Raw genomic sequence first — 218,843 nt, 5'->3', positions numbered from 1 at the left:
AGCCTGTATAACTCAAAGTCGAGCTTTGACCTGCGTTGATGTTGTTGGGGGAAGCCGAGGCTGTAATAGTACAATTTGTTACATTCACCGTTACCGAGGAAGTACAAGGACTACCTCCGCCCGTGGGAGTACACGTCGCCGTGTAAGTCGTCGTCGTGGCGGGGCTTACGGTTTTGTTGTTGCCCGTTCCCAAGATGTTATCCCAACTCACGCTTCCGCTCGTGCAGCCTGTATAACTCAAAGTCGAGCTTTGACCTGCGTTGATGTTGTTGGGGGAAGCCGAGGCTGTAATAGTACAATTTGTTACATTCACCGTTACCGAAGAAGTACAAGGACTCCCGCCGCCAGTTGGCGTACACGTGGCGGTGTAAGTCGTCGTTGACGTTGGACTTACGGTTACATTATTTCCAATTCCTGCGCCATTGCTCCAACTCACGCTTCCGCTCGCGCAACCCGTGTAACTCAAAGTTGAGCTTTGGCCTGCGTTGATATTGTTGGGGGAAGCCGAGGCTGTTATAGTGCAACTTGTTACATTCACCGTTACCGAAGATGTACAAGGGCTGCCACCACCCGCGGGAGTACACGTCGCCGTGTAAGTCGTTGTTGTTGAAGGAGTAACCGTTTTGTTGTTGCCATTTCCCAAACCATTACTCCAACTCACACTTCCATTCGTACAGTTTTCGTACGCCAATATCGTCGATTGCCCTGCATTGATGTTGGTATTTTGAGCAAAAGCCAACACAGAACAGGCTGTTACACTCACTGTCACTGATGACGTGCATGAACTACCGCCGCCCGCTGGGGTACACGTCGCTGTGTATCGGGTCGATGAGCCAGGGGTGACGGTTTTGTTATTGCCCGTCCCCAGACCATTACTCCAACTCACGCTTCCACCCACGCAGCCCGTATAACTCAAAGTCGAGCTTTGACCTGCGTTGATGTTAGTGGATGAGGCGGAGGCCGTAATATCACAATTTGATACATTTACTGTCACAGTACCCAAGCAATAGCCTCCCCCTTTACTACATACCGCAACGTAGTTGGTCGTAACCGTCGGTCTGACCACCACATTATTTCCCGACCCTACTCCTTCATCTTTATCGGTCACCCAATCAACAGAACCGCCCGAACAGCCTGTAAATGATAAAGTTGAACTTTGCCCAGCGACAATAGCAACAGGATTTGCATTGGCAGTTACCGCACAATCCACGAAATTGACCGTAACAGCTCTTGTACAAATTATTCCATTGGTAGGAGTACAGGTTGCGTTGTAGGTAGTAGTCGCCGTTGGAGAAACCGTTTTGTTATCACCCGTGCCCAAGCCACGATCCCAAGTCACAGTCCCTCCACCGCATCCCGAATACGACAACACCGAACTTTGACCAGCCGTGACGGGGTTGACGGAAGCATTGAGACTTAAATCACAAGTAAATGAGGGACAGGCATTGACGTTGGTAATGCGAAACGAGTAGAGCGTCCCTCCACAATTGACCGTGTAAGTACCTGCCGATGAAATGGTACGCAATGTTGTGGCCGTTGTACCATTATCAGCCCAAGTGGGCGTACTGGCACAACCTGTAAATTGCACCCTTACGGGGCTTCCTGCTGTACAGGAGAAATTTTGAGCGAACGTATGAGCCATCGCCGACAGCATTACCCAAAAAAGGAGTACGTATTTTTTCATGGTTTCAACTCAATTTCAGTTTCTTTCCAACCCGACAAGTACCCTTCCTGCATTTTAGCCCGAATGACGTATTTATACACCGTATTGGGCTCAACCTCAATCAAATCACGCCATTCACGGTTGTTTTTATCCATTTTTTTGACAAAAGCCAATTCCTTTCCTTGTGAGGCACGGTAAATCAAGAAATTGTCAATTTTATCAGTTTGCTTGCATTCCCATGACAGTTTGACCCGATAATCGACGGTATCCAATACTGAGCTAAAGCGAACAAAATCAACGTTTTGGGTAAAGTAGGGCGTTTCAAGAACCACTGGGCTCGCTGGTTCTGACTGGTTTTGGGTGTCGTCGAACGCAATGAGCGTATAAGCATAGAGACTTTTTTCCACCACGTTTGAATCAATATACGTATTCCGAAGGGTATCGGTCAGGGTCATTACTTCTTCCCAAGCCGTCGTAGGCAGTTTTTTTCGGTACAAAATGTGTTTTTGAACGTCGTCAGAATAGCTGCGCGTCCAGCGGAGAAAGATTTTTTTATCTTCTACCGCAAAGCTGTCGATGATGGGCGAGGTGGGGGGATTGATGTCGGGTACTTTCAAGATAAGCACTTTAGAATCAATCGACTCTTTAAACAACATATCAATGGCCTTCACAGTATAGTGAACATACTTTTGCATTTGCCGCAAGTAGATGGTGTCCGTGAGCGTTGTTTGGGTAATAAATGAATTGTTCACCCGATAAAATTGTCCACTTTCACGGTCTCTTCGGTTGAGATAGTATCCAAATAAATCAGCGTCGGGATTGGCCATCCACGAAACGGTCACAATCGCCTGTTCACCCTCCACTTTGATACTTCCCTTGAGTCCTTGAGGCTGCGCGGGTGCATCATCGTCGGCCAGCACCACGGGCATGGAAAGGGTTTCGAGCACAGCCCCTTTCTTTGTAAACGTCCGAAGCTTGATAAAAAAAGTAAATCCAGATGTTGGCACCATAGCCTTGATGAAAGCGAGGTGCTGGTCAGCGGGAATGGAATCTTTGAGGGAAACAAATGAACCATTTGGCTCTAATGAACCCACAATTTGGTAATGGTCTATGTATTGATTCAAACTATCTTTGTAGAGCCATTGTACTTCCAACATCGCCTTATCGGTCGTCTCCTTGACTGCGTAAATTTCAGGGCTTGGCAGTGTAGTTTTCGCTTTTACTCGAAGAGGTGAAGAATAAGGGCCTTTTTCCTGAAATACCGTTATCCCCCGAATACGATAGTAATAAAAAGTATCTTCGCTGACCAACGTATCAGCAATGGCCAACGTATCCAGTTTGTTCGTAACGATAATAGGCAATTCAGTAATAGATTGGTAGTGGATTGAATCGTCCGAACGCTCAATTTGATACTGATTGTACGACTGTCGAAGGGATGCGGTTGGAGTAAGCAACGTCACTACTTTTCCGCCCACTTTACCGCTGAAATTTGAAATATCGGGTAAGACATTGACATCCCCCAAACCAACTTCCATCGAAATCCCTGACAACAACTTGTAGCGTGCCGCTGATTTGTGACTGACAACGTATTGATAACGCTCGCCTGATACGGCCGTAGAATCAATCAGCCCTAAACCAGCCATGCAGGCTGCTTGAAAGTCCATATCGGCACAGAAAAGAGCAAAGTGGAACAACTGGCGGCGTTCGTTTATTTGGGTGATTGGGTCATTCGAAAATTCGGGTTCTTCATAGAGGGCAGCATAAAGCAAACTGTAGTTTCGGTCTTTTTTGTCCAAAAATGACTGCCAATCGGCAGATCGTTTGGGCATTACTCGGTTGCTGATGACAACTCGCTGTTTGGTCTTTACATTAATACGTTCTACAATGTATCCATCTCGATGGCCAAACTCCCAATAGCTCTGCATTACAGGAATCCAACGCAGGCAAATACGGCTTTGAATGGCTTTTACCACTATACCCACCGAAGGCTTGGCCTCCATTTTTTCATTAGACATGTTGTATTTTTTCGGTTTGGCGGCAGGTGCGGGTTTACTTTGCCCATTGCTCACCTCAACCACCCCTAGAATAGCGGCCAGTGCGATAAATAAAATTCGTCTTAGGAAAGAATTATTCATTTTATCTGTTTTGTTTCAAGGGTTCATTCGTTCACTTTTTTCAGGCCTTGCGCTCCTCATCCACGTTTACGGATTTCTGATATAATGCCAGCGGTCGCTACCCTTTATCTTGGTGGCTTCCCAATCATTAAAGGAGTTCCAGGTTCGCGTTCTGAAAGTAAAGGTTTGTTTAAAGTCAGTGCCTTCAATCGGTATCCATGCAGTATCTGGTGCTTGGTTACCCTCGGTAATCACCAATTCGGCCACCAATGTCAAGTCAACGTTGGGATTGTGGAGTGCTGTCCACTTTTTATACAGTTTTCGGCTATCCATGTCATAATCAGCATTATTTGAAACAAATCGAATTTGATTGTTCGGTTGTTGATGAACAAACCGTTTTAAACCTGAACCGTAGGAGTAGTAATTGGCGGCAATGAAAACGTTTTCAATAACTTGCCCATTCACCCGAAGATTACACCATTCATAAACAGGTACTGCAGGATCCATTTTCAGAATAATCATTTCGTGCCGTTGAATCATCAATTCGGTGTAATGTGCGCTGGCCGTTGAGGTTTCTTCACTTCTGATAATTTCAGCGGAAGGGGATGTTCCCTGCACCAGATTGACACGAGAATTAAGGTCATACGTTTCGTTTCCTGCTAAACAAGGGGAATCACCAAATTTCATAAAGGCTTTTCCTTCTACAATACCTCCCAATAAGCTGTACTCAAACGTCATGGCACCGTAGCTACCTTTAAAATCAAATACACCTCCCGCCGTAATTGCCCCTTTAAGAATCTCAAATTTCGTTTGAGTCTTCTTAATATTAAGCACGATACCCAAATCGCCCGAACCGTGGAATACCCCTGAACCCAACCAATGGGATTCGTTGCAGGACAAAAAGTTTTTATCATAGGCAACCATAAAGCCAAGTCCGAGTGTCAGATTGGCATAAACTGATACGGCTTTTGTGGGGGTAGAAAGATAAACTGAACCTCCCAACGAAAGACCCAAACTAAAATAGGAAGTACCATCCATCGTAACCGAAGTAGGCAAATCAAAATATATTGGACGTTGCCCCCTGGCTATCAATTCATTATTGATTTGGCTTTTGGCATTCTCGACGATTGGTGTATAAACGACTTTGTTACTTGGCAACGGGACGTTTCCTCCCACTACATAGAATGTCGCCCCGATTTTGAGATAGGTAGGTGATTCTTCTTTGCCAAGGTTAATGTTGATTTCGATGGCCAGAGGCTGGTCAGGGCGACCAATCCAGAGATAACCATTGACGGGATTTGGCTCATTCTTTTTATCAAGCCCATTTTTCTTATTTTCTTTGTTTTCTTTATTTTCCCCAATAAGATTTTTTACTATCAATTTAAAACTAACCATCCCCAAAAAACCTGCGCCTTGGCTATCGGCAGCACCTCTTACGTAGGAGCGATTTCCATCGGTGCTTTTACCTGTGGTATCTGTTTTGAGGGGGGCGTGCATAAAGCCATACACATTTCCCTCCATGATAAAATCGTCGGTAGTGCAGTCGAAGGTGAGGTCAAATTTGAAGATGGCAAATTTATCATCCAACGGCACGTCCAACATTTTGACTGCATTGTTAATTTGGGCAGAAGTTAGGTTTTTTTGGACAGTAGGATTTGGAGCAGTGGTGGGTGAACTTGTTGTTGAATTAGGGATTTTAGCCGCAGTAAGTGCTCCTTTGGCATCAATTGGCTCTAAAGTCACTTTATCGCGCGCAAACTCCCACGTACCAAAAATGCTGAGTTTACGAAAGCCTCCCGCACTTTCCCTGTCTGAGGCTTTGGCTCCTTCCACGTACACCCCAATAAATCCACGCTGGGTTTTTTCCAACGATGCAAAAGTGACCGCAATGAGCCCTCCACCTGTCGCACGGCGAGGAATATACTTTTTCCCCGTCAACGAATAGCGTGAGCCAACTTCATTGGTTTGGGTCATGTTAGCGGCAAAACCTGCCCCAAAACCATTGACGACTGAGTTAGGGCCAATCACAGCTCCACCTTCTCCAAACGAAAGAAGAAAATCAAAATACGTAAATGAAAAGGCTTTCCCTCCGTCAGCAGGTTTTTCAATTCGCCCACCAACCCAGTTAACTGTCATGCGCGGCGACTCTCGGTCTTCTGCTGGCATGGCTGGGGCAACTTGTTTTCCCGTCGCCAATTTTTTCAGTCCCTTAATTTTAAACTCTGCGGTGATATTCCCTCGGCAAACTGTGCCAAATTCTTCATCGTTGTGGTCATAAGCTAAAGTGCCATCGAGGGTAAAGCCCATGTCGTCACCCGTTTTTAATTGGAGAATACTCAGGCTGATACTTTTAAAGTTTGCTTTAAAATCAACTTCACTTGTCTGTCTGTCACTGACCTCCCAATCGAAAACAATATCAACGCCTGCCGTGATATTTAAACCTGAAGTAGTATCGGGAATCGCATCATAAACAACTTGTTTGGAAACAGGATTATGGTTGGCGTAGAAAGTAAAATTAACGGTACACTGTTTATCGGCATCGCTGTAATAAGCCATTAATCTTTTCAAACCAATTTTGCCGAATACAGGGGCATTTCCCAAACGCTCGTAGCCCATGCGGGTAAACTTAAAAATGGGTCTTTTCGCCAAAAAAGAATACCCCACCACCAAATCTTCGACCAAAATCACACCCAGCGAAAGTACATTTTTGAGGGATGCTGTATCGTGCGAAACCTGCTTTCCCTGCACATCTAATCCGATAACGTAGCGAAAGTTCAACTTGGGTGTCACCAGACGTGCTTGTAAGCGGTGGCTTCCCGTCCTGAGTCCTGATGTGTCTTTTATTTCCTCCAACTCATCGCTACCTGTCCCTTCTGTATCCGTAGCTCCGCCCGTGGTAGCCCTTCTGTTGTTGACATACGTGGGTGAATCCTCGACAAATTCCACTTTTGAATCCTCCCTTAGGGCCGATTTAGCCCCAACAAAATAGAGATTGTCTTGTTTTTTAACCTTCAACGCAAAGTTTTGTGACTTGTCATCAATACTTCCTGTGTAAGTGATGTATTCCTCGGGGCTGGCCGTCGCCAAATCGTACGTTGGGCTGTTCTTTTTGAAGGGATTTTTAGCAATGGGAACCCCAATTTTTCCGCTAAGTGCAAACGAAGTGTAGTTGCTTTTTTTGATTTCAAAACTTATTTGATCAATACTCATGGGCGAGCCACCGAGTTGTTTAAAGTTCGCGACGTTGCTCCCTACCACTTTCATATAAATTCCAGAGGCATCCATCAAAAAAACAGACGATGAAAAGCTGGGGCGCTCTGGGGTAGGATTGGAAGGCGTAGCAGGAATAAAAAACTGAGGCAGATACACCCTTGAATTGACTGTATATAATCCCGTCCATTGGTTTATAAGGACCGTTGAACTACCCAAAAACATTCCCACCTGTGCTGAAATGACGGTAGGGGTGTTTTTTTCTGAAAAATCAAAGAACGCTTCGCTTAAAAGAAACCCCATCGTCGTCACTGACTTTTTCAAAGTAAATGCCAAGGGGTCTTTGAGTTTGACCGTGAGCGAACTTAGGTTAGTTACTTGAATGTCAATCCCCGAAGTAACCACCGTCCCCTCCGCCATCGGATAGCCTTTGGCGTCCAGTTTGAGAAAACTCTCTTTGTTAAATTCAAATTTTCCCTTCAACACCAACGCTTCAAAAGCTCCACAATTGATTTTCAGTTGGGTTGCGTTGGCATTGGGCAAGTTGGCGGCGGTGCCCCCTGTCAGGCTTAGTTTGTATTGTGCATTTGAAAATTCTTGCGTGCCCAGCAAGGCCAAAGAGGCATTGCCCGCAAAACCCGAGCCAGGCACGTAATTCACTTTTTTATTGCCGAAATAAAGTTCTTCGTCACCCAAATACAGACGAGCATACACTTCCAATTCGACGTGAGTAGGGTAAAAAACTGCTTTTTTTAAGGCCAAATATCCCTGACCTGTACCGTCCAACGGAATCGCTACGGGCAATGATTGCAGGGGATTGTTTTTAAACTGAGTTAACACCTTATTCTGCCGCTCCAGCTCTTCAAACAATGCTTTGGCTTCTTTCGCCTCTTGGGTCAAATCTGCCGTTGGAATTTGAGTGGGCGAAAGCACGTTGACCATTTCCACCGCATTAGGCACACTGAGGCTTTTATTGAGGGCTGCTTCCAACGCCAGCATGGTTTTGCGCTGATTTTCACCGCCACTGGTCGTAGTGAGATCGTTGCCTGCGTAGGTAACGGGGGCGGTCAGCACAAACCATAAAAAGAAGAGTATCAATAGGTTATTTCGAGCAAACATAACTTTAAGAGATTAACGGGCGTTGGGCAGTTATAAAAAGAGTTGAAGCAAAAGCAACCCCTGAACTTCATTGGGAAACTTACGTCCTCCAAAATTTTGGATGTATGTACCCAAACGATCCATGTTTCGTTGGGTTTCATTCGACTGAGCGGTTAATTTGGTTCTCATTGTTTGCAGCTGGGTTCGCTGCTGGTTGGATAGATTTTTAGCCAACTCACCGTTGAGCACTTGGATACTTTCTTGAAGTAATACATGCTTGGCCTTCAGCAAATTTAGGAGGATAGGTAAAGACGTAGAAATGACCGAAATGTACCTGTAGGCAGTGGTATAGCTCAATTGTTGCTTACTTTGGTCATGAAACTGATTGGCCAGCACTTTGAGCGAATCGGTTCTTACCCCAAGTGAAATCAATTGCTGATTGGTGATGTCTTCTTCCCCAACTGCATTTCCCGAACTCAGGAGTTTGATGCGATGGTTGGTTACTTCCCCCGTCAAATACCCTGAAATCAGCTCGTTGTATTGATTGATTTGAAAATCGGCAGAATAATAAAGCTTGACGTCGGTCGTACCTCCGCTCGGTGTTTTGATGAGGGCCTTGACGTATTCGTCTGATACCACAACCACATCCGTTCCACCCGCATGAAGGGTATCGCCCAGCACTACCGCGTTGGTTTTGGTATCGGTCGGATTGATGCGTGGGTTTTGGCAAGTAGCCACCAAAGGGTTAGGGTTATCTTTGCGGCTTTTCCCCGCCAACAGCCCAAGGTAATCTTCGTCGTCGCGCGTGATTCCGTTGATGGTGATTTTCGACCAATCAATCGGCGGTAAGGTGACAAGCCCCGAGGAAAGCGCCTCTTCGCCCGAAACCCCCGTGATACCGCTTACCCGAAAGGTATAACTTGACTTAACATCGCTTACGGCATTGATTTTTCCCGCATAGGTGTTTTCTCCTACTTTTTGGAGATAGGGGTTAGATAAACTAAAGTATGGAAAAGATACCTCCTCTGTGACCGTTGTTTTTTTGTAAAAGACCTCAAATTGAGCATGTCGCTCGATGCCTTTCCAAGTAATCAGAGGCTTGGCGTCGTTTCCCCATCGGGCCGAAAGAATGACGGGAGCGCGATTTTTTTCACCATAATGAAAAATACCCACTTCGCTGTAGCCATCGTTCCGAAAAATACCAATGTCCTCAAATCCTTTTTTGGCCACCGCCCGCACCCGAAAACCGTAGGTACGCCCCGCAATCAGCGGAGGAAGCGTTGGCCCGTACAAAAAAGAGGGATTGAGCGTGGTGGTGCGGTAATAAGGGGGCTGAGATAGGAAAAGGTTCTGTAAATTGCCGTTGAAATTATCGGGCACCAACAATTCCGTCAGCGTAAACTGGTATTCAACTGTATTGGCCTGACGGTGGCGCGGCATCCACTGAAAGACCAAGTTTTGTGGATTTTGTATCTTTTGAATGCTTTCGTTCTGCGGCTGCGCCAACAGCGGCGGGTCGTTCACAATGAGCCAAACGGGCGGGAGTTGTTCCGATTTGGAAAGGGGTTTATTGGTCAACGCATCCATGATTTCAACCGAAAATGTATAAATCCCTTCTGGTAGTGGTAGGGCATACGAAAACGGGTTCATACCCAGATTCGTCCACTCAAAATACTTCCCAAAATCGGCTTGGGTAAAGGTCTGAACAATGCCAGGAGTCAGGGTAAAAATGGGTAAATTCCCCCGAAACGAAGGATTTCCGACCGTCATCCGATTGCTTGAAATGCGAAAACGAAAATAAATCTGCGTAGGGCCTAAGTTCAAGTCCCGAAGCAACACTTTGAGCGTCAAGTTTTGACCCACAGGATTGGCATAATCCGACAAGAAAATGGGATAAGGTGGTTTGGAATAAAAAGTTGCCTGTACTGGAAAATGCTGCGCCATCGTTTTCGCCAGCGGCAGAAAGACCAGTGCCATGAGTACGATATATCGAATAGTTTTCATTTCCTGATTGATTAAAAACGATTGATGTAGCCCACCGTTGCCGACACATACGTGCGCCCCGCCAAGTTAGAACCCGACACTTGCGTAAAGCCTAGATTGGCCGAGAGACTATTCTTTTTGTCCCAATTATACTGGGCGCTTTCGCGAAGATTAAAAGCCCCCGCGCTCGTTTCTAATGTCGCATCTTTTGAATAGATGTACGACAAGGCGGTGTTGGTCGTCAGTTTACTTTGTAAAAACCCTTTTTGGACATGAAACAACGGCCCCACCGAAAAGGAGTTTTGGGTACCAATCGTATTAAAACTTGTGTTGACCCCTACCCCAATGCTTTGGGCTTTTTGGGGTAATTGATAGTTGTAGGTAATGTCAGAATTGATAAAACCCGATTGTTGCCCCACGCGCACGACGTCGCCCTGCTTAGCAACGGACTGCATTTGAGAAACATTGACGTTGATGGTTTGCACTCTTGTTTCAGTTTGAGACAACGTATAATTGACAAATGCTGAAATATTCTGATTGATTTGGCGGTAATTAAGGGTATCTAATTGCTCAAAAGGATTCAATTTTCGAATTTCGTCAAAGGCTGTTCTCACAAACGAATAGGAAGTAAAATTGGAAAACGTGAGTCCTGCGTTTAAGCGTTGAGAAGGTGAAAACATGAGGTTTGCCATCCCGACCACGCGTCGTTGCCCCGACGATTTTTGGCGGGCAATGTCGTCTTGCTGAAGCCCCAAACTACCCGACAAGTTCACTTTTCCCGACCACAGGCTTTGGCTGTATTTAAGGGTAAGGTTCTCCAAATCATTGACAAAATAATAACCACCCAAGGTAATGTAGTCAGGATCGACTTTTTGGTATTCGATGCCGATAATGCCGTTGGATTTACTCAAATTGTAATTCATTCCAATACGGTAACTATTATACGACTGCCCCAACGATGATTTGTTTAGCAGCCAACCCGAAAGTGATTTTTGACGGGCGATGCCATTGCTATCAGGCTGATTGGTATCGGCATTAAGCGAGCTGGAATGATAGGCGGCACTCACCTCTAATTTCCGAAAAAGCATGGTACTGAATTCTAAGCCCACCACCATGTTCTCTTTCGGCTGAGGGCGAAGTGGCTCAGAAAGGTGCGCCAACGAATTAGGCTTGTCTGCCGCATTAAAAAGGCTCAAGCCAAGGGTAAAATGGTCAGATTTATATACCGTTTTGACCCCCATCCCCATGCGCCGATAGGTAGGAAGTTGTTGAAGCTCGGGATTGCCATCGGTCGCTTTAAAAAGACGCCCATACATGGCACTGACGCTCCACCGATTGGGCGTGAGGGTCAAGCCCACACCTTGAAACTGGTGACCGCTGAGCGAATAGGGAGAAAAAGACATAAAGCAAGTCCCTATTTCTGCCGAAATCCATTTATAGGAAGGCCGAAACGTGACGAAGTTGAAAGAGAAAGGCTGACTGTACGTAAACTTCCGATTGGAGTAATTGACACTCAACGGAAGATTAAAGTTTCGGTAGCTTACATTGAGATTTCCGCTCAAAAACAAGCTAATGGGCGGAATATTGGTCGCTTGGCTAGCATTATAAACCACGTTACTGTTTAGGCCACCGCTTACTTTTACTTTAGTATCCCCACCTTTCAAAGCACTCAAGTCAATGGCTTGGCCAAGACTGTCGAACCCAATGACCAGCCAAATGGAAACAATACAGGCAGTACATAGTTTATTCATAACTTTTCAAAAAAAGGGTAAAGGGCAGCCCAACGACCGAGGTTAGTTGGATTTCTACAAAGCTAATCGTACCCAAACCCTCCACACAACCACCAAAGTGTCATTTTATATACCTATATTGCATTAGGCAATTATGTCGCTTATTCAACTGTTTCCACACCTCAAAAAACAATCACTATTGTGTCGTTTTGTGTAAATATGTTGCATTTATATACCCTACTCACCCATGAGATGTTCTTATTATTTATTGGTACTGTTATTGCTGCCTGCCTTTACCTGTTGGGGCCAAATCATGCCAAAGCCACTCCAAGTGATTTCCGTCAAGGGGCATTTTTTTGGAGGAAGTGACATTACCAAAGATCGTTCTGGTCATTACTGGTTTGCGGGAAGAAAAGGTATGTGTCGGTACGATGGCAAACAAACTCAAATTTTTAAAGACCCACTTGCCGACAAAGAAGAATTTTACACCAAAGCCCGTGCCTCGTCCGACGGGAAAGTGTGGTTCAAAACCAGTTTAGGGTTTTCACTGTCTTATTTTGACCCAAAACTTCAGAAAATTGTGCGCATAGCAGATAGCGCTTTGGTCATTAAAAAATACCTTTCTAAGCACGGTTGTAATTTTCTATATCCCGACCAAAAAGGCATTTTATGGATTGGCTTAAATGAAGTTGGGCTGTTAAGGTTCGACCCAGCGCTCGATAACGTTGCCCAAGTTACCCCTAACAAAATCAACGTCAACGGCATTGTAGAAGATGCTGACCATAACCTTTGGCTGGCCACCAATCAGGGAGTTCAAAAATATACGCCCAGCACGGGGAAATTTACCGTTTTTTTGCATGATCCACTCAATGGCGAATCCCTCAGCAACAACCAGCCTATGAGCGTTGGCCTCCGTCAAAACGGAGATATTTTGGTAGGTTTTTCAAATCAGGTCAATGTCCTAACTCCTTCTACGGGCAAAGTGAAGCACATTCTTCTTCACTCCGTTCCTGAAAATAACCGCGTCGTTAACTTCGCCACCGACCGCGAAGGAAATGACTATTTTACGCATGGGTATTTAGTTTACCGTTACAATGACCGTGAAGGGCTACTTAGGATGGATTTGACTCCTACTGGACGATTTGCCTTCGCGATGATGATTGACTCCCAAAATCGGCTGTGGGTTGGGAATGCGAAGTATGTCAGGGTCTATGATTTAAACCAAACCCAACGTACGCAATTGTTTCACCCTATTTTCTTGACCGTCAATGGCAGCGTTATCAAAGATAACACCGAAAATTATTCGTACGTACGTGATGAAAAGGGCATTCCAATTGTCACCCTACAAGAAGGCGATAACCTGACCATTTATAGCGCTCCCGCAGCGCCCGCTAAGCTGTACGAATACAAACAATTGTTGGATGGCGCCTCCGATAACGGATTGACCTTTTCTACCATGGCCAATCGCGTTACCTATAATCAAATGGAGGCAGGTACATTTAAGTTTACGACCACCCAGCGGGTTTCGGCCAACGAATGGAAAGAGGTTGGTTATCTCAAAATCATCGTAATCAAACCTTTTTGGAAAGAATGGTGGGCTATTTTATTCTACTTAGTTGTCGGATTTCTTGTTTTATACTTGGGTTTTAAAGAGTGGCAAAAACGCCGTAAGCTTAGAAAAGAACTGCGCCAACGACAGCAAGAAACCGAAGTATTAAAGCGAGTTGACGAGATGAAAACGCATTTTTTTTCCAACCTTACCCACGAACTTCGAACTCCTTTGACGCTTATTCTCAACGCTGCCGAACAATTGGAAGCCACCAACGCCAACGCAAGCGCGGCTCCCCGCATCAAATCCATTCAACAAAATTCGCATCAATTGCTTCGATTGATTAACGAAATGCTGGATTTGACCAAAAAAGATGCGGGTAAGTTGGAAGTCTTCGAAACCATTGGAAACCCCATCCAACAAACCGCCCAAATCCTCGGGGCGTTTGAAAGCATGGCGGGGAAGAAAAAACTCTCCCTCACTTTCTCCGCCGATGACTCAGGGCTTGCTTATTTTTATGACCACGATAAACTTGAAAAAATTGTTTATAATCTACTTTCTAATGCCATCAAGTTTACGCCTGAGGGTGGCAAAGTGGCTGTCAACGCGCAGATTTTATCCCAACAAGTATTTTTACTAAAAGTCAATGATACGGGAATCGGGGTCGCGCCTGAAAAGCTACCGCATATTTTTGAACGATTTTATCAAGCCGATGCCTCATTTACCCGTCAATATGCTGGGACAGGCATCGGGCTGGCACTGGTAAAAGAATTGGTTGAGATGATGGGTGGTACCATCAAAGCTGAAAGCATTCTCGCCTTGGGAAGTTCGTTTGTTGTTGAACTTCCTTTGAAAGAATCTACTGCTGCCCAAGGCACTGCCGCACCCGTTTCTTTTGAATTTACGCCATCCGTTTCTCACGTAAATGAAGCATCAGAAGCGCGTAATCCGTCTGATAAACCACTCATTTTAGTCATCGAAGACAATGAAGAACTTCGTCATTTTTTGGTAGAAAGTTTGCAAACGACCTACCAAGTAAAAGCCGCTTCCGACGGGCAAGAAGGCATTGCTATCGCGCTAGAATCTTTACCCGACGTACTCATTACAGACGTGATGATGCCCCTAGCCGATGGCTACGAAGTGATTCAAACCCTCAAAAACGATGAACGTACCAGCCACATTCCGATGATTGTCTTATCGGCTAAATCGTCTTTTGACAGCAAACTGAAAGGGCTCGCCTTTGGTGCCGATGAATACATGAGCAAACCTTTTAGCCTTTCTGAATTGCTGATTCGGGTCAAAAACACCATCGCGATTCGCCAAAAATTACTTTTAAAAATTGGTACTTCTACCCCGCTTACGCCTGAACTTACGGCATCAATACCGCCGATTTTAGTCGAAAAAGAACAGTTGTTCCTCCAAAAAATCAGGAACATCATTTTACAGAACCTGGCCGAAGAATCGTTTGAGATAGAGACCTTGGCCCAGAAAGCCAATTTGAGTCGCTCGCAACTATATCGAAAAATCCAAGCCTTGACTCAACAAACTCCTTCTCAATTTATCCATCAAGTGCGTTTGGAACGTGCCAATGAACTGCTCAAAGAAGGCAACCTAAACGTAACCCAAGTAGCGTACGAGGTGGGGTACAGTTCGCAATCGTATTTTTCTAAGATGTATCAAGAATACTACGGCTACTCGCCCAAGAAAGACAAAGTGTAGATAAAGAAATAGCTCGGCCTGTGGCCGAGCTATTTCTTTATCTACAAAATCACGTGTTACCCTCTACCAGCCCGCATTTTGGGTAAGTTTTGGATTGGTGATAATATCAGCCGTTGGAATTGGATAATAATAATTTCGGTCTGTCCACTTACGGGGAATGTTGTTCAACCACGTCAATTCACCTGACGTATCTCCCGAAATAAGTTGTGAGTTAGGCTTGCCCGCGATGGTAGGCGACACTTCCACGTAAGTCACTCCCGCAGGGCGCGACGATGGCAGCGTTTTGTAAAATGCTACGTCTAAAATCCCGTCTTCGTTCAAATCCATCGGCGTATTGAGCGACGGGACGTACATACCATTCCACTCCATTTGCATTAATTCTCCACGTTTCCATCTTAAAATATCGTCAAAGCGGAAACCTTCCAAACAAAGCTCAATGCCACGTTCCCGACGTACTTCCAACACCACAGGATCGGTAATCGCGGGAAAATAGTTGGATTGCAAGTAGCTATCAACAACCGTTGGTTTGGTCGTAAGTCCACCCGTGATGCCCGCACGCTTGCGCAAGGCACCAATCGAAGCCGCCCAATCAGCGTCGGTAAGCGTTCCTAATTCAGCTTTTGCCTCGGCGTAGTTGAGTAATACTTCTGCAAAGCGGAAAATAGAAACGGAGTTTATATTCAAGTCGCGGGTATCGTAATACATATCATCCAGCGTCCACTTGATAGGCATATAGCCCGTGAAAGTATAGGAAAACAACGGTGGCGACGGTACCAACACACCCCCACTCGTCCGCTTGTAGTCGCCTACCCGAATGGTTTGTTGGAGACGCCTATCGCGTCCTTTTACCTCATCCTTAAACAACATGGTTTTGTAGGCTGGATTATTGGTAAAAGGCGTTCCGTCAATGTTCAAATACGTATTGATAAACGTCCGAATAAAGCTCGCTTTGTCGCCGTAAGTACCACTTGTCCAATACCAGTTGGCATCGTTTAGGTTATTTAGGGCCAAATCACAGACCGCCGACAGCATCACTTCCGTTGTCACAGGCGCAGCGCTTATGAATACTTGACGGTACGATTTGTCCGTTCCCGAACCATCAAAAAGTTTATAACCACCTTCGTCCATTACTTTTTTAGCTGCCTCAGCCGCTTGGGTTAAAAACCCAGCGGCTGTATTTTGCAGCCCTAAGTTGGTGTGGTATTTTCGGAAAGTTCCTTCAAAAAGGCACACGCGCGCCTTAAATGCGTACGCAACGTATTTTGTTACTAAGCTTCTGGTTGGCTCGCTGCTCGTTGATATGTTTTGACACGCATAGTCCAAGTCGGCCACTACCGAATCCATCACTACACTACGTGGATCACGGCCTTTGAACAACAATTCAGTATCTGCCACGTCAAGCGCCTTACCGTACCAAGGCACATCACCAAAACGTTTGACCTTATCAAAATAAAACCAAGCGCGAAAGAACCGTGCAATACCTATGTAGTTTTTGCGAACGGCAAGGGGTACTTTGGGGTCGTTGCAGTTTTGGATAAAATAATTGATGTTTCTCAAATCTGACCAACTCCAACCTGTACTCACTTGGGCGCTGTAGTTGCCTTCGGTAATAAACGATGGCGACTCTCGCCGCGCCAAGTAGTCTGACATGGCATCGGCTCGGTGGAGGTTTTTACCATTAAACAGCGTATAAAACGAGTTGGTATAAAGCACCAAGCCACTTTCGCTACCAAATATAGGTCCCTTTGAAGTAGTTGCTTCTGGTAGTTCCTCCAAATCACAACCCACACAGAAGGTTGCGACAAGTAATATAAGGATGTATTTAAGCTTCATAGTCGTACTTTTTTGGTGGTTAGAAAGTGATAGACAAACCAACGGTTACACTTTTCATAATTGGATAATTGTAGGCGTCGCCAGAGTTTCCGCCAGGGCTAAATACTTGGTCGGAAGCGACGGCACTTTCTACGTCAAAATCACGGGTATGTTTGTAAAGGGGTGATAATGACCAAATATTTTCCGCCGACAAGAAAACTCGTCCTGCCGAAGAACCAATTTTTGAAACGATGGCGCGGGGCAGATTATAACCAATCTGGATGTTTTTCAGACGCATATACGCCACATTTTGCAAGTAGCGGGTCTGGGCAGCGCTGAGGGTTCCGTTGGCATTACTAGCTATCCGCGACACATAGCGTGGGAAGTACGCGTCGGGGTTTTGCTCCGTCCAGATATTTCCCAATTGGCTCTTAGGAATGTCTCCATAAGGACGGTTGTATTGTCCCCAAAATAAGTTTGCCTCTCTACTCGGATACCAATTTTGTTGTCCAACGCCCTGAATAAAAGCGGAGAAGAAGAAATTATTCCAGTCTGCGCCTAGCATTACCCCATAGGTATATCTTGGGGTAGAGTTACCAATGATAGAGCGGTCGCCTGGGTTTTCTACCCTTTCAGTACCTGGCGTAATGGCACCGTCTCCGTTGACGTCCTTGAACTTAATATCCCCTGGAAACCAAAGCCCATTGGAAGCCGTTCTGAACAAATTCTGGCTCGCACTGTTTTTTACATCATCCGCAGACTTGAAAAAACCATCGGTTTGGTATCCCCAAATTTCACCCAATACTTGCCCTTCGTAATAATCATTTAACAATTTTTGTGGGTTATTGTATTTGGTAATTACCGCCCTGTAATCTGCCAATGTTAGCCGTAAATCAAAATTAAATGGCTTTGAACCAAGCGAAAATTTGTCGCGGTACGACAGCATGGTTTCCCAGCCTTTGGTTTCCAAATCGGCATAGTTACCCTTGGGTGCAGTCGCGCCAAAAACGGCAGGAAGCGTCAAACCCACCGTAAACATATCGGTTGTGGTTCGGATGTAGGCATCGGCCACAAAAGTCAACCGATTAGAAAGCATCGACAAATCAATCCCGATGTTCTTGGTGGTGGCGGTTTCCCACGTAAGCCCCTCAGGCAAAACCGTTGGGTTTCTGGTTTGCTGTGGCCGCTGACCTGCCAAAATCATGGATGATTGCGAAATAGAGAATTGCTCCAAGTAGGCATACGAGCTGATGTTTCCATTTCCTAATGAGCCATAAGATGCTCTCAATTTTAAGTCGGAAACAATCCGTTCTGATACTTTCCAAAAAGGCTCTTTGGATAACCTCCAACCGAAAGAGTACGATGGAAAAAAGGCAAACCGTTGATTGGCAGGAAATTTCGATGATCCATCGTAACGACCGTTTACTTCCAACAAATATCGGTCTTTGTACGAATAATTGAGCCTTGCAAAACCTCCTTGAATTTTCCATCTTTCCCAGCCTCCCGTAGTGGTAATGGCCTGCCCAAGTGCTAGGTTAATGTCTTGTGCATCCTCAAAAATAAGTCCGTTACGTTGGGCAGACAACCGCTGATAGTTCGATTGCTCGTAGTTATACCCCACCATTGCTTTCAAATAATGGTTTTCCTTGAACGTATTCTCGTACTCCGTATAAAGGTTGGTCGTCATGTACGACGTTTCACGATACACATCATTGATAGAATTGGTCGTCGTTCCAACGTACGCTATTGTACCAGGTTTGACACTATAAGGCACAGGCACTGCCTTGATTCGGTCATTGTTGTCGGTATTTTGAATCGTAAAATCACCTTTGACTCTAAATTTGTCGTTGAAAAACTGAGATACAAATCCCGTCGTATTTCTAAACACCTTTTTGTTATTGTCAATGCCGTTTTTACCGTAGTAAAAATCACCAATGCTGTACGCTGCCGAAAAAGTGATGGTACCGTCGGGGTTCAACAAAGGCGCCAAAGGGTGGCCTTCATCCGCAATATTGCGCCAAATACCCCCACCTTCGCCGACATTCGACGGGTTGTGGTATTTCATGTCGGAGTATTGCGACATGTTGTTGATTTTCAACCAAGGGAATAGCTGAATCGAACCTTTGCCCGTAAAGTTGAAAACCCGATAATCGTCCGAGTTGTAGCGAAACAACCCCTCTTGACCAAAATAACGGCCCGTAATTAAATAACTCGCTTTGTCGGTGCTTCCTGAGATACTCAGGTTGTGCTCGTTGGAGTTGTTAACATCTTTGTATAAATGCCCATAATAATCTGTACTACCATAATAGACGTACTCGCCCGTTGCAGGATCTATTTCTACTTCTGGCAAACCTCCTACTTCCGACCGCCGTTTGAGCTCATTCAAATACGCCTGAGAAAACTTGAGGGTTTTATTGGCATTTTGGGGAAACGTTCCTCCAAAGTTGACGAATGATTCGGCAAACATGGAAGCCCACGTGTAGCCATCCGTAACCAAATCAGGTCTTGCAATCGGCTTTTTGAACGAATAATTGGTTGAATAGGTAACGTTTGTTTTTCCCGCTGCTGGATTTTTTGTGGTAATCAACACCACTCCAAATACCCCCCTTGCTCCGTAAATTGAAGCCGAAGCCGCGTCTTTTAACAAGGTAACACTCGCAATATCGTTGGGATTCAACAAACTTGGATCCCCCTCCACGTTATCAATCAACACCAAGGCATTTCCTCCTTGTCCAATCGAGGTCGTCCCCCGAATGTTAAAACTTGGTGCTTGGTTGGGCTTCCCATCCATCATCTTGATGTTAAGGTTGGGCAACACCCCTTGCATCCCTTGGTTCAGGTTGGTCATGGGGCGGTTTTCAAATATCTCGCTCGTAACCATGTCCACCGCACCCGTCAAGTTGGCTTTCTTCTGAACGCCATAACCAACCACTACCACTTCGTTCAATGTTTTTAAGTCAGCTTTGAGCGAAATCAAAATAGAGGATTGGTTACCGACCGTAATTTCTTGGGGACTATAACCCACATAACTGACAATCAAGACTGTTTTGTTATCAGGAACCACCAACGAAAATTCTCCGTTGGCGTTCGTCGTAGTACCACGTTGTGTGCCTTTTATCACAACACTCACCCCAGGAAGCCCCTCTCCTTTTTCGTCGTTGATGCGTCCTTTTACATTCTGTTCTATGGTTTGCATCGGCACGTAGCTCCTTTTTTCGAGCATCTGAACCTCCGCTTTGGTCAGAATAATGTACTCTCCCGATGCTTCATACGATAATCCCAACGGGCGCAGTAGTTTTTCAAGCACGACCGACAGCTGTTGGTTCGAAACCGTCAATGACACTTTGTCGTTTTTGGCAATCAGCTGCGGTAAATACGTAAATTTAACGTTAGCTGTTTTTTCAATGAGCGTCAATGCCGTTTTTAATGGCTTATTTTCGACCGAAAGGCTGATGTTACGATTCAGCGCTTCTTGGGCCAGTCCCTCACGCGCGACGGCCAAACCACTAAGCACGACACTAATCAGTAGTTGTAAACAGGTGATTCGCATAGCTATAAGCAACAGTTTGCGCTTTTTTGGTAAACTTTCCATACATTTGGTTTGGTTTTAGTTCAAGATTTTTTGGACAAAATCCCTCCCAGCACCCGAGAAATCGGGCAGTTGCAGCACAACAAAATGGAGGGGATAAAACTACAAGTCGGTAATGTTGCGACCATTGCCGACTTCGTTTTTTAAAGGAGTTAGGTAGTTATGGAGACATAGAGTTCTGTTTAAGTTTAGGATAGTTTAGTAGAGAGGAATAGCATTAATGTTCACAATTTAGGGACACCCACGGCCCGAAACCACAATTTCGGTTTCGACGATTTCGTAACGCGCCCCTATGGTTTTGCAGATGATGGTCAGCTTCGTAAAAAGTGATTCATCTCCCAAAGGTGCCGTAACGGAGCAGTTTTTCATCACTTCTGCATCATACACAATATCGACGCCATAGGCCGTTTTGAGGCGTTGGAATACTTCAGCAATCGGGGTATTTTCAAAGGTAAAATTGGGTGTTTCTACAGGTTTTGTAAGAATCGTGGGTTTATCCACCAATGCCTTGTTAAACTTCTCCATTTCTCGCTCAAAAGTGGCTTGCTGGTTGGGGGTTAAATACAAACTCTGCACTTGGTAATTGGCATTTTGCTCCGATTTCTTCAATTCTGAGAGCGAATACACCATCACCTTGCCCGTTTTTACTGCCACTATTACTTCTTTGTCTTTGGCGTAAGCCCGTACCGTAAAGCTTGTTCCCAATACCCGCGTCACTAGGCCATTGGCATACACATAAAAAGGTTGGGCGGGATTGCGAACCACGTTAAAGAAACCCTCCCCCGTCAAAAATACTTCGCGCTTGTCGCCCACAAATTTTTCAATAAAACTCACTTTACTCCCTTTTTTTAGCACCACAGTACTGCCATCTGGCAAAGACGCCGTATAATCGGAATTGGTGTTATTGATTACTTCTACTTTTGCATTCTTTGTGGTGGTACTGTTCAGTGGCAAAGTCGCTACCATTGCTGGTGTATTGGGGACAAACGTGGACCAAAACCATATTCCTATTCCCAACGCCACCACTGCTGCTGCTGCCACCTTTCCCCACCAAGGAAAAAATAAACGAGGTTGTTCTTCCTCTACTTGGCTTACTACTTTGGCGACTTCAATAGAAATTTCGTCGTCGTTGATGGCCGTCGGTTGGTTTTTAAGGGCTTCCAACAACTGCCTTGCTTGCTTCACAATTTCTTTTTTTTCAGAGTGAGCTTCCAGCCAAAACTCCCAAAATGCCGTATGCTTGTCCGACTCCCCCTTGACCCACTCGCCAAAGGATTCGTCGGTTATAAAATCTTCTACCTCGAATTTACTATAATCTATCATAGAAAAAATAGTACTTATTACTGCTTTTATAAGGTATATCCAGACTTTGGCGGTCTATACTCATGAAAGTCAAAATTTATTATGCAAAAAAAAGGTATTTCTCAGGCGGGGGAAATTTGGCGTGTTAACAAATTGTCAACACCTGGCCAAAATGAAATAGAGGGTTGTAAGAAAAAAGCGGTTTTTGAGCAGGCGAAGGCCATTATGGAGCAAATTGGCGACCGATTGACGATGAATATTCATTACCTCCGCGATTTGGTCATTGCTGAGGTCTTGGTAAAATTTCAAGAACAATACTTCTTGCTGCCGCTTGGGAAGATTTTTAAGGTGTAATTGCAGCTTGGCATTCATCTGCTGCGATGATTCTGCCGAAATGATAAACGATTCTTCGGGCTCCATAAACTCCAGTTCATCAAACTGGCCGTCGGCTACCCGCAGGTGCTGTTTTTGAAGTTCTTTGAATAAACTATTCCGAATGATTTTGAGTAAGTATAATTTGGCATTTTCGTCGGGATTGATGTGGGCTCTTTTTTGCCACAACACCAACAGCGCATCTTGAATGACATCTTTTATAAGTTCACGGTCTTTGGTGAATTTACGTCCATAGTCAAACAATATCCGATAATAATGCGTCGAAATTTGTCCAAACGCATTTGTATCTCCCGATTTCAGGCGATCCCACAGCTCTCGCTCATCAAGATGTACTTGCGTCAATTTCATTCAAATAGCGAATCATGTTTTTTTGATTTAAGAGGTAACTAATGATGGTTGATTTTTCAAATAACATCCTGTACAACAACTATATACAGGATGTTATTTAAGCAATTTTATCCTTTAAACTTCACCCATTTGCTATTGCTTTTTCCCGAAGCGATGACCGTTTCGACAAATTGCATTCCACGGATACCGTCTTCAATGGTTGGGAAATCTAAATCAAATTCATTTGGTTCTTCGCCATTCATACGCTTACGTACCGTACGGGCAAAATTGCGATAGACGTTGGCAAAAGCCTCCAAATACCCTTCTGGGTGACCAAACGGAATGCGTGAGTGGGCATTGGCTGAATCCGACAATTGCCCCACCGATGGCTGATAAATCTGGTAGCCATCCGTGCTTTTGTGGTGTAAATATTGAGGTGTTTCTTGGTGCCAGTGCAAACTTCCCAACTCCCCGTAAATGCGAATATTCAGGCCGTTCCAATCGCCATTACAAATTTGGCTACAATGCAAAATTCCTCTTGCGCCGTTGTCAAAACGAAGCAAAACGTTGGCATCATCATCCAACACACGCCCTTCTACCACGCGACTCACGTCGGCACACAGTTCCGTTATTTTCAAGCCTGTGATGTATTCGGCAAGGTTTTCTGCGTGCGTTCCGATGTCACCCACCGCACCTGCAATCCCTGAGCGTTTTGGATCGGTACGCCATTCAGCTTGTTTCGACCCATCTTTTTCGACAGGAAACGACAACCAGCCTTGCGGGTATTCAACCACCACTTTACGAATCACGCCGATGGCTCCGTTTTTGATACGTTGACGCGCTTCTTTCACCATCGGATAGCCCGTATAGTTATGGGTTAAGGCAAAGGTCAAGCCCGTTTTTTCAACAATTTCTTGCAATTTTCTAGCCTCACTCAACGAAAACGTCACGGGCTTATCACAAATCACGTGGAAACCGTTTTCGAGCGCCATTTTAGCTGGAGCAAAGTGCATGTGGTTAGGCGTCACAATCGACACCACGTCCATGCGGTCTTTACGGCGTTTTTCTTTTTGAATCATTTCTTTGAAATCGCCATAACAACGCGACGGATCAAGCATAAGGTCTTCACCCGACGCTTTCGACTTTTCGGGCGTTGAGCTAAACGCACCGCATACTAGGTCAATCTCACCGTCGATAGCAGCCGCAATTCGGTGTACCCCTCCAATGAAAGCCCCACGGCCTCCACCAACCATGCCCATTCTAATTTTTCGAGCCATATTTTTAATTTTTAAATTTGGTGTTTTAGTTACAAGGTTAGTTTGATTCTATCATTTTCGCCATTCACGAGCGAAGTACTTTTACATTCACAAAGTAAAAAAAAGCCTTTTTCTCACGAAAATTGGGTAAAAAAAATCGTACGCCTACTTTAGTCCACTGGAAGTAATATGTTTCATACCCTTCAACCAAACCTTTCAAACAATGATTAACAAAGACAGATTGTTTTACGGTAGTTGCTTTGCGCTGATTACCACTGCGTTCTCGTTCAGTATCCGTGCAGGTATCCTAGACCAACTAGCCAAACAGTACGGCTTCACAGGCGAGCAATTAGGAACTATCAACTCCATGTGGTTCTTAGGTTTCCCCATCTCCATGATTGTTGGAGGTTTAATTTACAACTCAGTAGGTGGCAAAAAAATCATGCAGTTTGCATTTTTGGCACACACTATCGGTATTTTATTAACAATCTTTTCGGGTGGAAACTACATGACCTTGTTGATTTCAACCCTTCTTATCGGTTTGGGCAACGGCTGTACAGAAGCCGCTTGTAACCCGATGATTGCCGACGCGTACGATGGCAATAAAATGAATGCCATGTTGAACAAATTCCACATGTGGTTTCCAGGTGGAATTGTGATTGGTTCGTTGATTTCTAAATTTATGACTGAAGCCAACACTGGTTGGGAAGCACAAATTTGGATTATTCTTCTTCCAGCTATTATTTATGCTTATCTTTTCTGGGGACAAGAGTTTCCAAAACCAAAAAACGAAGTGGCTGCATCGGTGGGCGAAAACATCAAAGCCATGCTTTCACCGTTGTTTATATTCATGTTTGCTTGTATGGCCTTGACAGCGATTTCAGAATTCGGCCCTCAGCAGTGGGTAGGTTTGATTTTGAGTAAATCAGGTGCTGACCCAATGTTACTTCTTGCGATTACGACAGGTACTATGGCCGTGGCTCGTTTCTTTGCAGGACCCGTAATTCACAAAATCAGCCAAACGGGGGTTCTTCTTGTTTCGGCCGTTTTGGCAACCATTGGTTTGTTCTTATTGAGCAAAGTAACGGGTGGAACTGCCTACGCTGCGGCTTTTGTATATGCCTGCGGTATCGCTTATTTTTGGCCAAACATGGTTGGATTTGTGGCTGAAAAAATCCCTGCGAGTGGCGCCCTTGGAATGTCGGTAATTGGTGGGGTTGGGATGTTCTCAAGCTCTATTTTCCAGCCAATTATTGGTAACTGGATTGATGGCGCTAAAACAGAGGCAGCCGCTCAAGGTTTCCAAGGCGATGCGCTTGAATTGGCTGCTGGACAAGCGACACTGAGCACGATGGTAGCTTTCCCTGCCATTCTTATCGTTGCCTTTATCGGTTTGTACTTCTGGACAAAGAACCTTAAAAAAGCGTAATGATATTGTTGTCAGTTAATTCTTAGCCGAATGTTACAAATAAAGCCTCGCCGAATGATTCGGCGAGGCTTTATTTGTAGATTCTTGTTTCATATAAAATCTACTTGTCACTAAGTTTTTTATGTACAGATTTAACAAAATCCACAGTAGTACCTGTAATGTCTGCAATTTGCTCAAAAGGTAAATTTAACTTCTGGAGCAAATTAGTGACAAACTTCGTTAACTCTTTCTCCCTAGCATTTGCTTCTCCTTTATCAAGACCTCTCAAAAATAGAACGTCTCTTTCTTCTTTAATATATTCTGCGATACTATCCATAGCGTTTTTTAAATTTAATTCTAAATTACGAAGTTGAGCTAATACACGCAACTGATTGAAGTACCTATTTAACGAAAATTCTCCATTGCTAGTTTCTTTGACACGCACCAATATCTGTTTTAAAGCATTTTCAGGATTTTCACTCTGAAAATTTGCTAAAATAGCCAAAATAACTTCTTCAGGCTTATCCGATTTAAGAAAAATATGGTAGTCCAACGTCGAAAGTGAGACCAGCGGAAATTTAAACTTTAGCATTTCCCTATTAAGCTGGGTTACCATAGTTGGATGGTCAGCGCCAAGAAATATAACAAACTGCCTTATTGGCAACTTGTATTTTCTTTCAAGCATGATAAAATATTCTGCCATACGATAAACCATTTCAGGCTCATCTTTAACTTGAAACTCTATCTGAACTACAAAAGTATCCCCTTTAGCATCAGTTACCTTTTTGAGTACATCAGGCTTCCGCTCTTTGGTGTGCTGTATGTCGTCAGGTAATTCTTCTATAAAAACAGCTGTAATTTCAACGGGGCCGCCCGAGCGGTACATTTTGCATGATACTTAAAATTACAGCTTCGATATTCTCTTTTAATATCTTATCGTATTGGGCGGATTGCCGCCCACTTGATTGGCGTTTTTTTTATCTCCATGGGGTAAAGTTACAGAAAATACTTAGATAAATTCCATCCTTTTGCCATACTCCAAGTCCAATCTGCCATTATTTACAATTCTGTTCCAGTGCTTCTTTCGCGGCAGGATAACCAAGTTTATCGGCTTGTTTGAGGTTAAGACAACCTGCTTCTTTTTGCTGCTCCATCAATTGGGCTACGCCCAACGCGTGGAAAGCCTTGCCAAACTTTGCATCACTTTTTACAGCGTTTTCAAACTGAATAACTGCTCCTTTAAAATCGCCTTTTTGAAATATAATATTTCCTTTGTTGTAATACGCCAAGGCATTTTTTGAATCCAGCCCAATTGCTTTATCAAAATCGTTGAGTGCTCCGTCCATTTGCCCCATTGCCGCCAAAAGTTGCCCCCGATTCACAAACAGCTCGGCATTTTTATCTTCCAATCGAATGGCTTCTGCGTAGTCTTTTAAAGCGCCTTCGGTATCGTTTTGGGCTACTTTTAGCATCGCACGGTTGTAGTAAGGACGATAATAATCAGGCTTCACTTTGAGGGCTTGCTCATAATCCAGCAATGCGTTTTGGAATTCTTTCAATTCGTAATAGACCACCCCACGCGCGTTGAGGGCTTCAAAATTTCCATTATCGCGTTCGATGGCTTTATTGAGAAAGGGCAATGCTTCGCTAAATTTGCCTTCTTTCATTAACTCTTTTCCTTTTTCTAGCATACCTTCTGACGAGAAACTACAGGCCTGAAAAAGAACGACAAGCACTCCTAATGTTATGGTGATGAGGTATTTCATTGATTTTTGGTTGATTTTACGCCGCCAAAGATACAGGTGAAACACCGTGATACCAATTTCGGGTAAAATGTCATTGTTTTATATGCCAAAAATTTACTTCTTTACAGTACAGTTATTCACTGATAATCAAGCGCATATAAACGCCTCTCACAACAATGAAAACACTATTTTTAGCCTTAATCGTCGGATTTATTGCTACTTCTTCAGCCCTTGCCCAGCTCTCCAATGATAATTCGCTGAATGTTCAAATCGACGGGAAAGAATTCAAAACAGCTCCGCGTCGAATACGAATGGGCAATGTTTGGTATATTACTGCCAACGCCACTAGCCCCGACAAATCGTTACGGTTTTGGTTTGCCACTTGGAGCAACAGCGATACCCCCGAGGTAGGGTTGTACAAAATCGTGGACGAAGATTTTAACGGTGAAAAATATTGGCAGTCGCTCGTTTCGGAAGGTAAATACAAAGGTGTCGCCTATGTAAAATACGTGGAAGAAACGCGTTCACCCCGTATGGAGTACCATGTCGGGAAGTCGAAACGAGAAAATGGCGGTGAGATTGAGGTAGTGAAAGCCGAAAATGGTTATTTGGAAGGCAAGTTTTCGTGTGTCCTTGATGGAACGCATTTTAAAGAAAAAACATCAGCAACAGCTTTGGGCGGTCTTGGAAGGCTGAAAAGCAAACTGGAAGATAAAGTTTTTACCAGTGCCACGGGCTATGACTCCGACATTGACCCAGAAGGAAGAGGCTACAAAAAAACGGATGATAAAGACGAAATCAAACTAACAACGGGGGTCTTCAAGCTAAAATTTGAGAAATAAGCCTAAAAAATGAGTAGTAAACACATAGTGCACCTAGAATTTTTACAATACATAGTGCTATTTCTATGTGTTTATTCTACTGTGCTCTATGTGTTTTAAATTGGCTGGCACTTACATTAAGCACCCCTGCTAAAGCAATAGAAGACCTGCAATCATCGCTCCTACAATCGGGCCTGCCACTGGAATCCACGAATATTGCCAATCAGAATCGCCTTTGCCTGCAATGGGCATAATGGCATGAATAATGCGAGGGCCTAAGTCGCGGGCAGGGTTAATGGCATAGCCCGTCGTTCCTCCCAATGAAAGACCAATTGCCCACACTAAAATACCTACGGCAAAAGGGCCTAAGCCCGTAGTCACTGCCCCGATGCCTTTGATACCCACAAGAAGAACGATTGTCCCAAGGACTTCACTAAAGAAATTTGACCCCGTCGAACGAATGGCAGGCTCTGTACAAAAAGTAGCCCGCTTGGCTCCTTTGTCTTCGGTGCGTGCGTAATGCGGTAAATGAAACAACCACACGGTAATCGCACCCAACATGGCTCCTATCATCTGCGCCGTGATATAACTAACCACTTTACTGTATTCGTTTTTGGCAATGGCCATAGCCACCGTAACGGCAGGGTTTAAATGCGCATCGTACCCGCCAAAAGCTTGGGAGACAAACACGCCCATCGTGACGGCAAAAGCCCAACCTGCGGTAATGACAATCCAGCCGCCATTGTTGCCTTTGGTATCTTTGAGAACAACGTTGGCAACCACACCGTTGCCAAGAATAATAAGCACCATCGTGCCCAAAAGTTCACCTAAAAAAGGAGAAGGAGTCATCAGCGTTTTTAGTAGTTAGAAGGTTAAAGGATTGTTAGGATTAGTTTTTTCGCAATTAAGTACAAATTTATCTTATGGCAATGCAAAGGCCACGTATTTGTCGCCCGACTTTGTTTTCAACTTTCCTCCGCCGCAAGCAATGACCACGTACTGTTTGCCATTCGCCACGTAAGTACTCGGTGAAGCATATCCCGCCGCTGGCAGTTGGGTTTGCCAAAGTATTTTCCCCGTTTTTTTGTCAAAAGCCCGTAAGCGTTCGTCGCGGGTCGCGGCGATAAAAAGTAATCCGCTCCCTGTCACTAGCGGCCCGCCATAGTTGTCCGTTCCCGTAGGTGCAATTCCCTTGGCGGTTAGTTCTGGATATTCGCCCAACGGCACTTGCCAAAGTCGGTCGCCCGTATTCAAATCCGTAGCCGTCAATGTCCCCCACGGAGGAGCACTAATGGGATACCCGTTTCGGTCGTACCAACGGTTGTAACCCGTATGCTGATATGGAATAACGCCTTTTTGTGAGCTAGCCACCTGAATATCTTGCTGTTTTTGGAACAAAAAATCGACAATTGCTTTGTTTTCTGCCGCTGAGAGATGCACAAACGACGGCATCATAGCACGGCCTTTGGTAATCAAATTTTTGACAGCATCTTCCGAAAGTCGTTTTGAAACAGTCAGCAAAGAAGGGTACGAGCCATCGTGGTTGCCTCGGCGGTCTTCACCGTGGCACGCCGAGCAATACTGGCGATACAACTGTTTTCCTGTCGTAGTTTTTGCGTTTGACTCTTGCTTACGAGATAAGAGCGATGTATAAACAGGAATTTCTTTGGAAGGAATATACATCACTCCCTGCGGGTCGGTGGCAGCACCGCCCCATTGCCCGCCGCCGTCGGTACCAGGAAAGAAAATGGTCATGTCTTTGCCAATAGGAATATAAGCACTCCCCGTACGGGCTTTTCGGATCAAGGCCACCAACGAATCACGGTCAGCCACGAACGAGTTCAGGTCTTTTTCGGTAAAACTTTGTCGGGCAAAATAGGTCGGTTTGAGCGGAATAGGCTGCGTTTTTGACGGAAATTCACCCGCCACGGCGTCAAACGCAAACGTTCGATTTTCGATAGGGAAGAGCGGTTTTCCACTCACTCGGTCAAACACAAAAATGTAACCTTGTTTGGTAATTTGCGCCACAGCGTCTATTTTTTTTCCGTTTTGGACAACTGTTACCAAATTGGGAGGAGCAGGCACGTCGCGGTCCCAAATATCATGGCGCACCAACTGGTAATGCCAAAGCCGTTTACCAGTGCGAACGTCCAAAGCCAGTAAACAATTGGCAAAAAGGTTATCGCCTTTGCGATTTCCGCCATAAAAATCGAACGCTGCCGAGCCTGTGGGTGCGTACAAAATCCCCCGCTGGCGGTCCAAGGCCATTCCCGCCCACGCATTCGCTCCTCCGATATGTTGTCGGGCTTTAGCTGGCCAAGATGTAGCGCCCATTTCACCCGCTTCAGGAATGGTGCGAAACGTCCAAATGCGTTTTCCTGTTCGCACGTCATAGGCCCGAATATCACCAAGCAAAGCCGATTCACTTTCCGACACCCGCGTGCCGACGATAATTTTATCCTCAAAAATGGCATTGGGCGTATTTGAAACCACGTAATCGTCGGCCGTAGGGCGTTCAATGCCCGTTTTTAAGTTGATTCGTCCGTTTTCTCCAAACGAAGAGCGAAATTTTCCCGTAACAGCATCCACGGCATATAGCCATTTTCCCGCCCCAAAAAAGATTGTTTTTTCGCCTCCTTCTGCCCAGTAACTTACCCCACGGCTTGTTGTTCCTTCCGTCTCAGTCACGTTTGTTTTCCAAAGTTCCCTCCCCGTCGTAGCATCCAAGGCAAACGCTTGGGTATTGGCCGAAACGCCGTACAAAACCCCATCAATCACAATGGGATTGCACTGCATTTGGGTACGGTGAAAAACTGTATCGGCCCCACCCGAGGCATACGTCCAAGCCACTTTAAGTTGACCGATGTTTTCGGCCGAAATCTGGCTCGCCTCCGAATAATGGCTTCGGGTCGCGTTTCCATTGTATTCGGGCCAATCCAACGACAAATCATTTGCTTCACGGAAAGCCACTAATGCCATAAGCCCTCCTGCTATACTAAGTAGAATGCGATGTTTCATACTTCCAAAAGCATTTTCGAGCGTTTTCTACCAAATCTTTGGCATGGATGGCGTATCTTTGCATTTTAGTAACCAAGCTATGCAATTAAATACCCTCACAGCTATCTCGCCCGTCGATGGACGTTACCGTCGTCAAGTTGAAAAACTCGCCCCTTATTTCTCGGAATTTGGGCTTATTCGCTACCGAATTCGCATCGAAGTCGAGTATTTTATCGCCCTTTGCGAACTTCCTCTTCCTCAATTGGAAGGTTTCGACAAAACCATTTACGCCGACTTACGTGCTTTGTATCTTGACTTTACGGAAGCTGATGCTTTGCGAATCAAAGAAATCGAGTCGGTTACCAACCACGACGTAAAAGCCGTAGAGTATTTCATCAAAGAAAAACTCAAAGACAAACAGCTTGATTCGTATTTGGAATTTATCCACTTTGGACTTACGTCGCAAGACGTTAACAATACCTCGATTCCGCTTTCGCTCAAAGAAGCCATTACGGACGAAATTTTGCCAACATTTGAAGAGGTTGTTGTCAAACTGAAAGCTTTGGCCGAAGAATGGAAACACATTCCGATGCTGGCCCGTACGCACGGACAACCTGCCTCGCCTACGCGCCTGGGCAAAGAGTTTGGGGTGTTTATCGAACGTTTGGAAAAACAACTCTTGATGATTCAGGCCATCCCTTACGCCGCAAAATTTGGCGGAGCAACAGGCAACTTCAACGCACACCACGTGGCTTATCCCGACATTGATTGGGTGGCATTTGGGAACAATTTTGTCAACGAAACACTGGGATTGTCGCGCAGCCAACTGACGACCCAAATCGAGCATTACGACATGCTTGCAGCGTTGATGGATACATTTAAGCGCTTAAATACCATTCTCATCGACCTCAACCGCGATGTTTGGACGTACGTTTCGATGGAGTATTTTAAGCAAAAAATCAAAGCAGGCGAAGTAGGCTCGTCGGCGATGCCACACAAGGTCAACCCCATTGATTTTGAAAATTCAGAAGGAAATTTAGGCATTGCCAACGCCGTTTTTGAGCATTTGTCGGCCAAACTTCCTATTTCTCGCCTCCAACGCGACCTAACCGACTCGACTGTCCTTCGTAACCTTGGCGTACCGCTTGGTCATACCATCATCGGTTTGAAGGCATTGTTGCGAGGTTTGGGCAAACTTGAATTGAACGAAACCGCTTTCTACGCCGACCTCGACAACAACTGGGCAGTAGTAGCCGAAGCAATTCAAACCATCTTACGTCGCGAGGCTTACCCGCAACCTTACGAGGCACTGAAAGCCCTTACGCGTAAAAACGAAAAAATCACCTCCAATACGATTGCTGAGTTTATTGATTGCCTCGAAGTATCGGAAGCAATTAAAGAAGAACTACGCGCGATTTCGCCCTTTAGTTACACGGGCGTGTAGCGTTTTTTGTGGTGCAGGTTGCTCACCGCTCGTGGTGCAGGTTGCTCACAACCTGCACTATACATCGACTAAAGCAGGTTGTAAGCAACCTGTTTCACGATATAGGCAACCTGCACCACGCAAACCCTCCTTTTTATATTTTACAAATGGGAGGTTGCCCTTTCACTTCCAACGAAAAAACGTCGGGACGCGCATAGTGCCCGACCACGTCAAAATCCAATTTACTTTTAGCCAGCACCGAGAAATCTAACTCGGCCGTCAGCAGTCCTTCTACGTTCCAAAGTGGACCCGCTAAAACTTCCCCCAAAGGCGAGATAATCACACTTCCACCTGCGCTCATGATGTCGGGTTCTTCGGTTAAGTCTTCTTGATAACGTTCGGGGTAATCTGACTTTCGTACAAACTGATTGGCCGCTAACACAAAACAGCGTCCTTCCAACGCCACGTGTTGCATCGTAGCTTGCCACGATTCGCGGGCGTCGGCCGTAGGAGCCAAATAAATTTCGACCCCCTGCTGGTACATCGACATGCGCGCGAGGGGCATATAATTTTCCCAACAAATCAGCCCTCCTACTCGACCCACTTTGGTATCAAACGCCATGAGTGTACTTCCATCGCTTTCTGCCCAAATGTACCGTTCAAGCCCCGTAGGTTTTAATTTCCGATGTTTGCCCACCAGCACTCCCTCTTGATTAAAGTAGAACAAAGCACAATGCAACGACCCACCGACAGGTTCGCGTTCGGTCACGCCCAACGCCACATACATTCCTGCTTGACGAACAGCTTCGCCAATTTTTTGCACTTCTTCCGAGTCAGCTTCGATGCTATTTGCCCAATAGTCGAGCCAATGCGCGCGGCTTTTGTCCGTTCGACGACCAACGCGGGAATCAAAATCGAGCCCGCGCGGATAACAAGGAATAAAAGACTCAGGAAAAAGCAGCAGTTCACACTGCGCTTTGGCCGCCTTTTCTATCCACTCAATGACCCGTTCGACGGTTTTAGCCTTATCAAAAAGAAAAGGAGTTGCTTGCACAACCCCTACCTTTACTTGTTTAAAATTCATCGTGCTCAGCGATAGTGAATCTAATTATTTTCAATCACTTTTTCTACCACGTACGCTTGCGTTCCCAACCATTTGGCTTCTTGCCCAAGTTGAGAAATAACCACGTTCAGGTTACTTCTAAAGTCCGTCAAGCAGTATTTGTTGATGGCTTGTTCGATGGGGTTCGTAATAAACGCACCCGCCTTGGCCACAATCCCATCCACGATAATGATTTCTGGATTGAACAGATGAATGGCAATCGACAGTCCTTTTCCAAGCTCCATCCCAATCTCGTGGAGAATATCAATGGCGAAGGAGTCACCCTGCCAAGCTGCATCAATGATAATTTCGGCGTCGATTTTCTCAATATCCATTCCTGACAAGCGCGAAATGCGACCATCGTTCAATCCTTTTTTGATACGGCGCAACAAGGAAGCCGCCGAAGTGATGGTATCCAGGCAACCTACTTTTCCGCAGTGACAAAGTTCGCCATTGGGTACTACTTGAATGTGTCCAAGCTCACCCGCAAAGCCCGAAGCTCCCTGAAAAACTTCCCCATTTAGAATCACGCCAAGTCCAACCCCCCAATCAATATAGATGGCAAGCACGTGGTCTTTACCTTGTGCCAACCCAAAGCGGTGTTCGCCAAGGGTAGTTGCTTTGGTATCGTTGATGACATACACAGGAAATTTAAAGTGCCTTTCGAGCAATGTGCCAAACGATTGCTCGCCTTGGTTAAGGCTGCGGTAGGTAAAGTTAAAACCCTTACGGGCATCCACCAACCCTGCCACCGAAATCCCCATCGCCATAAAATCATCGTGACGAATATTGGATTCATTGATTACATCTTCGGTAGCTTCAATCAGTGCGCCCAGAAATTTAGAAGAATCTTCCAACTTCATGTCGAGGTCTCTCCGAAATACCACCTCGTTTTTGAGATTCATCACCAGCACTTTGGTATCGTGGGTATTTACGTCCAATACCAAAACATAATACCGCTCAGTACTTAGGCTAAACAAAACGGGCTTACGGCCTTGTTTCGTCACGCCAGTCCCCACGGGCACAATCCACTTTTCTTCCACCATTTCCTCTACGATGCTCGTCACGGAAGGAACGCTGCTGTGAATAACTCGGGCCAACTCTGCAATAGAAGATGTACCAGAACGATAAAGTTCGATTAATATACGTCGGCGGTGTAAGTTCTTTTTATAATCAACGACCGAGGTTTTAGGTAAAGTATCTAATTCTGACGATGTAGTAGGTTCAAACATGCTATATATAAGTAGAATAAAGGAGATGCTAAATTAGTTTATTTTGTGGATATAAATATAATATTAATTTTTTTTACTTAATGCCGACATTTAAAAATATTTTTTTATTAACATCCATTTGAATTAATAAAATTATTGTTAACATTGTAAAAAATTTCCTAATCTCAGATTCACACAACTTTAACCAACTTTAGTTTTTATTTTTTTTTATTAAAGCCCGACTACTTATTTACACCAAAGACAGGTCAGCCCTACGTCCCTAAATCTCTTACTATGAGATTTTTACACTCGCAACCAATTTTTACCAAGAATCCCTTTCTTATTTATTTTTAATTTTTAACCTCCATTACCAAATGAAACACAAATTACTTGCACTGATTGTCTTACTGACAATGATAGGCGGCTCTGTTTTCGCGCAAACGATTACAGGGAAAGTAACATCCCAGACTGATGGGCAGCCACTACCAGGTGTGTCGATCATCGTAAAAGGAACAAATGCTGGTACGACGACCGACGGCAACGGGAAGTTCAGTCTTCAAGCTTCGGCCAAAACGGCCCTTGTATTTTCGTATATTGGTTTCAAATCCCAAGAAATCCTTGTTGGTAATCGCTCAAGTATTGACGTTGTCCTTCAAGAAGATGCGTCTCAGCTCCAAGAAGTAGTAGTAACTGCACTTGGGATTGGCAAAGAACAGCGTGGATTGGGTTATGCCACTGCAACCATTAAAAACGATGCCCTTGTTAAAGTAGCATCTCCTAACTTCGCAGCAGCGCTTTATGGGAAAGCACCAGGTGTAATGATCAACGCTACGCCAGGTGGAGCTACGAGTGGGGTAAGCATTAGCATTCGTGGTTTTAGCTCAATTGCTGGTAATACACAGCCACTTATCATTTTGGATGGTATCCCTATCAGAAATGGTGAAGCTAGAAATACTGACTATTGGGGTGACCAACGTATTCGTGGAAATGGTCTATTGGACATCAACCCAGCTGACGTTGAGAATATTTCCGTACTTAAAGGTGCTTCCGCAGCTGCCCTCTATGGTTCAGAAGCCGTAAACGGGGTTTTATTGATTACAACAAAAAGCGGAAAAGGCAAAAAAGGTTTAGGCGTTGATTTTAACGCGAGCTACAACGTTGACAAAATCGCATACCTTCCTCGTTACCAAAACGTAAGAGGTCCAGGTTATCCTTTAAACTACAACAACGGTGGTCAGGATGCTGCTGGTTTTATTTATTACGATACCAACGGAGATGGAACAAAAGAAACACGTGGTTTGCTTGGTGCTACAGTTAACTTCGGGCCAAAATTTGACGGCCAACCAGTTATGTCATGGGACGGAGTAATTAGACCCTATTCTCCTTCTAACAATAGCTACGGTGATTTATTCCAAAACACGTCTAGCTCTAACGTAAGCCTTGCGGTTTCAAAGGTGTCTGACAATTCAAATGTTCGTTTTTCATTTACGCGTCAAGACAACGGAATGATTAGCTACGGCGCTAAAAACAGCAAAAATATTGCAAACCTTAACGCCAGCTTTAATCCTCACAAGAAATTGAAAACGGATTTGATGGTGAATTTTGTTAACCAATACACGCACAACCGTCCTTTCAAAGTAGATCGTATGATCAACAACTTTACGGGGATGATGGACCGTTTTGAATCAGCGGATTGGTACAATGCCAAATATCAGACTAGCCTTGGCTATAAGTTTGTCAATGGAGCAGGAACACAAAGTTTAACGCCCAACGAGAATATCCGATACAATGGTTTCAAAGGGGATATTGCGGATTACGTTTGGAACGTACGTAAAAATTCATCGGACGAATACAGCAACCGTGTTATTGCCAGCATTACCCAAAACTGGGACATCGTTAGCGGCTTAAACCTAAGAGGACGTATTGCGACTGACCTTACATCAGAACGCATCGAAAACAAAAACTATAGCACAGTACCACTTGCTTTTGGATACAGCGGAAGCTTTGGGATGAACAACAATTTGTACAATAGTGTATATGGTGATTTGCTTTTGACCTATTCAAAAAAACTGAATGAAGACATGACCGTTTCGGTAATGGGAGGCTATACTGCCAAACGTGAATTGAATACGATGTTGAGCCGCAGTACCAACGGTGGTTTAAGTACAGAGAACTTCTTTGACTTATCTGCTTCTGTGAACACCGCTAATGGTGACCAGCGACGTGATCGTTCTATCAGAGAGGCGTATTTAGGAACATTAAACTTCGATTATAAGAACATTGTATTTGTGGAAGGGACATTGCGTAGAGACCGCACTTCTACTTTAGCTCCAAACAATAATACATTTGTCTATCCTTCTGTCAACGCAAGCTTTGTGTTCTCTGATGCGTTTAAATTACCTTCGTTTATTAGCTTTGGTAAACTTCGGGCATCTTATGGTGTGGTGGGTAACTACCCAGGTATCTATTTGGCTAACGTTGCCTACAATCAGGGGACACTTAATATTCAACAATCAGGGGGAGGCTCAGTATTATATACCAATACAAGTGCAAACCCTTATGGTAATGACTTGATTCGTCCAGAGCAAAAGCGCGAAATGGAGTTTGGTGTTAATGCCAAATTCTTCAATAACCGTATTGGCTTGGATATTTCGTATTACAATGCACAGATTGTTGACCAAATTCTTCCACTTTCTATTGCTTCTACCACTGGTGCTCGGTCAATTCTTGCCAACATTGGTACGCTTAGAAACAAGGGATTGGAAATCGGTATTAATGCAAACATCATCAGAGGAAAATCTGCTTCTGATTTGAACTGGGATGCGACATTGAACCTTGCCAAGAACGTCAACAAAGTAGAAAAACTTGCTAATAACTCTACTGAACTCTTGCACGCTGATTATGATGGCAATGCTGCTCAGTTAAAATCTGTTGTTGGACAACCTATGGGTGATATTTATGCACACGGAATCCTTCAGAAAGATGGCAAAAATGTTGTAGGCCCAAGTGGTCTGTATCAACTTGACCCCGCTTGGAAAAAAGTAGGTAATGCCATGCCTAAAATTGTGGGTGGTTTTATCAACAGCCTTAGCTACAGAAACTTCAACCTAGAGGCTGTCGTTGATTTCCGCATCGGAGGAAGTATCATGCCAACAGGTATCAACTGGATGACATCACGAGGATTAACCCAACAAAGCTTGGGAAGCATGGATGCCGAGCATGGTGGACTTAGCTACTACGTAAAAGACGGAAAAGGAATTCCAACAACTGCAAACCAAGGCCCTAACGGAGAGACCGTTTACCACGATGGGATGCTGATGGACGGCGTTCTTTCTAATGGAGAGAAAAACACAAACATCATTTCGCAAGCTGTTTACTACAACAGTACATACAACTGGGGAGGTCCACAGTATAGCAGCGCTCGTTACGAATTGTACGTAACAGAAAACACCTACGCAAAAATGAGAGAGCTTTCATTTGGCTATACGTTGCCTTCGTCGATTGCCTCTAAAATTGGTGCTCAAAGCCTGACCTTGTCTGTATTCGGCCGTAACTTGTTCTTTTTCTACAGAACAATCAAAGACTTGGATGCGGAGCAAACAAACGCAGGTACCCGTTGGACGGACAACGTAAACAACGCGGGGAACAACCCGTCTTTCCGTACAACAGGTGTAATGTTAAGAGCCAGTTTCTAATTTTAAATGAACAAGATAATGAAAAAAATATCATCCATTTTGCTGTCAGGACTCCTTCTATTTGCGATGTCTTGCAAAGAGTCAGAATTCATTGAAGCTTACCCAGACCCGTCAAAACTTGCTGCAACAACCATTGAAAAACAATTCACGGGGTTGTTACAATCAAACAAAGATTACGTCCTTCCTGGGTATCGTTTATACTTTGTTACGCTCCGCACTACTATCAACCACTACGTGCAAACAACGGGTTGGGTAAACGGTGAAGGTCAATACATCCCTGGTTCTTCTGGTGTTGAAGATGTATGGTTTAATTACTATAACACACTTGCGCAATACCGTGAACTACAACGGGTTTTTGCCCAGCGCCCTGCTGATGAGCAAAAAGAGAAGAAAATTTTCATGCTCGCCGCAACAGTTTACATATACGACTATACCCAAAAGCTGATTGACTTACATGGTCCAATCCCTTTCACTGAAGCAGGTATGTTAAGTGCAAACAACGGTGATTATGCGAAATCACTTGCAAAATTTGATTCTCCGCAAGACCTTTATACTAAAATGCTGGACGATTTGAAAAGCATTGCGACCGAGCTAAATACAATTACATTATCTGCTGGTTACCAAAAAGCTTTTACTGTTCAAGACTTTGTCAACTATGGAGATGTGAATGCGTGGAAACGTTATACAAACTCACTTCGTCTTCGTATGCTCAACCGCGTATCTGACGTAGAAAGTTTGAAAGCGCGTTCAAATTCAGAAATCGCAGAAATTTTGGGCAACTCGACTACGTATCCTATCGTAGAAACAAATGCACAGAATATTCAAATGAATGTTTTTGATCTAAAGACGCCTATTAACTCATCAGGGCTTCAAGGTGCCCTTGAGTCTGGTGCTTCATGGTATATCAATTTCGCTGGGAAGAAAATGATTGACCACATGAAAACTAACGCAGATCCTCGTTTGCCGATTATTTTCCAACCAGGCGCCAATGCAAAAGGAGAATATTTGGGAATTGATCCAACTGCAAATGCAACAGTACAAGCAACCTTAGCCAGCGATGGTATGGCTGCGCTTTACAATCGCGTTACTTTCAGTGGAAACAACTACTTCCCTGGGGTTTTGGTCAATGCTGCTGAGGTGAATTTGATAAAAGCAGAATACTACTTGCGAACCAACAACGATGCCAAAGCCCAAACAGCTTACGAAACGGCCATTGACCAGTCGGTGAATTTTTACAACAAGATATTGTCATTGAGTAACAATATTGTAGGTGAAAAAAACATTCCAGTTCCTGCAACAGCCACTCAAATTGCGGCCTACATTGCAAAAGATGGCGTAAACTGGACCAAAGCAGGTACGGCAGCTAACAAGTTGGCGCTCATTGCTGACCAAAAGTGGCTTCACTATAACATCACTCAGCCATTTGAAAACTGGTCTGATGTAAGAAGACTTGATTTGCCTAAATTTAGTTTTGTGCCAGATAACTCCAACAATCAAACATTGCCTCCATACCGTTGGACAATCCCTAGCAACGAAATTACGTACAATCCCAACTATGCGGCGGTTAAAGCTCAAGATAATCTTACCACCAAGATTTTCTGGGATGTAAAATAAGCACATCTGTCAATTAGATTTGCTGTAATTTTTCCTTATGGTATCTAAATTACAGTAAATCTAATCAGCAAAAGATAACCTAACTACCAAACTTTTTTGGGATGTTAAATAGTACTTTTAACCATGTATGCAGTATTCATACATTAAAAATACAACGTTAGAGTTGAACTTTGGTAAGTAGTTAGAATTCCGAGATAGGTTTTATCTCGGAATTTTTTTTATTTTTCGATTCAAATTTCTCCCTTATGACTTCTAAAATTACGGGACTACTCATTGCACTCTTTTGGGCAACAAATGCTTTTTCTCAAGGAAAGCAACTTGCTTTAACGCATTGCCAAAGTTGTCATTTGTACCCTGAACCAGCGCTGTTGGACAAAAAAACGTGGGCAAATAGTGTACTTCCCAACATGGGGCTTCGGTTGGGCATCAAAGACGCAGGTAAAAATCCGTACGCAGACCTCGACCCTAAGGAGGAAGCCTTATTGCGGCAAGCAGGTACATACCCCGAAACGCCGCAATTGTCGCAAGAAGCGTGGAAACAGATTGTTGATTTCTACGTACAAACGGCCCCTGAATCGCCATTGCCACAACCCAAACACGCTCCCATCCTACCAACATTAGCACAATTTGAAGCCCTCGAAGTAAAAGTGCACGACAAACCCATTCCCCAAACATCCCTGCTCAAGTTTAACCCCAAAAATGGCATTTTGTACGTGGGTGATGCCCAAAATGAATTGTACGAAGTCGATTCACTTCTTCAATTACGAATGGCTTGGAACGTCGATAGTCCACCGTCGGCCATTTCATTTCCAACCAATGCCCCTCCCCGCTTGCTCACGATTGGGTCATTTCGTCCTTCTGACCAAGCATTGGGCAAATTAATTGTTCTTGACACTGCCGTGGCCAACGCCACCCTTTATTTTGACGCCATTCAGCGGGGTGTTGACTTTGCTACGGCCGACCTCAACCAAGACGGCCAAGAAGATGTCGTGATTTGTCACTTTGGAAATAACACGGGAAAACTGGCATGGTACGAGAGTATGTTGCCCGAAAAAGAACACATTTTACTCGCTCTACCTGGCGCTCGCAGGGTGGAAATCAGAGACATGAACAACGACAAAAAACCTGACATCGTGGTGTTGATGGCACAAGCCCGCGAAAGTATTCACATTTTTTATAACCTCGGCAAAGGCCAATTTAGAGAAAAGCTAGTACTTCAATTCCCCCCTGTGTATGGTGTAAGTTATTTTGAGTTCGTGGATTTTAACAAAGACGGGGCTTTAGATATTTTATTGACCAACGGCGACAATTGGGATTATTCCGCTATTTCTAAAAACTACCACGGCATTCGTCTTTTTCTGAACGATGGGAAAGACAATTTTAAGGAAGCATGGTTTTATCCGCTCTACGGCACCAGCAAAGCGGTGGCGCGAGATTTTGACAACGACGGCGACCTCGACATTGCCGCCATCTCTTTTTACGATGACCTCGACCGACCCGAACAAGGTTTTTTGTATTTTTCCAACAAGGGTAACTTTCAATTTGACGTCTCAAGCACACAAGCTGCCGCTGCAGGAAAGTGGCTTACTTTAGAAGCCGCCGACATCGACCGCGACGGCGATACCGACCTTGTACTTGGCTCGTATTTTCATAACGTTGGCGAACTAACCAAGCTGATGTTTAAGGGAATTTTGTCCATCCCTCAGCTTCTTGTTTTAAAAAATCAACACATAAAATAAGCAAAGTTAATTGTTATCCGTTAATCGTTAACTGTGCTTAATCATTTAAAAGAGGCTGGATATTGGCCAAAGCCTTACCCAACCCCAATTACTTATTACCGACAGGTGTTCACTATTTACGACTCGCTTGGCAAACTCCTTTGAAGTACCCCACCGATTCGGCGATACCTGCCAACGGGTCTTTCATGTCCTTTTCGTATTCTAAACTACAACTTCCGCTGTACTTGATTTTGCGAAGCATGGCCACAAACGCAGGCACGTCGATGATACCGCGTCCGAGTTCGCAGGTTTTTCCTTCTTTAGAAGCCGCCGTTACGTTTTTGAGGTGAATGTCAAAAATACGGTCGGCGTATTTTTTGAGGTCAGCAATTGGATCATCACCAAAACGCGCATCATGGCCCATGTCAAAACACAATCCCATACGCGGGTCGAGGTTTTTAACGGCATTGATAACCGACGACGCATTTGGCCACAATTTAATGTCGGGACCGTGAATGTGAATCGCGTAACGCATGTCGTATTCCTTCACTTTTTTGTCGATATACGGCAACAATTCTTCGTTTGGTACACCCACAATCAGCTTTACTCCTACCCGCTTGGCATATTCAAAACCATTGTCGATTTCTTGAGTCGTTTTCATGTAAATCGGCCCCACGGCATAGCCCGTTACGTTAGAGGCTTTGAGGGTGGCATGAAACGCCGCGATTTGTTCGTCGGTGCTATTAAAAGGCAAGTGAAAATCTTTGATACAGAGGTAGTGAACGTCCACCTTCCTCATCATTTCGAGGGCTTGATCTAGTTTAAAATGCACAAAACTATAGCCTGCGATTCCTAGCTTGAACAAATCTTCTTGGGCTTTGGGCGTGCTCGCATTTTCGTGCGCCATCGCGGGTGTAACTGCCCCAATCGCCAAAGCGCTACTTGCTTGTTTAAGAAACTTTCTACGGTTATTCATCTTTTTCTCTTGTACTTTTTTTCTTTAAGAAAGGCAAAAAAAGGAAACAGATACTGTTTTGAGCTATAATTCTCTTTTTTTCAAAGACTTCACTGCATGATCTACTGCACGGGCCGTAAGCGCCATGTAGGTAATGGATGGATTGACACAAGAGGCCGACGCCATCGCTGCACCGTCGGTGACGAATACATTTTTACTGTCATGCACTTGGTTGAAAGAATTCAAGACCGACGTTTTTGGGTCGCGCCCCATCCTAGCCGTTCCCATGTCGTGAATGCCCAGTCCAAGGTGCGTTGGGCGGTCGTAAGGAGTCACGTTCTTGAACCCTGCTGTTTCCAACATTTCTACCGCCGAAGCCACTATGTCCTTGCGAATCGCACGGTCATTGTCACTAAAGGCTGCATCAAACACAATCAATGGCACACCCCATTTATCTTTTTTGTCGGGGTCGAGGTACATTCTATTGTTGGGGTCGGGCAACACTTCCCCAAAACCACCAATGCTGATGGCCCACGCCCCTGGCTTGGTCAAGTTTTCTTTAAAATCACCGCCAAAACCATCGGCGGCCACGCCACGGTTCCAGCCTTCGCGGCTCGCTCCGCCTTGGTAGCCAAAGCCCCTGAGATACGCCGTTTGTTTATCGTTCCCCCAGTTTCGGAAACGAGGAATGTAAAGCGCGTTGGGGCGCTGTCCATATACATAATCGTCTTCAAAACCTTCGATACTCGCCGTAGCTCCTGCGCCAAGTTGGTGATCCATGAGATTGCGGCCCACTTGGTCGCTATCGTTTCCGAATCCGTTGGGGAAACGGCTCGATTTAGAGTTGAGCATCAACGCGGCAGTATTGATAGAACCTGCGTTTAAGAAGATAATTTTTGAGAAATAATCGGTAACAAGATTGTTATGCTGATTGATAACCCGAACGCCAACGGCCTTATTTTTTTGGTCATCGTAGATAATTTCAGCCACAATCGAATCGTGCAACATCGTTAGGCGTTTGGTACGCATGGCAGCAGGAATCGCGCCCGACAGCGAACTATAATATCCACCATAAGGACATCCACGCGCGCACTTGTTACGGTACTGGCACGATGCTCTACCAAGCTCGGTATGAATGGCTTGGGTTTGCGTAAGGTTGGCCACCCGCCCTACCGTTACGGGGCGATTAAACTTGTCGAACATCACTTTTTTGAAATAAGCCTCAGGCGCAAACAGCGGCATGGGCGGCAAAAAATGCCCGTCGGGCAGTACGTCCAAGCCTTCTTTTTGGCCACTTACGCCCACAAATTTTTCCACGTGTGTGTACCAAGGCTCCAAATCTTCGTACCGAATCGGCCAGTCGATACCGATGCCTTCTTTGGCATTGGCTTCAAAATCTTGTTTGTTCCAGCGGTACGACTGACGCCCCCAGTGCATGGATTTCCCGCCCGTATGGTACGCGCGAATCCAGTCAAAAGGACGTTTTTCAACGTACGGATTTTCTTTATCGTTGGTCAAATGGTTTACCACTTCTTCGCTGCCGAGTCCCCAAAAACGGCTATTAGCCCAGCGTTCTTCGGCCGAAACGAGCGTGGTTTTTCCACGGTGTTCAATTTCCCACGGCTGTTTCATGGCTGTGTCGTAATCTTGGACGTGCTTGATTTCTTTTCCACGCTCAATCATCAACACCTTCATGCCTTTTTCGGTCAGCTCTTTCGCTGCAAAACCACCCGTCATCCCCGACCCAACGACAATGGCGTCAAAGGTATTTTCTTTCGTTGCTTTTATATTTAAGTACATGATTTTCAAAATATTATGTGAGTAATGAAAGTTGAGAGATGAGAGTTGAGTATATAAGAATGTCTTATAACTCATCACTCCTCTCTTATAACTCCTCACTAAATTTACACTTAATACGCGTATGATTTTTGGTTGGTTTTGAGCTTGATATTTTCCAATTTTCCAGGAATTTGTACGTACTCAAACGAAGCCTTGATACCCGCTTCAGAGGTAAAATACCCCAACAGCGTCAGTTCTTTCATCAATCGCCAAAAAGGAACCGTTTTTGATGGCGTCTTCATTTGTTCTTTGGTTTGCTGCTCCATCATTTTGAGCGCACCGCGCCGTTCGGCTTCGTTCAGTTCCAAAAATTTCAGCTGTTCCAACGAAGTTACCCCCTCCATAAAACGCTGGTGGTCAGGCTGCGAATAACAATCCTTGAGCATCATTTCGACAAAAGCAGGCACGCCCACGTCTTTGGCGCCTGCGGTATTGGTGCGTGGGATAATCATTTCGGCTACTTCTGCGATAATCTTTTGCTGCGTAGCCGTTAAGCTAAAAGCCGCGGCGTTTGTGGTAGGAGTTGTGGCCTGCTCCCAATGGTTCATGGCCATGAGGGTTGGCGCCGATAGCGTTCCTCCAAACATCAAGGCAACACTTTTAATGACCTCTCTTCTGTTCATTTTTCCTGAGTTGATTGGTAAATTGGGTTAATTACTTTAAAAGAATTTTAAGGCTGTTTTTTAACCGTTAGCGCACAATTATCACCCACCCGAAAGTTTGAAACTTTTATTTAGCACCTTCCCGAAAGTTCCAAACTTTCGGGAAGGTTACACTTTTTCAAAGGAAAAATATGATACAACACCTATATCAAGACCTACTAAACTGGAAAAATTCGTCCACAAGAAAGCCGCTCATTTTGCAAGGAGCAAGACAAGTAGGAAAAACATGGCTGATGAAAGAGTTTGGAAAAAGAGAATTTGAACAAGTTATTTTAACAAAATTCGGCCAAAAACTGCCTCAGTGATAAATGGTTAATGCCTTCCTAATACTAAATTAACTTGGCATGTTCTATCTCAAAAAATCTTCAAAATCACCAGGACTAATCAACTGTTTTTCAACTGGTTGATATGCTTCTACAAAAGAATTGGGGAACTTATTTTTGGCTTTGGGATTCCATTTGAATTCGTACGCATACATCTGTCCGCCTCGTTCTTCAATATAATCAATTTCTTGCTGAGCGTGGTTTCGCCAGAAATAAGCTTTTGTCATACTGTTGTTGTAGTGATTTGCCTTCAAACGCTCGCTTATCAAAAAATTTTCCCATAAAGCTCCTGTATCATTTCTTAATGCCAACGGATTAAAATTCCCAATGAGGGCTTGTTTTAGCCACTTGGCGCGGTCCTAAAACAATCAATACTTTACCCTCATTCCAATGACCTTCCAAGTGCGCCTTGAGCTTTCTTTGCTATCATTTTATATAAATCTACAGATTATAATCTACAAATTCATATAAATTTATTGATTATAGTATATCTCTCCTTTTTTCTTGATGATTGATTTTTCACATCTACAAACAGAAAAGGGGGTGGCTAAGTAGTTTATATTGATTTGAATAGCTTACGCGATAGAAACTTACTTTGCAAACAAATCCTCTAAAGTAAGCGAATTTTCTAGTAAGCCCAGTGAATACAAATTGGGCTTCAACTATCCACAAAACTTCACACGTTTTTTTTAATCGCAACGGCGCCCCGACAGACGGTTGAGCGTAGTCCTATGGACTTTCGGGGGGAATTCCAAAACCCCACTTTCTATCCCTAAAATCCGACTTATATCCCAGAAATTTTGCAGGCATTAATGAGGCAAGTAGGTTTGCTGCACAACAACCAAGCAGGAAGCCGAAAATGCTGATTTAGAGTAGGCAAAATTTACTAAGAACCCTCAAAAATGAAAACTTTAAAAACCCTTGTAACAATTCTGTTCATTGGTCTTACATTAACATCCTATGCCCAAGAGAGAGGACATTCTTTTAGTCCTAATTATAAAGGCTATTATTATTTGCGAACAGCATTCACGGGCGATGCACTATCTCTTGAAAGCAATGGTTCAGCGAGTAATGTTATGAGTGGCGCATCGTTCATGTCTTCGCAAAAAGGTGCGACTGGAACCATGTGGAAATTAGTTCCGGATGCTAAAAACAAAGGGTGGTATCGCTTACAATCGAAAGATCAGGGCGATGGTAAATGTTTAGAAGCTAATACCGCTGGGGGGGAGAAAGACGGTCGGTCTTTTATGGATAACGTTCAAGATGTAACAGGCCAGCTATGGCGATTGGATTTAGTGAGTGCCACTAACGGCGACCACCTCTATAGATTGCGTACGATGCTGCATGGCAACAACTTTTCTTTAGAAGGAAATAAGCCTGATAATAAATCCGTATATTCTGGCAACGCATTTATGGATAAAACTCAAAATGTTTCGGGCCAAATGTGGAGATTAGTGCCAGTACAATAAAGCCTTACTTATCCCAAAACTGCCTATCGGCTAGTATTAAATTGAAAATTTCAACCTTTTATCAACCAATCAAATTTCCGACAAAGTCACACATTTTAGTATGAACAAATCATCCATTATTTCAGGCGTTTTATCAGTACTTGTAGTATGCGGTAGTTTATTGTTTACCAGTTGTGAAGGCCCAGAAGGTCCTGTTGGTCCCGCAGGCCCAGCAGGACCCGCAGGACCGACTGGTGCTAGCGGCCCCGCTGGACCTGCCGGGCAAACTGGCAATGCCAACGTGATTCAAATCTCATACGCAGCCAAAACTTGGACGGCTGCAAAAGGCTCAGTTCAACAATTTGTTTTCCCTTCCAATGTCACGACGGCAATAATGAATAGTAGTGCTGTATTGGTCTATATGACCGATGGCACACCAAATAACGCAACCTCTTATGGTTGGTATGCTATCCCTGGTATTGTTCCATCAAATGGAGCTGAACATGAATTCTACTTTCAAACTACTTTTGCTGGAAACACCGCAGGAATAAATATTTATAGAAAAGTAGCTTCGACAGCCACACTTTCAGCCTCAACTCGTATAGTGATTATCCCTGCCAACGACATCCGCAATGGCCGTCAGGCGGCCGTAGATTTCTCCGATTACAATGCTGTGAAGGAGTTTTATGATCTGAAAGATTAGTAAATAGACTTCTGTAAACCACTAAAATGAATACAATTTTGTGTTAAGTTTACAGAAAGATTTATTAATGCAAATAAAATCAACTTCCCGAAAGCGTTAGCCCTTTCGGGAAGTTCTTTCGCAATTATGCCGAGCCAACTCATTAAAATATTACTTTTACTAATCACGGCTCTGGCTACCTCTGGCTTCGCTCAACCGCTTAGTCTGCCTACAAAAGAGGTAGATAGGTTGAAACAAAATTTGACTGAGGTTATTGACGACACCAATCGGGTGATTAGCTTGTGGCAGTTGGCTAGGTATCATACCATGACAGATCCTCGCCAAGCGGTTGTGTATGCCACGGAGTCTATTCGCCTCGCCCGAAAACTTAATTATACGTATGGCGAATTGGTGTCTTTGCAGGCGTTGAGCTTTGTCTCAACCATCACGGGTGACTGGCAAAACGGTATGCAGACGGCGTATGAAGGCTTGCAGGTGAGTCAAGCAAAATACCCCAAGCTGGAAATTGTTTTTTATAATCTGATAGCACTCGTTTACGAAAAACAACAAGATAGCCAACACCGATTAGAATGGTTATTGAAAGCCAAAAACCACCCCGAAATCGAATCGCTTCCCAATAACGGAAAATGGCTGATTTACCATAATCTTGGCGAGGTTTACGAAAACCTAAATGAATTTGACTCTGCCATGTATTATGGCAACCTAATCGATACGAGTTGTCGAAAATTGAACATCCCTATAGAGGTATCGTATGCCAATGCCGTCATGGGAAGGGTAGAAAAAAAACGCAAAAATTACCCACAGGCATTGCATTACCTAAGAACTGCGATTGGTTTCTCAAACAAATTTGGCAATCCTTTTTTAGAGTCTGAACAGTCGGTTGATTTAGCGGGGGTTTTTCAGGCAATGAACCAACCTGACTCAGCTATTTTTTATGCAGAAAAAGCCTTAGCAGGCGGCCGACAATTCAAAAACTTAGTGCTTACCATAAACGCCGCCAAACTTTTAGCTCAAATCTACGAACAAAAAAATCCAGCCAAGGCTATCAATTATCTAAAAATTGTAAATGCCTCTAACGATAGCCTTTATACTACTTCTAGAATTTTTCAAACGCAAAATATTGTAAATACCATCAAACAGCGTGAACGAGAATTAGTAGAAGCGAAAAAAGAATACGACTATTCTATCAGGCAAAATGCGCTCATTGGATTTCTAGCATTTTTTGGAATTCTGACTCTCATTTTGATTCGGAACAACCGTCAAAAACAGAAAAGTAATGCGATTTTGAAAGATAAAAATCGAGAAATTAGTCTTCAAAAAGACGAAATCGAAAAAACAATGGAGCAAAAACAGGTGCTCCTTTCTGAACTGCAACACCGAGTAAAAAACAATTTGCAGTATGTGATCAGTATCTTAGAAATCCAGAAAGAATCGGCGAGCCATAGCAACATTGACGACTTGATAAGAAGCAACCAGAATCGGATTCATTCGATTGCTTTGCTCCATAAAAAATTGAATGTTTCGGAAAGTGTCAATGACGTGGACTTGAAACGATACGTAACCGACCTATCCGAACTCGTCAAGGATTCGTATGACATCAAAGGAAACAATGTGAGCCTGTTTGTCACTTGTGACATCGAGACTTTGTCTATCACAAAAGCCCTACCGTTGGGCTTAATCATCGTCGAGTTGGTCAGCAATAGCATGAAACACGCCTTCAAAAATCAACCAAACGGCATCATTAATATCGAAATTGCCCAGGATAAAAACTCAAAAAAGAATTGCCTGCACTATATTGACAATGGTATTGGCTTTGATTTTAAGAATATACAAACCAAAGGGCTTGGGGTAGAAATCACAAAAGGGTTGATTGACCAACTCAATGGCACCGTGGAAACTCAACTCAAAAAAGGGTTTGAACTGAAAATGTGTTTTTAAGTAGTAGAGCAAACATTTTGAGGTATTTGCTTTAACACAATTCATTGACTCTGAACGGATAACAATTTTTACACTAAAAAACGTAAAATCGGTATAAATCAGTCAAATCAGCGTCATCTGTGTTCCATTTTTTAGTTTATAACTCGAATTATTTCAAGAAAATGAATTCAAAAACAATACTAATCGTAGAAGACGATTTTCTGAATAGAAGGCTCACCAAAAAGATTCTTCAAGAAAATGGGTATCAGACTTTGGAAGCAAAAAATGCCAATGAAGCCTTGGCTATTCTCAACAAGGAATTGGTTGACCTCGCTATTCTTGACATCAATCTTGGCGATGGCGAAATGGATGGTATCAGCTTAGGGAATCTCATTCAAAACAAACAAAAAGTACCATTTATCTATCTGACTGCCTACGAAAATGCCAAAGTCATCAGCGAAGCTGTTGCCACCTCGCCCTACTCTTACCTCACCAAACCATTCAAAAACAGCGACTTGATAGCATCCATTGAATTGGCAATCATAAAATCTTCAAAGGAAGACAAACCCAAACCTAGCATTTTGGTAAAAGATGGCGAATACAAAGTCGAACTACCCATTGAAGACATCAATTTTATCAATTCAGAAGGGAATTATTTACTCTTTTATACCAATGAAAAAACGTATAAATCGCGCGCTACTATTTCGCAAATTTTAGAATTATTACCCCCCTCAAAATTCATTCAAATCCACAGGGCATTTATAGTCAACAAAGATAAAATTGAGAAGTACAATGCTAAAAATGTAGTCATAAAAAACACAACAATACCGCTTTCTAAGAAAGACCTTTTTGAGAAGTAAAATCTTTAGATTGGCAGCCTTGGGGTTGGCAAGGGAAATGATTTTCTTAAACTCCTTCGCCTATTTCTAGTTAATATACTAAATTAAGCCGTTATGTGTCGTTTGGGCGACATTTGGTAAAATGCCAAACTGCTTACTTTGCGCAATTCATTAACTCGAAAATAACTACATGCCCTATATCAATGCCATCGGTACGGCTGTGCCTGCTTTCAAGCACCAACAAACCGACATTTTGAGGTTTATGCTATCGGCCGAAACCTATTTGGAAGACGAAGCCCGTCGATTATCATTGATGTATCATCGAAGCGGCATTTCTTTTCGTCATTCGGTATTGCCCGATTACAGCAGCACCAAAGACGGCTATCAATTCTACCCAAAAACCCCTGATTTAGAGCCATTTCCTAGCGTTTCGCAACGCATGAATTTCTTTGAAACACATGCGCTGACTTTGGCACAAGCAGCCATTGAAGACCTTCATTTTACCAAACCTCTGACCACATTTACGCACCTTATTACGGTAAGTTGTACGGGTTTGATGGCGCCTGGGCTAGACATTCAGCTGATGGAATCATTGGATTTATCTCCCACAATTGTCCGAAATTCGGTCAACTTTATGGGTTGTTACGCGGCTATTCACGCCCTGAAATTGGCCGATGCTTTTTGCCGAGCCGATGCCAACGCGCAAGTTTTGGTTGTTTGTACGGAGCTGTGTACCTTACATTTTCAAAAAGGAAAATCAATGGATACGCAAACTTCCAACTTACTTTTTTCCGACGGAGCCGCCGCTTGCATCGTCAGCAATCATCCCCACGGAAAACGCATCGAAGGGTTTTATTCGGAAGTGGTGCTGGAGGGAAAAAACGACATGTCGTGGAAAATATCTGAGCACGGTTTTTTGATGAAATTGAGCAACGAGGTACCAAAATTACTGGAAGCTTCGATTCAAAAAATGATTCTCAATGCCCTATCTAGCAACAACTTAACGCTTGACCAAATCACCAACTGGGCCATTCACCCTGGCGGAAAAAGCATTTTGGAAGCCATTCAACGGGCCATGAAGTTGGAAAGTACAGCGAGCGACACTTCATTTGAAGTGTTGAGAAACTACGGAAATATGTCGTCGGTGACGATACTTTTTGTGTTAAAAAAGCTATTTTCAACCAACAATGACGGAAATACATTTGCAGTTGCCTTTGGGCCTGGTATCACCATGGAAAGCATGATGTTGGCATGATAGATTTCAAAAAACGCTCCTACACGCCCGAACTTTTGGATGCCAACGACATCCCTTCGGCCGATTTGTTTCAAAACCTGAAAGAACTCAAAATCATCAATACTTTGCTCGGAGGGCATCGGGTGGTGTTGAACGGTATCTCAAAATTTGCCAAAAAAGACCCCTCACTCTACGTCGTTGAAATCGGGTCAGGAGGCGGCGATAACCTCGGGGCGATTCGCTCAAAATACCCCGACTTTTTCCTAGAAGGTGTTGATTTGAAACGCGATTGTACCGATTACGCCCGTAGCCACAACCCATCCGTTCGCTTTCAAACGGCTGATTATCAAAAGGCTATTTTTCATAAAACGCCAAACCTTCTTTTTAATTCGCTCTTTTGTCATCACTTTACCGACGAACAGTTGGTGGACATGCTGCAATGGATGCACAAAAATTCGACCCAAGGTTTTTTTATCGCCGATTTGCACCGTCACACGTTGGCATACTATTCCATTAAGGTCCTGACTCAGCTTTTTTCCCGTTCTTATTTGGTCAAAAATGACGCACCGCTTTCGGTCAGGCGTGGTTTTACGCGCTCGGAATGGGAAACGTTACTTGCCAAAGCAGGTATTACGCATTACACTATACGTTGGCAGTGGGCGTTTCGGTTTTTAATCGTGGTACAACATGCGCAAAAATAAACTTGGCATCGTGGGAGGTGGACTCGCGGGCCTAAGTTTGGCCATTCAAGCAGCTCGAAAAGGGTTTGAAGTTACGTTATTTGAAAAAAACACCTACCCTTTCCACCGCGTATGCGGCGAATACATCAGCCTCGAATCGCACGATTTCATCGAACGCTTGGGCGTTCCGCTTTCCGAATGGAATCTACCGTTCATCAAACAGTTAGAAGTCACTTCGCCCAAAGGTACTCGAATCAATGAAACATTACCGTTGGGAGGGTTTGGGTTGAGCCGCTACCAACTCGACTACGAATTGGCCCGCATTGCCCGCTCGGTGGGGGTAGAAGTACTAGAAAAACATACCGTTAGTAAGATTGACTACTTGACAGCTACCGATTCGTTTGTTATTGTAGCCAACCAGCAAACGCGGGAAGTGGATTGCTGCGTGGGGAGTTTTGGTAAAAAATCGAACCTCGACGTGGCCTGGAAACGTCCTTTTGTGCAAAGCCAAGAAACACGGCTCAACAACTACATTGGGGTTAAATACCACATTCAGACCGACTTCCCCAAAGACAAAATCGCCCTGCATAATTTTGTGGACGGCTACTGCGGCATTTCGGCCATTGAGGACGACAACTACTGCCTGTGCTACCTTACAACCGCCCAAAACCTCAAAAAATCGGGTAATAAACTGGAACAAATGCACGAGCAAGTGCTCTTTCGGAATCCTTATTTGAAATCAATTTTTGCCAATGCTGACTTTTTATTTTCCGAACCCGTCACCATTTCTCAAATTAGTTTTGAGTCCAAAAGCTTGGTCGAAAACCACGTGCTGCTGCTCGGCGATGCGGCAGGGATGATTACGCCCCTCTGCGGCAATGGCATGAGCATGGCGTTGCACGCGTCTAAAATTGCGTTTGAGTGGATTGGCAAATATACCAATGGAACAATTTCTCGAAACGAGTTAGAAACTCAATTTGTGCGCGATTGGAACCAGCATTTTAGGCGGCGTTTGTGGGTAGGGCGACAAATTCAAGCCCAGTTTGGCAGCGAATTTCAAACGGAATTGTTGCTGCGGACGCTTCGGCCTTTTCCTTTTATCATCAAAAATTTAATCCGTCTGACCCACGGGCAACCTTTCTAAACCTTTACTCCATGACGCCCAAAGCCATTCTTCTACATCTTCGTTTGCCATTTTCGTTGTTTTTGATGCCCGTCTATTGGTTTTCTATCAGCCAATCGCCGCATTTCGACGTCACGAAAGCTTGTTGGGTATTTGTGATTTGGCACGTGTTGGTGTATCCCGCCAGCAATGCCTACAACAGCTATTTCGACAAGGACGAAGGCAGCATCGGTGGCCTCGAAAAACCACCCGCCGTGGATAAAGAGCTTTTTACGGTCGCTTGGGCAATGGATATTTTGGCCATTGTACTCAGTTATTTCTTTGTGGGAGCGGTCTTCGCGTTGGCAGTTTTGGTGTATGGCTTGGTTTCTAAATCATACAGCCACACCAGCATTCGGCTCAAAAAATACCCGTTGTTGAGCTGGTTTATCGTCGGTCTTTTTCAAGGTTTTTTTGTCTATTTAAGTACCCAACAAGCTGTTTTACATCCATACAATTCGTTGACAAACAACCTTCTTCCTGCCATTTTGAGTTCGATGATGCTGTGGGCGGTGTACCCCATGACGCAAATTTACCAACACGAAGAAGACGCCAAACGCGGCGACCGAACCTTGAGTCTGCTGTTGGGCATTCGGGGTACTTTCTTTTTTACCGCCAGCATTTACTCCTTGACCGCCCTTTGTTTCTGGGTGTATTTACCGCTTCAGCAATTTCTTCTTTTTATCGTGCTTACCTCTCCCACTCTCGTTTTTTTTCTGAATTGGTTTCGTAAAACGTGGCTCGACGCATCGCAAGCCAACTTTAAAAATACAATGTGGCTCAATTTACTGGCTTCCTTTGGACTGAATGCATTGTTTATAACTCTCTTAATCCTGCAAAAATAAGTGCCGGCGTCGCGTCGGGTTTTGAGAAACCCTCTTCACTGTATCCTCGGGTTGTGAGCAACCCTCTTCACCGTGACAACCCGACTTACATTGAGGCTCACAACCCAATCAACAACGACGAAATTACTTTGCTCCAAATGTCAGCCTACCGACAATTCGGCAGGGAGCTCCACTTTACCTTTGTTTCATTAACCAACAAAGGTATGTCCGAATCCCTTGCTATTCTTTCGCTGACGGCGCTCATCAGTTTTATGGGTTCCATTCATCCTGGCCCCGTCAATTTGGCCGTTGTTAACGCTACCCTTTCCCACAACTTCAAAACGGGGGTTTGGGTGGCTATAAGCGGCACCTTGCCCGAAATCATTTATACGCTGATAGCCCTGCAAAGTCAAGGCTTTTTAGCAAAACATCAAACTGTTTTTCAAACCCTTGAAGTCGCAATTATTCCTTTTTTTCTCGTTATCGGTGTTTACAGTTTTATCAAAACCCCCGTACAACGCAATGCTGCCATCCGCTCTACCCAACCTGTGGAAGCATTAAAAGGCTTTTTGAGTGGTTTGCTCAACCCCCAACTTTTACCATTTTGGGTCGTTTTCTTGATATACCTCCACTCTCATTTTAGCCTAGATACGTTTGGGGCAAAATTCTCTTTTGTGTTTGGCGCAGCTTTAGGTGCTTTCCTCATTTTAGTCCTCTTTGCGTATTTGGCCGAACGTTACCAAACAACTTTGTACCGCTTTTTACATCGCTATCCGATGAATAAACTCATTGGTTTGTTTTTTATCGGGATGTCTTTGTACCAAACTTTTAAAATCTTGGCCTGATTGTCGGCTCACCGACAATTCGCTACGCAACGTCTTTGCACCTTTGTATCAAGATTGAGACTTATCATCCTCTCTAACAGCAACTTCCAACGCAAACAATCAAGTATTAGCATCTAATTACAATTCACATGAAAAATCGTATCGCCCAGTTTACCCTACTTTTCTTTTTGTTTTCGGCCGTTAGTTTTGCCCAAGAAAAAGCTATTTTCCAGAAAAACGGCATCGCCATCAATGGCCACGACGCCGTCGCCTATTTCACTGATAGCAAAGCCGTTGAAGGCAGCGAATCCTTCGTTTTTGAATGGATGGGTGCCAAATGGCTATTCAGTTCGTCTGAGCATCTGGAGGCGTTCAAGGCCAACCCTGAAAAATACGCCCCCCAATTTGGCGGATACTGCGCCTACGGGGTCAGTGAAAACCACAAATCTCCTACCGACCCTAACGCTTGGACCATCGTTGACCAAAAACTGTATTTGAATTACAGCAAAAAAGTCAAAGAATTATGGTCGAAAGATGTCCCAACCCGCATTCAAAAAGCCAACGAATACTGGCCAACGTTGAACAAATCCAATTAATTTATCCCCCAGACCTCCCATGAAAACAAAGCATTTTTTTCTAATCCTGTTGGTAGTTGCCCCCCTATTCGTATATAGTCAGGCGTTACAGCGCTCGAAGCAATTTAACCTTGAAAACGGGTTGGCGATTCAAGGGTACGACCCCGTCGCCTATTTTAACCAAAACAAAGCAGCCGAAGGAAATAAGCAGCTTACTGCTGTTTTTGAGGGTGTTACCTACCGTTTTTCTAGCGCAGCCAACAAAGAGTTGTTTGTCAAAGACCCCAAAAAATACGAACCCCAATACGGCGGCTGGTGTGCCTACGCTATGGGTGCTACGGGCGAAAAAGTTGAAATCGACCCCGAAACGTTTAAAATTTTAAACGGAAAACTGTACCTCTTTTACCACTCTTGGACAAATAATACTTTGACTAAATGGAACAAAGACGAGCCTAATCTCAAGTCCAAAGCCGACAAAAGCTGGACTGTTTTTTTTCACTAAACCTCGACTACTAACATGAAAACGACAGCAATCATCTCGTGGATTTTACGAATAATTGCCGCAGGTATTTTATTACAAACCCTTTATTTTAAATTCACAGCACATCCTGAGTCGGTGGCGTTGTTTACCAAATTGGGGGTGGAACCTTGGGGAAGAATAGCAACGGGCGTGCTCGAACTGATAACGGGCATCTTGTTATTGCTCCCTTCAACCGCGTTTTTGGGAGGTTTTTTGGCCACAGGGCTGATGCTGGGCGCAATAGCCTCTCACTTGTTGGTGATTGGCATCGAATCCCAAGGCGATGGTGGTCAACTGTTTATTTTGGCCGTTGTTGTCTTAAAACTTTCTATCATCATTCAAGTTTTACACCGTAAACAAGCACAACAGTTCGTTCACACGTATTTTCCAGCCAACTAACATGAAACTCCCCCTTTTTCTAGTTAAAATTTTCAACTACGAATACTGGCCTTGGTGGCTTTTTTACCTGCCAATGGCTCCGTATTGGGTGTATTTGGCCCTCAAATCACGTTCTTTTACCTACTTTACGGCCGTCAATCCAGGGATAGAAGCAGGGGGGTTTTATGGAGAAAGCAAAATTGACATTCTCCGCAAAATCAACCCTGCGTATTTACCCACCACGGTGTTTATCGCCCACAAGACCTCCTTTGAAGAAACCCTTAGATTACTGAAAAGCAACCACTTACAATTCCCTATCATTGCCAAACCGAACATTGGCGAAAGAGGGACGAATGTGGCGAAGATTGAGAACATCGGTCAATTGGAAGTCTATCACATCCAAGCCAATGATGCGTACATTCTTCAGGAATTTATTGACTATTCCATTGAGTTGGGAGTACTTTTCAGCCGATTGCCCAATGAAAAAATGGGAAGAGTGTCGTCGCTGACCATGAAGGAGTTTTTGAAGGTCGTAGGCGATGGCAGTTCAACGGTTCGGGAGTTAATCGATCAATCAAACCGTGCTCGATTTCAGTTAACGGCTCTTTCTGCCAAACTGGGAAATCAACTGGATGAAATCCCTGCCAAAGGTGAAATTCGTTTGTTGGAACCCATTGGAAACCACTGTCGAGGCACTAAATTCGTCAACGTTAATCACCTGATTAATAAACAATTGAATACTGTTTTCAACGACGTTAGTAAAGATTTTTCGGGATTTTACTACGGAAGGTTCGACTTAAAAGTTGCCAGTTTGGATGATTTGTACCGTGGAAAAAACATCAAAATCATGGAGTTAAACGGCGTCAGCTCCGACCCTGGACACATTTATGACCCTAGCTATCGGCTTTGGCAAGCCTACCGTGATTTGTGTTGGCACTGGAAACGAAGCGCAACCATTAGTATCATCAACCAAAAAAGCGGAGTGGCTCCCCTACCCTTGGGTGAAGTCTGGGGAATTGTAAAAACGCATTTGATGTAAAATGTTGTTGATGCTAAATAGACTTTGTATATTGGCTTAGAATATTCTTAACCTTCCCATGAATCTCGATACAAAATACTGGTATTTGCGCGATCATAAGCTCTTCAGCGTCCTTTCTTCTTCCGAATTAAAATCCATTTGCATGATTTCAAACTTCAAATCGGCCAAGAAAGGAGAAATTATTTTGTTTTCGCACGACGAAAATACCCGCGTGTATTTTCTAAAAAAAGGGACGTTAAAAATTGTTGAAATCGACGATAAAGGCAATGAGATTGTCAAAGATGTGCTTCAAAAAGGGGATATTTTTGGGGAATTTACCCTGACCGAATCCCAATCGGATGAATACGCTGTGGCGGTATCTGATAGTGTGATTTGTTGCAGCTTTAAAATGGATGATTTTGAAAAGTTATTAGAAAAAAATCCACAACTGAGTTTATCTTATACCAAGTGGATGGGTTTTCGTTTTAAACGTCTTCAAAATAAGTACGCCAATCTGATGTTTAAAGACGTTCGGACGCGTTTCAAAAGCTTTTTGGAGGAGTGGGCTTCTAAAGAAGGGATGGCCAATTCTGACGAAATTATCCTGAAAAATTACCTTACACATCAAGACATCGCGAGTTTGATTTGTAGCACTCGTCAGACGGTTACTCAGCTTTTTAATGAGTTGAAAGAACAAGGAATTTTGGATTATTCTCGTACGGAAATAATTCTAAAAAAAGTAGCCTAAAAAACGTTCAATAGGTCGTCTAGCCGACAATTCAGGTCAGTGGTAACGGTGATATTTGTAACATAAAAACAAATTATCATGAAAACAACCCTGACAATTATCTCACTTGCGCTCGCTTTGGTTTCGTGTCAACAAGAAACCGTTCCTGTTCAAACAAATACCGCAACGACGCCCGTCGAAACGGTGATGATGATGAATCCCAGTTCATTTGATGCTACTGGCCAAACGCTCCTTTATCAGGGTACGTTTGAAAGCGCAGTTCATCCGACATCGGGAACAGTGCGAGTTTACGAAGACAAAGACAAAAAACGTACGTTGGTTTTTGAAAATTTCAAAACCGACGCTGGCCCCGACCTGCGTATTTATCTCGCTGAAGACAAATCAGTTAGCAACTTTATCCAAGTAACAAACGAGGTTAAAAACGGCAATAGTTCGGTTGCTATTCCTGCGAATGCCAACCTTCAAAAACAAAACTACGTGCTGATTTGGTGCAAGCAATTTTCAGTTTTATTTGGCGCTGCCCAATTAAAATAACGTGCATTTCGAACTTTTCACAACCCGCTCAAACAAGTTTCAAAACATGAAAAAAATAGCAATTTTTCTTCTTATAAGTACGTCGTTATCGGCGCAGTATAACTTTCCCCAAAAACAAACTAATGTCGATTTCGCTACGGCATTTGGGGCGGGAGTATCACCTTCCGTATCATTCCAACAGCTCTACGGTATTGGAAAATCCAAGCGTTTTAAAATAGGCTGGGGAGTTCGTTTCAACACATTTTTTAGCGGACAGCAAAACTACCTTACTGCTCCCGCTAAACTTACATCTGGTTCTCAAAGTATTGTGGCTTTATTTACAGAAAATATTTTGAGTAATATCGACACATTACAGCTAACAAAAACGGCCATTGGAAGTTTAAATAGTACGATTACGCTGCAATACAGTTTCCCAAAATTAGACGTAGGTTTTAACATTGACGCTTTTGGAGTTTCATTTGGAGGTAAACAATCTGGAAAATTCATCGCCAGCGAGTCAAAATCGCTCAACGGTAGCCTCCAAAGTGCCAAACCTACTTCTTTTAATTTATTGTTGATAAGCGATAGCGACATTGGCAGCTTAAATTCAGAACTGTACGCCCGTTATTGGGTCAACAAACGTTTTTCGATTCGGGGTGGGGCAAGTTTTCAATTTTTAGAATACAAAGCCGAACGTCTTTTAACTTTTGAAAATGACCGATTTAGGCACAAAACACTTCTACCGTTTTTGGCCGTTTCCTATTCACTTTTCTAAAATTTTTCTTGTATGCTTTTAACCTCAGTAAAAAAACTATTTTTTGGGGCAATGCTTTTACTGGCCTTGACTTCTCAAGCGCAGGTTTGGAAACCGACCTCAGCCTCAATCACTTTCAAAATAAAACACGCATTGGGTGCTACTGCCGAAGGCTCTTTTAAAGGATTTGTGGGAGCGGTCGTTTTTGACCCAAAAGAACTCTCCAGCGCCACCATCAAAGCGAGCATTGACGCAAAAACAATTGACACTGACCTCAAAATAAGAGACAAAACCTTGAGAAGTGACGAGTATTTTGACGTAGAAAAGTACCCAAAAATAACGATGGTTTCGCAGAAGTTTGAGAAAGCGGCAAAGGAAAACGATTACGTAGGTACGTTTAGTCTGATGCTAAAGAAAACGACCAAAATCATCAAAATTCCCTTTTCATTCGTCCAAAACGGCACCACGGCCCAAATGAAAAGTACCTTTCAACTCAACCGAGTGGAGTACGAAATCGGGGAAAAAAGTTCGCTTTTAGGCGATGTAGCTACCATTTCTATTACTTTAAATGTGCAACAATAAGATGACAATCAACGCTTCTTTGTCCGTTCTAAAGCAATTGCACGACCTGCTTGCTCAACTAACTACCGACGAATACACGCAAAAACTTCCCGTTTTGAACGAAAGTAGTATTGGGCAGCACGTCAGGCATACCATCGAATTTTTTCAGTGTTTATTTGAAGGGTTTTCAACGGGTATTATCAACTACGATGCCCGAAAAAGAAACCTGCTCATTGAAACCAATCTAGGCTACACTTTGCAGCTTATTGGGGAAATTGCTCACAGTATTCATACTACTTCTGACTTATATTTTCCGATTCAGTTAAAAGTGAATTTTGACGATGATAACTTCGAATTAATTGAGACCAATTTTTTACGCGAATTGGTGTATATGGTCGAACATTCCATTCATCATTTTGCCTTAATTCGGGTGGGTATTCAGGTGAATTTTAAACACATACCAATTGATTCTGATTTTGGAGTAGCTTATTCTACCATTCGTCACAAACAAGAATTGTCAGTTAGTCATTAACCCTTTTTTTGAATTACAAATGTGCGTTTTAACTTACTTTCCATACCAAGACAACGGGTTTATTCTCACCTCTAACCGTGACGAAGCCGTGTCGCGCAAGCCCGCCATTCCTCCCAAAAAATACCACATTGGCGGGCAGCAAGTTTTTTTTCCAAAAGACCCCAAGGGTGGTGGTACGTGGATTGCTAGCAGCGGCGATTTTACCTTGTGCTTGCTCAATGGCGGCTTTGAAAAACACGTTCCTCAGCCACCTTACAAACAAAGTCGGGGAAAGGTAGTATTGGATTTTTTCACCTTTTTGGATGTCAATAATTTCATCCAACAGTATGATTTTGAAGGAATTGAGCCGTTCACGTTGGTTATCATTGAAAGTACAACTGACCTTACCCTCACCGAAGTACGCTGGAACGGCACCCGCCTTTTTTGTACCTCGCTTGATGCTACTTTGCCGCGTATTTGGTCTTCCGTTACGCTTTATTCGCCTGACATTATCAGTGCCCGCGAACAGTGGTTTGATGAATTTAAGCAACAAGCCATTGTTCCCCAAAAAGTAATTGATTTTCATCACCACGGTGGAAGTGGTGACCCCAAAAACGACTTAAAAATGAATAGAAACAATACCCTAAAAACGATTTCGATTACTCAATTTGTGCTCAATCAGTTGGAGTTTAAAATGACCTACCAAGACCTTCAAGCAAACAATTATTTACAGTATTGTATCTTTAAAGACTCCATCGGAAATTCTGTACTTTCTTAACCTATTTTGAACATAAAAAGTCGTCACCGAGCAAAAATGCTCTTGGTGACGACTTTTTTAAAAATTATTTATTCTAGTTACTTCACCCGTTTTGCCTTCGCTTCAAACATATTCATGAGCGTGCCTTTGAGGTTATCGTCATCTACTTTGTTTAATTCAACGTTGACGTCGTACCCTTGAGCAGAGAAGTAAAGGGTAATTTTCCCCTCAGCTTCTTCCACTTTCGCAGGTATTGTTTCTTTAGCATCTCCCGCCGTCATTTTCAAATCTCCTGCCAATTTACCTTCTTTACGAACAAGCTCAGTAATAAACTTAGCGTCACCATTTGGAGTATCTACAACGACAATCTCCCACTTCCCTGCAAAGAAATCATTGCTTTTTAGTCGTTTTCCCGATGCTTCAAACGAATCGGCCAACAATCCTTTGAGGTTATCTCCGTCCACTTTATTGAGGGCTAAATTCAAATCGTAGCCAGCCGCCGAGAAAAATAATACGATTTTATCGGCACTTTCTTCAATCGAGCTAATGGCAATTTTTTCGGTCGCTTGGCTAGTGATTGGCGTCAAGTCGCCCGTCAACTTCCCGTCTTTGCGCACCAAATTTCCTGTCATTTTTACGTCACCTTGCGGAGTTTCTTTGACAAAAAACTCCCATTTGCCCACCCAATAATCGGCCTGTGCAGCACTTTCTGATACGATACCACCCACGAGTGCGAGAATCAATACGATTGCTTTTTTCATTGTATTTGAGTTTGAGTTTAAATTGATGTTACTTTCTACGTGTTGCTTTAGTGGTAAACATGCCCATCATCGAGCCCTTCAAATTGTCAGCGTCCACTTTTTCAAGATTTACGTTGATGTTAAAACCAGACATTTTGAAATAAATCATGATTTTACCGTCAGCTTCCTCCACTTTTTCGAGGGTTTCGGCAGGTAAATCCCCCGTTTTTGGCTTGATGGTACCCGTTAGTTTACCGTCTTTCCGTTCTAGGTTCAACACCATAACAGCGTCCCCCTGCGGAGTACCAATCACAGTCGTTTCCCAGCTACCCGCATAAAAGTCGGCTGGTGCCGCTGCTTCTTTCGGTTGCTCTACCTCCACCGCTTCTATACTTGGCAGTTTAAACTCCGCACCCGACACGACCATCAGCGTGGCGGCATCGGCCTTTGGATTCTGGAATACAGCATATACATTGTGTAATTTACGGTCATTGACAGGCTCAGTTATTGGAATTTTAAGCACTTTTGGGGCAAAGTCCATTTTATCTGAAGGCTCCAAAAACTCCGATTTACCAATCAATTTTCCCGTAGGAGAATCAAGACGTAACTCAACCAATCCACCCGCTGCATTTACCTGTGGTTTAGGTGCAGACGCCAACATGATTACTTCCGACACTCCTTCTAAATCGACCTCTTTCATCCCCATATAGGCACCTGGTTTTGAAGGAATCGCTAGGTTATTGCCTCCAAACGACATTTTATTGACCTCGTTGTACTCGTCAAACGTATGTGGGTCCACTTTCGAGTTACGAAGGAAGAACGTCTGCTCAGAGCGTAGCGCAGGCACGCCGTTCGCCCCTTGATCTTCGTACGCTGCCCGAACGATATATACGCCTTTGCTTTTATCCGACGCAGGTGCTTTGGCAAGGTAAGTACCGTTTACTGGCAATGACTTTGGTTTTTCATCCGCAATACTCAAGATATACTTCACCATTTCGGAGGCATCGCCCGTAGCAAGTTGTGGGTGTCCAGCCATGGCAGTTTCTCCCCACACACCACTTCCTCCCGAAATGACCTTCTTGGTCAAACGCTCCAGCGCCGTATTGTCACCTTTATATTTCTTGGCTACGTCACGGTAAGTTGGGCCAATTGATTTTTTATCGACACTATGGCACGCCATACAATCGCTGGCTTGGATGAGTTTTTTACCCGTCGCGACCAAGGCATTAGCATCCGCCGAACGGTGTCCCATGGCAATCATGTTTTTATCGAAGCCTTCGGCAAGATAATCGATACTTACTGCCACATTTTCGGCTTCGATGCCTTTACCCAACGAACCATCTTCTTTGTCATTGACTTTGATGTCGTAGTTAAATGGTTTATTAGAAACGTAAAACGACTTATTGCTTTTAGGCATGTCGAGGCTCAACACAGGAGGCTCGTTTCCAGCCGTAATTTCCATCGACTGCGAATTCACGCCGCCTTTTCCATCATCAACCGTCAAAGTGGCTTTGTAAACGCCCGCCTTTGCGAGCGTAAGGTTAGCATCTGGCGTGGTGACTACTTTTGTAAAACCCGTTTTGGAGGTAATTTTCCACGTATATTTCAACACATCACCGTCAGCATCCGACGTTCCTTTTGAAGAAAGTTTCAAGTTGAACGGCACAGCCCCCCCCATTTGGTTGGCGACCATTTCAATTTTTGGCTTCCGATTGCCACCGTTATACTCTATACGTATCAACCTCGCGTCGTCGTTGGCCGTAAACCAGCCCGAACCATATTCAAGCATGTACATGTCGCCATTCTCGGCAAACTCCATGTCCATTGGATTGCTAAATTTATAACTTGGCATAAATGGCTCCATCGACGCGTAGTTTCCGTCTTTGTCAAAACTTACTGCCATAATCCAGCCCCTCATCCACTCGTAGGCAAAAAATTTACCATCGTAGTAGCTCGGAAATGCGCGTTCAGCTTTGGCAAATCTGTCTTTGTTATATACGGGCCCAGCCATGGGGTTACAGCCACCCGCCCCCAACAGCGGGAACTCTTCGCTTTTGGCGTAGCTGTACCAAATCATCGCTCCTTGCGCTGGAGGCAGCTGTATTAATCCTGTGTTGTTGGGTGAATTGTTAACTGGCTTAAATACATCCCACTTTTCACCCGATTGTTTGGTGTCAAAGTTAAATTTGTTGTACGGCTGGTTGTTGCCCACAAAATGCGGCCAACCGTAGTTTCCTGCACTTGATGCTTGCCCAAACTCACACGTACCTGCCGCCCCACGATTGGGGTCTGGCTTAGAAGCATCAGGGCCTACATCTCCCCAGTACACCTTACCCGTTTTTTCGTCAACCGAAATGCGGAATGGGTTACGGTGACCCATCGTATAAATTTCAGGGCGGGTTAGCCCCCTATCCCCCGATGGGGGAACATTTGTGGCCGACCACCCCTTAGCTCCCCCATTGGGGGCTGGGGGGCTAAAAAGGTTCCCTTCTGGAATCGTGTAAGTCCCGTCCGCTTGGGGTTTAATTCTGAGGATTTTACCTCGCAAATCGTTGGTATTGGCACTTGATTTTTGGGCATCCCAAGGGCTGCGGCCTGGACGTTCGTCGCTTGGACTGTATCCATTTGAAGCGTGAGGGTTGGTATTATCGCCCGTCGAAAGGTACATATTTCCAGCCTTATCCCAGTCAATCGAGCCACCTGTATGGCAACATTCTTCGCGCTGAGTTTCGACTTTTAACATTTCTTTTTCCGAATCCAACAACAACTCGTCGCCTTTCATCGTAAAGCGTGAAAGCACGTTATACGAACCTTTTGTTGACGAATAGTACAAGTAAATCCACTGATTTTGAGCAAAATTAGGATCTTTTCCTAACCCCAAAACGCCATCTTCCGCCACCGATTCTTTTCCTTCTCGATTGACATATTTTAAGCTAACGGGTAGTTTGGCAATGGTCTTCAGCTGTTTGGTTTTATTGTTGTACAAACGAATCTCCCCTTTACGTTGGATGAACAACACCCTGTCTTTGTCGAGGACGGTCAACTCCATTGGCTCATCCAATTTTTCTTCCAACACCACCTTGGTAAAACGGTTTTCTTCGGGGCGCACCTCTTTCACATCCGTTACTTTAGCGGCTTTTTCCTTCGCCTCACTGGCCTTAGGGGCTTGAGCCATCAAGTGAGCCGCACTAAACAACATCACTGCCGCTTGTGTAAACACCCACTTACCCTTACTAGCTACTTGTTTCATAAATTGGTACACTAATTAAAACGTTACTGATAGGTTAAATTTTTATTGAGGTTATTTTTTGGCACTCCACTGCAAAGCCGTTTCAATCAATTTCACAAAATTGGTATTCTGCCAAGCGGTTTCGTTGTGCCCCATTGAAGTGTAAAAAGTTTTGCCTTTTCCCGTTTGTTTGTACCATGCCACGGGGTGGTCTTTGCCCATGCCAAAGTTTTTGGTGGACACAAACAGCATATTTCCGCTAGGATTGATACTTTCGCCATTGATGGTATATACGATGTTGAAGCCCTTTTTACGGGGATTTTCAAAAAATACGTACCACTCGTCCGAATTAGACCATTTGGGCACTAATGTACTGAAGAGGCTGTCTTTGGGCGTATCAAGTAAAATATCGGCCATTTGAAACTGTGGATCAAGGGGGTGGTGCGAAAACTTCGCCCCTAACAAATGTTTTTCGTACCAATCCCAGTGGTGTGAGTCGTCGCCAGCCCCGTGAATCCCCATCAGGCTGCCACCGTTCTCCACGTACTGTTCCAGCACTCGTTTTTGCTCGTCATTAATGACCTCACCCGTCGAATTGTTGAACACTACCACGCTGAATTTCGCCAGCTGTTGAGCGTTAAATACCCCTCCTTCTTCCGTTTCATACAAATACCAATTGTTTTTCTTGGCCAAGTCAGCAATCACAGGCTTTGAGGCATCAATTGACGCTCCGTGACGAAATCCTGTCGTTTTTGAAAAAAGCAGGATGGCAGGCTTATCCGTTGGGAACGTGATTTGGGGCGCTTCGGTCTCGTAAGACACAGGAAATCCGTTTTTTACCTTGTAAATGAATATTCCCGCCACGGCGCTCAACAGTACCACCAAGCCAACGATGACTCCCAGTACAATTTTGATGATTTTTTTCATTGAGGTAATTTTTTAGGCGAATAGAAGTACTGGTTGCGAATGCGTTAGATGTATAACACAACAAAGGTATAGAATAAAAATTTTTATTGTCTATTTTAAAGACAATAATTTTTGCATTATTTTGTCTTTGAAGAGTTATATTTTATAAACGGCAAAATACAGGGATAAATGAAAATGAGCTTTTTATAGCCGTATATTATTTGAAAGCCTGCCAAAAGTGTAACTTTCATGTTTAGTTTGTGTATGTATCCCTAATTTGAAATTTACCAATTCCTAAAACTACGCCCCATGAAGTTATTCGACGAAGGCCATTTTATTCGCCAACTCTCTATCGACAGTGTTATTTTTGGTTATCAAGAATTAGAATTAAAGGTGTTAGTTTCTAAAGTTGACCTCCCTCACTCCGTCTGGACATTGCCTGGGGGATTTATCAAGCAAGAAGAAAGCATTGACTTGGCCGCTCAACGAATTTTGGAAGAGCGCACGGGGCTTACGGATATTTACCTAGAACAATATCGCGTTTTTGGGGAACCGACTCGCATCAATCACGAAATCTTTGAGGGTTTCAACAACATGAAAGCAGAATGGCTGAGTAAAGGGATTTTAGACGAAAGTAGCTTCCAATGGCTCTCCAAACGCTTTGTTTCGATTGGCTATTACGCCTTGGTGGACATCAACAAAGTAAGCCCTCGCAGAGGAATGCTTGATGCTTCCGTAGGTTGGTATAATGTGAAAGAGTTGCCCAAGATGATTATGGATCACAACGAAATGGTCGATGCCGCGCTGGAAGCTCTCCGCCAAAACCTTGACCAAAAGCTCATTGGCTTTAATCTCTTACCCGAAACGTTTACCATGCGTGAAGTGCAAGAATTGTACGAGGCAGTGTATGACAAGCCGTTTGCCCGCAACAACTTCCAAAAGAAAATACTCGACCTTAACGTACTCGAACGCCTCGAAAAGAAATTTACGGGGGCGCAGAATAAAGCACCGTATTTGTATCGGTTTAGGAAAGAATAAACGATTTATAGCCAGCGAAATGTGGCATTTTTATTACACATTTCGCTGAAAATAATTTTATAGCCAGCGAAATGTACTATTTTTGTTACACATTTCGCTGGCTATAAAACAAAAATAATGATAGGACGCACGGAAGAAATCGCTATTATGGGTCAACTTTTAGCTTCAAAAGAAGCCGAAATGGTGGCCGTAGTTGGAAGAAGGCGAGTAGGTAAAACTTTTTTGATAAGGGAAACTTACAAACAAAACATCGTGTTTGAGTTTGTTGGCATCCAAAACGGTAGTCGCAAAGAGCACCTTAATAGCTTTCTTTTTGAATTAAGAAATACTTTTGGAAAAGAGTTAATCCCTGCAAAAATAGACAATTGGCTGGAAGCATTTCAGCTACTAATCACCTCACTATCAAGCATAAAACCAGTCAAAAAACCCGTTATTTTTATTGATGAATTACCTTGGATTGCAGGGCCTAAGTCTGATTTCTTGAAAGCATTTGGCTATTTTTGGAATAGCTGGGCTTCCAAAAACAATGTCGTTGTGGCTGTTTGTGGTTCAGCCACTTCTTGGATGGTCACTCACCTCATTCAGAACAAGGGGGGATTACACAACCGAGTTACCCGTACGATTTACTTACATCCATTTACTTGCCAAGAAACCCAATTATTTTTAAAAGAGCGGGGAATCAAGTTCAATGAGCCTCAAATTACAGAATTGTATATGGCTTTGGGTGGAATACCATATTATTTGAAATTAGTCGAAAAAGGATTATCAGTCCCGCAAGTCGTTGGTAAACTGTGTTTTGAAGACAAAGCTCCCTTAAAATATGAGTTTCAAAATTTGTATGCTGCCTTATTTAGTAACCCTAACCATTACATGGCTGTAATTAAAGCCTGCTTCTCCAAATGGCAGGGAGTTACTCAAAGCGAAATCGTCAAACTCAGTGGGGTTCCCTCAGGTGGTACTTTGACCAAAATTTTAGAAGAATTAGAGGTATCAGGCTTTTTAATGGTTTCCTTACCATTAGGAAACAAAAAGAAGGAAAAACGATATCGCTTGTGGGATGAATTTTCGATTTTTTATTTACGATTTGTAGAAGGGGCTAAATACACCAATTTTAATGCGATAAGCCAAAGCCAAGCATTCAAAGCTTGGCAAGGCTATGCTTTTGAAAATTTCTGTTTCAAGCATATTCACAAAATCAAGCAAAAACTTGGCATATCAGGTATTGTTTCTAGCCAATACAGCTATTCTCTGAAACCTCAGGGTCGTTTCGAGGGGGCTCAAATTGATTTAATCATTGACAGAAATGACCAGTGTATCAATATTTGCGAGATAAAATACGCCGATAAGCCCCTCATCATCAATAAGCAATATGGCAATCAACTACAGGCACGGTTAGAAAACTTCAAATGGCAATCAGGCACTAAAAAAACCGTTTTTTTAACATTCATTACAAAATCAGGTTTACAGTCTATCCAATACGATGGACATTTAATAGACCACGAAATTACACTTCAAGATTTTTACCAGTAAAGTAGTTCGGCGGCTTTAGCAGCGGGCAAGGCCATTTTGGCTACTGCGGTGGGGCTTCAAATAGTATTAGTTAGCCCCACCTCTTTCCAATCACTTCGCTTTGAAATGATACGTACCGCTCTCAAGCTCAAACACCACATCATCGCCTTCGACACGAAGGTTAGACACTGACTTGAGGCGGGTGATATCGAGGTTATTTTCGGTAATTTTACGATTGGCTCCGTTGGGAAAATGCACCGTCGCTGTGCTTCCAACGGGCACGTCCAGCAACATTTCAAAACCGTTGTTTTGACGCCATTCGATTCCTGCTTTTCCAAAGTTGGACTCTGTCGAATACTTGGCAAAGGCCAGTTCTTTCACGGGCATGGGTTGAAATACAATGTGCTTATACCCCGTTGCTTTTTCGTCGGTTTTCATGCCTGCTAAGTGTCGATACAACCAACTTAATCCTCCCCCGTACATGGGGTGGTTGTGTGATCCGTCTTCGTCCCAAAACTCACGGGTGGTGGTACTTCCTAGCTCAATCCAATGCCCAAAACTTGGAAACGTTTTCTTGTTCAGGGCGTTGTAAGCCAAGTCATTCAGCCCATTTTCGGCCAATACTTCAAAAAAGTAACGCGTGCCAAAAATACCCGTATCAAGATGCCCATCAGCTTCCGCAATGTCGTTTTTTAACGAAGCGACAACGGCTTTGTATTGCGTCCCTTCCAGTCCCATTTTAAGGGCAAAAATATTCGCACCATACTTTCCAAAGGTTCCTTTTTGAGCGTTATAAAATTTTGAAACAAATACCTTTTTGGTATTTTCGGCAATGGCTCGGTAGGCTGATGCCTCTTGGGCTCTCCCCAAAATTTGGGCCGTTTTGGCCGTAATGTCCGCGCACAACCAATAATAAAACGTATGTACGAGCGCATCGGGTGGGAGTTTTCCTTTCAGCCCTGCCCAGTCGCCCAAATTCCACCATTGCAAGGGCTTTCCATCGTTGCCCGTCCGCTGCGAAAACATGATTCCTTCGTCGTTGACCCACGTTTTCATGTACTTCATGTAGCCCGTCATCCCTTCGTAATTTTCCTTCAATAGCTCGACATCGCCGTAGTGTTGGTAAAACTCCCAAGGAATCACGTGGATGGCCGCGCCCCATGCCACGCCTCCACCACACCCAGGTTGCCAAGGTGCGCCGTTGGGAATGTAGCCCGTGGCGGGGATTTGTGCCGAAAGCATGTCATTGAGCCATTTTTTGTAAAAAGCACGGGCGTCAAAATTGTGCATGACGGTATGGCAAGCCACTTGCGCGTCGCCTGTATAGGGAGAACGTTCGCGGTGTGGACAATCGGAGGCGATACCACCGTGCATATTGTCCATTTGGCTACGCCGCCAAATGTGGTTAATTTGATTAAACAGCACATTGGAGGTTTCAAAAACGGCGTTTTCCTTCACGTCTGTGTTAACGGCCTCAGCCTGGATGTGTTCGGGTTTGAGTTCGCCGTACCAATTGCTGATTTCGACCCCGCTAAATACAAACCAATTGAACCGAGGCGCGTAGGTTTGGGACTTTTGACCATTGAAAATAAAGGTATTTTCTCCCGAATAAACGTTGGCGTTGAAGGTCATTTTGATGGAATGACCCGCAGGCGCTGATACGTTTTTGAGCCGCACCCAACCCGATATTTCTTCGGCAAAATTCACCTTGTAATTCCCATTCGGCAGTTTTTGAACCGAAATTGGCTGTAATACCTTGGTAATCTTATCGGTAGGCGACGTGTGCGCAACCAAGCGGCCATGAGGTGTGCGGCGTTTGATGGCCGATGCCCAGCGCGAATCATCAAAGGTCGGCTGGCACCAATCGGGCTGCTCTTCGCGCGAATCGTATATTTCCCCGTCAAATACCAAGTCAGATTGAATGGCCGATTTGGCTGCTTTCCACGAAGTATCCGACACAATCACCTCTTCGCTCCCATCTTGGTAGGTCAGGTGCAGCTGTGCAATAAATCGGGGCGAGCCGTACGACGCCGTCCAAAATTTTGGCGCATTGTAAAACCCATTGCCAAGAATAGCTCCAATGGCGTTTTTTCCCTGTTTTAAAAGATGGGTCAAATCGTAAGCTAGGTACATCACTTGGTAATCGCGAAATTCGTCGGGCAGCGAAATGTAAGCTTTGGGCAACGACGGTCGTTTGTCGTAATTGGTTTGGTTAGGAACCAACAAATCGTCGGATACTTTTTGACCATTGGCATACATCTCAAAATACCCCAACCCCGTCGTATAAACGACTGCTTGTTTGAGTTTCTTGGTAATTGTCAGGCTTTTACGCAACAAAGGTGCGGGTGGTGGCAAGAGTTTGGTGCGTTCATTGGGTCCTCCTGGAGGTTTTGGAAGTGCCTCCTCTCCTTGCCAAGGCGCTCCAATCCACTCGGCTTTCCAGTCGGTGGGGTTCAACAAACCCATCCGCCACTGCCCTACCGAACTCCAAGCTGATGGCTTTCCATTTTTATCCCATACCCGAATTTGCCAAAAACAATTGTCGCGCGATGCCAAGGCTTTTCCTGCATAACGCACCCGATGAGAAACCTCACTGCTGATTTTGCCGCTATCCCACAAATCGGGCGTGGCGAGCGCCGTTCGGCTGGTAGCTACCCGAATTTGGTAAGCCGTTTGTTTTTGGCCTCTATCGTTGTTTTGGGCAAGATTTACCCACGACAACCTCGGCTGTTTTTCATCCACCACCGAAGGATTGTCCATGTATTCGCAAGTCAACTTTGAGACACTCAACTGCGCTAATACCTGATAATGAACCAAAACCAGCGCAAACAAGCAAGATTTTCTGACCAACTTCATGGTTTTAGGGTTTCTTTTAAAAAGCTCAGGATTCGAGAACGAATTTCGGGGGCATCAAACATCACCCCAAAATGCGGGGCGTCTTTGACAATGATTAAATCGCTTTGAACGCCCACGGATTTCAACCAACCGTTCAGCAATTTTGATTGACGATTGGGCACGCTTTCATCTTTTTCGCCGTGGATGATTAAAAAAGGCGGGTCATTTTTGTCAACATACGTAACTGGACTGGCAATTTTGGCCAAATCGGGACGGTCAATGGGCGCAGCCCCTAGCAATACCCCTTCGTTGGCCTTTGGATTTTCACTCGAATTAAGTGAAGTCAAATCGGAAGGCCCATAAAAATCAACCACCGCTTTAAACGTAAACGCTTTAGAAGTGTTTGGCATAAAAAACGATTCTATTTTATTGTTTTTGGACAAAGCCATCAACGAAGCCAAATGCCCCCCCGCCGAAAAACCCATTAAGGCTATGCGATTTTTGTCGTACCCATATTGAGCAGCATTGTCGTACAAAAATGAAATAGCACGGTTGCAGTCCTGAATAAGTGCGGGAAAAACAGCTTGCGAGGCAAAACGATAATCAATGGACGCCAACGCAAATCCGCTCTTGAGAAGCTCCGAAATGGTGCTTTTCATGTAGCCCATGTCGGCATATTTGTCGTTGACCAACCACCCACCGCCATGAACCCAAACCACCAACGGCATTTTATTTTTGGGGTTTGGGGGCAAATAAATGTCCAGCAAGTGCTTAGACAACGTATCATTGTTGTAAGGAATATTTCCGTGCAAAACCGTGCCCTGCGGAAAAAATTTAATCATCGGGTTGGGTTTCTGGCCAAAGGCAAGCCCCGTTTGTATCAGTAGTAAAAAGCAAAAGGTTAAGCGTGACAAGTTCATATTCAGGCAGGTTTGGCAAACTTTTTTCCAATATAAAAGGCGGGTTGCCCCGCCTCTTACTTTTCGTTCATTGTTTCTATTATTTCACTTGCCATACCTTCACCTCTCCTACTAACCCTGAAGGAACCAAAGGTGAATCTTTTCGGTAAAACGGCATGGTTGTGAAGGTCGTTTTTTCCTTAACATCGGGCTGTGCATCCCCCACAAGGCGGTTGACCCAGCTATTGGTAACATTGATTTGAAGGGTATTATTACCTTCTTTCACCGCCGAAGTAATGTCGATTTTAAACGGCTTTTTCCAAACAGTACCTACGTTTTTACCGTTCACAATCACCTCCGCGATATTTTTAACCTCACCCAAATCAAGAATAACAGCCCCCTTGCCCGCATCGGCAGACCGCCCAATGGGGGTATTTATTTGGAAATTATTGTTGTACGTGGCAGTACCTGAGAAATATTTGATGTCAACATCGGTATTTTCACTCCAAGAAGTCAGTTTATCCATCGTTGCGCTTTTACCTGCAATGCTTACTTGCCATGCGCCCGACATTTGGCTCAGGGGCGTTTCTTTAGTAGCAGCCTTGGCGTAGTTATTGGCCGTGGCTTTGTCTTTAAAAACAACAAAAAACGCATCCCATGATTCAAATTTCAAAGGAACAATCGTGCGTCCATCCTTCATTTGGTAACTTACTTTTTCGACTTTGCCCGTTTGTGGGTTCCATATTTCTGGTACTTTGCCCGTTACCCGAAAACTCACTTCGGCATTGGTAGGGTTGTCGCTACGGTTATTTAACCAATAAATATCGGTTTCTTGAACCTGTCGGTGGCGATACAGGATTTTATTGGGGGTATTTGAAATAATTACGTCGGGTTTTGGTAGAGACGTTGCATGCAACGTCTCTACATTGACGTTTGGATTTGACCAAATTTCATTCACAATCGACTGAAATTCACCCTCATTATCGGACAAACTTGGCGATTTTAGCGGCTTTTCACCGACTACTTTTACCCCTGCTTTGACCAAATCACGAATTTTTTTCAAAACAGGCAAGGTCATCAGTTTCGCCGATTCATCCAGTACCAACAGGCTGTACGTATTACCACTTTGCGCCACGAGTTTACCATTTTGAGCCTTAATGGCATTTAATAGTGCGGAAGAATTGACATAATCAAATTCATAACCCGCTGGAATTGAGGGCAATTTTTCGCGACTAATCCACGTCACGTTGTTGTTTTCGCCATAATAGTATAAAATATCCGCGACGTTGCGGCCTTGTTGAAGTAAATAACAACTACGCCCCAAGTACGACATCCATGCTTTGCCTCCCGCTTCGGCCCACGTCTCTTGGCGGGTAAAATACTGTCCAAATGGCCCAAGCGAAAACCCTGGTTTTTTATCATCGAGCGGTTGGTGAACGGACGTGTGAATCACAAATCGGTTCAAACCCGACGCCATTTCCAAATCAGCAGTACGTTTCAATTTTTCAGGATATTCTTGAAAGGGTTTCCCCACCGACGTCATTGATTCTGCCGCCACGATGGGTTTTCCATAAATATTGGCTACCGAAGCCGATTCACGAATATCTGCCTCGCTCCGCACTTCCTCGTCGTTTCCACCCGCCAAGCTCCCTGGCGTCCACATGGCCGACATTGGAATGTCTGAGTTGCGTTTTACGTCCATGCCGTCGGCCAAATAAATCCGTCCATTTTCATGGCTTTCGGTATAACGTTTCATGCCGCGTTTCTTCAATTCTTCTCCAATCACATCGTAGTGATTTTCGGCAATCAGCTCACCAATCGTTTTACGAAAATCCCACAGGAATTTCTCACTTGCCTCCAATGATGTCACGATTCTGCCCGTCAAGACAGGCACCCACTGGCGAAGGTCATACCCGCGGCGGTTTTTGAACTCATCAGGAAAACTTTTGGTCCAGTTCATGTGTCCCGCTTCGTAGCTATCCAACACCATGTAATTGAGACCTTTAGCCCCCATCAATCCTCCCGTGGCGTCTTTGTACATGTCCAAATAGGTATTGATGTAACGACGAACGGCCTCTTTATTCAATTTATCTACCTCTAAACCAGTCGCTTCGGGAGACGCTGGGTGATTTTGACGACCTGTAAGTGAATAACCGAGACGAATCACCCCCCAACTCCCAATAGGGGCTTCCCAATTGAGTGTACCATCAGGTTGCATCAAAGATGTTAAATCAATAACATCTGAGGTGGGAATGGTTTCAATCCCCCCATTGGGGCTTAGGGGGCTGCTTGAGGGGCTACTCTCTTTCCAAGGTGTAAAACCTGCTTTATCTTCCAACTGGTCGATGCGGCTATTGCTGTGCAACACAAACTCGGCCACGTGAACCCCTTCAGGTTTAGGCTCTTCGGCAGGGCGACCTGCCATGGCAGCAAACATATTGGGAGCAGGCGCAAGGGTTTTCCAACACATCCGCCAATATTTCGCCGTGGTCGGAGCAATGGCTACGGTGTTGTAAGGAACGGTACTTCCTGACACTTTGGCAATTTCACGAAAATTCACACCGTCGTCGCTTACTTTCAACGTTCGGTTTTCAGGATTTCCCCGAAACTCTGACAATGCACCCTCGTTGGCGCCTGCCAAAGAAAATGCTTTAAATGTTTGTGGGGTTTCAAATTCGTACTGAAGCCACATCTCTTGCCCTACCGCCATTGGAGGCAACAACGTAGCCTTACTTAAATCAGTATCTGTCAATTCTTTCAGCGCAAAACTTCCTCCGCTCGAACTCACTTTAGGCGCTAATTCAGTCAGCGTTTTTTCCGAATTGGGAAGTCGGTACGCAATCACCAACGCATCTTGGTAAAATTTAGGTTTTTCACCCACAAATCCCCCCGTGAGTCCTCCTGCTCCTATTTCAACATTTTGGTATTTTCCCGTTATGTCCGAAGGTCGGGGCAATTTCCCTGAAAATGGTTTTCCTCCCTCAATCCGAGTTTCGGTCCAAACGTATTTTTTCATGGCATCTTCGGGCTTAACCCAAGGGCCGCCCGTCACACTCCAGCCTGGCGAACCTGCTATGGCCATTTCGAGCCCTTTTTGGTCGGCCAATTGCGTAGTAAACTTAAAAGCATCTTTCCAGTCGGGTGTCATAAAGACAAGCTTTTTGGGCACTACGACGGGCGTAAACAAGTTGGCATCAAAGTTTTGAAACCCGCCGATACCCACACGTTGCATCCATTCTAAGTCTTTTTGGATGCCTTCTTTGGAGATATTTCCGTTCATCCAATGCCACCAAACACGCGGCTTGGCCGAGCTGGGCGGTGTTTGAAATTGAGTTTTGTCTTGGGCATAACCTCCTACACTCGACACGAGTAGCAAGGCTACAACAGCTTGAATTTTCGTTTTCATTCTCATTCAATTAGAGTTGTTGGTAAAAAAGAGCGCACACTAGCTGCCTACCTCAGCGGGGGATGGATAGCGTTTTATAATAAAAATTGACCGTCTGCTTCACCGAGGAAAGGTTCGACGGCTTCTCTTTGGTATCACGTTCAATCATGATATATCCCTTGTAGTTTTGGCTCTTCAATTCGTCAAAAACCGCTGGGAAGTCGATTACTCCCGTTCCTACAGGCACATCTTGGAGTTTGTTATTGTTGTATTCCGCGATGTCTTTTAGGTGAATGCCAATGATTTTACCTTGCAGTTTTTTCAAGGCTAGAATTGGATTTATTCCTGATTTTGGATAATGCCCCAAATCGGGACAAGCCGCGAAGTTGGGATGTCCTTCCAACGCTGCTAATAGCGAGTCGGGATGCCAATAGATACTGTTTCCTTTCCAGTGGTTGTGCAAAGCCACTTTCACCCCATAAGCACCCGCCAAACTATCCACGCTGTTCCATAAATTTCGGGGTGGTTCGGCCGTCACGTATTTAACTCCGAACGCTTTGGCTATGTCAAAATCGCGTTTCCAGTCGGCCACGGTTTTACCTCCAATGATGTAAATCGACTCCATTTTAAGCCCTTTATCAGCTATCTGCTTTTTCAAATGCTGAAGCCCCGACGGCGAAAGCCGAAATAACACCGAGTCTTGGAGTTCTTTTCCTGCTTTGGCAAACACAAACCCTTCCACGTACTTTAAGGAAGCACTGTCGGCGTAGGCCAATTGGTCGGGAAATGATGCGGTACTAAAGGTATAAAGCGCCACCCCTAGTTTCCAATCGACCGAGGTTGCTTTACTTTGAGCGTATGATACGATTGAGAAACAATACATCAGAAGTATTGTCAATTTTATAATGTTACTCTTTGGACATTGAAACATCCCTTTCATATCACTGTGTATTAGTTGATTATCGCCATGTTTATCTCAAGGAGGCACACTTAGTAGCTTATTTTTTGATAATCTATTTCCAAGAAATCGTCCACAGATGTTAGCCAAAAATCCTGGATAAAAGCCTCGTGTTCTGGATGATTTGTATAAAAATCATAGTGTTCTTGAGTCGCAAACTCCATTGAAATCCCGTACTCAAATTTGTTTTTAGGGCTTATCTGTTTCAACACCTCAAACTTTTGAACATTTGGAAGCGTAGCGAGAGAATCAACTGCTTTGAAAAAAGCGCGTTGCTCGTCAGCACCTAATGAGGGTTTTAATTTCAGAATGACGGAATGTCGAAGCATAATTGTAGGCAAGCACTAAGATATTTTGAATACGAGAAGCATTTTTGCTACTATAAGTACAAAAAAATATTTCTTTTATACAGAAATCATCCTGTACTTACCTGATATTGTCTTAATTTTAGACAATAATAATTTTACGTTATTTCAGTTTCGTTGAAAAAGCAAGCCCTGCTAATGCCAAACTTGCCGCAATCCACAAGAAAGCAGAGGGGTCAACAGCGTCAGAAAGTAATCCCGCCAAAGCAGGAACTAGCACGCCCCCCACAATTTCGGCAATGCCAGTTATCAACCCGATGGCTTTGGCTTTGAGATGTTCGGGGACTGCTTCAGAAGGGACCACAGCCGCGACCAATGGAATGAGCCCCATCATAAAATAGGTAAGAAACATAACGGGCAAATGAGCCCCCGAACCAGCTAAGAAATAGACGGCAAAAGGGTAACAAGCGCCTACCCCACAGAAAAATAGAATCACTTTTTTTCGCCCTATTTTATCCGAAAGGCCAGGGACAAGAATGGAAGAAAACAACCCTGAAACCCCTAATAACCCCATCGTTTTCCCCATTTCGTCGGCGCTCATGCCTTGGGCATTGACGAAATAATTGGAAATAAACGGTAGCGCAGCAAACCACCAACCAAACACACAACAGGCCACAGGAATCCCCCATTTAACGTTATTGTATTGTAGTAACTCGGAAAGATTGAGCGTGGACGTTTCTTTGATGTGTGTACTTTCTGCGGTTGATTTTTTGACATATACCCATGAAATAAGTCCCAAAAGTAACCCTGGTGCCCCTGCAATGTAAAAAGCATTGCGCCATCCCACGTTTTCGGCAATTTGCACTAAAACCACGGGCGCTAAAATAGACCCAAACAGTGCCGAACCCATTCCTTGTAAAATTCCTGCATTCACGCCGAGGCGGTGCGGTGAAGACTCGCGCTCAACAAAATTTTGCGCCAATGGAATAACAGGCCCTTCGGCCAAACCCATGAGTAGCCGAGCCAAAAGCAAGGTTACGAACGAAGTGGCCAAGCCTGAACCAACCGAGCAAATCGAAAATACAAAAACGGCAATGACAAAAACGGCTTTCTTTTTGTTGTTCGTTTCGGCCCAAGCGGTAGAGAAAAAACTCGAAAAAGCCCATGCCAGTGACAATGCTCCTGCCAAAAGACCGATTTGGGTGTTGTTGAGTTGAAGGTCTTTGGCCACATAGGGCATTAAAAAATTAAGCGCGAGGCGGTCAAAGAAAAGGCAACCGAAGGTCAGCGCCATCACTAAGACGATGCCGTTTTCGTAGGTAAATAATCCTTTTTTAGACGTCGTAGAAATACCTTGTTCAGTTGGAGTGCTCATCGAGAATAGGTTTTAGGGTGATTTCGGGTATAAAAAAACCTCATAGGAACGGGAGCCTATGAGGTAGTACGGCCAAGTTCATCGTAGTGATTTGTTTAGCCTTATTTATCATTTAAACAACAGCGGTGCGAAGTCTTTTAGATTTTGACGCCAAGCCAAAAAAGTATGCGCTCCCCCGCCGTTTTCATAGGTATATTTGATGCCAAACTCGTCGAACATCTTCATCATATTTAGGTTATTTTGGTACGCGATGTCGGCTTCACCTCCCATATAAATCTTAAAGTTTTTGAAAGAGTTAATGGTTTTGTTTCGCATCACCTCGCCGTATTTTTCTTTGATTTCCGCAATGGCATTAGGAAAATAGCCCGTACTCATCGGAAAAACTTGCGAAAACAAATCGGGATGCCAAAGGGCTAAGTTAATGGCCTGAATGCCTCCCATCGAAAGACCTGCAATGGCTCGGTGTTCGCGTTTGTTGGAAACGGGATACGTTTTTTCCACAAAAGGAATCACGTCTTGAACCATGTCACGGCAGAAAGGGTCTTGCTGCGCACCTGCCCCCATAAAAAAGCCTTGGATGTGTGTGTGTCCTGCGGGCATCACCACGATCATTGGTTTGAGTTTTCCTTGGGCGTAGAGGTTGTCCAAAATCAAATTGGCCCGCCCTATCGTCGTCCAAGAAGCATCATTGTCCCCACCGCCGTGAAATAAATACAACACGGGCAGTTTTTCTTTCTTGCTAATTTCGTCGTAGTTGGGGGGTAAATACACGTGCAAACGGCGCGAAGCTCCCTCTAAAGCCGTTGATTTGTACAGCACTTTTTCAATTTTTCCGTGCGGTACGTCCTTGAGCGTTTGGAAATCATTTTCAGGCCCCTTTACTTCAAAAAGGTTTGACACACCGCTGTTTGATTCTTTGTACTGGGCATTTTTTGGGTCAAATACCTTTAATCCGTCCACGTTAAAATCGTACGTATAGACATTAGGGGACACGCGCGTTGCCGTCGTAAACGACCACACTCCTACTTCGTCTTTTTGCAGTTTAGCGGCAGGAAAACCGTTTGGAAAATCGCCAGAAACCGTTACTTCCGAAGCTTTGGGGGCATAAATACTGAGTTTCACTTTACCGTCAGCCAGTTGCCTCACCGATTGTAAGGTATCATTGGGGGTTGGCGTTCGCTGCGGAAATTGAGCAAAAACAGCAGTGGTAACTGCAAGAGTAAAAAAGGTAAACGTTAGTTTTTTCATTGCTTTTTATAAGAGTTAAACTTTGGCATTATTTCAATATATAATTACACAAAGCTAATTTAACATGAGCAAGAAAAATGGGCAAAAAAAGAGGAAGTTTATGCAAAATCAATCAGTTGTGCGCGATTAGGACACTACTTTATTTCTCAAAATACCAATACCTTCAATTTCCAGTTCTACGACATCGCCAGGTTCGAGGGAGCGATGAACCGTAAAATTGTTTTCAATCAAACTACCCCAACCGAGTGTACCAGAACCAAGAATATCGCCTGGCATGAGGGTTACGTTGTTTTCAGAAGCCCGCTCAATCATTTGCTCGAAACTATAGTACGATGTTTTGTAATTTCCTTCACACACCGTCTGACCGTTGATACGAGATGTCATTTTCAGGTTCAGTCTGTCACCTGCCACTTTTGGTACGCTGATGGGCTCTTGAAAAACCGTGGGGTCAAACGGAACGCGGTATTGCTCCATTTCATCGGCCGTGACGATACAAGGGCCAATCGCATTGGCAAAATCTTTGCCTTTATGCGGCCCCAACGGAATCTCCATCTCTACTTTTTGGATTGCTCTCGCCGTCCAATCGTTGAAAATCGTATAACCAAAAATATATGGACGAGCATCAGCCGCTTTGATGTCTTTTCCTTTCTTGCCAATGATACAGGCCATTTCTAACTCAATATCGAGCTTCGTCTCCTTGGTTGGGCGTTTGATTTCGGCCTCAGGACCATAAATGGCTTGGTGATTGGTAAAATAAAAAATGGGCATATCGTACCAAGCAGGGCCAATTTTATGTCCAAACGAGCGAGAAGCGTTTTGCATGTGCATCTCAAACCCAATATAATCCCGAAAACTTCGTGGATTGGGTAGCGGTGCTAAAAGTTGCACATCAGCCAACGAATAATGCGGTGCTACATCGCCTAACGATTGAATAATTTCGAAATAAATTTCGTGGTTATCTATAAAAGTGAGCATGTCCGTCGGCAATTGAGAACTCGCCAACTGCATATCTACTACCTTTTCTCCTACAAGCCAGCCAATGCGTGATTCTTGGCTTTTATTTAAAAATGTGATTAGTTTCATTTGGGTTATTGGTTTATTGGTAAACTGGTTATTGCTTACAGTACCAATGGCATTTAAAACTGATTTACTAATAACAAGTAACCATTAACTAAATTTCCTGAGTCAACGCCATGCCTGTTTTTCCCATAAGCATCCCCATGTTTGCCCCTTCAGGTAGTGGTTGGTCATTGTATTCGAGCAATTCCCAAGCCCCCAAGGTTTCCGAAACATCCACCACCATTTTGCAGCGATTATAGCGGCGGGTCATGTATCGTTCAAAGACTTCTTCTACTGAACCTTCCTTTTGCAATTCTTCAATCAAAACCACGGCATCTTCGATGGCTAACGCCGCCCCCGACCCCAATTGCGGAATCGTCGTATGCGCGGCATCTCCCAACACTACGACTCGGTTTTTGTACCAAGGCGCTGGCATTTGGAGGGTTTCAAGCGTGCGATAATTGACCAATGTAGGGTCTGTTACTTGAGGGATAAGCTCTTGCACCAGCGGAATCGGATAAGCCGACATGTAGCTTTTCAACTTCTCAACCAATTGGTCTTCAGGGATAATTGGATTGTCTCCCTCCGCCGAATTAAGGAAAATATAACACAACTCAGCCGTCATCGGGATGACTCCCAGCTTGTGTTTTTTATTAAAGAAAATATACCCCGTATCCAAACTCGCAGGACGCTTAAAGGCATAGCGCCACACCGACAAACCTACGTAAGTAGATTTGAACTCGCCAAAAATGAGCTTGCGTACTTTTGAGTTGACTCCGTCGGCGGCGATGACAACATCGTAGGTAGCAGAAGTACCATCCGTAAACGTTACCTTAGCAGCATCAGGCTGATTATCAATGGACTCAACAGTCACTCCCATGCGGTATTTCAAGCCTACTTTTTGAGCTTCTTCAAAAAGTACATCGTGTAAGATTCGGCGAGAGATACCATTATGGCTTGGAAAACGACCAATTGGTGGCGTTCCTGCTTCGCCAATCTGAACGCCAAACGGCGAGTTGCCATGAGGCAAACAAAGTTTCACTTTACCATAAGGTGAGCCTCTCCGCATGACCTCGTCGGCTACGCCAATGGCATCTAACGCCCGAAGCGCGTTGGCCTGCTGAATAATGCCGACACCATAAACGTTAAATTCTTTATGGATTTCGACAACGTCTATTTCAAAACCTGCTTTTTTAAGACCGATCGCCACTGACTGTCCTCCGATGCCAGCTCCGACTACCAATATTTTTTTTACCACGGTATTTTAATTTACGGTTTAGGATTGATTCGATTGACGATTGATTACTCTTGAAAAACCTACAAATGAGTTTTACTCATCGTTTATCACTAATCTTCCAAAATCGCTACCGCCCTCGTCCAGCCAGCGCTTGCTTTTTCGATTTTGGCAGGGAAACAAGCCACTTTGAAACCAAAAGGTGGCAATTGGTCAAGATTTGCCAGTTTTTCGATTTGACAATATTCTTTTTTGATACCTACATAGTGCGCTTGCCAGATAATGCCTGGACGAGGATTCTCCCTGAAATCTGCTGCTTGAATATGCAATGGAATATCCCAACCCCAACCGTCGGTACCCATTACTTTAATGCCTTGGTCAATAAGCCAGTGCGTGGCTTTTGCCGATGCTCCCACGTGAATTTTTACAAAATCATCGTCATGAATACGCTTATCCGCATCACAACGAATCAAGACAATATCCAATGGTTTCAGTTTATAGCCGATAGCCTCTAATTTCTCTTGTAAATCCTCTGGCTCAAACATATAGCCGTCGGGTTTATCGGTAAAATCAAGGACAACGCCATCTTGAAAAAACCATTCTAACGGCATTTCATCAATCGTACGGGCTGGTTTTCCCTCAGAAGTTGGAAAATAATGATACGGCGCATCGACGTGCGTACCACAATGACTCGTTACGGTCAAAAATTCACCCGCAGGGCCGTTTCCGTCGATAAACACATCGGTCAAGCCTTCAAAGAGTTTTCCACCCATTTTTTTTGCCCCTTCTTTGTGGTCTTCATAGACAATTTTGGTTGGGAGCGGCTCTTTTATCTTTTCCGAAATAGTTACTGAAAGGTCTATTATTTTCATTTTGTAAGAATTTATTTCAATAATCGACCGCCATCAACGGTCAGAATTGTACCCGTGGTAAATGTAAGTGAGGTCGCCAAGGCAAACACAGCCTGTGCTACGTCGTTCCCCGTTGCAAAACGCCCCAATGGCGTGTTATCTCGCTGGTTTTGCAGGAATTGTTGGTCAAAATTTTTGGTGTATTCTCCTTCCACAAATCCTGGCGACACCGACACTACCCTGATTTTGGGTGCCAACACACGCGCCAACGAACGCGTCATGGAATCAATCGCCGCTTTGGAGGCACAATACGCCACATTGCTACCGATGCCGTAAATACCAGCAATGGAGGAGATGTTGACTATTAACGATGAGTGCTCAGCGATGAGTGATGAGTTTTCTAATAGTTCTTTCATCGCTCTGCACATGGCAAACGAACCTCGGAAATTTGTCTGCATGATTTTATCAATCCATTCGTCGGTCAAGCCTTCCAAATCATCGTGCGGTACGGGCGTTGTAATGCCTGCATTATTAACCAAGACATCTAATTTTCCATACTTTTCGGCCACAAATGCCTTCAACTCCTCTACTTTTTGAGCATCGGTGGTTGGGGCGTGGAAAATTGAGTGATGAGTGATGAACGATGAGTGTTGAGTTTTAGACTCAGAAATTACATTCAACTCAGCTAGTAGCCTCTCAGCTTTGGCAGAATTACTGTTGTACGTAGCAATCACTGAATAGCCATTTTGAGCAAACTTTTTACAAATGGCCGACCCGATTTCCCCTGCACCGCCTGTGACGAGAACAACTTTGAGAGATGAGCGATGAGAGTTTAGTGATGAGTTTTCTTTGTCCATACTATTTACTTTTAAACCTCGTAAACTTTTATTTATCACTTCGCTCTCATCACTTATCGCTCGTATATTTTCTCACCCGTAAGTCCGCTTGTTCTTTGTGGCCCCAGAAGTTTTCGATGGCGCAAAGTCGGGAGCAATATTCTCCAATAAATGCGCTGGCTTCTGGAGTACGAACCTCTTGGTAGGTACAAGTTTTGAGGAACTTGCCTACCCAGAGTCCGCCTGTGTAACGAGCTGCTTCTTTGGTAGGTAATGTATGATTGGTGCCGATGACTTTATCGCCATAAGCAACGTTGGTTTTATCGCCTAAAAACAACCCACCGTAGTTGGTCATTTTGTCCAAGAAATACCGTGGATTTTCAGTCATTACTTGTACGTGTTCACTGGCGATGCGGTCAGCTTCGGCCACCAGTTCATCCACGGTGTCACACAAAATGACTTGTCCGTAATCTCGCCACGAAACACTCGCAATATCGGCCGTCGGTAAAACGGCCAATTGGCGTTGAATTTCGGGTTCGATGCCTTCGGCGATGGTTTTGCTCGTGGTTAACAATACCGCAGGCGACGTAGGCCCGTGTTCTGCTTGTCCGAGCAAATCGGTGGCGCAGGTTTCGACATCCGTGGTATCATCGGCAATCACCAAGGTTTCGGTAGGACCCGCAAAAAGGTCAATTCCTACTTTTCCAAACAATTGCCGTTTGGCCTCGGCCACGTAGGCGTTTCCTGGGCCTACGAGCATATCAACGGGCTTTACGGTTTCCGTCCCCAACGCCATCATAGCAATGGCCTGAACGCCCCCAAGGAGGTAAATTTCATCAGCACCTGCCATGTACATCGCTGCAACAGTAGCGGCGGGGATTTCACCTTTGATGGGTGGCGTACACGCAATCACGCGCTTCACCCCCGCAACCTTAGCCGTAAGTACGCTCATGTGCGCTGAGGCTACCATCGGGTAGCGCCCACCTGGCACGTAACAACCCACCGAGTTGACAGGTATATGTTTATGCCCCAAAATCACCCCAGGAAGGGTTTCGACCTCCACATCACGCATAGATTCGCGTTGGATTTGGGCAAAATTCCGAATTTGGGTTTGGGCAAACGTAATGTCTTGAATCACTTGTTCGGGCAACGACGCGACAATTTCCTCAATCGTTTCGTCCGAAAGTCGGAAACTTTCGGGCGACCAATGATCAAGCTTTGTCGAATACTCACGTACGGCCTTATCACCATTTTGCGCCACATTTTCGAGCATTTCTTCTACCAAAGCACGCACTTTGAGATCTGCTTCTTTGCTTTCGGCGTACGTAATTCCTTTTTTTATTTGGGTAACCATTTTAGTAGTTTATGATTGGTAATTAGGTGCAGGTAAGGTTTCTCCAATTATCAGTAACCAATCACCAGTGACTAACTCTTAATCTTTTTTTCAATCCAATCGTACATATTAAAAGTCTTGGTAAAATCATCGACTGAGCAGTGAGCAGAGCCACTTTCTTCTTTCGGCACGATTTCCATCACGTGTTCGCAAGTCAAGGCGTCGTTTACTTTGTAGGCATTTTCCACAAAATTTTGGCGGTCGTCTTCGCCGTGGAGAATGTAAGTTGGGCATTGAATTTTTTCGGCAACACCTTCTAACGTAAAGTATTTAAGACGCTCGCGGGCTTCGGTCATGTTGTCGGCTCCTACGATATGTTGTACGATTTCGGCCAATGGGTGATTGTCTGGACGGTTTTTCCAAATGTCGTAGTACGACCAAACCGCGCCAAAAATCATACACACTTTAAAACGAGGCTCAAACGCCGCACAGCGTGCCGCCATGTAGCCCCCCATCGAAACAGCCCCAACCCCTACCCGAGCGGTATCGACATGCTCGCCGAGATTTTCAATAATATAGTCCAATACTGCCGTCCCAGCCACATTATAGTCATAGCGGGTATGAATGTGATTCAAGCGCAAAGCCGCTCCTTGTCCAGGGCCATCGACGGCCATCATGGCTATTCCGCGTTCATTAAGGTGTTGGGCAATTCCGAAGTAAAGCTCTTCGGCCAAACTGTCCAACCCACCAAACATGACCACTACTGGCGGATTTGCAACGCCAACTGGTTTAAAAAGATAGGCAGGAAGTATTGAGCCTTCAAACGGAATATCAACCGTTATTGGTCGTTCATCGAACAAATCAATGGCTTTGATAAAGGCATCGCGGCATTTGAGGTAATAAGGAATTTTGCGTTCGTCGTGCAGAGTCATAAAAAACTCAGCCGTACGTAAGTAATTGAACGCCCGCAAGTAGGTACGTCGCGCCGACACGCGCTGATTGGCCTGTGCATAGGCTTCTGCTTTGTCATAGACTTTATCGCCCATTTTTACCCAAGCACGGTTAAAACTCTCGCGGTCGAGTGGGTCGATTTCACTTGCTACTTCCAAAATTTCGGCAAACTCTCCACCCCCGTAATGGGCCTGAGTTAATGCACGATTGACTTGATATGAGGGCATATACTGCCCAGGAAAATAATGCCACATTTTGAGTGATGAGTTATGAGAGATGGGCTATAAGAGATGAGTGATGAGAGTTACGAAACACTTATCTCTTAACTCTCATCACTTATCACTACATTAAATATCAACTGGTTTTACTTGTCCGTCGGTAAGGCCGAGTTTTTTTCCTTTGGCCATTTCGGCAAATGGATTCACGCTTCCCCACGCATCGTTCGGGTTATCTTTTAGGTAGTGAACATCCTGATGGTCAGGCGCAAACACCAAACGAGCGCAAGCATAGTATTCAAATAAAACCCCGCTGCCTGGGTCTTGGATGTAAATAAAGAAGCCTTCGTCGGCCTTGTGACGCGTGGGTGCTCCCATTACACTCTTGAAGCCTTTTTCGATGAAATAATCCAATGCTAAAAGTACCTCTTCGCGGCTATCGACGTTCCAACAAATGTGGTTCAAAACGGCCTCATTTTCACCGATATTAGGGTCAGTAAAGACGGCAATGTCATGCGAGAGGTTTCCAATGGTCCACAATCCACCGACAGGTGGTATTTCGTCCGCAATTCGTATTTCGTCAGGGTTTTTGAGTCCAAATGTTTGCCAAAATGCCTTTTCAGCGGCGTATTTCCCTTTGGCTACCATGTAGGTTACGTGGTCAAATCGGCGAGGGTTCGCTCCTTTCAAGCGATTGCTTGCATAACGGTCAGCATAGACACTGCCGCGCTCGCCCGTTTCGCGAAGCCAAACTACGTCCCAAAATACCTCGTGTATGTGACCATCGGGCGACTGAAAACGATACGCTTTCCCGTGTCCTAAATCCCCATCTACCCAGCCTCTACCCGCGCCTAAGCTTTCCAAATGCGCTACACATTCTTCCAGCGCTTCGGCGCTATCCGCCCGCCATCCAATGTGCCCCAAACCCGATTGCTCACTTTGGGTTAATTTTAACGTATGATGAAAATAATCACCCCAAGCACGGAGGTACACTGAGTTTTCTTCACGCCCTGTCTCGTCCATGCCAACGACATCTCGGAAGAAATAGACCGACTTTTCAAGGTCGGTTGTTAGCACCTCTATGTGGGCCATTTGCGAAAGGAAATGCGGATTCTTTGCCACTAACGTATGTTTTTAAAGTTGAATATCGCTTTATTTAGTCCTATTTTTCAATGCAAAGTTTCAATATTTTACGCAGCAGTTGTTAATCTAAAAGACGCAACTATTCTACAAAATCAATCCATTTTCAAATTTAGTCTTCTAATATTCCTAATTTTATATCAATTTTTATGCCTTTACACAAAAAAAGGAGGTTTTGAGAAACCTCCTACACGTTAGGTACAAACGTTATGCCTCTACCGAGGCTTATTTAAGGAGGTTTTGAGAAACCTCCTACACGTTAACTACAAACTTTACGCCTCTACCGAGGCTTATTTAAGGAGGTTTTGAGAAACCTCCTGCACATTAATTTATTTCAGCGCTTTGGCAATTGCTGCTTCGGCCAGTGGTGCCATTATTTGGTATCCTTTCAGGGTTGGGTGAACGCCGTCTTCGGCAATATCGGGCGCCATGCCGTTACGACTATCTTTCATAGCACTGTGGTAATCGAGGTAAACAACTCCTTGCGACTGAGCATACTGCTTGAGGCGCTCGTTGAAGCGAATAATTTTATTGGGAACGTCACTGATATCTTTCCGCCACGGAAATTCAAACGCTGGATGTACCGACGCCAACACAACTTTGATGCCATTGGCTTTGGCAATTTCAACCATCGACGCAATGTTTCCTAACGTAAAATCGGGGTTATACGGCCCTGTGTTTTCGGCGATGTCATTGATGCCAATGTTGATTACCACCACTTTAGGCTTCAAGTCCACCACATCAGGGCGAAAACGCAGCAACGCTTGGGGAGAAGTTTGTCCGCTGATACCACGACCGATGTAGTTGCCTTTGGCAAAAAAATCGGGTTGTTTGCTCACCCAACCTTGTGTAATGGAGTTTCCCAAAAATACGACGCGATTTTCACCTTCTTTGGGAGCGGGCAGCTTTTTGTTGGCCTCACTGTAGCGACTGAAATTAGCCCAATCGTTGCGTTCAAAATTCGCAATCTGCTCTTCCGAATAGTTCAATTCCAAGGCAGATGGGCGTAGTTTTTTCAATAAACCCTGCAATTTCATCCATTCTCCAAAACGCTCGTACCACGTATCGGTCGGTATTTTTTGTTTATTCATGCCAAAACCGTGTCCTCCTTTTTGATACATGTGTAATTCTGCGATTTTTTTTGCGCCAATCCAAGCGTCGTACAATGCCGTTGCGTGCGGAGCAAAGCCCAATTGGTCGTCGGAAGCGGCACAAATCCACGCGGGCGGGGCATCGGCGGGGACTTTAAGCGGACCAAAAATATCGGTTTTAGGGTAAATCGGAGCAATAAAATCGGGGCGATTGGCAGCCGTGTAACTCAGTCCCACCCCTAACGTCAAGGCTCCTCCTGCCGAAAATCCCATGATTCCGATTTGGTTGGGCAAAATATCAAGCTCTTTGGCATGACTCCGAACGTACTCGATGGCTTTTTTACCATCCGCCACGGCCATCTCAACCACAGGTGCATTGATTTCATCCAGTTTCTTAAAATCCTGCATTTTAGGCATCAACTCCGCCACAGGGTTATCGGTCAGGATACGCACCAAACGGTATTTCAACACAAACGCAGCAATTCCTTTGGAATTTAGCCACTTTGCTACATCAATACCTTCGTTATCAATGGATAAAATATGAAACGCTCCGCCAGGTGCTACAATGACGGCCGTTCCTGTGGCCACTTCTGGCTTTGGCAAATAGACTGTTAAGGTCGGTTGAACGACATTATAAATCACCCGATTTTTAGATCCATTATTAGCGTATTCTTTTTCAGTCCACGTCCAGTTTTCGGAGCCTGGGGCTTTGCCCTCGTACAACGGAATGACTTGTTGTGCTTGGCTTTCGAGGCTTGCTCCTAAAAGTAAAGCGGCAACAATTAAGAAAGCTTTTTTCATTTTGTATCAATTTTGGTTAAGAGCTGGTTGGTAAACACATAGGCCAATAAACAATGCGAATCTATGTTTTTCTATGTGTAAAGCTACTATGGTCTATGTGGTAAAAACGAATCCACATCAATCCATTTTGCGGTATTCGCTGGGGGTAAAGCTTGTTTTCTGCTTAAAAAAACGTCCAAAGTCACTTAGTTCGCTTTTGCCTATACGAAGCGCCACGTCAGCAATGGGCAGCGTTGTTTGTTTTAGAAGCACTTTGGCTTCCAATAAAAGCATATCGTCCAACAGCTCATGCGCCGATTTACCCGTCGTTGCCTTGACACATTTATTGAGGTGATTGGGCGTCACGGCTAGGATTTCGGCAAAATCTGTGATTTTTTGCTTTTGGTAAATAAATTGCTCCAGTGCATTTTTATAACGCTCGGTTATTTGCGATGCGGCGTTGATTCTTACCTTTTTATCCGCCACGACAAAGGGCTTTATTTCGGTCATCAATGCCAACAAATACAATTGTGCAAGTCGAAAATCAGGTTTTTCGGGCTTTTGGTACTCTTTTTCGAGGCGTTGAAGCAAAAATAGGATGGTTTCTCGCGTTGTTTCATCAACAGACACCAACGGATTTCCAATAAATTGAAGAAAAGGAAAATCCTGCAAAATTTCTTTGTGGTGGATATTTTTGGTCAATAAATCAAGGTCGAAGTGACAGTAGAACCCTCGCGCGTCGGCACTCATCGACTTGTGACTGGTGATTTGGTAAGCGGGTAAAAAGAAAAAAGTATTGGCCGAAAACGAGAAGCTATCTAATCCTTTGCTACGCACACTTTGCCCTTCCGTCAAAAACACAAAATCATACACCACTTTTCGATGCGGCGGCAAAGGAAAGCGCATCATGTCTTTGTAATCTTCGAGACGATTGATGTGAAAATAGTGATGCGTTGGCGCAAACAACGACTGCCACGCCAAATGCTCCTCAAAATGGAGCTGCCCCATTTCAAAGGGGTTTAGAATAGGAACTGCATCGGTTTTCAAAGAGGTGCAAGGTTTTATGGAACGCGGATTTAACGGATGAGACGGATTTGCACTGATTTAAAATCCGTGGTTATCTGTTTAATCCATTAAACCCGTGTTCCATTTTTCAACAACTTATAAACTTCTTTCAATCCCCAATTCCAACCCACGAAGCTCCGCCAACCCACGAAGGCGACCGATGGCCGTGTAGCCTGGGTTTGTTTTTTTATTGGGGTTCAAATCGTCCAACATTCGGTGCCCGTGATCGGGACGGAAAGGCAAACGGTAATCGGGACGGTTTTCGGCAATCCGACGTCGTTGTTCGGTCACCAACGCCTTCATTACGCCATACATATCCACGTCGCCCGTGAGGTGATCCGCCTCATAAAAATTACCTTCCGCATCGCGCGTGGTAGCCCGTAAATGCACAAAATTGATGCGATTTCCCATGCGTTCGACCATTCCTACCAAATCGTTGTCAGCCCGCACGCCGTAACTTCCCGTACAAAAACAAAGGCCGTTGTGCTTGCTTTCGTAGGCTTTCAACAATTGCTGAGCATCGGCTTCGGTACTTACCACCCGAGGAAGACCCAAAATCGGATACGGGGGGTCGTCGGGGTGAATGGCCAACAATACGCCTGCGTCCTCAGCTACGGGAGTAATTTCTTTCAAAAAGTTGTATAAATTGGTGCGAAGTGCCGTATCGTCCACGTTGTCGTACGACTTCAACACTTCGGCAAACTCCTCTACCGTAAAACTTTCTTCACTTCCTGGCAAACCCGCAATGATGTTTCGGATTAGTTTTTGAACCGAGGCGTCCGAAGCATGGTCAATCCAGCTTTTTGCTTTCTGTAATTGGGCTTCCGAATAGCTTTTTTCGGCATTGGGGCGTTTCAAAATATAGGTTTCAAACGCACAAAATTCCGTCATATCAAACCGCAAAGCTGTTGAGCCGTCGGGTAAACGAAAATCCAAATCGGTACGCGTCCAATCCAACACAGGCATGAAATTATAACAAACGGTGTCTATGCCGCAAGCTGCCAAATTGGACAAGCTTTCTTTGTAGTTTTCGATGTATTGTTTGTAGTTCCCCGTCGCTTTTTTGATGTCTTCGTGAACGGGTACACTTTCTACCACTGACCACGTCAGCCCTACTGCTTCAATTTCAGTCTTTCTTTTTTCGATTTCAGCGATGGTCCACACTTGGCCATTCGGAATGTGGTGCAATGCGTTCACCACGCCTGTTGCTCCCGCCTGACGAACGTCCCAGAGACTTACAGGGTCTTTGGGGCCGTACCAGCGCCATGTTTGTTCTAATGCCATAAAAAAATTAGTACGATTTATTTCTTATAATTTAAGCCAGCTCCAAAGTTAAACAAAGCATAGCCTGCGTTTTCCTTACTGCCAGGAACGTCAGATTTGTTCTCTGCGACGGCTTTTTCTGAGACAGGAATCGCAAACGGCATCTTACCCGTTGGGTTAAATTTCCCCGTAATTACATCCATCACCGCCTCGGGCGTAGTGCCAAAAGTAGCTAAAAGTGTTTTAGTATTTCCCTCAATTTCTTCAATTACCCAAGGATTCGTAAAATTTACGACCACAATTGTAGGTTTGGCTTTACACAACTCATTGAGGCGCACCACGTCAATTCGGTTTTTTGATAAGCTCAATTCAATCGCTTTTCCATTCGAGCTGAAAAGTCCTCCAGTTGTCGGATACAGCCATTCCACCACGACATCGGCTTCTTCTTTCGTTGACACAAACTCCACGTTTGGATACGAAGCAGTGGGCTTAATCACTTTGATGGGAGATTCGGCATTGCGCCCGCCCGCATCACGAATGACTTCGAGTAATACTTTTGTTTTTTGGGTCAAAGGCAACAACTTCGCGTCATTGCGAAGCAAAACAACTGATTTGCGGTGGGCGAGGTCGGCTTTTTGTTGAAATTCAGTATTTCCTACCAATTTTTGGGCTTTTTCAACATCCACATAAGGATTTTCAAACAACCCTAATTCAAATTTTTCTTTCAATAAACGAGCTACGGACGCATCGATTCGGCTTTCAGTCACCAGTCCTTTTTTCACCGTTTCGAGCAAAAGAGTAGGGTCGGCTGTTCCCGAAAAAATATCAACACCCGCGTTCAATGCTTTTTGGTAACGTTGCTCAAGGGTCAACGACTCCACTCCCCACGGCATCATGTCGATTGGCCCCGTGTCGGAGTTAATAATACCTTTGAAACCCAATTTTTTGCGCAATAAATCGTCAATGATGGCCTTGTTGTACGAAAATCCAACTTCCTCAAACTCTTTGCCTTGGGGAGCCGAGTAATAGGGCATCATCGACGAGGTACCTGCCTCAATCGCCGCTTTGAACGGTTTTACATGGTAATCAAACATCCCGCCTGGATAGTGGGCAAATTTCCCCCAATCAAAGTGAGAATCTTGTCCCCCCACTTGCGGGCCTCCCCCTGGAAAATGTTTGGTCGTCATCGCCACCGACTGATTTCCCAATTTTGTTCCCTGAAACCCAAGTACAATCTCCCGAATCATGTTGGCCGACAAATCGGCGTCCTCTCCAAACGTTCCTTCGGTGCGGTTCCAGCGGGGTTCGGTAGCCAAATCAGCCATGTACATGTAGCCTTTGCGTAACCCTACGGCTGCCCACTCTTGCGCGGCTATCTGGGCAAACTCACGCGTCAATTTGAAATCGCGCATGGCGGCCATTCCGAGTTCGCCAGGCCATTTTGAAAAAGGCGTTGCTCCTACGCTCAAGCCCACGGAAGCGTCAAAGGTTATGTGGTTTCGGGGGTTGGAGGCCACTACCGCAGGGATGCCCAAACGCGTATTTTCGCACAACGCTTGCAAGTTGTTTGACCACTCAGCAAGGTTTTTTACACTGGTATTGGCCCGTAAAATAAAATGCCGCAAATGCCGCTCGTTCACGCCTTTTGTAGTACCAGACGCCGAAAGCATAGGCACAGCCAACGGTTTGCGGGTAAACATGTTGGTGCCCTGTACCAAATCTTCTTCGTTGAAACTGCCCGTGATTTCACGGCGTTCGTTGCCCGCATTTCCTTGAAAAGTCATCTCGCCTGCCATCCGCGTCGTGCTGATGAGCATAAAACCCACTTTTTCTTCCAAGGTCATTTGCGACAAAACATCTTTTGCCCGTTCTTCGGCAGACAAACGCCAGTCTTCGTATTGGTCGAGCTTACCGTTTTTGTTTAAGTCTTTAAACTCTAAACCGTTCACTTTTAACACTTTGACCGAACGGTGACTTAACTGAGGTTGTTTTTGGGCGTTGGCTACGCCTACGATTGATAAAAATAACAGTAATTTTTTCATCGGTAAGGTTTGGTTAGTTATGGTTTACCACATAGTTCACATTAGTATTTACACATAGGTTTTCTGATGTGCTTCTTACCTAGTGTGTCCTATGTGGTAAAAGTATTACTTCAATTCGCGGATTTTCAAATTACGGAACGACACATTGTCGCCGTGGTCTTGAAGAAGGAGATGGCCTTTGTCGCCCGCGCCAAAACCTTGGTATTTTGAGTATTTTGAACGTGCAACAAGTGCATCATAAATATTGCTTTTACGCTCATATTCTAGCACTTTAAAACCATTGAGCCAGTGCTGAACGATGTTATTTGGATACACCACAATGCGGCCTTGGTTCCACTCACCAATTTTCTTTTGGAAGCGTTTGTCCAATTTATACGATGGAATCAAATCGTACAAACTCGCCAACGTACGGTTTCCAGCAGCGCCCATTTTGGCATCGGGGTGTTTTTCGTCGTCCAACACTTGGAACTCCAACCCAATACCCGACTTACCTCCCGAATCAAAGGCTTCGTTCACAAAATACTTCACACCTGAGTTAGCTCCTTCTGAAAGTTTAAACTCAAACTTCATTTCAAACGCGCCGTATTGGTCAGTCGTCACAATGTCATTGCCCGTCTCAGACCCATCCGATGGGCTTACGTTCATTGTGCCATCCACCACATTCCAGTGCTTACCCGACATTTTATCGCTGTGTACGGCTCTCCAACCTGTAAAGTCCTTGCCGTTGAACAACAATTTAAAACCTTGCGCTTTTTCCTGCTCCGACAAGCTGTTTATCATCCAGTTCTCCACAGGACAATTATCAACGGGACTCGCTTTGAGGTTTTCTGTCTGAATTTTAATGTTTTTCCAACGAATCTGCGTTCCTTCTTTTTGGTCTTTTCCGATGGCATGCACCTGCAACGCAATAAAGCCCTGAGGTGTCATGTCGTCAATCAAATGCGCCGTTGGAATACCATTTATCCACGTCCGAATCACGTTTCCGATGGCCTCAATGCGGTAATGGTTCCACTGGTCGCGGCGGAACGCTTTTTTACCTTCGGGGTTAAAGTTCAAGTTGTACAACCAGCCACGGCGTGCTTCGTCATACACCCCACCCGACCAAGCACGGTCTGACGGGTCGATTTCGATTTGGTAGCCATGTACGCGGCCATTTTGGTAATCGGGCTTTGACAAACTACGAATTTGAATGCCCGAATTCATCGAATTATCGACCTTTAAGTCTAATTCCAAGATAAAATCGCCGTATTCTTTTTCGGTAGCCATGAAAGAGTTGGGCGTATTGGCAACGGTTGTTCCCACAATTTCCCCATTTTCAATGGTATATTTTGCTTGGCCATTGAGTTGCTTCCATCCTTTAAATGATTTTCCATCAAATAAAGGGGTCCATTTTTCTTTTTGGGCAAAGACAGTACTCGATACCCAAAGTAAAGTGAAAAGAATAGCTAGTTGCTTTTTCATTCGTACAATTTTTAGTAAATAAAATGGTATTATGTTTAGATTTTGTATCGCTTAAATAAGAGCGATAGGGCATTTTTCTTCCATGATGTTAGAATTTAATGCCCGCTTATGAAAGAAGTAAGATTCATTTATTTACGCAAACGTTTTCGGGAACGGTTGCACCACCCAGCTTTCTTTGATTTAAAATTGGAAAATAAGCGCCTACTGTTATATTTATGTTTCTTATTTAAAGACCATACTTTGAGAATTAAATAGGACTTTTTTAGGTTTGCACTCCCATGAGAAAAGTCACGATAAAAGACATTGCCAAACAGCTGAACCTCTCGACCTCGACCGTATCGAGGGCGCTACGAGATAGTCACGAAATTGGTATCGAAACCAAACGCAAGGTTCTTGAACTTGCCGAACAGCTAGACTATACCCCCGACCCCGTTGCCCTAAGCTTATTAAACAGCCACAGTAACGACATCGGGGTGATTGTTCCTGACATTTCTAATCCATTTTTTGCGATTGTGATTGCGGGAATCGAAGACGTCGCTTTTGCCGAAGGATACCACGTCGTAATTTACCAAAGCCACGACGACTACGAACGCGAAGTATTAAACGTCAAGCACATTTACAATCGAAGAAAAGACGGCTTTTTAGTGGCCGTCGCGACCAATACCACCGACTTCTCGCACTTCAAAAACCTGCACGACAAAGGCTTTCCGATTGTTTTTTTTGACCGCATTTACGAAGAAATAGACACCCATAAAGTGGCCGTCGATGACTATGAAGGTGCTTACAATGCCACTAAACACCTGATTGACCAAGGCTGTCAGCGGATTGTTCACATCTCAGGGCCGCCGCATTTGTTAATCAGCAAAAGGCGACTTCAAGGGTACAAAACCGCCTTGCTCGACCACGGGTTGCCGTACCACGAAGAATATGTCTGGTCCACCCATTTTGACTCACAGCAGTCGATTGAAGTGGCGCGGCAACTACTCAAAAGTGCCATTCATCCCGACGGTATCTTTGCCGCAAGCGACAACATTGCCATTGGGTGCCACGCGGCCATTACCGAAGCGGGTCTGACCATGCCCAAGGACATTGCCTTGATTGGGTTCTCTGATTTGCCCATGGCCGCCATGCTCAACCCGCCGTTGAGTTCAGTGGCCCAGCCTGCTTTTGAAATGGGTCGTTCGGCCGCAGAACTGCTCATTAAACTCATCAAAAAACCCAACGAAAACACCCAATCAATCACCAAAGTTTTACATACTAATGTGGTGATTCGGGCGTCTTCGCTGCGAAAAACGTAGGTGTTTTTATATTTTCACTTGGACAGTAACATACACACTGCGCCCATCGGAAGGAAGAATCCCTGGGCCTGGATACCCCGTGGCGCGACGAGTATAATAGGCGCGATTGGCTAAATTATTTACCGTTGTTTCGATTCGGAAACGGCGAAATTCGTAGGATGCGCTTACATCCAAAATGGTATAAGCAGGGATTATTCCAACGACCGCCGACACACCACCGTCGCGGGCATTGGTTGCTTCCGTAAACTGCTCCGACAAATAGGTATATTGAAACGATGCTTTCCAATGATTATAGCCTATCCGAAGCCCACTTTTGAGGTTAATTTTTGGGACAAACTCCACCTGTTTCCCTTTGACTCCCGCAATCTCACTTGCCTTATAATTGGAGCGAATTACGGCAACATTGGCAAATAGTACCCCACTCGCTTTCGACAAATCAGGCGAAAACGCCCGCCAAACATCCACTTCTCCGTACGATTCTAACCCATAAATAATGGCTTGTCCAATGTTGCTACGGCGGCGTAACACCCGTTGGTTTTCATCATAAAATTGTACTTCACCGATGCGGTTATTGTAATTCAAATAAAACCCACTTACGTCATAATTATACAGCGTCGTTTGCGTGCTTCGTATGCCCAAATCCATCGAATAACCACGCTCGTCTTTCATGTTGGGGTCAATCACCGACGAAGGGTTGGTGATGCGCATGTCGCTAAACGTAATAGAACGATAATTCTGCGAAACATTGGCATACACATCTAGTGTTGACGTAGGTTTAAAGCTGACACCTATCCCCCCTATCACAAACTGACGCCCGTTGGTGCGGCGTTCGTTGGTGCGGGTTGAACTGATGATATTCCCTGCCAAATCGCGTAAAATCGTCCCATAAAACCCATCCGCCGTTGTGTAAATGTATTCATAACGAAGCCCAGGTGTAATTGAAAGTTTGTCATTGAGATACAATATATTTTCTACAAATGCCGACACGTTTCGATTGGGAAAACGGTAGTCCGAAGCCACCGACTGCGGGTCATCTACAAAGGTAAAATCAGCGTCTTTCCCTTTACTTCCTAGCCCTTGAATGCTATGGTTAAAACCGTGGTAATAACGCGTTCCGACGAGTAAAACACCTTGTTTTTTACCCAAAAAATACCGTTTCAAAAAGCGCGCTTCGGCTCCCCAGTTGGTAAAATCGCCTTTGATTAAATCACGCTCGCTGTTGTCGTCGATACTTGCGACGCGGTTGGGTCGGAAGCCCAACGAATAGCGATAGGCCGATAAACCAAACAAACGAAGGTTAAATTCGTGATTTACGTTAAATTTATGGTCAAAATGCACCGCGAGCATGTTCCAATTTACCTTAAACCAGTTACGTTCTCGGTTACTTTGACGCGGATTATCCCGAAACATTTGGTCGGTGAGCCCGCCAGGCTGTTGGGCTAAGTAGGACGTATGCGTTACGTCCACCCCAAGCGTTGTTTTTTCGGACAGTCGATAGTCCACATCGGCATAAAATGTCCCATTTGTAAAATGCGAGTTGGGACGCCAACCGTTGCCTTGCTTGTATTGTCCAAAGGTATAATAACTCAGTTTTCCGATGGTTCCGCTTGCACTGACAAAGCCATTATAAAACCCAAATGAACCAATAGATTGTCGCGCTACCAGCTCAAGCTTACGGTTCAGTACAGGTTTTTTCATGACAAAATTGAGTAATCCCCCAAACTGCGTACCGTACTGAAGCGAGGCAGCTCCCCGCACGATTTGAATTTTTCCAACGGCCTCGATGGGAGGTGTATAATAACTTTCGGGGTAGCCTAACGCATCTGCGCTGATGTCGTGACCATTTTGCCGTACGTTAAAATTTGAACTTCGGTTGGGATCAAGACCACGGCCACCAATACTCAGTTGCAACCCTGCGCCTTCATTTTCCCAGATATTCAGCCCTGCAACGCGGGCATACACCTGACGGGCGTTGTTGGTTGCGAGATTGGCAACTAACTGTTCTGGGATGATTACCTCCGATTTTTTCCCTTCATAAATTCCCATGCTTTCGACGGCACGCATCCGTGTAAAACCAAAGTCGGCTTGTTTCTCCGTAACGACCACTTCATTCAACGTTTCGTTACGCCCCACCAACCAGATAGCCACAAAATGAGTATCGTCCAAAAGCGTCGTCGAGATTTTTGCAGACTTAAAATCTGCACAATTGGTATAGAGCTCGTAGGTACCTTTTGCCAATTTTCCAAACGAAAAACGCCCTTCTTCGTCCGTAGTAGCAGTTCGATTACCCACATTCAACGAAACGATACAGCCCTTCACAAAACTACTATCTTGTTTGGCTAAAAGTTGTCCAGTAAGCTGATATTGGCCAAAAGCCGAAAAAATGACGCTAAATGTCATTAAAAAACTAAAAACCCGTAATTGTATCATCAAAGGAAGTAATCCATTTTTTAGGTTTGAAAGACTCTTCTTCTTGCGCCAAATTGGTCGTAGGTTCGACCAGTGGCTTCCCCATCCGCCCGTTGAGAGTTACGTAAGAATCAACGTAAACTTGGGGGTTATTATAACCACGCTGGTGGTAAAAATCGCGTAAAATATGGGCGTACTGCAACAGCATATCAGGCTGAGTTGACATCATTTTTTCTTGTAATGGCGTCAAAAATTGCTGATTATTAACTACTTCTCGACGCCCTTGCTTATCAAGCACTGTAAATTGGGCATAGCCTGCTTTTTCCATCAGCATCACTCTCCACGAAAACCGATAACCTTCTTCTGTCCAAAACAATTCTCCTGGATACAACCAATACCGAAATGGCATAAGTAATTGCCAACAAAAAAAGGCTCCAAATCCCAAAAGCAAGATTCGTTGCCTAGTTGGTGCATAAGCATAGATTCGATTGGGATGTAAAAAAGTCGATGGAAGTTGCAACCATTTTCCTAAGTGAGAGATGATTTTTTGGTGGAATTCTCCCGAAAAAAAGACCAAGGCCGTTACCATCATCACGTAGGGAAACATCCCAATGGGAAACAAAATAGCCGTTAAACCATGAAACACAACCACGGCTCCGTAGGCCCAAAGTCGCGTTTTTGCATTCCATAATAAAAAAGGAATGAGCAAATCATAAAGGCAGCCAAACCAGCTAAATACGAAGGGAATCCACGAATAATTGAACAAAAAACCAATAATTGGCAGGTCATTTTTTGCTGGTAGCCAAATTTTTAGGGGTTGCGCTAACAACAACCAATCGCTGTTTACTTTGGCCAAACCTGCAAAAAAATAGAGAAGCCCCACAAAAAGCCGAAGCGAACTAAGACACCAAGCGGGGATAGCATCAGAAAGCAGGTTTTTGTTCCGATACGCATCTACTGAGAAATACACCTGAGCTGGCAAAAAAATCAACATCAAACACACCAAACTTACAAAATAATAGTGGTTGAGGTAGGTACTTTTATCCATTAGCTCAATGTACGTAAAGCTTAAAAACAAACCAATCGAAGCTATCCGATAAAACATACCTAAAGCCAACATCAAGGCACAACAAGCACAACTAACAAACAGAATATAGGTATATTCGCCCCAGGGCTTTATAAATTCAAGGCCATAAAATGGAAAAAAATACTTGGGGTCAATGTACAATGATTGAATCCAACCTTGGTACCAAAACCGAATCACACTCAAAAAAATCATAGCCCCAAAGACAATCCTAAAAACGGCCAAAGGGGCTGCTGAAGTTGTTTTTACTTCCCTAATCACCATCGTTATCCGTATAGGTAATCACGATACTCATGGCCGAAGTCATGTCCACTTTTAGCATACGTACCGCTTTTTGCATTTCGGTATAAACTTGCACCATGGCAGCATTGTTTGTTTTTACTTCCTCATAAAAATTAGGTTTGAGCCCATTTATTTTCTGATTGGCAATGTCAAACTGTGCGTTGATCATTTCAGAAAGGGTTTTGCCAGTAGCACTGTCCTTTGCTCCAAGCGCATCGAGGTACGTTTTAAACCCTGCGCCATTTGTCCCCGTTTTTACACTTTTTCCATTAAAAAAATCAACGGCGGCTTGGTGAGCAGTCTGGGCAAGTATCTTGGAAATATCTTTTTTGTAAAAACCTTCTACTTTATCGGAGGCGACCACGCCATTGAGCATTGCTCCCGACGGAATACCGAATTTCCCCGAACGAATATAGCGCTCATAATGAAGCACATACCCATTGACCAACTCACCCATCGGCGAGCCAATGTCAAGTCCAGTTTTGGTCGTAAACTCTGTTCGGTACGAACCATTCCAATCGGCTATCACCTTCGTAATCAACGCATTCATGTGGTCAGTAATTCGCTTTATGTAAGCCAATCGCTTGGGGCCTTCCACCGATGCAGTATAATAGGCGACGATTTGTGTATCGGTTGCTCCAACGCCATTAATCAAATAATCCAACGCTGGAAATCCCTGTTTGTCGTACGAAGTAGCCACTTCCAGATTGACCGATGGGTCGGATATGTAGTCATTGATACCCGTCACATTTGTTGGATAAATATTATAGTAATTCCGAATTCCCGTTTTGTTGGCAGGCCCCACGTCAAACAGTTCTACTTTTTGCCATTCAGTATAAGCATCCACCCACGCTTGACGAAATTCGCTCAAGGTAGTCGCATCAGGCTTAGCCGAAAATGCCTGCGATTTTGAAATCATCGTCTCCAATTTCGGCTTAAAATTGGCATAAGCTGGTAAAATAATTTCGTCCGCTAGATGAGTCAAAACGGCTTTACGGTCTTTAGAATCGTCATCTGGCGCTGGCTCGGTCGTTGAGCTCTCTCCACATGCCCACAAAAAACCACTCAATAGCGCTACAACTGCAATAGTTCGTTTGAAAGTATTCATTTTAAACATAGCTTTTTAAACAGAAAAGAGAGGGCAAAAGGCTGAAAACCAATTACCCTCTTGCTTAGAAATCAATGGTGTGGATAAGTCAGAAAGTTACAATTTGAATTTGGCTTTGATGGCGTCAGAAGCTGCCGTGAGTTTTGAAGGAGTCAAATCCCAAAAACCACCTGCTGAATCCAAGACCAACGCTTTGATAATTGCATCCGAGAAAGCCGCATCTGCCCCATTTACCGTGGCAAAACGCAGTGAATAGATAAATCCAAGACCTTCGCCAATGGCGTGTGCACGGGCTGCATCGGTGGTAGCTGCGATGTATTTAGGGCCTAAATATCCCAAGGCTGAAGCCGCAAGCGCTTTTTCTATTTCAGCTTTGATAAAGTCGGCTTGTTTTTTGAGTTCGGCTTTGTCGTTGTTGATAATCGCCGCACGTCCTTTTAAGAAAGCTGGGTGGATTTTAGCATACGCCCCTTTGTTGTATTCCCAAATATAAGAACCCAATGCAAACTCAGTAGTTCCTCTGGTAGCATCCGTTGAACCTTTAAGATATACTTGGTTCAGGGTCAACAATCCATAGGCTTCGTCCCAGTTTTGTTCCAATTGGGTGTAATTTTTGCCCGACACCAACGTAGAATTATCGGCATCCAACCCTTTGGTTAGCAAAACATTCCCGATATAATCGTACTGCATAGCGCCAATCAAAGACTTTTGAATGATTTGAATGGGCTCAATTCCTCGTTCGTCCACTAAGTACGTTCCAAGCTTGCCTGCTTTTCCTTTGGCAGCAGTAGCTGTCACCGATTTGCTGGCTTCGGCAGTCAGCGTAAAGTATGTTTCAAAATAAGCTCTTACTTTCTCTGCTTCGGTAGTTGACCAAGACGAAGCAGTTACATTCCGTAATTGTACTCCTGAAGTATTGAGTTTTGTACTATCTGCAAACGCATTTCCTGTATTGCCAAACATGTTTTTCAACACAGTAGCATCCACTTGCTTATTTCCACTAATAGAAGAACTAATGTAGGTATTCAACGCCTGAAACATCTTGTAACGGTTGTTGCCATTGCTCAAGTCAACGGTTGTTTTGCCCGTTTCGTCCACAAATAAGCTACTGTAAGGGGTCGTTTCTGTTAACGTTGCGTAGTCAATCGTTTTGCGAAGTTGAGGTGTGGTCGTTTCTTTTTCGCAGGATGTCAGGCTGATGGCTACCAACACGGCTGCGGCAAAACGGATAGATAAAAGATGCTTAAACATAGTATTTATTGGCTTGGTGAGAAATACAGCCGCAAAGATTACTATTATTTAGACTTATTACAAATATAAAGTAGAAAAAATTTGAGCGAAATTACCTTAGCCCTTCATGAATTAAAAACAAAAAAGTGGACTTGTTAGGGTCCACTTTTTTAAAATACGTTAGCGTTTATTACTATCTAAAACCCTCATTTATAAGGTCTAAAATAGAAGAACCTGGGCACAAGTCTTCTTCTTTCAGGCTATTCAACGGGCGCAAATCCGATTTAATCACTTCGTGCAAATCTTTGCTATTGGGGTCGATATACAACAACCCCGTCAGAATTTCTCCCTCTGTTTTGGCTGCCTGCAAACGACGCATCGCCGCTTGACGGTCGCGCGGGTCCCAGCCATCGGCTAATTTTTGCAAATGCACTACCGAACCATCGTGCAACTCTACATCTACCGTGGTACCTGTCTCGTACGAAACCGTGATTTCTTCTTTTTCAGGTACAAAACCAATTTCGGCCAAGGCTTCGATGTGGTCGCGAACGTAGTCGTACGATTTGGTTGAGCCCGCATTGTTGTTGAACGTAACGCACGGAGACATCACATCAATCAACGCAAAACCTTTGTGCGAAAGCGCGGCTTTGATGAGTGGAACCAATTGCGTTTTATCTCCCGAAAAGCTACGCGCCACAAAAGTCGCTCCCAGTTCAAGCGCCATCCCTGGCAAGTCAATACCCTCAAAGGGGTTGACCGAGCCACTTTTGCTCACCGAACCTTGGTCGGCCGTTGCCGAATCCTGCCCTTTGGTCAGTCCGTAGCAGCCGTTGTTCATCACGATGTAAAGCATGTTCAAATTCCGACGAATGGCGTGCACAAACTGCCCCATCCCAATGGAAGCCGTATCGCCATCGCCCGAAACACCAAGGTAAATCAAGTCGCGGTTGGCCATGTTAGCGCCCGTCGCCACCGAAGGCATACGGCCGTGAACCGAGTTAAAGCCGTGCGAATTGTTCAAGAAATAGTTGGGCGTCTTAGACGAGCAACCAATCCCCGACAATTTGGCCACGCGATGCGGCTCAATCGCCATTTCATAACAAGCTTGTACAATGGCCCCACTGATGGAATCGTGGCCACAACCTGCACAAAGCGTCGAAATCACCCCTTCGTAATCGGCTTTGGCGTACCCAATGGTATTTTTGGGCATTTCAGGGTGACGAAATTTTGGTTTTATGTAAGTCATTTTGAATGTCGAGCGGTAAATGCTACGGGTTTAAATATACAAGGTCGAACTTTTATAAATGAGACTAAATTAGCTTTCCTATTAACTATCATCAAAGTTTATCAACTTCTTCTTGAGTCAAGCCTGTTGATTTTATAATAATGTCTATCAAAACGCCATTTTGTTTCAGTGCTTTTGCAATCTCTTTACTTCTTTCCATTTTTCCATCGTCAAATGCCGTATCAATTACACCTTTCAAATCACGGTAGTTTTTTAAGCTATTTTCGTAACTATCCAACTCTGCTTGTCCAAATTTCGCAAGCTCTGCTTTTTCAAATGCTTGTGTAAAGATTTCGTCAGAGAAGATAGCTGGTATCGTTTGAAAATCTTCTAAGTGCCTAATAAAAAACAACCACTTGTCAAGCCTTGAATTTAACTCATGTTCACGCTTTTTGAAATTGGGCATTTCAAGATAGATGTACGTTAATTTATCGTAAAAAATCTTCCCATTTTGGTTTTTAAGTTTGATAGTATGCACTACGTGACTTTTTTCGGGTTCGTTTTCGTAGTCATCAAAGGTAAAATCTAAAATACCTATACAATAAACAGATTTTAGGTTATAGTTCCATTCTCCTTTTTCAGCTTGTTCTCTGATTGGGAAAGTAGAATAATAAATGGTTCTTTCTTTAAAATAATTTTGTTTTGCTTTTTGAAGCTCTACAATGAATTTTTCTCCGCTTTCGTTTTCACAATAAATGTCATAAATTACTTTTCTATCCGTATCAGTTTGGCCGAGTTGTTCAGTGTTCTTAAAATTCAAGTCAACAATTTTGTTTGTTTGAGACAAAAGTGCATTCAAGAAGTCAATAAGCATTGGCTTACTAGCTTCTTCTCCAAATAACTTCTTAAATCCAAAGTCCGTAAACGGATTTATGTATCTTGACTTCATTTGTTTATAAATCTATTTTGACTTGAAGCTTACACATCATTAAAAAGAATGCCTTGTGCAATTTAATGACTCCTAGTGCATTTTGTCAAAATAAATACATTAATTTTCACTACAACTCCGCAATACTTTACATCTGAGAAACCATTCCTAACCAACCTCCCGAAAGTTTAAAACTTTCGGGAGGTTGGTTAGATTTTATTTACACCGTCGCTAAAACCCCCGCAATCTGACGACGAATCGCTTCTGCGGTGATTGGCATTCCGTCGTAATTGAGGATTTTGATGAGTTTTTTCGGATTCACTTCCAGTTCATTGATCAACAACGTACGGAACTGCGCATCACGGTTTTGCTCAATCACAAACACTTGATCGTGCGCCGAAATGAACTCCTCTACCGACGAATGGAACGGGAAGGCCGTGGCACGCATCGCATCTAGCGCAATCCCTTCTTCTTCACGGAGCAAATCCATCGCTTCCAACGCCGCGTAGGTCGTTGTTCCGAAGAAAATCACCCCGACATTGCTCTTGTTTTCGGTTTGGTAAAACTCGGGTTTTGGCGTAATTTCTTTGGCGGTATCCCACTTTTTAAGCAAACGGTCGAGTACTTCGGCATTTTTTACCCCGTCTTCGGTATAGCGAGCGTATTCGTCGTGCGACGTACCGCGTGTGAAGAATGAACCCTTGGTTGGGTGGGTGGCTGGAATGGTACGGTACGGAATTCCGTCGCCGTCCACGTCCAAATAACGCCCAAATTGCTTACCTACTGCCGTCAAATCGTCCAAATCTTGCGCGGTATATACTTTACCACGGTCGTAGCGACGACTATCGTCCCATTTCAAGGGTGCCGTCAAGTGGTCATTCATTCCCAAATCCAAATCCGTCATCACAATGACAGGCGTTTGCAAACGTTCTGCCAAATCAAACGCATCTGCCATCAAATTGAAACATTCGGTAGGTGTACTTGGCAACAACAAAACGTGTTTGGTATCCCCGTGCGAGGCATAAGCAGCCAACAACAAATCAGACTGCTGCGTACGCGTTGGCATCCCCGTTGAAGGGCCACCACGTTGTACATCCACCAGTACCGCTGGGATTTCGGCAAAATAGGCCAAGCCCAAAAATTCGTTCATCAACGAAACGCCAGGGCCGCTCGTTGCCGTAAACGCCCGCGCTCCGTTCCACGAAGCACCCAACACCATCCCGAAGGCTGCCAGCTCATCTTCGGCTTGCACGATGGCTACTTTTTTGAGTCCAGTTTCGGGGTCAAGGCGGTATTTGTTGGCGTATTTGGCAAAAGCTTCTACCAATGAGGTCGAAGGAGTAATCGGGTACCAACCCGCGACGGTCGCTCCCGCATACACTGCACCAAGGCCGCACGCTGTATTTCCGTCAATCACGATGCTGTCGCCCACCAAATCACGGCGTTCGACGCGTACATGGAGCGGATAGCTATAATTGTCCTGCACATATTTTACACCTTCCATCATTGCTTGCACGTTAGGCTCAATGAGTTTTGGTTTTTTGGCAAACTCATCGGCAATGATTCCTTTTACCACCTCCAACTCAATGTCCAACAAAGCAGCCAATGCACCCACGTAAATCATGTTTTTGAACAACTGACGCTGACGGGGATCTTGGTACAAACGCATACAGATACCAATCATCGGGATTCCGATGTAGTTGATGTCTTCGCGGATAAAATCTTTGTGTAAATTTTTGGTGTTATCATACACAAAATATCCCCCCGATTTGACCGAGGCGATGTCTTGTTTCATACTTTGTGGGTTGACGCACACAAGCACGTCCACCCCTTCACGGCGGCCCAAATAGCCTTTTTCGCTCACCCGAACCTCGTACCAAGTTGGTAGTCCTTGGATATTAGAGGGGAAAATATTTTTAGCCGTCATGGGAATGCCCATTCTAAAAATGGACATTGCAAACATATTGTTGGCACTGGCCGACCCTGTCCCGTTAACGTTGGCAAATCGTACTACTAAGTCGTTAATTCCTGTAAGATTCCGCATTGATTCCCTGCTTTGGTAACTGAATATAAGTATTTCTGCATGTCCCAAGCCGATGTAGGACAGCGTTCGGCGCAAAGGCCACAGTGTAAGCACACGTTTTCGTCTTTGATCATCACCCGCCCTGTTTTCAGCGTATCCGACACGTACAAATCTTGGTCAGTATCGTTGGCGGGGGCATTCAAACGCGTACGAAGGTCTTCTTCTTCACCATTTGTGGTAAACGTAATACAAGTAGTAGGACAAATATCCACGCAGGCATCACATTCGATGCAACGGCTTTCCGAGAAGACCGTTTGAACGTCACAGTTGAGGCAACGTTGCGCTTCTTTGAAGCCCGTATCTTGGCTAAAGCCCAACTCCACTTCTTTTTTGCGGTCTTTTAGGGTCAAGCTTTTATCGGCGTGCGGCACTTTGTAGCGAATATCAGTCGTCACATCGCTATCATAAATCCACTCGTGAATACCCATTTTTTGGCTAATCAAGTTGGTGTAAGGCGACGGGCGCTCAGTAAGCGATTGTTGATTACAGTACAAATCAATCGAAACCGCCGCTTGGTGTCCTTGTGCTACGGCCGTGATGACGTTTTTCGGCCCCAGTGCAGCGTCACCACCAAAAAATACGTTCGGAACCGTCGATTGGAACGTCGTTTCATCCAACGCAGGCAAGCCCCATTGGTTAAACTCCAAGCCTAAATCACGCTCAATCCAAGGGAAGGAGTTTTCTTGTCCGATGGCAATCAATACATCATCAGCCTCAAAAAACACCTCAGGTTCGCCCGTTGGAACAAGCTTACGGCGACCGTTTTCATATTTAGGTTCTACTTTTTCAAACATCATTCCCACCAGCTTACCGTTTTCGGTCACAAATGATTTTGGAACGTGGTTTTCAAAAATAGGAATATCTTCGTGCAAGGCATCTTCGATTTCCCAAGGCGAGGCTTTCATTTCTTTGCGTGGGCTACGAACCACCACTTTTACTTCCTCTCCCCCCAAGCGGCGAGACGTGCGGCAGCAGTCCATGGCGGTATTTCCACCACCCAGTACAAGTACTTTCTTACCAATTTTTTGGGTGTGTTCAAACGCGACACTCGCCAGCCACTCAATCCCGATGTGGATGTTGCCTGTCGAATCCCAACGCCCTGGCAAATCGGCCAAGTCTTTTCCTTTGGGCGCGCCCGTTCCTACAAAAACCGCATCATACCCTTTGTCCAACACGCCACGAAGGCTATCAACGCGCGTTTTGAAATGTGTATGAATCCCCAAATCAAGGATAAAGTTTACCTCTTCGTTCAGCACGTTTTCGGGTAAACGAAACGAAGGAATTTGACTGCGCATCATTCCTCCCCCACGGTCTTGGTCGTCGTAAAGGTCGATTTGATAACCAAGCGGCGCCAAATCTCGCGCCACGGTCAGGGCCGCAGGGCCACCACCAATCAAGGCAATACGTTTACCGTTTGACGTAAAAGGGCCTTGCGGCATAAATGCCTTTACGTCCCCTTTGTTGTCGGCAGCAACGCGCTTGAGGCGGCAAATCGCAACGGGTTCCTCCTCCACGCGCCCACGGCGACAAGCAGGCTCACACGGACGGTCGCAAGTACGACCTAACACACCTGGGAAAACATTGGATTCCCAGTTGACCATGTACGCCTCCGTGTAGCGCTCTGCCGCAATCAGCCGAATGTACTCTGGTACAGGCGTATGCGCAGGGCAAGCGTACTGGCAATCCACCACTTTGTGGAAATACTCAGGGTTTTTAATCTCTGTCGGTTTCAAGGAAGTATGGTTTGAAAAATCTGCTATTCGTAAGTTTTTTAACAATAAGCACTAATTGTCAAAAGGATAAATAGTCTTTTAAGCAGCAGAAATCAATGGTTTTGATGGGTAATTTCATTAGTTAATTGTGCTTAATTTGCCTTTTGATGGCAATTAAGGAATTTCGTTTGGTATTACAAAGGCTATGTTATCTAAATATTACTTAACGGTTTTCCATTTTTTTAAAGCCTAAACTATAAAATTGCGATGGTACTTAAAGGTGTATGGAGCCACTTTGCTTTGTGTCAGAAAGACACCTTTTTTAAAGCGATGATTAACAGGCACTTTAAACACAAAGTCACCTATACTCATGCCTATCTCATCCACCTTGGATACACTCATTTAGGATGACTTAGAGCGACAATCAAAATCTTCTATTTAAAAGAAATAAAAAACTAGGCAATTCTGATGTGCCTGCGTATTTTTACATCCTTGTTAGCGTTAGCCTCCTCCCCCCATACACCTTTTCTATTCCAAATGTCATGAAAAAAACAGCCTCTTTCTTGTTGAGCTTAGTCGGTATTTTAGTAGCTACCCATGTATGTTGGTCGGCCGATTGGTACGTTTCTACAACAGGTAACGATTCAAATGCGGGAGCGGCGGGGTCGCCCAAACGTACGATTCAAGCCGCAATCAATGCTGCGTCAACTGGCGACGTGATCAACGTAGCAGCAGGAACTTACCAAGAAAACGTCATGGTGTCGAAAGAACTGACCATCAAAGGAGCAGGTAAAGAAAGCTCCCCTGCTACCAATACCATTCTGACTCCCGCATCGGCTTGCCAAGGAATCGGATTTACCATTACCGCCCCCAACGTCACCCTTCAACAAATGTACCTTACCCAGTATGAGGTAGCTGTACAAATAAGCGGAGTTGCTCGTCCGACGCTCCAAGACATGGCTTTGGTAGATTATTGTCAAAAAGGAATCAATTTTAGTGGCCTCACCACCAATGTTACCATTTCAAAAACAAGCATTCAACGCACCAGCGCAAAAGCAAGTACAGTCGGGATTCAAGTACTTACCACCAACGCAGTCAACGGAATGCTGATTGACAATTGCCTAATTTCGGGCAATACCCAAGGAATGTTGGTCACCCAGTCAACCACACCCGTTGCCTTTGACCAAATCACTATTCAAAACAGCACCATTAGCAATAATTTTCAGAAGGGGTTATATTTTGAAAAACTGAGCAACGCGTTGCTATCAAATCTAACGATGGAAAACAACGGCACCGACCCCACTTATGAGTTCAACAACGGCATTGATATCAACTTGAAATACGGCACTTACGCCAACATTACCCTCCAAAACTCAGACATTACCAATTCGGGGGCAAATGGTGCGGCCCTAGACTCACAAAGTGCTGCGGCCATTGCCATCAAAGCCCGCGACGATGCCCCTTTGTACCATACCCTCCCTGCGGTGCTGTCGGGGGTTATCCTGAAAAACAATCGGATTGATGGGCCGCAAAATGGCATTCGTTTTGGGGAATTTGGGAAAATCAATGCCTCTCCCGTTGGAATCATCGTTGAACAAAACGATTTAAGTTTTGGCTTCACCTACAAAGCACTCATCCACCGAACCCAAGGTACTGTCACCCTAAACTGTAACTGGCACGGCTCCACGACGCCCTCTACCATCAGAAATGGGTTTGAAAGTGCAGGCAACGGGACCATCAGCCTCAACCAAGTGCTGGGTAGTGGTTCTGACCAAAGTACTGACGTCGGTTTTCAACCCATCGCTGGCTGTTCGTCAATGCCGCTCACCAATGCCATCCTCAGCGGCGAAGCCACCATTTGTGCAGGTGCAAGTACCGATATTAGGGTGGCTATTACGGGTGGCACCGCTCCCTATTCCCTTGTGTATGGCAATGGCAGTAGTACTTTTACCGTCAATAATTACAGTAGCGGTCAGAAAATAAGTGTAGCTCCTACCCTGACCACCACTTACACCTTGGTGTCGGTGACAGATGCCAATGGCGCAACCCTACCCTCAGCCAGCTTAAACGGCAACGCACTCGTAAGGGTTACACCAATCACTATTAGCCTTATCAACATTGGGCAATCAAAATCGGCCATCAAAACAAATGACTTGACGGCTTGGGCTTCTCAGTACATTTCTCCCGATGCAGGCCCCACATTGCCACTAAGTACTGAATCAAATCCAACCATTTATTACAGCGAAAACCCCAACAAAACCGCACCCCGTTTTTGGACAGCCTTCGTAGAAACCTGCGCGCTTGGCACCGACGGCTCGCTTACCTTTGACATGCTAACCGTTTCGGAAACAGGCACTGTGCGTTCGTACAATACCCATGAAAACAATGCCCCTTATTTTATGTTTGCCAATCGCGACGGTTTTACCGAACTTTATGCCCAAAACCACCCTGCCTACGGCTTTTATCAGCTGGATGACAAAGGGGTAAATATTCACGATGCAGGTTTGTCCAAAGGTTTGTTTAAGTTGTCCATCCGCTACTGGAATCAGAAAGGCTGGGGAAGCAATTACCCCTCAACGCGGCAACCACAAGGAACAGTTTTGGCCTATCAAGAATATTGGTTCCGAATTCAATCCAAAGACGGCGTCGGAGCAGGCGCCTTACGACAAAAAGCAATTGTTTCGGAGAATGGACAACAAATGACAGACAACGGGGCTTTGGCCGAAGTGATACCCAACCCCGTCACCAACACCCTTCGCCTAAAAGTACAAGAGAGCAAAGGGCAAGATGTGCAAACTATTTTATTAGACGCCTCGGGTCGTCAGGTTTTTAAACGGGTTTTTGTCCCCGAAACGAGTATCCACCACGAAGAATTTAACGTCAGTCAGTTATCCAATGGTGTCTATTTTTTACGTGTTCATTTGAGAGATAAACAAACGATTTTGAAAGTAATAAAAGTACAGTAGTCAACCTAGTAGCTCTATTCCTGATTTTCATCATGACTCCAAAAATCCATCTGATTTCCCTTTTCACAATCCTACTTTTAAGCACTCAATTAAGTAGTGCGCAGCAGTTTCACAACAACAAAATCGTGGCACACCGAGGAGCGTGGAAAAAAACGGGCGTTCCTCAAAACTCCATCGCTTCCCTGCAAGCAGCCGTTCGCTTGGGATGCGTAGGCTCTGAATTTGACGTGCGGATGACCAAAGATGACGTCTTGGTCATCAACCACGACGCGCACCACGAAGGCATGGACATCGAACAAACCGATTTTGCCGAACTGCGTAAAAAACCGCTCAAAAACGGCGAACTACTACCTACGCTGGAGGAGTACTTAAAAGAAGGCAAAAAGCAGAAAAAAACCATGCTCGTTACCGAAATCAAACCGTCGCCTGCGGGCAAAGAACGGGCGGTGCTTTTGGCCGAAAAAGTGGTGCAAATGGTGCGCAAAATGAAGGCTCAAAAGTGGATTGTTTACATCAGCTTTGATTATGATATTTTGAAAAAAGTACGCGAGCTCGACAAAGACGCCAAACTTCAATACCTCAATGGTAACATTTCTGCAGCACAGTTGAAAGCCGACAACATTGGCGGGGCAGATTATCATTTTAGTGTTTTTCAACGGGATGAACAATGGCTGGATGAAGCGAAAAAAGAGGGCATTGTTACGAACGCTTGGACGGTCAACGATACCTTGCTCATGGATTATTTTTTAGGTAGAAACATTGATTTCCTTACGACCGATGAACCCGAAAAAGGGCTGCAACACGATGCCTATTTTGCCAAAACCAAACGCAAGCTGGTAGGTGGTGATGAGTTTAATTATACGGGTTTACCTGATTCAAAAAAATGGGGCTACGACGTCGGAGGAAATGGTTGGGGAAACAACGAACTGCAATATTATACGAAGGAAGACACCAACAACGCCGTCGTTCGGAAGGGCATCTTAACCATTACAGCCCGTCCAGAGGCAATGGAAAATCGCAAATTCACCTCCGCTCGTTTGGTTACGCGCGACAAAGGGGAATGGACGTACGGCAGAATTGAAGTTCGGGCGAAATTACCGAAAGGACGAGGAACTTGGCCCGCGATTTGGATGCTTGGCAAAGACATTAAAGAAGTCGGCTGGCCCAAATGCGGAGAAATCGACATCATGGAGCACGTTGGCTACGACCCCGATACGCTCGTCGGGACGATTCACACTCAAGCCTACAACCACGTCAAAGGAACGCAGAAATCGAAGAAGATTTTCATCAAAAACCCTTATAACGAGTTTCACGTGTATGCCGTGGACTGGACACCCGAGAAGATGGATTTCTTGTTGGATGGCGTTGTTTATTTGAGTATTCCCAACGAACACAAAACGGTCAACGAATGGCCTTTTGACAAACCCCACTATTTGTTGCTCAACTTAGCCGTTGGTGGCAATTGGGGCGGTGCAAAGGGGGTTGATGAAAGCGTTTTCCCTGCTTCGATGGAAGTGGATTTTGTGCGCGTTTATCAATAAACCCACCCGATTGTTTTTCCGAAGGAGGTTACAGAACGTGACCTCCTTTTTTGTTTTTATGGCTCTGCTGGCTCAAAACAAGATAATTCAATTATTTTTTAAAATTATTTAGGGATTTGTTCCCTTTCCTCTACTGTACTGGTAAATCACACAACAATGACAATGAAGCAATGGGATGACGAGCGGCTGGTGGAGTTTTTACGAGAAGGCAAGATTCCTGCTTTTGAAGAAATCTACCGTCGGTACTGGTACAAACTCTACGGCATTGCTTACCACCAAACAGGAGTGCGGGAAGAGGCCGAGGAGCTGGTACAGGAGGTATTTCTAACTATCTGGAATCGCCGCTCCGAGGTAGTCATTCGCCATCTGGATTTGTACCTGACCATTGCCATCAAAAATCAGGTATATGATTACATCAAGTCGCAAGTAAACTACCGAAAATACCAAGAGTACCTCATTTTTCAGGAAATCCACCAAAATTATACCACCGACGAAATCGTCAATTACGTAGAATTGGCCGAAGCAGTGGACAAAGTGCTCAATCTTTTGCCCGAAAAAAGCGCGGAGGTTTTCAAGAGAAGCCGTTTTGAGAATCAGTCGGTGAAAGAAATCGCCCATGGCCTCAACCTGAGTGAAAAAGCGGTCGAGTACCACATCACCAAATCACTCAAGTTCTTGAAAGAGAACCTAAAATCGTATCAATCCAACAACTAGGCTATAAACACACCCCTATAAAGATGACTCAACAAGAATTTAACGAGCTATCAAAGCGCTACCTTGAAGGGAAAACTACCGAAGAGGAGGAGCGGTTTTTGGAGCAATGGCTTCGGCAGCAGCCTTCTTCATACCCAACCAATCTAGCAGAAAACCAGCGCAATACGCTTGAAAAACGCCTTTGGCAACGTATCCACGGGCATATCCGCCCTAGCGCTCGCCTCCTACAAATGCCTTGGACGTGGGTTTCGGCCGCGGCGGCTTGTTTGGTGATGGGCTTCATTTGGTGGAATGCCAACGAACCCACAACCTCAAACACCGCTTTACAAGCCCTTACAACACAAGCCGAAAATAAGGGTATTGAAGTAAAAAACACGACCACGCACGAGCAAGAAGTACGCCTCGAAGACGGTACGATTGTGCTCCTCAAACAAAACAGCAGCATCGTGTATGACAAAACGTTCAACCAAACCAAACGCACCGTTTATTTGAAAGGGCAAGCCTTTTTCAAGGTAAAACGCAACGTTACCAAACCCTTTGTGGTACACGCGGGAGAGCTGACGACCGAGGTATTGGGAACGAGCTTTTGGGTAAGTCACCACGAAAAATCAAACACCATCGAAGTATCGGTAACGACGGGCAAAGTGTCGGTTTATACCGAAAAGCCCAACCAGAAAGCGGAGAAAAATGGCGTTATTTTAACCCAAAATCAAAAGGTGCTCTATGACGTTACCTCCAAAAACATTGTCCCAGGCATTGTTGAAAACCCTGTTCCAATTGCTGCACCAGAGGTAGTGAATCTTCCTTTGGTGTTTAAAGAAACCTCGTTGGAGAACGTCCTCCACTCCCTCTCTTTACGGTACGGGCTAGAGTTTGTGATTGCCAATCCCAACGCCAAGGATTGTCACATCACTGCCGACCTCAACGGGCTTTCGATGTTTACCCAACTCGAACTTATCTGCAAATCCATTGACGCCACTTACGAAAAACGTGGCACGGTGGTCTTCATTTATGGAGACGGTTGCTAACTAAAAAAAGCGGCCGAAAATGCAGCGAACATTTTCGGCCAAGAGTAAAACCCTCTACAAACGCCAATCTGTGGGAGGGGCTAGTTTTCCAATTTATCCAATCAAAAAACAAGTAAATGTATGCAAAAACCGTTACCAATTCCCAAAATCTGGTGGAATCTCATGAAAATTACCTTATCACAATTGTTGCTAATCGTGTTGTGCAGTGGTATGGCAATCGCACACGATACACGTGCCCAAGAGGTGCTCAACCGCACCATTTCCGTCGCGGGGGAGCAGCTTGAGTTAAGTAGAATTTTGAGCGACATTGAAAAGCAAGCAAACGTTAAGTTTGTGTATAGCACCAAAATCAAGTCAACCCAGCGCCTTTCTGTGAGTCTCAACAACCGCCGTCTTTCGACCGTATTGGACCAAATTTTGAAGCCCATCGAAGTCACGTACGAAGTGATTGAAAATCGGATTTTGCTAAAAAAAGTAAAAAACGAAAAAGAAGTACTCCCAAACGGCGACGCCTCAAGCCTTGAATTATTCCGCAATGTCGATAGAAATATCACGGGGACCGTTTCGGACGAAAAAGGTGTAGGGCTACCTGGGGTAAGTATTTTGGTAAAAGGTACGCAGCGTGGCACCAATACCGATGTCAATGGCAATTATCGTCTCTCGATTCCCGACGACAACATCATCCTCGTTTTCTCATTTGTCGGTTATTTGAGTCAAGAAATAAATGTCGCCAATCAGACTTCTTTGACTATTTCGCTCAAGCCTGACACCAAATCGCTGGAAGAAGTGGTGGTGGTAGGTTATGGCGTTCAAAAGAAAAAAGACCTCACGGGTGCCGTGTCCACCATCAATTCGGAGATGTTTAAGGAGCGCAAAGAAACGCAGGTAGCACAAGCACTGCAGGGGGCGATGTCGGGCGTGATGGTGTCGCGAAGTGGTGCCAATGGTGCGATGGGCGGCGCCACGATTCGGATTCGGGGGATTACGACGATTGGTAGTTCTGACCCACTGGTGATTGTCGATGGTGTACCTGTGAGTGATGTTAACCAAGTAAACCCCAATGATATCGAGAACCTTACTGTATTGAAAGATGCGGCGTCGGCCTCTATTTACGGCTCGCGAGCAGCAGCAGGGGTGATTTTGATTACGACCAAACGGGCCAAAACCGACCAAGCTTCTATTCAATACAGCTACGAAAATGGGTTTGATACCCCCACTCAGCTCCCCGACTACATGCGGGCGCAGCGCTACATGGAGCTTGTCAACGAACTCCGCTGGAACGATGCGGGCAACGGCGCAAACCGCTTCCCGACTTTTAGCCAAGATTTGTTGACGGATTACAACCAAAAACACTTGTCTGACCCTAATCGATACCCCGACACCGATTGGATGACCTTGACCCTCAACAAAGTAGCCCCTAGAGAAGCCCACAGCATCAGCATCGTAGGAGGTTCAAAATTTGTAAAATCAAACGCATCGGTTCGTTTTGAGAAAGTGGGCGGTTTTTACGACAACAAAAACTACAATCGGATTTTTGTCCGTTCCAACAACGACTTTACCATCAATAAGCTCATTGGAGGAACGGTTGATTTTAACTTCAAAAGAACGAACACGCTCGACCCAACCGCAAACACCAGCCCAACAGATTTTGGAAACATTGGAATTGATACCCGAAGTAACCCTTCGGTGGCAACTCCTTTGCAGCGCATTCTGATCTCATCTCCTATTTATCCAGCAGTCTGGGCAGATGGCCGCATTGCTGATGGAAAAGCAGGTGAAAACGTGTATGCTAAGATTAAATATGGTGGCACTGACCGAATCAATTACAATCAAATTGGTGGACGACTTGCCCTTGATATTAAACCCATTGAAGGACTGAAAATATCGGGAATCATTGCGCCTATTTTTGATTTTAATGTTCAAAAACGCTTTAATCGCCAAGTAGATGTCTATGCCGCCAACGACCCCAACCAATATTTGGTATCGCTAATTGGAGGTGGTCTTACGACACGTTTGGACGAAAACCGCACGACTAATTTTAGTGTGACAACCCAGTTTTTGGGCAATTACCTAAAAACTATTGGTAACCACGACTTTACGGCGTTGGCAGGTTACGAAAACTACTATTTCAAAGGCGAGTCGATGGGGGCTTCGCGCGACCAATATTTGTTTGACACCTATCCTTATCTCAACCAAGGCCCCGCTGCGTTAAGAGATAACTTCGGGTCAGCCTTTGAAACGGCCTATCGCTCTTATTTCGGCCGTTTGACCTATAGTTTCAAAGATAAATATCTGATTCAGGCCAATGTGCGCCGTGACGGGTCGTCGCGTTTCAATGCCAACTACCGTTGGGGTACATTTCCGTCGGTGTCGGCAGGCTGGGTAGTAAGCGAAGAGGATTTCTTCAAAAGACAAAACGTGATGTCGTTTTTGAAACTGCGGGCATCGTGGGGAAATCTTGGTAACGAGCGTATTGGAAACTATCCATCGGTGGGTATCATGAACTTTAGTAATGCACTTTTTTATCAAAACAACGTAGCGGTAGCTCAGCAAACCGCCGCCCAAGTGCAATACGCCATTCAGGATATTTCGTGGGAAAAGACCGCATCTACCGACGTTGGCTTGGATGCTTATTTTCTAAAAAATCGTTTGCGCTTCACGGCCGATGCCTATTACAAGCAAACCAAAGACATGTTGTTGGCCTTGCAGATTCCGATGTTTGTAGGATTTGAAAACCCTAACCAAAATACAGGCACCATGACTACCAAAGGCATTGATTTGGATTTAGGCTGGAGCGACAACATCGGCAAACTACGTTACTCAGCTTCTTTCAACCTATCGCAGTTTAAATCTGTCATGGGCGATTTGGGCGGAACTGAGTTTATTGGCGACCGCATCCGAAGGTTAGGAAGCCAGTTTGACGAGTGGTACGGCTACCGTTCAGAAGGAATTTACCAAACCCAAGAAGACGTCAATAATTCTCCCAAAATCAACGCAAACGTCAAAGTTGGTGACATGAAATACACCGACATCAGCGGCCCTAATGGCGTCCCTGATGGCAAAATTTCGCCAGAGTATGACCGTGTTTTATTGGGCAATTCACAACCTCAGTGGATGTACGGTGGAAATTTTAAGTTAGACTACAACGGATTTGATTTGGGAGTAACTTTTCAGGGCATTGGCTACCAAAATACCTCACTGTTGTCCTACACGGACTACAACGCCGAAAACTGGGGTGTCTTTCCTGTGTATTTGGACGGAAGCACTTGGAGTATGAACAATACTGCCGACCAAAACCTTGTCGCCAAATACCCAAGATTTACCGAAACCAACAAGGGCTTGAACCGCGCCATGTCGGATTTTTGGTTGTTTAATGGAGGCTATTTCCGTTTGAAAAACATCACGTTGGGTTACACCATTCCACAACGGATTTCGCGCAAAATTCTCTCGAACAACATTCGGGTGTATCTCAATGCTACCGACGTATTTTCACTCAACAAATACCCCAAAGGTTGGGATCCAGAAGGAATGGGAATCGTAACAACCGTGTTGGGTGGCTTTACCATTGGCTTTTAATGTAATCCTTTGACTTTCAATGAAAAAGAACATATATATCGCAGCTCTCAGCTTTCTATTGTTAGCTTCCTGCCAAAACTCCCTCGACCTTTATCCGTTGGCTGAACCCTCCGCCGAAAAATGGTACTCTAACGAAACCGAAATCCAACTAGCCCTCAACGACCTCTATCGCATTGATTTTTGGCAGTGGGACGAAGACGGTACTGGTATCAATTATCTTTCGGATGATGGTTTTTATCGTCAAACCCTTACGCCCATCAAATCTGGCACAGTGACGAGCCAATGGGCTTTTTCGACTACGCTTTGGCGCAACTCTTATAAGGCCATAGCTAGGGCAAATAGAGCGATTGTAGCCTTAAATAGCGCCGAAACCAAGGCTAAAGTAAGTCAGGCAAAATTAGATGTTTATTTAGCAGAAGCTCGGCTTCATCGGGCAGGGCAGTATGCTAAGTTGGTCAATAAGTTTGGTGATGTGGTTTACAGCGACAACGTTGTCAGTATTGAAGAGGCCTATACCAAAGGCCGTACCGACAAAAAAACGGTGATGACCAAAATCTACGAAGACTTTGATTTTGCCATTGCCAATTTACCCACGAGTTATGCTACCTCGGCAGTAAAGCGTGCTACAAAAGGTGTCGCAATGGCTCTGAAAGCGCGTTTTGCGCTTTATGAAAAAGATTACAAAACGGCCAGCGACGCCGCCAAAGCGTGCATCGATTTGAACCAATACGTGTTACATTCGGACTATCCCAATTTGTTTTTGCAGAGTACCAAAAACTCCAAAGAAATCATTTTCTCCATTCCTCGTTCATTGGAATTGAAAGTAACTACAGGGCCGACTTCCGATATTATCAGTCGTACTTCGGGGGGCTTTGCCGCAGCCAACCCTTCATGGGATTTGTTTTGTTCGTATTTGTGTACAGACGGTAAAACAATTGACAAATCGCCGCTTTATGACCCACGTAACCCCTTCAAAAATCGCGACCCACGTTGCACGGCCACCATCGTAGAGTTTGGTCAACCCCACTTAGGATTTATTTATGATCCCCACCCCAATACCCTACAAGTGACACGTATCAGCACCAACACCAAAGTGACCAACAACGATAACCGTGCTAATGCGCAATTTGCGTCATTCAACGGTTTGGTTTGGAAAAAAGGCGTTGACGATTCGTGGTTGCTCAATGGCCGATTGATTGATCCTGAGCAAATCATCATCCGCTATGCCGACGTGCTGTTGATGTACGCCGAAGCCAAAATTGAACAAAATCAAATTGACAAATCGGTGTTAGACGCCATTAACGCTGTGCGGGCAAGGGCCTATAAAGTAGCACTTACCGCCACGGCCTCCTACCCTGCTATTACGACCACCAATCAAGCCGAATTGCGCCGCGAACTTCGCATGGAACGCCGCATGGAGTTGGCTTTTGAGGGTTTACGCTACATGGACATCGTGCGTTGGCGCATTGCGGGCAAAGTACTCAATCGTCCGATTTATGGAATGCTCGACCCAGTTGACTTGCGCGCGAAAGTGGTTGACAAAAATCTCTGGTTTTTTCCTGGAACACCTAAAATTGACGAAGACGGCACGCCTGATTTCAGCGAAATGGAAAAAACGGGGCTTATCAAAAACTTGGTTCCTACTACTTGGAACGACCGCCAGTATTTGTGGCCTATCCCCACCGCCGAAATCCAAATCAACCCCAACATGAAGCAAAACGACGGGTATTAAGTAAGACATTCCAAGTTTTAGAAATAAGTACTTGATAAACTTGGAATGTCTCGATTAGTTCTGCTTAATTAGTTAAGTAGAAACGTTATTCATTTTTTGATTAAACTTCATTTTACCATGCATAAAATACCATTAAAATGGTTGGTAACAAGCGTCATTATTGGCTTGAAACTAACCACCCAGACTTCTTACGCCCAACCCAAAACATCTTTCCGACAAATCAGCGGCATATATCCACACCTTGCTTATTATAACAACGAAGGCGAATGCGGCACGGGCGCAGTAGTCCCTTGGGCTGGAAAGCTCTGGGTCATTACGTACGGGCCGCACTTGCCCAACGGCTCTTCGGACAAACTTTACGAAATCACGCCAGATTTGCACAAAACCATTCGTTCGGAAAGCATCGGTGGAACACCCGCCAATCGCATGATTCATGCCGAAAGCAATCAGTTATTCATTGGCCCGTATGCCATTGCCAACAACGGGAAGGTCAGAACCATACCTTATACCCAAATGCCTGGCCGTCATACGGGAAATGCACGGCACTTGACCGACCCCGCCCACAAGATTTACTACGGTACGATGGAAGAAGGGTTTTATGAAGTGGATGTAAACACCTTAGAATCAAAACTTTTGTACCAAGACGGCAACGTCAAAACCAAAAAAGACAACGACGTCGCCAACAACCACAACGGTACGTTGCTACCTGGAGCACACGGAAAAGGTTTGTACTCGGGACAAGGCGTGATGGTGTATTCCAACAACGGCGAACCTGGCCCGCAGGCCCTCAAACAGTTTGACATTGAGGCGGGTGTGCTGGCCGAATGGAATGGAAAAGATTGGAAAGTCGTGCGTCGCAATCAGTTTGTGGAAGTGACGGGACCTGGGGGAATTTATGGCAACAAAAACCCCGAAACCGACCCTATTTGGGCAACGGGCTGGGACCATCGTTCGGTACTTTTGGCCGTACGTGACAGCGGAAAATGGTCGTTTTTCAGACTTCCCAAAGCGAGCCACAGCTACGACGGTGCGCACGGCTGGAATACCGAATGGCCACGCATCCGCGACATTGGCACCACCACGCAGCCTGATTATTTGATGACCATGCACGGGCTATTTTGGCGTTTCCCTCAAACATTTTCGTCTAAAAACACCGCTGGTATTCGTCCACGTTCGGCGTATTTGAAAGTCATTGGCGACTACACCCGCTGGCAAAATGGCCTCGTTTTTGGCTGCGATGATTCAGCTCAAAAAGAGTTTTTGAACAAACGCAAAACCAAAGGAAACATCGAAGGCCCTGGCCAGTCGAACTCTAATTTGTGGTTTACCTCTTTCAATCTACCCGACCAATTAGGCCCTAACACTGCCCAAGGAGCGATTTGGCTCAACGATAAGGTAGAAGCAAACGTGGCTTCCGACCCGTTTTTGTTTGCGGGTTGGAAACAGCGCATAGCGTGGATAAAAAATGCGGGCAACGAAGACGTGACGTTTACGTTTGAGACCGACACGAACGGAAAAGGGAGCTGGAAATCGGCCAAATCGGTCACCGTAAAAGCGGGACAAGCGGCGTCAGTTGCGTTCTCCGCAACCGAACAAGGTGAATGGATTCGGGTAAAAACCAACAAAAATACCACTGCGACAGTCAACTTCAACTACACCGATGAAAGCCGTTTTGCTGTTGCCAAAGACAAATCATTTGACGGATTGACCAGCATCAATAGCAACAATTATAAAGCAGGGCTTTTGTACGGCTTGGGTAAAAACCGCCGTCAGTTGGGGATGTTAGCAGGAGATTTTGTGAATGGGCAATTTAGCGAAAACGGCTATTATGAACTCGACAGCGCCCTTAACCTCGTCCGTAAAGAAGACGCTGCCACGGCGCAGTTTATTCGTAAAGAATTTGCCATTCCCAAAGACGTGGTCAGTGTGGACGAGGCTTCGGTATTGATTGTAGATGACTCAGGCCGCCGCTGGCGTGTGCCCAAAGGAAATGAAGCATTTACCGCCAAAACGAACAGTGCTTCCTTGCGGATTTGTCGGGAAGTGGCTACTGAGCGTGACTTGATGAACGTACACGGCACTTTTTACGAACTCCCCGCCGAAAACGCCGACGGTTTTGCCAAAATTCGTCCTGTTGCTTCGCACTCATTGACGATTCACGATTACGCCTCTTACCGTGGGTTGTTTGTGATGACTGGCCTAGACGCCCAAACGCCCAACAGTAACCACATCATTGCCTCCACCGACGGCAAAGCCAAAGTCTGGGCAGGCACCATCGACGACCTTTGGAAATTGGGAAAACCTACAGGACAAGGTGGACCGTGGAAAAACAGTCAAGTACGTGCCAATACCCCTTCTGACCCGTATTTGATTGGTTTCTATGACAAAAAAAGCCTCCAACTTTCCCACAAAAGTAGCGAAGCCGTCACCTTTACGGTAGAAGTAGAACCGATTGGTCATGGCCCTTGGATGAACTATAAAGAAGTAACCGTGAAGACGGGGGAAACTTTCAACTACACCTTCCCTACTGGTTTTCAAGCGCGATGGATTCGTTTTTCGGCCAACAAAAACTGCGAAGCAACGGCTTGGTTGACGTATAAATAACTCACCTTCAGACCTATAAGGTTTTTAAAACCTTATAGGTCTAGACTAACCAAAATTTACTAACTTAGCACCGTATCCTACAAAAACTAACAATAAAGTCCCTCTAAAATAATGAGACTTGCTTCCATCCTTTTTTTTAGCCTTCTGACTCTCTCCAATTGTACAGGTATTGCACAATCATCCAACAAGCGGGGAGTTATTACGGGAGCCGACCAGACTGAAAAATATGTACCTTATCTAAAAGGAAAACGAATTGCGCTGGTTGCCAATCAGAGTTCTATTATTGGCAAAAAAAGCAGTGTGGACAGTTTATTGAGCCTCGGCGTAACGATTGTAAAAGTGTTTGGCCCTGAGCACGGTTTTAGAGGCAACGCCAGCAATGGAGCAGTAGTAAGCGACGAAAAAGATGCAAAAACGGGCTTACCCATTATCTCTTTATACGGCAAAAACCAGAAACCCACCAAAGAACAGTTGGCAGATATCGACTTAATGGTGTTTGATATTCAGGATGTGGGCTGCCGCTATTATACCAACATCAATACGCTTGAGTATGTGATGGAAGCTTGTGCAGAAAACAACAAAGAACTGCTGATTCTCGACAGGCCAAACCCAAACGCCTATGTTGTGGATGGACCCGTCATGACGGAAGATAAATATAAATCGGCCATTGGGATACATTATACGCCTATGACCCATGGCATGACCATCGGGGAATTTGCCCACTACCTCAACGGCGAAGGCTACCTAAAAGAACCATGCAAAATTAAGGTTATCAAAGTGGCCAATTACGACCATACGACCCCTTATGACCTGCCTATCAATCCCTCTCCCAACTTAAATACGCAGCAAGCGGTGGTACTTTTTCCGAGTTTATGTATGTTTGAAGGGACAGCAATCAACGAAGGACGAGGGACGTACATGCCCTTTACTATTTTGGGAGCGCCCGCATTGAAAGGTAAATACTCGTTTTCGTACAAACCAGTAAGCATTCCTGGAATGAGCGAACGCCCCAATCAAAAAGATTCTGTTTGTTATGGACTCGACCTTCGTGGCTATGACATCAGCCCGTTACGCAAGAGTCGTCAGCTTAATTTAGCGTGGGTCATTGAACTCTACAATGCCTATCCTGACAAAGCTAATTTCTTCCAGCAAGAACGGGCCAACGGTGTATCTCCCTTTGATTTACGGATCGGGACGGATCAACTTAGAAAGCAAATCATCGCGGGAATGTCGGAAGCCGACATCAGAAAAAGCTGGGAGCCAGGATTGCAAAAATTCAAGGCGATTCGGGCAAAATATCTTTTATATCCAGATTAATTTGTCATTTTTCTCATTTGAGCCTTGCACCACGGCTATCCGCGTAGGGAATGGTTAGCTGCCATGTTTTTCCCTTCATTTTCACTTCAAGGCTCATTTCAGTTTCGTTTTGGGTTAAAATCTTGGCATTGACCTTGGGCGTTTCTTTTTCTGAGGGAAGTAGTAGCCAAACCAACGTATCATTGCTTTGAATAGTGGTACTGAACTTACTCATGGTGTTTGGCTCGTATAAATTATACTCCCGACTGTACCATCCCTGAATCGTCGGTTTTTCCTGCCCTTTAATAAACGTAATGTCAAACTTCTGTGAACTAACTGGAACGATGGCCAAGTTCCCAGGCTGATTTTGGGTTTTTACCGTTGTATTATCTTTGACGACATTACACGAAGGGTGCCAATGCCAAAGCGCCTCAATTTGCCTTGGCTTATCGGTTATGATTTGATCAACCACCACCCAAAACGCCCCTCTCACGTAAAAAAGCGCCCTTCTGTGCTCGGCCTTGCCTTCCAAATCTATAAAATCACTCATGGAATTGGCGGCGTAATCAAAGTCTTTGTGCAGCTTAAAATACGAATCCCCCAGCGGGCTTTTGGCGTGCGTCGGGCCTGGCTTTTGGCCGTGTCCGTCTATCAACAAAAGATTATGTCCTTCGCTACCTTTGGCGTAGGGACGAAATTTGTCCGCCGTTTCACCCGTGTAGGCAAAGCGTCCCGCATCCACCAATAAATCGCGGCCATAAGCCGAAACTGACAGATGCAGCTTGTCGTTGTGCTGGTGACCGCTTCCCCAAGGGCCAATGTCAAAAAATGACCAGTGCGCCTGGGCATCATAGCCACTTCTTGAAATGAGCTGCCCCGCCCAAGGGAAAAAATAAGAAGGGCCATCCGTTGGTTTCGACCCCGTTTTTCCGTTGGAGGCAATGTACGCCCAATCACTTTTATTGAACTTTTGGGCAGCTTCCAGCACGATTGCTCGGTCACTTCCTCGGTCGCCGTCGTTGTTTAAAATCCGAAAACCATCAGGACGTATGGCGTGGGCAATGTAGCCATACATGTTTTCGATGGTTTGGTTGAAAAAATCGGGTAAAGGCTTGTTGGCACGGTCACAAATCTCTTTGAAAAGCACAAAATTATCCAAGGCAACATTGTGATAATGAGAGGTTAGTTCGGTCTGAGTTCCATCAGGATAGACCTGCCCTTTCATGCTTTCGGCTATTGTTGCAATGGAGTAATCAAGCCATTCGTTCGACGACTTAAACTCAGAAAAATTGGTCGCTACCGTTGCCAAAGCCGAGATTTCCATCGTAAGCCAATTGTTCCCTCCGTGAAAATTTCGATTGTAATGAGCGTGGTCAGGCAGGCTGCTCAGCATCAGTAATTGAGTAGCTGGCGATAGATATTCACTGTTGATTAAACCGTAAAAAACCTTCGACCAAGCCTTTGCCCTGGCCGCCACTTCCAGTCCACGCCAGATAGATTCGCTTCCTTTGGCAGCAGGATAAGGCCAACTTTTAATGATAAAATCCCGCAAAAAACCATCAATGTACTGGGCATATTTTGGGTTTCCTGTGTCAAAATACGCCTCAAACACCTCCAACACTTGACTATGACGATTAGAAAGCCACGCCCATTCACGGTCGTTGTTGGGACCTTTGTAGTACCAATCGCGGTGACCATCGGCACCATACACCACTTTTCCTTTTACATTTTGCACCACAAACACATCCTTCAATATCGTGTCGGCGCTGGCGACGGTTTTTGTGCCTTTAACAGGCTGAGTTTTGCGTAGGAAACCTACTTTCCCATTATTTTTATAATACGCCAACAAGGCTTTGCAGGCATTTACCAAGTCTCCTTTTTGATATGCTTCACGGGTTTGTTCCAAGCCTTTGGTCTCCAAATCAAGCTGACTCAAAAGCCGTTGCATTTCTTTGGGATAACTTTCACACACATCCTCCACCGTCACAATTTTTTGCCAAGATTTCTGAGCGAAAAGATTCAGGGATAGAAAAAATAAAAGTGAAAAAAGCAGGGTATTTCTACGTTGCATGGTTGGATATTTTTTGATTGCTGCCTAAAAACAGTAAGGACAATAGCTCGCCATTTCTACCTTTGGCTTTCGTGCCAGCGTGGTAAGTTATTAGTAAAATCGTTATATTTGGGTAAAAAAAAAGCGATGACCACATTAACATTCAAAATAAAGGTAGATGACCAAGTTGGTGCTGATTTACGTCGAGATAAACAAAAACGTAAAAAACTCAACTTTTTGATTACGAACCTATTAAAAACCGCTTCCAAACCGAATCCCAAAGAACGATTACTGTTATCCATGGATAAACTATCAGACCAAGCCGAAATAAATGGCTTAACTGAAGAAACATTGGCCTCTCTTTTGGCTGAAATAGACGAAGAGCGTGATTAGGATTGTTCTTGACACCAATACTTTGATTAGTGCAGCACTAATCAAAAAATCAATTAGCCGAGATACTTTTGACAAAGCGGTTGAGATTGGATACTTATTGGCTTCCGAAAAAACGCTCAATGAGTTAGCAGATGTTCTTACCCGTGAGAAATTTGACAAATATGTCAGTTTTAAAGAGCGGCAAGAGTTTTATGTTCACTATTTAGAAACCGTGGAAATGATAGATATTATGGAAGTCATTACCGACTGCCGCGATTCAAAAGATAACAAATTTTTAGAGACAGCTGTATCAGGGAAAGCCCAAATCATTGTGTCAGGCGATGAAGATTTATTGGTACTAAACCCTTATCGAAATATTGAAATCCTGACCCCTCGTCAATTCTTAGAATGGCAGCCTAAATCGTAAAAATGAACAATATTTTTACAAACACGTTGATTTCGACATGTTTCTTGGATTGGTATATTCAATTTGCAAAGATTTAACGGAGAAAACCAACAGTAATTATCCCCCAGATAACCATCAACTTACCCAACAAAGCCGAAGGTATAGAGCTTTTTAATCCGATAAGTTAACCTCAAAAGGCGTGGCTTAGAAAACTAATAAAACCCTTCCTCCTCGCCCGCTGCCACCTTCTCTCCTCCCCCCCAAAAAAATATTTCTCAACGAAGGGTATTTTTTAGCGAACCTTGTACCTGTACTTGTGAGGCGTTTATCACTCGTTTGAGAATAAATGTAACTATCCCAAGCAGACAACCAAGCGTTTGCAAAAACATGAAGAAAAATCATCCAAACCATACCGACGAAACCACCCTCTGGATTGCGTTCAAAAAAGGCGATGTACGCGCCTTTGAGCAATTGTACAACCGCTACTTTGAGGTGTTGGCCAATTATGGCTATCGGTTAAGCACTGATAAACAACAGCTTGAGGACGCCATTCAAGACGTTTTTGTGGATGTGTGGCGGCGCAGACAGCACCTTGCCGACGTAGAAAGTGTGAAGTTTTATTTATTTCGGGCTTTGCGCCATCAAGTCATCCGAAACACCCGCAACGACTTGCTTGAAACCTCGGAAGACATCAATGATTTTCTTGATTTTTTGGTGGCTTTTTCGTCCGAGCAGCAATCCATTGAGCAGGAAACCCAAGTCAATCAAACGCAAGCCGTTGCCAAAGCCATTTCACAACTAAGCCAGCGTCAGCAGGAGGCCATCAACTTGCGTTTCTATCACGGCATGAGCCTCGACCAAATGACCCAGCTCATGGGGCTTAGTAAGCAGTCGGTCAGTAACTTACTCTTCAAAGCATACAGCGTATTGCGCCTCACTATCAAAGGAATACAGCCACTTATACTGCTTTTTTTTCAACTATCCCGCCTTATTAACTAACCATTTTTTGTTTTCGACATCATGAACTATGACCAATTTAAACGCAACGATTTTATACACGACGACTCGTTTGTCCGATGGGTATTGTTTCAGGAAGAAGACGTCTTTTGGCAACAATTTCTGCAACAACATCCTGCCAAAGCAAACGAAGTTGCCCAAGCAAAACAATTGATTTTGGCCGTACAAAAAGCGGAAGAAGCCACTTCCCTTTCGCTTGACCAAAAATCCATTTGGAACAATATTACCGCCCTCATTTCTGAGGAAGAAATCGTAGAAAAACAGGTTAGTTTCTTACCGCGATTTTGGCAAACAAGGGCTTTCAAATGGGCAGCAAGCTTGGTCTTGGTGGCAGGTGCCGCTTGGCTTTGGACCATGAAACAACCCGCTCACCAAGTCAATTACCAAGATTTGATTGCAGTGGTTGAAGCAAAAAGCCCGCGTCAGGAAGTAGTCAACAACGGCCCCACCACCCAGAAAATACACCTTGAAGATGGAACGTTAGTGTACTTGGAAAAAGGGAGCCGTTTGAGTTTTCCAGTACATTTTGAAGCCAAAAAACGCGAAGTTGTGCTGAGTGGGGAAGCCTTCTTTGAAGTAGCCAAAAATCCAGCCAAGCCATTTTATGTTTATTCCAACGAATTGATTACCAGAGTACTGGGAACGAGTTTCCGCATCTCAGCCTTAGAAAACAGCAAACAAGTAACGGTGAAAGTCCAAACGGGGCGGGTATCGGTTTTTAAACAAAACCGCATCGACATCGCCGACCCCGAAACCAAAGGATTGCTTTTATTACCCAACCAACAGGCGGTTTTTAACCGAGCCAACGAGCTCCTAAATCGCAGCTTGGTAGAAGTACCCATCCCCATTGTGGCGCAAAAAACGCTGGTTAAAAGGCAGTTTGACGAAGTGAAAGTAGCCGACGTATTCAAAGAGTTGGAGAAATTATTTGGCGTCGAAATCCGCTACAATGAAGACACGCTTTCCGACTGTATCCTCACCACCACCATCAGCGATGATTCGCTCTACGACCAGCTTGAAGTGATTTGCCAAACCATCGGCGCCGCTTACAAAGAGATTGACGCTCAGATTATTATCGAGTCAAAGGGATGTCATTAAACCCAACCAGTATGTAAACCCAAAAAAAATAGTCCCAATAATCAAAAAAAGAGGAAAGATGCGGTCACATCTTTCCCTTACTGAACTTGCGGTTGTGTAGGAAGCACCGCGCGTTCGTGCTTTGTCTTTTCCAAAACAAAAACAATCAAAATTATGTCAAATTTCTTTACCAGAAAAGAGATTTTCTATCTTATGAAAATCACCCTCACCCCCTTGTTGTTTGTTTGTCTGCTGACTACCCTCAGTTTTGCGGAGAACACTTTTGGCCAAGAACGACTGCAAGAAAAAATTACGCTCCATTTGAAAAATACCGAACTTAAAACGGTACTCAAAACCATTGAGCAAAAAAGCAATGTCGTATTTTCTTACCAAAAAGGCGTCCTCACTACCAACGAAAAATTGAGCCTCGACATCAAGGACGAAACCTTAGAGTCGGTGTTGCAGCAAATTTTAACCCCGCGTCAAATCAACTTCCAAGTGCTCCGATCCAACAAAATTGTGTTGACGCGTCGGGTTTTGGGAAACGCACCCGAAGGGTTAGAGCCTAAGAATCAGCCCACTATGTTCGACCTACAATTAGACCAAGCCATCACGGGTACAGTTACTGACGAAAACGGAATGGGCCTACCAGGCGTCAGTGTAATCATCAAAGGAACCGTGCGCGGTACCACTACCGATGCTTCAGGAAAATACCGAATCGTTCTTGCCAACAACAGTGAAGTCTTGGTCTTTTCATTTGTAGGATATATTTCTCAAGAATATGCCATTGGTAACCAAACCAGCCTCAACGTATCCCTCAAACCCGACACCAAAGCCCTCGAAGAAGTGGTGGTGGTGGGATACGGAACCCAGAAAAAGAAAGACCTGACGGGAGCCATCGCCAGTGTGGACGTGGAAGCCACCCGATTGCAACCCAACACCAACGCTTCGCAAATCCTGAGAGGAACAACGGCGGGCGTGCAAGTCATTGACAATGGTCGCCCTGGACAAGCAGGAACGATCCGAATCCGAGGAATCAACTCCATTTCAGCCAATAGTTCTCCCCTGATTGTCTTGGACGGAATTATCTACGCGGGAGGAAATTTGGCCGACATCAACCCCAACGATATTGAGACCATCGACATTCTGAAAGATGCCAGTTCGACGGCCATTTATGGCTCTTTGGCAACCAACGGAGTCATTGAGATTACCACAAAAAAAGGAAAATCAGGCAAGCCTAAGTTTACATTCACTACCTATTTGGGGGCGTCAGATTATGCTTTTTTGCCTAATTACCGCACCCCCGAGCAATACTTAGCTGCGCGCAAAGATGCCGAAGAAGCCGAAGGAGGAAGTGTACCGTTTTCGGTGATTGAACAAGCAAACATTGCTGCGGGAAAAACAATCAATCCTTTTCAGGAAATCAAACAAAGTGCTCCGATGTCGAATTATGAGCTCAATGTTTCAGGGAAAATGGATAGATTAAGTTACTTTTTTTCAGGAGCTTATACCGACTCTAAATCGCCCGTCAGAGGCGATAATTTCAACCGTTTGTCGAGCCGATTAAACTTGGGCGTACAGGCTACCGATTGGCTCAAATTGGGCATCAATTCTGGGTATTCGTCCAGAGACAATTCAGGGGTAAGGGCCAGCCTTGTTCCAACTTCTTATTTGAGCCCTTTTGCTAGTTTATATTTAGAAGACGGGGTTTCGCCAAATCCTCTTCCACAAAACTGGGGCTTGGTAGCCAACCCCTTATTAGGAACGCTCTTAAACACCAACAAATCAATCACTAACATCCTATTTGCCAATGCCTACGCCGATGTAACCTTGTTAGAAGGGTTGACCTACAAACTCAACGGAGGCTATACCCGAACCGACTCCAAAACATTCGCATACAGTCCTACCTATGCCCCTACCAACCGACTGGGTTCTGGCTCTAAAAGACACGGAGAAACTCAAAATTTTACCTTAGAAAATATTCTTAAATACCAGCGGAGATTTGCCCAAGAGCACAGTCTTGATTTAACCGTTCTTTACGGCATTTATCAATTGTCAAATCAGTTTTCATTTTTGTCAAGCCAAAATATTTTCAACGATGCCTTGGGCTACAACTCATTGGAAATTGGCGAAGGCTACAGCATTGACGTAGGCGCAACTCAAAACCGACAAATCTCTTCCATGGCGCGCTTGGGGTATTCGTTGAAAAGTAAATACTTCTTTACTTTGAGTGTACGCAGAGACGGATTTTCGGCCTTTGGAGAGGGTCGTAAATTCGGAACTTTTCCCTCGGTTGCTTTCAGTTGGAACGTAAGTGATGAAGGTTTTATGAAAGACGTCAAAAAAATTGACTTCTTAAAACTGCGGGCATCGTGGGGACGTAACGGAAACCGAGGCGTGAGCGAGTACTCGTCTTTGAGCCAAGTTGGTCAGCGAAATTATGTTTTTGGAGACGGGCAACCCGTATCAATCGGTTTAGTCCCTACCACGCTTGCCAATCCTAATTTGGGTTGGGAAACGACCGAAAGTTTCAACATCGGCACCGACGTTCAGGCATTTTCCAGCCGAATTTCGGCCTCCCTCAATTTTTACGTTTCCAACACGTTTGACCTACTCCTCAACCAAACTATTCCGAATACCAACGGTTTTGAGGTTTTCTTGAGAAATATTGGTAAAACCAAAAACAAAGGCTTTGAATTAGACCTCAAAACCAAAAATATTGAAAGAGGAGACTGGGGATGGAATACCAACCTCGCTTTTTCACTCAACCGAAACAAAATCGTTCAGCTCACGGGCAGAGACATCAACAACGATGGCATAGAAGACGATGACATTGCCAGTGGATGGTTTATCGGGCAGCCGTTGGGCAGTAATTTCGACTACGTATTTGACGGAGTTTTCCAGCAAGGAGATGATTTTTCGCTAATACCGGGCTCCAAGGCAGGAGACATAAAATTTAAGGACATCAGTGGCCCTAATGGTGTCCCCGATGGCAAAATTACGCCCTTAGACCGCGCCGTATTGCACAGCAACCAACCTAATTTTAATGTAGGAATTACCAATATCGTCAACTTCAAGAGGTTTAGTTTGTCTTCTACGCTCACTATCAGAGAGGGCGGCTACAGTTCTAACTCGCTCATCAACCCTGGCTCTAATTTCTTTGACCAAGCTAATTTCCTCAATACGCCTTATTGGACGCCCTCTAACCCTATCAATACTCACCCCCGAATCAACTATCGTAATCCACTCGGGTATGGTTTTTACGAAAGCCGAAGCTTTGCAAGGCTGCAAGATGTATCGTTGTCTTATAATTTTTCGGACGCACTGACAAAGAAGCTGAAAATAGCCAATCTTCAAGTGTATGTAAGTGGCAAAAACTTATTTACGTGGACCAAATGGAACGGATGGGATCCCGAGTTTGGGGGCGGCGGCCGTGACCCAGGCACAAACGGCCCATTGCTTAAAACATTTATTGGCGGTATTAACGTGTCATTCTAAAATTCAGGAACAATGAAATCAACATATAAAGTATTCTTACTTCTATCACTTTTGGGCATTACAACCGCCTGCAACGATGATTTTTTAAAGGAAGTGCCTCTGGATCGGTTTAGTCCCGAAAACTTACTGACCAACACGGCTGGGTTCGATGCCGCCGTGGTAGGTTTGTACGAAGGAGCACGTCAGGAACACATCATTGCTTCCAACAATTTTGAGTACATGACCGTAGGAACCGACCAAACCCAATGGGGACGGAACGACTCGCGCGGGAATAAAGATTACAGTCTGCTTAACCCCAACTTAGATGCGACCATTGTGTATTGGGATTGGGCGTATAAAACCATGATTTTACGGGCCAATACCGTTTTGGACGGCCTCAATAACCCCAATCTCAGCATTAAGCCCGAAGACCTTAACAACATCAAAGGTCAGGCGCTTTTCTTTCGGGCCTACACGTACAATTTTTTGGCGAATATTTATGGGGGTGTGCCAATTGTAAAGCAAACAATCACCGAACCTAAATTTGATTTTGTAAGAAACTCTCGGCTTGAAGTACTCAATTTTGCGGCCAAAGATTTGGAAGAAGCCATCACTTTACTACCGTTGCAAGTCAAAGACGGCCGCATCCCCCGCGCGGCGGCGTTTCACCTGTTGAGCGAAATTTATATCTCACTGGGTATGGAATCTAAAGATGCTTCCTTCTACGATAAGTCCATCGGGGCGGCCAGCAAAGTAATTAACAAAGAAGCGGGTGATTATCAACTCATGACGGCGCGATTTGGCGCGGCAGCTTCGCGCGCTGGCGATGTTTTTTCTGATCTTTTTGCCAATGGGCAAGTCAACTACGCGGCGGGCAACAAAGAGGTGATGTGGGCTTGGCAGTTTGAAAGTACCAACGTAGGCGGGAGCTTTTCGACTTCTTCGGCCAATAATAGCATTCGTTACTGGGGACCCGAATATGACCGCTTACAAACTCCAAATCGAGTCTTGAATGTGGTAGCTGATAGCATCGGAAGGGGAATTGGGGTTAATTGTCCTACCAATTACGCCAAATATGATGTCTGGGCATTAGACCCCAAAGACATGAGAAATTCCGTTCATAACATCCGACGCACTTTTTACTATAACAACCCTGCGGATAAAGAGTATTTTGGTAAGCCGATTATTGTCAAAAAAGCAGCCAATGGAAATCTATTTTTGGCTCGAAACGACGGTACGCTCACAACCATTGCCATTGATACATTGCGCCAATACTACCCTTACTATCGAAAAATCGAAGGGCCTTCCATCAATAACGATATATTATCGGGCAATACCTCCAAAGATTTTAGCCGCATGAGGGTCGCTGAAACCTATTTGCTGAGAGCGGAGGCTTATTTTAGAAAAGGGGATTTGGAAAATGCCGCCAAAGACATCAACGTAGTGCGAGCAAGGGCAAAAGCTACCTTAATCAGTGCAACAAAAGTAACCGAAGACTTTATTTTGGACGAAAGAACGCGGGAGTTGATTGTGGAAGAGCCCAGATTGCGCACCTTGATTCGCATGGGACGTTTGGTGGACAGGGTGAGAAAATACAATTCCGAACCATCGGTGGCGAATGGTCCATCATCGGGAAAAACAATCCAAGATTTTAACAAGTATTGGCCTATTCCCCAAAAAGTAATTGATGCCAATACTGGAGCTAAATTTGAGCAAAACCCTGGTTATTAGCCCATTCAGTTTTACCCGCAGACCAACGCAGATTTAAGGCCACAGAATGACGCAGATGCAGGAAATTCAGCGAAAATCAGCGGTTTTAAATTTCTGCGAGTTTCTGCGGGGATAAACTTCCATTCTCAAGATAAATATGACACTCAATAGACGTACTTTTTTAAAACAAACCTCCCTGTTGGCGGCTTCGTTGCACGTGGCGTTGGGAGAAGCTACAGCGGCAGCACCTAAATCAATTATTTTGCGTTCGTCGTGGCAAACCGAAAACATTGGAGACATTGCACATACACCAGGCGTGCTGACGCTTTTAGAACACTATTTACCCGAAGTAGAAGTACGCCTATGGCCTTCTAATGTCAAAAATGGCGTGGAAGAAATGCTACGAAAGCGTTTTCCCAAACTGCGCATTATCCAAACTCCCGAAGAAATTCAACAAGCATTCAGCGAATGTGTTTTTTTGCTGCACGGCTCAGGGCCTTCGCTGGTTGCAAAGCAAGACGTGGAGCGTTGGCGAAAAACAACGGGCAAACCTTACGGCATTTATGGCATTACGTTTCCAGGTGTGTATGGCTTTCCTGAAGATCGGCAAAAAGTAACTCCGCTCGACTTAGACATCTTGACCCAAGCCCGTTTTGCTTATTTCAGGGATTCGGTATCCATGGATTTTGCCAAAAAACAGGGAGTCAACTGCCCCATCATGGAATTTTGTCCCGATGGTGCCTTTGCGGTGGATGTCCGAGACGACCAAGCAGCTGATGCTTTTTTACGGGAACACGGCCTCGAAACGGGGAAGTTTTTGTGCGCAATTCCCCAAGTACGGTTTTCGCCTTGGTGGGAGTTGCCTTCCAAAAAACAAACCATCAACGAAGCCAAGCACGCGCACAACGAAAAAATGAAAGAGCAGGACAACGCCCCCATTCGGGAGGCAATCATCGCCGTGGTACGCCAAACACCGCTCAAAGTCTTGCTCGTACCCGAAAATGCGACTCAAATGCGGATTGGAAAAGAAATGCTCTACGACCCACTTCCTGAGGATGTCAAAAAGAGAGTGGTGTGGCGAGATAAATACTGGCTTACCGACGAAGCCGTGAGTACGTACATTCGTTCGGCAGGCTTGTTTGGTTTAGAAATGCACTCGCCCATTATGTGCATTGCGCAGGGAATCCCTGCCATTGTTTGTCGATTTGACGAACAAACCAGCAAAGGCTACATGTGGCGAGACATTGGGCTGGGCGAGTGGCTCTTTGACATGGACACCCCAAGCGACGTCGCCAAAATTGTGCCCACTGTACTCGCAATGGCTCAAAACCCCAAAGCCGCTAAAATGAAGGTAAAGAAAGCCCAAGCCTTTGTGAAGCAGCGACAAGAACAAACCATGAATGTCTTGAAAAAGAATGTCCTTACAACCTGAACCGAAAAACGCCATGCCTACTTCCCGTCGAGACTTTCTTAAACTTTCTACCCTTGCAGCCACTACGTTTCAAGTGCCTCAACGGGAACAACTGAGCGTACCCGGAATACCATTGGCCAAGGCACCCACCATATTACTCCGCTCGTCGTGGAACGACAACAACATTGGAGACATTGGTCACACGCCCGGCACATTACGTTTGTTGGAAAGATACATTCCCGAAGCGCAAATTATTTTATGGCACGCCCAACCTCGTCCCGTTACAGAAGCATTGATTGTCAAAAATTTCCCGAAAGTAAAAATCGTTCACGGGGCTTTTTTCAACCAAGATGAAGGTTTGCAAGGAGCACTAAAAACGGCATTCGAGCAAGCCGACGTCTATATTCATAACTCAGGAATGTCGATGAACTATGGTTTGTTCAATTATGAATGGACCGGAGTCATGTCCAACCTTGCTCCCTTTTATTATTGCCTCGAAAACAACATTCCTTTTGGGCTTTACGGGCAGTCGTTCGACAAGTTTGCGCCGCCTGCATTATCACTTTTTAGGGATGTACTGAGCCGTGCGTCTTTTATCTATTGTCGTGATACCGAGTCGGTCAAGTTCTTGAAAGAGAACCAGTTCAAAACGCCCATCATAGAATTTGGCCCCGATGGATGTTTTGGAATAGACGTGCGGGACGAAGCCAGGGGGCTTGCCTATCTACGTGAGGCTGGATTGGAAGAAGGGAAGTTTTTGGTGGTAGTAGTACGAACCAATACGCCGCATTTGAATGCCACAGGGAAAGGCGATATGATGAACCCCGCCCCCTCGCCCGAGCAGCAGCAACAAGATGCGCTGCGACTGGGCAAAGTCAAAGACTTAATCCATCAGTGGGTCACGACTACGGGCATGAAAGTCTTGATTGCTCCCGAGGCTTTGAAAGAAACTAAATACGCCAAAACGATGCTCTACGACCAATTGGACGATAGCATCAAGGCCAAAGTCGTATGTCGCGAAACCTTTTGGAGTGCCGACGAAGCCATGTCGGTGTATGCCCGAGCACACACGATGTTTGGCATGGAGCCCCATTCGCTCATCATGGGCTTGGCGTTGGGAGTGCCTGTGGTTCACGCCCGTCCGCTCAAACACGGTCGCAAAGGGTGGATGTTTCGTGACATTGGCGTACCTGAGTGGCTATTTGAAATAGACCAAGCGCCTGCATCCGATATTACAGGAGCAGTTTTAACAATTTACAAAGACTACAAAACGGCCAAAGCCAAAGCCCAAAAAGCCATGGATGTAGTCCGCAACCGACAAAAAGAAACCATGTCAGTCGTAAAAAAACTGGCGAAATAAAATCCAATCCCATGCCTCTCAATCGTCGTCAATTCATACAACAAAGCAGCTTGGTTTCAGCCGCTGCCATGTTCCCTTTTTTGGCACAAGCCACGCACAAAAACAACCCTGTGTTACTCATCACTTCAGGTTGGCAGGATGTCAACATCGGAGACATTGCCCATACCCCTGGGTTGATTGGCCTATTGAAAAAACGCCTCCCTAAAGCCAAGATTATTCTCTGGAAAAAAAGCAAAAGTGAGATGGTAGAAACCATGCTCAACCACTATTACCCCGACGTCTCCATTATTCACGGGGCGGTAGATAAGGAGTTGGTACCCCAAACAGAAGAAGTGAAACGGGCATTTCAGGAAGCCGATTTTTTCCTGCATGGTTCGGGGCCTTCGGTCGTTGCTACCGATTACTTACAAGCTTGGCACAAGCAAACCCAGAAGCCTTTTGGGATTTTTGGGGTCACGACACAAACTGTTTCTCCTGCGTTAAAAGACCTGCTACAACACGCCTCGTTTATTTTTACGCGGGAAACTGCTTCAATTGAAAAGCTAAAAGAAGCGGGCGTCCAAGGACCGCACATCGCTTTTGCGCCTGATGCTACGTTTGTGTTGGAGATTCATGACGACCAAAAGGCCAATCAATTTATTCAGGACAATAAGTTAGAACATCGCAAATTCATTTGTGTGATTCCGCGCCTTCGGGTAACCCCTTATTACAAAATCAGGCCCAGCGGCTGGAGTGAAGAACGTATCAAGGAAGTCAACGAACTCAACGACAAATGGAAAGAAATCGACCACGCCAAAGTCCGTGAAGCCATGGTAGCGTGGGTACAAAAGACGGGTAACAAAATCGTAGTTTGCCCCGAAATGACCTATCAAGTAGATATTATTGATGAATTATTGGTCAACCCGCTCCCTGAAGATGTGAAAGCTTTGGTGGTTAAACACGGCTATTGGCTTCCCGATGAAGCGGCGTCGTTGTATTCCCACGCCCACGCGGTGTTGAGCTATGAGTGTCATTCTCCCATCATTGCACTGACCAACGGTACTCCCGCCTTTTATTTGCGTCAGCCTCAAGACACCATCAAAGGACAGATGTATTATGACTTGGGGTTAAAAGATTGGACGTTTGAGATTGAAGAGACGACGGGACAACAAATCACCGACAGGCTATTACAAACAGTGGCTGATTATGGGGCAGCTAAAAAGAGCGTAAAACAATCAATGGCAAAAGTACAAAGTCAATACAACGCCGCCTTCGAAGTCATTAAGAAGAAAGTGTAGTTGGCCCAGCTACTCAATCAAACCCCGTGCCGAATCATGTAATTATCAATCAGTGGTAGGGTTTCTTTACTGGGCTTTGTGGCACGTGGACGAAGCCCGACCACTGACATACGTCCCAATCGGCAGTTGCTTTGAAGACTCTCGCATCATCCAGTCAATCACTCGGCTGATTCCCTCTTCAAATTCAACTTGCGGAAAATAGCCCAGCTCCTGTTGCGCTTTTGAAATATCCGCAGCCGTCTGCCGCATGTCACCTGCTTGTTCTGGTTTGTAGGTGCGTTGGCTTTGTTTCCCAACCTGTTTTTCAATCACTTCAATGGTTTCCAGGAGGCTTGTGGTAGTTGGCCCAGCGATGTTATACACATCAAACCCTGTGGGTTTGTCCATCGCCTTTAAAAAGGCATTGACCACGTCTGAGATGTACGTATAATTTCGGATGGATTGCCCATCGCCATAGACGTCAATAGGTTGTTCCGCTTGGATACGTTCAATAAATTTTCGGATGGCCATTTCGGGTCGTTGCCTTGGGCCAAAGACCGTAAATAATCGCAAGCAGGTTACGTCAAATTGGTGAAGCGAATGGTACGAATATGCCACCAATTCTGCCGCTCGCTTCGACGCGGCATAAGGGGAAATCGGCTGGTCGGCGGCGTCTGTTTCTTTAAATTGTCGCGCAGTACTATTGCCATAAACCGACGACGACGATGCCATAATCATTCGACGGACACCCGCTTTTCTCATCGCTTCTAACACCGCCAACGTTCCATTTACGTTGATTTCAAAAAACTTTTCGGGCTCCATTACCGACGGTCTCACGCCTGCGTACGCGGCCAAGTGAATCACCAGTTCACATTGATAATCCACCAAAAGCTGTTGTAAAGCCGCTTTATCACGAATATCTCCCTTAATAAACATAAAGTTGTCGTACTGCGCCAACGTACTAAGGTTCTCTCGCTTCAACGCCGAACAATAGATATACTCGTCAAGGTTATCAATACATACAACTTGATGTCCTTGCTGAAGTAATTGTTCCGAAAGGTGAGAGCCAATAAAACCAGCACCACCCGTTATCAAAATGACCATGCTTACTGTCGTTGGTTATGAGAAGTATAAATCTGACGGATGACGTACGTTTTTTTGCCCTGCGATTCAAAAAGAGACCGCATTACTAGCTCAGCTACGATGCCCATCCCTACCAATTGCACCCCTGAAACGGAAAGAATCAGCGCAGCCATTGGCCAAGATGCTAAACTAGCTTCTGGACGAGCCACTAGCGTGCAACCCATGTACAAACACACAAAAAATGCCCCTAAAAACATCCAAATCGCTATTTTTCCAAAAAAATGAATGGGCTTTAACAAGTATTTTTTCATAAAATATACCCAAACCAAATCACTGATTACTTTGGTTGTCCGCCCTAAATTGTATTTGGACGTCCCCGAAATCCGTGGACGATGTTTCACCACCACTTCAGTCATCTTTGCCCCTTCTAAGGCAGCAAGTACTGGAATAAATCGGTGCAACTCTCCGTACAAGGGCAGTCTTTTCGCCAAAGATGCCCTAAATACCCGCAACGTACTTCCGTAATCTTTGCAGTGTACTCCCAATAGATGTCGGATGAGCCAATTGGCGATGATACTGGGCAGTTTTCGGGTGGCAAAACTATCTTTTCGTTTCAACCGTACCGTGGCAATCATGTCATAATCCCCTTGCTGGGCTACGGTGAGTAAGGCAGGGATGTCCGCAGGGTCGTTTTGCAAATCACCGTCCAACGTAGCGATATACTCACCTGATGCCGCCTCTATGCCCGCCGCCAAGGCTTGACTTTGGCCATAGTTACGCTGAAAATCAATTACTTTTAAACTTTTATGGGCAATATTCTTCAGCTCCCAAAGGGTATTATCCGTTGAGCCATCGTTGACATAAATGATTTCGTAAGACCATCCACGCAGGGCTTCATCTATTTCTATCATCAACGGGCGAATGTTTTCGGCCTCATTAAATACACAAACCACAACCGATACAAGTGGAGCTGGGTGGGAAAGCGAATGCGTCATCATTAAGGTGCTTGATCGAAGCGGACTATTTTGGCAGGTCGCTCTGGATAAAGCGTCAGCCTGGCGATTTCTTTGTACTTTTCGCCCGCCAAGTTACTAGAATCAGCCAAGTAATACACTCCTTTCTCTTTTTTAAAACTTATGGGAAGGACTTTCCGCCGCGTAGCTTCGATGTGAAAACTATTAACATCCGTCGCTCCATCATCACCAATGGTCGTTTTATAACTCTTCAAAGGCAGGGCATTCCCCGCCGCATCCATGGTCATCAGTGCCGCTTTCACATTGTCTTCCAAATACCGCTGCCGCTTGGCCTCGCGGGGCGGAACAAACAAAAAATTAAAGGAAATACGAGCCACCAGCAGAAACACCACAAAAATATCCAAACGAACTTCTTTTTGGTGAAAATACCACCAGCACATGACTCCCACCACCCCGCTCGTTGCCAAGCATGCTCCCCACACGTAGGGAAGTTTTCGGGTCGCTTCAATGCCAAACGCAATCCAAACCGCAAAAACCGTGATTCCCATGACGCCCCCCATAAAAACTTCAATCCAACGCCGCTGCCAGTGCCCTTCCTGTTGGTAATAAGCCACCACCACTAGCGTAAAAAAGAGCGGCTGAAGCATCAACGTGTAGCGCGCATACACCTGCGGCGAGACCCAGTAAACGAGCACATTGGCCACAAAAGTAATGGCACAAAACCGTAAAAAAGAGTCTTTCGGACTGGTGTATCTTCGCAACGCAGCCAGCACCGTTGACCACGATTTTTGGGGAGTTGAAGGATAAAATAAGAGAATAAATAACGTAAAAGGTAAAAAGTGAAAAATGTATTCAAATGGAAAGGTGAGAATGTGCAGCACCGTAGCAGTTATGCCAAAGGCCACACCTGTCCGTTTTACACTTTCGTCCCACAGGACATACATTGCTTTTTGGAGTGGGAAACCAAACGCCGCAATGCTTAGGGCATAATACGTCCCCACAATCCCGAGAAAAACCGCTATGCCCAAAAAATGAGCAGGGTGCCACAACACCCGCCATTTTCGCTGGTACCCCAGCCAAGTCACCAGCGTCATCCCCTGAAAAACCAAAGAGGGCAGCCCTTTCATCATAAACCCCAAAGCGCAAATGAGATAAGAGTACAAAAACAGTAAGCCGTATTTTTTGCGTTTGTCATACTCATAAATCACCATAAAGGCCGTAAACGTCGCCCATGAATAGGTAATATCAATGAGACCATAGAGCGTTTCGTAAAAAAGTACGCGTCCGTTGACCAATTGCAACAACGCCACCATGGCCGCAATCTGATAAGGTACGTACCGACGTAGCCAGTAAAAAATGGTGAACGAAAACCCAATCACCGACACCGCCATGGGAAATCGAAGGCTCCACGATGAGTAATCGCCCCATAACCGAAACGAGGCCAATATGAGCCAGTTATAGAGCGGGGGTTTGTTAAAGTAAAGTTCTCCGTTTAAGGTAGGTGTCAAATAATTTCCCGTCAAATCCATTTCCAAAGCCACCAGCGCCCGCCGTGCTTCGTCGGTTGACATGTCCAACGGAATATAGCCCAAGTGTGAAAAAAGGGCAGGTATTGCCAAAATTACAGCCAATAAGTGCCATTTATTACTTTTTGCAATACTCATCCGTTTTTATTTTGATGACCCAGTCTCTACATTACTCCCAACAATCGTCAGCAAAATTGCAAAAATTAACGCATCAGAAAATAAAAAACCTCTCAGAAGTCTTACAACATTTGAGAGGTTAGTAATCAATGTGGATAACCTAATATCTAATATGCTTGGGGTTCGCCTTTCATCATATTATATACTGTTTTAAAAATTACCTGTATATCTAACAAAAGGCTCCAGTTTTCGATGTACCAAATGTCGTATTCCACTCGTTTGCGCATCAGGCCAATCTCGTGGGTTTCGCCTCGGTAGCCATTGACCTGCGCCCAACCCGTAATCCCTGGCTTAACGCGGTGCCGAATCATGTAATTATCAATCAGTGGTAGGGTTTCTTCACTGTGCTTTGTGGCATGTGGACGAGGCCCAACCACTGACATACTCCCCAAAAAGACATTGATAAACTGCGGCAATTCGTCCAAATTGGTCTTTCGTAAAAACTGACCGACGCGCGTCACCCGTGGATCATTGGAGGTAGTTTGGCTAAATCCTCCCTCCTTTTTTACGGTCGATGCGCCGTGATACATCGTCCTGAACTTCCACACTTTGATAATTTTTCCTTTTTGCCCCCAACGGCCTTGGATAAAAAACACGGGCCCTTTGGAGTTAATTTTTATCGCCAAAGCTAGTATCGGAAACAACCACGACGCAATCAACAACAAAAAACATATACTAAAAACAGCATCAAAAGCGCGTTTTACCCCTTGCCAGTAATTCAAATCTAACAGCGTACTCCGTACGGTTACCAACGGATATTGTCCAAATAATTCAAACGAATAGCGGGAGGCATTTAACTGAAAAAAGCCTGGCGTAAACTTAACAGGTACCCCTTGCTTATCGGCCCATTCAATCAAACCTGCTACGTACGTTTCGCTAAATTTTTGGATTGCAATAACCAGTTCATCTACTTCATTAATTGGCGTATTTTTTAAAAAATTCAACGTTTCTTGTAAAGTTGATTTTTCATTTTTTACAAAATCATGGGCGCGTGCTCCTGCAATTTTATAGCCAGATTGGGGCTTCTTTTGAATCAATTCAATAAATTCATGAACTGAAGAAAAATCCCCTACAACTATTACTTTTTTTTGGTTTATACCTCGTGCGTACCAATACAATAATAAACTACGGGTAAAATACATTTTAAAACCCACAGTAACCATTAATGTTGTCGCATATATTACCGTAAATGTTCTTGCGTGAAAATGATCATCGAGCAAAAACAATGAAATTGACAGTACAACCAGTTGAACAATTAAATTAGGCAGTAAGCTTAGTAATTCATCCGTAAATAATGAAAACCTAAAATCGTCATAGATTTTAATAAATTTACTTGAAAAGTACCAAACAAGTAACAAACCAATGATAATGAGCGTATTTATTTGGTTCAACTCTCTTTGGCAACAAAGTGTACTAAATACATACACTATAGCTATGACTATAAAATCACTTAATAACCTTAAATGATTTTTTCGGCGCCTGATACGAAAATCAGGTGAGGGAGATAATACATTTAATACTGACATCGTCTTCCAATGTTAAAACTTCTATTTCTTGCAATACTCGTCCGTATCAATCCGTATCACCCAATCGGCTTTTCGAAGGGTGTAAGCATTTTCGCTAAAGGAATAGTAGCCTGGCGCAGGGCCAACTTGAAAATCGTAAGTTTTGCCAACAACCAATAAATCGGTAACAATACTGAAAGACGTTTGACCCGATATATATTTCATGCTTGGCAAGTTTTTCCATTGCAGCGTTCCCGTTTCCCGAAATCTTCCAAATAGCTCTCGGGTCGGAAGTTTGGGTTCATCTAATGCTTTACAAGGAAACTGTAACGTAATACGCACTTCTCCAGACTGTAAACTGGAAGGCACTTTAAACGCCGACAAGTCAATCGTTTGGGCAGTGGCCGAACAAGGATCTACTGCACTTGAGAGTCCAATGGCCGAGCTTTGATTGTCATAAACTTTCAATTTCACCTGCGATCCTGACTCTAAGTTGCTGATTTTTATCGAACTACCGCTACTTATTTTGGATTGAAATGACTTCAAAATAGCGTTTGTAGTGGCATTAAGCAATTCACAATCATACACCCGATCGCTAACTGGCAAGCTACTTTTCACCGTAAACGTCAGCGGAGTAGCACACTTGGTAGGCGGAGCTTTGAACGAAGTGAGGTCTATTTCTTGGGTAGTGGTGGTACATGCCGCCAAACCAACCGACTGGACAGTAGCTGTACTAAACAAATCCGTTATCCGTAGTCGAACCGTTTCGTCGCTGTACAAGCCATTGATACGAACAATGTCGCCGTTGTTGGCCGTGGACTGGAATTTTTGCATCGTGCCGTTGGTCTTGGCATTAATCACCTCAAAGGTGTATTGATGCGTACTGTTGGGCAAACTGCTTTTTATTCTAAAATTCAGGGTCGAAGCACAACGAGGTGCGGGGGTTTGAAACCCTTCGAGAACCAGTAAATACGTGGTATTACTGCACGCTTCTACCACGGGAGATGTGGCAACAGTTGCGCTAACTATGTCAAATATACGTAACTGAATTGGCCCCGTGTTATCATACAATCCGCTCAGACGAATAAAATCTCCGTTGTTGGCCGTCGATTGAAAAACTTGTAAGCGATTTTTGGAATCAGGTTTTATTACTTCAAAGGTATAAGTACGGTCGCTGGCGGGTAAGGTACTTTGTATCTTAAAAATGGGCGACGCCGTACAACGCTGCGGGGGAAGTTTAAACGAACTAATATCCAACGGCTGTACGGAGGTGGCACAAGCATCCACCACTTCCGAAATTGCCACAGCACTACTTACAATGTCCGATAGCTTCAAACGAATTTTCTGGTCGCTATCCAAACCATTGAGTCGAATCACCTCCCCGTTGTTGGCCGTCGTTTGAAAACTTTGCAGAGTAGCATTGGTTTCGGCGTTGACAACGACACAGTTATAACGGTAATCGCTTGGTGGCAGGTTGCTCTTTAGTTGAAAACCTGGCCCCGTCGTACACTTGATAATCTGTTTTTTGAACGACGACACATCCAACACTTGTTCGGTACCACCACATCCATTGATTATTTCTGAGGTAACCGTAGCTGAGCCCAACGCATCCGTGATTCGAAGGCGCACGTATTGGTCACTCTCCAAACCATTCACTCGAATTACCTCTCCGTTATTAATCGTCGATTTGAATACTTGCAAACGCGTATTGGTGCCGTCGGCGAGTACTTCACACTGATACTGTACGTCGGTGGCGGGAAGGCTGCTTTTGATTTTAAAACTTGGCCCCGTTTCGCATTTTTGCTTGGTAAACCCTGCTACCCAGAGTGATAAGTGAGGTAGCTCCGCTTCGTAAGCCAAACTTCCCTCTGTCCCTTTTACCACTTTCCCAAATGCCTCCGTTTGCCACGTATCTGTCGCCGCGTCGTAGCTATACAGCGGAATTTCATCCCCCTCCTTGATTAATCGCCGTTCTTGTGGATGATAAAGCTGTGAAGAAACCGAAAACCGAACGTTGATGGGGCTACTCAAGGATTTGACAAGACGAAACTGCTCATTGTAAATTTGTAACAAAAAAGCCCCCGCTAGTTGCGTAAACTGCTGATTACTACCTACTCCGCTGCCATCTTTGAGCAGAGGGCGAGCAATGGTAAAGTTACTAATGGGATTGATTAAAAAATTATCATGCGGCTTGGTAATATCGACTACCTGAAATCGGGCCGTTAAAGTCCCCGCAATTTCTTTTCCCACCGCATCTTTTACGATGCTTCCTTGCGAAACCGTAGCTTTGACTTTTGATTGATTAGCTCCGACAAGTTCGGGGGTTTCGAGTACCCAATCTGAGTCGATTCGGCCCGCATTGCTGCTCGACCGTTGGGAAACGTTGACTTTCGTGTTGATTGTCTCTTGGGGTTGAAAAACCAACGTAACCGATCGTTGCTTATCATCCCTTAATTCAACAGGCAACACCGCCTCTAGCTCTCCCTGCGATTTTACCACCACCGTAAAACGCAACGGATTTTGCGCGGTAGGCCGTGGCCCCAAGGAATCAATGGATAAAAACAAAGTGCCATCACCCGTCAATCGAAACTTCTTGGTTTCTACTGTCGTAATCACCCTTGCCGCATCAGGCCCCGTAATGAGTACTTGAGCATCGGTAGGCACTTCCAGTCCGCCTTTGGTGTAATACTGCACATCCAAGGCCACTGGAAATGGCTTTTTGAACCGCAGCTCAAAACCATCCAAGGGGTTTTTACACGCCCACAGGAAACAAAGGAAGAGCAAACAAAACGCCGAAATACGGTACATTATTTTTGAGTTTTTCTAACGAGCGAATACGAAAGAACGACTTGGAGATTGGGCAAAAACCGATACCCTCGCATGTTGCGCTCTATCATTGGGAGTTGTTCGTCGAGGGTAGTAGTTTCTAAAAACCCTTCATAATCAGCGCTTAGTTTGGGTTTGCCCCAATAATAACAACCTAGCTCAAACCCGAAGCCCCAACGACGTTTAGGAATCGAACGCCCCATGCCTAGTCCTGCGTAGCCCACCACCGAAGACCATCTGACGCGTAAATCGATGGTGCCAAATTCTTCGGGCTTCATTTGAATGCCGCCCAGTTCGATGGGACTCAGTGCTTGGAGCTGAAGCCGAACGTCGGGCCGCCAAGTGTAGCCTGCTCCTGCCGTTAGAAAAAAGGAGGAACGACGAAAAGGCTGCCATTTGACCGAACCCTGCACCAAGCCAATGACAAAATCGGGCCGAAACTCCACAATCGAACTATCTCCCAAATCAAATTGATGCTTTTTTTTGTAGCCCAAATAGCTACCTCCTGCGCGTACTACCCACTGCGGACGCTTAGGCAACCGCCATGCACCTTGTACCCCTACCCCCGTCACACCAGCTTGGAGACTCAGCCCTTGCGGCCACCAACGCGATGGACCCTTTTCATCGTCGGACGACGCCAAAGTTTGGTTGCCACCCAAGAGCAGTAAAAAAGAGAGAAGGTATTTCATTTTGTAAACTGACGGTTCAAATACCACTGGTGATACTGCCGCAACCGTTGGTCGAGTTGGTAACCCGTTTGGTAGCGTTCTCCAATGCGATAACCTCCTGCGTACAAATATTCCCAACGAAACTCCTGTCCAGTACGAAACTGAAACTTCTTGGTTTGGACAATTTTACCAGGAGGAATAGGCACGGCAAAATTAAATCCTGCCGTTGCGCCGTTTTGAGTGCCAACGGCAAAAAGCCCAATTTCAACGTTTGAATACTGCCGAATAAAATCGAACCGAATCCCTTTATCCCCGTACATAAACTGCCCTGCGGTTGCTTTTAGCAGTAAATCCAGCTTTTGAAAGCGGTACTCCACATCCACTAACGCCAATAGTTTGTCCATTTTTTCGTAGTACAAACCGCCGCGGGGATAATAATACATACCTGTTAGGCCAAGTTCGACCCCGTACGACCAAGCGCTCTTAAAATCGGTCTGGCGGTACTGAAGGTTAACTCCGTACTGGTCGTTGTGAAATAAGCCAACCGTGGCACTCACAAAATGGTTGTCTCTTTTGTAAAACTGATTAATAAACAGCGGGGCGGGACGGATGATGTGGGGACGATTGTCCAAGTCGTTGGTAAGGGGAAAAAGAACACCAAAATTGACACTCAAACCCGCCAATAGATACAACTGACTTTGAAGTAAAAGGCTGGTGTTGCTACGTACGGGTTTTTTGTAGTAACCAAATTTTGCCCGAAAAACGGGTTGAAGCCAAACGTCAACTTTATAATTTCTTTGGAGAGGAAAGCGATAATTGCTGGTGATTTTTTTTTGTTCAATGGCTGTAATAGGTCGGACGTCACCAATGCCTGAAAAACGATAGGTAGCGAGGGGAATACCCTGAAAAAGAGGGGTGTAAGCAATAGAATCGTTGGGAGTAGCAAGGGTTTTACTTAACGCTACCATTCCCTTCAAGGGGTTGCGATACAAACGCTGTTCATAATAAAAGTGGTTTTGTTGTTGGCTCACATTTTCGAACGCAACAGAAAGGGGCTTTTGCTGGGAATACCCCCTGAGGCAACCTACCAATACCAGCATCCCTAAGCATAAAAGTCGGGTCATGGGTTACTTCTTTTTGAGAAAAGTGGGGGCTTTTAAAAGATTGGTGTTCAGCGACGTTCCAAACATCACTTGGTCGCCGTTGAGCAGACCTGCTTGTAGCGTCCATTTTTTAAAAAAGGTAACGTAGCCTCCGATGTTGAGGTGCTTTGAATCATACTCAGCCATGAGACCCGCTTTTTTCCTAAAGTGAAGGATTACCCCTCCGAAGGGGCCTTCGAGGTAGTGGTTTTTAAAATTATTGGTGCTCTTTTTTTGTAAAACAAACCCTTTTAAAAACGTTGAGTTAGAGTTATTGGACACTGCTCGGTAAATGTAATACGGACTTCCATAACCGATACTCGTTTCAAGTTTCCAAGAATCGGTCAAAGTAAAGTTTTTGGTCGCGACTAAAACGTGGGTGAGCATAGGGCCATGAATAATAAATGGAGCCGTCATAATGACTGTCAATGAAGGTCTCTTGGCCGTCTCACGCAAAATAAGGTAACGAAAATCCATGGAACGATCCCCGATTCCTTGAATTTGACTCACATCTCGGTATTTAGAGTTAAGAATTTGGAGCAACGAAATAGAAATTTCAAAACGAGGTAAGAGGGTTAGACGTGCATACCACACTTGTTCTGGATTTTTCTTTGCCCCAATTAAACCGTAGTGAATAGGATTATAGTTGTACCCAAACTGAAAATCACCGTCTTTCAGTTCTAGTGCTGATGGAGTATATAATATCCCAGGCTTGCCAGATAAGTTGGTTTGGGAAAAAAGGCGAAGAGAAAACAGGAGCAAAACAAGTACACCAATGATGCACTTGTTGCTCCTATTCTCAACCATTTTCATACGTTTCGTTTGCACTTTTATTAATTATCCTTGGTTGTGACAACTTTCGACAACAGCTGCTTTCGCGTCGTTTGCTTCTTTTAATGCCTTTTGATAATTGGCTTCTACGGCAGCATCATTGGTTTTTTTTGCAGCATCTGCTGCCGCCTTCAAAGCCGCGACTAGCTCGGTACAGGCTTTAGAATCAGCCGATTCTAAGGTATTGACCGTTGACAAGTTTCCTAGCAAGGCCAAACTATTCAATGCATCTAGTAGCGTAAATGTCTCTTCTCCTAATACGGTCTTGGCCGCATCCAAATCTTTCTTAGCAGCATCATAAGCCGCTTGCGCAGCGGTACGAATGGCCGCATACTTGTTAGGAAGGCTACTTTTACAGGTCGTTTCTTGGGCAGTTAAGGTACTCGTTGCGGCATTATACGCATTTTGAACCCGTGCAAGCTCGTCGGTTTTGGCCTTATCTAGCTCCGATTTTTTGGTTTGAAAGGCATCCTCTCCTTTTTTAATACACTCGGGCGAAGCCGTGATTCCATCAATACCGTCCGTGTGGGCAATACCCTCTACCCCTCCCGTGCGGGCAGGAATGGCTTTACCATTGACCGTCGGAAGCGTAAACGTGGGTAAATATGCCTTTAACTTAGGGTCAGCACTGGCTTTGTCCAAAATGCTCTTCAAGTCGGCAGGCAAAGCACCACCTCCTGCCACTGCCGAAATAGTGGATGCGGGAATGGTGGCCAACTTAGTTACTTCAGCCGTGGAGATGGCTGCTTTGACTTCATTGGCTGCGGTGGTCACCGTGGCAGGGACGGTTCCTGTGCTCGCAATGGAGGCAACCCCCCCCGCCACCGCCGTAGCTTGGGCAGATGGCGTGACCGTAGCGGGCGTACTGGTCACGGCGGCAGGTTTGGTTAACGAAACGGTATCCAACTTGATACTTGTTAGCTCTTCTACCAAGTCAGCATCGGGTTCCAGGGGATCCCCTTTTTTACAATTGTACATCGCCGCTGTCAGGGCGAGTAGGTACACAATCAGTGAAAATGAGCGATTTTTCATTGTGAATAAAATGGTTGATTAATAATTATTTTAGGGAATTGTGCTTCAAAAAATAAGTGGGTATTGGGAGATAACTTTAATCGCGTTAGGCTAGGATAGATAGGGCAACTATTAAATGTAATATTCGACGATGCGGCGTTGGGGAGTAATGGGAGGGCTGAAAAGGCTAAGACGGAATTTTTCGAGCAGGAGTAAATAGAGGAAATAGGTGTTGGTTACAACGTACCGTTTAAACAACCGACGGGGATTGCACAGCATACGAAATAGCCATTCCAAACAAACGCGTTGCATCCAGCGGGGAGCACGGCGCTCAACCCCTGCCATCATCGGAAAGGCCGCGCCCACCCCAATCATGACGGCGTCAATTTTTCCTTTCATACTCGCCATCCAGCGTTCTTGTTTAGGACAGCCCAACGACACCAGTACAAGGTTGGCCCCCGAATCATTGATAGTTTGCTGGTACGAAAGCACTTCTTCGTTGGTAAGCGCCCGATAAGGCGGGGAAATCATGCCCGCAATTTCGAGTTGAGGAAAGTCAACGCGGCATTTTTCTTTGATCGTGTCTAGCACTTCTTGGGTACAACCGTAAAAAAAGACCTTCAATTTCCTTTTTTCGGACTCACGCAGGAGCACGGGCATCAAATCGGGTCCCGCAATTCGTTCTTGTTTCAGTTGGTACAACCACCGAAGCGCCAAATTGAGCGGCATTCCATCGGGCGTGACCATGTCCGCTTGGGCAATGGCGTTGGAAAAGTCCTTGTTGCGGTACGATTCCACACAGGTATGAACGTTGGCCACACACACGTACGACGAGGTGCGTTTGGTAGCTAGCTCAAAAATAGAATCTACAAAATGAGAATACCCCCCAAGGTTAAGGGGTATGGTCAACAACCGAGTTTGTTGCATTAGCATAGTAAAACAGGTTATTAGGTGTGACAACTAGTTTTATACGAAAGCATAGCAATACCTGCCTGCTTGAAAAAGCAGCTTGAAAAGAATAAATGATAGAGGAAGCAGAGAAATAACCTGTTAGGCTATTTCTTCTGATTTTGAGGAAGTTTTAGACAAACATTCTTGATAAAGATTCAACATCTGAAGCGCTTTGTTATCCCATGAGAGTTCCCGCTGACGTGCTACACAGTTGGCTGAAAGTTCCTTTAAAATGTCTCTGTTGCTTTCTAAATAATTGAGTGCCTGAGCAAAGTCGTGTACCGATTGACTGGGGTTTGTTAAGCTTATTTTAATTCCTACTTTTTCATCAATAATAGCTCCAAATCCACAAGAATCAAAACATAAAACTGGTAGTTGGTTACTTAATGCTTCTAAAACCACCGTAGAGGTATCTTCACTTACACTTGTAAAAAATAGGAGCTGAGCACTCCTCATTATAGATAAAATAATCTCATTTGATTTTATACCATGCCATATAACCTGCTCAGAAATTCCTAAATTATCACAAAGCTTTTGGTACTTCATAAGAGTACGCTCGTTACCTGTACCAAAAATATTGAGTATAACTCTTTTGTTATTTGATAAGGCAAGAGCTTCTAAAGCTAAATGGAGTTGCTTTCTAAAATCAAATTTTCCAACCCAAAGAACATTAAAGTCTGATTTATCAAATCGATCAAATGGAATACTATTACTAGGATAACAACCCGTTTCAGGGATTAAAATAGAGTCTTTACCAATATACTTTTTAATTGCAACATAAGAGTTAGGAATTGAACTAACCAAAATAGAAGAACTTTGAAATGCTAACCTAATTCTTTTATTATATTTTACTTGGAGTATATTTAGACAATTTTTAAGAATAAAATACATCACAATTTTCAAGCTACCACTTGTCAGATAGCGTATAGGAAATTGTTTTAATCCTCCTATAGGCCCCCAAACGAACGGAATTTGCTTAATTTTCCATAGGTAACCAGGCTCCCTAAATCCAATCATATTGAGCTGATGAATAATGTCAATGGGGGTTTGCTGGACGATTCCCAACGCAATTTGATACGTTTTCCATTGCCAATCTTGGTAGTGCTTGTAAAACCGCCAATCCCCTTGATTCCAGCACATCTCTCTAACTCTTTCAGGTACAGGGCTGTAATAAAAGTGGAGGTTCTTGGCTTGAGGTAACTTGGGTAATTCTGCTTCAATTTTGTCTTTGAACTCTCCTTCAGTAATAACGTGTAACTCACAATACTTAGCCAAATGTATGCACCAATTCCACGCCATGCCAGGTTCACTGCCCATGTGTGGAGAGCAGGCGTAGGCGTTGATGAGGATTTTAAGCATATTACTATTTTAGGCAATCTTTAACAATGTTAAAAAGATTATTTTCAAAATGATTAAAAGTAAAGTTTTCATCAAACCTCTTCTTTGACAACAATCCCATTTCTAAACGTTTTTCAGGATTTTCTATCATCCAAATCATTTTTTCAGCCAGAGTCTCAACGTTTTCTTGAGCAACGCAAAATCCTGTTATTCCATCAACAATAATACTTTCTATAGCGCCATTATTTGTTGAAATACATGGCAACGAAAAATCCATAGCTTCAAGTAAAACTAAGCTAAATACCTCACTATGATAATATGTAGGAAAAACGAAAACATCAGCACTAGCAAAGTACATATCTTTTTCATCATTATATTTCTCACCATGAAAAAAAACTTCATCAACAAGATTATATTCTTCAATTCTTTGAACAAAATCTTCACGCTTAACATCTTTCCAAGCTCCAACAAAATCACACTGAAATTCAAAACATCTTTCTTTTAGTATTTGGCACGCTTTGAGTAAAACATATACTCCTTTTGTTTTCATCATATTAGACACAAACAAAAATTTTATTTTTTTAGATATTATAGGTGATTGAGTTTTAATCTGCGATTTTGATATTACTGCATTTGGACAATAAAAGACATTTTCTTCGGATACATACTTAGATTTTTCAAGATAAACTTGATTGCCTAATAATACTACTTTTACTTCCTTATAATAGTACTTTAGCAATAATTTATTATACCACTCTTTACCCCATTTATGTGAAGCTTTGTTATGAAAATGTAAAATAATTTTTAATTTAAATAGTTTCATAAATTGAATAATTATAAAATCTCTATAAAATGCCCACCCATCAGATGTGGGTGTTAAATAGCACAAATCTGGTTTAAATTTAAAAACCATATAAGCTATTCTAAAAAAGCTTTTTAACAAAAAAAATATTTTAGAATAGTTTATATGGCCGACTTCATCTATACGATTAGAGGCAGAAAAATTTACAAATTGACAGTTATATTCATTATTTATTTTTTTAGATTCATAAATGTAATTACCCATTATAGATGCCCCATGAATTGGAGGCGAAAGATGAATCAAAAAAAGTATTTTCTTTTTCATATAATACTTAAAATTCAAACATGTAACGAACTCTAGAATATACTCTTATTATTAAGTTGTTATATTTATAACACATTTTTCGTATTTCTTCATTCTCAACTAAGTAATCATCTAAAATAAATATTTTTTTCTCACCATTGTCTAAATCTATTTTAAACCTAGAGAACTTGAACTTTGTATTTGTCCCCTCCTTTGTAAAGCCAATATTTTCGACTAGTGAATAAAAAGGTATTACTGAATATTTTTGTTGCTTAAACTGCGAATAACAAAATCGAATTGCCCAGGAATTTCCTTTCCCTTCCATTACACTTTTTAATAGGTTATACATATCGCTACCATTTTTTTTAAAGTCACTTATTTTCTTTTTATCTTTCTTAAAAACAAGCCAGTCTTTCACCTCCCAGTCAACTGTTGCCCACTGGTCTTCCCAAGTACCCCATCCCCAAGAAGAAGACCTTCCGTAGAGATATACATCTGAATTATAGCTTTGAGGCTTTTTAATTTTAAGCCCATAGCCACATACAGAAATAATTTTTTTATTATTTTCATAAAAATCTAATGCATGATTCATATATGATAGGAAATTTGGAGTTGTTACTAAATCATCTTCCAACACAATAACTTTTCCAAACTGAGTAACTACCTGACTAACACCTGATATAATAGAATTTGCCAATCCTTTATTAGTTGGGGATTCGATAATTTGAACAGACTTAAATCCATCTATTCCCTTCAAAAAACTCCGTACTTGTTTAACTTTTTGTTCGCTTTCAAAACATTTTGCACCATCAGAAAAAATAAATAAATCACTTTGAGAAGCTAAATAATTTTTTCTAAGAGCATCCACCGTTTGCATAGTTAATTCTAGTCGATTATAGGTAAAAAGACAAATTGGTATCATACTTTAATTACTTAAATTAAATACTAAAATATATGTTTCCAAAAATTTTAAAAAACATTTCCCTAAAAATTACTTAATTTTTATACTTTTATTAGGCTTTGTTGTATGGCCCAATAAGACATTGACATTTCATAAAGGATAGTGCTTAAAATGGGACTTTTACGCATCCAATTGGCTTATTTCATTCAATATAGTTTAACTTTTTGTTATTATAACCATTTTCTTTTTTTAATCAATTTCACATAAATACTAGAGAATGTTTTTTTGAGTCCTGCCATTCTGATTGAGAACCACAATGGGTTCAGTTTCTTGCCAACTAAATTATCCAAATCTTTTGATTCAAAATTGATTACAATTGGTAGTGCCGATTTTACAAAGGGCACACCATGATGGGCAGTTTTGAAAAGAATGGGTTTTACAGACTGAGTGTCTTTAATATGTTCATATTGAAGATTGTCCCATTCAGAACCCATGGATGAAAAATAATAAATTACATGGGCTTCTTTAATAAAATTTTTCAAATCAAAATAGCAGGCAAGAGCTGATTCAGAATTCCGAAATAAAAGTGGATCAGTTTGCTTATTGCTAGTCTTTAGTAAGGATTTGATTTCAAATTGGCCGTTGAACGAAAATACCCGCTCTGCAGACAGCAAAGACCCATACAACACTGCAGCATATCCACCTGCTGAACTACCAATCGTGATTATAGCATAGCCCTGCGTCTCTTTTTGAAGGAATTCAAATAATAATTCAGGTGTGCATATACGACTATTTATACCTTCAATATACCATTGCTTGTATATATCACGTACAAATATATGTTTATATGCACTATTAATACGGGTTTGATACATTTCATAAAAATTTTGTTCTACTATTTTTCTCTTAAAATTTTCTTCCGTATTTGGATAATAAATATTATTGCTACTAAAATAAATTACACAGAGTTTTTTTTCAAGTGCTTCATTATTGTATTCAATTAAATAGTTTTCTTTTTTAAACTCGTTCTGAACAATCTCAGAATCAGTTTGAAATACGAAATCTGTATAAGTTACTTCCATAACTGAGGCATTAAAACTCTCAAATGAATAGAAAAGAAATGCTTTAGTGCTATTAACAGACCAAAATGTCTTTTTTCATAGATAAAAAAAGGAATTGGCTCTGCATACCCTAACGGGGAGTAAAGCAATTTCAACCGTTTGATTAATGGAGTGGTTTTCAGACACCATTTGGGTAAAGTAGGGTTTGCTTCACAGGTTCCCACGAATTGCGGAGCAATAAAACACTTGAAACCCGCTTTTTGCGCCCGCAAACCATAGTCAAAATCGCCAATGGCATGACGAAATTTCCAATCTAAATTCCCTACTTTATCAAAAACAACCTTCGGCACTAGCACAAAATTACCATTTACTATATTGCATTGCTGAAGTTTACTATTCGGCGCCAAAAGTTTTTTACTTGAGTGGAGCCATCCACTGTAAGTTACCAGTTGGGTCGCTTTAGCACAGGTAGCCCCACATACTATAGCCGAAAAATAGGTTTGTTTACTTGCGGTAAGTATATTCTTCATAGCATCAGCAAACAATACCGTATCATCATTAAGCCATAAGTAGAAATCATAATCTTTGGTTTGGGATGCCGCTTGCCAAGCACGGTGCATGCCACGATTCCAAAACAAGGTACCATCACCTTGTACAATATGTACCGAAGGGTATTGATTTCTCACTGCTTGGGCTGTCCCATCCGTGCATCCGTCGTCGGTGAGGTACACCTCCAACTGATACCCTTCCACTGCTCGTTGGTCAAAAAGATGAGTCAAGCATTGCAGGGTTTTATTTTTGCGATTATGGACGGTGATTAGGACAGCGATAGTTTTCACTTAGAGTGCTCTTATAAACCTTGCAGGGTTTCCAGCCCAAATTTGATTGTCTGGTACTGATTTTGTAACAACAGAACCAGCACCAATTATTGAATTTTGTCCAATAGTAACTCCTTTAAGAATGACTGTGTAAGCCCCAATAAAAACATTATCTTTAACAACAACGGGGGCTTTTACTTTGTGTATTAGATCATTTTTATTCGTGCGAATGACAGGATCTAAAGAATGGAAATCGGTATCATATATTTTCACCCCACCCCCTATTTTTACATAATTGCCAATTGTAATACTCTGATGGCAAATCAATGCCGCTTGCGACATTCCCACATTATCGCCAATACTCAATTTTGCCCCTCTGTCCACAAAGAAAGTACAACGGTCATAACACCCTATTGGATTACCTGAGATACCATTGTTCATGGAGAAGTTTTTTCCTATTGAAAAACTGCCGCCTTTTGCTACAATGACATAGGGAGTACTAATACACTTAAAATTAGCATAAATTACTTTATTTCCTTTAAAAATGAATATGCAATATAATTTATCTATAATAGCTCTTAAATATTTCCAAGCTCTTCTAATCGACTTATAAATTATAAAAATAATCATTGGTTAAGAATTGATGTATATATAAAAAACAAATCCTGTGCATTTTTACGGGAATCATGCCTTAACTGTGCAGCAATCCTACCTTGATTAGAAAATTTCTTGCAGAGCTTAGGATTTTCAAAAAGTTGACATATCCTATATGCTAACAACTCAACTTCTTCATAACGATATAGGAACCCAGACACTTTATCTTCAATCATATCCATATTACCTCCTACATATGAAGCAATACATGGTGTGCCAACTAATTGTGCTTCACCTACAGAATTTGGACTATTCTCGATAGACGATGGGCAAATAAATATATTAGCTTTTAGATATTGTAAAGTTATCTCTTTTTCTGATAGTGAACCAAGAAAAATAAAATTTTCAAAAACATCATATTTTCTTAAAAGTCTTTTGATATAATTTCCATACCCACTTATTTTCCAGAAAGATTTATTAAGTAAGTCAACGCCAGCAATTTTAACCTTAATTTCTGGACAATGTAATTTAACTATTGAAACCGCTTTTATTACTTGTTGCAATCCTTTAATTGGGTAATGAGCTTGGCTTAAAAAAATACTATATGGTTCACATTCGTCCATTTTCCATTGAATGCTATAAAATGAGTCACGTAAGGTTTCATTACACAAATGATAAGTTACAAATGGGTTTATAGCCCAGACATTTGACTGATCCCACCTAGTTCTTCCAATGACATGTTCAATTTTTTTAAGTAGTTCAATTTCATTCTTCCCTCTTCTTACCATGTCTTTATACTGAAGAAAAAGTGTGTCAATCTTTAGTATATCTCTTAAAGAAGGAAACAATTGTCTCCTTTTAATACCTCCAAAATAATACCTAGAATATACGCTCACTAAGCCTTGAATAGAAACCACTACATTAGATGTTCCAGACGAATTAATATAAGCTAAAGAATGAGAATACTCGGTACCATGAATATGAACTAAATCTGGTCTAAAATGCTTGTTAACTTCTTCAAAGTTAAATTTCAAACTAGAACCGTTCCTTGGAATTAAATAATATTTAATTTTATATTTATCAATGTATATTACCTCATTACCGTTATATAACATAACAACAGCTAAGTCTATGTGATTAGAGAAATCATTTATAAGAGACTTTGCTCCAGACTCCATCCAACCACCAATTACTGGAATAGGTAAATTCAATTCCGTACAAACTTCAGGAAATAGAACGTTTGAAAGCCAAAGTAGTTTCATACGGCTCTTTTTTTACATTAATTGGTTTTACAAAAATACTGCTTACCCATGCCTTCATTTCAATATCGGTTAAATATCTAAATTGTTTTGATAAACAAATACCTAACATAACTAAATCAATCATGAAAAAAGTTTCAAATAAAGGTTTTTCCCAAATAAAAGACATCATCCATAAAAAAGAAACATACAAACCAAGTGCTTTTATTATTCTATTTCTACTTTTATAAATTGCTAAGTAGCTGGCTCTAATAAATATTAAAAAATAAAGTACAACTCCAATTAATCCATACCACAAAAGGATATCCATAATACCCACTTCATTTCCATATCTCCCTTTTAAACCAGTAATCAAATTATCTTCAAAAGTACCTCCCTCGTCGCCAAAAGCTGGGCTTCTTCCACACCAAAAATCATTATTCTTGTTAAGTGTGTATAAAACATTTTCATATATAAACGTTCTGGTATCTAATTTGAAGCTTCTTTTTTCTACAGCTTTATTCTTTGTCGCTATAAAGTAATAATCTCCTTTTATATATTTATCCATTTGAAACGGATTAAAAACACCTATATAACCTGTTATTGATAATATTATTGGAGTGAATAATAAAGCAAATTGAAGTATTTTTATTACTCTGATTAAAACAGTTGAATGCAAATAAATTAAAGAAATTCCAATTACAAAAGCTATAAATAGTTTACCCATATCATTCCTATGTTCAAAAGTTGACAAAAACAAAAACATTAACCCTATAAGAAACCACTTATGTGTCTTTGGTATAAACATAAAACATAACATTAATAATATATGAGGCATGTAATTTAACTGCTGAATATTCTGGTAATATAATTGAGATAATATCGCCAGTGGAATTGAAAAAAACCAATAAAACTTTAAATAATCACGTACAACTTTTAAGTTTACAGAAATTAAAACTATTATGTAAAATAATGATATAAATAATTGGTTAACTATATTCTTCCACATCCAATACCCTTCAGCATAATAACAAGCTCTTAGGAAATTAATTAATTGCCATAAAATAAAAAAAATCACTATACTGAATCCAGTTTTATCTATTTGTTTTATATTAAAATAAAATATTATATATTTATAAAAAACTAAAAGAACTCCAGTTCTCACACTCCACATAACAAACTCAGGCAACTTAAATATATCGCAAATCATATACAATATCATCACTAATAACATAGATAATGATATATATTTGGTATTTTTTGTTTTTTTAACCATTAATTTGTGTTTTTTAAAATCATTTTAAATCGTCTTTTTATTCTATTTAAAAAATACCATATATTTCTTTCTATATCTCTAGGCTTTGTCCATTTATCTAGTTTTTGTATTGTTATATCTTCAATATCTATAAACTTATTTGGAACAATAAGGTAGCTTTCTTTATCATTTGCAAGAATTTTCATAAACCCTCTTTGCTGAAAATGCACATATAATATATTCTCCTGGGCTGCTTCTCCAAAAGAATTAACATAAATTCTTCTAAGATTCTTATTTCTATATTCAAAAATAAGTTTATATGAGCATTCAAGATGAAATTCAGAAATAAAATTAAAATTAATTCTCGGCACTCTAATATCATCGAATGGATAACAATTCCATATTTTTTCTGGGTATAATACTTTCCACATGTCACTTAATCCTCTATGATTATATTCATCAAATGCGCTATTTTTTGGGTTGCTAAAAACGTTTTTATAGTATTGAAAACCTTCTAAGTAATTCTTAAAAAAATTATTACACATTTCATTATTCTTATAAAGCGTCAAATGTCCCCATCCAGAAATGACCCAGAAATTACTCAAAATTTCATTTGTAAGAAATAGCCGAATATTTCCATAAATTAAATCAATGTCACCAAACCCCCAAAAGTCATAGCCTTTTATAAAGTTACAAAAAATTACCCCATAAGCCCCTTTAAAGTCACAAAGCTTATAAGGGGATGGGAGGCTTATTGGAAAATCAAATTTTTTTTGTATAACTAGCTTTAATTCTTCAAATTCCATATTTACTACTTTGATGTTTTTTTTAGCATCCAGTTTATTATTTGTTATAATAAGAAAATCAATCGATGAGTTTGCGTAAGCCGATTCAAGCCAGAAAGGAAACATTTTTGGAAATGGACCAAAATAAGGCAATATAATTAAAATTGTTTTCAAAATTGTTTCTTTTTATATATAATTAATTATTTATTTTAAAATACATTTAGTATATTTTTTCTATTCTAAAATTTTCACAACATAATTTTTTTTCAAAATCATTTCTCTTTCTCAATAAGCAATTCTTTAAAAATATACAAATACTTATAATATATCTTTTCTATTCTAAAATTTTCACAACTTTTAATTGCATTTTTTGCTACTAAATACCTTATATTTTCATTTTTCATAAGCCATTTCATTCGATTTACAAACCCTTTTAGGTCGTTATTAGAAATAATATATCCAGTTTTTTTGTCAACAACTATTTCATCTAAAGATTCAAAGCTGTTAAATACAATTGGCACTACTCCCATTTGCATAGCTTCCATGAGTACCATTGGCCAACCTTCATATCGTGATGTCATCATAAATATTGATGCTTTATTGTAAAAAGTTTCAGGTTGTTGATATCCCAAAAACTTTATACGTTTTAAATTTAATTTCTCTGACATTCTTATAATTCTATCAAAGCTATCACCTCCTCCAATAAAGTCAAAAGACCATTCCATGAAATTTTCATCCTTTTCAATTTCTGACCATATCTTAATCATTAATTCAGGCCTCTTTTGATAGTTAACTGAACATACAACAATTACTTTTTTTTCTTTTTCCACTAACTTATCATGAGGATAAAAATTTTCAAACACAACAGGATTTCCAATCGCTATCAATTTACTCACTGGCGTTTTTGGCAGAATTTCAAAGAAGGTAGGATAAAATTTTTTAGATAGTAATTGAACTCTATCACTATGCTCAACCATTTTTGCAAATTTCACTCTCTCTTCTTTTTGTAATTTATATTTCCAAATAGGAAGCAAGGGTATCTTTGCAAGAGTATATATTTTATATAATGGATTCTTAGATGAGTGATAAATATTCATTAATGACTCTAAAGACAGATAACGCAATCGGGGTTTATTATGATAAGCAGAAATAATTTTACAATTTTCTACAAATAAAGATCTTAGAAATAAAAAATCAGTATTCATGGCCTGTGTATTGTAAACTATATCAAATTTATGTTGTGCTATAAATACTTCTATTTCTTTTTTATTTTCTATATTTAATTTGATTTTGTATTGAAAAAACTCTGATGGATGATTTGAATCTTCAAAATACCCCAATGCAACAAAATGTCCCTTTGCCTGAAAGGCTTTAGCAAGTACATTCACAACAGTAGCAGTTCCTCCCATATGAGGGGGATCTGCATCAAAAGAGATAAATAATATATTCAACTCTGATTTCATTTCTCCACAAACCCAAACAGCCCTGACGGATAAGCAGAATTAATAAACTCTGTTTTCAAATCTTTTTTTATCAAAAGCACATAAAATGGGTGTAGTAAAATTGGCAATATTTTTCTCAATACCTTACACAAACTTTTATTTTGTACCCAATTCCCATACATAATTGCCAGACTAAAGTTTATTCCTCCTAATGGCTTTATTTCATATTTACTATACCCTACTAATTCAAAATATTTTTGCAGAGAAAATGGTGTAAATCGAAACTCATCATATGGAACTTCATGTAAAGTCATAACAAAAGGAACTGTAAAAAATAATTTCCCTCCTGGCTTTAATACTCTTTTTATTTCATCTAAAATTAATTTTGTATCAAAATAGTGTTCTAAGATTTCAGTAGCAATAACCCAATCTACACTATTATCTGAAAGTGGTATTTTTCTCCCGTCCCAATACAAATCTGGTTTTGAAATATGCTCGTAAGAACCACCTTCCCAATCAATTCCAGTATATTTTGATATTTTATTATTTTGAATCAACAGTTCTTTGTAAGGCATAACCCCACATCCAATATCAATAACTTCACCCTCAATTTTATTTTTCAATTCTTCAATTGCCTTTCTAATTGATAATCGAATTGGATAAGACGCATATCCGTTATATTTTATGCTTGGGTTTAGAAAATACTTCTCCTTATAATCTGACTGAGTCATAATAAAAATAATTTATGTAGAGTAATTAATAATAGTAGTTATACTATTATTATATTTAAATGTTCCTATTTTAAAAACCAAATATCCTCAATATGAATAAACTTGTCTTTTGATATTTCACTTTTTACATCTTCAACAAAATACAAGGGTGTGTGCGTATATAGTGAGGCCCATGCAGAGTAGGAAGATGGAGGTCCGATTATATAATCGCATAGGCTAAGTCCCATTAAATCTTTTAATGAGTTTGGATTTTCAATGTAAAAAAAATCAAATTCATTAAACTTAATGTAATTAATATTTTCATTACATGCAATAAAGAATCCAATTTTAGGGTCACTTTTAAACATGGAAATGATTTGTTTCATGATTTTTTTATACTCATTTAACTGGTAAAAATATTTACCACCCTTAAATGTGCGATAATCTCCATGTCTTATATGAATACCAACAATTTGGTTGTATTCCAATCTTTTGGAATTAAATAGTAAAGTCACGTCATCTAAAATATATTTATCTGGTGCAAATAACTCCTTTAATTGATTTAAATATTTGACTCTATTCTTACTTTTCATGTATGAGATGTCAATTATTTTAAAGGATATTCTTGGAATTACTCTGCTTAAAAGACAACAAAGCATCAATATTATTCTTGCAGAAAGGAATGGTTGAACGTACTTTTTATATTTTTTATATCCAATATACTTTATTATTCCCTTTATAAAAAATGGAAATCTCACATATTTCGAATGATATAAACTCGGAAAATCTTCAATATTAAAATTTGGCGCCCATATTCCAACTCTTTCATTTGTGTCAATTGCATCTGCTATGAAGTTAGAATAGATCCAAAATTGATTACACATTTGACCTGAAGCATATATAATTGTACCTTTCATATTCTTTTTAGACAGATAATTTAGCATTAATTTGAGTTGTTTTCAATATTTTACTTAATAAAGTACGAATAATAATCTTTTCTTGATTTGTTAATAAAAGCATATATAATGATATAACAAAAGCCATTGTTGTAATAAAGCACACTATTAAGAGTCTAAAGAAAGAAATTGGCATAAAATATAATGGAAATAACCCACAAATAAACATAATTAATAACAATTTAATGCATGGATTAAATACTTTTATAAAATACTCCGAATACAATAGTCCGCATTCTTTATGGGTAAAGTATAACAAAAGCCCCCCTCCAATAATTCCACCTATTATAATCCAATTTAAATATAAAAAATACGGCGAATATCCAAAATAAAAACAGCAATATGTTAGTATAACTGGAAGTATATTTAATACACTTTTACTTATTGTAAATTCTTTTACATTTCCCTTCGCAGCTATTGCATTTTCCATTAATATAAACAATTGTTCAATCATACTTCGTAATAGCTGTAATCTGGTAAATAAAACTGCCCATTCAGGGACTTTTTTAAGCCATATTGTTAAAATATAAGGTGTTTCAATTATAAATGGAATGATAAATACTGATAATATAAAAAAAGAAAACTTTGTACCTATCATTACTGTATTAATCATTACTCTGCGATTCCCTGTGCCTTCTTCCTTGTTTATGATAGGGGTCAATACTTTCATCATAGTAGTAGAAAATACTGCTAATTGTCCTGAAATTTGATTTGCTATTCCTTGTGCTGCATTTAATAGAGTTCCATAAAAACTGTTAAGTACTATACTTAAGCCATATTGAGATAGCATTCCAGTACTTGCCCTAAATAAACTCCAGCTAGCATATCTAACCATCTCTCTTGAAAGTTGCTTGTCCCAATAAAGCCTTGGTGCAATAGTACATTCCTCATATCGTCTATGGCAATAAACACGCATGATAATCATTGTGATAAACGGAACGAATGACATTAAAATACCATAAACAATCAATTTATCTTCGCTCGAATATACTACCGCGAATGCTACAGCTAACCTCATTAGAGATTCTATTACTCCCACAACAGAATAATAGCGCATATTTTCATGGGCATTAAGTATCGCATCGTAAGGTACTGTCATCACAGTAAATACGGTACTTGTTATTAGGCTACAATACACTACCTTAGCAGCATAACTTCGCTCAGCGTCAATATTTAATATCTTATTAAAAAAAAACCAACCAGCGACAATTAATATAAAACCCAATAGAAGTGCTGTCAAAAAGTGGAATACAGTGCTTATATTAAAAATTTTCTTTAGTTTTTCTTTATTCCCTTCCCCTTCAGCATAAGACATGTAACGTTGAGTTGCCCCTCCCATTGCAGCGTTTAAGAACCCCAACATGGCAATGGCACCTCCCACGATGTTAAAAATTCCAAAGTCTTCGGCGCCAAGCGAGTTGAGTACTAGGCGGGTCGTATAAAGGGAAATAAACATTGTTATCCCCATTTTGGCGTACAAAAACCCCGTATTTTTTATGACTCTGTGTGCTACTGACATGCGTTTTCTTTTTATCCCTTGAGGCGATCGTACACCCTTTTTACCTCCTGAGATTTTGATTTTGGCAGTACCAAAATGGTGTTTTCGGTTTCAACTATTACTAGCCCATCTACTCCCACCAATTCTACGTGTTTTTGGCCCGTTTGTAAGACCATGTTGTTGGCCCTAAAATGATGGTCGTGGCCTTTCGCTTCAAAATAGTCCCACAGGGCTTCGTACGAGCCTAAATCGTACCATTCAAAGGTGGCAGGTACTACTTTGATGCGTTGAGAGCGTTCCATCACGGCGTAGTCAATGCTTTTGGATGGAATGGCTAAGGTTTCAAACTGCGGAAGAAACCCACCTTGTTGATTTTGCCAAGCATGATGGGCAGCGGCAAACAGTTCAGGTTCGTACTGAGCGAGTTCTTCCAAAAATACCCTGGCTTTAAAACAAAACATCCCGCTGTTCCACAGAAACCTCCCCGATGCGAGAAATTGCGTGGCCGTTTCGATGTCTGGTTTTTCGCGGAAGCTAATCACCTCGTTTCCGTTGTATTCAATGTAGCCATACCCCGTTTCTGCTTTGTGGGGAGTGATGCCAAACGTCACCAAATAATCGTTTTTAGCCCACTGGAAAGCTCTTTTAAACGCGTTTGAATACGCTTTCTCGTTGGAGATGATGTGGTCGGAGGGAGTTACCAACAAAACGGCCCCAGGAGCCACGGAAAAGGCCGCAAACGCAATGGCCGCTGCGGTATTGCGCGGGGCAGCTTCTACGATTTCGGTGTAGTCCGTCAGTCCAATCACATCAAGCGCTTCGCGGCTCAATTGGTAGTTGTCTTTGTTGCCCACCACAATCACCTGCTCACAAAAGGGGCGGTTACGCTCTACGGTATGGCTAAACAACGTTTTGTCGTCAAACAACGGCAAATATTGCTTAGGGCGCTCTTTGGTCGATAAGGGCCAAAGACGGCTGCCTACTCCTCCAGATAGTATGACGTGGATGATTGACATAATTAGGGTGGGGTTAAAACAACCTGTGTCTTCGCCAAATCCACCTTCAACACCATTCCCAACGAATCCAGCATTATCCTCAGTTCGTTTCCTTGTTGCCCCACTACCTCTCCCGTGGCATTGGCAAAAGCGCCTGAACTGATGGTAACGGGCGTGTTGAGCTCGTAGCGTTCGGCTTTGATGGCCTGATGGTCGTAGGTGCCGAGCATTCGCTCGATGGTTTCAATTTCCGAATCGCGTACAATGGCAGGTTTTTTGAGCCAAAACAAATAGCGTACCACGCCATGCACATCAAATACCTTGCTACGTTCCTGTTCTTCGAGGCGTACAAAACAATAGGACCGAAAAAGTGGTTCTTCTACTGTCTTGACTCGATCTGACCACTTTCGCTTAATTTTGAGGATAGGGCAAAAAACTTCAATTCCCTTCTCCTTCAATTTGTCAGCGACGAGTTTCTCACTCCGAGATTTTGTATAAATCACAAACCAAGGCATATTTTCTAGTGTCGAATGTGTGAATGACGAGTGACTACTTTTTTATGGCTTCGCCCTTTCAGTCCCGGATAGACTTAGTTTGTGGCGAAATCAATTAACGTATTTCTATATACGCAAACTTGCATACCTCTCCTACCTTACTCAAAAACGGGTTTCGAGTAACTACTTTTTTTACGGCTTCGCCCTTTCAGTCCCGGATGGGCCTAGCTTGGGGTAACGTATGTGCGAGGGGAAATTACGTTGAGTAATTTAGAGCCCTTCGTTGATAGCTCTTTCTACTAAGAATGGAAAAGTAGCAAAAAGAGAATTATTCATAATAGTTCAGGACGTTAAATCCTTCTTCGAGTAAAAGTTTATCTTTTTGAAACAACCGCAAGTCAGATATCGCCATATCAGCAATGAGCATGTCGAGCGTGTGTTTCGGCGTCCAGCCTAATTTTTCCTTTGCTTTGGTCGGATCGCCAATCAGTAATTCTACTTCAGTGGGACGGTAGTAGCGAGAATCAATTTTCACGACCACGGTACCAAGTGCCAAGTGATTGCCCAAGGCAATGCCCAGTTCATCGAGACGTACGGTATCAACCGCACTTATGATGCCAATTTCGTTTTCGTTTTCACCCGTAAAGTCGAGCGTAATCCCTAAAAAGGCAAAAGTCTTACGAATAAAATCCCGCACGCGGGTGGTTACGCCCGTAGCCACCACATAATCCTCGGGCGTTTCTTGTTGTAAAATGAGGTACATGGCTTCCACGTAGTCTTTGGCGTGACCCCAATCGCGTTGGGCGTCCAAATTCCCCATATACAACGCATCTTGTAGCCCCAGAGCTATTTTTGCCGCCGCCCGCGTTACTTTGCGGGTGACAAAAGTTTCACCCCTCAGCGGCGATTCGTGGTTAAACAAAATCCCGTTGCAGGCATACATCCCGTAAGCTTCACGGTAGTTGACCGTAATCCAATACGCGTACATTTTGGCGACTGCGTAGGGCGAACGAGGATAAAACGGGGTGGTTTCGGACTGTGGTATGGCTTGTACTAACCCGTATAATTCGGAGGTAGAAGCTTGGTAAATTTTGGTTTTGTGGGACAAGCCTAACAAGCGCACGGCCTCTAAAATCCGCAGGGTACCAATGCCATCGGCGTTTGCGGTGTATTCGGGTTCGTCGAAACTTACTTTGACGTGGCTCATGGCCGCAAGGTTGTAAATTTCGTCGGGTTGTACTTCTTGAATGATACGGGTCAAATTCATCGAATCGGTCAAGTCGCCGTAGTGCAAAATAAACCGAGGGTTTTCCACGTGCGGATCTTCATACAAGTGATCGATTCGTTCGGTATTAAAAAGGGAACTCCGCCGCTTAATACCATGAACGGTGTAGCTTTTCGCCAAGAGTAATTCGCTCAGGTAAGCGCCGTCTTGGCCTGTGACTCCCGTTATTATTGCTACTTTGTTTCTCATAATCGTTGGTGTGTGAGTTCAAGGTTTGCTTACTTCTACTAGTTTCGCACTGCTAATATACACACTAAAGACGTAAGTACCTATGCTTTTTTGTTAAATTTTTCAAGATATTTCTCAAGCGGCAAAAATACATAAACATTCCAAGAAACAATTAAACTATGTCCACGGCTATATCTTCGATGGAATTGAAATCAGCCACTTAGCTCAAAGGCGTATATATCTATCAACTACCCATAATACCCTTTTCCATACTTGTATCCATAGCCGTAGCCATAGCGGTATTCTTGGCTATTGCGGTAATTGACCCCGTTGAAAATGACATTAATGGATTTAAACTTATTGAACTTCTTCAAATCCGCCAAAATAGTCAAGTCTTTTTTGACCGTCACCTCATGCCTCACAATATAGAAACACGTATCAATATAAGGAGCTAGCACCAAGGCATCCGTGACCAAACCAATGGGTGGCGTATCCAACAAGATGTAGTCAAAGTATTCTCGGTAGAGACTAAGTAATTCTCCAATTTTTCTGGACGATAATAACTCCGAAGGATTGGGGGGAATGGGACCGCATGAGGCCAAAAATAAATTGTCATAATCTGTCTTTTGTGCAATCTCCATGGCGTCGGCCGCCCCAGCAAGGTAGTTAGAAAGCCCCTTTTCACGGTTTAGTCCGAGGTATTTGGTCAATTTGGGTTTGCGCATGTCAAGTTCCAATACGACAACTTTTTTTCCAAGGGTAGCAATACTCAAAGCCAAATTTAGGGTAACAAAGCTTTTACCCTCTCCACTAGTGGATGATGTAAACAACAGTACTTGTCCTTTATCGGGTTGCTCCGACTGAATGTATTGGAGATTGGTACGAAGCAAGCGAAACTGCTCATTGATAAAACTGCGACTTTGGGAATCTAAAGTATTGGTTTTTAAACCCTTGGGCTTGAGTGACACCTCTCCAAAGACCGGCAAACCTGTTTTGGTTTCTATTTCTTTACGTGACTGAACGCGGTCATTGAGTAGTTCACGAACATTTATGACACCCGCAGGGAGAACCAACCCCACGAGCAGCGCAATGGCATAAATTAATTTATTATTGGGCTTAACTGGCCCTGGCGTCGAGTAGGGTTTATCAACAATACGGCTATCAGTGACCGTAGAAGCGTATGAAAGGGCCGTTTCTTCCCGTTTTTGGAGGAGCAATAGGTACAAATTTTCTTTGATGTTTTGTTGGCGTTGGATAGTCACAAACTCCCGTTCTTTGCGCGGAATCCGGCTAATAGAGCTTTCAAAACGTTTGTTTAAACCCGCCAAACTCGAACGAGTGACCAATAATCCATTTTTCTGGTTATTTACGTTTTCTCGAATTGCTTGTTTGGTGTTGGCGACCTGAGTGTTAAGGGTTTCCAAGAAAGGGTTACCTGGCAGAACCGAACGTGACATTTTTTCTTTTTGTAGCTCCAGTTCGCTGAGTTTTTCAATAAAAGACGTTAAAATGGGATCTGTCACCATCAAACTAGCGGGTGCCACCGTCCCTTGCCCACTTTGCAAGTACCGTTCTACCCCTTCCAATACCTTCAATTGGATGTCCACTTCATTGAGTTTGGTGTCATTTTCTTTAACTTTTTCGAGAAAAAGGTTGGCTTCAGTACTTAAATCCGTAATTCCTTGCGAAGTTTTGTACGATTCCACGTCTTTTTCTACAATCGTCAATTCTCCCGTGATGAGTTTAAGGCGGTCTTCGATAAAACGTAGGGTATTACTAGCTTCCAAGTTTTTATCTTCAAGAGCCGAAAATGTATAAGCATCAAGGAGTTTTGCCAGAATAGACTTTCCTTTATCTGGAACTGAAGTCTCTGTAGATAGCAGTAAAACTGTGCTTTTTTGATTAATAAGCTCTACTTGGATTTGTGCGATAAGCGAACTTATAAGGCTTTCTTTATGGCTAAATCTAACTTTAATGAGTGTCCCCTTTGCTATTTTAGGGTGGGAGAGAAAAACTCTAAAACGACCATATATGGAGGAAATAGGTTGCGTATAAATATAACTCCCAACAACATGTTGCTTATCATCCATTAGGTTAAAATGCTGATTATCAACTGCTTTTACGTACAGCGGCTTCTCAAATGCAACATCTTGAAGCTGAGTATAGTTGATAGTGATAGGCGATTTTTGAAAAAGTTCAGAGTCGCGGTAAGTTCCCTCTTCAAAATAAGAAACGCTTAAATTAAGATCATCAATGACTTTCTCCATAAGCGACCTAGATTTAAGCACTTCCATCTCATTTTCTACGATTTTGTTGCCGTTGAACAAGTCAAGTTCTTTGAGCATTTCGTTGCCACCCCCCATTCCTTTTTTCTCATCTTTAATCAACATGGAGGCTGTTACTTTATAAATGGGTGTGGTCAATTGGAGGTAAAAAAATGCCCCACAAAGTGCTACTGCCACAGCAATGACAAACCAGTACCAATAACGTAAATATTTTAAAAGAAACAACTTCAAATTAAAGTCTTCTTCTTTTTCTAGCCAGAACTCTAAATTTTCCATAGATAAGTTGGTATAACAAAAACCACATTAAAATACTAAATAACAGACACTTGAAGCTAACGTAATAGGAGATTTAATAATACAATGACCGTAGTTGTTATACTGGTAATTACTGGAACTAGCTGAACAGAGCGGTCAGTAAAAGTAGCCTTAGCTTTGCTTGGTTCCACATAAATCACATCACCATTGTGTAAGTAGTAATATGGGGAACCAAATAGGTCTCGGTTCAAAAGATTAATCCTTGTCAGGATACGGCCATTTTCGGTTTCACGAATTAGCATAACATTGGTTCGTTGGCCATAAATGGTCAAGTCACCTGACATTGCCAATGCTTCGGGTAATGTTGTGAAGTCGTTCAGAAGATTGTATGTACCTGGACGATTTACTTCTCCTAAAAGTGAAAATTTATGATTCAAAAAACGAACATTGACTGCAGGGGCTTTGAGGGATTTACTTACTTCGGTACGAATTAAAGTTCCAGCTTGGTCTAGGGTAAGCCCTATTACTTTCACTTGTCCTACAAACGGAATCTCAACATGTCCGCTTGAGTCAACTAAATAGCCTAATGGCTGTCCCCTACCTACCCCACCTTGAGTATTTGGAAAACTAGTGGTAGTCAGGGCATTAACGTTGGCAAAATTCAAAATTTCGTTGGATTCTTGGTTAAAACTCCCCACGGTAATTGCCAAAATATCATTGGGTTCGATTCGGGCAACCACGGGTTTGATGGGTGGAAGCAGGACTGTCTGCGTTGAATCTAATGATTGGAAATAGATAATTTGTTTAGAGCTCATACATCCGTAGAGTGAACTCAAAAAAATACATCCTAACAGAAAAACAGTTAGGTTGCTTCGCGTAAAATGAGAATAATTCATTCAGTGAAAATAAATGATAATTTAAACCGTTATTTTTGTTCTTTATTCCAGTCAAAAGAAAACCCTATCTTTTGACAACTTATCAGAAACTCTATGTTCTCTTTCTTTAAGAAAAAATCTACAACCTCCCTCTTTGAACTCCTCAAAACGGATATTCACTCACACCTTATTCCTGGCATCGATGACGGCAGCCCCGACCTTGCCACTTCCCTCCGCTACCTGCAACGTTTTCAGGAGATGGGGCTTCAACGCGTCATTACCACACCGCACATCTACGATGGCCTCTACAACAATACCACGTCCATCATTCAATCGGGCCTCACAAAACTTCAACAAGAGGCCCGCAAGCAAGGGCTGGGCATCAAAATCGAAGCCGCTGCCGAATACTTCGTGGACAAACATTTTGAACAACTCCTAGCGGCCAACGACCTGTTGTCGTTTGGGACACGTCGGTATGTACTCATCGAAATGTCGTTTGTTGCCCCGAGTCAGCAATTAGAAACCGTTATTTTCCAACTACTTACCAAAGGATACCAACCGATTTTGGCACATCCTGAGCGCTACAATTACCTTCACCACTCCATGAACACCTACAAACACATCCACGAATTGGGGTGTATGTTGCAGGTTAATTTACCTTCGTTATGTGGCTACTACGGCCCAGCTACCAAAAAAATCGCGCAACAGCTTATTAAGCTCGATTTGGTTGATTTTATAGGAACTGATTTGCACCACGACCGCCATTTGGAGCTTTTTGTTGCCCATCAGTTTGATGCTGATCTTGCCAAATTAATCCAAAAAGGGAACTTCAAAAATGTCCTTTTGTAAACTCTTTTACCGAAAAATAACACTCCTTACCACCTTGTAAAAGGTCTTAACCATAATTTCTCCGTCGAGCAACAAGCTCCAATTTTCGATGTACCAAATGTCGTAATCCACTTTTTTCTGGAGTACGGCAGGCTCGGTTCCCGCTTGTATCTCCACCTCGTTGGTTTCTGCCCAGCCCATCAAACCAGGTTTTACCCGGTAGCGAACTTTGTAATTTTGGGTGGCCAACTGTAATTGGTAATATTCTGAGCGTTTGTGCGCCTGAGGCCCCACAAGCGACATTTCGCCGCGTAAAACATTCAACAACCGCGGAAATTTGTCCAATTTTGTTTGTAAAAGAATGCGCCCTATCCACGTTTTTTGCTTTTCAACCTGGGTTCTAAACACCCAAGAATCAAATTCTTTTCCTCCTTGGCCAAGCAGCCTCTTCTTAATCCATATCGGCCCGCTCGACTCCAACACAATGGCAAGACTGATAAGGGGCACAAGCCACAGACCTACCAAAAGAAGGACACACGTACTTATAATAACATCCGCCAAACGCTTTATCAACCAGTAATAATCGGTATCAAGTAAGGTATTTCGCACCGAAATGAGGGGTTTTCCACCCAACAACTCCAACGTAAAACGAGATGACCGAAACTGTAGAAAGCGGGGTGTAAAACGCAACAGTACGCCCTTAGAATCAGCCCATTGGGTAATTTTTTTGGCGATATCTTCTTCAAAATTTTCTGAGATAACAATCAGTTCATCTAACAAATGTAATGAATGCGCTTTCTCCAAATAGCGGAGGGTTTCATCCCATTCATTGACGCGCGCCGCCGAACTTGGCAAGGGAGCAATCCCCACTACTTTGTAACCAAATTGGCTATTTTTTTTGACAAAATCAACAAAGCCATTCATCTTACCAGAATCACCCAGCACGACCAAGGTCTTTTGGTAAATACCTTTGCCATTCCAATAGTGGAATATTTTCCGCAGCCCGTACATCTTTAACGTAATCAACGTGCCCAACAACGAAACGTACGTCAGCGAAAAAGTACGGGCATAGTTGGTGTCATTGAGGAAGAATAAGAAAACGGTCAGAATCGCAAACTGGAAAAGCAGGTTGGGTAGTAGCGCCCACACTTCGTTGATAAAGGTGAGGGTTCGGAAGTCGTTGTAAAGTGGGGTAAATTTGGAGGCTGCATACCAGCCCACCACTAACCCACCCACCACCAGCAAGTCTCGCCCAATCCAGACGCGGTGGGAAAGCTGGGTGGCCAGCAAAAAAGCAACTAGTACAATCAGCAAATCGGCCGACAACTTGGTGTAATTGTGGCGCGTCTCAATCGAATAACTCGGCGCCATTATTGGCAATGAGGTAGTCTGAGTCATAACGCTTTATGGTTTGATGTGGTGCTTTAACAAGACATAGTACAATTCTCTTAAAAAGCATTAACATTCTTAGCCAAAGAATATTCTTTGCCCATTTGAAGGTTTTAGCCTATAAAAGTATCGTTATGCCTTGCAATAATAATTTATTCGTTTTGAAAATCAACCACATCAAGGGTGTTTTTATTGAAGAATTTATCAAACGGTGAAAGAACAAATCCTCCCGCAATCCAATTTTCCAATAAAAACACCTATAAAACAGCCTCTATGCTCCTAAAAAGGCATTTTTCTATTTTCTTTCCAACAATACCACATTTTCGACGTGATGGGTGTGCGGAAACATATCAACGGGACGCACTTTGGTCACGGCGTATTTTTCGTCGAGCCACGCCAAGTCGCGGGCTTGGGTCGCGGAATTACAGCTTACATAGACAATCTTGGTCGGTTCCATGCGCAAAAGGGTACGCACTACGGGCTCGTCCATGCCCGCACGCGGTGGGTCGGTAATGACGACGTCGGGATGTCCGTTTTCTCGAATGAAATCCTCGTTCAAAACATTTTTCATATCGCCCGCGTAAAAGCGCGCGTTGGTGATGCCGTTGATTTGCGCGTTGATGTTGGCATCTTCGATGGCCTCCGCCACGTACTCTACCCCTACCACAGATTTGGCTTGGTGGGCCACAAAGTTGGCAATGGTACCCGTACCCGTGTATAAATCATAGACGTGTTCGTTGCCCGTCAAGCCCGCAAACTCGCGCGCTACTTTGTACAACTCATACGCTTGGTCGGAGTTGGTTTGATAAAACGATTTTGGCCCCACGCGAAACGTTAGGTTTTCCATTCGCTCTTCAATGTAGGGTTTGCCCGCGTACAAAATGACCGTTTGGTCGTAGTAAGAATCGTTTCCTTTGGTATTGACTATGTATTGCAAAGACGTAATTTCGGGAAAACGGTCTTTCAGAAACTCCATCGTCGCGTCTATGTCCTCTTGATTGGGTTCGGCAAACTGCACAATCACCATGACATCGCCCGTATTGGCCGTGCGCAGAATCACATTCCGCATAAAACCAACGTTGTTTTTTTGGTCGTAAAACCGAAAACCTTTTGATTTGGAAAAAGCTTTGAGTTCGTTACGAATTACGTTGGAAGGGTCGGGCTGAAGGTAACATTTTTCTATGTCCAAAATTCGGTCAAAACGTTTTGGTATATGAAAGCCCAACGCGTCGCGGTCGAGCTCGGTACCATCCCCCATTTCTTCAAAAGTAAACCAACGGAAATTTGAAAATGTAAACTCCAGTTTATTGCGGTAAAACGTCGTTTCTTTGGAAGGAACAATGGGGTCGATGGTTGGCAACGCTACTTTGGCAATTCGGTGCAAATGATCACTTACTTGCTGCCACTTAAATTGAAGTTGTTCTGCATACTGAATGTGCTGCCATTTACAGCCACCACAGGTGCCAAAATAACTACAAAACGGCGTCGCCCTTTTTTCTGACCACGAATGGGTATGCAGCACCCGCGCTTCGTAAAATTTCTTTTTCTTGAAAGCCAAGATTTCAACGTCCACCACATCGCCTGGGGCCGCATTTCCTTCGATAAACACCACCGCGCCCTCGTGCTTGGCGATGCACTTTCCCTCCGCAGCAAAATCCTCAATGAGTAGATTTTCTACAACTTGTCTATTTTTTTTGTAATTTTTCATCGTATTGTTTAAGCAACGCCAAAGAACATTCTTGCGTAATTACTTATCAGTTTGAATATCCGATTTATACACCGCGACAAAAGTACAACGAGAAGTTTAGCCCTAAAACCAAATGAAAAAAATTCTACTTCGCACATTGTGGATTTTGATGATTGTGCCAAGCCTTTCGTGGGCATCGCACATAGTGGGAGGCGAAATTGAGTTCTACCCAACCAACCAAGCTGCCAGCCGTTTTTATGTTGGGCTAAATTTTTATTTTGACCAAGCCAATGGTCGTCCCGCCGCAGAAACTCAAACAGTTACGCTTTATTTCTTTCGCAAATCTGACAATGCCTCCATGGGAAGTATTGAGCTTCCGCAAACCACCCGAAAGCTCATTAGCTATACCAATCCTACTTGTGGCGCGTTGAACGCCGATTTACGCACGCTGTTTATTAGGTACTCCAGCGAAATTATTATCAATACCCAAAACTTCAATGACCCGCGCGGTTATTACATCGTTTGGGAACGCTGCTGCCGAAATAGCATCATTACCAACATTCTAAATCCTGCAAGTACGGGTGAAACTTTTTATACCGAATTTCCCGCGTTGGTACAAAACAACCAACCTTATACCAATTCTACCCCCAAATTTGGCGAATTGAAAGGTGATTATATTTGCCTCAATCGCCCTTTCACATTCGATTTTAGTGGAAAAGATGCCGATGGCGATAGCTTGGTCTATTCGCTAACACGTCCTTGGGCGGGTTTTGCCAATACCAGCAATCCCGAACCAGTTGCGCGGGGTAGCAGCACCTATCCACAGGTCACTTGGGCAGCGGGTATCAGTGATCAAAACATGATTCCAGGCCCCGTTCCGTTGAGAATCAATCGGCAAACGGGCATCCTCAACGTTACCGCCGACAAAGCAGGACTTTACGTTTTTGCGGTGTTGGTGGAAGAATACCGAAAAGGCGTCAAAATTGGGGCTGTAAGGCGAGAATTTCAGTTTAAAGTGGTGGATTGCCCCCAGAATTTTGCGCCAACCGCCCTCTACCGAGAAGCAGGGAAAACCGCTTTTTATAAGGAAGGCGAAACGCTCACGATCAAACGCGACCAGTCGAAATGTTTGGACATATTGATTACCGACCGCGACCCTAATCAACGCCTGACGCTTCGTACGATTGGTATCAATTTTGACGACGCCAGTGTCTCAGCCAATCCGCTTACTTACGTCACCAAATCGGCAACTGATACGTTGAAGGCGCAGATTTGCTTTGAAAAATGCGTCGAAAGCCGTAATAACCAGCCCGTTATTGTTGAAGTCATCGTAGCCGACGATGGCTGTCCCCAACCGCTGCTTGACACGTTGCGCATTAGAGTCTTTATTGAAGGCGCACTCAACAACAACCCTGACGTAGTGACCAATTTAGCCAATAACCGTGCGGCCATTGCCCAAGGGACAACCCTCAATTTTAATGTCATAGGCAGCGATAAAGACAACGATGAACTGGTGTTGGAAGCACGCGGGCGCGGTTTTCAACTCAATCAGGTGGGCATGACTTTCAACAACGCTACGGGAAAAGGAACTGTTACACAACCTTTTACGTGGGTTCCCCCATGCAACGCCGTCGGGCAAGAGTACATTGTTGATTTTATTGTCACCGACGTGGCCTGCAATCGCCAAGTGAAAGATACAGTCACGGTTCGGCTGCAAGCGTCCCCCCTCCCCAACAACAAGCCAAAAGTATCGACAAGTCTTACCTCTACGGCCGTTATTGACGTTCCTTTGCCCGCCGCCGACGGGAGCGGTTCGGTTGTTTTTGACGTTTATTCTGACGATGCCGACAAAGCCGATCAACTGCGGTTATACGCGCAGGGACAAGGCTTTAACTTGGCACAATACCAAATGAAATTTGACGAAAAAACGGGAAATCCTCGCCTTACTTCCCGTTTTGAATGGAAACCCAACTGTGCTGACTACGCCGCAATGGCAGGAAAAGAAATGGTGGTGCATTTTATCACCCAAGACAATAGCTGCGGCACCAACAAAAACGATACCCTCGCCGTGAGAATGCGCTTAGGCAATTTACCAACGGCTACTAATGTCGAACAAAATACCCCCAATGTCATCACACCCAACGGCGATGGCAAAAACGATTGCTTTTTTGTCGAGGGTATTTCGAGCGTAGCTTGTGGCCCTCAATTTGAGAAAATAGAGATTTTTAACCGTTGGGGAAAATTGGTTTATAGTTCTATTGACACAAAGTTTAAGTGGTGTGCTGAAGGAGTGCCTGCTGGTCAATATTACTATGGTTTAAAATTTACCAATCAAACCATTAAAGGAACATTAGCGGTCATTAAATAAGCTGTTTATCAATACCTACCCCGAAACACATTAATCAGTTTATCGGCCAGCAACTCGGCTGAAAAATCGTGGGTTTGTTCGGGGTAAAAATAAACTTGGTGATTGATTCCGTACAACGTCAATTTTGCTTCGGTCAATACCCGTTGCTCAGGCGTGATGATGTTATCTTGTCCGCCGTAAAAAAGGATGGTTCTAGGTGCGGAGGGCGTCATCGTATTTAAGGGACTTGCTTGCAAAAAATCAAGCGGTGCTTCTTCGTACGATTTTCCAATGAGTTGCACAATCGATTTTTCTAAACCTGCTTCACGCAGCGCTTTGGAGGTCAGGTCGGTGGGGGCTACAATGCCCACTACCGCCCGTACACCATCCGTGGGATGGGTATAACTGTACTGCATCGCCAAGTGCCCTCCCGCACTCACTCCCCCGATGACAAAAGCTCCTTCGTTTAGGTGATAAGTTCCCGCCTTTTGCTTCAAAAAAGCCACCAATTGTTGAATATCTTCGATTTGCTGCCCAATTCTTACCCCTGTTTTGCTAGTCACGCGGTAGTTGGCATTAACAATCGTCAAGTTTTTTTGTGCTTTTTTAAGCTGTTCGACACTGGGAGTTAAAAATGATTTATCGCCCCCCGACCAAGACCCTCCATGCAATAAAATCAACACTTCAGATGGTTTTCCAGAAACAGTTTCGGGGTAATGAATGTCAAAACGTTGCAGAGGATCTGTACCATACGATTGGTCATAAAGGTCTTTGTACGAAGCAATTTGTTCATCAATAAAAGGGGTTAGCGTTTCGCTTTGGCAGCCAAACAAGGCCATTGTTACCAGATAAAAAGCCAATAAGACACGGCTAAGTTTCCAAGTCATTTTTAAACAAGTATTCATACGTTCAATGTCTATGGCCTGCGCCATTGGGTTGGAGTGTGGTACGTTCAATAAATATACGGGTTAAACGAAAAGAAAGATTAAATCAGTGTTTTGCAGGCTTTCTTTAAAATTGCTTCTGAAATATAGGTCTTTTCGGCAAAATCACGGTATTTTTGCCCACTTGATGACTTACTTTTTATAAAGCCGCATTTCAATATTCATGTTCACACTCACCAATAAAGTAGCCCTCGTAACTGGCGGAGCCAGTGGTATCGGACTCGCAATCAGCCAGTTGTTTGCGCAACAAGGCGCTTATGTTCACATTCTTGAGCTCAACCAGGCCCAAGCCCAAACCGTTGCCGATGAATTGGTGCAACAGGGTTTTCAGGCAGAAGCACACGCGGTAGATGTCTCAAAACAAGCAGATGTAGTCGAAACGATTCAAGCCATTATCCAAAAGCATCCCATTGATATTTTGGTCAACAACGCGGGGGTGGCGCACGTTGGGAAAGCCCATACAACCAGCGAAAGTGATTTTGAACGGGTGATGAATGTCAACGTCAAAGGGATGTACAATTGTCTTTTTACGGTCATTCCTCATTTTCAAAGCAAAGGTGGTGGCGTCATTTTAAACACTGCTTCGATTGCAGGTACCGTCGGTATTCCTGATCGGTTTGCGTATTCGACCAGCAAAGGGGCGGTGATTGCAATGACGCTTTCGGTAGCCAAAGATTATTTGCACGACAATATTCGCTGCAATTGTCTTTCTCCTGCCCGCGTTCATACACCGTTTGTGGATGGTTTTATTGCCAAAAATTACCCTGGCAAAGAAGCTGAAATGTTTGAAAAATTATCAAAATCTCAGCCGATTGGACGCATGGCAAAACCGTCCGAAATTGCCAGCCTCGCGCTTTATCTTTGTTCAGATGAAGCTGGTTTTATTACTGGTTGTGATTATTTGATTGATGGTGGTTTTGTAAAACTTAACAACTAATAATCAGGTCTTGAATTTTTCTATAAACATCGAATTTTCGGCTAAAACGTTCATCAAACTTTTGATGGCGATAGGGTATTTATTTACCTTGTCGGCGCAGGCTCAGCCCGTCAATTTACGTAAAGTTGATTCGTTGTTTTTGAATGGTAAAATCGAAGAAACGGAAGTGTTGTACGAACGCTACTTGTCTGGCTTCAAAAACACAACCCTCGCACCTCTACCTATTTATTATAAGTTGGCGTACATCAACGAAAAGCAAAACGACTATGCCCGTGAGTTGTATTATTTGAGTATGATTTACAACCGCCAACCAAGGCAAGCCGTTTTGAATAAAATTACGGAAACAGCGGCTAATTACAATTTATCGGGTTATGAAGTTGATGACTTTAGTTTCATTTTTCTATTTTTTAGGAAATACTCCCTTTACTTTACGTTGTTTTTGTTGATTGTTGGGATATATGCTTTCGTGGTGCTTGTACAGAAAAAAAGGCACAACGAACTCATACAACGACGCCACACTTGGGTCGTGATTTTGTATCTAAGCACCCTGCTTATACTACTCAACTTGCCTGACTTTTACCAAATTGGTATTATTAATAAGGAAACAGCTTTCCTGCGCGAATCGCCCTCCTCAGCAGCGCCCGTCAAAAAGGCGATTTCCCGAGGGAATAAAGTCATTGTCCTCAGTGAAACCGATGAATGGTTACAAATTTGGTGGGACGAACACGCGCTCTACGCCAGAAAGTTAGATGTTTGGGCCATCCAATAACGGATTTTTTCTCCCTAAACTATTGGATATTGACACGGAAAACAATATTATTGCATAATCAAACAAAACAAATCAGCAAATTCCATGAAGAAATTGACGCAAGCTCTACCCTTTTTCATCGCTCTATTGATTGTGGGAGTTATGGTCAGCTGTACTGAAAAAGGTCCACACACTAATCCTGAGGTCAAATTTGAAGCAACGCTGACAGGTGCCAATGAAGTACCTCCCGTCACTACCAGTGCCACAGGCCGTATGGAGGGTGTTTACAACAAAGAGACCAAAAAGCTCACTTATACAATCACTTACTCTGGTCTTACTGCTACTGCGGGGCACTTCCATAGCGGCAATAGCTGGGAACCAGGGCCAGTAGTTTATAACTTTGGCAGTGCATTAAATTCTCCTATTTCTGGTTCTTGGGAGTTAAACCAACAACAAGAAAATCTGCTGTTTTCAGGATTGCTTTATGCAAACATTCACACAGCAGTAAACAAGGGTGGAGAAATTCGTGGCCAAGTTAACATGGTAGATTTCAACGCTTGGAAAGCAAGTCGTAAATAATCGCTTTCTACTTTTTTTATTAGCCCTTCCAAGTTCAATGTTAACTTGGAAGGGCTTTTTTTTAGCCTGCTAGTTCTTTCAACGCTTTCACAAACGTGTCTAATTCCTGGGTGGTGGTAAACAAATGAGGCGTTACGCGCACCCCGTGAACGTTGGCATAGTCAATCGCGACGGTCCAAATTTTATATTTTTCCATCAACGTTTTGGCCAACTCTGCAGGCGAAAGCTTGGCTACACCCACGTTTCCAATCGCACCGTGGCGGGTAGGATCCGCAGAAGTATTGACCACAATGCCAGGATGGTTTCTGACTTTGGACGTCCAATATGTTTGCAAATACCGTAGCCGTGCTTCTTTTCGTTCAATGCCAATTTTTTTGTGGTAATTAATGGCATCAGCCAAGGCCAAATCGGTATGAACGGGATGCGTACCCGTGTGATTGAGTTTCCGAATGTCGTCGTCGGGATAGCCCGTTTCTCCCAATAGAGGCCAAATTTGATTGATTTTTTCTTTTTTTACGTACAATAAACCTGCCCCCAACGGGCACCCCAACCACTTGTGAAGGCTGCTTCCGTAGTAATCACAGTGCAAATCAGGGATTTTAAAATCAAAATGCCCTACCGCGTGTGCGCCGTCCACCATCACCTCTACCCCACGGGCATGCGACATGTCAGCGATTTTTTGAATGGGTAAAATATGACCTGTGATATTGATGATGTGGCACACCATCAGAAGGCGGGTTTTAGGCGTAATGGCTTGTTCGTAAAGCGTCACAATTTCGTCGTCGGAGGCAGGATGATTCGGTACCGAAACAAATTTGTTCACTATCCCATAGCGACGAGCTTGTTGTTTAAACATATCAACCATGGCACCATAATCTTGGAAAGCCATCACCACTTCGTCGCCCGCTTTCCAGTCGATGCCCGAAATGATGGTATCGAGCGATTCTGTGGTATTACGCGTAATGATTACTTCCTCGTGTGAAGCGCCCACCAATTCCGCCAATTGTTTCCGCACGGCCAGCTTGTCATCAAACTGCCGCGTCCGCATATAACGCGATGAAATTTTATTGATGTCCCTAACGTGCTGGATATACGTATTTAGCACTTCGTCGGATGCCAAAACATAATAGCCGTTTTCGAGGTGAATAAACTCCGAAGTCACGGTAAAGCCTTTACGAACTTCTGCCCAAAATTTTTCATTTTGGGCTATTTCTTCGGGTGATTGATGTTGAAAAGCTGCCAAAGCCGTATCCACTGTTGTTTGACTCAATGCGACCAATCCTGTCACAGACTGGAGGAATTCACGTTTGTTGAGAAGCATGATGATGGTAAGGGGTATGGTTAAAAAGTAAAAGTAATTTTTCTTCCCCAAAAGTATCCCATGTAGGCACCAATTTCTTCGTAATTACGTTGGATTATGACAACCATCATTGAAAAACAAATACTCGTTGTCGTTATTTAGGTTGTTTTACTGTAAAATTCACTCGTGAAAGGGTTCATTTCAAAGCTTTTATTGGCAATTTACCTACTTTCAGCAACTCCTTGTAATCAGTTGCTCAAGTTGCCTGTGCTTGTAGTACACTTCCACGAACACCAACACCGCGACGCGGGTACTTCTTTCTTCAGTTTTATTTATCACCACTATGCTGTCAATCACGCGGATGATGGCGACACCGCCCGCGACCAGCAACTGCCGTTTCAGTCGCACGATGACTGTGGGTCGTTTCAAGTTCCCATTTATCTTTTTCCGAAGTTTGAGCCTTTAGCACCTCGCGTGGTCGTTTTACAATCAGAAAAACCTTCCTTTTATTCTGATTCGGATTTGCTAGCTACCTATTTATCAGCGATTTGGCAACCGCCCCAACGCGCCTAATGAAACATTTTTGAGCCACTATTGGCTCCTTTTTTTCCCTTGCTGCTCTTTTTAGTGCCGCGAGGCGATGCTATTGTTTCATTTTTACATCATTGCCATGCTAAATTCAATCATTGAGTTTTCCGTCAGGAACAAACTCATCATTGGGCTATTTGTCCTTGCCCTCATCGGTTACGGAACCTACGAAGTAACCAAACTCCCCATTGATGCCGTCCCCGACATCACCAACAATCAAGTACAAGTCATTACGATTGCGCCGTCATTGGGAGCGACCGACATTGAGCGCTTAGTTACCTTTCCCATCGAACAAGCCAATAACAACATTTCGGGACTTATCGAAATAAGAAGCTTTTCACGCTTTGGGTTATCGCTAGTAACCATCGTTTTTGACGATGCCACAGACATTTATTGGGCACGGCAGCAAGTAGCCGAACGCCTCCAAAAAGTCCAAGCTGAAATTCCTCAAGGTATTGGAGTACCTGAACTAGGCCCTGTTTCGACGGGTTTAGGCGAAATTTATCAGTACGTAGTTCGTCCCAAAGAAGGCTACGAATCACAGTACAACGAAACCGACTTACGAACCATCCAAGACTGGATAGTCCGCCGCCAACTCCTTGGTGTAAAGGGCGTTGCGGAAGTGAGTAGCTTTGGAGGCAAACTCAAACAATATTCCATTGAAGTGGATCCCAACAAACTACAAGCGTACGGAATTACCATCAATGATGTCTTCAAAGCCCTCGAAACCAATAACCAAAATACGGGAGGTTCTTACATCGAAAAAGCATCTACGGTGCTGTATATTCGCAGTGAGGGACTGGTAGGTACGTTGGATGACATCAAAAATATTGCCATCAAGAGCCTCAGCGGGGGTACACCTTTATTTATTGGAGACGTAGCCGATGTAAAACTAGGATATGCCACCCGCTTTGGCGCCATGACTTACAACGACCAAGGAGAAGTAGCAGGTGCGGTGGTGATGATGCTCAAGGGTGCCAACAGCAGCGAGGTAATCAAAAACGTCAAAGAGCGCATTGCCCAAATTCAGAAAACCCTCCCCGAAGGTGTGGTTATTGAAGCGTTTTTGGACCGAACCAAAATGGTTAATAATGCCATTGGAACGGTAGAACAAAACCTCTTAGAAGGTGCCTTAATCGTCATTTTAGTACTTGTGTTCTTTTTGGGCAACCTCCGCGCGGGTTTGCTGGTTGCGTCAGTGATTCCATTGGCGATGCTGTTTGCCATCATTATGATGAACCTTTTTGGCGTCAGCGGCAACCTGATGAGTTTGGGCGCGTTAGATTTTGGGCTTATCGTCGATGGGGCGGTGATTATTGTGGAGGCGGTTATGCACCAACTTTCCCACAACAAAAAATTTACCGAACTAACGCACCTTAGCCAGCCCCAAATGGACACGGAAGTAAAACAATCGGCCAGTAAAATGATGAACAGTGCTGTGTTTGGACAAGTCATTATTCTGGTGGTTTATTTACCCATTTTTACCCTCCAAGGTATTGAGGGAAAGATGTTTAAACCCATGGCACAAACCGTAGCTTTTGCCTTATTGGGCGCATTTTTGCTTTCGCTGACGTATATCCCCATGATGAGTTCGGTGTTTTTGAGTAAAAAAATTCATCATGTCCCCAATTTCTCCGACCGATTCATGGCAAAAGTGGAAATGTTTTACCAAAAAGCCCTTACCAAAATCATAGAGTTCCCAAAAATGGTTTTAGTCGGCGTGATTTCTCTTTTTGCTATCTCAATCTTGGTTTTCAGTACTTTGGGCGGCGAATTTATCCCTGCTCTCGAAGAAGGCGACTTTGCCGTGGACACCCGCGTTCTTACAGGAAGTAGCCTCTCCACGACCGTTGAAAGCACCCAAAAAGCGGCGCATATTCTCAAAACTCGCTTTCCAGAAGTGGAAAAAGTGGTCACAAAAATTGGGAGTGGCGAAGTCCCTACCGACCCCATGCCCATGGATGCCAGCGACATGATGGTGATTTTAAAAGACAAAAAAGAATGGACTTCTGCCAAATCGTTTAGTGAATTATCCGAAAAAATGGGAGCAGCCTTGGCCGAAATCCCTGGGGTAACGGCAGGGTTTCAGTTTCCCGTTCAAATGCGTTTCAATGAACTAATGACGGGCGCGCGGCAAGACGTAGTTTGTAAAATTTTTGGAGAAAACTTAGATACGCTTGCCACCTACGCCAATAAACTAGGGGCGCTCATCGAAAAAATCGACGGCGCCAAAAACCTCTACGTGGAAACCGTGTCGGGGATTCCCCAAATTGTGATTCAGTACAACCGAAACGCCATTGCCCAATACAACCTCAACATTACGGACATCAATCGGGTAGTGAATACGGCTTTTGCGGGGCAAAGCAGCGGCATGGTGTATGAAGGAGAAAAACGCTTCGACTTGGTCGTCCGCCTTAGTGGCGCGCAAAAGAAAGACCTGACTTCGGTTCAAAACTTGCTGATTCCCACACCCAACGGCCCGCAAGTTCCGCTGTATCAATTGGCCGATGTTCAAATCAAAGAAGGACCCAACCAAATTCAGCGAGAGGACGCCAAGCGTCGCATTGTCGTAGGGTTCAACGTTCGCGGTCGCGACGTTCAAAGCATTGTCAATGAACTCCAAGGCAAAGTAGTCCAAGAGATTCGCTTCCCAACGGGCTACTATATTACGTACGGCGGGGCGTTTGAAAACCTCAACGCAGCCAAAGAACGGCTGATGATTGCCGTACCTGTTTCGTTGGCGTTGATTTTTCTGTTGCTCTTTTTCGCCTTCAATTCCGTCAAACAAGGACTGCTCATTTATTCTGCCATTCCTCTGTCGGCCATTGGGGGGATTTTGCTTTTGGCCGCGCGCGGAATGCCCTTTAGTATCAGCGCGGGCGTTGGGTTTATTGCCTTGTTTGGGGTAGCCGTTTTAAACGGCATTGTACTCATTGCTGAATTTAACCGACTCAAAGCGAGCGGACTAGAAGACGTCAAACAAATTGTCATCCACGGCACCAAAGTTCGACTTCGCCCCGTATTGATGACGGCGTTCGTCGCTTCTCTGGGCTTTTTGCCGATGGCTATCAGCAACGGCGCAGGTGCCGAAGTCCAACGGCCACTTGCTACGGTCGTGATTGGCGGGCTGATGATTGCTACCTTTCTGACGTTGTTTGTCTTGCCCATTTTATACATGACGTTTGAAAAAATTGGAAAAAAGCCTCCCCTAGCCGTTCTCATGGCGTTAGGTTTTATTAGTTTTTCAACGCAAGCTCAAACGCCCATTACGTTGGAAGCAGCGATTGATACCGCACTGAAAAACAACTTATTAATCAAAAACGAAAAGCTCGTTTCGGCTTACCAACAAGCCCTGACGAAAACCGCCAAAGCGCTCCCTCAAGCGACCGTCACAGCCGAATTGGGACAAATCAACAGCGTTTATTTTGACTCCAAAGTCGGTATTGGTCAATCGTTTAGCTTTCCGAAAGTATATCAAACCCAACAAAATTTATTGAACGCCGAGTGGCAACGCAGTGTGTTGGCCGTCAACGTTCGGGAGGCGGACGTTCGGAAGCAAGTTGCCCAAGTTTTTTACGAATTGGTGTATTTACAACAAAAGAAACGGTTGCTCCAGTTTGCCGATACCCTTTATACCGACTTCTTCAAACGGGCAGAATTGCGGCTTGCCAAAGGTGAGAGTAACATCCTTGAAAAAGCCACAGCCGAAACGCAATTGGGGCAAATTACGACGCAGTTGAATCAACTTCAGTTTGATTCCGAAGCGCTTCAATGGCAATTTCAACTGCTGTTGAATACAACGACCCTATTTACTCCGACCGTTTTGGCGTTCAAACTCGCCTCCTCTTCTCAACTTCTTTCCTTCAACGACCACCCTTATTTACGGTGGTTGCGGCAACAGCAACAAGTAGCCGAGGCTAGTTTTCAGGTTGAAAAAGCACGCTTGTTGCCGAACCTTTCGGTGCTGTACAACAACGGAAGCATCCGAGGAATAGGCGCTGATAATCAATCATATACAGGCTTTCACCGCTTTCAATCGGTACAGTTTGGCGTAGGAATCCCGATTTTTGCAGCGGCTCAAAAAGCCCAAATCAACAGCGCTAAAGTTCAAAAACTCATCGCTGAAAGTAACGTTCAAGTAGGCGTTCAATCGCTTCAAACCAATTACCAAACGGCCAAAGCCCAGTACCAGAAGTTTCTGAATACGGTCACTTATTTTGAAAATACGGCTTTGTCCAATGCTCAATTGATTATGACCACCGCCAACCAACAATTGTTGGCAGGAAACATCAATTATCTGGAGTGGGTTCTGCTCGTCAATCAAGCCACCACGGTGCGAAACGACTACGTAGAGGCAGTCAAAAACCTCAACAACGCTGCTATCCAGCTCCAGTATTTCAGTCAAACCAATTAATACTTCGACTCCTATGAAACGTACCATAAAATTCCCAAAAATGCCATTCGCTCCCTCTTTTTTGAGCGGACTCCTTTTCTGTGCAGCCGTTTTTATTCTAACAGCTTGCAGTAAAAAAACCTCCGAAACCAACGCGACCGCTGCCCCAGCGGATGAAAACTTGATTCAACTCAGCGATGCCCAGCTCAAAAACGCCGAGATTGTAACGGGCGCATTGACCCAAAGGCCTATTTCGTCGGTGTTAAAAGTAAACGGACGCGTTGAAGTTCCACCCCAAAACGTGGTTTCCATCAGCGTACCTACGGGTGGTTATTTGGAAGAAACCGATTTGTTGGTAGGGATGAACGTTCGCAAAGGGCAAGTGTTGGCTGTGATGGAAGACCAGCAGTACATTCAACTCCAACAGGATTATTTGACGGCAAAATCCAAAATCAACTTCCTCGAAAACGAGTATTTGCGCCAAAAAGACCTCAATCAAAGCAAAGCCAGCAGCGACAAAGTGTACCAGCTTTCGGAAGCGGAGTTTCGGAGCCAAAAAGTATTGATTAGCGCCTTGGCCCAAAAACTTCGGTTGGTAGGCATCAATCCCGACCATTTGAGCGAAAACAACATTACGCGTACCGTTAAGGTTATTTCGCCCATCAACGGCTATGTGTCTAAAATCAACACCAACATCGGTAAGTACGTCTCGCCTACCGAAGTTATGTTTGAATTGGTGAACCCTTCGGACATTCACTTGGTACTGAAAGTGTTTGAAAAAGACGTGGATAAACTCTACATCGGGCAGAAAATTTGGGCTTATACCAACAATCAACCCGAGCGAAAACACCTTTCAGAAGTAATTATGATTGGGAAAGACCTTACGTCTGACCGTGCCACGGAAGTACAATGTCACTTTCGACAGTATGACAAAGCCCTCATTCCAGGCACCTACATGAACGCGGAAGTAGAAGTTAAAAACAACCAAGCCTACGTTCTTCCCGAAGATGCCATCGTGAGGTACCAAGGCAAACAGTACGCGTTTGTCCAGAAATCAAATAAAGAATATTTGATGAACGAAGTCAAGGTAGGAAATACTGAAAATGGCTTTACCGAGATTTTATCTCCAGCGCCCAGTCAGCAAAATTTCGTCGTCAAAGGCGCTTATACGCTTTTGATGAGCCTGAAAAACAAGTCAGAAGAATAAGTACATTGATTCTTTACCCGCAGATATTCGCAGATTTAAAGCCGCAGATTTTCGCTGAATAATGACAATTAAAACTCCCTTCTCTGCGAAAATCTGCGCTTGCATTATTCTGCGCCCATCTGCGGGTAAAATTTTTAAACTATTAGCTAGAAAAACAATTCCTTGAGTAAGCTAGGCAGCCCAATCAACGAAAATACCACCCCAAAGGCCCCCAACACGGTAGGAAGTAGCCATTCATCTTTGCCTTCCATCAATACCTCGTTGGGGTTGCTTTTTTGGTACCAAATGCGAATTGTTTCACCTACCTGAAATTGCACGGGCGTCGTGTAAAGCGATGAGTAATATACCCTTGTTTGGTTACGATTATCGGTAAATTGAATCACAACGGCCTTGGCCGTAGAAGGGGGAATTTGCGGCTTTTTATAATGAGCAATCACCAAAGCGGTCGTTTCTAGTCCGCTTGATTTTAGTTTTCTGTTTTTATTCCAGAAATAGTAAGCAAACCCCAAACACACCAGTCCTACCAGTGCAAAGGCGCCACTAAAAATTACCCAGCTCCAAGAAATTTCGCTCGTTTTCATCCGCAAGTTGTTTACTTTGTGTAGTCCGTTTTTTATGACACCAAAGTTGCGATACGAAAACAATTCGCTCAATTTTTTTCTATTGAACCTTCAAAATGAGAGACTAAGCCGTTGTTTTTACCCAAAGAACCAATTTACTTTTTCCCAAACTCTACCCACAACGAGGCTTTTATTCCAAACACATTGTTCCCCCCAACGGCATATTCGGGTTGACGGAACGAAAAATTGGCAAAGGGCTGTACTTGCGCAATGCCTTGCTTCCATTTCTTCTGAATACCCAGCCCAAACGTATATTCGTAAAATGATTTGGGCACGTGTCTGGTTTCGGCAGAAAGGTATTGCTCTGCTCCATCTTTGTACGCTTCAAACTTTACTTGATTAAAAGCCCGTAAATCCACGTTGGTGGACGTGGCAAAAACCAAGGAAAAATCGCGCCGCAGTGGTAAATAATACTTGAACCCAATCGGCATTTCAACCGTTGAAACGTGCGTCTCGATTTCTTCCAAATGATCATTGGGCGGAATGACGTCGGCAAATTGTTTGACAAAATCTAGCCCTGTGGCCGCATTATATTCTTTGACAGTCTCATACTCTTGGCTCATAAATGAATGGGCGTGTAAGCCTGCTGAAATGCTAAAATTGGGCGATAAAAACAGTTCCACACTCGGCCCGACGCCTATTTTTCGGAGCCCAAACTCCGATTCTACCCCTACCCGTACGCGTGGTGTTGGGAATTTGAACGTTTTCTTTGCTAAGGGAGGTGCAGCTTTGGCCGTGGTGTCTTTTGAAATAGGCAACTGCGCCACTGGTTTTGGTTCTGTGGTCAAGGAATCGTCCTTCGCAGTGGTTTCATTCGGTGTTGGCTCGGTTGGTACGGCTTCCGTCGGTTGCGCTTCGAGCGGTTTCTCGGTAGCCGCTACCGCCAGGGTATCCGTTGCTTTTGCGCCACGCGCTTCGAGTGCTACTTGCGTTGGATTTTTCTTTACATTTTCCTTTTTTAACCGCTGATTTTTAGTTCCTTCTGAACTAGCATTCGTACTGGCCAATTGATAACCGTTTTCGTCAGTGTTAGACACATAGCGGTGCTCTACCACCATTTTTTTGATGATATAAACCGTATCTACTTGGTGAGCGGTGACGAGTTGCGCCGATGAGGAAGTCGTTCGCCGCAGCGTTGCTACATCTTGTTTTAAGATAGAATTTTCTTCATAGAGTCGTCTTATAAGCTGCTGATTTTTAAACTGATAATAAAGATTCCCGAGCAAACCCGTAAAAATAAGTCCGCCCATGGTCAGCAATCCCCACTCTCTTAAAAACGACAAATACCAAGGAACGGGCAATCTCTTTTTGACCGTTTCCCAGCCCTCGGGGCTCATCGGGCGGTTGACGGACTCCAGTTGTTGTTTGATTCTCCGTTCAAAAAAATCATTATTCATGTTTGTGTGTGATTTCATCTTGTTGAATAACATACGCACTAATCCAACTTTGCAGTTTTGCCTTGGCTTTCGACAAGTTGGAGCGTGATGCACTTTCGCTAATTCCGAGCATTTCTGCGATTTCGTTGTGGTTGTACCCTTCGACGACCGACAGCGAAAAAACCGCACGGTACGATGCTGGGAGCCGTTGGACGAACATCATTATTTCGTCAGCCGTAATATTTACCAGGTGTTCATCCTTGTAATAACTATCCGAATAAGGCACTTGCGATGCTTCGTCTAAATCAGACCAGCTGATTTTGTGCGAGTTCCGTCGATAATGGTCAATAGCGGTATTAATCATAATCCGCTTCAGCCACCCTTCAAACGGCTGAGTAGAATCATACTTTTCTATTTTATCAAATACTTTTAAAAATCCGTCACTGGCCATCTCTTCCGCTTCTACCTCATTTTGAGCATACCTGAGGCAGGTATTCTTGGCAAAATTGGCGTAGCGTTCATACAACTGACGCTGCGCTTTTGTATCTCGCCTAAGACACCCTTCCAGTACTTCTTGCCACGTAGTAGCGCTACTTTTTCTTTTGAAAATCACCCTTGTTGCTGCGTTGAGGTTCTTACGATTTAGAATACGAGAAAGATACGTAGAATGCTTCTTCAAAAAAATAAAAAAAATAATGAGGTACCGAAGAAGCGTTTCAAATGCCTACCAGCGTATGCTATTATAAATGACCTTCCTCCTTTACACTTGTTTAACCATTAAATTATTTTTTTATGAATCTATCCTCTTTTAAACCAAAAATTGCCGTAGGCGCACTGGTCAGCGCGGTTATTTTTTCATCTTGTAAAGAACAATTCCTGGCCGAAACCCCAACTACTGGACTTACTCAGCAAAGTGCCCGTGCGGCGGCCGTCACCGAGCACCCAGGCAGGCTCATGGCTTCCAACTGTTTTCAATGCCACGGCACCAACGGCTACGGTATGGAACACTTAGCGGGCATGAAAACGACGGAGTTGATTGGTGAACTCAATGAGATGAAAGGCAAAAGCGTAGGTGCAGACATTATGAATGTACACGCCCAAGCGTACACCGCGGATGAAATCAAACTAATCGCCGATTTTTTTTCAAAGCAATAATTCCGCCTTCCTCTTTTTCTTCTAAACTTCCCTGCTGCGTAGGTGTAAGTCGAATCCTCTTGTGCTTTCCTGGCGGTTTCAGGAAGCCTTTTTAACCAATTTTTTTAACCTAGAGACTACTGACAGATTATGAAAAGACGCGATTTTATCAATCATCTTGGGGCTTCTGCCTTGGGGTTAGCTGCTATACAGGAAGCCTTCGCCGATGGCACTATTCTTTCCAATGCACCCATTCAAATACCCACCAATACGGGCGTAAGTGGCCGCGTGGTTGTGGTGGGAGGAGGTATGGCAGGTACTACTGCCGCCAAGTTTCTACGTTTGTGGGGTGGAACGGGAGTAGAAGTCACCCTCGTTGAACCCAATGCGGTCTATTACTCTAACATATTCAGTAACATGGTGTTAACAGGCGACCGTACCTTGAGTCAAATTACCTTTAATTACAATACCCTTGTTAGTAAATACGGCGTAAAACTCGAAACCAGTGCCGTGACCAACATCGACCCCATCGGGAAAAATGTTCGCCTGAGCAACGGAAAAACGCTGGCCTACGACCGTATGATTTTAGCTCCAGGCATTGATTTTGACCCACTTCCACTTTCAGGAACGGCCGACAATCAAGCCAAAATTTTGCATGCTTGGAAAGCAGGGGCCCAAACAACGGCCCTGAAAGCGCAAATCCAATCAATGACCAAGAATGACACCTTTATCTTGACCATTCCACCCAAACCGTACCGCTGTCCGCCTGGCCCCTACGAGCGTGCTTGCGTGGTAGCTGATTACCTAAAACGCGTAAAAGGCGGCGGAAAAGTAATCATTCTGGATGCGAACTCAGGGATTCAGGCACAACCTACCAACTTTACGAATGCTTTTAACAACACCCACAAAGGCATCATCACGTACGTGCCAGGCGCTACTATCAACAGCATTGATGCCAACACAGGTACAGTAAATACGGCCGTAGGGTCGTTCAATGGAAAAGTAATTAACGCCATTCCAACGCACAAAGCAGGTAACTTGATTACCCAATCGGGCATCGGACTGGCCAATGCAGGTGGCGGAAGATGGGCGGGAGTAAATGTGCTTTCGTACGAGTCAACGGCCGTACCAAATGTTCACATTATTGGTGATGCTTCGTCAACTACGCAGCCCAAAGCAGGCCACATTGCCAATGCCGAAGCGAAAGTATGCGTTGATGCCATTATCAAATTGTTCCGTGGAGAAACGGTCAATCAGGCGCCTATCACCAATTCCTCTTGTTTTACTCCCATCACCAAAACAACGGCCTCTTGGTTGTCGGTGGTGTTCCGTTATGACCCTGCCACTGCGACTATGTTACCAACGGGCAAAGGCGTTGTGGAATCAAACGGCGCATCAAAAGATTTTCACGAAGATATGCTCAAATGGTTTGACAACTTGATGTCAGACACATTTGCTTAGTAGGGTTTCTTGAATTCGACTTTGCCCAAGGCGGCGATTCTTGGGCAAAGTTTACCACTTACTGTTTTACACAAACGTCTAAATACATTTTATGAATCAGCAAGAAAAAATCAAAAGAAACGAGTTTTTGAAAAAACTTGGATTCTCAGGCGCGGCTCTTTTCGCCCTTTACACCCTCGACAGTTGCCAAAACGAATCAAACGTGGCACCCCTCGCTGGTGATATTACCGTCGATTTAGCCGATGCGTCCAACGCCCAACTAAAAACGAACGGTGGTTATGTCATTAAAAACGGGGTGGTGATTGCTCGCGTAAACGCAACTACTTACATTGCCGCTACCCTTACGTGTAGTCACGAGGGTAAGACCCAAATTACGTTTAAGAACAACGAATGGTATTGTACTGCCCACGGCGCTCGCTTCGACCAAACGGGCAAAGGATTAAATACGGAAGGAAAAAAAGGGTTGAAGATATACCAAACGACACTTTTGAATTCTACCCTAACAGTTAAAGCTGCATAATTGACAATCAGTCATGAAGAAAATCATTCTAATAGTATTCATCTTGAGCTATGGCAGCGCCATGGCCCAAGATGACCTCCTCAAAATGCTTGACAACGAATCGACAGGCCCTTTGTATGCCACGGCGACGTTTAAATCGACACGGGTCATCAATGGCCAATCCGTTGAAACCATCGCTAAAAAGCACCTCGATTTTCGGATTTCTCACCGATTTGGGGCTTTAAACTCAGGTTTTTCCAATTTATGGGGGTTGGACGAATCACGCATTCGGATTGGACTAGAATACGGCGTTACAGACCGTTTGATGATTGGAGCGGGGCGGAGTTCGTACCAAAAAACGTACGATTATTTTGCCAAATACAAGCTTTTGCGACAATCCAATCGGTGGTTCGAGCCTGTGAGTATTGCGGTTTTTGCAGGGGCTTATACCAATACGATGCCCACTGCGCCCGACATGAAATTTTATAACAACCTCGAACGCCAAATGTACGTGGGTCAGTTGCTCATCGCTCGAAAGTTCAACGACCGAGTTTCCTTGCAATTGAGTCCCACGTTTTTACACCGCAACAAAACCGAAAGCCAAATCGACGAAAACGACGTTTTTGGCACGGGCATTGGAGGCCGTTTCAAACTTAGCAAACGTACTTCGTTCAACGCCGAATATTTTTATACCGTCAAAAAAATCGGTACGGCCTACGTTCGTGACCCACAATACAAAGATTGTTTATCACTCGGTTTTGACATCGAAACGGGCGGGCACGTCTTCCAACTGCATTTGTCTAACTCACGCGGGATGATTGAAAACCAATTTATTGGCGCCACCACGGGAAGTTGGGGCAAAGGCGATATTTTCTACGGATTCAACATTTCACGCGTATTTAGCTTTGACCGAGACGCTAAAAAAACGCACAAATAACTACCACTATGAAATTTCCATTGATTTTATTCCTCAGCTTAATGATGGGCAATGTCTTGGCTCAGGACGTCCTGATTGCAAGAAACGCTCAGATAAGTTTTTTCTCTGAAACACCCCTCGAAAATATTTCAGGTTTGAACAAAAACGTCACGGCCATTCTCAACACCAAAACCAGCGAAGTGGCCGTAAAAATGCAAGTGGCGCAGTTTGAATTTCCGAACAAGCTGATGCAAGAGCACTTCAACGAAAACTACTTAGAATCCGACAAATACCCAACGGCTTCTTTTACGGGAAAAATTCAGGAAAAGGTTGATTTTAGTAAAGAAGGGGTACAAGCGATTACCGCAAAAGGAATGTTGAACATGCACGGTGTTGCTAAAGAACGTACGATGACGGGAAAACTGACCGTAACAAAAACGGGCGCATCGTTGGTTTGTGAATTCAACGTTCCGCTAACCGACCACAAAATTGAAGTCCCGAAACTCGTTTTTGAGAAAATTGCCGAAGTGATTGCGGTCAAAACCAACTTTTCATTTGTCCCGTACGAACAAAAAAAGTAAGCACATGAGAGCATTCATCAACGCCTTTTTTTTCGCAATTTTAATGGGTTTATTGGGAGGTTGTTTGTACGAAAAAGGTGGCCCACTTCCATCTGACACAAGTACCAGCGGCGGAAGCGATACCAACGGAGGAGGCGGGAGTACCGCTGCCCTTGATTCTTTGCCCTGTGGCGCTCCTACTACCACCAACGCCCAGAATCAGGTTTGTTTTAACACGGCCATTTTGCCCCTCTTTTTAGCCAACTGCGCCACGAGTGGCTGTCACGATTCCAAGACCGCCGAAGAAGGCTATGACCTCACGTCGTACGAAAAAATAGTTCGCAAAGGCATTACGGCAGGAAACGCCAAGAAAAGTAAACTGTATCAGGTCATCATTGATACCAGTAGAGAACGAATGCCGCCACCGCCCAACGCGCCCATGAGCAGCGATAAAATTCAACTGATTGCGTCATGGATTGACCAAGGTGCCAAAAATATCACGTGCGAAACCAGCGGTTCCACAAATTCTACGCAGGTAGCGAGTTATTCAAAGCACTTAGTGCCTATCTTTGACTATTATTGCACGGGTTGCCACAATAGCACCACCCAATCGGGAAACATCAATTTAACAGGCTACGCCAACGTACAAACTTTGGCCAAAAACGGCAAGTTATACGGAGCCATCACGCACGCATCGGGCTATCAACCCATGCCTAGTAGTAGTTTGAAACTCTCAGATTGTCAGATTGGGTTGGTCAAAAAGTGGATTGACTCGGGCATGCTCAACAATTAACTTTCCCAAAAAAATGGATACCATCCGCCACCACGAAAATAGTATTCTTCACAAAGAAGAACACCTCACCAGTTCTGCCTTTATTACCGACATCGTCATTGGTATGTCCGATGGTCTAACGGTTCCGTTTGCCCTTGCAGCGGGTTTGAGTGGTGCTGTTGACAGCAACGCGTTGGTCGTAACGGCAGGTATCGCCGAAATTGTGGCGGGGTCAATCGCGATGGGCTTGGGTGGTTTTTTGGCTGGGCAAACGGAAGTAGAGCACTACGATGCCGAGCAAAAACGTGAATATTGGGAAATAGAAAATCTCCGACAACGCGAAATTGACGAAACCAAAGAGATTTTCGCCGAAATGGGGCTTAGTCCTGAGTTGCAAGAAAAAGTGACGCAAGAGATTGCGAAAGACAAGAACAAATGGGTTGAATTTATGATGAAATATGAACTTGGCCTCGAAAAACCCGACCCCAACCAAGCTCGTAAAAGCGCCCTGACGATTGGAATTTCGTACGCTTTTGGGGGCATGGTGCCCTTGTTGCCCTATTTTTTCACCTCTACTCCTTTTGAAGGACTCATTTGGTCGGCCGTCACAACGCTGATTTGTCTCTTTATCTTTGGATACTTTAAGAGCAAAGCCACAGGACAACACCCGTGGCTAGGAGCTCTTAAAGTAACGCTCATTGGCGCAGTAGCGGCCGCAGCGGCATTTGGAGTGGCAAAGTTGTTTGAGTAAGCTTAGGGAATATCCACCTGAGTACTATCGTCGGGGACAAAATCTAGTACGATGGAGTTCATGCAAAAGCGTTTGTGCGTAGGAGCTGGGCCGTCGTCAAAGATGTGGCCGAGGTGCGAATGGCAACGTCCACAAAGCACCTCTACCCGCTCCATTCCGTACGACTTATCGGGGGCATAAATCACGCTTGTGGGTCGCATGGGTTCAAAAAAACTAGGCCACCCACACGTACTTGCAAACTTAGCCCCCGAACGAAACAAGGCGTTTCCACAAACTGCACAATAGTACGTTCCCACGCCCGAAAAGTTCCAATATTTACCCGTAAAGGCCATTTCTGTCGCTTTCTTACGGCCAACTTGATATACGCTATCAGGCAAGACTTTCTTCCATTCTTCGTCCGATACCTTCAATGGCAACGTATCAGTTCGTGAATAATACGGATTTTTCATGGTCATATCATTCGTTTTGGCAGTAGAAGTCGAAGTTTGGTTTTGACAGCTTGTAATACTCCAAAGGCTTATGAGCGCCAAGATGCAGGCAATTCGATACATAGCATTCATTCGTTTTATGGTATAAACGAATACCGTCGCTAATAAGATTCCTTTTGGTTTGTTTTGTTATCGGTTATAGGTTCCCTTTTTTAAACTCCTTCACGGCATAGTCCACCGCGCGGGCAGTGAGTGCCATGTAGGTCAGTGATGGGTTTTGGGTTGCAGTAGAAGTCATACACCCACCATCGGTGACAAACACATTTTTACAAGCGTGCATTTGGTTCCAACGGTTCAACATCGACGTTTTGGGGTCATTCCCCATCCGAATGCCCCCCATTTCATGGTTTTCGTTGCCTGGAACGCGTTTGGTATCGGCGGTTTTGATGTTAATGAACCCTGATTTGGCAAACATTTCGGAAAACTGTTCGTAAAAATCTTTCACCATTTTCATGTCATTATCGTCAAAATCGACCGACATGACCATTTGTGGAATGCCCCAGTCATCCTTCAAATCCGAATGCAGACGAACGTGATTACTTTCTTTGGTCAACACCTCTCCCATCATGTTCGCGCCGATGCTCCAGCCCTCTTTTGAAGGTGTTGCTAAGGTATTCTTCAGGTCTTCTCCCCAGCTATTTTCGGTCGGATTACCCAGCTTAGAAGCACTAATCGAAGCTGCATATCCTCTCAAGAAGTCGGTTTCTTGCTTGGTCACATTTCTAAAACGCGGCAAATAAGCGCCGTTCGGGCGTTTTCCTTCGTACGTAGAATCGTGATAACCGTCAAATTCGGCCGACACCCGACCACGGTAATTGTGGAAACCAATGTATTTGCCCAACACCCCGCTATCGTTACCAAAACCATTCGGAAAACGATTAGACTTAGAGTTCAACAAAATCAAATTTGAATTCAGCGCCGAGGCATTGAGGAAAATCACCTTAGCATAGTATTCTGTCATTTGTTTGGTATTCGCATCCACGACCCGCACGCCCGTTGCCTTCCCCAGTTTCTCATCAAAAATCAACGAATGCACCACCGAATGAGGTTTGAGGGTCATTTTTCCCGTTTTCATTGCCCAAGGTAGCGTCGAAGAATTACTGCTAAAATACCCTCCATACGGACAACCGCGCTCGCAAAGCACCCGATGTTGGCATTGAGTACGGCCTTGGTCGTGGTGGATTTGCTTGGCTTGAGATAGGTTCGCCGTACGACCAATGATGATTTGGCGGTCGGTGTAATTTTTGGCTACTTGTTGGCTAAAGTGCTTTTCAACGCAGTTTAACTCGTGCGGTGGCAAAAACTCACCATCGGGGAGGTTCGGAAGCCCGTCTTTGTTTCCAGAAATCCCCGCAAATTTTTCGACGTAGCTATACCAAGGCGCAATGTCTTTGTAACGAATGGGCCAATCGACCGCAAAACCATCGCGGGCAGGGCCTTCAAAGTCAAAATCCGACCAACGTTGCGCCTGGCGCGCCCACAACAACGAGCGCCCACCTACTTGATAGCCGCGCATCCACGAGAAGGGTTTCTCCTGCACAAACGGATGTTCAAAGTCTTTCACCACAAAATGCAACGTCGGTTCTTTGAAGATATAGTGCCCACTTGACGCAGGGCTTCTTTGTTTTAATTCTAACGGAACATCCCCCAAATGTGGAAATTCCCAAGGGTTTTTCATAGCCGTGGGATAATCAACAACGTGCTTCACGTCCCGTCCGCGCTCCAATACCAGCGTACGCAGTCCTTTTTGGGTAAGCTCTTTGGCCGCCCAGCCGCCGCTAATTCCTGTCCCCACCACAATGGCGTCGAAGGTGCGTTCTTTGATCGAATCTATATTAAAATTTGACATACTTCCGAAAGACAAATGTTTCTTATAAAAGTGTTTTAACCCCGTTTCATACTTTCAATTCAAGGCCAAAGCCCCCAAAAAAGTCTCTATACCAAGTTGCCAATTTTTCTCTCCCTAATCCCACATTCTACCCCTACCTTTGTAGCCACAATTCACTTCATCAACATGACATAGTACCTAGTACAAGTTTTTGGGAATCTTAAAGGGTTGAAAGCAAAAAGCCGTTTGCAATTGCAAACGGCTTTTTTTATTATGTTAACATCAGAAAGAATTAGGCGGTGAGGGCTTTAATAGTTTCTTTCAATGCTTTAAGCATTTTAAAAATCACGTATAGGTGTTCGGTAGTAGCATCATAACCCCTTGATATGCAATAGGATTGACCTTCTAGTACCATAAAATACCAATCTCTCCCCATCACAAAACAACCATACATTGCTTGCCCAGGTTTTTGATTTATTGTTTGCCCAACCAGCATCGCCGACAAACATTGCCCTTCGGGCTCACCATTAGGCTCTCGGTGTTTTTTATATTCCGTAAAGCAAAAAAAAGGCGACTCAGGTTCTCGGTAGCCTGTGGCAATCAGCCCGTCAGGTTTACCGTACAGGCGAATGGATTGATGATTCAAATCTTCGACGATAGTTTCGATGGGCCGCTCAGCAAAGAGATTAAAGTAATGCTGACGATTGGTAAAACGTACCGACGAGAACATAGGGCCTATGAAATGTAACGATAGTTCTTGCTCATTCCAGTGCAAAATATTGTCTTTCAGCAAACTTTGAAAAAGCGCTAGTTCTTCTTTTTCAAAATCTGATAAGGTAATTTCTTCCGAAAGTTGTAGCCAGTTGGTGAGTCCCGCCAAGGTATCTACTTGCTCCAACCCAAAGTTTTTTTCAAGGTAGAGCAACGTACAATCACTAAACGATTTTTCCATCTGCACCATAGTTTTGTTTTTTTAACCAATACTCACAAAGATAACTAACAAAACCAAGACCCCTTCTGGCTCCCCAAAATAATATCACAAACTCTTCGCTTTCAACTGCTTCACGGCATAATTGGTAGCTCGTGCCGTGATGGCCATAAAAGTAAGTGACGGATTTTGGGTAGAATTGGAAGTCATACAAGCGCCGTCGGTGACAAACACATTTTTGCAGTGGTGCAATTGATTCCACTTGTTCAGTTGCGAGGTTTTGGGGTCCTTACCCATTCGCACCCCGCCCATTTCGTGAATATCTAGCCCTGGAGCTTTGCTAGGTACGTCGTTGGTACCGATATTTTTAAAACCCGCCAGGGTCAACATTTCGGTCATTTGTTCGTGAAAATCTTTGACCATGTTGTCGTCGTTTTGGTCGTAGGCGACGGAGGTTCTTAACAACGGAATCCCCCACGCATCTTTCTGATTTTTGTCCAACGTTACAAAGTTGCTTTCTTTCGGAATCGTCTCCCCCATCATCCAAGACCCCACGCGCCAGTTGCCGTATTTAGGATTGGCTAAGTTGGTTTTGAGTCCTTCACCCATGCCCGAGGTGTCGTAGTTCATCACGCGCTCTCCCGAAAAACCTGCGGCGTAACCACGTAAAAAATCCGTCTTTTCTTGTTGAAAAACGTTCCTAAAGCGAGGAATATAACTACTGCCTGGCCGTTTTCCTTCTTGGGTCGTATCCAAAAGCCCTTCGTATTCCCCAAAAATAGTCGTTCGGAAATTGTGAAACGAAATGTATTTTCCCAACAATCCATTATCGTTGCTCAAACCATTGGGAAAACGATTGGACGTCGAATTCAACAGTATCAAATTGGTATTCAGTGTCGAGGCATTTAGGAAAATGATTTTGGCATAATACTCAATCATTTCTTTGGTGTTGGCGTCAATGACCCGAACGCCCGTGGCTTTCCCTAGTTTTTCGTCATAAATAACCGAATGCACCACCGAATGTGGGCGTAACGTCATTTTTCCCGTGCGCGCCGCCCACGGCAAGGTCGAAGCGTTGCTACTAAAATAACCACCGTACGGACAGCCCCGCACGCACAAATCGCGCTGCTGACACTGTGCCCTACCTTGCTTGTAATGAATAGGCTGTGGTTTGGTCAAATGCGCACAACGACTCACAATCACGGGGCGAGTTCCTTTGTAGTGCTTGGCCATTTGTTGACCAAAATGTTTCTCCACGCAAGCTTGTTCAAAAGGTGGCAAAAACTCCCCGTCGGGCAATTGTGCTAGTCCGTCTTTGTTTCCCGAAATCCCCGCAAAAATTTCTACATGGCTGTACCAAGGTGCCAACTCAGCGTAGGAAATGGGCCATTCCACCGCAAATCCATCGCGGGCAGGGCCTTCAAAATCGTACTTCGACCAACGCTGCGTTCCCCGTGCCCACATCAACGATTTCCCTCCTACTTGGTAGCCACGAATCCAGTCAAAAGGTTTGTCTTGGATGTACGGATGTTCGTTGTCTTTCACAAAAAAGTGAGCCGAATCCTCCCCAAACGCATAGCAACGGCTTGCAATGGGATTGGCATCAGTAATTTCCTTGGGCAGCTCTCCCAAATGCGGAAACTCCCACGGATTTTTGAGTGTCGTCGGGTAATCGGTTACGTGTTTGACGTCGCGACCGCGTTCGAGCACGAGCGTTTTAAGGCCGTGGTCGCATAGTTCTTTGGCCGACCAGCCGCCGCTAATTCCCGAGCCTACGACAATGGCATCAAACGTACGTTCCTTGACCGAATCAATGTTGAAGAAAGACATGATAGATGTTTTAGCAGTTGATTTTCAGACAGGTTTTGTACATAAAAAGTAGCTTATTTTTATTGTTACTGATGGAATCTAAAATTTTGTCATCCAAGCTATGTAATTGCTAAAGAATGTGGTACTTTAGGCCATAGACTATCTACTTGAATTTGTTATGCCAACCTTTAATCGCCGCACTGTCTTAAAAGCCCTTGGCCTTTCGGCGGGTGTTTCGGCCATCGGAACTTCTGCTGAGGCAAGTACTGTCAAAGAAATTACGTTTTCGCCCAATCCACTCTATGTCCCTATCGCTCAGCCCGTCACGGCCATCGTGTTAGGGGCAGGCAACCGAGGCAATGTGTATGGGCGCTACGCCGTAGCCAATCCTTCTGACGTCAAAATGGTCGGGGTGGCTGAGCCTAATCAGTTTCGTAACGAACGTTTTTCAAAAACGCACGGAATTGAGGACAAACACCGCTTCAATACTTGGGAAGACGTATTTAAAGTTCCCAAATTTGCGGATGCCATCATCATTTCTACCCCTGATACGCTCCATTACGGCCCTGCCCTTCAGGCACTGAAAATGGGCTACCACGTGTTGCTCGAAAAACCGATTTCGCCTTCCATGCAAGAATGTTTGGAGATATTGGCCGCCGCCAAAAAGTCCAAAAGCATCATTGCCGTTTGTCACGTTTTGCGCTATACCGCGTATTTCCGAAAACTAAAAGAACTGTGCGCCTCGGGAGATTTGGGCGAAATGATTAGCATCAACCACCTCGAAGGCATCGAACACGTCCACATGGCGCACTCCTACGTACGCGGGAATTGGCACGAATCGAAGAAAACGAACCCCATTATTTTGGCTAAATCTTGCCATGACCTCGACATCATGCGTTGGATTGCCAACAAGCCCGCCAAAACCGTTTCGGCCTACGGCAACCTCAAGTGGTTCAAAGCCGAAAACGCCCCCGCAGGTAGTACCGAACGTTGCGTTGAAAGCTGTAAAGTAGAACGAGAATGCCCATTTTCGGCCATAAAAGTGTATTACGAACAGAAAAAACGCATCCACGTCCTCGATGTACCCGAAGACCCAGCTCTGCAAGGCCCTGCGATTTTGGAACGTTTAAAAACCTCCAATTATGGCCGTTGTGTCTATAAAATGAACAACGACCAACCCGACCATTATACCAGCATTTATCAGTTTGACAAAGGCGTGTTGGCCACTTTTGGCCTCGAAGCGTTCACGGGCTGGGAAGCGCGCAAAACACGCGTGATGTTCAGCATGGGAGAGATTGAGGGCGACAACGACCTCATCAGGGTCACTGATTTTCGCACCAAAGAAGTAACGATTTGGAAAGCAAGTGCTCAAAAAGAGTTTAATAACTCAGGACACGGAGGCGGTGATTATGGCTTAATGCAAAACTTTGTACAAGCCGTTTCACAAAATAACCCTGCCTTGCTTACCTCCACCATTGAAGCCTCAATTGAGAGTCATTTGATGGGTTTTATGGCCGAAGAAAGTCGCAAAAATGGCCGTTCGATGGAGATTAAAATTGGGTAGAAATATACAAACTTCCCGAAAGTTCAAAACTTTCGGGAAGTTTAAAACTTTCGGGAAGTTCTTCGTTTTACACACTCGCAAAACGATAAAAAATACCCAAAGGCAGCTTCCGTTTGGCACGGTCAGGCAAAAAGAGCTCACCACTTTCTGCATTAGGAACGTCCCCAAAACTATCAAGTACCAAGTTTTCGGCCATCAACGCCGAAAAACCGAGCGAGTATAAGTTTAAAATAAAAACAAAGTCTTGGTTATCCAGCAATTCTGCGCACGATTTTAGTAAATCGTTCAATTGCTCTTCCAATACCCATTTTTCTCCCGAAGGGCCGCGACCATAGGCGGGTGGGTCCAAAATCAGGCCATTGTATTTCTTACCACGGCGCACTTCCCGTTGCACAAACTTAAAGGCATCTTCCACCATCCAACGAATGTTGTCCGTTTCGCTGCCTTCCATGTTTTCACGCGCCCACGTCACCACAGGCTTTACCGAATCAACGTGCGTTACGTCGGCACCTGCTTGGCGAGCCGCCACCGAAGCTGCCCCTGTGTAAGCAAACAAATTGAGCACCGTTGGGCGCTCCACCTTCATGGCGCGAAGTTTGGTATCTAAATAATCCCAATTGGCTGCTTGCTCGGGAAAAATCCCAACGTGTTTGAAGGAAGTAAGCGAGCACTTTAAGCGCAAATTTAATCCGCCGTGGCGGTACTGCGTCCACCATTTTTCGGGCATATTGGGCGCAAGTTTCCACACTCCTTTTTCTGGCGAACCTTTGTCACGCAGAAAAGTTGCCTGCGCCATTTGTTTCCATTCATGATCAGAAAGGGATTTATCCCAAATGGCCTGTGGCTCTGGCCGTGCCAACACATACGCCCCAAAGCGTTCTAATTTTTCAAAATTTCCGCTGTCAATCAGTTCGTATTCTTTCCAGTGAAGAGGAGTCAGAAGTTGCATATAATAGTCGTCAGCCCATTGTACAGAGGGCTTTTTAGGATGATTCAAACACAAAAGTAACTCTGCAAACCGAAATTTTTCATTCCGTTGCAGAGTTACTTTGTTATTTATCCAAAAAAATTAAAACGAAATCTTATTCAAATAAAACACATTTCGGCGGCCGTCGTCACCCGTAATTCGCTGATAACCAAAAGCCAAGTAGAAATTGTCATACCAATACACCACCTCATCGGTTGATGTTTGACGTACTTTATCCCCCAAATCAGCCGTCATGATAGGAATCGGACGAAGGTCTTCAAGCACTTTATCACGGTCAAAAACTTTGGCTTTGATGGCACCACGGCTGCTGTAAAACATCGAAACCGTTTTGTCGTCGTTGGGTTTAATGCGCATTTTTTCCTTGAGTTCCATGCTACGAACGTTCTCAAAAGGCAACGAGTTATCCCAAATCAAATCGCCTTTGGCCGTAAAACCTGCCACGATGGCATGGGTATAAACAAATCCATTGAAAATCTGGCCATTATTCATCCGACGAGCTCCGTACCAAGGATCCCAATAAAACGGATTCAAAAGCCCCATCGTCGGATACATTCCCATTCCACCATACATCATTGGTGAGCCCCACCACGAGCTCGTGCCGTAGGGGCCGATGTTATTGTTTTTGTATTCGGGGTAAAATATTTCTCCCGAAATCAGGTAGTTGCCATTCTGTTCAATGATGTCGTGTACCAACAAGCGGTAGTTCAGCTTCACATCGTCACCATTTTCACGTTTCCGCTCAATCTTCCGTTGCATTCGCTCTTGCTCTCGCTCCGACATAAAATTGAAGAAATTTTTGAAATCGGTAAAGCTATGGTACTGCGTAAATTCGACTTCATCATAGACAATTTTACTCAAAAATAAGCCCTGAGAAGCGCTGTTGTTGTTGCCTTGCATATTGCGGAAGCCATACGTACCAATCATCAGTTTAGTTGAGTCGTTGAGCATAAATAACCGACCGTTCAGTAACGAATAATCGGGTTCGGGGCTGATTGTCACTTGTCCTACGGCTTGCCCGTATTCGTCAAACGTTCGAGAAATAATCTTGATTTCCTTCCCCTTACGAGCGGCATAGCAAACATTGACCAAATGATGGAGCGTATCCACATCTACTGACTGAATGACGGTGTTCGCTTGGGTCACGCCTGCCAATACTTTACTCTGCTTTGAAGCTAAATTGGTATATAAAAGCATGGGTTCGTCACGAACCGTACCTGCCATAAAGACCGAATAACCCAGGGTTTGAAAATCGGTAATTTGAAACTTATCGACCGACGACAGATAGAATGTCTCCATATACCCCGCCAAACCTACTTTAACGACTTGGTAAAAATCGGTACGGCTACGGGTAAACAGCAAATACACCGATTGGCCATCAAACGACGACTTGACAAAGTCGAGGTTATCTTCAATTGTTCCATTTATACTCCAATCCCGCTCTAAATTTGAGTTTAGTTTCTGGAGATTAAAGGCATTTTTCGCGATTTGTGACACTAAAATCACTCCACGCGCCCCCAACGAAATCGTATGATACGACTCGCTCGTTCCCACCACTGGCAACTCCACGCGTTTTATCGTTTGGGCTTGAACTCCCGACAGAAGTGCTCCCAATAGCGCAATCAGAACTATGCTAAAAACCCATTTTGGGTTGTCCACAATGGACGTTTTTTTATGTGCTTTCATTTTGGCTTAAACTTAGTATGACATCAAACTCTTCGGGTCGGATAGGCATTACCGACAATCGAGATTGCCTAATTAACGCTATTTGATCCAATCTATTATCTGCTTTAATTTGCTTCAATGTCACGGGTTTGGCCAAAGGCTGCACAGGCACAAGCTCCACGACCACCCAGCGCGGGTCGTCGGTTGTAGGGTCAGGATATGCTTCCTTCAATACCTGAGCAATGCCTACCACTTCCATGCCCTCATTGCTATGATAAAACAGAACCCAATCACCTTCTTTCATGGCTTGGAGGTTGTTGCGGGCTTGGTAATTACGCACGCCATCCCACACACTTTTTCCTGCCGTTACAAAATCATTCCAACTATACACAAAGGGCTCTGATTTGACCAACCAATAATTCATCTTGTTTCTTTTACTTTTCTACTACGCTATTTTTGAGAGTGTTGTTGCAATTAGCTCACGAGCATGGCCGCGCCAAATACCCCTGCACTATCTCCTAACTTGGGTCGAAGTATTTTGGTTTCGACTCTTCCACTGTTGAAAATATATTTTTTAGCCCGTTCAACCCCTTCGGTGTATAACAAATCAATGTTTCCAACCCCACCACCAAGTACAATGGCATCGGGATCCAAAATATTCATCAATACCGACACCGCCTTGCCAAAGTACTCCAACATTCGGTCGATGGTCTGGGCAGCGTACGGGTCATTCCCCGCTTCGTAGCGTTTCATAATCTCCTTCATCGTGATTTGTTCACCACTAATTTTAGCATAAAAACGCTGTAAAGCAGGCCCCGAAAGCACTTGTTCTACGCAGCCTTTTTTGCCGCAATAACAGTCGTCTCCGTTGGGTTCCAATTCATTATGCCCCCACTCTCCTCCTATTCCTTGGACACCGTTTAGCACAAATGCTTGGCCATCTTTTCCTTTCAAAACCACACCACCACCAACGCCTGTTCCCATGATGACGCCAAAAACACAGTTAAACGTTGGAACGACATCAGGCACAATCCCCATAACCGCCTCCGCAAGCGCAAAACAATTGGCATCGTTGGCTATCTCCACAGGTATGCCCAACATGCTCATCAAATCGCTACGCAAAGGCATATCGTTCAAACAAGTTGTGTTGCAATTTTTCATTAACCCCGTCGAAGGCTCAACCGTCCCTGGCGTACCTACGCCTATTTTTTCCGCCTTATAACCCGTCTCGGCTTCGAGTTCTCTGACAAGCCTAACAATCTGACTGGCGATGTGCGCATACCCTTTATGTGCTTCTGTATCAATACGTTTACGAATCACAACTGAGTCGGGAGAAGGTGATGACAATACAACGCCTTCGATTTTTGTTCCGCCAAGGTCTATTCCCCAAATGGTCTGCATTTTTTGTAAATGGTTGGTGTTTAGTATAAAGCTAATTTTTTGGCATAATTACGAACATTTACGCATTTGTCAAGTTTTCAAAGGGTATTTCTATTTTTGCCGAAACAAATCAAAAAATATATCACCATGTCATTACAAAAAGGCGACAAAGCTCCCGATTTCAAACTTTTCAATACCGAGAAAAAAGAGGTTTCTCTCGAAGATTTTAAAGGTAAAAACCTCATTATCCATTTTTTCCCATTGGCTTTCACGGGGGTTTGTACTACCCAACTCTGCACCATGCGCGACAACATTGAGTACTACACACGCCTTAATGCAGAAGTTTTAGGGGTGTCTATTGACTCCATTTTTAGCTTGGGCAAATTCCGTTCTGAGCAAAATTACACTTTCGATTTGTTGTCTGATTTCAACAAAAAAATGATTCAAGACTACGGTGTTTTCTGCGAAAATTTTGTTTTTGGCATGAATGGCGTCGCAAAACGCGCTGCTTTTGTCATCGACAAGGACGGCATCATCCAATACACCGAAGTCCTCGAAAGTGCGGGTAATTTGCCTGACTTCGGTGCCATCAAAGCCACGCTCGAATCGCTTTAATCGCGACTATATTCGACATATTAAGCCTCGTAATCAAGCCATTACGAGGCTTTTTTTATGCCCATTGATTTGGATTTCCATTCCCGAAGTTATTAATTGTAGAATATTTAACACTGTAAAGTGTTACAACTGCAAAAATTCTAATAGAAATCTAAGGTCAAAATGGGCATTGTGGAACGTCGTGAGCGCATGAAAAAGCAATTACGCGCTGATATTTTAAAAACCGCTAGGGACATTGCGCGTGAAGAAAGTTGGGCGGCAGTCTCTATCCGTAAAATCGCCGATGTGATTGAATACAGCCCACCGATGCTCTACGAATATTTCGACAACAAGGATAAAATTTTAGAAACCATCCGCAACGATGGCTTTGCGGCACTGCACGAAGAATTGCAAAAATTAAAGACCCTGTACCGAAGTCCCGAAAAACTACTGACGGAGTTTGCCCAAATCCAGTGGCGCTTTGCCATAGAACAAACGGAGGTGTTTCAGGTCATGTTTAACATAGACGGCGCCAACTGTCTTTCAAAACAAGTCTATCAAGCAGAATTTGCCAAACTCAACACCCATCCCGTTTGGGAAGCACTGGCCCAAATCCGCCCGAGGTCTGCGGATGCGGTTTCCAAGACTTTTTACGAGTGGTGGTGCTTGACGTACGGCTTCCTGCTCATTTCGATTGTCACGCAGCCTCGTCCGCAACTTCCCAACCTCGAACCTATTTTTATGGAATCAGTCCGACGGTTTGTAAGAGGGCTTAGTTAGGCCGATTTTTCTGGCTGGCAAACCACCCGATACACCATTTGTTTGGCCAAAGGCAAAAGCGTTTCCTGCACGGGGTAATCAATGGGCGATTCGACCAAATAAGTGGCAGGATTGGGCAATTCGCGGCGCTTTTGAATAAGGGTTAACTTGAGGTTTTCAAAGGTGTTTGCCACGTTCTTTGGCACCGACTCAATGTACTTCGTTTTGATAGTCTGCTCCTCACTGCTCTCAAACAAACGTACGTTGTACTGAAAAATATCGGTTGCTTTCTGGGTTGTTCGGTAAATAAACAGATACCCTTCTTTCAAATACAAGGGCATGATACCTACGGGGGTAAATACCAATTTCGAGGCAATGTCTTCGGATTGGTCTTGTCCGCGTGTCAGCGTTTTCTGAAAAAGTGGCAGAGAATAGTCTAAAATGCTGTCAATTTCGGTCATTTCTTCACTCTGTGCCACTTGTTCATACAAAAATTCCATTTTTTGTACATCTACCCCCACAATACGCTTTCGGAAAGAGGCTAAAAATTGCTTTTTTGACTGCCTCAACTGCGCCGAAAGTTTAAAATGTTTTTCAACCTCGGGCAAATACGGATACAGTTTATGCTCATCAAACTGCGAATTAACTCCCTGTAAATAAGCCTTTAACACGTATTTTTTATACTCAAAGTCTATCAATCCTTCCGTGAGCCAGTTATGATTCAATTTTCTCATGTCTTAAAACTTTCAGTGGTTGAAAACATTCGGAAACCTGTGCATATCAAGGGGAAAAATGGTCTTTGCATCTTATCTACCACCTCTTCCTTCGACTGTCCCAAATTACAAAAAAAAGCAGCACAACCAAATAATATCAAAGGTATTTTTACGAATCCCCAATGATTATTTTGATAATGTCAGACTTTCCCATGTCTTTACTACAAAAACTGAAAAAATGTCAGACTATAATTCAATTTTTGAGCTGGCATAGAAAATGAGTTAAAAAGAGACGACAAAACTTAGTACTAAGTTCCAATAGTTGTAAAACCATCAAAACCCCTGATAATCATGTCAGAAGTAAAAGTTAAACCATTAGCTGATCGCGTTCTAGTGCAAACTGCACCTGCCGAAGAAAAAACTGCATTTGGTATCATCATTCCAGACACTGCAAAAGAAAAACCACAACGTGGTACTGTAGTAGCAGTAGGCCCAGGTAAAAAAGACGAGCCCCTAACAGTAAAAGTAGGAGATACTATTTTGTACGGTAAATATGCGGGCACTGAAATCGCCGTTGAAGGCCAAGAGTACCTCATCATGCGCGAATCTGACATTTTCGCTATTATCTAAATCAATGCAAATGTGGCAATTTGATAATTTGGTACTATATATCAGCCCAGTTTTCAGTTGCTCTATTTTCAAATTTCCAAATTCCATAATTTTCAAATTTAAAAAAAATGGCAAAGAAAATATTCTTCGATACAGAAGCACGCGACAAAATCAAAAAAGGTGTTGATACGCTTGCAAATGCAGTAAAAGTAACCCTCGGACCTAAAGGCCGTAACGTTATCATCGACAAAAAATTCGGTTCACCAGCTATCACTAAAGACGGTGTAACAGTAGCGAAAGAAATCGAATTGAAAGATGCGATGGAAAACATGGGTGCTCAACTCGTGAAAGAAGTTGCTTCTAAAACTGCTGATGCAGCGGGTGACGGAACAACAACTGCGACCGTATTGGCACAAGCGATTTATGCTATCGGTTCTAAAAACGTAGCTGCTGGTGCAAACCCAATGGATTTGAAGCGTGGTATCGACAAAGCTGTTTTGGCCGTAACTGCCAACCTTGCTGCTCAAGCGCAAACAGTAGGCGACGACTTCAGCAAAATCGCTCAAGTTGCTACTATCTCAGCTAACCATGACGAAGAAATCGGTAACATGATTGCTGACGCCATGAAAAAAGTAGGTACTGAAGGCGTAATCACAGTTGAAGAAGCTCGCGGTACTGAAACGGAAGTAAAAACAGTAGAAGGTATGCAGTTTGACCGTGGTTATTTGTCACCATATTTCGTGACAAACGCGGAAAAAATGGAAGCCGAATTGGAGAAACCTTTCATCTTGATTTCTGAGAAGAAAGTATCTTCAATGAAAGAATTGTTGCCTGTATTGGAAGGTGTTGCTCAAACTGGCCGTCCATTGTTGATCATCGCTGAAGACGTAGATGGCGAAGCGCTTGCAACATTGGTAGTAAACAAAATCCGTGGTGCCTTGAAAGTGTGTGCGGTAAAAGCGCCAGGTTTTGGCGACCGTCGTAAAGCCATGTTGGAAGACATCGCAATCTTGACGGGTGGTACTGTTATCGCCGAAGAGCGTGGTTTCAAATTGGAAAACGCTGACCTTTCTTACCTAGGCCACTGCGAAAAAATCATCATCGACAAAGATAACTCAACGATTGTGAACGGTTCGGGTGACCAAGAGCAAATCAAGGCCCGTGTTAACCAAATTAAATCACAAATCGAAAATACAACTTCTGACTACGATCGCGAAAAATTGCAAGAGCGTTTGGCGAAATTGTCAGGTGGCGTAGCTATCCTTTATATCGGTGCGGCTACGGAAGTTGAAATGAAAGAAAAGAAAGACCGCGTAGATGACGCCCTTCACGCAACTCGCGCTGCGGTTGAAGAAGGTATCGTAACTGGTGGTGGTGTTGCGCTTATCCGTGCAATCTCTGCGTTGGATGCCGTTCAAGGTGCTAACGACGACGAAGTAACGGGTATCAACATCATTCGTCAAGCGTTGGAGTCTCCACTTCGTACCATCGTTGCCAACGCAGGTGGCGAAGGTTCGGTGGTAATCAACCGTATCAAAGACGAAAAAGGCGGTTTTGGATATAACGCCAAAAACGACACTTACGAAGATCTTTTCGCAGCAGGTATCATCGACCCTAAGAAAGTAACTCGTTTGGCACTTGAAAACGCTGCGTCTATCGCAGGTTTGTTGTTGACAACTGAGTGTATGATTGCTGACGAACCAGAAGAAAGCGCTGGCGCAGGTGCAGGTGCTCATGGTCACGGTGGTGGCATGGGTGGCATGATGTAATCAGGAGCTTCCTCATAGTAGCGTACAACGAAAGCCCTCGGACTTCCGGGGGCTTTTATTTCGACCAATACTTACGCACAGTTAATTGTATTGGTTAACGTTAACAGACTTTTACTTACGCCTGAAAACATTTAAGTAGTTTTGTGGAAAAAATACTCAGTATTAGTACTTGCTTAAGTAGTTAGAATAACAAAATTTTTCACTTTGCACCAATACATTTTTATTAGTTTCCGTCTAACAAACAATTGATTTCATTTCTCCTGCCCTTAGCATAGCTAAAAAATCGTTAAAATTTTGTTATTTTAAGTTTTTAAATAAGCACTGTCAAAATGACAGCCCAATCATGAAAATTGACCCAAACGAACTATATACTCGACTCATGTTGGCGGAATCAGACATTGATAACCTCGAAATACTTCCCCTTGGAGGTCCAGAAGGCGACGATGAGCCGATTGAAATGCCCGATGAACTAGCCATTCTTCCCCTTAGGAATACCGTTTTGTTCCCTGGCATGGTCATCCCTGTGACAGTCGGACGCCAAAAATCCATTCGTTTGGTTAAAAAGGCGTACAAAGGCGACCGAATTATTGGGGTAATTGCCCAAAAAAATCAGGATAAAGCCGAACCCGTTAGTACTGATTTGTACGACATTGGGACGATGGGCTACATCATCAAAATGATTACCCTTCCCGATGGTAACACCACAATTATTTTACAAGGACGCCAACGTTTTAGGGTTAGTGATTACGTTCGCGAAGAACCTTATATGATTGCCAAAGTATCTCCCATCGAAGATTACTTTCCCAATCAAAACAAAAAAGAGTCCAAAGCCCTCATTCAGTCGCTCCGCGACTCCGCTCATAGAATTCTTCGTCTCAATCCAGATATTCCTCAAGAAGCGCGTATCGCTTTGGACAACATAGAAAGTCCAACGTTTTTGACCCACTTCTTGTCGTCAAATCTCAATGCCGAAGTAGCCGAAAAACAAGACTTGCTTGAAAAAGCTACCATCTCCGAACAAGCCGTCAAGTTGCTTGAGCTGATGATGCGTGAGATTCAAATGCTCGAACTAAAACGCGACATTCAGTCGAAGGCTAGTTCGGACATTGACCAACAACAACGCGACTATTTCTTGCGTCAGCAAATCAAAGTATTGCAAGATGAGCTAGGCATGGAAACTCCCGAACGCGAGCTAGAAGACATCCGTTTTCGTGCCTCAAAGAAAAAATGGCCAGAAAATGCCAAAAAACACTTTGACAAAGAGGCACAAAAGCTCCAGCGTATCAATCCAATGGCACCTGATTACCCCGTGACACTCAACTACCTCGAATTGATGGTTGATTTGCCATGGGGCGAATATACAAAAGACAATTTTGACTTAAAGAGAGCACAAAAAATCCTTGATGCTGACCACTTTGGCCTAGAAAAAGTCAAAGAGCGTATCATCGAATACCTTGCCGTTCTTAAACTTAAAAATAGCCTCAAAGCGCCTATTTTGTGTTTGTACGGCCCTCCAGGGGTAGGAAAAACGTCGTTAGGAAAATCAGTCGCCAAAGCCCTCGGACGTAAGTACATCCGTATGGCCTTGGGTGGTTTGCACGACGAAGCCGAAATCCGTGGGCACCGTAAAACATACATCGGGGCAATGCCAGGCAAAATCATCCAAAATATCAAAAAATCGGGTTCTTCTAACCCCGTTTTTATCTTGGACGAAATAGACAAAGTGAGCTCTAATTTCCGTGGCGACCCTGCTTCAGCTTTGCTTGAAGTGCTCGACCCTGAACAAAACAACGCCTTCAACGACAACTACTTAGAGGTAGAATATGATTTGTCGCGGGTGATGTTTGTTGCCACTGCTAACTCTTTGGAAAGCATTCATCCCGCCCTACGCGACCGCATGGAAATCATTGAGTTGACGGGCTATACGGTAGAAGAAAAATTGCAGATTGCCAAAAAATACCTTGTTCCAAAACAACGCAAAGACCATGGTTTAGACAACAAATCGTTTTCGGTTGACGACAAGGCATTGGTAAAAGTAATCGAAAACTATACCCGTGAATCGGGAGTACGTAACCTCGAACAAAAAATTGGCACGCTCGTTCGTAAGATTGCCAAGTCGATTGCGCTTGAAGAAGAATACCCAAAAACAATCAAGGCCGAGCACATTGAAAAATGGTTAGGTGCCGAAATATTTGACAAAGATTCTTACCAAGGCAATGACACCGCAGGTATCGTGACGGGCTTAGCGTGGACGTCGGTTGGGGGCGAAATCTTGTTTATTGAATCAAGTTTGAGCCGAGGAAAAGGAGGATTAACCCTTTCTGGGCAGCTCGGGGATGTCATGAAAGAATCGGCCGTTACGGCGCTTTCTTACCTCAAAGCCCATTCGGACGACTTGGCCATCGACTACCGTATTTTCCATAATTACGACCTTCACATCCACATTCCTGCGGGAGCGGTGCCAAAAGATGGCCCTTCGGCGGGTATCACGATGCTGACGTCAATTGCGTCGATTTTCACCCAACGTCGCATTATGCCACATTTGGCTATGACAGGCGAAATCACCCTTCGTGGCAAAGTATTGCCCGTGGGAGGTATCAAAGAAAAAATATTGGCCGCTGGCCGCGCGGGCATCAAAGACATTATTATGTGTTCAAAAAACCGCAAAGATGTCGAAGAGATCAATGCTAGTTACATCAAAAACCTGACGTTCCATTACGTGGATACGGTTCAAGATGTATTAGCGATTGCTTTGTTGCCTGAGAAAGTCAAAAATCCAATGCAGTTTATTTTGCCCGAAGAAAAAAAGGAAAGTACCTCCTTATCGGTCAATTAAAGGAATCTAAATGAACGTTTTTGCGTTCCCAAAGGTGTTGGTAGGCAACTATCAACACCTTTTCTTTACCAATTTTACGTAATTTTACGCCCCCAAAATAAGTTCATCCTCCGCATGTCACAAAAAGAAATTAGGTTCACCATTGAACAAGACGCTGAAAGAATCCCAGAAAAAATATATTGGGAGGCAACCGACAACCCCAACGAAGGGTTAGAAGAAACCAAAGCCATTGCAGTAGGTGTGTGGGATCAATTCCACAAAGGAACGTTGTTCATTCCGCTTTGGACCAAAGAAATGGAAGTGTTTGAAATGAAACGTTTTTGCATCGAAATGCTTGGCTGTGTAGCTGATACGTTACGCAATGCCACTGGCGATGAAATCATGGCTGCTCAAATCGACGAAGTAGGCTTGGCCCTTACGAAACGGCTCCAAAAGGAAATGCAAGCAGCGAAGTAATGTTCGATGAAGTTCAAACTCACCATCCACCAATGATACAAATAGGAATCGTCGGGGCGGCAGGCTATACAGGCGGCGAACTGCTCCGTATTTTAGTCAATCACCCCCACGCAGATATTCGCTGGGCACATTCTAAAAGCCAAGCGGGCAAGCCCGTTTATGCTACCCATACCGATTTATTGGGCGACACCGAATTGACTTTTTCGGGCGAAGACATTGCCAGTTTGCTCCAACTTGAAGGGCTAAATGTCATTTTTCTTTGTTCGGGGCACAACGAATCGAAAAAGTTTTTGACAGAATATGCCGTTCCAGCAACGGTCAAAATCATTGACCTCAGTACCGACTTTCGTGACCAGTCCAATGGCTTTGTCTATGGTTTGCCTGAGCTTCAGCGGGAACAAATCAAAACGGCGACCAAAATCGCTAACCCAGGTTGTTTTGCAACAAGTATCGAGCTTGCCTTGCTCCCACTGGCAGCGGCAGGGTTGCTTACGAACGACATCCACGTAAGCGCCATCACGGGCTCTACAGGCGCTGGGCAGTCGTTGAGTGCTACCACCCACTTTTCGTGGCGTAACAACAACATTTCGATTTACAAAGCCTTTACGCACCAACACCTCAAAGAAATCAAAATGAGCTTGGCGAGTTTGCAAGAAGGTTTTGACAAAGAAGTCAATTTTATTCCTTACCGTGGCGATTTTACCCGTGGTATCATGGCCAATGTTTACACACATTTTACAGGTACATTGGACGAAGCCGTTGCACTTTATCAATCGTTTTATGCCTCGCATCCGTTTACGCACGTAACGACCCAAGACATTGATTTGAAGCAAGTAGTGAATACCAACAAGTGTTTGATTCAACTGCAAAAACACGACAATAACCTGCTGATAACGAGCGAAATAGACAACCTTACCAAAGGAGCATCAGGACAAGCAGTCCAAAACATGAACCTTCTCTTTGGCCTTTCCGAAGACGCAGGTTTACGTTTGAAAGCCCCCTCGTTTTAACCATCAGATTAAGAGTTTTCGAAGCCAACAGTCGAAGTGCAGAACAGACTGTTGGCTTTCTTGTTTTCGTTAATGTATGTTAAGAATGGAAGGCCAAACCGTTTTTAGTTAATTTTGCACATTCTCTAATTCAGTACATTAAACTGACCAGTTTTTCGCGGCCCATGATTTTTTCAAATAATCGTTTATTTCATTGCAACCCTCAAGGGCTTTTGTGCGTATTACGAGTAAAACACCTCGTAGTTCTCATGGGTTTACTTTTTACCTTACAAACCAACGCCCAACGCCCAACCCCAGCGGTTGCAGGTGAAGAGAAGGTATTTTTATTAGGTGCCGATAGCATTACCATTAGTAAACTTCCCGACGGGAGCGAAATCCGTCGAGTAACTGGCAAAGTAACTTTCCAACACAAAGGGGCTATCATGCACTGTAATTTGGCCATTCACAATGTGTTATCAAATGCACTTGAAGCCTACGGTAATGTAAAAATTGTACAGGGTGATACGGTAACAGTCACGGGAGATACCTTGTTTTACTACGGCAATAGCCGTTTGGCAAAAGTTTCGGGGAAAACAGTAACGCTTAAAGACCAAAAACGTACGCTTACCTCCAATCGAATTGAATATGACATGGCAAGCGGCATTGCGTTTTATCCCAACCGTGGAAAAACAGTAGATGCCGAAAATACGTTAACAAGCAAGCAGGGGTATTACGACACCAGAACAAAAATCTCGACCTATTACCGAGACGTGAAGCTGGTCAACAAAAAATATACCCTCACTACCGATACACTTGTTTATAACTCGCTAACAAAAATTGCCGACTTTAGGAGTTTGACAAAAGTTGTGAGCAAAGACGGAACAGTTGTTGCTAAAAATGGTTCTTATAACACCGAGACAGGCGCGTCGATTTTCCGAACAAGAACCACCATCAACAACCCTGACTATACCCTCACTGGCGACTCATTAACGTTTGATAACCTCAACAAACGGGGATTTGCCAAAGGCAAAGTAGAATTAGTCGCCAAAAACGACGAAACCATTTTGAATGGGGATTTTGGGCAATACGATGGAAAACTTGGTAAGTCGAAGGTATGGGGACACGCCCTTACGCGCACCGTTATCTCTAAAGATACGTTGTTTATGACCGCCGACACGCTGTATTCCATTGAAATTAAGTCTGACTCGCTTACACAAAAATCAAAGCGGCAGAACCTAAGACAAAAAAACGTTGAAAGTGACTCGACAAACGAACAAAAACCGCGGCAATTGATTGGTTATAAAAATGTTTTGTTGTACAAAAGAGATCTACAAAGCAAGTGTGACTCTTTGATTTACAATTCATTAGACTCAAATATCACTTTTTTAAAGAAGCCAATAATTTGGTCTAAACAATACCAAATGGAGGCCGACTCCATCATTGCACAACTAGTAGATCAAAAGCTGAGAACGATGTATTTGAAGGCAAAATCGTTTGTCATTGCTCGGGATACATTGCTTAATTTTAACCAAGTCAAGGGCAGGCGAATTACGGCTTCTTTTGATGACAGTACTCGATTACAAAAAGTGTTTGTAGAGGGCAACGGGGAAAGTGTCTATTTTGTAGCCGACGACGCCATGAAGCCCATGGGGATGAACCGCGTAGAGTGCGCCAAAATGACCCTCAATTTCAAACAAAATCAAGTAAAGCGAATACAATTTGTTGGACAGCCCGAAGGGCGGTTTATTCCACCACAAAACATAAAAGGTGACGAAAAACAACTAGAAGGCTTTAGCTGGAGAGACAAAGAAAAACCAACAAAAGAAGAAATTTTTTCTAGGGCTAACTTTAAACCTAATCCGCCCACGGTTGTCAAAGCGGTAGAAAAAGCCCCCGAAAAACCCAAGACAACAGTAAACAAAGGCGGGGTAAAACCGAAAGTCAAAGCAAAGTCAAAAAAACTTTAGAAAAGAGTGAAACTTTTTTACGTTTTTTCGTCGTATATATTGTACAACCGCAAAATAATTTTTAACAACATTTTAAGTTCCATTTTTTGATTTTCAATTAATTTCAATATATTTTTGTCCAACCATTAGAGCCGACACTATGCTCATTTCGTCCAAGATCAGCTATGAAGAAAACTATACTTACATATACATTGCTCACTTGCTTCAGTTTACTGACGCTTAGTAATGTATTCGCCCAAACCGATGCCAATCGAAACAAAAGCCGATTGAATATTGGTAAAAAGCCCGCAGAAAGCACTGCGGCAACTTTAACGAAGATTCCAAGTTCGCTCGATAGAAGTATCAAGTTACGCCCAAGTGCGGCTATTAATGCCTATTATCGTTCGGTAATGCTTAATACACCCACAACAACTGGCAGCGCAACTGTTAATAAAAACCGTACAACCAAGGAGTCTGCCAGCTTTATCGCGACCGATTCACGCCCTTCACTTGATGAAACGAAGTCGGAAGATTTGCTTTTTTTGAGTGATAAAATCCGTGTTTTAAATGCGTATCCTAATCCTGCCAATGATTATACCGAAATTGATTATCAAATTTCAGGATTAACAGGGCCAGCTAAAATTACGCTCTTTAACGTGATTGGTAACAGTGTGGCAGAGTACGAATTAGACAAAAACGACCGTCAGCTTCGTATCTCAACTCGCGAAATGCCAACGGGCGTTTATTTTTACCGCTTGCTCCTCGAAGGAAAAGCAACTGCAACAAAAAAATTATTGATTCGCCATTAGTATCGAATTCTATACAAAAGCATACTTTTATAGCTTTATATTTCGTTGGGAGATATAAAGCTATTTTTGTATTTTTGTGCCTGCTATGCGTAAGACCCTATTCGGATATACACTGCTCTTCTTGACTACCCTCGTTTTGGGTTCGTGCAGTAAGTTTTCAAAACTTCAAAAAGAAGGAACCCTCGAACAAAAATACGAGGCCGCTCTCCAATATTATAAAAAGGCGGATTATTATCATGCTGGTCTTCTTTTTGAAGAAATCACTCCCCTTCTCAATGGGAAAGATGCTAGACAAGCTGAACTTGCTCAGTTTTACAATGCGTATTGTAATTTTAAGCAAGCCAATTATAACATGTCTCAGTTTTTGTTCAAAAACTTTTATGAGACATTCCAACGAAGCGAATACGCCCAAGAGTCGTTGTACATGCACGCTTACTCGCTCTACAAAGATTCTCCAAACTTCAACCTAGACCAAACCAGTACATTGACGGCAATTGCGGCCCTTCAGGATTTTATTAATACTTACCCTGAAAGTGCTTTTCGTGAAGAATGTACGGGGCTTATCCTAGAGCTTCGGGATAAATTGGAGAAGAAAGCCTACGAAAAAGCAAAGCTTTACTACCAAACAAGTGAAGCCAATATCGCGAACTTCCGTTCGGCAGTTGTGACAATCAACAATTACCAAAAAGAATTTCCAGATTCTAAATACAACGAAGAACTTTCTTACCTGCGGGTTGATGCTCAGTACAAACTTGCCAAATTGAGTTTTGCTGAAAAACAAAAGGAACGCTACCAAGATGTAAACAAATACTACCTTGCTTTCCTGGATAAATATCCCAAAAGTAAGTTTGTACGTCAGGCCGAACGCTTCTACGAAAGTACCCAAAAGGAATTAGCGACGATTTTAGACGCAGAGAAAGCCGCTAAGGAGGCTGCCAAAGAGGCCGCTCCGTCCAACACTGGAAAGCTCTCAACTCCGTCGTCAACGACACCACAAAACAAGT

At 43.8% G+C, this 218,843-nt stretch carries 168 protein-coding genes (1 of these 168 cut by a window edge); 73 read left to right on the top strand and 95 right to left on the bottom strand.

Annotation, left to right across the window (positions count from 1 at the left end):
- The 5 genes from FHS57_RS18350 to FHS57_RS18330 all read right to left on the bottom strand — a co-directional run.
- On the bottom strand, nucleotides 1-1,684 hold a 1,684-nt coding region (locus tag FHS57_RS18350; protein WP_221225665.1), incomplete at its 3' end, for a serine-rich family protein.
- Nucleotides 1,681-3,798: a fibronectin type III domain-containing protein gene (locus FHS57_RS18345; RefSeq protein WP_183976222.1), complete on the bottom strand. Its 2,118-nt coding sequence runs from the start codon at nucleotides 3,796-3,798 to the stop codon at nucleotides 1,681-1,683. The genes FHS57_RS18345 and FHS57_RS18350, both read right to left, overlap by 4 nt.
- Nucleotides 3,799-3,864: 66 nt before the next feature.
- Nucleotides 3,865-8,106, bottom strand: a complete 4,242-nt coding sequence (locus FHS57_RS18340) for a hypothetical protein (RefSeq protein ID WP_183976219.1) — start codon at nucleotides 8,104-8,106, stop codon at nucleotides 3,865-3,867.
- 30 nt (nucleotides 8,107-8,136) lie between these two features.
- On the bottom strand, nucleotides 8,137-10,089 hold the full coding sequence (locus tag FHS57_RS18335) for a hypothetical protein (protein ID WP_183976217.1): 1,953 nt from the start codon (nucleotides 10,087-10,089) through the stop codon (nucleotides 8,137-8,139).
- Nucleotides 10,090-10,100: 11 nt separating this feature from the next.
- Nucleotides 10,101-11,819: a hypothetical protein gene (locus FHS57_RS18330; RefSeq protein ID WP_183976215.1), complete on the bottom strand. Its 1,719-nt coding sequence runs from the start codon at nucleotides 11,817-11,819 to the stop codon at nucleotides 10,101-10,103.
- 292 nt (nucleotides 11,820-12,111) lie between these two features.
- Between FHS57_RS18330 and FHS57_RS18325 the strand changes: the two genes are divergently transcribed.
- On the top strand, nucleotides 12,112-15,066 hold the full coding sequence (locus tag FHS57_RS18325) for a hybrid sensor histidine kinase/response regulator transcription factor (protein WP_183976213.1): 2,955 nt from the start codon (nucleotides 12,112-12,114) through the stop codon (nucleotides 15,064-15,066).
- 63 nt (nucleotides 15,067-15,129) lie between these two features.
- Here FHS57_RS18325 and FHS57_RS18320 read toward each other — a convergent pair whose 3' ends face one another.
- From FHS57_RS18320 to FHS57_RS18300, 5 genes are all read right to left on the bottom strand, one after another.
- Nucleotides 15,130-16,899, bottom strand: coding sequence for a RagB/SusD family nutrient uptake outer membrane protein (locus FHS57_RS18320; protein WP_183976211.1), 1,770 nt, complete (start codon nucleotides 16,897-16,899; stop codon nucleotides 15,130-15,132).
- Between the two features lie 19 nt (nucleotides 16,900-16,918).
- A complete protein-coding gene (locus FHS57_RS18315; protein ID WP_229601387.1) occupies nucleotides 16,919-20,470 on the bottom strand; it encodes a TonB-dependent receptor in 3,552 nt (1,183 codons plus the stop codon).
- Nucleotides 20,471-20,698: 228 nt separating this feature from the next.
- Nucleotides 20,699-21,790: a FecR family protein gene (locus FHS57_RS18310; protein ID WP_183976209.1), complete on the bottom strand. Its 1,092-nt coding sequence runs from the start codon at nucleotides 21,788-21,790 to the stop codon at nucleotides 20,699-20,701.
- A gap of 135 nt (nucleotides 21,791-21,925) precedes the next feature.
- Nucleotides 21,926-22,510, bottom strand: coding sequence for an RNA polymerase sigma factor (locus FHS57_RS18305; RefSeq protein ID WP_183976207.1), 585 nt, complete (start codon nucleotides 22,508-22,510; stop codon nucleotides 21,926-21,928).
- A gap of 107 nt (nucleotides 22,511-22,617) precedes the next feature.
- Entirely contained in the window at nucleotides 22,618-23,766 is a 1,149-nt protein-coding gene (locus tag FHS57_RS18300; protein ID WP_183976205.1) for a Gfo/Idh/MocA family protein, read from the bottom strand.
- Nucleotides 23,767-23,968: 202 nt separating this feature from the next.
- On the opposite strand from FHS57_RS18300, the gene FHS57_RS18295 reads away from it, so the two are divergent.
- Nucleotides 23,969-25,174 (top strand): MFS transporter, encoded by a 1,206-nt coding sequence (locus tag FHS57_RS18295; protein WP_183976203.1) that lies wholly within the window; start codon nucleotides 23,969-23,971, stop codon nucleotides 25,172-25,174.
- Between the two features lie 100 nt (nucleotides 25,175-25,274).
- Here FHS57_RS18295 and FHS57_RS18290 read toward each other — a convergent pair whose 3' ends face one another.
- Nucleotides 25,275-26,039 carry an RpnC/YadD family protein gene (locus tag FHS57_RS18290; protein WP_183976201.1) on the bottom strand — a complete coding sequence of 255 codons (765 nt, stop codon included), beginning with the start codon at nucleotides 26,037-26,039 and terminating at the stop codon, nucleotides 25,275-25,277.
- 169 nt (nucleotides 26,040-26,208) lie between these two features.
- Nucleotides 26,209-26,919: a tetratricopeptide repeat protein gene (locus FHS57_RS18285; RefSeq protein ID WP_183976199.1), complete on the bottom strand. Its 711-nt coding sequence runs from the start codon at nucleotides 26,917-26,919 to the stop codon at nucleotides 26,209-26,211.
- Nucleotides 26,920-27,074: 155 nt separating this feature from the next.
- On the opposite strand from FHS57_RS18285, the gene FHS57_RS18280 reads away from it, so the two are divergent.
- The gene (locus FHS57_RS18280; protein ID WP_183976197.1) at nucleotides 27,075-27,740 is read left to right on the top strand and encodes a hypothetical protein; all 666 of its coding nucleotides are present in this window, start codon (nucleotides 27,075-27,077) and stop codon (nucleotides 27,738-27,740) included.
- A 129-nt stretch (nucleotides 27,741-27,869) separates the two neighbouring features.
- Here FHS57_RS18280 and FHS57_RS18275 read toward each other — a convergent pair whose 3' ends face one another.
- Together FHS57_RS18275 and FHS57_RS18270 are read right to left on the bottom strand one after the other, a co-directional pair.
- Entirely contained in the window at nucleotides 27,870-28,568 is a 699-nt protein-coding gene (locus FHS57_RS18275; protein WP_183976195.1) for an MIP/aquaporin family protein, read from the bottom strand.
- A 72-nt stretch (nucleotides 28,569-28,640) separates the two neighbouring features.
- Nucleotides 28,641-30,737: an outer membrane protein assembly factor BamB family protein gene (locus FHS57_RS18270; RefSeq protein WP_183976193.1), complete on the bottom strand. Its 2,097-nt coding sequence runs from the start codon at nucleotides 30,735-30,737 to the stop codon at nucleotides 28,641-28,643.
- 79 nt (nucleotides 30,738-30,816) lie between these two features.
- On the opposite strand from FHS57_RS18270, the gene purB reads away from it, so the two are divergent.
- On the top strand, nucleotides 30,817-32,160 hold the full coding sequence (gene purB, locus FHS57_RS18265) for an adenylosuccinate lyase (RefSeq protein ID WP_183976254.1): 1,344 nt from the start codon (nucleotides 30,817-30,819) through the stop codon (nucleotides 32,158-32,160).
- A gap of 133 nt (nucleotides 32,161-32,293) precedes the next feature.
- Here purB and FHS57_RS18260 read toward each other — a convergent pair whose 3' ends face one another.
- Together FHS57_RS18260 and FHS57_RS18255 are read right to left on the bottom strand one after the other, a co-directional pair.
- Complete coding sequence (locus FHS57_RS18260; RefSeq protein ID WP_183976191.1) at nucleotides 32,294-33,223, bottom strand: carbon-nitrogen hydrolase family protein; 930 nt, start codon at nucleotides 33,221-33,223, stop codon at nucleotides 32,294-32,296.
- Between the two features lie 20 nt (nucleotides 33,224-33,243).
- Nucleotides 33,244-34,473, bottom strand: coding sequence for an ROK family transcriptional regulator (locus tag FHS57_RS18255; protein ID WP_183976190.1), 1,230 nt, complete (start codon nucleotides 34,471-34,473; stop codon nucleotides 33,244-33,246).
- 353 nt (nucleotides 34,474-34,826) lie between these two features.
- Between FHS57_RS18255 and FHS57_RS18250 the strand changes: the two genes are divergently transcribed.
- The 3 genes from FHS57_RS18250 (at nucleotide 34,827) to FHS57_RS18240 (ending at nucleotide 41,500) form a co-directional block, all read left to right on the top strand.
- Complete coding sequence (locus FHS57_RS18250) at nucleotides 34,827-38,147, top strand: SusC/RagA family TonB-linked outer membrane protein (protein ID WP_183976189.1); 3,321 nt, start codon at nucleotides 34,827-34,829, stop codon at nucleotides 38,145-38,147.
- Between the two features lie 18 nt (nucleotides 38,148-38,165).
- On the top strand, nucleotides 38,166-39,761 hold the full coding sequence (locus tag FHS57_RS18245) for a SusD/RagB family nutrient-binding outer membrane lipoprotein (RefSeq protein WP_183976188.1): 1,596 nt from the start codon (nucleotides 38,166-38,168) through the stop codon (nucleotides 39,759-39,761).
- 245 nt (nucleotides 39,762-40,006) lie between these two features.
- On the top strand, nucleotides 40,007-41,500 hold the full coding sequence (locus FHS57_RS18240; protein ID WP_183976187.1) for an FG-GAP repeat domain-containing protein: 1,494 nt from the start codon (nucleotides 40,007-40,009) through the stop codon (nucleotides 41,498-41,500).
- Nucleotides 41,501-41,612: 112 nt separating this feature from the next.
- Here FHS57_RS18240 and FHS57_RS18235 read toward each other — a convergent pair whose 3' ends face one another.
- The 3 genes from FHS57_RS18235 to FHS57_RS18225 all read right to left on the bottom strand — a co-directional run bounded on the left by FHS57_RS18235 (nucleotide 41,613) and on the right by FHS57_RS18225 (nucleotide 44,896).
- Entirely contained in the window at nucleotides 41,613-42,455 is an 843-nt protein-coding gene (locus tag FHS57_RS18235; protein ID WP_183976186.1) for a sugar phosphate isomerase/epimerase family protein, read from the bottom strand.
- 63 nt (nucleotides 42,456-42,518) lie between these two features.
- The gene (locus FHS57_RS18230) at nucleotides 42,519-44,234 is read right to left on the bottom strand and encodes a GMC oxidoreductase (protein WP_183976184.1); all 1,716 of its coding nucleotides are present in this window, start codon (nucleotides 44,232-44,234) and stop codon (nucleotides 42,519-42,521) included.
- 110 nt (nucleotides 44,235-44,344) lie between these two features.
- Complete coding sequence (locus FHS57_RS18225) at nucleotides 44,345-44,896, bottom strand: gluconate 2-dehydrogenase subunit 3 family protein (protein ID WP_183976182.1); 552 nt, start codon at nucleotides 44,894-44,896, stop codon at nucleotides 44,345-44,347.
- 170 nt (nucleotides 44,897-45,066) lie between these two features.
- Between FHS57_RS18225 and FHS57_RS32190 the strand changes: the two genes are divergently transcribed.
- Nucleotides 45,067-45,240 (top strand): AAA family ATPase, encoded by a 174-nt coding sequence (locus tag FHS57_RS32190; RefSeq protein WP_183976180.1) that lies wholly within the window; start codon nucleotides 45,067-45,069, stop codon nucleotides 45,238-45,240.
- Nucleotides 45,241-45,284: 44 nt separating this feature from the next.
- Here FHS57_RS32190 and FHS57_RS18215 read toward each other — a convergent pair whose 3' ends face one another.
- A complete protein-coding gene (locus FHS57_RS18215; RefSeq protein WP_221225664.1) occupies nucleotides 45,285-45,569 on the bottom strand; it encodes a DUF4143 domain-containing protein in 285 nt (94 codons plus the stop codon).
- Nucleotides 45,570-46,160: 591 nt separating this feature from the next.
- On the opposite strand from FHS57_RS18215, the gene FHS57_RS18210 reads away from it, so the two are divergent.
- From FHS57_RS18210 to FHS57_RS18120, 19 genes are all read left to right on the top strand, one after another.
- Nucleotides 46,161-46,727, top strand: coding sequence for an RICIN domain-containing protein (locus tag FHS57_RS18210; RefSeq protein WP_183976178.1), 567 nt, complete (start codon nucleotides 46,161-46,163; stop codon nucleotides 46,725-46,727).
- A 100-nt stretch (nucleotides 46,728-46,827) separates the two neighbouring features.
- Entirely contained in the window at nucleotides 46,828-47,409 is a 582-nt protein-coding gene (locus tag FHS57_RS31995; protein WP_183976176.1) for a collagen-like protein, read from the top strand.
- 240 nt (nucleotides 47,410-47,649) lie between these two features.
- Complete coding sequence (locus tag FHS57_RS18200) at nucleotides 47,650-49,347, top strand: tetratricopeptide repeat-containing sensor histidine kinase (RefSeq protein WP_221225663.1); 1,698 nt, start codon at nucleotides 47,650-47,652, stop codon at nucleotides 49,345-49,347.
- Between the two features lie 161 nt (nucleotides 49,348-49,508).
- The gene (locus FHS57_RS18195; RefSeq protein WP_183976172.1) at nucleotides 49,509-50,186 is read left to right on the top strand and encodes a LytR/AlgR family response regulator transcription factor; all 678 of its coding nucleotides are present in this window, start codon (nucleotides 49,509-49,511) and stop codon (nucleotides 50,184-50,186) included.
- A 169-nt stretch (nucleotides 50,187-50,355) separates the two neighbouring features.
- On the top strand, nucleotides 50,356-51,420 hold the full coding sequence (locus FHS57_RS18190) for a type III polyketide synthase (RefSeq protein WP_183976170.1): 1,065 nt from the start codon (nucleotides 50,356-50,358) through the stop codon (nucleotides 51,418-51,420).
- A complete protein-coding gene (locus FHS57_RS18185) occupies nucleotides 51,417-52,100 on the top strand; it encodes a methyltransferase domain-containing protein (protein WP_221225662.1) in 684 nt (227 codons plus the stop codon). The genes FHS57_RS18190 and FHS57_RS18185 overlap by 4 nt, the downstream gene beginning before the upstream one ends.
- Nucleotides 52,087-53,223, top strand: coding sequence for an NAD(P)/FAD-dependent oxidoreductase (locus FHS57_RS18180; RefSeq protein WP_183976168.1), 1,137 nt, complete (start codon nucleotides 52,087-52,089; stop codon nucleotides 53,221-53,223). The genes FHS57_RS18185 and FHS57_RS18180 overlap by 14 nt, the downstream gene beginning before the upstream one ends.
- Nucleotides 53,224-53,234: 11 nt before the next feature.
- Entirely contained in the window at nucleotides 53,235-54,086 is an 852-nt protein-coding gene (locus FHS57_RS18175; RefSeq protein WP_183976166.1) for a UbiA family prenyltransferase, read from the top strand.
- Between the two features lie 203 nt (nucleotides 54,087-54,289).
- Entirely contained in the window at nucleotides 54,290-54,910 is a 621-nt protein-coding gene (locus FHS57_RS18170) for a LysE family translocator (RefSeq protein WP_183976164.1), read from the top strand.
- 128 nt (nucleotides 54,911-55,038) lie between these two features.
- Nucleotides 55,039-55,485 carry a YHS domain-containing (seleno)protein gene (locus tag FHS57_RS18165; RefSeq protein WP_183976161.1) on the top strand — a complete coding sequence of 149 codons (447 nt, stop codon included), beginning with the start codon at nucleotides 55,039-55,041 and terminating at the stop codon, nucleotides 55,483-55,485.
- 19 nt (nucleotides 55,486-55,504) lie between these two features.
- On the top strand, nucleotides 55,505-55,966 hold the full coding sequence (locus FHS57_RS18160) for a YHS domain-containing (seleno)protein (RefSeq protein WP_183976160.1): 462 nt from the start codon (nucleotides 55,505-55,507) through the stop codon (nucleotides 55,964-55,966).
- A gap of 15 nt (nucleotides 55,967-55,981) precedes the next feature.
- A complete protein-coding gene (locus tag FHS57_RS18155) occupies nucleotides 55,982-56,383 on the top strand; it encodes a DoxX family protein (RefSeq protein WP_183976158.1) in 402 nt (133 codons plus the stop codon).
- Between the two features lies 1 nt (nucleotide 56,384).
- A complete protein-coding gene (locus tag FHS57_RS18150; protein ID WP_183976156.1) occupies nucleotides 56,385-57,401 on the top strand; it encodes an ATP-grasp domain-containing protein in 1,017 nt (338 codons plus the stop codon).
- Between the two features lie 58 nt (nucleotides 57,402-57,459).
- Nucleotides 57,460-58,128 carry a Crp/Fnr family transcriptional regulator gene (locus FHS57_RS18145; protein ID WP_183976154.1) on the top strand — a complete coding sequence of 223 codons (669 nt, stop codon included), beginning with the start codon at nucleotides 57,460-57,462 and terminating at the stop codon, nucleotides 58,126-58,128.
- Nucleotides 58,129-58,206: 78 nt separating this feature from the next.
- Nucleotides 58,207-58,662, top strand: a complete 456-nt coding sequence (locus FHS57_RS18140) for a DM13 domain-containing protein (RefSeq protein WP_183976153.1) — start codon at nucleotides 58,207-58,209, stop codon at nucleotides 58,660-58,662.
- Nucleotides 58,663-58,708: 46 nt separating this feature from the next.
- Nucleotides 58,709-59,416 (top strand): hypothetical protein, encoded by a 708-nt coding sequence (locus FHS57_RS18135; RefSeq protein WP_183976152.1) that lies wholly within the window; start codon nucleotides 58,709-58,711, stop codon nucleotides 59,414-59,416.
- A gap of 12 nt (nucleotides 59,417-59,428) precedes the next feature.
- A complete protein-coding gene (locus FHS57_RS18130) occupies nucleotides 59,429-59,977 on the top strand; it encodes a YceI family protein (RefSeq protein WP_183976151.1) in 549 nt (182 codons plus the stop codon).
- Nucleotide 59,978: 1 nt separating this feature from the next.
- Nucleotides 59,979-60,488, top strand: coding sequence for a DinB family protein (locus tag FHS57_RS18125; RefSeq protein ID WP_183976150.1), 510 nt, complete (start codon nucleotides 59,979-59,981; stop codon nucleotides 60,486-60,488).
- Between the two features lie 19 nt (nucleotides 60,489-60,507).
- Nucleotides 60,508-61,245 (top strand): NRDE family protein, encoded by a 738-nt coding sequence (locus FHS57_RS18120; RefSeq protein WP_183976149.1) that lies wholly within the window; start codon nucleotides 60,508-60,510, stop codon nucleotides 61,243-61,245.
- A gap of 77 nt (nucleotides 61,246-61,322) precedes the next feature.
- On the opposite strand, the gene FHS57_RS18115 is transcribed toward FHS57_RS18120, so the two are convergent.
- From FHS57_RS18115 to FHS57_RS18105, 3 genes are read right to left on the bottom strand one after another with little or no spacing between them, the layout of a single operon-like run.
- A complete protein-coding gene (locus tag FHS57_RS18115; protein ID WP_183976148.1) occupies nucleotides 61,323-61,985 on the bottom strand; it encodes a hypothetical protein in 663 nt (220 codons plus the stop codon).
- A 28-nt stretch (nucleotides 61,986-62,013) separates the two neighbouring features.
- A complete protein-coding gene (locus FHS57_RS18110) occupies nucleotides 62,014-65,214 on the bottom strand; it encodes a PQQ-dependent sugar dehydrogenase (RefSeq protein ID WP_229601386.1) in 3,201 nt (1,066 codons plus the stop codon).
- 51 nt (nucleotides 65,215-65,265) lie between these two features.
- Entirely contained in the window at nucleotides 65,266-66,120 is an 855-nt protein-coding gene (locus FHS57_RS18105; RefSeq protein ID WP_183976146.1) for a ThuA domain-containing protein, read from the bottom strand.
- A 288-nt stretch (nucleotides 66,121-66,408) separates the two neighbouring features.
- Between FHS57_RS18105 and FHS57_RS18100 the strand changes: the two genes are divergently transcribed.
- Both FHS57_RS18100 and FHS57_RS18095 read left to right on the top strand, forming a co-directional pair.
- On the top strand, nucleotides 66,409-67,137 hold the full coding sequence (locus FHS57_RS18100) for an NUDIX hydrolase (RefSeq protein ID WP_183976144.1): 729 nt from the start codon (nucleotides 66,409-66,411) through the stop codon (nucleotides 67,135-67,137).
- 117 nt (nucleotides 67,138-67,254) lie between these two features.
- Nucleotides 67,255-68,667: an AAA family ATPase gene (locus tag FHS57_RS18095; protein WP_183976142.1), complete on the top strand. Its 1,413-nt coding sequence runs from the start codon at nucleotides 67,255-67,257 to the stop codon at nucleotides 68,665-68,667.
- Between the two features lie 90 nt (nucleotides 68,668-68,757).
- Here the strand turns inward: FHS57_RS18095 and FHS57_RS18090 are convergent, their stop codons facing one another.
- From FHS57_RS18090 to FHS57_RS18000, 19 genes are all read right to left on the bottom strand, one after another.
- On the bottom strand, nucleotides 68,758-71,502 hold the full coding sequence (locus FHS57_RS18090) for a family 78 glycoside hydrolase catalytic domain (RefSeq protein WP_183976140.1): 2,745 nt from the start codon (nucleotides 71,500-71,502) through the stop codon (nucleotides 68,758-68,760).
- Nucleotides 71,499-72,323 (bottom strand): alpha/beta hydrolase, encoded by an 825-nt coding sequence (locus FHS57_RS18085; RefSeq protein ID WP_229601385.1) that lies wholly within the window; start codon nucleotides 72,321-72,323, stop codon nucleotides 71,499-71,501. The genes FHS57_RS18090 and FHS57_RS18085 overlap by 4 nt, the downstream gene beginning before the upstream one ends.
- Nucleotides 72,324-72,480: 157 nt before the next feature.
- On the bottom strand, nucleotides 72,481-75,792 hold the full coding sequence (locus FHS57_RS18080; RefSeq protein ID WP_183976136.1) for a glycosyl hydrolase: 3,312 nt from the start codon (nucleotides 75,790-75,792) through the stop codon (nucleotides 72,481-72,483).
- Nucleotides 75,793-75,838: 46 nt separating this feature from the next.
- Nucleotides 75,839-76,648, bottom strand: a complete 810-nt coding sequence (locus FHS57_RS18075) for a sugar phosphate isomerase/epimerase family protein (protein ID WP_229601384.1) — start codon at nucleotides 76,646-76,648, stop codon at nucleotides 75,839-75,841.
- A 107-nt stretch (nucleotides 76,649-76,755) separates the two neighbouring features.
- On the bottom strand, nucleotides 76,756-77,052 hold the full coding sequence (locus FHS57_RS18070) for a Dabb family protein (RefSeq protein ID WP_183976132.1): 297 nt from the start codon (nucleotides 77,050-77,052) through the stop codon (nucleotides 76,756-76,758).
- 139 nt (nucleotides 77,053-77,191) lie between these two features.
- Entirely contained in the window at nucleotides 77,192-78,403 is a 1,212-nt protein-coding gene (locus FHS57_RS18065; RefSeq protein ID WP_183976131.1) for an MFS transporter, read from the bottom strand.
- A 108-nt stretch (nucleotides 78,404-78,511) separates the two neighbouring features.
- The gene (locus tag FHS57_RS18060) at nucleotides 78,512-79,651 is read right to left on the bottom strand and encodes an esterase (RefSeq protein WP_183976130.1); all 1,140 of its coding nucleotides are present in this window, start codon (nucleotides 79,649-79,651) and stop codon (nucleotides 78,512-78,514) included.
- A gap of 126 nt (nucleotides 79,652-79,777) precedes the next feature.
- Entirely contained in the window at nucleotides 79,778-80,734 is a 957-nt protein-coding gene (locus FHS57_RS18055; RefSeq protein ID WP_183976129.1) for a fumarylacetoacetate hydrolase family protein, read from the bottom strand.
- An 88-nt stretch (nucleotides 80,735-80,822) separates the two neighbouring features.
- On the bottom strand, nucleotides 80,823-81,968 hold the full coding sequence (locus FHS57_RS18050; protein WP_183976128.1) for an FAD-dependent monooxygenase: 1,146 nt from the start codon (nucleotides 81,966-81,968) through the stop codon (nucleotides 80,823-80,825).
- Between the two features lie 89 nt (nucleotides 81,969-82,057).
- Nucleotides 82,058-82,816: a cyclase family protein gene (locus FHS57_RS18045; protein ID WP_183976127.1), complete on the bottom strand. Its 759-nt coding sequence runs from the start codon at nucleotides 82,814-82,816 to the stop codon at nucleotides 82,058-82,060.
- An 11-nt stretch (nucleotides 82,817-82,827) separates the two neighbouring features.
- Nucleotides 82,828-83,652 carry an SDR family NAD(P)-dependent oxidoreductase gene (locus tag FHS57_RS18040; protein ID WP_183976126.1) on the bottom strand — a complete coding sequence of 275 codons (825 nt, stop codon included), beginning with the start codon at nucleotides 83,650-83,652 and terminating at the stop codon, nucleotides 82,828-82,830.
- Nucleotides 83,653-83,701: 49 nt separating this feature from the next.
- Nucleotides 83,702-84,985: a histidinol dehydrogenase gene (hisD, locus tag FHS57_RS18035; protein ID WP_183976125.1), complete on the bottom strand. Its 1,284-nt coding sequence runs from the start codon at nucleotides 84,983-84,985 to the stop codon at nucleotides 83,702-83,704.
- 71 nt (nucleotides 84,986-85,056) lie between these two features.
- Complete coding sequence (locus tag FHS57_RS18030; protein ID WP_229601383.1) at nucleotides 85,057-86,142, bottom strand: alpha/beta hydrolase family protein; 1,086 nt, start codon at nucleotides 86,140-86,142, stop codon at nucleotides 85,057-85,059.
- A 120-nt stretch (nucleotides 86,143-86,262) separates the two neighbouring features.
- The gene (locus FHS57_RS18025) at nucleotides 86,263-87,252 is read right to left on the bottom strand and encodes a VOC family protein (protein ID WP_183976121.1); all 990 of its coding nucleotides are present in this window, start codon (nucleotides 87,250-87,252) and stop codon (nucleotides 86,263-86,265) included.
- A gap of 347 nt (nucleotides 87,253-87,599) precedes the next feature.
- A complete protein-coding gene (locus FHS57_RS18020; RefSeq protein WP_183976119.1) occupies nucleotides 87,600-89,162 on the bottom strand; it encodes a GDSL-type esterase/lipase family protein in 1,563 nt (520 codons plus the stop codon).
- Nucleotides 89,163-89,279: 117 nt separating this feature from the next.
- Nucleotides 89,280-90,188, bottom strand: coding sequence for a helix-turn-helix domain-containing protein (locus FHS57_RS18015; RefSeq protein WP_183976117.1), 909 nt, complete (start codon nucleotides 90,186-90,188; stop codon nucleotides 89,280-89,282).
- Between the two features lie 114 nt (nucleotides 90,189-90,302).
- Complete coding sequence (gene uxuA / locus FHS57_RS18010) at nucleotides 90,303-91,490, bottom strand: mannonate dehydratase (RefSeq protein WP_183976115.1); 1,188 nt, start codon at nucleotides 91,488-91,490, stop codon at nucleotides 90,303-90,305.
- A 17-nt stretch (nucleotides 91,491-91,507) separates the two neighbouring features.
- Entirely contained in the window at nucleotides 91,508-93,511 is a 2,004-nt protein-coding gene (locus tag FHS57_RS18005; RefSeq protein WP_183976113.1) for a glycoside hydrolase family 3 protein, read from the bottom strand.
- A gap of 105 nt (nucleotides 93,512-93,616) precedes the next feature.
- Complete coding sequence (locus FHS57_RS18000) at nucleotides 93,617-94,972, bottom strand: 3-keto-disaccharide hydrolase (RefSeq protein WP_183976111.1); 1,356 nt, start codon at nucleotides 94,970-94,972, stop codon at nucleotides 93,617-93,619.
- 278 nt (nucleotides 94,973-95,250) lie between these two features.
- Here FHS57_RS18000 and FHS57_RS17995 point away from each other — a divergent pair, with 278 nt between their 5' ends.
- Complete coding sequence (locus FHS57_RS17995; protein WP_183976109.1) at nucleotides 95,251-96,270, top strand: LacI family DNA-binding transcriptional regulator; 1,020 nt, start codon at nucleotides 95,251-95,253, stop codon at nucleotides 96,268-96,270.
- 6 nt (nucleotides 96,271-96,276) lie between these two features.
- Here FHS57_RS17995 and FHS57_RS17990 read toward each other — a convergent pair whose 3' ends face one another.
- The 8 genes from FHS57_RS17990 to FHS57_RS17955 form a co-directional block, all read right to left on the bottom strand.
- Nucleotides 96,277-98,700: a TonB-dependent receptor gene (locus tag FHS57_RS17990; protein ID WP_183976107.1), complete on the bottom strand. Its 2,424-nt coding sequence runs from the start codon at nucleotides 98,698-98,700 to the stop codon at nucleotides 96,277-96,279.
- Nucleotides 98,678-100,027 carry an HTTM domain-containing protein gene (locus tag FHS57_RS17985; RefSeq protein ID WP_183976105.1) on the bottom strand — a complete coding sequence of 450 codons (1,350 nt, stop codon included), beginning with the start codon at nucleotides 100,025-100,027 and terminating at the stop codon, nucleotides 98,678-98,680. Before FHS57_RS17985 ends, FHS57_RS17990 begins: the two co-directional genes overlap by 23 nt.
- Nucleotides 100,017-101,153: an imelysin family protein gene (locus tag FHS57_RS17980; protein ID WP_183976103.1), complete on the bottom strand. Its 1,137-nt coding sequence runs from the start codon at nucleotides 101,151-101,153 to the stop codon at nucleotides 100,017-100,019. Before FHS57_RS17980 ends, FHS57_RS17985 begins: the two co-directional genes overlap by 11 nt.
- Before the next feature lie 96 nt (nucleotides 101,154-101,249).
- The gene (locus FHS57_RS17975; RefSeq protein WP_183976101.1) at nucleotides 101,250-102,404 is read right to left on the bottom strand and encodes a DUF4856 domain-containing protein; all 1,155 of its coding nucleotides are present in this window, start codon (nucleotides 102,402-102,404) and stop codon (nucleotides 101,250-101,252) included.
- Nucleotides 102,405-102,576: 172 nt separating this feature from the next.
- Nucleotides 102,577-103,629, bottom strand: a complete 1,053-nt coding sequence (locus FHS57_RS17970; protein ID WP_183976100.1) for a 2-oxoacid:ferredoxin oxidoreductase subunit beta — start codon at nucleotides 103,627-103,629, stop codon at nucleotides 102,577-102,579.
- A 91-nt stretch (nucleotides 103,630-103,720) separates the two neighbouring features.
- Entirely contained in the window at nucleotides 103,721-104,557 is an 837-nt protein-coding gene (locus tag FHS57_RS17965) for an Rpn family recombination-promoting nuclease/putative transposase (protein WP_183976099.1), read from the bottom strand.
- 199 nt (nucleotides 104,558-104,756) lie between these two features.
- Nucleotides 104,757-106,580 carry a 2-oxoacid:acceptor oxidoreductase subunit alpha gene (locus tag FHS57_RS17960; RefSeq protein ID WP_183976098.1) on the bottom strand — a complete coding sequence of 608 codons (1,824 nt, stop codon included), beginning with the start codon at nucleotides 106,578-106,580 and terminating at the stop codon, nucleotides 104,757-104,759.
- Nucleotides 106,550-108,352 carry an FAD-dependent oxidoreductase gene (locus FHS57_RS17955; protein WP_183976097.1) on the bottom strand — a complete coding sequence of 601 codons (1,803 nt, stop codon included), beginning with the start codon at nucleotides 108,350-108,352 and terminating at the stop codon, nucleotides 106,550-106,552. The genes FHS57_RS17960 and FHS57_RS17955 overlap by 31 nt, the downstream gene beginning before the upstream one ends.
- Before the next feature lie 521 nt (nucleotides 108,353-108,873).
- On the opposite strand from FHS57_RS17955, the gene FHS57_RS17950 reads away from it, so the two are divergent.
- From FHS57_RS17950 to FHS57_RS17915, 8 genes are all read left to right on the top strand, one after another.
- On the top strand, nucleotides 108,874-111,297 hold the full coding sequence (locus FHS57_RS17950; protein WP_183976096.1) for a T9SS type A sorting domain-containing protein: 2,424 nt from the start codon (nucleotides 108,874-108,876) through the stop codon (nucleotides 111,295-111,297).
- Between the two features lie 32 nt (nucleotides 111,298-111,329).
- Entirely contained in the window at nucleotides 111,330-112,838 is a 1,509-nt protein-coding gene (locus FHS57_RS17945) for a family 16 glycosylhydrolase (RefSeq protein WP_183976095.1), read from the top strand.
- Between the two features lie 162 nt (nucleotides 112,839-113,000).
- Nucleotides 113,001-113,552, top strand: coding sequence for an RNA polymerase sigma factor (locus tag FHS57_RS17940; RefSeq protein WP_229601382.1), 552 nt, complete (start codon nucleotides 113,001-113,003; stop codon nucleotides 113,550-113,552).
- A gap of 23 nt (nucleotides 113,553-113,575) precedes the next feature.
- Nucleotides 113,576-114,580 carry a FecR family protein gene (locus tag FHS57_RS17935; protein WP_183976091.1) on the top strand — a complete coding sequence of 335 codons (1,005 nt, stop codon included), beginning with the start codon at nucleotides 113,576-113,578 and terminating at the stop codon, nucleotides 114,578-114,580.
- 120 nt (nucleotides 114,581-114,700) lie between these two features.
- Nucleotides 114,701-118,156: a SusC/RagA family TonB-linked outer membrane protein gene (locus tag FHS57_RS17930; RefSeq protein ID WP_183976089.1), complete on the top strand. Its 3,456-nt coding sequence runs from the start codon at nucleotides 114,701-114,703 to the stop codon at nucleotides 118,154-118,156.
- Nucleotides 118,157-118,175: 19 nt separating this feature from the next.
- Nucleotides 118,176-119,888 (top strand): RagB/SusD family nutrient uptake outer membrane protein, encoded by a 1,713-nt coding sequence (locus tag FHS57_RS17925; RefSeq protein ID WP_183976087.1) that lies wholly within the window; start codon nucleotides 118,176-118,178, stop codon nucleotides 119,886-119,888.
- A gap of 117 nt (nucleotides 119,889-120,005) precedes the next feature.
- The gene (locus tag FHS57_RS17920) at nucleotides 120,006-122,492 is read left to right on the top strand and encodes a hypothetical protein (protein ID WP_183976085.1); all 2,487 of its coding nucleotides are present in this window, start codon (nucleotides 120,006-120,008) and stop codon (nucleotides 122,490-122,492) included.
- 111 nt (nucleotides 122,493-122,603) lie between these two features.
- Nucleotides 122,604-123,809 carry an exo-beta-N-acetylmuramidase NamZ family protein gene (locus FHS57_RS17915; RefSeq protein WP_183976083.1) on the top strand — a complete coding sequence of 402 codons (1,206 nt, stop codon included), beginning with the start codon at nucleotides 122,604-122,606 and terminating at the stop codon, nucleotides 123,807-123,809.
- Nucleotides 123,810-123,822: 13 nt separating this feature from the next.
- Here FHS57_RS17915 and FHS57_RS17910 read toward each other — a convergent pair whose 3' ends face one another.
- The gene (locus FHS57_RS17910; RefSeq protein ID WP_183976081.1) at nucleotides 123,823-125,859 is read right to left on the bottom strand and encodes an alginate lyase family protein; all 2,037 of its coding nucleotides are present in this window, start codon (nucleotides 125,857-125,859) and stop codon (nucleotides 123,823-123,825) included.
- 126 nt (nucleotides 125,860-125,985) lie between these two features.
- Here FHS57_RS17910 and FHS57_RS17905 point away from each other — a divergent pair, with 126 nt between their 5' ends.
- From FHS57_RS17905 to FHS57_RS17865, 9 genes are all read left to right on the top strand, one after another.
- Nucleotides 125,986-126,231 (top strand): hypothetical protein, encoded by a 246-nt coding sequence (locus FHS57_RS17905; protein ID WP_183976063.1) that lies wholly within the window; start codon nucleotides 125,986-125,988, stop codon nucleotides 126,229-126,231.
- The gene (locus FHS57_RS17900) at nucleotides 126,224-126,637 is read left to right on the top strand and encodes a putative toxin-antitoxin system toxin component, PIN family (RefSeq protein WP_221225661.1); all 414 of its coding nucleotides are present in this window, start codon (nucleotides 126,224-126,226) and stop codon (nucleotides 126,635-126,637) included. The genes FHS57_RS17905 and FHS57_RS17900 overlap by 8 nt, the downstream gene beginning before the upstream one ends.
- Before the next feature lie 366 nt (nucleotides 126,638-127,003).
- Entirely contained in the window at nucleotides 127,004-127,615 is a 612-nt protein-coding gene (locus FHS57_RS17895) for an RNA polymerase sigma factor (RefSeq protein WP_183976061.1), read from the top strand.
- 21 nt (nucleotides 127,616-127,636) lie between these two features.
- On the top strand, nucleotides 127,637-128,731 hold the full coding sequence (locus FHS57_RS17890) for a FecR family protein (RefSeq protein ID WP_183976059.1): 1,095 nt from the start codon (nucleotides 127,637-127,639) through the stop codon (nucleotides 128,729-128,731).
- Between the two features lie 192 nt (nucleotides 128,732-128,923).
- Nucleotides 128,924-132,208 (top strand): SusC/RagA family TonB-linked outer membrane protein, encoded by a 3,285-nt coding sequence (locus FHS57_RS17885; protein WP_229601381.1) that lies wholly within the window; start codon nucleotides 128,924-128,926, stop codon nucleotides 132,206-132,208.
- Nucleotides 132,209-132,220: 12 nt separating this feature from the next.
- On the top strand, nucleotides 132,221-133,918 hold the full coding sequence (locus FHS57_RS17880; protein ID WP_183976057.1) for a RagB/SusD family nutrient uptake outer membrane protein: 1,698 nt from the start codon (nucleotides 132,221-132,223) through the stop codon (nucleotides 133,916-133,918).
- A gap of 136 nt (nucleotides 133,919-134,054) precedes the next feature.
- Nucleotides 134,055-135,329, top strand: coding sequence for a polysaccharide pyruvyl transferase family protein (locus FHS57_RS17875; protein WP_183976056.1), 1,275 nt, complete (start codon nucleotides 134,055-134,057; stop codon nucleotides 135,327-135,329).
- Entirely contained in the window at nucleotides 135,313-136,668 is a 1,356-nt protein-coding gene (locus tag FHS57_RS17870; protein WP_221225660.1) for a polysaccharide pyruvyl transferase family protein, read from the top strand. The genes FHS57_RS17875 and FHS57_RS17870 overlap by 17 nt, the downstream gene beginning before the upstream one ends.
- A gap of 11 nt (nucleotides 136,669-136,679) precedes the next feature.
- Nucleotides 136,680-137,945 carry a polysaccharide pyruvyl transferase family protein gene (locus tag FHS57_RS17865; protein WP_183976054.1) on the top strand — a complete coding sequence of 422 codons (1,266 nt, stop codon included), beginning with the start codon at nucleotides 136,680-136,682 and terminating at the stop codon, nucleotides 137,943-137,945.
- A 66-nt stretch (nucleotides 137,946-138,011) separates the two neighbouring features.
- Here the strand turns inward: FHS57_RS17865 and FHS57_RS17860 are convergent, their stop codons facing one another.
- The 28 genes from FHS57_RS17860 to FHS57_RS17725 form a co-directional block, all read right to left on the bottom strand.
- Nucleotides 138,012-139,028 (bottom strand): SDR family NAD(P)-dependent oxidoreductase, encoded by a 1,017-nt coding sequence (locus FHS57_RS17860; RefSeq protein ID WP_183976053.1) that lies wholly within the window; start codon nucleotides 139,026-139,028, stop codon nucleotides 138,012-138,014.
- Between the two features lie 2 nt (nucleotides 139,029-139,030).
- Nucleotides 139,031-140,005: a glycosyltransferase family 2 protein gene (locus FHS57_RS17855; RefSeq protein WP_229601380.1), complete on the bottom strand. Its 975-nt coding sequence runs from the start codon at nucleotides 140,003-140,005 to the stop codon at nucleotides 139,031-139,033.
- Nucleotides 140,005-141,645 carry an ArnT family glycosyltransferase gene (locus FHS57_RS17850; protein WP_183976052.1) on the bottom strand — a complete coding sequence of 547 codons (1,641 nt, stop codon included), beginning with the start codon at nucleotides 141,643-141,645 and terminating at the stop codon, nucleotides 140,005-140,007. The genes FHS57_RS17855 and FHS57_RS17850 overlap by 1 nt, the downstream gene beginning before the upstream one ends.
- Nucleotides 141,646-141,791: 146 nt before the next feature.
- On the bottom strand, nucleotides 141,792-143,210 hold the full coding sequence (locus FHS57_RS17845; RefSeq protein WP_183976050.1) for an undecaprenyl-phosphate glucose phosphotransferase: 1,419 nt from the start codon (nucleotides 143,208-143,210) through the stop codon (nucleotides 141,792-141,794).
- A gap of 21 nt (nucleotides 143,211-143,231) precedes the next feature.
- Nucleotides 143,232-145,997, bottom strand: coding sequence for a hypothetical protein (locus FHS57_RS17840; RefSeq protein WP_183976041.1), 2,766 nt, complete (start codon nucleotides 145,995-145,997; stop codon nucleotides 143,232-143,234).
- Nucleotides 145,997-146,704 carry a hypothetical protein gene (locus FHS57_RS17835; protein ID WP_183976039.1) on the bottom strand — a complete coding sequence of 236 codons (708 nt, stop codon included), beginning with the start codon at nucleotides 146,702-146,704 and terminating at the stop codon, nucleotides 145,997-145,999. The genes FHS57_RS17840 and FHS57_RS17835 overlap by 1 nt, the downstream gene beginning before the upstream one ends.
- The gene (locus FHS57_RS17830; protein WP_183976037.1) at nucleotides 146,701-147,807 is read right to left on the bottom strand and encodes a hypothetical protein; all 1,107 of its coding nucleotides are present in this window, start codon (nucleotides 147,805-147,807) and stop codon (nucleotides 146,701-146,703) included. The genes FHS57_RS17835 and FHS57_RS17830 overlap by 4 nt, the downstream gene beginning before the upstream one ends.
- A 3-nt stretch (nucleotides 147,808-147,810) precedes the next feature.
- The gene (locus FHS57_RS17825; protein WP_221225659.1) at nucleotides 147,811-148,638 is read right to left on the bottom strand and encodes a YjbH domain-containing protein; all 828 of its coding nucleotides are present in this window, start codon (nucleotides 148,636-148,638) and stop codon (nucleotides 147,811-147,813) included.
- A 24-nt stretch (nucleotides 148,639-148,662) separates the two neighbouring features.
- Nucleotides 148,663-149,688 (bottom strand): hypothetical protein, encoded by a 1,026-nt coding sequence (locus FHS57_RS17820; RefSeq protein WP_183976033.1) that lies wholly within the window; start codon nucleotides 149,686-149,688, stop codon nucleotides 148,663-148,665.
- A gap of 111 nt (nucleotides 149,689-149,799) precedes the next feature.
- A complete protein-coding gene (locus FHS57_RS17815; RefSeq protein WP_229601379.1) occupies nucleotides 149,800-150,600 on the bottom strand; it encodes a WecB/TagA/CpsF family glycosyltransferase in 801 nt (266 codons plus the stop codon).
- Between the two features lie 117 nt (nucleotides 150,601-150,717).
- Nucleotides 150,718-151,977, bottom strand: coding sequence for a glycosyltransferase (locus FHS57_RS17810; RefSeq protein ID WP_183976031.1), 1,260 nt, complete (start codon nucleotides 151,975-151,977; stop codon nucleotides 150,718-150,720).
- Nucleotides 151,978-151,981: 4 nt separating this feature from the next.
- A complete protein-coding gene (locus tag FHS57_RS17805) occupies nucleotides 151,982-153,082 on the bottom strand; it encodes a glycosyltransferase family 4 protein (RefSeq protein ID WP_183976029.1) in 1,101 nt (366 codons plus the stop codon).
- Between the two features lie 7 nt (nucleotides 153,083-153,089).
- Entirely contained in the window at nucleotides 153,090-153,983 is an 894-nt protein-coding gene (locus FHS57_RS17800) for a glycosyltransferase (protein WP_262889947.1), read from the bottom strand.
- A gap of 209 nt (nucleotides 153,984-154,192) precedes the next feature.
- Nucleotides 154,193-155,044, bottom strand: coding sequence for a hypothetical protein (locus tag FHS57_RS17795; protein WP_183976025.1), 852 nt, complete (start codon nucleotides 155,042-155,044; stop codon nucleotides 154,193-154,195).
- On the bottom strand, nucleotides 155,035-155,862 hold the full coding sequence (locus tag FHS57_RS17790; protein ID WP_183976023.1) for a glycosyltransferase family 2 protein: 828 nt from the start codon (nucleotides 155,860-155,862) through the stop codon (nucleotides 155,035-155,037). The genes FHS57_RS17795 and FHS57_RS17790 overlap by 10 nt, the downstream gene beginning before the upstream one ends.
- On the bottom strand, nucleotides 155,863-156,471 hold the full coding sequence (locus FHS57_RS17785) for an acyltransferase (RefSeq protein ID WP_183976022.1): 609 nt from the start codon (nucleotides 156,469-156,471) through the stop codon (nucleotides 155,863-155,865).
- Nucleotides 156,468-157,697, bottom strand: a complete 1,230-nt coding sequence (locus tag FHS57_RS17780) for a glycosyltransferase family 4 protein (RefSeq protein WP_183976021.1) — start codon at nucleotides 157,695-157,697, stop codon at nucleotides 156,468-156,470. The genes FHS57_RS17785 and FHS57_RS17780 overlap by 4 nt, the downstream gene beginning before the upstream one ends.
- A complete protein-coding gene (locus FHS57_RS17775) occupies nucleotides 157,660-158,949 on the bottom strand; it encodes a hypothetical protein (protein WP_183976020.1) in 1,290 nt (429 codons plus the stop codon). The genes FHS57_RS17780 and FHS57_RS17775 overlap by 38 nt, the downstream gene beginning before the upstream one ends.
- Nucleotides 158,949-159,887 carry a DUF6625 family protein gene (locus FHS57_RS17770; protein ID WP_183976019.1) on the bottom strand — a complete coding sequence of 313 codons (939 nt, stop codon included), beginning with the start codon at nucleotides 159,885-159,887 and terminating at the stop codon, nucleotides 158,949-158,951. The genes FHS57_RS17775 and FHS57_RS17770 overlap by 1 nt, the downstream gene beginning before the upstream one ends.
- A gap of 98 nt (nucleotides 159,888-159,985) precedes the next feature.
- Complete coding sequence (locus FHS57_RS17765; RefSeq protein ID WP_183976018.1) at nucleotides 159,986-161,176, bottom strand: glycosyltransferase; 1,191 nt, start codon at nucleotides 161,174-161,176, stop codon at nucleotides 159,986-159,988.
- Entirely contained in the window at nucleotides 161,173-161,886 is a 714-nt protein-coding gene (locus tag FHS57_RS17760) for a methyltransferase domain-containing protein (protein WP_183976017.1), read from the bottom strand. The genes FHS57_RS17765 and FHS57_RS17760 overlap by 4 nt, the downstream gene beginning before the upstream one ends.
- Before the next feature lie 65 nt (nucleotides 161,887-161,951).
- Nucleotides 161,952-162,782, bottom strand: a complete 831-nt coding sequence (locus tag FHS57_RS17755; protein ID WP_183976016.1) for an O-fucosyltransferase family protein — start codon at nucleotides 162,780-162,782, stop codon at nucleotides 161,952-161,954.
- A gap of 7 nt (nucleotides 162,783-162,789) precedes the next feature.
- Nucleotides 162,790-164,340, bottom strand: a complete 1,551-nt coding sequence (locus FHS57_RS17750) for an MATE family efflux transporter (RefSeq protein WP_183976015.1) — start codon at nucleotides 164,338-164,340, stop codon at nucleotides 162,790-162,792.
- Nucleotides 164,341-164,351: 11 nt separating this feature from the next.
- Complete coding sequence (locus FHS57_RS17745) at nucleotides 164,352-165,335, bottom strand: mannose-1-phosphate guanylyltransferase (protein ID WP_183976014.1); 984 nt, start codon at nucleotides 165,333-165,335, stop codon at nucleotides 164,352-164,354.
- A 2-nt stretch (nucleotides 165,336-165,337) separates the two neighbouring features.
- Nucleotides 165,338-165,829, bottom strand: a complete 492-nt coding sequence (locus FHS57_RS17740) for a UpxY family transcription antiterminator (protein WP_183976013.1) — start codon at nucleotides 165,827-165,829, stop codon at nucleotides 165,338-165,340.
- A gap of 307 nt (nucleotides 165,830-166,136) precedes the next feature.
- The gene (gene gmd / locus FHS57_RS17735; RefSeq protein WP_183976012.1) at nucleotides 166,137-167,282 is read right to left on the bottom strand and encodes a GDP-mannose 4,6-dehydratase; all 1,146 of its coding nucleotides are present in this window, start codon (nucleotides 167,280-167,282) and stop codon (nucleotides 166,137-166,139) included.
- Between the two features lie 227 nt (nucleotides 167,283-167,509).
- Entirely contained in the window at nucleotides 167,510-169,822 is a 2,313-nt protein-coding gene (locus FHS57_RS17730) for a GumC family protein (RefSeq protein WP_183976011.1), read from the bottom strand.
- 56 nt (nucleotides 169,823-169,878) lie between these two features.
- Nucleotides 169,879-170,616: a polysaccharide biosynthesis/export family protein gene (locus tag FHS57_RS17725; protein WP_229601378.1), complete on the bottom strand. Its 738-nt coding sequence runs from the start codon at nucleotides 170,614-170,616 to the stop codon at nucleotides 169,879-169,881.
- A gap of 174 nt (nucleotides 170,617-170,790) precedes the next feature.
- Here FHS57_RS17725 and FHS57_RS17720 point away from each other — a divergent pair, with 174 nt between their 5' ends.
- A complete protein-coding gene (locus FHS57_RS17720; protein ID WP_183976009.1) occupies nucleotides 170,791-171,525 on the top strand; it encodes a tyrosine-protein phosphatase in 735 nt (244 codons plus the stop codon).
- A gap of 6 nt (nucleotides 171,526-171,531) precedes the next feature.
- Here FHS57_RS17720 and FHS57_RS17715 read toward each other — a convergent pair whose 3' ends face one another.
- Nucleotides 171,532-172,902, bottom strand: coding sequence for a sugar transferase (locus FHS57_RS17715; protein ID WP_183976007.1), 1,371 nt, complete (start codon nucleotides 172,900-172,902; stop codon nucleotides 171,532-171,534).
- Nucleotides 172,903-173,188: 286 nt separating this feature from the next.
- A complete protein-coding gene (gene rlmD / locus FHS57_RS17710) occupies nucleotides 173,189-174,601 on the bottom strand; it encodes a 23S rRNA (uracil(1939)-C(5))-methyltransferase RlmD (RefSeq protein ID WP_183976005.1) in 1,413 nt (470 codons plus the stop codon).
- A 112-nt stretch (nucleotides 174,602-174,713) separates the two neighbouring features.
- On the opposite strand from rlmD, the gene FHS57_RS17705 reads away from it, so the two are divergent.
- Complete coding sequence (locus FHS57_RS17705) at nucleotides 174,714-176,948, top strand: T9SS type B sorting domain-containing protein (RefSeq protein ID WP_183976003.1); 2,235 nt, start codon at nucleotides 174,714-174,716, stop codon at nucleotides 176,946-176,948.
- Between the two features lie 8 nt (nucleotides 176,949-176,956).
- Here the strand turns inward: FHS57_RS17705 and FHS57_RS17700 are convergent, their stop codons facing one another.
- A complete protein-coding gene (locus FHS57_RS17700) occupies nucleotides 176,957-177,814 on the bottom strand; it encodes an alpha/beta hydrolase (RefSeq protein WP_221225658.1) in 858 nt (285 codons plus the stop codon).
- Nucleotides 177,815-178,034: 220 nt separating this feature from the next.
- Here FHS57_RS17700 and FHS57_RS17695 point away from each other — a divergent pair, with 220 nt between their 5' ends.
- The 3 genes from FHS57_RS17695 (at nucleotide 178,035) to FHS57_RS17685 (ending at nucleotide 180,135) form a co-directional block, all read left to right on the top strand.
- The gene (locus FHS57_RS17695) at nucleotides 178,035-178,808 is read left to right on the top strand and encodes an SDR family NAD(P)-dependent oxidoreductase (RefSeq protein ID WP_028524718.1); all 774 of its coding nucleotides are present in this window, start codon (nucleotides 178,035-178,037) and stop codon (nucleotides 178,806-178,808) included.
- Nucleotides 178,809-178,818: 10 nt separating this feature from the next.
- The gene (locus FHS57_RS17690; protein ID WP_183975999.1) at nucleotides 178,819-179,577 is read left to right on the top strand and encodes an SH3 domain-containing protein; all 759 of its coding nucleotides are present in this window, start codon (nucleotides 178,819-178,821) and stop codon (nucleotides 179,575-179,577) included.
- 84 nt (nucleotides 179,578-179,661) lie between these two features.
- Complete coding sequence (locus FHS57_RS17685) at nucleotides 179,662-180,135, top strand: CHRD domain-containing protein (protein WP_183975997.1); 474 nt, start codon at nucleotides 179,662-179,664, stop codon at nucleotides 180,133-180,135.
- A gap of 61 nt (nucleotides 180,136-180,196) precedes the next feature.
- Here the strand turns inward: FHS57_RS17685 and FHS57_RS17680 are convergent, their stop codons facing one another.
- Complete coding sequence (locus tag FHS57_RS17680) at nucleotides 180,197-181,456, bottom strand: aminotransferase class V-fold PLP-dependent enzyme (protein ID WP_183975995.1); 1,260 nt, start codon at nucleotides 181,454-181,456, stop codon at nucleotides 180,197-180,199.
- A 165-nt stretch (nucleotides 181,457-181,621) separates the two neighbouring features.
- Between FHS57_RS17680 and FHS57_RS17675 the strand changes: the two genes are divergently transcribed.
- From FHS57_RS17675 to FHS57_RS17665, 3 genes are all read left to right on the top strand, one after another.
- Entirely contained in the window at nucleotides 181,622-182,008 is a 387-nt protein-coding gene (locus FHS57_RS17675) for a hypothetical protein (RefSeq protein WP_183975993.1), read from the top strand.
- Between the two features lie 97 nt (nucleotides 182,009-182,105).
- On the top strand, nucleotides 182,106-186,437 hold the full coding sequence (locus FHS57_RS17670; RefSeq protein ID WP_183975991.1) for a CusA/CzcA family heavy metal efflux RND transporter: 4,332 nt from the start codon (nucleotides 182,106-182,108) through the stop codon (nucleotides 186,435-186,437).
- A 13-nt stretch (nucleotides 186,438-186,450) separates the two neighbouring features.
- Nucleotides 186,451-187,623 carry an efflux RND transporter periplasmic adaptor subunit gene (locus tag FHS57_RS17665; protein ID WP_229601377.1) on the top strand — a complete coding sequence of 391 codons (1,173 nt, stop codon included), beginning with the start codon at nucleotides 186,451-186,453 and terminating at the stop codon, nucleotides 187,621-187,623.
- A gap of 146 nt (nucleotides 187,624-187,769) precedes the next feature.
- Here FHS57_RS17665 and FHS57_RS17660 read toward each other — a convergent pair whose 3' ends face one another.
- The 3 genes from FHS57_RS17660 to FHS57_RS17650 all read right to left on the bottom strand — a co-directional run bounded on the left by FHS57_RS17660 (nucleotide 187,770) and on the right by FHS57_RS17650 (nucleotide 190,232).
- Nucleotides 187,770-188,204: a DUF3592 domain-containing protein gene (locus tag FHS57_RS17660; protein ID WP_183975989.1), complete on the bottom strand. Its 435-nt coding sequence runs from the start codon at nucleotides 188,202-188,204 to the stop codon at nucleotides 187,770-187,772.
- A gap of 134 nt (nucleotides 188,205-188,338) precedes the next feature.
- The gene (locus tag FHS57_RS17655) at nucleotides 188,339-189,640 is read right to left on the bottom strand and encodes a hypothetical protein (protein ID WP_183975987.1); all 1,302 of its coding nucleotides are present in this window, start codon (nucleotides 189,638-189,640) and stop codon (nucleotides 188,339-188,341) included.
- Nucleotides 189,633-190,232: an RNA polymerase sigma factor gene (locus FHS57_RS17650; RefSeq protein WP_183976242.1), complete on the bottom strand. Its 600-nt coding sequence runs from the start codon at nucleotides 190,230-190,232 to the stop codon at nucleotides 189,633-189,635. The genes FHS57_RS17655 and FHS57_RS17650 overlap by 8 nt, the downstream gene beginning before the upstream one ends.
- 179 nt (nucleotides 190,233-190,411) lie before the next feature.
- Between FHS57_RS17650 and FHS57_RS17645 the strand changes: the two genes are divergently transcribed.
- From FHS57_RS17645 to FHS57_RS17615, 7 genes are all read left to right on the top strand, one after another.
- Nucleotides 190,412-190,774 carry a c-type cytochrome gene (locus FHS57_RS17645; RefSeq protein ID WP_183975985.1) on the top strand — a complete coding sequence of 121 codons (363 nt, stop codon included), beginning with the start codon at nucleotides 190,412-190,414 and terminating at the stop codon, nucleotides 190,772-190,774.
- A gap of 129 nt (nucleotides 190,775-190,903) precedes the next feature.
- Entirely contained in the window at nucleotides 190,904-192,214 is a 1,311-nt protein-coding gene (locus tag FHS57_RS17640) for an FAD-dependent oxidoreductase (RefSeq protein ID WP_183975983.1), read from the top strand.
- Nucleotides 192,215-192,305: 91 nt separating this feature from the next.
- Nucleotides 192,306-192,734 (top strand): QcrA and Rieske domain-containing protein, encoded by a 429-nt coding sequence (locus FHS57_RS17635; RefSeq protein ID WP_183975981.1) that lies wholly within the window; start codon nucleotides 192,306-192,308, stop codon nucleotides 192,732-192,734.
- Between the two features lie 13 nt (nucleotides 192,735-192,747).
- The gene (locus FHS57_RS17630; protein ID WP_183975972.1) at nucleotides 192,748-193,650 is read left to right on the top strand and encodes a DUF5777 family beta-barrel protein; all 903 of its coding nucleotides are present in this window, start codon (nucleotides 192,748-192,750) and stop codon (nucleotides 193,648-193,650) included.
- A gap of 8 nt (nucleotides 193,651-193,658) precedes the next feature.
- Nucleotides 193,659-194,210 carry a YceI family protein gene (locus FHS57_RS17625; protein ID WP_183975970.1) on the top strand — a complete coding sequence of 184 codons (552 nt, stop codon included), beginning with the start codon at nucleotides 193,659-193,661 and terminating at the stop codon, nucleotides 194,208-194,210.
- 4 nt (nucleotides 194,211-194,214) lie between these two features.
- Nucleotides 194,215-194,982, top strand: a complete 768-nt coding sequence (locus tag FHS57_RS17620) for a c-type cytochrome domain-containing protein (RefSeq protein WP_183975968.1) — start codon at nucleotides 194,215-194,217, stop codon at nucleotides 194,980-194,982.
- A 13-nt stretch (nucleotides 194,983-194,995) separates the two neighbouring features.
- Entirely contained in the window at nucleotides 194,996-195,712 is a 717-nt protein-coding gene (locus FHS57_RS17615) for a VIT1/CCC1 transporter family protein (protein WP_183975966.1), read from the top strand.
- 2 nt (nucleotides 195,713-195,714) lie between these two features.
- Here FHS57_RS17615 and msrB read toward each other — a convergent pair whose 3' ends face one another.
- From msrB to FHS57_RS17595, 4 genes are all read right to left on the bottom strand, one after another.
- The gene (msrB, locus tag FHS57_RS17610) at nucleotides 195,715-196,263 is read right to left on the bottom strand and encodes a peptide-methionine (R)-S-oxide reductase MsrB (RefSeq protein ID WP_183975964.1); all 549 of its coding nucleotides are present in this window, start codon (nucleotides 196,261-196,263) and stop codon (nucleotides 195,715-195,717) included.
- 73 nt (nucleotides 196,264-196,336) lie between these two features.
- Nucleotides 196,337-198,049 carry a GMC oxidoreductase gene (locus FHS57_RS17605; protein ID WP_183975962.1) on the bottom strand — a complete coding sequence of 571 codons (1,713 nt, stop codon included), beginning with the start codon at nucleotides 198,047-198,049 and terminating at the stop codon, nucleotides 196,337-196,339.
- 271 nt (nucleotides 198,050-198,320) lie between these two features.
- A complete protein-coding gene (locus tag FHS57_RS17600; protein WP_183975960.1) occupies nucleotides 198,321-198,980 on the bottom strand; it encodes a hypothetical protein in 660 nt (219 codons plus the stop codon).
- 84 nt (nucleotides 198,981-199,064) lie between these two features.
- Complete coding sequence (locus FHS57_RS17595) at nucleotides 199,065-200,786, bottom strand: GMC oxidoreductase (protein ID WP_183975958.1); 1,722 nt, start codon at nucleotides 200,784-200,786, stop codon at nucleotides 199,065-199,067.
- 157 nt (nucleotides 200,787-200,943) lie between these two features.
- On the opposite strand from FHS57_RS17595, the gene FHS57_RS17590 reads away from it, so the two are divergent.
- Entirely contained in the window at nucleotides 200,944-202,329 is a 1,386-nt protein-coding gene (locus FHS57_RS17590) for a Gfo/Idh/MocA family oxidoreductase (protein WP_183975956.1), read from the top strand.
- Nucleotides 202,330-202,396: 67 nt separating this feature from the next.
- Here FHS57_RS17590 and FHS57_RS17585 read toward each other — a convergent pair whose 3' ends face one another.
- From FHS57_RS17585 to FHS57_RS17570, 4 genes are all read right to left on the bottom strand, one after another.
- A complete protein-coding gene (locus FHS57_RS17585; protein WP_183976240.1) occupies nucleotides 202,397-203,278 on the bottom strand; it encodes a class I SAM-dependent methyltransferase in 882 nt (293 codons plus the stop codon).
- A 120-nt stretch (nucleotides 203,279-203,398) separates the two neighbouring features.
- Nucleotides 203,399-205,000: a hypothetical protein gene (locus FHS57_RS17580; protein ID WP_183975954.1), complete on the bottom strand. Its 1,602-nt coding sequence runs from the start codon at nucleotides 204,998-205,000 to the stop codon at nucleotides 203,399-203,401.
- Nucleotides 204,987-205,403 carry an EVE domain-containing protein gene (locus FHS57_RS17575; RefSeq protein WP_183975952.1) on the bottom strand — a complete coding sequence of 139 codons (417 nt, stop codon included), beginning with the start codon at nucleotides 205,401-205,403 and terminating at the stop codon, nucleotides 204,987-204,989. Before FHS57_RS17575 ends, FHS57_RS17580 begins: the two co-directional genes overlap by 14 nt.
- Nucleotides 205,404-205,453: 50 nt before the next feature.
- The gene (locus FHS57_RS17570) at nucleotides 205,454-206,380 is read right to left on the bottom strand and encodes an ROK family protein (protein ID WP_183975950.1); all 927 of its coding nucleotides are present in this window, start codon (nucleotides 206,378-206,380) and stop codon (nucleotides 205,454-205,456) included.
- A 126-nt stretch (nucleotides 206,381-206,506) separates the two neighbouring features.
- Here FHS57_RS17570 and FHS57_RS17565 point away from each other — a divergent pair, with 126 nt between their 5' ends.
- Together FHS57_RS17565 and FHS57_RS17560 are read left to right on the top strand one after the other, a co-directional pair.
- Nucleotides 206,507-206,974 (top strand): redoxin domain-containing protein, encoded by a 468-nt coding sequence (locus FHS57_RS17565; RefSeq protein WP_183975948.1) that lies wholly within the window; start codon nucleotides 206,507-206,509, stop codon nucleotides 206,972-206,974.
- Nucleotides 206,975-207,163: 189 nt separating this feature from the next.
- On the top strand, nucleotides 207,164-207,733 hold the full coding sequence (locus FHS57_RS17560; protein ID WP_229601376.1) for a TetR/AcrR family transcriptional regulator: 570 nt from the start codon (nucleotides 207,164-207,166) through the stop codon (nucleotides 207,731-207,733).
- On the opposite strand, the gene FHS57_RS17555 is transcribed toward FHS57_RS17560, so the two are convergent.
- Complete coding sequence (locus FHS57_RS17555; RefSeq protein WP_183975944.1) at nucleotides 207,730-208,446, bottom strand: hypothetical protein; 717 nt, start codon at nucleotides 208,444-208,446, stop codon at nucleotides 207,730-207,732. The genes FHS57_RS17560 and FHS57_RS17555 overlap by 4 nt on opposite strands.
- 330 nt (nucleotides 208,447-208,776) lie before the next feature.
- Here FHS57_RS17555 and FHS57_RS17550 point away from each other — a divergent pair, with 330 nt between their 5' ends.
- The 8 genes from FHS57_RS17550 to FHS57_RS17515 form a co-directional block, all read left to right on the top strand.
- Nucleotides 208,777-209,055: a co-chaperone GroES gene (locus FHS57_RS17550; protein ID WP_157607636.1), complete on the top strand. Its 279-nt coding sequence runs from the start codon at nucleotides 208,777-208,779 to the stop codon at nucleotides 209,053-209,055.
- A 107-nt stretch (nucleotides 209,056-209,162) separates the two neighbouring features.
- Nucleotides 209,163-210,803 (top strand): chaperonin GroEL, encoded by a 1,641-nt coding sequence (groL, locus tag FHS57_RS17545; RefSeq protein ID WP_183975942.1) that lies wholly within the window; start codon nucleotides 209,163-209,165, stop codon nucleotides 210,801-210,803.
- Between the two features lie 343 nt (nucleotides 210,804-211,146).
- Entirely contained in the window at nucleotides 211,147-213,639 is a 2,493-nt protein-coding gene (gene lon / locus FHS57_RS17540; protein ID WP_183975940.1) for an endopeptidase La, read from the top strand.
- 114 nt (nucleotides 213,640-213,753) lie between these two features.
- Nucleotides 213,754-214,095 carry a gliding motility protein GldC gene (gene gldC, locus FHS57_RS17535; RefSeq protein ID WP_183975938.1) on the top strand — a complete coding sequence of 114 codons (342 nt, stop codon included), beginning with the start codon at nucleotides 213,754-213,756 and terminating at the stop codon, nucleotides 214,093-214,095.
- Between the two features lie 32 nt (nucleotides 214,096-214,127).
- The gene (gene argC, locus FHS57_RS17530) at nucleotides 214,128-215,105 is read left to right on the top strand and encodes an N-acetyl-gamma-glutamyl-phosphate reductase (RefSeq protein WP_183975936.1); all 978 of its coding nucleotides are present in this window, start codon (nucleotides 214,128-214,130) and stop codon (nucleotides 215,103-215,105) included.
- A gap of 248 nt (nucleotides 215,106-215,353) precedes the next feature.
- Nucleotides 215,354-217,051, top strand: a complete 1,698-nt coding sequence (locus FHS57_RS17525; protein WP_183975933.1) for an OstA-like protein — start codon at nucleotides 215,354-215,356, stop codon at nucleotides 217,049-217,051.
- A 164-nt stretch (nucleotides 217,052-217,215) separates the two neighbouring features.
- A complete protein-coding gene (locus FHS57_RS17520; protein WP_183975932.1) occupies nucleotides 217,216-217,839 on the top strand; it encodes a T9SS type A sorting domain-containing protein in 624 nt (207 codons plus the stop codon).
- An 85-nt stretch (nucleotides 217,840-217,924) separates the two neighbouring features.
- On the top strand, nucleotides 217,925-218,843 hold the 5' portion of the coding sequence (locus tag FHS57_RS17515; protein WP_183975930.1) for an outer membrane protein assembly factor BamD. Its footprint extends 2 nt past the window's final position; the window shows 919 of its 921 coding nt (coding positions 1-919); it begins with the start codon at nucleotides 217,925-217,927; its stop codon straddles the right edge of the window (only 1 of its three bases is visible, at nucleotide 218,843).

Origin of the sequence: Runella defluvii (assembly GCF_014195535.1) — a bacterium.
Classification (GTDB): Bacteria; Bacteroidota; Bacteroidia; order Cytophagales; family Spirosomataceae; genus Runella; species Runella defluvii.
Note: the sequence above shows the minus strand (reverse complement) of the source record. Positions and strands in the feature narration are given on the sequence as shown.

Coding starts and splice junctions, on each gene's coding strand:
- FHS57_RS18255 (WP_183976190.1), bottom strand. CDS start 34,473: ATGTTTGAACCTACTACATCGTCAGAATTAGATACTTTACCTAAAACC.
- FHS57_RS18315 (WP_229601387.1), bottom strand. CDS start 20,470: ATGGAAAGTTTACCAAAAAAGCGCAAACTGTTGCTTATAGCTATGCGA.
- FHS57_RS17875 (WP_183976056.1), top strand. CDS start 134,055: ATGACACTCAATAGACGTACTTTTTTAAAACAAACCTCCCTGTTGGCG.
- FHS57_RS18235 (WP_183976186.1), bottom strand. CDS start 42,455: ATGAATAACCGTAGAAAGTTTCTTAAACAAGCAAGTAGCGCTTTGGCG.
- FHS57_RS18230 (WP_183976184.1), bottom strand. CDS start 44,234: ATGTACTTAAATATAAAAGCAACGAAAGAAAATACCTTTGACGCCATT.
- FHS57_RS17600 (WP_183975960.1), bottom strand. CDS start 198,980: ATGGAAAAATCGTTTAGTGATTGTACGTTGCTCTACCTTGAAAAAAAC.
- FHS57_RS17950 (WP_183976096.1), top strand. CDS start 108,874: ATGAAAAAAACAGCCTCTTTCTTGTTGAGCTTAGTCGGTATTTTAGTA.
- FHS57_RS17935 (WP_183976091.1), top strand. CDS start 113,576: ATGACTCAACAAGAATTTAACGAGCTATCAAAGCGCTACCTTGAAGGG.
- FHS57_RS17615 (WP_183975966.1), top strand. CDS start 194,996: ATGGATACCATCCGCCACCACGAAAATAGTATTCTTCACAAAGAAGAA.
- FHS57_RS18335 (WP_183976217.1), bottom strand. CDS start 10,089: ATGAAAACTATTCGATATATCGTACTCATGGCACTGGTCTTTCTGCCG.
- FHS57_RS17920 (WP_183976085.1), top strand. CDS start 120,006: ATGCATAAAATACCATTAAAATGGTTGGTAACAAGCGTCATTATTGGC.
- FHS57_RS17705 (WP_183976003.1), top strand. CDS start 174,714: ATGAAAAAAATTCTACTTCGCACATTGTGGATTTTGATGATTGTGCCA.
- FHS57_RS18065 (WP_183976131.1), bottom strand. CDS start 78,403: ATGAGCACTCCAACTGAACAAGGTATTTCTACGACGTCTAAAAAAGGA.
- FHS57_RS18160 (WP_183976160.1), top strand. CDS start 55,505: ATGAAAACAAAGCATTTTTTTCTAATCCTGTTGGTAGTTGCCCCCCTA.
- FHS57_RS17845 (WP_183976050.1), bottom strand. CDS start 143,210: ATGTCAGTATTAAATGTATTATCTCCCTCACCTGATTTTCGTATCAGG.
- FHS57_RS17830 (WP_183976037.1), bottom strand. CDS start 147,807: ATGACCCGACTTTTATGCTTAGGGATGCTGGTATTGGTAGGTTGCCTC.
- FHS57_RS17550 (WP_157607636.1), top strand. CDS start 208,777: ATGTCAGAAGTAAAAGTTAAACCATTAGCTGATCGCGTTCTAGTGCAA.
- FHS57_RS18310 (WP_183976209.1), bottom strand. CDS start 21,790: ATGATAGATTATAGTAAATTCGAGGTAGAAGATTTTATAACCGACGAA.
- FHS57_RS18095 (WP_183976142.1), top strand. CDS start 67,255: ATGATAGGACGCACGGAAGAAATCGCTATTATGGGTCAACTTTTAGCT.
- FHS57_RS17605 (WP_183975962.1), bottom strand. CDS start 198,049: ATGTCAAATTTTAATATAGATTCGATCAAAGAACGCACCTTCGACGCC.
- FHS57_RS17570 (WP_183975950.1), bottom strand. CDS start 206,380: ATGCAGACCATTTGGGGAATAGACCTTGGCGGAACAAAAATCGAAGGC.
- FHS57_RS18180 (WP_183976168.1), top strand. CDS start 52,087: ATGCGCAAAAATAAACTTGGCATCGTGGGAGGTGGACTCGCGGGCCTA.
- FHS57_RS17665 (WP_229601377.1), top strand. CDS start 186,451: ATGAAACGTACCATAAAATTCCCAAAAATGCCATTCGCTCCCTCTTTT.
- gmd (WP_183976012.1), bottom strand. CDS start 167,282: ATGAGAAACAAAGTAGCAATAATAACGGGAGTCACAGGCCAAGACGGC.
- FHS57_RS17995 (WP_183976109.1), top strand. CDS start 95,251: ATGAGAAAAGTCACGATAAAAGACATTGCCAAACAGCTGAACCTCTCG.
- FHS57_RS17880 (WP_183976057.1), top strand. CDS start 132,221: ATGAAATCAACATATAAAGTATTCTTACTTCTATCACTTTTGGGCATT.
- FHS57_RS32190 (WP_183976180.1), top strand. CDS start 45,067: ATGATACAACACCTATATCAAGACCTACTAAACTGGAAAAATTCGTCC.
- FHS57_RS18165 (WP_183976161.1), top strand. CDS start 55,039: ATGAAAAATCGTATCGCCCAGTTTACCCTACTTTTCTTTTTGTTTTCG.
- FHS57_RS18055 (WP_183976129.1), bottom strand. CDS start 80,734: ATGAAACTAATCACATTTTTAAATAAAAGCCAAGAATCACGCATTGGC.
- FHS57_RS17640 (WP_183975983.1), top strand. CDS start 190,904: ATGAAAAGACGCGATTTTATCAATCATCTTGGGGCTTCTGCCTTGGGG.
- FHS57_RS17720 (WP_183976009.1), top strand. CDS start 170,791: ATGTTCTCTTTCTTTAAGAAAAAATCTACAACCTCCCTCTTTGAACTC.
- FHS57_RS18190 (WP_183976170.1), top strand. CDS start 50,356: ATGCCCTATATCAATGCCATCGGTACGGCTGTGCCTGCTTTCAAGCAC.
- rlmD (WP_183976005.1), bottom strand. CDS start 174,601: ATGAAAAATTACAAAAAAAATAGACAAGTTGTAGAAAATCTACTCATT.
- FHS57_RS18305 (WP_183976207.1), bottom strand. CDS start 22,510: ATGAAATTGACGCAAGTACATCTTGATGAGCGAGAGCTGTGGGATCGC.
- FHS57_RS18210 (WP_183976178.1), top strand. CDS start 46,161: ATGAAAACTTTAAAAACCCTTGTAACAATTCTGTTCATTGGTCTTACA.
- FHS57_RS18060 (WP_183976130.1), bottom strand. CDS start 79,651: ATGAAAAAACTAACGTTTACCTTTTTTACTCTTGCAGTTACCACTGCT.
- FHS57_RS17890 (WP_183976059.1), top strand. CDS start 127,637: ATGAACTATGACCAATTTAAACGCAACGATTTTATACACGACGACTCG.
- FHS57_RS17730 (WP_183976011.1), bottom strand. CDS start 169,822: ATGGAAAATTTAGAGTTCTGGCTAGAAAAAGAAGAAGACTTTAATTTG.
- FHS57_RS17895 (WP_183976061.1), top strand. CDS start 127,004: ATGAAGAAAAATCATCCAAACCATACCGACGAAACCACCCTCTGGATT.
- FHS57_RS17780 (WP_183976021.1), bottom strand. CDS start 157,697: ATGAAACTACTTTGGCTTTCAAACGTTCTATTTCCTGAAGTTTGTACG.
- FHS57_RS17970 (WP_183976100.1), bottom strand. CDS start 103,629: ATGACTTACATAAAACCAAAATTTCGTCACCCTGAAATGCCCAAAAAT.
- FHS57_RS17960 (WP_183976098.1), bottom strand. CDS start 106,580: ATGCGGAATCTTACAGGAATTAACGACTTAGTAGTACGATTTGCCAAC.
- FHS57_RS17840 (WP_183976041.1), bottom strand. CDS start 145,997: ATGTACCGTATTTCGGCGTTTTGTTTGCTCTTCCTTTGTTTCCTGTGG.
- FHS57_RS17560 (WP_229601376.1), top strand. CDS start 207,164: ATGAAAAAGCAATTACGCGCTGATATTTTAAAAACCGCTAGGGACATT.
- FHS57_RS17905 (WP_183976063.1), top strand. CDS start 125,986: ATGACCACATTAACATTCAAAATAAAGGTAGATGACCAAGTTGGTGCT.
- FHS57_RS18125 (WP_183976150.1), top strand. CDS start 59,979: ATGACAATCAACGCTTCTTTGTCCGTTCTAAAGCAATTGCACGACCTG.
- FHS57_RS17630 (WP_183975972.1), top strand. CDS start 192,748: ATGAAGAAAATCATTCTAATAGTATTCATCTTGAGCTATGGCAGCGCC.
- FHS57_RS17585 (WP_183976240.1), bottom strand. CDS start 203,278: ATGCAACTTCTGACTCCTCTTCACTGGAAAGAATACGAACTGATTGAC.
- FHS57_RS17945 (WP_183976095.1), top strand. CDS start 111,330: ATGACTCCAAAAATCCATCTGATTTCCCTTTTCACAATCCTACTTTTA.
- FHS57_RS17750 (WP_183976015.1), bottom strand. CDS start 164,340: ATGTCAGTAGCACACAGAGTCATAAAAAATACGGGGTTTTTGTACGCC.
- FHS57_RS17625 (WP_183975970.1), top strand. CDS start 193,659: ATGAAATTTCCATTGATTTTATTCCTCAGCTTAATGATGGGCAATGTC.
- FHS57_RS18270 (WP_183976193.1), bottom strand. CDS start 30,737: ATGAAACATCGCATTCTACTTAGTATAGCAGGAGGGCTTATGGCATTA.
- FHS57_RS18345 (WP_183976222.1), bottom strand. CDS start 3,798: ATGAATAATTCTTTCCTAAGACGAATTTTATTTATCGCACTGGCCGCT.
- FHS57_RS17815 (WP_229601379.1), bottom strand. CDS start 150,600: ATGCTAATGCAACAAACTCGGTTGTTGACCATACCCCTTAACCTTGGG.
- FHS57_RS18150 (WP_183976156.1), top strand. CDS start 56,385: ATGAAACTCCCCCTTTTTCTAGTTAAAATTTTCAACTACGAATACTGG.
- FHS57_RS17990 (WP_183976107.1), bottom strand. CDS start 98,700: ATGATACAATTACGGGTTTTTAGTTTTTTAATGACATTTAGCGTCATT.
- FHS57_RS18295 (WP_183976203.1), top strand. CDS start 23,969: ATGATTAACAAAGACAGATTGTTTTACGGTAGTTGCTTTGCGCTGATT.
- FHS57_RS17680 (WP_183975995.1), bottom strand. CDS start 181,456: ATGCTTCTCAACAAACGTGAATTCCTCCAGTCTGTGACAGGATTGGTC.
- FHS57_RS18280 (WP_183976197.1), top strand. CDS start 27,075: ATGAAAACACTATTTTTAGCCTTAATCGTCGGATTTATTGCTACTTCT.
- FHS57_RS18260 (WP_183976191.1), bottom strand. CDS start 33,223: ATGAATTTTAAACAAGTAAAGGTAGGGGTTGTGCAAGCAACTCCTTTT.
- FHS57_RS17930 (WP_183976089.1), top strand. CDS start 114,701: ATGCAAAAACCGTTACCAATTCCCAAAATCTGGTGGAATCTCATGAAA.
- FHS57_RS31995 (WP_183976176.1), top strand. CDS start 46,828: ATGAACAAATCATCCATTATTTCAGGCGTTTTATCAGTACTTGTAGTA.
- FHS57_RS18145 (WP_183976154.1), top strand. CDS start 57,460: ATGAATCTCGATACAAAATACTGGTATTTGCGCGATCATAAGCTCTTC.
- FHS57_RS18080 (WP_183976136.1), bottom strand. CDS start 75,792: ATGAGAATGAAAACGAAAATTCAAGCTGTTGTAGCCTTGCTACTCGTG.
- FHS57_RS17910 (WP_183976081.1), bottom strand. CDS start 125,859: ATGCAACGTAGAAATACCCTGCTTTTTTCACTTTTATTTTTTCTATCC.
- FHS57_RS18225 (WP_183976182.1), bottom strand. CDS start 44,896: ATGAACAGAAGAGAGGTCATTAAAAGTGTTGCCTTGATGTTTGGAGGA.
- FHS57_RS17715 (WP_183976007.1), bottom strand. CDS start 172,902: ATGACTCAGACTACCTCATTGCCAATAATGGCGCCGAGTTATTCGATT.
- FHS57_RS18325 (WP_183976213.1), top strand. CDS start 12,112: ATGCCAAAGCCACTCCAAGTGATTTCCGTCAAGGGGCATTTTTTTGGA.
- FHS57_RS17810 (WP_183976031.1), bottom strand. CDS start 151,977: ATGCTTAAAATCCTCATCAACGCCTACGCCTGCTCTCCACACATGGGC.
- FHS57_RS17785 (WP_183976022.1), bottom strand. CDS start 156,471: ATGATTATTTTTATAATTTATAAGTCGATTAGAAGAGCTTGGAAATAT.
- FHS57_RS17795 (WP_183976025.1), bottom strand. CDS start 155,044: ATGGAAGTAACTTATACAGATTTCGTATTTCAAACTGATTCTGAGATT.
- FHS57_RS18000 (WP_183976111.1), bottom strand. CDS start 94,972: ATGAAAAAGCAACTAGCTATTCTTTTCACTTTACTTTGGGTATCGAGT.
- FHS57_RS18075 (WP_229601384.1), bottom strand. CDS start 76,648: ATGTATTGTTTCTCAATCGTATCATACGCTCAAAGTAAAGCAACCTCG.
- msrB (WP_183975964.1), bottom strand. CDS start 196,263: ATGTATCGAATTGCCTGCATCTTGGCGCTCATAAGCCTTTGGAGTATT.
- FHS57_RS17885 (WP_229601381.1), top strand. CDS start 128,924: ATGAAAATCACCCTCACCCCCTTGTTGTTTGTTTGTCTGCTGACTACC.
- FHS57_RS17825 (WP_221225659.1), bottom strand. CDS start 148,638: ATGAAAATGGTTGAGAATAGGAGCAACAAGTGCATCATTGGTGTACTT.
- FHS57_RS17940 (WP_229601382.1), top strand. CDS start 113,001: ATGAAGCAATGGGATGACGAGCGGCTGGTGGAGTTTTTACGAGAAGGC.
- FHS57_RS17865 (WP_183976054.1), top strand. CDS start 136,680: ATGCCTCTCAATCGTCGTCAATTCATACAACAAAGCAGCTTGGTTTCA.
- FHS57_RS17835 (WP_183976039.1), bottom strand. CDS start 146,704: ATGAAATACCTTCTCTCTTTTTTACTGCTCTTGGGTGGCAACCAAACT.
- FHS57_RS18130 (WP_183976151.1), top strand. CDS start 59,429: ATGCTTTTAACCTCAGTAAAAAAACTATTTTTTGGGGCAATGCTTTTA.
- FHS57_RS17725 (WP_229601378.1), bottom strand. CDS start 170,616: ATGAGCTCTAAACAAATTATCTATTTCCAATCATTAGATTCAACGCAG.
- FHS57_RS17655 (WP_183975987.1), bottom strand. CDS start 189,640: ATGAATAATGATTTTTTTGAACGGAGAATCAAACAACAACTGGAGTCC.
- FHS57_RS17915 (WP_183976083.1), top strand. CDS start 122,604: ATGAGACTTGCTTCCATCCTTTTTTTTAGCCTTCTGACTCTCTCCAAT.
- lon (WP_183975940.1), top strand. CDS start 211,147: ATGAAAATTGACCCAAACGAACTATATACTCGACTCATGTTGGCGGAA.
- FHS57_RS17685 (WP_183975997.1), top strand. CDS start 179,662: ATGAAGAAATTGACGCAAGCTCTACCCTTTTTCATCGCTCTATTGATT.
- FHS57_RS17520 (WP_183975932.1), top strand. CDS start 217,216: ATGAAGAAAACTATACTTACATATACATTGCTCACTTGCTTCAGTTTA.
- FHS57_RS17575 (WP_183975952.1), bottom strand. CDS start 205,403: ATGAATTATTGGTTGGTCAAATCAGAGCCCTTTGTGTATAGTTGGAAT.
- FHS57_RS17820 (WP_183976033.1), bottom strand. CDS start 149,688: ATGAAAAATCGCTCATTTTCACTGATTGTGTACCTACTCGCCCTGACA.
- gldC (WP_183975938.1), top strand. CDS start 213,754: ATGTCACAAAAAGAAATTAGGTTCACCATTGAACAAGACGCTGAAAGA.
- FHS57_RS17775 (WP_183976020.1), bottom strand. CDS start 158,949: ATGGTTAAAAAAACAAAAAATACCAAATATATATCATTATCTATGTTA.
- FHS57_RS18115 (WP_183976148.1), bottom strand. CDS start 61,985: ATGAAAAAAGCAATCGTATTGATTCTCGCACTCGTGGGTGGTATCGTA.
- FHS57_RS17670 (WP_183975991.1), top strand. CDS start 182,106: ATGCTAAATTCAATCATTGAGTTTTCCGTCAGGAACAAACTCATCATT.
- FHS57_RS17695 (WP_028524718.1), top strand. CDS start 178,035: ATGTTCACACTCACCAATAAAGTAGCCCTCGTAACTGGCGGAGCCAGT.
- FHS57_RS18195 (WP_183976172.1), top strand. CDS start 49,509: ATGAATTCAAAAACAATACTAATCGTAGAAGACGATTTTCTGAATAGA.
- FHS57_RS17580 (WP_183975954.1), bottom strand. CDS start 205,000: ATGAAAGCACATAAAAAAACGTCCATTGTGGACAACCCAAAATGGGTT.
- FHS57_RS18155 (WP_183976158.1), top strand. CDS start 55,982: ATGAAAACGACAGCAATCATCTCGTGGATTTTACGAATAATTGCCGCA.
- FHS57_RS18285 (WP_183976199.1), bottom strand. CDS start 26,919: ATGAAATACCTCATCACCATAACATTAGGAGTGCTTGTCGTTCTTTTT.
- FHS57_RS17525 (WP_183975933.1), top strand. CDS start 215,354: ATGGGTTTACTTTTTACCTTACAAACCAACGCCCAACGCCCAACCCCA.
- FHS57_RS17620 (WP_183975968.1), top strand. CDS start 194,215: ATGAGAGCATTCATCAACGCCTTTTTTTTCGCAATTTTAATGGGTTTA.
- FHS57_RS18020 (WP_183976119.1), bottom strand. CDS start 89,162: ATGAAAAAAGCTTTCTTAATTGTTGCCGCTTTACTTTTAGGAGCAAGC.
- FHS57_RS17855 (WP_229601380.1), bottom strand. CDS start 140,005: ATGATGACGCATTCGCTTTCCCACCCAGCTCCACTTGTATCGGTTGTG.
- FHS57_RS18120 (WP_183976149.1), top strand. CDS start 60,508: ATGTGCGTTTTAACTTACTTTCCATACCAAGACAACGGGTTTATTCTC.
- FHS57_RS18340 (WP_183976219.1), bottom strand. CDS start 8,106: ATGTTTGCTCGAAATAACCTATTGATACTCTTCTTTTTATGGTTTGTG.
- FHS57_RS17985 (WP_183976105.1), bottom strand. CDS start 100,027: ATGGTGATTAGGGAAGTAAAAACAACTTCAGCAGCCCCTTTGGCCGTT.
- FHS57_RS18330 (WP_183976215.1), bottom strand. CDS start 11,819: ATGAATAAACTATGTACTGCCTGTATTGTTTCCATTTGGCTGGTCATT.
- hisD (WP_183976125.1), bottom strand. CDS start 84,985: ATGGTTACCCAAATAAAAAAAGGAATTACGTACGCCGAAAGCAAAGAA.
- FHS57_RS17590 (WP_183975956.1), top strand. CDS start 200,944: ATGCCAACCTTTAATCGCCGCACTGTCTTAAAAGCCCTTGGCCTTTCG.
- FHS57_RS17755 (WP_183976016.1), bottom strand. CDS start 162,782: ATGAAAGGTACAATTATATATGCTTCAGGTCAAATGTGTAATCAATTT.
- FHS57_RS18250 (WP_183976189.1), top strand. CDS start 34,827: ATGAAACACAAATTACTTGCACTGATTGTCTTACTGACAATGATAGGC.
- FHS57_RS17645 (WP_183975985.1), top strand. CDS start 190,412: ATGAATCTATCCTCTTTTAAACCAAAAATTGCCGTAGGCGCACTGGTC.
- FHS57_RS17555 (WP_183975944.1), bottom strand. CDS start 208,446: ATGAGAAAATTGAATCATAACTGGCTCACGGAAGGATTGATAGACTTT.
- FHS57_RS18290 (WP_183976201.1), bottom strand. CDS start 26,039: ATGTACCGCTCGGGCGGCCCCGTTGAAATTACAGCTGTTTTTATAGAA.
- FHS57_RS17870 (WP_221225660.1), top strand. CDS start 135,313: ATGTCCTTACAACCTGAACCGAAAAACGCCATGCCTACTTCCCGTCGA.
- FHS57_RS18185 (WP_221225662.1), top strand. CDS start 51,417: ATGATAGATTTCAAAAAACGCTCCTACACGCCCGAACTTTTGGATGCC.
- FHS57_RS17965 (WP_183976099.1), bottom strand. CDS start 104,557: ATGAAGTCAAGATACATAAATCCGTTTACGGACTTTGGATTTAAGAAG.
- FHS57_RS18320 (WP_183976211.1), bottom strand. CDS start 16,899: ATGAAGCTTAAATACATCCTTATATTACTTGTCGCAACCTTCTGTGTG.
- FHS57_RS17700 (WP_221225658.1), bottom strand. CDS start 177,814: ATGACTTGGAAACTTAGCCGTGTCTTATTGGCTTTTTATCTGGTAACA.
- FHS57_RS17745 (WP_183976014.1), bottom strand. CDS start 165,335: ATGTCAATCATCCACGTCATACTATCTGGAGGAGTAGGCAGCCGTCTT.
- FHS57_RS18240 (WP_183976187.1), top strand. CDS start 40,007: ATGACTTCTAAAATTACGGGACTACTCATTGCACTCTTTTGGGCAACA.
- FHS57_RS17660 (WP_183975989.1), bottom strand. CDS start 188,204: ATGAAAACGAGCGAAATTTCTTGGAGCTGGGTAATTTTTAGTGGCGCC.
- FHS57_RS18135 (WP_183976152.1), top strand. CDS start 58,709: ATGAAAAAAATAGCAATTTTTCTTCTTATAAGTACGTCGTTATCGGCG.
- FHS57_RS18045 (WP_183976127.1), bottom strand. CDS start 82,816: ATGAAAATAATAGACCTTTCAGTAACTATTTCGGAAAAGATAAAAGAG.
- groL (WP_183975942.1), top strand. CDS start 209,163: ATGGCAAAGAAAATATTCTTCGATACAGAAGCACGCGACAAAATCAAA.
- FHS57_RS18090 (WP_183976140.1), bottom strand. CDS start 71,502: ATGAAGTTGGTCAGAAAATCTTGCTTGTTTGCGCTGGTTTTGGTTCAT.
- FHS57_RS18100 (WP_183976144.1), top strand. CDS start 66,409: ATGAAGTTATTCGACGAAGGCCATTTTATTCGCCAACTCTCTATCGAC.
- FHS57_RS17635 (WP_183975981.1), top strand. CDS start 192,306: ATGAATCAGCAAGAAAAAATCAAAAGAAACGAGTTTTTGAAAAAACTT.
- FHS57_RS17860 (WP_183976053.1), bottom strand. CDS start 139,028: ATGGTCATTTTGATAACGGGTGGTGCTGGTTTTATTGGCTCTCACCTT.
- FHS57_RS17850 (WP_183976052.1), bottom strand. CDS start 141,645: ATGAGTATTGCAAAAAGTAATAAATGGCACTTATTGGCTGTAATTTTG.
- FHS57_RS18085 (WP_229601385.1), bottom strand. CDS start 72,323: ATGATTAAATTTTTTCCGCAGGGCACGGTTTTGCACGGAAATATTCCT.
- FHS57_RS17800 (WP_262889947.1), bottom strand. CDS start 153,983: ATGATACCAATTTGTCTTTTTACCTATAATCGACTAGAATTAACTATG.
- FHS57_RS17565 (WP_183975948.1), top strand. CDS start 206,507: ATGTCATTACAAAAAGGCGACAAAGCTCCCGATTTCAAACTTTTCAAT.
- FHS57_RS18005 (WP_183976113.1), bottom strand. CDS start 93,511: ATGAAAAAATTACTGTTATTTTTATCAATCGTAGGCGTAGCCAACGCC.
- FHS57_RS18275 (WP_183976195.1), bottom strand. CDS start 28,568: ATGACTCCTTCTCCTTTTTTAGGTGAACTTTTGGGCACGATGGTGCTT.
- FHS57_RS17805 (WP_183976029.1), bottom strand. CDS start 153,082: ATGAAAAAGAAAATACTTTTTTTGATTCATCTTTCGCCTCCAATTCAT.
- FHS57_RS18110 (WP_229601386.1), bottom strand. CDS start 65,214: ATGAAACAAGTAGCTAGTAAGGGTAAGTGGGTGTTTACACAAGCGGCA.
- FHS57_RS17975 (WP_183976101.1), bottom strand. CDS start 102,404: ATGTTTAAGCATCTTTTATCTATCCGTTTTGCCGCAGCCGTGTTGGTA.
- argC (WP_183975936.1), top strand. CDS start 214,128: ATGATACAAATAGGAATCGTCGGGGCGGCAGGCTATACAGGCGGCGAA.
- FHS57_RS17925 (WP_183976087.1), top strand. CDS start 118,176: ATGAAAAAGAACATATATATCGCAGCTCTCAGCTTTCTATTGTTAGCT.
- FHS57_RS17980 (WP_183976103.1), bottom strand. CDS start 101,153: ATGAATACTTTCAAACGAACTATTGCAGTTGTAGCGCTATTGAGTGGT.
- FHS57_RS17765 (WP_183976018.1), bottom strand. CDS start 161,176: ATGAAATCAGAGTTGAATATATTATTTATCTCTTTTGATGCAGATCCC.
- FHS57_RS18070 (WP_183976132.1), bottom strand. CDS start 77,052: ATGCTTCGACATTCCGTCATTCTGAAATTAAAACCCTCATTAGGTGCT.
- FHS57_RS18040 (WP_183976126.1), bottom strand. CDS start 83,652: ATGGACAAAGAAAACTCATCACTAAACTCTCATCGCTCATCTCTCAAA.
- FHS57_RS17760 (WP_183976017.1), bottom strand. CDS start 161,886: ATGACTCAGTCAGATTATAAGGAGAAGTATTTTCTAAACCCAAGCATA.
- FHS57_RS18030 (WP_229601383.1), bottom strand. CDS start 86,142: ATGCCCTCATATCAAGTCAATCGTGCATTAACTCAGGCCCATTACGGG.
- FHS57_RS18140 (WP_183976153.1), top strand. CDS start 58,207: ATGAAAACAACCCTGACAATTATCTCACTTGCGCTCGCTTTGGTTTCG.
- FHS57_RS18175 (WP_183976166.1), top strand. CDS start 53,235: ATGACGCCCAAAGCCATTCTTCTACATCTTCGTTTGCCATTTTCGTTG.
- uxuA (WP_183976115.1), bottom strand. CDS start 91,490: ATGGCATTAGAACAAACATGGCGCTGGTACGGCCCCAAAGACCCTGTA.
- FHS57_RS18300 (WP_183976205.1), bottom strand. CDS start 23,766: ATGGCTCGAAAAATTAGAATGGGCATGGTTGGTGGAGGCCGTGGGGCT.
- purB (WP_183976254.1), top strand. CDS start 30,817: ATGCAATTAAATACCCTCACAGCTATCTCGCCCGTCGATGGACGTTAC.
- FHS57_RS17740 (WP_183976013.1), bottom strand. CDS start 165,829: ATGCCTTGGTTTGTGATTTATACAAAATCTCGGAGTGAGAAACTCGTC.
- FHS57_RS18245 (WP_183976188.1), top strand. CDS start 38,166: ATGAAAAAAATATCATCCATTTTGCTGTCAGGACTCCTTCTATTTGCG.
- FHS57_RS17595 (WP_183975958.1), bottom strand. CDS start 200,786: ATGTCTTTCTTCAACATTGATTCGGTCAAGGAACGTACGTTTGATGCC.
- FHS57_RS18105 (WP_183976146.1), bottom strand. CDS start 66,120: ATGAAAAAAATCATCAAAATTGTACTGGGAGTCATCGTTGGCTTGGTG.
- FHS57_RS18170 (WP_183976164.1), top strand. CDS start 54,290: ATGTCCGAATCCCTTGCTATTCTTTCGCTGACGGCGCTCATCAGTTTT.